The sequence below is a fragment of the Lactobacillus sp. ESL0679 genome (assembly GCF_029433515.1).
Taxonomy (GTDB): Bacteria; Bacillota; Bacilli; order Lactobacillales; family Lactobacillaceae; genus Lactobacillus.
This window is the reverse complement of record NZ_JAQTIG010000001.1, coordinates 403,398-630,400: the sequence shown is the minus strand read 5'-3', so window position 1 is coordinate 630,400 and position 227,003 is coordinate 403,398. Positions and strand designations below refer to the sequence as shown.

Here is a 227,003-nt window from a genome sequence, read left to right as displayed (position 1 = left end):
TTGTCAAGAACTTTTTTCTGCCCCCTGCTGAAGAAGTTTCGCTTTCCTCAGCAGCGTTTATTATCTTACTAAACATAGCTCTTATTGTCAAGACCTATGTTTAATTTCTTTTCGCCGCCTGGTCTTGCAAGCCTTGACTTGTCTTGCCCGACGACAGTTATTAATATTACCAACTTGTTCCTACTTTTGCAAGCTTTTTTGCCTACTTTTTTTAGAAATAATAATAAAGCTTGATATATCAATGCTTTTTAGTGAAAAAACTTTTCATCAAATCAGAATTCCAGCACAATGATCTACCTCATGTTGAATCGTTTCTGCAATAAAACCTGAAAAACTTTGTTTCTGAGTCTGAAAATCTAGATTCTGATATTCAACAGTGATTGTCTGATAGCGGTTAGTTTTTCTTAAACCAAATAAAGAGAGGCATCCCTCTTGGACAGAATATTGCCCACTTTTAGCAATTATCTGCGGATTAATCATTACAATCGGTAAATCTCCCATATAAAAAGCAATAATCTTCTTATTAACACCAATCATATTAGCTGCAAGTCCGGCTGCTGACTCCCGTTTAGCAATTAATGTATCGCGCAGATCAATTGCAACTTGGTAATCTTCTTTTGTCGCTTGTTCCGCTTTTTGCTTTAAAAACATGGTGTCATGAATAATCGTTTTAACTGCCATTCTATTTTTCCCCCCCATATATCTAAAATTAATTTACTTGTTACTTCTATTGGTAATTAATATTGTTAAACAATTTTAATAAATTTGCATACGTTTATTAACATAATCGTCTTATAATACAGCTATATCTTCGAGAGGAGCAAATTTAAATCTTGAAACATAAAATCATTACATTAGCGGCGGCTCTAACCTTAGGCATTACCGCTCCACTAACAGCAAGTGCCAGTCAAACTGAAGCGGCAACTACTACCAGTAATCAAAATGACATGTACACTTTTGTCAGAAACACATTACGCCAGCATCACATGCGCGGTAGCGTTGCTGTGATTAAAAACGGTCAGGTGCAACCAATTAGTTATGGCTATGCCTGGTACGGTAAACGTATTGGCAACGGCGACAATAGTGTTGTTTATCCAACCGCATCATTGCAAAAGGTAATCACCGGCGCAATGATCATTCAATTAATCAACGAGAATTTGCATACCAACAATGCTTTTTCGCAGTACACCAAAATTTCTCGCTGGTACCCTAATCTAAAAAACGCCGACCAAATTTCTATTGGTAACTTGCTGACTCATACTTCCGGAATTACTGCCAGCAGCACCGAGATCGACCGCGGTTATAACTATTCCGAAAATAACGCCGTTAATTGGGTCGTTAACAATATTAATAATTCAACCTCGGCTCCAGTTGGAACTTACAAGTACAACAACAGCAACTATATCCTGCTGGTTGGTATTATCCGCCAGTTAACTGGTCAGTCTTACGAAACAAATTTCAAAAATCGGATTGTTAACAAGCTCGGGCTTAAAAGCACCTACCTGTACCAAGATATTCCAAGTGGCATGACAGACCCAATTTCATATTATTCCAATGGCGGTAAAAACTACCAAAAGTCTACTTATGTTAAGCGGTCGCTAGCTTCCCAGATTCCTGGCGCCGGTAATTTGTTCTCAACACCGGAAGAATATTATAAGATTCAAGTCGGCTTAACTGATGGCTCAATTCTTAATAAAGATGATTTTAACTACCTAACTCACCTAAAGAGTAAATTAGGCACTTATTCTGGCGGCATGTACCTTAAAAATAATGACGCGCTGAAACTAGCTTATGGCAGTCTTAGCGGCAATCATTTTGGCACTTGGGTACAACTAACAACCGATAATCAAAACGGAATTGTCATGTTTCTTAACCAAACCGATAACAGTGAAAACGATGAAAAAGACGTTGGTTACGCCATCTTGCAGCATCTTAAGCCAAATACATTTGTTTCAAGATAGTTAAATAAACTAAAAAAGCTTCCTTTTAATGGAAGCTTTTTTTATTTCGCAAATAATAATTCGTACATTCTGGCTTCCAGTGGATGCTTCAATAGCAAATTCATCCCTACTGCCGCCTTCTTTTTTGGTCCCAATAATTCCTCTTTTACCGTTTCTTTTTGAATCTCAGCCTCACCTAAGTAAAAGAACTGCTTACCAATTGCATCACTTTTCTTAACAAATAGATGCAATTTCATTTGCGGAGAATTAAGCAAGCGCTGCACTTCATCCGAGTCAAGATGCCGCGGCGAGCGCGTATACCAGCGCAAGCTTCGTCCATCTTCTAACGTATTATGATAGACCGCATTGCGTTTTTCAGCCGAATCTTTTTGGTAAGTAATAAAAATTGGCGTTTCTCGCTCATCAACGCGATAGCCATACATCGGCGCTGACACATCTTTGGGCCAGTTAAGTAAGCGGCAGACATCCTTGCGATCATACTGCTGATAAAGCGTGAATTGCGCTTGATTATCATATTTTTGGTTAAGCAATAAGCCTGTCTTAACCACATCCACAAACAATTTTTTGAACGTCATATTCGCCTTTAACGCCTGCTGCAGTTGCGAGGACAAGCAATAATCTAATAAATTTGAGCGCATGATTAACGCTTGGTCGCCATATTGCGCCTTTTTGGTTGTTTTTCCCTGCTTAATATCAAAAAAGGACAGCGACAAAATTGCTTCAACCGAAGTTAGCACTGCTGTATCAACATAAGCATAATCGCGCCGCAATGTCTGCTCGTATTCTTCCTGATTAACCTGCCCTTTTGCGAGCAGTAACTGCAATAAGCGCAGTTCATGTAGCCGCTTGCCGTTTAACAATTCTTTAGTCACAAACGATAATACGGCATTTTCATATTTATCAAGTTCAACTGTCTCACCCATTTTACTTAAAAACTGCCCATAGTGCTGCAGGCTATGATTATTAGCAAAAACCTCGGGCGAGGTCGAGCCATATTGATAAAAGTCAAATAGTAGTGGTGGCCGACCGATTTTTTCTTGTAAATCCTTGTAGGACTGCCGCAATTCCTTTAGACCATCAAGTTTAACCTGATCAAGTGACGCTAAAATCTTTTCCGAAGCAATTCGACTAAAGTTAATCGTCGATACATCAATTAGTCCCGGCAGTGTACTTTCTTCACGCGCCTTATCCTGACTGCGACTGGAATCTTGATTAAGCGCAATCGGAATCAAGTAATTATTTTTATAATTTCCGATAAAATCAATCACTGTTACATAATCTTTCCCCGGATATTTGCGCAGTCCTCGTCCTAGCTGCTGAATAAAGACAATACTCGACTGCGTATTCCGCAACATCACAATCTGATTAAGTGACGGAATATCGATGCCTTCATTAAATAGATCAACAGTTACAATATATTCGATTTGCCCCGTTTCAAGCTGCTTAACTACTTGCGCACGCCTAGCTTCACTATCTTCATTAGTCAAAGCAATCGCTGCATGTCCTTTAGCAGTAAACAGTTGCGCTAATTCTCGCGCCTCTTCCTGCCGGCTGCAAAAGACTAAACCGCGTGCCTGATTGCCGCAATAACCATAATAATTAATCTGCTTTAATACATAATCAACACGTTTAGGTGCTACCAAATAACGCAGATTAGTCGTTTCATCAATGCTTTCACCGTCAACTTCATAATCCTCAACCCCAACGTAATGAAAAGGGGCCAGCATTTTTTCTTCCAATGCATCACGAAGACGAATTTCATAGGCTAAATTATAGTCAAACAGTTGGTAGACATCCTGATCGTCCATTCTTTCCGGTGTTGCCGTCATCCCTAACCAAAATTTCGGCGTAAAGTGGTCAAACACACGCTGATAGCTAGGTGCAGCAGCCCGGTGAGCTTCATCAATTAAAATATAATCAAACTCATCTTGCTCTAAACTCGTCAGCATCTCCGGCTGACTCAGCGTTTGGACAGTCGCAAACAGATATTGGCAATTAAGCTGATGCTTATGCCCGGTCAATAAGCCGTAATTACTACGCTCCCCACCGATTACTTGATAAAAACTCTCTAGGGCTTTTTTAGCAATCTGCTCGCGGTGTACAACGTACAAAAATTTTCGCGGCGCAAAATCCTTCACGGCAAAAGCACCAAGATAAGTCTTCCCGGTTCCCGTTGCCGAAACAACTAAGCCGCGCTTTTGTCCAGCATCAACTAGCGCCTTTAATTCTTTTAACGCTGCCGTTTGCATTTGATTAGGCGTAATTAAAGTCTCCTGCTTTACTCGTGGCAATAACTTGCTTTCCGGTTTAACCCAGTTAGCTTCGTATGCTTGCAGCCATTGCGATGTTAACGGCACACTAGTTTCTTGCAATTGCTGCAGTTGGGATGCTAGCTGTGTCGCCAATGCCGCATTTTCACGTGAGCTAACTTTTAGCGCCCATTCATAATTGCTGAGTAAAGCTGCCCTAGTAAAATTAGCGCTGCCGATTACTATTGTTTGCCAGTTATCGTGCTCAAACAGGTAGCCCTTGGCATGAAAGCCATTATTTGCGGCAATTTTGACTGTTAAATTAGGAATTTTCATTAATTCATGGAACACTTGCGGATTATTAAAAGCTAAATAGTCGCCAGTGATGATTGTCCCTTTAATGCCTTTAGCCGCTAAGTCAGCCAGCACAACCTTAAGAGGCACTAACATGTCCTGCGTAATAAAGGCAACAGCCCAAGTAAAATTACGACACGTCAACAATTCCTGGCGTAATGTCAGCCAGATCTTATCATTTTTGGTATTTTGTAGTAGTTTTGGGCTAAGTAGTTCATGACCCGGATAATTCGCGTCATATAAGCCATTCAAAATTGCATCTTGCAGTGGTTCATTCATTAATATCGCCTCAAGTTAATTTTACACAAAAGAAAAGCCGAAACCTACCTTTTAAATTTGGCGTGATTTGGCGATAAACAAAAAAACATCCAGCCGCTAAAAGCTAGATGTTCTCAGGAACTTAATTAACGGAAAACGTTAAAGAAGTCACTTACATTACCTAAAATACCGGATGCCATACCCAATGCATTTTGTACAATGTTAATCCATGACATGAACAATTCCCCCTTACAATTTTAAATTGACTTTAATAAGTCTACATAAGTATATGCTTTTTGATTTGTATATTCAAAAATTATGCAAAAATTTAATTAGTAAGAAAGATTTATAATTTAATCTCTAACAAAATTGGGCAGTGGTCAGCTCGAGCACCCGTATCGAGCATTTCTGAACGCTCTACCTTGTCAGCGATGCGATTACTTGTAATCCAGTAGTCAATCCGCCAGCCAGAGTTATTCGCCTTAGCTGTTCGAACACGTTGAGCCCACCATGAATAGACGCCTTCGATATTACCGTTAACTTTTCTAAAGGTGTCGGTAAAACCAGCATCAAGTAACTTAGTAAAATCAACTCGTTCTTCATCAGTAAAACCAGCAGAATGATGGTTATTATCGGGATGCTTCAAGTCAATTTCCGTATGGGCAACATTGTAGTCACCACTTGCCAAAACTGGCTTTTCCTGATCCAACTTTTGCAAATAAGCAACGTACTTTTCATCCCAAATTTGTCGCTCATCAAGCCGCTTCAAGCCACTACCGGAATTAGGCGTATAAACTTGCGTCACAAAAAATTCAGGAAACTCCAGCGTAATAATTCGACCTTCCTGATCCATCGGTTCTGGTGCACCAATTTCTGGATAAGTCGCCTTTGGCGCTAAGTCCTTTTTGTATAAATACATTGTGCCGGCATAGCCCTTGCGTGCGGGTTCTTCAGATGACCGCCACACATAATCGTATTCAGGAAACTGCGCTGCCAAAACTTCCTGATGCTTCTTAGTGGGACCAGTTGCACGCAATTTAGTCTCTTGAATTGCAATCACATCCGGATTTTGATCATGGATTTTGGTCAAAACTTTCCGCGTTTCTTCAGCTCGTGCGGAAGTCCCTGTTAAAGCTGCATTCAGTGAGTCAATATTCCACGAAATTAAGATCATTTTATTCTCCTTTTTATCTATCCCCTTCATTATAATATTTTTTAAAAATGACTCAAAACATCATCGACCGCGCTGCCGTAACTTTCACCAAACAAGCAAAGATGCATGCACAAATAATAGAAGCGATACCAATTTAGCCGCTGTGCAAGCTCGGCATCAAACGGATATTCTTCATAATACGCACGATAAAATTGATTGCTAAAGCCACCAAACACAGTCGTCATCGCTAAGTCAAATTCCCGATCGCCGTATATCGCGTCAGGATCAATCAAATACGGCGCACCATGAGAAAACAAAACATTGCCAAACCATAAATCTCCGTGACACAAACTCGGCGTTATTTCATGCTTACTATAATAATCAGAAAATTGCGTCACCATTCGCTGATAATGCTCTTCTCTTGTATCATTCCAATAGCCAAGCTTGCGCGCACTTGCCACTTCCGGTTCCAGCCGTTGCTTAATATAAAAATCCGCCCAACTTTGGTTCCACTGATTATTTTTAATCATTACTCGATTCTGCATTTGATCGCCAAAGCCAAACTTATCATTATGAAGATGATGCAATTTTGCCACCTGCCGACCTAAATCTGCCTGGCTGCCAACATCTGTATCTAGCCAATTCAAAATTAAATACGCAGCATCATTAATTTGCCCATGAAAAAGTGGTACTAGCGTATTAACTCCAGCTTTTGCTATTTCTTTTAGTCCGCGCACTTCATGATCAAAATAAGTCGCAGCACTATTGGGCTGAACCTTCATAAAGTAAGTCTTTTCAGGCGTTTTAATTTGATATGCTTTATTTGTATCCCCTCCGTGAATAGTTTTACATACTTGAATATTTTTGACTGGTAATTGACTACGCCATTGCTTTGTTATGCTCATTTTATTTACTCCATTATGTTGTTATTTCAACGTTTATTAATAAAATTAATTTTTTCACAAGTTTATTATGCCATTGTCAAAATACAAGTGTATAATAGCACAAGAGACAATAATATTAATTTTATGGAGGTTGAAATTTTATGACTAAAATTTTTGCTTATGCTATTCGTAAAGATGAAGAACCATACGTTACTGAGTGGAAAAACGCGCACAAGGACATTGATGTTGATTACACTGATCAATTATTGACTCCCAAAACTGCCAAATTAGCTAAGGGTGCTGATGGGGTTGTTACTTACCAGCAATTAGACTACAAGGCAGATACAATCGAAGCCCTAGATAAATTGGGTATTCACAACTGGTCATTGCGGAACGTCGGAATTGACAACATTGACTTGCCAAAGGCTAAATCATTAGGCTTTAAGTTAACTAATGTTCCTGTATACTCACCAAACGCAATTGCAGAGCACGCTGCTGTTCAAGCTGCACGTCTTTTACGTCAAGACAAGCGCATGGATGAAAAGATTGCTCGTCATGATTTCCGTTGGGCACCAACAATCGGCCGCGAAGTTCGTGATCAAACTGTCGGTGTTATCGGTACTGGCCACATTGGTCAAGTATTTATGAAGCTGATGGAAGCCTTTGGCGCTAAAGTCATTGCATACGACATCTATAGAAATCCTGAACTTGAAAAGCAAGGTTACTACGTTGATACACTTGACGAAATCTATGCTCAATCAGACGTTATTTCATTGCACGTTCCTGACACTCCAGAAAACGTTCACATGATTAATGATGACTCAATCAAAAAGATGAAAGACGGTGTTGTTATCGTTAACGTATCACGTGGTCCGTTAGTCGATACTGATGCAGTTATCCGTGGCTTAGACTCAGGTAAAATCTTTGGCTTCGTAATGGATACTTACGAAAACGAAGTTGGTATTTTCAATAGCGACTTCAGCAACAAGGAATTACCTGACAAGCGCTTGGCTGACTTAATTGCACGGCCAAATGTTTTGGTAACACCACATACTGCTTTCTACACAACGCATGCTGTTCGCAACATGGTCATTAAAGCATTCGATAATAACTTGAAATTGATTAAGGGTGAAACTCCTGATACTCCTGTTGATTTAGACAAAGAGTTCTAATTATTTATTCCTTTCCTTTCTTACATGTAACTAAAAATAGTCATTGAGCGAAGTTTGCCGGTGGCTATTTTACTTATCCTAACAAAAAGGCGAAATGTTCCATATGAAACATTTCGCCTTTTTAATTAATTAGCTGATGCATTAATTGCTTGAATTAATGCATTTCTAAAGCCAGCCTCTTCTAATTTAACAACACCCTTGATAGTAGTACCACCTGGAGTTGTTACCTCATCTTTTAATTCCTCAGGTAATTTCTTAGTAGTTAATGCTAACTTAGCCGTCCCCAAAATCATCTTTTCAATCATTGGGTAGGATTCTGCACGCTTAACACCATTTTGAACAGCGGCATCACTAAATGCCTCAATCATTAAGTCAACGTAGGCAGGCGCACAGCCAGAAACTGTTCCGTAGATTCCTAAAAGACTCTCTGGAACAACATATACGTCACCAAACTTACCTAAAATTTCCTTAACTGTAGCAATCACTGTTTGCTTTTCATTAGGAATAAAGCTTACAGCAGTTATCCCTTCCCCAATTTGCACAGGAGTGTTCGGAACGATTTTAGCAAATGACGTATCGTCAGCTGCTTCCTGATTAACTTTTACTAAGTCGCCACCACCAGTTGATAGCATAATGCCATGATAAATTTGACCTAGCTTTTGTAAAATTGTGTTAATTACTGGTCCACCAACTGCAACAACTACCGCAGTGCAGCCATTAAAATCAGTGTAGTCATCAACTAATTGCAGGCTATTCTCAGCGGCAAGCTTTTGTGCGGATTGGTGGCCACCATCAAAGACATAAAGATCTTTCCCTGAAATACCAGCTTGTAATAAGCCTAAAATCATCGATGAACCAATTTTGCCAGCACCAATAAAGCCAATCTTCATTTATTATTACTCTTTTCTTATATAACTAAAAATCTGTCTTATCTGGATCCTGTGCAACCTTAGCAGCACCATGTAATCCGTCTAGTTTTAACATATCCTGTTCACTAATTGAAAAGTCAAAAATTTCTGTATTAGCTTCAATATACTTAGGGTGAACCGACTTCGGCAACGGCAAAAAGCCGTGCTGAACTGACCAACGCAATAATAATTGAGCCGCACTCTTATTATAGTGACTAGCAATTTCAGAAACTGTTTCGTTTGCGAGCAAGCCGCCTGTCCCCAACGGACTGTAAGCCTCATTTAAGATTCCTAATTCGTCATCATAGTCCGTTACTTCTTTTTGCATATCGCTTGGATTCAAGTAAATCTGGTTAACAGCTGGACGAATGCCTGCAGTCTTAAGCAATTCATCAAGATGGTTTCTTCTGAAATTAGAAACGCCAATTGCTCGTATTTTCCCAGCTTTCAGAGCGTCTTCCATTGCCCGCCAGCTCTCAGCGTTCAACTCAGCCCAATGATCACGGATTGCGACAGGATTAGGCCAGTGAATTAAGTACAAATCAAGGTAATCCAACCCTAATTTTTCCAAGCTAGCATCAATTGCGGCCTCAGTTTGCTGATAACCATGATCGCTATTCCATAATTTAGTTGCAACAAACAAATCATAACGATTGATGCCACTCTTCTTTATACCATTGCCAACACTTCGCTCGTTGCCATAAGCAGCTGCAGTATCAATTAACCGGTAACCAGCATTAATTGCTGCCATAACAGCATTCTGTGCAACTTCGCCATCGGGGGTCTGCCAAGTGCCGAAGCCAACAGCAGGTATTTTCACACCATTATTTAATTCATAAGTATCAGTTAGAGAATTAATATTATTCATAAGTCTGACCTCTCTTTCACCTTTATTATACATAACCCCAAGCTATCAGCTTGTTAAAAATGCATTAAGTTATTTTGCAGCAAAGTATCAAAATCTTGATAAGTATCAACTTCAAAAATTGGGTGTAAATTAAGCGTATTGGCGCGATGTCGATGATTATACCAAATGCTCGCAAAGCCATATTTTTCAGCCCCCAGAATGTCAGATTGCAGTCCATCGCCAAAGAAAATCGTTTTGTTAGGAGCAACCTTAGTCTGCGCAAAAAAGTAATCAAAAATTCGCTTATCTGGTTTAGAAACTTTGGCTTCTTGTGAAGTAACAATCAAGTTAAAATAATCTTTAATCCCAGCAAGTTCTAAACGATGATTTTGCATTAGTCGCTCACCATTACTCAAAACAGTTAACTGATAGCCAAGTTTACGAGCCAGCTTCAATGTGTGCTCAACTCCCGGCAAAAGCTGATGTGCCTCACCAAAATATGAGCGATACTCGTTCATAATTTTTAAGCCGTCAACTTCTAGACCTAAATTAGCTTTTAAAAAATGACTAAACGTGATCTGACTCAATTCTTCGTAGGTAATCTCACCTAATTCAAGTTGGCGCCACAGTCCCTGATTATATTTATGATAAGTCTGCTGCAATTTTGGCGTTAATTGCCAATGATGTGCAGCAAAAAGATGATGTAGTGCAAAATTTTCGGTAGCAGCTGAATCAATCAAAGTATCATCAACGTCAAAAATTATTTGTTGATATTTCAAAAGCTGTCATCCTTTCACATTATTTCCCGGGTAATAATTAATTGCCCACAAAAATGATTGGGATAATATTATAACAATTTTTCACTTAAAAGTAGCTGATTAACTATTTTTAAAGTTATTCTTTTTTCTGCATTCTTTTACTCAAACCAGTTATAATAGTTCTTAATTTAATTGGAGGAATTGATTATGCTGACACTTTTACTGATTTTTTTAATAACTTGGCTGTTACTTAAGCTCGGTGTTGGAGTATTTAAAATTTTCTTTTTCCTGCTAGCTTGTGGAATTATTATCACCTTTTTCATTCACTTGGTATTACCGCTAATTATCTTAGCAGTCATCATTTGCCTTGCCTTTGCAATCATATAAAAATAGCAGCTCAATTGTGAGCTGCTATTTTTATCCTAACTGGTTATCAAGTAGTAATCGCAGGCGCGAAACCACCTCACGTGGTCCTGCCATGATTAAGTGATCGCCAAGTTGCAGACGCAAATCATCTCGTGGATCAACAAACTTGCCATTACGAACAATTTTACTAATTACGACCTCATCATTTTCAGGTAAATCTGATATCAAGCTGCCATCAAAGCGCGCATTAGTCATCGTCACTTCAAACAAGCTTGACGTCGTTGAAGTAATAAAACGTAAAACCTCTGGCGATTCGATTGCTGTTCGAAAAACGCCAACTCCTGTATCAAAAGTATTGAAATACTCAATTTTCAAATTTGTTAACTCTTTTTTCATGACATCAATTTCATTAGGATCAGGGTCATCAAGTCTGACTAAAACCCGTTCAACGCCATACTTTTTAGCAGCTACGGCCAAACTATAATTAATCTTGGAATGCAAGTCCGTAATTACTAAAATATCGGTATCAAAAATGCCTTGTTTAATTAAGGCTACTGGTTCCATTGTATCTAGCAGCGTTACTGGTGCCGAATTTTTATAAGTTTCATAGCTTTCTGAATGTCGCGTATACAAGCGCGTATCATACCAATCGTGTGGTAATTGGTGGCACGTGGCAACAGAAGTCACTGTAGTACCAATAATATGAACAATTGTCTTTGGTAATTGCTCGTCTTTTGGTTGGTATAACTTCTTAAAAAGCATTGGACCAATTAAACAGGTTAACACTGCAGCTAAAGTCAAGGCACCACCCTGCTGATTGTTTAACGCATGAATATTTTGGGCAACTGCCACACCAGAAATAACCAGCGTCATCGTCGTCTCAACTAAAAAGGTCCCGGCTAATGCATTACGCTGAGAAAATAACTGCTTAAAGCTATAATATGCTGGCATTTTGGCCACTAAGAATGCAACTAATAGTAATGGAATTAATGTTAAAGTTGCTTTTGAACCAAGTAACGCAATTAAGTTTAATTTCACACCCGTTAAAATAAAGAAAAACGGGATTAAAAAGCCATAGCCAATCGCATTTAATTTTTCTTCAGTTGCTTCTTCAGGCTCCAGCAGCTTGATTACGATCCCCGCAAGGAACGCTCCTAAAATGTTTTCAGCACCGACGGATGTTGCCAAAACAACCAAGATTACAATTACCAAAAAGGCAAAACGCATATCAAGTTGTGTAGTCGATTTAGTCAATTTGCCAAACACATTAAAGAAATTACGAAACCGTGCTAACAAATATGCCGCAGCTAAAAACACTAGTGAGAGTAGCCATAACGTACCACCATTGCCACTTTTAATTGAAGAATAAATCGTTAATCCAAGTAGTGGAATGATTTCACCTAGCACACCAAATAACAGTAAAGTTTGGCCGTATGATTGTCCAAGTAAGTTATTTTCTTTCAAAATACTAATCATCACGCCAAGCGAAACCGTCGCAAATAGGATTACTGACAAAAATACATCTGAAAATAAGCCGCAGACTTTAAACAAAACTCCCAAAACAACAGATGAAACAATTGTTAACGAATAGGCAATAATTGCGCTTTTTAGAGGTGTCTCTTTTGTCTTATTTTGTGCTTTTTTAGCAGCTAAGACCGTTGTGGGTTTACTCTTTTTAAATAATGAAAAATCAATCTCCATCCCACTTAAAAACAGCAACATGATTGTACCCAATGTACTCAAAGTATTCAAAACCGAATTAATATGAATAACATTAAAACAGCTTTTACCTAAAATTACGCCCACAATAATTTCCGCAACGGTTGTGGGTATCAATGACACCTTAAACCGAGCTAGCAGTGTCGGTGTCAAAAAAGCAGCCACAGATACAATAACAAGCGATAAATCCATTAATTTACTCCCCAATAAAATTTGTTTAACTTATATATTTTACCAAAATAAATACTGAATAACTAAAAAAATAATATCTATTTATGAAAAGATGCATAAAAAAAGAACTCAAATTGAGTTCTTTAGTACATTAATCCAAATCAAGTGGAATTTTATGCGTTGGACGTGGATACTGCTCATCAATTGCTGCAAAGTCAGCAGCCGTCAGTTCCAAATTCCCAGCAGCAATGTTATCTTTCATATGCTCTGCATTAGCTGTTTGCGGAATTGCAATCGTTATCCCATCACGAATCGTCCAGCTAAGTAGCACTTGATAGACTGAAGCATCGTGCTTTTGAGCGATTTGTTTAATTACCGGATTATCTAACATATCGGCATGCAAGTTATTGTGTAATCCACCAACAGGACTATAAGCAAGTAGCGGAATATTGCGTTCTTTTTGCCACGGAACCAAATCAAAGTCCAAACCGCGTGCGTTCAGATTATAGAGATCTTCATTAGCAGCTAAATACTTGCCAGCAGGAAGTGCCTCAACTTCTTCTAAGTCTGCTACGTCAAAGTTGGAAACACCCCATGACTTAATCTTACTCTTTTCACGCATTCGGTCAAGCTCGGCAATAGACTCCTCTAGTGGCACTTGATCACGCCAATGAAGCAGATACATATCTAGGTAATCAGTCTGCAGCCGCTCTAAACTTGCATCTAGGTGTTTTTCCAAGTCTTGCTTAGTCGCATTTTCGGGCCAAACTTTTGAAACAACGAACAATTCTTCACGACTATATGGCTTAATTGCCTTACCTACTAGGGTTTCAGATGCACCCTTGCCATAAATTTCTGCGGTATCAATTAACTTGGCACCTGCTTCGATTCCGGCACGAATTGCAGCAAGCTCTGCAGCTTCCTTAGCTTGATCACTACCCATGTGCCACGTGCCGATTCCAATTGCTGGCACCATTTGGTTATTAATTTCTACTTGTTTCATTCAATTCTCCTAGTCTACTTCCACCACAATTTAATCAAGCCTTGCGTGCCCAAGTCGCCCAAATCTTTTTCATCAACTAAAATCTCATACAGGTCTTTGGCTTTTTGCGTTGCAGGCAATTCAATATCCATTTCCTCAGCGGTTTCAAGAGCAATCCGCAAGTCTTTCAAAAAATGCTTACTGAAAAAGCCAGGCGTATAGTCGCCCTTTAAGACACGTGGACCATAGTTGCTAAGACTCCAATTAGCAGCACTGCCGCCGCCAACCGTCTTGACCACTGCTGGCAAATCTAATCCTGCTTTTTGCGCATAAACTAGCATTTCGGTCATTCCCGTCATCGTACCAGCAATCATAATCTGGTTGGCCATCTTCGTGTTTTGACCGGCACCCGCTGGGCCAAAATATTGTGCCATACTGCTAATTGCCTTAAAGACTGGCTCTAAAGTTGTAAAGGCTGCTTTATCGCCACCAACCATGACGGTCAAAGTACCGTTTTTAGCACCTAAATCACCACCAGATACAGGTGCATCCAACACTTGAGCGCCTGCCTCAGTACCTGCTTGATAAATCCTTTGCGCTAATTTAGGTTTAGATGTTGTCATATCAACTAAAATCTTACCTTTAACGCTTGCAGCCATAATGCCATTTTTATCAAAATAAACTTGCTCAACATCACGCGGGAAACCAACCATCGTGAAAATCACATCGGCTCCCTCTGCAACAGTCTGCGGATTGTCACACCAGGTTGCACCCTTAGCAACCAAATTATCAGTTTTAGATTTAGTGCGATTATAAACTAGCAGCTCATAGCCAGCTTTAAGTAGATTTAGACAAATTGCATTCCCCATAACACCCGTTCCGATAAAACCAATTTTCATGATAATTCCCTCCTTAAAAAAATACAAAGAACAACTAATCGTATCACTTAAATTATAACCCTTTTATAACAGATGAATTTTACAGGATTTTATACTGTAAACAAAAATACTAGGATTTAGCCTAGTACTTTAAAAATTAATTTAACTTATCCTTCTATATTAGTTTCTACTTCTTGCAATGCTTCTAAGCTATCTGCAATTTCACGCCAATTATCTTGATATGGACCATAAGCTGTATGAATCAAAGAGCCAACAGGCAACGAAGGACATTCATTTTCTGCGTTAGTTCCCCAATTTTGCCAACCTGACTGTGGTCGCTGCACAATTTGAAAGGCATTTGAAGCAGCAGATGTTTGCCAGATCATAGCTTGTCCGGTTTCAGTATTTATTTCTGCACTTTTACTTGCAGGACCAGCAAAAACTGTTTGATCCGTTACTTGACTAACATTGACCGGATCCTGACTGAATAACCACGGACGATTATTCAATTCTGCAAGAACAAATGCTTGATCCCGAACATCTTGCAGTTCTACTTGTTCCTCTTCATTTGACAAAGCATTTTCCCAAACTGAAAAAAGTCGCCAATACAAGTCCCAGTGAGCATTTGCCATATTTCCAGTTAGTGCCTTCTTAAAATCAGCAAAGCGGGCATTACGTTCTTTACCATCATGAACTAATTCTTGAACTTTTTCTGCTAACTTACCAGAGTATGGGTCGCCAGCACGATACCAAACCCCATCATATGTAGCAAATCGATCAAACACTAATTGACCAATGCCACTCTCAAATTCATCACCAACAGTAATTTTATCAACGATTGATCGCCTATTAACTGTAGTTTCAAAATGATCAACATTATAAACTCGTGAAAAGAATGGTACATTATAATAAAATGACCAATCTAGATGAAATCTTTTACCGTGAAGTTCCGGTTTGGTACCATCCGGAATCCGACCTGCTAACCGATATTTTTTCATGATCGGACCATCTTCTAGCGGAGTAATATCAACAATCAAATGCTCCGCTGGATTAATTAATCCATTATCTGGCGTAAAAAATGGACCGTAAAAGCCACCAATTGCATTATTGCCTGATGGTACTAAATCACGGTTTTCCTCAACAGACCAAAAATGACGTAACCCCCACTTAGATGAGCCTTCACCCTCAGCCGTACCTCGACACAATTCAAAATCAAATTTACCAGTATTCAAATGAACATAACAGTCTTTTTCTTTAGCTGTTGCTATTTTTTGAATACCAGTGATTTCACTAGCCGATATTTCTTTCTGCAACGTTAAAGTTTCAGTAGCCTTTTTAAACTCAACGATCGTCACAAAATTGGCTGCACGATCATTATGCAATCTTTGACAAACTACTTGCTGACCATCATCAGTCACAGCAGACCATAAATCTCCAATTACATTATTTGATAATGTAAACTTCACTGGCACTGGAATTTTAATTTTATCTTCTGGACTAACTAAAGTAATCTTAACCATACTAACTTCTCCTAAATTTTATAATGCTGTGAAAAATGTAATCAAGCCAAATACAACTCCAGCAGCATTACAAGCTGCTAATGGAATATCACGATCTTTTTTAAACAAAGCATAGATAACCCATAAAAAAGTATTTATTGCCGTTGCTAAAGGTTGAATTGGACTACCCTTTACTCCATGAAGATTATTCATAATCTGTGGTATATATGATACGTACATAATAATTGCAGTAATAGATGCTACCCAGCCTAAAATATTCATTATTTTTTCTAATTTCATATGTTCACCTCGTAGACCATTGTCTCACATATAAAAAGCGCTTTCAAATATAAACTAATATTGTCAGCGTCAAATCATATCATTAATTATTACCATAAATTAAAAGAGCCACCATATTCAAGACAAAATATGATAGCTCAAGTAGCTTGTGTTAATCATTTAGAAGGCAGCATTAAAGTGATTTTTTATTATATTTGTAAATTGCAATTTTAAGTTGAACACCTGATTAATTAATTTGATAGATGCAATCTAATCTGCGTTCAAATAATTCACGTTTCACATGAAACATGATTAAAATTAACCTGTTTTTATTACCACGGCTGTCTTGTTGACCCAATTGTCAACTTGCTAATGTTAGTATCTCTTGGTTGATCATTGCAAAAGCAACAGCGTTAGCAATTCTTTCAGGACTAAGCTGATAATTATTATAAGTTTTATGCAGCGCATTCGCTGCCTGCTTATCAGAAACTGTATTCAATAATTCTGTTTGAATGGCAGTCGGATAAATCGTTGTTGTCCGAATATTATTCCCATCAGTCGCTGATTCCATACGCAGTACTTCCATTAAATTGCGAATTGCATGCTTAGTTGCCACCCCTCTGGGTAATTTCAGTTGTCAGTGCCTGCAATTTGTCTTCACGTCTAGCCGCTAAAACAACCTTAGCTTCCTTTTCCGCTAATAATTTTGCGGTTGCTGCACCAATACCAGATGATGCCCCTGTAATAATAATTACCTTATCTTTAATTGCCATTTGATCTTTTCCTTTCTCGTTTGCTTATGGCAACTGCTCATATTCCGCCGGTTGAACCGGTTCCAGCCACTCTGTCTTGCCCGTCGTAATGGCTAAATGACTAAACCAGCTGTCTTTAGCAGCACCATGCCAATGCTTGACACCATCATGAACTACAATAACTGATCCCGGAGTTAATTCTTGTGGGTTCTTTCCCCATTCTTGGTACCAGCCTCGACCGCCAGTTACCAACAAAATTTGGCTGCCGTCATGATGAATGTGCCAATGGTTATAGCATCCTGGCTCAAAGGTCACGTTATTAACTGGAACCCTGCTACCATTTTTCTCTGGCTTAACCAGTGAATTATTGTAGCTTTGACCGACAAAATATTGATCGTATGCAGTATTTTTAGGTCCGGTAGCAAAAATTCCTGGCTGCTGTGGGATTTCCTCATCACCCTGCCAAATTTCTTTAGCACGGTTAAAGGTTGACCACGCTTTGGGCCAACCAACATAAAAGGCCAAATGAGTAATTTCTGCAACAATTTCTTCTTTGGTAATACCGTTGGTTTTGCCGATATTTAAGTGTGCTTCAATCTGTTCAGTGTTGCCCATTGCCATCAAGGCAGCAATGGTGATCAGCGAGCGATCATGAGCTGACAATTCATTTTCTTTTGCCCAAACTTGGCCAAACAAAACATCATCATTTAAAGCAGCGAATTGTGGCGCGAAATTGCCTAAATTTTTTCTGCCTGCGGTTTGTTTTTTTGCCATTTTAACTTCCTTCTTTCTTGTTTAGTGGTAGTCTATTCCTTAAAGTTAACTTTAAGTCAAGATAAAAGGAAAACAAACAGATGAAAGACAAATATAGTATTCAGCAATTCAGCACTAAGTTTAACTTGGCACCATCAACTTTGCGTTATTATGAAGAGGAAGACCTAATTAAGCCTCATCGTTTGGCCAACAAGCAGCGGTATTATGATGAAGATGATGTCAATTGGATGAGATTTTTAATGCATCTAAAAAATACGGGGATGAGCATTGCTGATTTGAAAAAATATGTAGCTTGGCGCGCTCAAGGCGACGCAACCATTCCCCAGCGCTTGCAGCTACTCAAAAAAACACAGCAAAAATTTTTAAAACTAATTGCTGAGCAGCAATATCATTTACAAATCTTAAACGATAAAATTGATTGGTATGAAGGCAAAGAAAATGGAAAGATTGCCGACTCCGAGAGTTTTAGCTATTATCTAAAACGAATTAACCACAAAAAATAGCGGACATAACGTCCGCTATTTTATTTACCTTTTTAAACTAACAAGTCTATTCTAATGCATCGTCCTGTACAAAAAGGCTGCCAGCCAGTATAAAACTGCAATATGAGCTGGATAGAAAATATAAAAGAAATATTTCATGCCCGGGCCCTTTTGGCCGTTATAAAGCCAAATCGGAATAATTGCAAAAATCATCAGCCATTGAGTTGATCCGCTCAAGCCATAAAGCAAAGCAGTAATTGCAATCAGCAGACATTGAATTTTCTTGTTGTTTCTGAATAAATATAGCAGCGGAATCAGTAACACCATAATATTGTTTTCAGCTAAGAGAATTGCGGGAAAAATGCCAACTGCAATTTGTTTAATTAAGAGTGGTACACTTTGCGCACCAACAATCATTGTTGTAATAACTGAAAAAATAAACGGTATGGCAACCCATAAAATCCCTAAACTAATGTGCCTTGCCTTGTTGCCATTCTTAGCAGCCACAAATTGATCAACACCAGCCATAAACATTGTTCCGATAAACAAATCACGAAAAATATTATTAATTAAAACCACTTGCTCAAAATGAACTGTTTTCTCTAATAGCCAAGTTACAAGCGACATCAGCACCATAGAAATGTACAAGCGTTCCATATATTTCTTTTTATCATGCGTGTGACTAAAGCCAACTACACTGGTAAAAAAGAAAATAGTAGCCACTGGCCGACCAAACCAGTCCAGCCAATTCGGTGCACCTAACGGATAAAACATCTGATGGACATGGTCAACCACCATTAAAATAACACCAATTACTTTTAAATCAAAAGTAGTTAATCCTCGTACTTTTTTAGCAATTTGCATAGCACTCTCCTTTTCCTAACACATAGCCGTTCAAGTGTAGCATAGGAAGATAGGTGAGCCCAAATATTAGGCTTTAGAGTGTGAATTAATTAAAAGCTACCTAGAAGAAATTTAGGGCAAAATAATAACCGCTCTAGTTTGACGACTAACGGTTATTAATTCAAATATCGTTAAGTCACCGCTTAATGCGGAAACTCATGTTGAGAAGTCCTGATACCAACAGGGCTTCTTTTGTTTTGTAAAGTTATTCTAGCACAGAAAGCTTTAAGAGAACAATACTTTTACTGAACTAAAAGTTGACGCTATTGTACTAAAATAAGCAATTTCATTTAATAGGTTATCTGATATAATTAATTAGAACTCTCAACACATAAAGTTTTGAGAGCGGTGGCTGTTATCTTGGAAAGGAGACGGTGCTGATGCACGAAAAGCTTTCAGAAAGGTATAACAGTCATGAGTGTTGCCGATGCGCTAACTATTATGTTCGCTTTTGGTATGTTTATTCTTGCTTTGCTCGATTATATCGACAAACACGAAAAATAATTGCACTTTAAAAGCCGTCCACTTTTAACTTTGGCGAGTTATATGACGGCTTTTAAGCAATAATATAATTCAGCCACCGCCTTTGAAGCGGGTGCTGTCTGTTTAAGAGAAGTCCTATTACAGTAGGGCTTTTTCTTTACCCTTATATTGTAGCACAAAAGAATTAAAAATTCGGAATCTAAACTTAATTAGTAAATTATATTTTTTAACTTTAAAACTTGTCTGGACACATAAAAAAGGCGGGCTTTAAGCCCGCTATATCAACTTTTCTTCTGCTCCCAAAGATTTCTTTGACACATAGTTTTAAATTATGTGCCATTTTTTGTGTTAAAATTGCTTTTACAAACAAAAATAATCTTAACTATTAACTAGTTAAGATTATTTTATTTAAGTCTATTAACCTCTATGCTGACTAGAGGATTCGAACCTCCGACCTCATCATTACTAATGACGTGCTCTGCCAACTGAGCTAAGTCAGCATTGTCTTACTTGACAACAATATTAATTAAACCATATTCGTAACAATTACGCAAGTATTTTTTGACTTTTTCCAAATTTTTGTTATAACTATCCTTTGGTCTTTATTCTCATAACGTAAAGGATAGAGTATAATTATAAAATATAATTTATGAACGGAGTGATATGATGGCTAACTTAACACCGATTAATTCGCAGCTGCCATGGCTAGTGCGGGTCATTGTGGCCTCGCTTTGCGGAGCATTAATCGGTTACGAACGAGCAATTCAAAGAAAGAGCGCTGGGGTCAGAACCCACATTGTCGTTGCTTTTTCGTCAGCATTATTTATGATTATTTCCAAATATGGATTTTACGATTTATTAAGACTTAACGATGTGGCGGTCGACCCGTCAAGAATCGCGGCCCAGATTGTTTCTGGGATTTCCTTTATTGGTGCCGGGACGATTTTAATCAAAAAGCAACAAGTTTCCGGTCTGACAACCGCTGCCGGAATTTGGGCAACTGCTGCAATTGGGATGGCAATTGGCTCTGGTCTGTATTTCTTAGGAATTTCCCTAACCGCTTTTCTCTTTCTCATCCAAATGCTATTCCATGATGATAGTCTAATCGATAAAATCATCATGCACATTCGCTTCAATATTCAGATTGAAGCCGTTAACAAACACCATATTTTGAAGACAATTGAGGATGAGCTAAAAGCCAGCCATGTCCAAAATGTTTCTGTTAAAATTTTATACGTTAATGACGAACGAATTATCTTTTTTGTGGACGGAATTATTAATAATAACATTGATGAAAATGATATTATCATGTCTCTGCGTAAGTATCCTGACATTAAGCGGATTAGTTACACAAGCATGGGTAAATAAAAAAGCAATAGTTTAACTATTGCCTTTTTTATACCATTATTTTGGCATTTACAAATCAAACTAACTACAATAGTAATTATTAACCAATCAGAAAGGAAGAGTTTTATGGCTGGTTCACTCGATTACTTACGTTGGCGCGGTGATCTTTCATTCAAAGAAAAACCTTTTAATAGCATTGATGCGGCGCTGCTTTCATCAATTGTTTACCTCCCCGCTGATGCCTCTGCTGTCGGACACACCTTGGGTGACGTCGCAAAGCAGCTGCGGCTCCTACCATCGTTTCAGCACCAAATGCACTCTGAGACTGGTGCCGAGGTACTATTATTACCGGAAAGTCCACGCATTGGCGACATGAAAATCCTCGATTGGACCGATCGTTTGGAAAAAGAGCCGCATCCGTTACAATTTACCGCTGCCACTTTTGCCATCAATCCGCAAACGATAGTTATTGCTTATCGCGGCACCGATGGCTCAATGATTGGCTGGAATGAGGACATGCGGATGAATTATTTGCCAGAAATTTACGGGCAGAATGTGGCAGCTGAATATCTTGAAGACATTGCCCAGAAGTTTCCCAATCAGCGCATCTATCTTGTCGGGCATTCCAAGGGCGGCAACTTTGCCCAATACGCCTTAAGTGCTGTCAAACCAGATATTCAAGACCGAATCATTAAGGCATTGAGCTTTGATGGTCTCGGCTTCTTTCGTAAAGTCTACACCAGTCCTGGCTTTATTCAGGTAATGTCCAAGATGAAGACTTACATCCCTCAATCCTCAATTTTTGGCGCTATGCTGGATCATCCTGAGCACACATTAGTTGTTAAAAGCAACGCTGCCATGCGCAACCAGCATGACCCACGGCGCTGGTCGGTTGGCCGCGACAGTTTCACACTTGCCGACGGTCTAACAGCTGGCAGTCGCGTCATTCGCCATGCTTTAATTACCTTTAACCGTTCAATTCCAAAATCTGACCGTGGTGAATCATTTTCTGCATTGTTTGAGGCTTTTGAAAATGCCGATATCAATGAGTTGCACCAATTAACTCGCAACAAACTACTGGGAACTTATCGTTTCGGACGAATTTTAATGTCACTTGAGCCCGATGAACGTAAGTTGATTACCCAAATCTTTAGCAACATTTGGGATTCTTACAAAAACAACATGACTTTACCGCTGAAGGTCAACAATTACGAACTTTATCCTAAGAGCAACGACTCAAATAAAGGACCTATTTTTTACGAATTTTATGATTCTAAACATCCTGACTTGAAATTGCCATCAGATGTGGAACAAAAATTACACTAATTTTGCACTGTTTCATGTGTAACAAAAAGAGCTCAGAAATTTAATTATTTCTGAGCTCTTTTACTAGTAATTATTATTTTTTAATCTTGTCCTTGACGTCATCGAACTTATCTTTGGCATCATCTGCAGCCTTAGCTGCCTTATTCTTAACATCACCAGCGGCTTGTTGAGCTTTACCCTCAACTTCTTTTGCTTTGCCAGCAACTTTATCTTTAAAACCTTTTTTAGCCATAACTTCAAGTCCTTTCTAAATTCATCTTACAACTACACTTTTATAGTACAATGATAGCTAAATAATGTCATTTAAAAGATCTTAATTTTTGGTAAAAGTTGATAAATCAATAAAAGTCATGGCATTAATTATCTAAACTCCATGACTTTTATAATTTTTATTCATTTGGTTGATCGTGACTATAGTCGAGATTAGAAAAACGGTTATATGGCTTAGAAAACATGAGCTTAATCGTTCCCCGGCTACCTGACCGGTTCTTTTCAATAATGACCTCAACCTCGCCATTATCATCTTCTGCTTCAACCTCACCCTGATTGTTATCATCGTCTTGTTCATCACGATAATAATCATCTCGATATAAGAATGAAACGATGTCGGCATCCTGCTCAATTGACCCAGATTCACGAATATCGGACAACACCGGCCGTTTATCCTGTCGCTGCTCAACCGACCGTGACAACTGCGACAAGGCAATCACGGGCACATGAAGCTCCTTAGCGAGCTTTTTTAATTGCCGTGAGATTGCAGAGACTTCCTGTTGCCGTGATTCACTGCGCGGCCCTTCAATCAATTGCAGGTAGTCAATTACAATTAAACCTAAATTGCCCTTTTCCTTGGCCAAACGTCGTGCTTGTGCCCGAATTTCACTCATTTTAATCCCGGGCGTATCGTCAATATAGACGTTAGCTGTTGCCAATGAGCCGGAAGCAACAATCAGCTTACGCCACTCTTCTTCATCAAGCTGTCCTGTCCTAAGATGTTGTGAATCAATCAAGCCCTCTGAAGCCAGCATTCTTTGCACCAACTGCTCGCCACTCATTTCCAAAGAAAACATGGCAACCGATTTATCAGTATGCAAACCGACGTGTTGGGCAACATTCAACGCAAAGGACGTTTTTCCGACACCGGGACGTGCCGCAATAATAATCAATTCATCATCGTGAAATCCCGTCGTCATCTTGTCGAGCTCAGCAAAACCTGTTGGCAATCCCGTGACCATGTTGCCATCTTCGGGAATATTGTTAATTTCTTCAATCGTTGAATTAACAATTTCCTTAATTCCGCGAAAGCCACTCGCACTGTTTTCCGAGGAGACATTCATAATCTCGCTCTCGGCATTATCCAAAATATCGGTCACATCATCGGAATCCTGAATGGCGGTTGTAATAATTTTTTGACTAGCAGAAATCAACCGCCGAAGCAGCGCTTTCCGGTGAACAATCTTGGCATAATAAGTAACGTGGGCCGCAGTCGGCGTTGCTAACGCCAATTCTGAAACATACGCAATCCCGCCAATATCTTCCAGCTGCTTCTTTTTAGTTAATTCATCCTGCAGCGTTAATGGATCAATTGCATCCTCACGATCTGACAGATCCAGCATCGCCTGGAAAACCAGCTGGTTTGCTCGTTTATAAAAATCAGCGGGCTGCAATATGGCACTTGCATCTGCAATTGCCTCTGGGTCAATAAAAATTGCCCCTAAAACTGCTTGTTCCGCCTCATCATCATGCGGTATTTGTTGCGAAACAATATTATCCATTAGTTATGACCACTTTTTTATTAAAATCTAGACCGGACACTAATCTTGCTCGGTGATATGAACGCGAATTTTAGCCTCTACGCCCTTAAACAACTTAACAGGTACATTTGTGTAGCCTAAAGACTTAATCGGCTCAGGCAAGTTTAATTTACGCTTGTCGATTTTAATACCAAATTGCTTTTCCAAGCCTTCAACAATTTTTTTGCCTGAAATGGAGCCAAATAACCGAGCATCTGTTCCAGCCTTTGACTTAAAGTTAACAACTGTTTCGTCTTTTTCAAGTTCTGCTTTAATCTTTTCAGCTGCTGCTTTATCGGCTTCATAAGCAGCTTGCTCGTTAGCAGCAACCCGTTCCAGCGTGTGCATATTAGCTTTTGTGGCAGCCTTAGCTAAGCCGCGCTTTATTAAAAAGTTTTGGGCATAACCATCAGGAACATTCTTAACTTCACCGCGTTTACCACGGCCTCTTACGTCTTGAGTAAAAATAACCTTCATTTGAAATCTCCTTTATTCGTTTTCTTTCTCATAAGTATCAACTGCATCCGTCAATTTTGCAAGAGCTTGTTCAATCGTCACGTCCTTAATCTGCGTCGCCGCATTGGACAAATGACCACCGCCGCCAAGCTTTTCCATAATTACTTGAACGTTAATACTGCCCATCGAGCGTGCAGAAATCCCAACCGTATCCTTGTCACGCCGCGTAATCGCAAAACTAGCTTCAACGTTTTCTAAGTCAAGTGCCGTATCGGCTGCCTGCGCCGTTACAATGGGATCGATAATTTTCTTTTCTGGGCCACACATGACGGCCATATTAGAGTTGATAATCTTTAAGCTGGCAACTAAACTTGTGCGCTCCAAGAAGCTATCAATATCTTCCTTAAGCAATTCGCTAACCCCAGTTGAACTTGCACCAATTGAGCGCAAATAACTCGCCGCATCAAAGGTTCTGGTCCCTGTTCTTAGTGAAAATTCTTTGGAGTCAACAGTAATTCCAGCAAGCATTGCCGTTGCCTCTAGGTCGGTTAAGACCCGCTTGCCAGAACTTGGCTGCTGGTACTCAATCATTTCTGTCACCAGCTCACACGCAGATGAAGCGTACGGCTCGACATACGTTAACATCGGATTTTCTGGGAACTCCTCGCCGCGACGGTGGTGGTCAATTACGATGATCCGATTCTTCAACCGGTCATACAATTCCTTAGAATAAGTAATTGAGTACTTAGAGTGATCCACCATAACTAGCATTGATTTATCTGTTACCTTTTCCAGAGCATCTTTAGGCGCAATGAACAGGTCCGCATCTTCTTTTGCCTGCTGCATCTTGACGATTAATCGACCAACATCGTAGTTAGTCTTATTAACATCTAGAACAAAATTAGCCTTAACATCATGCAGCTGGGCAATTTTAACAACGCCGATACCACTGCCAACTGAGTCCATATCCGGATTGGCATGACCAACAACAAATACGCGATCGGCTTCCTTGAACAGCTCACTAATCGCCTGTGAAACCATCCGTGCCCGGACTCGTGTCCGCTTCTCCATTGGGTTCGACTTTCCGCCGTAAAAGCGGGCATCCTTACCCGGTTGACACAGAACAACCTGATCGCCCCCGCGGCCCAAGGCCAAATCAAGATTAGACTGCGCTTGATCAGCCAATTCCGTAATTGAACTGCTGCCAAAGGCAATCCCAATTGATAATGTTAACGGGGTATTATTTCGACTGGTCTCTTGGCGGATTTTATCCAAAACAGAAAACTTATCATCTTCCATTTTAGCCAAATCCTGCATATGCACCAATAATAAAAAGTGATCCTCATCAATTCGTTTAAGATAAGCATTAAAGTTTTTAGCATAATCACTCAAGGTGTTTTGCACATACAAACTCATGCTGGTCAATTCCTGATCATGCATCGCTTCGCTTAGCTCATCATAATTATCAATGAAAATTTGCCCAATCGCCAGTAACTCATCATTGTATTTTTCTTCAATCTGGGCATAACGCGTGATATCAAGCAGATAAATCACACCTAAATTATCTTGAACAACCATCTCAAATTGATGATTATCCCAATTTACCGTTTGATTCTCGGCAGTCTTGGCCGCCAGCGACTCATCAATTAACTTATTTAAATCTGGATCAACTGCCTCAATGGTTCGTCCGATTAAGTCATCGTCTTTCAGGTAAAGCTGCAAGTACGGATTGACCCACTGAATTTGCCTGTCTTCATCATAGAGCAAAATCCCCAGCGGCATCTTAATCATTGCCTCTTGTTCGCTACGCTTAATGCGATACGACAGGCTAACCGCAAAATTATTGGCATTACCTGCCAAAACATACGCTCCATAGACGGTAAAGGCAACTGTAAGAATAAAAATCAGCACCATTGCCAACCCAAACAACGGATTCATAATCATGGCAACAATACTGCCCAGGAGCGACAGCGCCAAAATAATAATTACCGAAGCTGTCAGCCGTGAATCCTTGATAAAAGCAGGAAATCCATTACGCAAAAAATCTTTCATGCAAGATCCTTCCTAAATTAATGTAAAATACATCACTATTATTATACCTTGGATTCAACTGATAAGAAACTCCCTAATATCCAGCTTAAAATAGCGTACAAAAAATGCGGAAAATAATTCCCGCATTTTTGTTTTTATTCAACTGATTAGTCTTCAGTAACGAATGGCAACAAGCCCATAATGCGAGCTCTTTCGATTGCCTTAGCTACCTTACGTTGATTCTTAGCGCTAGTGCCAGTGACACGACGTGGTAAGATTTTACCTCTTTCTGAGATAAAACGTTTCAACAGATCAACGTCCTTGTAGTCAACGTAATCAATATGGTTGGCTGCGATAAAGTCAACCTTACGACGACGATGGCCGCCTCTTCTTTGTTGAGCCATATCCTAGGTCCTTTCTATAAGTTTAGAATGGAAGATCATCATCAGAAATATCAATGGTATCTCCAGATCCAGCAAATGGATCCTTTGGCATACTTGATTGATTATTATTTTGGTTATTCTGATTAGATGGTCCCATATTTTGAGAATTATTGGCATTTGGATTACCAAAGTTACCATTGAAATTCCCATTGTTATTTGGTGTGTAACCACCATTTTGACTACGGGATTCACGGTCTTTGCGTGACTCAAGCAATGCAAAGTTGTCAACGACAACCTCTGTTACATATACTCTTTGCCCGTCTTTATTATCGTAAGTTCTGGTTTGAATCCGGCCGTCAATACCAACCAATGATCCTTTAGACGTAAAATTGCAGAAGTTTTCTGCTGATTTGCGCCAAATGACACAGCTAATAAAATCCGCACCTCTCTCACCTTGAGCGTTAGTATACTGACGGTCAACAGCAAGAGTAAACGTAGCAACCGAGATTCCACTCCCAGTAGTACGTAATTCAGGATCACGTGTTAAACGGCCAACAAGTACAACTCGATTAATCATACTCCAAGGTCCTTCCTTTCCTAAATCACGATCACGATAACGTAATATTATTTGTCTAACTTAACAGTCATTGAACGTAAAATTGCGCTGTCAATTTTTGACAAACGGTCAAATTCGTTAACTGCGTCTGCGTTATCAGCAGTGAAAGTCATGATATGGTAAGTACCTTCACGATACTTTTCGATTTCATATGCAAAATGACGCTTTTCCCAGTCTTTAGATTCAACCATTGTACCACCGTTATCTGCGATAACTTTATCGTAGTTTTCAACAAGTGCCTTCTTTGATTCTTCATCAATATCAGGTTTAATAATGTAAGTTATTTCGTACTTAGTAGTTGTCATTCTAGTGCACCTCCTTTTGGTCTAAATGGTTCTTGCTAAAATCAAGAACAAGGAGTAATCAATTTTATTACTCGCAATCTCTAATTTTAGCACATAAACAAAAAAATTACCAAACTATATTCACGTGATCCTAAGAGAATTTATTTCTCTGACTAATAGATACGCTTAAAAGTCCGATAATTTTTTAATTTAAATTACTTTTATTCTTCTTCGGTCTCAGAATCAGCCGCTACTTCCTGATCTTCCTCAGCAGGAACAACTGTTAAGCTAGCGACCTTACTGTTGTCGTTAACTTTAATCAACCGCACACCCAGCGTGCTACGGCTAGTCTGCGAAACATCCGCAATCTTGAAGCGAATCATGATGCCATCGTTAGTAATCACCATAATATCTTGGGTGCCATCAACAACTGTCACACCAGATAGCGGGCCATTCTTCTCAGTGATATTAGCGGTTTTAATTCCTTTACCACCACGACCCTTAACTGGATATTCAGCAGCAGAAGTCCGCTTACCATAACCTTTTTCAGAAATTACTAGGACTTCATCGCTATCTTCAATGACACCTGAGCCAACAACATAATCGCCATCCCGCAAGTTAATCCCGCGAACACCGGCAGCAGTTCGACCCATTGCCCGGACAGTCTGCTCATTAAAGCGAACAGCATAGCCAAGGTGCGTGCCAATCATAATATCCTTGTTACCATCAGTAGTTAGAACATTCGTCAACTCGTCGCCATCGCGTAAAGTCAGTGCAATCAGGCCGCTGTTTCTAATATTCGCAAATTCACTGACAAGCGTTCGCTTAACCGTCCCCAACTTCGTGATAAAGAATAGGTATTGGTCATCAGCATTTTCAGGAATATTAATAATTGTCTGAATCTTCTCGCCTTTTTCAAGCTGCAACAAGTTAACAATTGGTAGCCCCCGAGCAGTCCGGCTAAATTCCGGAATTTCGTATGCCTTCTTAGAATAGATTTTACCCTTGTTGGTAAAGAACAGCAGCAAGTCGTGGGTACTTGAGTAGATCAGCTTTTCAATGAAATCGCCAGACTTCACTCCCATGCCCTTAATGCCTTTACCACCACGGTTTTGCGTCTTAAATTCATTAATCAACATCCGCTTGATATAGCCACTATGGGTCAGGGTTAGCAAAACATCTTGCTTTTCAATTAAATCTTCGTCTTCAATTGAGACAACTTCACTAGCACCGATTTCAGTACGCCGCTTATCACCAAAGCGCTTTTGAATATCGAGCAATTCATTGTAGATAATCTCGTTGATCCGTTCAGGTTTTGCCAAAATATCCTTGTAATCCGCAATTTTTTCTTGCAAATCCTTGTATTCGGCCTCAACCTTGTCACGTTCCAAGCCTGTTAAGCGAACAAGCCGCATATCCAAAATAGCCTGTGACTGCTTATCATCCAGCCCAAAACGGCTGATTAAGGCAGCTTTAGCAATATCACTGGAATTACTTTGACGAATAATATGAACAATTTCATCAATGTGATCCAAAGCAATCTTCAAACCTTCAAGAATGTGGGCTCTTGCCTCAGCCTTGGCCAGTTCAAATTTTGTTCTACGTGTAACAACGTCCTCTTGGTGCTCCAAGTAATACGACAGCATTTGCTTGATACTCAAGAAATGTGGTGCACCATCAACAATGGCAACCATGTTCATCCCGAAGTTAGCCTGCATTTGCGTTAATTTGAATAAATTATTCAAAACAACGCTGGCACTTGCATCACGACGAATGTCAATTGTCATCCGCATCCCTGTCTGGTCGGATTCATCACGAACACCGGTAATCCCATCAATTGTCTTAGAGCGTGCCAAATCAGCAATTTTCTTAACTAATTCAGCCTTATTAACCAAGTATGGCAGTTCAGTAACAACAATTCGTTCCCGACCACTTTTTTCAGTTTCAATGTTGGTCTTAGCCCGCACAACAATATTGCCGCGACCACTTTCGTATGCCCGATAAATACCGCCACGACCCATAATGATCCCGCCAGTCGGAAAATCAGGACCCGGGATTGCCTTCATTAAGTCCTTAGTAGTGACATTCGGATTGTTCATCAGCATATGCAAGCCGCTGATAACTTCGGATAAATTATGTGGTGGAATATTAGTCGTCATCCCGACAGCAATCCCGCTCGTTCCGTTAACCAGTAAGTTCGGAATCCGTGCTGGTAAAACTACTGGTTCATTTTCAGAATCATCATAGTTACGTTGCCAATCAACCGTATTTTTATTAATGTCGCGCAGCATTTCAACCGCAATTTTGCTCATTCGCGCCTCAGTATAACGCATTGCGGCAGGCTCGTCACCATCAACAGAACCAAAGTTACCATGACCATCAACTAGCATATAGCGATAACTAAAGTCTTGAGCCATGTGCGCCATTGCCAAATAAATCGAAGAGTCACCGTGGGGGTGGAACTTACCCATAACTTCCCCAACGATTCTGGCAGACTTCTTATAAGGCTTATCAGGAGTAACTCCTAACTCACTCATTCCGTAAAGAATTCGCCTTTGGACAGGCTTTAAACCATCACGCACATCAGGCAAAGCCCGGGCAACAATAACTGACATCGCATAATCCAAAAAGGAACTGCTCATTACACTAGTCAGATCAACATTTCTAATTCTGTGATCTTGACCTTGATTGTCGTTATCCATTTAAAACCTCCTAAGCATCCAAGTTTTCAACATATTTTGCGTTAGTTTCAATGAACTTCCGCCGTGGCGCAACTTCATTGCCCATCAATAATTCAAAGACCTCATCAGCATTCTTAGCATATTCTGGACTAACGCGATCAAGGCGGCGGTTTTCAGGATTCATCGTTGTTTCCCACAATTGTTCAGGATCCATTTCACCCAATCCCTTATAGCGTTGAACAAGTGGCTTAGGACTTGGTTGCAATGCACCTAAATAATCATGCAGCTCCTCATCAGTATCAAGGTACTTAACGACTTTACCTTGACGGACTTGATATAGAGGTGGACGTGCAATATAAACATATCCCTTTTCAATCATTGGCCGCATATAGTTATAAAAGAGCGTCAATAACAGGGTCCGAATATGGGCGCCATCGACATCGGCATCCGTCATAATAATTAACTTGTGATAGCGAGCCTTTGAAACATTAAAGTCCGCACCAAATCCGGTTCCTAAGGCAGTAAACAATGACCGAATTTCTTGATTGGCTAAAATTCTGTCCATTGAAGCTTTTTCAACGTTCAAAATTTTCCCACGAATCGGTAAAATCGCCTGGGTTAAACGAGAACGACCTTGCTTAGCAGAACCGCCGGCCGAGTTACCCTCAACAATAAATAATTCTGAAATACTTGGATCGTTACTGGTATTATCAGCCAATTTACCTGGCAAGTTAGCAATCTCAAGTCCTGATTTCTTTCTCGTTACTTCACGAGCACGTTTAGCAGCAGTTCTAGCTCGTTCAGCTAGCTGTGCTTTTTCAACGATTTTGCGACCAACTTGCGGATTCTCCATCAAAAAGTTGGTAAAAGTTTCTGAAAAGGCCTTATCAACTGCGGTTCTGGCATCAGAATTTCCTAATTTAGTCTTCGTCTGCCCTTCAAATTGCGGATTTGGGTGTTTAACAGAAACAACTGCTGTCATTCCTTCACGAATATCCTCACCAGAAAGATTATCATCCTTATCCTTCAGGATTTTGGCTTTGTGGGCATAGTCGTTCACGACCCGCGTTAACGCAGTCTTAAAACCAGCTTCGTGCATTCCACCTTCATAAGTATGAATATTATTGGCGAAGGTCATTAACGTTGTTTTGTAGCCATTTGTATATTGCAAAGATACTTCAACATTAATTTCGTTGTAGTCACCTTCGACATAAATTGGCTCATCAAACAAAACTTCTGTGCCATGATTCAAAAAGGCAACGTATTCCTTGATTCCGCCTTCATAGTGATAGACATCAGTTTCAGCGGTTTCTTTACGCTTATCGGTAAAAGTTAACTTCAGACCTTTATTCAAGAAAGCCAGTTCCCGAATGCGGTTTTTCAAAACCTTGTCATCAAAGTCAGTAGTTTCAGTAAAAATATCTGGATCCGGATAAAAGTGAACGATGGTTCCGTGCTCAGTCAAAGGTACAGTACCAATCAATTTCATTTCTGTCTTAACACGACCACGATTGAAGTCGATATAGTATTTTTTACCATCACGCATCGTCGTAACATCAAGCTCAGTTGACAAGGCGTTAACTACCGAAGCACCAACACCATGAAGTCCACCAGAAACTTTATAGCCGCCACCGCCAAATTTACCACCGGCATGCAAAACAGTAAAAACAGTTTCTAGAGCTGGCCGACCGGTTTTCTTTTGAATATCAACTGGAATTCCCCGACCATCATCTTGAACAGTTACACTGCCATCAGCATTAACCGTTATCTCAATTTTAGTTGCGAATCCAGCTAAGCTTTCATCAATACTATTATCAATTACTTCCCAAACCAAGTGGTGTAAGCCTTGAGAACTAGTTGAGCCAATATACATCCCAGGCCGTTTACGAACAGCTTCAAGTCCACCTAGAACCTGAATTTGACTGGCATTATATTTATCAGCTTCTTTTTCGTATTGCTTGATTTGATCAAGTTTTTCTTCGTTATGATCAGCCATTCAATTCTCCTTTTTCCAAATAAATTTTTCCAGACTTAATTCGGTAAACCTGAGGCTTTTTTATTATTTCCCAGGAAATACCTGTAAGATCTGTTGTTGTAATAAACGTTTGCGTTTTACCATGAATATAATTAAGCAGCGCGCTCTGGCGACTATGGTCAAGCTCACTCATCACGTCATCAAGTAATAACAAAGGATATTCATCAGTCAATTGATGTACCAACTGAATCTCTGCTAGCTTAACACTCAGTGCAATGGTGCGTTGCTGGCCTTGTGAACCATAAAAATGAGCATCTTTGCCATCCAAGACAAATTCAATATCATCACGATGCGGTCCAAACAAAGTTGTCCCTTTTCGCATTTCTGCAGCCTTATTTTTCTTGAAGTTTGCTAATAGCTTTTGATAAATCTCTTCCGTACTATCAGCATCTGTCACTTCAAGAACAGATGGCCGATAAGTTACCGTTAATTCCTCACCACCAGTGCTGATGTGTGCGTAGGCATCACGTGCATATGTACACAAGTATTTAAGGAACTTAAACCGGCGCACAATTACTTCAGCAGCAATTCCGGCTAATTGATCAGCTAAAACATCAAGAAATAATTGATCATGAGCTTGGCCTTTGGCTAATTGCTTCAAGTAATTATTCTTTTGCTGCAAAACCTGCCGGTACTTGCTAGCAAAATATAGGTACTCCGGATTAATTTGCCCAAATTCTTGATCCATAAACCGGCGTCTTAATGCTGGAGCACCCTTGATTAAGTCCAAATCTTCGGGCGAGAACAGAATTGCATTTAATTGCCCAACGTACTTAGATAATTTCGCCTGCTCAACACGATTAACCCAGACCTTTTTGCCTTTTTTAGTGATTAAGACACGTAAAGTTAAGTCAAGCTGACTTTTATAAATATGACCGGTGACGTTGGCATATTCTTGATTAAAAGCAATCAATTCCTTGTCACTACTAGTTCGATGTGAACGTGTCAATGCCAAAAAATAAATTGCCTCTAACAGATTTGTCTTGCCTTGCGCATTTTGCCCAATAAAAATATTGACGTTAGGATCAAACTCAACGTCTAATTGCTGCAAATTACGGTAATTTTGCGCCACAAAATGCTTCAAATACATTGAAGACTACCGAAAAATATATGCTTCGTGGGCAACTTCAACTCGGTCACCTGAACGTAACTTTTTACCACGGCGATTTTCTTTAACACCATTTAGCAAAACCAGATTATCTTGCAAATACCACTTTGCTTGACCACCAGAAGAAATAATACTTTCTTCTTTTAAAAATTGACTCAAGGTAATGTACTCACCTTTTACTGTAAATTCTTTGATAATACTCACCTTCATCGCGCTAGTTTCCTATATTTAAGTATATTCGTTTTAAGGCTAAAAGACAACTTAAAAAGCTAATATAACGCCATATAAACGGTTTTTAGCAGAATAAACATTTTATAGTAAATGGTCATTAAAACAGTACAACGTGCTTATTTTGTCCGTTAACAAAAAAGGTACATAAAAAAGGTCATCGGATGATGACCTTTAGTTCATAATTTTTAGTTAGAAAGTTCTAACTGGGGTGATTAATTGAACAAATTCAATGTCAGCTTGATCTGGATTAACCGTAAATGGTCTTAGTGGCTGCGTAAATTCCATGATAACCGAATCAGTTACCGATGCTTTTAAGGCATCACGTAAATAATCGGGGTTAAATGATATTTTCAAGTTCTTACCAGTTAAGTTTTTGAAACTTACGTCTTCCTCAACGTTACCAATTTCAGCGGACTCACCTGATAATTTTGCCGTTTGCTCTTTAACATCAAGAGTTAAGTCAACGACATTATTGCGACCAGCATGAGTTAAAAGACTTGCACGATCAAGCGCACTTGATAATTCAACTAGGTCAAATTCGACATTGGTTGTGCTTTCAGTTGGAATCAGACGTTCAGTATCTGGATAGCTGCCTTCAAGTAGCCGTGAATAGAAAAGGATATTGCCAATTTCAAATAATACTTGACTGTCTCCAGGACAAACGCGAACTTCTGGGTTAGTTTCACCAATAATTCGAGCCAGTTCCAGTAAACTCTTTCCTGGAATAATCAAATCAGTTTTGGTTTGCGGGCCATTTTCTAAAGTCAATGCTCGACTAGATAAACGGTGTGAATCAGTTGCAACAGCGTGAATTTGGTCGGGACTAAAAGTGAAGTGGACACCTGTTAAAACTAGGCGACTTTCTTGAGTGGCAACAGCAAATTGCGTTTCAGTGATAATTTCACGGAAAGTTTTTCCTGAAATAACAAAAGAGGACTCGTCGGGAATTTCCGGTAATCTTGGGTAGTTATTTGCATCTAACCCGTTAATTGTGAATTCACTATTTTCAGAAATAATTTGTGTCTGAAAACTTTCTTTTACTTCAAGTGAAAATTCTTTTCCGGGTAAACGCCGAATAATTTCGCTAAAGAAGCGAGCAGGTAAAACAATTGCACCAGTTGATTCAACTGTTAGATCTTCGCTAACAGGAATTTTTAATTCAATTGAAATATCAGTATCACTACCGGTTAGAATTAATTCGTCATCTGTTAGATTGAGCTTGATGCCGCTTAGGATTGGAATGGTTGCACGTGAAGAAATTGCGTGCATAACGTTGTTTAGGTTGTCAACGAAAAGATTTCTATTAATTGTAAATTTCATGAAGGCCTCCTGTTTCAGGTATGTTTTATTTAATTATATAATTTATTTAGTAGTATTAGTAGGTCTTGTGATTTCTGTTGAGAAGTTATGCAAGGCCTAAAATAACGTAATTAGGGCGGTTTAAAAAATGTGGATAAAGCTAAAAGTTGTCCACATTTTTTAACTTTTAGCGATCAAGCATTTGCTTAAGATCAAAAACAGCAGTTTTAATGTCTGAATCGGTTTTGATTGCCCGACTAATCTTTTCGTAGGCATGCATGACCGTGGTGTGATCTTTGCCGCCAAACTCCTGGCCAATTTTAGGCAGACTTGAATCCGTTAGTTCACGAGAAAGATACATGGCAATTTGCCGCGGGACCACAATTTGCCGCACCCGCTTTTTGCCCTTTAATTCATAAGTAGAAGTCTGAAAGTAGTTAGCAACAACTTCCTGAATTTTAGATATCTGTAAACCGCGATTTTTTTGGACAAGTTTCAGGTCCGCAAGAGCTTCGCGAGCTAAGCCGACGTTAATATCTTCGCGTTCAATCGTTGCGTGTGCTTGAACTTTAACCAAAGCACCTTCGAGTTCTCTAATATTCGTATCGACTTGTGAAGCAATGTAATCTAAGGTGCTGTCGTCGATTGTTAGATCTTCTGCCTCAGCTTTTTTGCGCAAGATGGCAATCCGCGTTTCAAGATCTGGCGGCGTGATTTCAACTTGCAGACCCCAAGTAAACCGGGAAACTAACCGTTCTGATAAATCTGGAATTTCAGTCGGCAGGCGGTCACTTGTCATTACGATTTGCTTTTGGTCATTATAAAGAGTTTCAAAAGTATGGAAAAATTCTTCCTGAATGCCCTCTTTTTTGGCAAAAAACTGAATATCATCAACTAATAATAAGTCGCAAGTACGATATTTTTCGCGGAATTGATCTTGCGTCTTATTTTTGATTGAATTGATAAAATCGTTAACGAAAGTCTCGCTTTGAATGTAAACGACTTTGGCATTCGGCCGTTCAGCCAGCATTTGGTGCCCGATGGCCTGCATTAGGTGCGTTTTTCCCAGTCCGACACCGCCAAAAATAAACAGCGGATTGTAAAAACTGCCGGGACTGTCGGCAACTGCTAGAGCGGCACCCGCGGCTAGCTTGTTGCCCTCACCTTGAACAAAATTATCGAAAGTATATTTTTCGTTTAATTTCAGGTTGCGCACAAACGCATTATGGGTGCGCTCGCTTTGTCGTTGCTGCGTAATCTGTGTTTGCGGTTTGGGCGTGACAATTCGCTCAGTACTGCGCTCACCTTCAATTTGAAAAACAGGCGTGATTTCGATATTGGCATAGCCGTAAGCTGATTGAATCAATTGTGATGCCAAATTCTTTTCCCAATATCCTTTAGTTACCGGATTTTGCACGGCAATTTTTAATTCATGCGTATCCTTATTGTAGGAAAGTGGTTTAGTATTTTTGAACCAAGCATTGTAGGCAACTTCATTAAAATGCTCACGCATTTCATTATTAAAATGCTGCCAAAATTTATTAATATCAAACAAAGTATCTCCTCCAATAATTTTTAACCCAAGTTATTTTACCATCTAAGCAAAATGTTTTCCACAAGTGAACAAAAGAAATTAAGAATTAACATGCTGTGGATAAAACAATTTAGTTAATTAACAATGTTTCTGATTATCTGGCTGTGGAAAAATGCTTTTTGGATAAAGCTGTTAATAAAATAAGCTGATATAGCAGAAATAAGTTTGAATTTTTAAAATTATATCCACATGATGTGAATATCTTTATCAACATGCTGATGATTGTGGAAAAATGCTGCAATCAGGCTGTGAATTACTAACTTGTGGAAAATTAATCTGCTAAAAATTGCACAGACAGATTCAGGTTAGTTTAAAAATTTATCTAATTGGTGCAAAATTAATTAGCATTTTTACTTGGTTTTTTACTTTAATCATGCTATTCTAAATATTAAATTGTGCAGTTAGCATATAAAAATGGAGGTGTAGTTTAATGACAACTAAGAGAACTTACCAACCTAAAAAGCGTCACCGTTCACGAGTTCATGGCTTTATGAAACGGATGAGTACATCTAATGGCCGCAAGGTTTTAGCTAGACGCCGTGCAAAGGGTAGAAAAGTCTTATCTGCTTAAACCACTGAATCCCAGTGGTTTTTTTAGTGTACAAGAGTGGAATGAAACGTTTTGAGAAAGTCTTATCGAGTTAAAACTGAAAATGATTTTCAGCGAGTTTTTAAATCTGGTAATTCAGTGGCAAACCGTGCTTTTGTCATCTATAAAATAGATAAAACAGAAAATAAACATTTTCGAGTGGGGATTTCTGTTGGCAAAAAGGTGGGTCATACTGCCGTTGTTCGCAACCGGCTCAAACGTTATATTCGTGCGGTTCTTACTGAAAATAAGCCTGCAATTGAAGCGCAAATTGATTTTTTAGTGATTGCTAGACCATATGCGCGTAATTTTAAAATGGCTGAAGTTAGAAAGAACTTGCTGCACGCACTCTTTTTGGCCAATATTATTGAAGAAATACCTGATGAAGTTGAGGAAGATTAGAGTGAAAGACATTTTAACTAAGAGAAATGTCAAACGTCTGCTTACACTGCTAGCAGTTGTTACAATCGCTGTTGTTTTAACGGGTTGTGCAGCGCAAACTAACGCCAAAGTAGCGCCGGTTTCGCATACTAGCGGTAGCTGGTGGAATCGCTGGATCATTTATTATATGTCGGTCTTTATCCTATGGCTGGCTAAAATTATGAGCAATAGTTACGGGTGGGCAATTATTGTCTTTACTGTAATTGTGCGGGTTATTTTGTATCCGCTCAGTGCGATTTCCATTAAGAGCACGACAAAGATGCAAGCAATTCAACCGGAAATTAATGCATTACGCAAAAAATATCCGGGTAATGATACGGAATCTAGGACGTTATTGTCCCAAGAAACTAATAAGCTTTATAAAGAAGCTGGGATTAATCCGTATGCTGGTTGCTTGCCGCTAATTATTCAGTTGCCGGTAATGTATGCCTTGTATGGAGCAATCTGGCAAACACCGCAACTTCAGACAGGTCATTTTTTATGGATGGATTTAGGTAAACCAGATCCTTACTTCATTATGCCGATTTTGTCGATGATTTTGACGTTCCTGTCAACTTACATTAGTCAGTTGTCAACGCCGAAGGAATCACAAACAGCATCAACTAAGATGATGACTTATGGGATGTCAATTATGGTTGGTGTAATGGGAATTTACTTCCAGTCAGCGATTGTTTTGTACTGGGTAGTTTCTAACCTCTTCCAAGTTGGCCAAACCTTTATCTTGCAGAATCCGATTAAATATCGCAAGGCGCAAGAAGCTAAGGCAGAAGCCGAACGTGAGCGTAAACGTAAACTTAGAAGAACTTATAAGCGTTTAAAGCGTAAAAAGTAAATATTTAGTCTAAAGTGATTTTTAGATAAAGTAGTCAAAGTGCTTTATACATCACGAATTTTTCGTGGTGCTATAATGCGCTTTTTTTATTGAAATTTATTTGAAAAGGAGAAATTATGGCACAAACTTTAACCGAATTTGATACAATTGCTGCTATTTCAACGCCAATTGGTGAGGGTGGAATTTCGATTGTCCGCATGTCGGGAGAAGATGCAGTCAAGATTGCTAACCTCGTTTTTAAAGGCGCTAATTTAGCCAAAGTACCTAGTCATACAATTCATTATGGTCACGTAATTGAACTAGAAACTAACCAAGTAATTGACGAGGCAATGGTCTCAGTAATGCTAGCGCCGAAAACATTTACGCGTGAAGATATTGTCGAAATTAATTGCCACGGCGGCATCGTGGTCACTAACCGCATTTTGCAACTATTGCTTAAAGAAGGTGCACGAATGGCGGATGCTGGTGAGTTTACCAAACGGGCATTTGTCAACGGCCGAATTGATTTGACTCAAGCCGAAAGTGTAATGGATATTGTGCGTGCTAAGACTGATAAGGCCCGTCAAGTTGCTGAAAAGCAGCTTGAAGGTGGCTTGCTCGAAAAAATTCGCGCGATGCGGCAGGAAATTTTGGATACCTTGGCAAACGTTGAGGTTAACATTGATTATCCTGAGTACGATGCCGACACTATTACCGCTAAGCAGATGGCGTCGGTTTCACAGTCGGTAAGTGAAAAAATCACGCGCTTACTGGATACGGCAGCTGAAGGGACGGCTTTGCGCAATGGCTTGGCAACGGCAATCATTGGTCAGCCCAATGTTGGTAAGTCATCGCTGCTTAATTATTTGACTAAAAGCGATAAGGCGATTGTTACCGATGTTGCGGGAACGACCCGAGACACGTTAGAGGAATACGTCGCAATTAAAGGAGTGCCGCTGAAGCTGATTGATACAGCTGGGATTCGGCATACTGATAATAAAGTTGAAAAAATTGGTGTCGAACGGTCTAAAAAGGTGTTGGCGCAAGCCGATTTAGTGTTATTACTACTTGATTCTAGTCAGGAGTTGTCGGCAGAAGACAAGGCACTAATTGCTGCAACAGATGCTAAAAAGCGGATTGTAATTTTAAATAAGACGGACTTAGGGCAAAAATTAACGGTTAGTGAAATCAAAAAAATAACGGGTAGTGAGGTAATTGCTACATCGATTTTGCAAGAAAAGAATCTTACTGAACTAGAAGAAGCAATTAGAAAATTATTCTTTAGTGGAATTGAAAATTCTAATGATCAGGTAATGGTCACTAACCAGCGCCAAGTTGGTTTGCTAGAAAAGGCCAAAAAACAGCTGCAAGACGTTATTCAGGCAGTTAAAGATGAAGTGCCGGTAGATATTGCCCAGATTGATTTTAACGGCGCATGGGACACCTTAGGCGAGATTACGGGTGAAAGTAGTCCTGATGAGCTAGTTAATGAATTATTTAGTCAATTTTGTTTAGGAAAATAGGAGTAGAAGTGGAAATGATTAAAAGTTACGACTCAAATGATTATGATGTCATTGTTGTTGGTGCCGGTCATGCCGGCAGCGAGGCAGCTTTGGCTAGTGCCAAGATGGGTCAAAAGACTTTATTACTGACAATTAGTCTTGATATGGTTGCCTTCATGCCGTGTAATCCGTCCGTTGGTGGTCCAGCCAAGGGGACGGTTGTGCGTGAGATTGATGCTTTGGGTGGCCAAATGGGTAAAAATATTGATGCCACCTATATCCAAATGCGGATGCTAAATACGGGTAAGGGCCCAGCAGTACGTGCTTTACGGGCTCAAGCTGACAAGTGGCAATATCATGAGCAAATGAAGGATGTTATTGAGAATACTCCTAATTTGACTTTGCGTCAGGCAACAGTGGACGAATTAATTGTTGAAGAGGGGGTATGTACGGGCCTTATCACTAACACAGGTGCTCGTTACCATGCTAAAAGTGTTGTGCTTACAACAGGGACTTCTGCTCGTGGTCGCATTTTTATTGGGGAATTGAATTATTCTTCAGGTCCTAATAACACAGTACCAGCGATTAAATTATCCGAAAATTTGGAAAAATTGGGCTTTAAACTGCGCCGCTTTAAGACAGGGACCCCGCCGCGCGTTAATGGTAATACGATTGATTATTCCAAAACTGAAGAGGAACCTGGAGATAAAGAGCCGCGTCACTTTTCCTTTACCAGTAGGGATGAAGACTACTTAAAGGACCAAGTTTCTTGCTGGATGACTTATACCAATCAGGAAACACACAAGATTATTAATGAAAATTTGACACGTTCGCCAATGTTTTCGGGTCAGATTAAGGGTGTTGGGCCGCGTTATTGTCCGTCAATCGAAACCAAGGTTGTCCGGTTTGCTGATAAACCGCGCCACCAAATATTCTTAGAGCCGGAAGGAAAGACTACCAAGGAAGTCTATGTTGGTGATTTTTCAACTTCAATGCCAGAAGAAATTCAACTGAAAATGCTGCACTCAGTTGCGGGATTAGAACATGCTGAAATGATGCGGCCGGGTTATGCAATTGAATATGATGTTGTTGATCCGTGGCAGTTAAAGCATACTTTGGAAACTAAAAATATTAAGAACTTGTTTACTGCTGGTCAAATGAACGGTACTTCTGGCTATGAAGAAGCAGCTGGACAAGGACTAATTGCTGGAATTAATGCTGCTTTGCGTGCTGCTGGCAAGCCGGGTTTTACTTTGGGCAGGGATGAAGCCTACATTGGTGTTTTAATTGATGATTTGGTAACTAAGGGCACTGAGGAGCCATATCGCTTGCTTACCTCACGCGCCGAATATAGATTAATTTTACGCCATGATAACGCTGACTTGCGATTAACTGATTATGGCTACAAGTTGGGCTTAATTTCAGATGAACGTTATGCTAAATTTGAAAATAAGAAAAAACAAATTGCAAATGTTAAGGCAAAATTGGCTAGTTTAACCATTCATCCAAACTTTGAAATTCAACAATATTTGAGTGGAATTGGTGAAAATGCAATGGGTGCTGGAGTTAAAGCAGACATCTTTTTAAGACGGCCTAAAGTAACAATTGATGACATTGAACGGCTGACAGGAGAGGAAATTTCATCAGATCGTTACGTCAAAGAACAGGTTGAAATTAATATTAAGTACGCCGGATATATTAAAAAAGAACAGGTTCAGATTGACCGGCTCCACCGTCAAGAAGCTAAAAAAATCCCAGCAGACATTGACTATAATGCAATCGATGGTTTGGCAACCGAAGCAAGACAGAAATTCGCTAAGATTCGGCCTGAGACAATAGCTCAAGCCGAAAGAATATCGGGTGTTAATCCGGCAGATTTGGCTATTTTGAGTGTGTATATTCAAAATGGTCATTATGAAAAGATTAAGAAGTAAAAAAAATTAAAAATTTTTATATTTAAAACTTGGCGATTATATTTGAAGAATGATCAATTGATAACAAGCATAAAGATTGCTGTAAAAGCGTTATCAATGATAACGCTATCCAAATTGTGAAAATATTTCTTTTTAAAAGCCGAAATCCCAGTACTTTATTAACGTTAGTGCATACTTGAAATTGTGAAATTATATGTTTTAATACATTATGTAAGTAAACATGTATTTAAGGAGATGCACTTTAAAATGGCAAAAATTAATGGCGCAAATGCCATGCTTCAAGTTTTATTGGACTGGCATATTGATCATATTTATGGTTTTCCAGGTGGTTCATTCGATTCAACAATGAACGCTATCCACGATTTCAAGGGCAAGATGAACTATATTGAAGTTCGTCACGAAGAAGCTGGTGCTTTGGCAGCAGCTGCTGAATATAAATTCACTGGTCATGCTGGTGTATGTTTTGGTTCAGCCGGCCCTGGTGCTGTTCACTTGATGAACGGTTTGTACGATGCAAAATATGACAAGGTACCAATGGTAGCTATCGTTGCTAACGTACCAACTAGTCGTCAAGATATTGACTTCTTCCAAGCTTTTGATGAAAAGCCTTGGTTTGATGCCGTAGCAGTTTGGAACCACCAAATTAAGACAGCTGACCAAGTTCCTAGTATGATGGACGAGGCTCTTCGTCAAGCATATGCTAAGAAGGGTCCAGCAGTTTTAATCCTTCCTAAGGACTTTGGTTGGGACAAGATTAATGATAACTTCCGTGTAACATACAACTCATTAGAAGCTATTCCTAACTATGCAGCTCCTAAAAAGACTGATGTTGACGCAGCTGTTAAACTTCTTAAAGAAGCAAAGAACCCAGTAGTATACTACGGTATGGGTATGAAGGGTCACGGCGATGTTTTAAAGGCATTTGCTGACAAGTTTAAGACTCCAATTATGTCATCAGTTATTGCTAAGGGTATCGTTGAAGACAAGTTCCCAGCATACATGGGTTCAATTGGTCGTGTTGCACCAAAACCTAGTGATGACATTCAAACTCACGCTGACTTGGTTGTATGGGTTGGTAACAACTCACCATTCTCAGTCTTCTTCTTTGATCCAAAGGCTAAGGTCATCCAAATTGATGTTGACTCAGAAAAATTGGGCAAGCGTCATGCTGTTGATGTTCCAATCTTGGCTGATGGTGCTAAGACTTTGCAAGCAATTATTGATGCTGGTGAAGCTCGTGAAGAATCACCACTTTACAAGGCTGCTATTGCAGACCGTGAAAACTGGGAAGAATGGGAAAATAGTTTTGTTGACTCAGATGAAATGCCAGTTCGTCGTGAACCAATCTTTGACATCATTAACAAATACGCTGCAGACAACGCAATGTTTGCTATTGATGTTGGTAACATCAACATTGACTTCCAACGTTTAGTTAATTTACATGATGAACAAACTTGGGCAACTTCAGGCTTGTACGCAACTATGGGCTTTGGTACTCCAGCATCACTTGCTGCAGCTACTACTCATCCAGAACGTGAAGTTTGGAACCTTGGTGGTGACGGTGGTTTCGCAATGATGAACCAAGAATTATTGACCCAAGCTCGTTACAACATGCACGTTATCAACGTTGTCTTCACTAACGAAACTTTAGGTTACATTCAAGCTGAACAAGAAGATGAATCTAACCAACCATTATCTGGTGTTATCATTCCTAACAACGACTGGGCAAAGGTTGCTGAAGGTATGAACGTTAAGGGTGTAACTGTACGTACTAAGAAGGAATTCGAAGACGCAGTTAAGGAATTCAAGCAAATGGATGGACCAATGTTAATCGACGTTAAGTTCACTCATGAAATGCCTTACTCAACTGAATTGAACACTTTGGACGACCCAGCATTCGTTGAGAAGTACCAAGCACAAGGTTTGAAGCCATTCAGCTACTTCGCTGAAAAATATGGTCTTGTAGAAGACACTGCTTCAGGTGCTTCAGAAGAAGAAGCTGAACCTGAACCAGAGCCAGAAGAAGATGCAACTTCAGGTGCTTCAGCACACTAATAATTAATAAATAATTTTAATTATTTTCAGAGAAACGAAATCAATTTATTTTGGTTTCGTTTTTTTTGCTTGCACTGATATATATTAATAGTAGCGATTTTTATTAAAAAACCAATATCGTCTATAAATTATTGTAAATAAAGCGATTTCTATTTATTAAAGTCAACTTATCGCTAAATTTGCAGTCTGTAAATTTATGATTATGTTACCTTTTATATTTTGCTAGATATCTTCTAAAGACTGAGTCATTTGCAATTCAGTTACTTGTAATTATGAAATTATATGTTTTAATACTGTATGTAAGTGATTTATTTGAAGGAGATACGCTCAAATGACAAAAATTAATGGCTCAGATGCAATGCTTCAAGTATTAGTTGATTGGGATATTGACCACATCTTTGGTTATCCAGGTGGTTCATTCGATTCAACTATGAATGCTATTCTTAATTTCAAAGACAAACTTAAGTTTATCGAAGTTCGTCACGAAGAAGCTGGCGCTTTAGCAGCTTCAGCTGAATACAAGCTCACTGGTAAAGTTGGTGTATGTTTTGGTTCAGCTGGACCTGGTGCTGTTCACTTGATGAACGGTTTATACGACGCCAAGTACGACAAGACCCCAATGGTAGCTATCGTTGCTAACGTACCAACTAGTCGTCAAGATATGAACTTCTTCCAAGCTTTTGATGAAAAGCCTTGGTTTGACAACGTTGCTGTTTGGAACCACCAAATTAAAGCAGCTAACCAAATTCCACGGATGATGGATGAAGCTCTTCGTCAAGCATATGCTAAGAAGGGTCCAGCAGTTTTAATCTTGCCAAAAGACTTCGGTTGGGACAAGATTGACTACAACTTCCAAGTTACTGCTAACTCATTAACTGCTATGCCTAACTACGCTGCACCAATTAAAGAATCAGTTGATGAAGCAGTTAAGTTGATTGCAGAAGCTACAAATCCAGTAGTTTACTTTGGTATGGGACTTAAGGGTCACGGTGACGTATTGAAGGCATTCTCAGACAAGTTCAAGATGCCAATTATGTCATCAGTTATTGCTAAGGGTATCGTTGAAGATGCATTTCCAGCATACTTGGGTTCAATTGGTCGTTGTGCTCCTAAGGCAAGTGACGACATTCAAACTCACGCTGACTTGGTTGTATGGGTTGGTAACGACTCACCATTCTCAAGCTACTTCTTTAACCCTAAGGCTAAGATGATCCAAATTGATGTTGACTCAGAAAAATTGGGTAAGCGTCATACTGTTGATCTTCCAATCTTGGCTGATGGTGCTAAGACTTTACAAGCAATCATTGATGCTGGTGAAGCTCGTGAAGAATCACCACTTTACAAAGCTGGTGTTGAGGACCGTAAGAACTGGGAAGAATGGCAACACAGCTTTGACGATGCAGATGAAATGCCGATTCGTCGTGAACCAATCTTTGACATTATTAACAAGTACGCTGCAGACGATGCAATGTTTGGTATTGATGTTGGTAACATCAACATTGACTTCCAACGTTTGATGAACTTGCACGATAATCAAGTTTGGGCAACTTCAGGCTTGTACGCAACTATGGGCTTTGGTTCACCAGCTGCTGTAGCTGCTGCAACTGCTTGCCCAGACCGTGAAGTTTGGAACCTTGGTGGTGATGGTGGTTTTGCAATGATGAGTCAAGAATTATTGACCCAAGCTCGTTACAACATGCACATTATGAATGTTGTCTTCACTAACGAAACTCTCGGTTTCATCCAAGCTGAACAAGAAGACCAATCACATCAACCATTGTCAGGTGTTATCCTTCCAGATAACGACTGGGCAAAGGTTGCTGAAGGTATGAACGTTAAGGGTGTAACTGTACGTACTAAGAAGGAATTCGAAGATGCAGTTAAGGAATGGAAGAGTTCTGATAAGCCAATGTTAGTAGACGTTAAGCTTACTCACGAAATGCCATACTCAACTGAATTGAACACTTTGGACGACCCAGCATTTGTTGAGAAGTACCAAGCACAAGGTTTGAAGCCATTCAGCTACTTTGCTGAAAAATACGGCGTTAACGATGATGCTTTTGGTCCTGTAGATGAAGACGATGCAACTTCAGGTGCTTCAGAAGCTTAATGTTAATTAATCGTTAATATTAAAAAATAAAAAGCGGAACTAATAAAAAGGTTTCGCTTTTTTGCATACTTATAAGTATAATAATAGGGGATTAAATTTAATAGTGGAGGATAAAATATGCAACAATTTGGAATAATTGGCTTATCTGTAATGGGTAAGAATCTTGCTTTAAATGTCAGAAATAGTGGCTTTTCAGTTTCTGGTTATAGTATCGACAAGCCAGAAGTCGATGCTTTTGCAAAATATGAAGACGATAAATTAAAACCTACTTATTCTTGGGAAGAGCTCGTTAATTCATTAGAGAAACCACGCAAAATTTTAATTCAAATCGCTGCTGGTCGCCCAGTTGATGAAACTTTACATACTTTATTACCTTTATTGGACAAGGGTGATATTTTAATCGATGGTGGTAACTCCAACTTTAATGATACTAACCGGCGGTTTCACGAGATGCAGGAACACGGCATTCACTTTATCGGAATGGGTGTTTCTGGTGGTGAAGAAGGGGCTTTGAATGGCCCAGCTTTGATGCCAGGTGGCGATGAAGAAGCCTACAAGCAAGTTGCCCCTATCTTAGAAGCAATTGCTGCTAAAAACACTGAGGGTCGTCCTTGTGTCAGCTTTATTGGGCCTGAAGGCAGCGGTCACTATGTTAAAATGGTTCATAACGGAATTGAATACGGCATTATGCAAGAATTTTCCGAAGTTTATGATATTTTACGAAAAGTTGCTGGTAAAACTAATGATGAAATGGCCCAAATCTTTACGGATTGGAACCAAGGAATCGTTAAGGCTTATTTAAGTGAAATTACGGCAGAGGTCTTGAAGCAAAAAGATGAATTAACTCCTGATTACGTAATTGACCATATCTTGAATGTAGCATCATACAAGGGTACTGGTAACTGGATGCTTGAGGACGCAATTCGCTTAGGAACACCAATTAGTGTAATTGCTGAAGCTGTTTTAGCACGGTTTATGTCTAAGGCAACAACACGTGCTGGTAAAGAAATCACTTGGAATGGCGATGTACCAGCTGATTTAGTAGCTAATTTGGGTAAAGCATTGCAATTAGGTCAAGCTGTTGCTTATGCTCAAGGCTTCCAACAATTGAAGATGGCCGCAGATGCTTATAAATGGGATTTGCGTTACCCAGCAATTGCCCAAGATTGGGAAGCCGGCTGTATTATTCGCTCATCAATGTTGAAAGATATTGAAAATGCTTATGAAAACGGCAAAAAGCTGAATAATTTATTTGAGGATAGTTACTTCAAGGACTTAATGGCTGAAAACATTGACGCTTTGCGGCAAGTAATTGCATTAGCAACTAAAGCTGGCATTCCAACACCAACCTTGAGTGCAGCTCTTAATTACTTGGAATCAATTTTTAATCCAAGCTTACCTGCTAACCTAATTCAGGGTCAACGTGATTACTTTGGTGCGCATACTTACTACAGAAATGACCGTCCTGGTGTCTTCCATACAGAATGGTATGAAGAAAAATAATCATGTTACACGTGTAACACAAAAACAGCTAAATTAATTTAGCTGTTTTTTGTTGTACAATGGAAAGAGTACTTTAAACAAGGGAGTAAGGATTGTGCGCAATCATTCAGAAATAAAATTGCTGGGGCAGGCTCTGTTAGTGGGACTGCTTACAGGCATAATTGTCGGTATCTTCCGCTTAGGAATTGAAAAGATGACATCCTTTTGGTTGAGATTATTTCATTTAGCACATGGCAATGCTTGGTGGCTCGTCATTATTGCCTGCGGACTGGCATTAGTGGGAATCATAGCTGGTTATTTTGTTAAACAATATCCTCATGTTGGTGGGTCTGGAATTCCTGAGGTTAAATTGCAATTGCAAGGAAATCTGTCGCTCCAGTGGTTACCAATTTTATGGCGCAAACTAATTGGCGGAATTTTAGTAATTAGTACAGGCCTGTTTTTAGGTCCTGAGGGTCCATCTCTTCAATTAGGGGCAGCTATCGGTCAAGGAGTCGGCGAAGGCTGCAGTCAGACTAAAACTAATGCCCGTGTCCTAATTGCAACGGGCGCGGCTAGTGGCTTAGCTGCCGCGTTTGGTGCTCCGCTGAGTGGTGCTTTGTTTGTCCTAGAAGAAGTGTTTCATAATTTTTCGCAACGAGTGTGGCTCAATGCTCTGGCTGGAGCAATGGTTGCCGACTTCGTCGTTTCCAATTTGTTTGGTCAGCATGTGGCGTTGGCTTTGTCCTATAATCACACGTTCCCAATTTTGCTATACTGGCACCTGGTATTTTTGGGAATTATTTTAGGATTGTTAGGTTATTTGTATAAAACAGGCTTATTTAGCTGCAAAAAATTATATGCGAGAATTACGCTGTTACCCAACTGGTTGTATGGTCTAATTCCGCTAGCTTTATTGATTCCAATTGCATATTATTGGCCATTAATTACTGGCCCTGGTAACCGCCTGATTCTTAGTTTGCCTAAGATGATTACCAAAACTGGCTGGTCAATGGTTGGCCTGCTGCTATTTTTTTATTTGGTTAGAATTGTTTTTTCAATTGTTTCGTATGATTCGGGACTACCAAGTGGCATCTTTTTACCAATTTTAACGATGGGAGCGTTAATAGGTGCTATTTATGGCTTAGTAATGGTACAGTTGCATTTATTACCTCAAAAGTTGGTGATTAACCTAATTATCTTTGCAATGGCAGGATATTTTGCAGCGATTATTCGGGCGCCATTTACCGCCGTAATTTTGATTACGGAAATGGTGGGCTCGTTATTGCACTTAATGCCGCTGGCTGTAGTTTCTTTTGTGGCGCTGCTAGTTGATGAATTGCTTGGTGGGATGCCAATTTATGATAGCTTGGCACAAGCAATGCTGGGTAAGAAAAAGTCAGCTCAGGTAACAGGACAGCGTGATCAGCTGACGATTCCGGTTTATGAAAATAGTGACTTGGTTGACCGAAAGATAGTAGACATTAATTGGCCGGAGCACACATTGGTTAAAATTATTCATCGTGGTGGTCGGGATTTAATTCCTAATGGTCAGACTAAAATCAATAATGGTGATAGTTTGATTTTAGAAGTTGATGCTGGTCAGCGTGGTCAAGTTTATGAAAAGATAAAACAGCTGCAGGCTGTTGAATATGACGGTTAAAATTGCCGATACAAAAAAAGCCACCTGAAAAGGTGACTTTTAGTTTACTTAATTACATATTGGTTACTAAAAAGAAAATGATAAAAATTACAAATAGTACGTACATCATTGGTGAGACTTTTTTAGATTGCTTAGAAGCGATCATTGTAATCGGATAAGCAATCATGCCCAGTGCTAACCCGTCAGAAATACTATAAGTTAGCGGCATGCCAACAACTGTCAGGAATGCAGGCAAAGCAATTTCGAATTTTTCCCAATTGATTTTTTTCAAATTTCCAGCCATTAGAACACCAACAATAATTAATGCTGGTGCAGTAACCGTTGTTGGAATAACAGCTAATAGCGGACTAAAAATCATACTAATTAAAAACAAAATACCAACAAAGATTGCAGTTAATCCAGTACGACCACCCATGGCGATACCAGCACTTGATTCAACTGAGGTTCCAAGTGGGGCTGTTCCGAGAATAGCACCTTCAACCATTGCCGCAGAATCTGATAAGAATGCGCGGCCAATCCGTGGAATTTTACCGTTTTTATCAACCATTCCTGCTTGCTCAGTCATTCCAATTAAGGTACCAGCAGTATCAAAAAAGGTAACCAGCAAGAAGGTCAGAACAACCATAAATAGTTGCGGTGTATTAATGTCTTTTAAATGAAAAACTGCTTGGCCAAAGGTCGGAGCAATACTTGGTGCACTGGAAATGATAGCCTTAGGTAAAGCTATTTGACCAATTACAATGCCAAATACAGCGGTAACGACCATCCCAATGAAAATGGAACCAGGAATGTTCATTGCCATTAAGATAACAGTTAGCGTTAACCCAAATAGGGTAATCCAGACAGCAGGTGAATTAAATTTACCTAAAGTTACAAGATTAGAATCACTATTTACAATCAACTTACCATTTTGCAAGCCGATAAAAGCGATGAAGAGGCCAATTCCAGCTGAAATTGCATATTTCATGTCTTGTGGAATTGCATCAACAACTATTTCCCGTAATTTCAGAACAGTTATTAGGATAAACAGTACGGATGCAACTAGAACAGCAGCTAATGCAGTTTGCCAGTTGATATGCATACCAACGCAGACGTTATAAGCGAAAAAGGCTGCACTGCCAAGAGTTGGTGCTAAGGCAATTGGATAATTGGCAACTAAGCCCATGATGAAACAGCCAATAGCTATTGAAATTGCGGTAACGGTAAATGCTGCACCTTTATCGATTCCAGCTGCATGTAAAATGTTAGGGTTAACAAAAAGGATGTAGGAGAGACTGACAAACGTGGTTAATGCGGCGATTAACTCGCGTTTAACAGTGGTATGAGCATCGTTTAAATGAAAGACTTTATCTAGTGTCGTCATTTTTTCCTCCAAAATATTAAATTAAAAAGAACCAATGTAACTAGTATATAACTAAATCATGTTATATTTCCATGATACAGCCAAATTTATTTTATAAGAAGCAAAAAAGTCAAAATCTATTGTTAGATTTTGGCTTTAATAAAATTTTTTCAATTAAATTAGAAGTTAAGTACCCAGAGGAAGAAAATAAAGACGAAGAAGAGAATCCACATCATTGGTGTAACTTCCTTGCCACGTTTAGCAGCAACCATACAGATTGGGTAGGTAATTAATCCTAGGGCTAACCCATCAGAAATCGAGTAGGTTAGTGGCATACCAATCAAGATTAAAAAGGCAGGTACGGCAATTTCCATTTTATCCCAATGAATATGAGCCGTGTTTTGAGCCATTAGAACACCAACAATAATTAAAGCGGGTGCTGTTACATGAGTGGTAAATAATCCAAGCAGTGGACTGAAAATCATTGAAATCAAGAAGAAAATTGCGACAAAGACAGCAGTTAAACCAGTTCTACCACCGACAGCAATTCCGGCACTGGATTCAACAAAGGCACCAATAGGTGAAGTACCTAGGACAGAACCAACCATCATCGCGGTTGAGTCAGAAGCTAAGGCTTTACCAACTCGTGGCATTTTGTTATCTTTCATAAATCCAGCTTGTTGAGCGAGTCCGATTAATGTACCAGCGGTATCAAAGAAGGTAACTAGTAAGAACGTTAAAACAACAACCCACATTTGCAATGAATTGATGTCTTTAACGTGAAAGATTGCTTGACCAAAGGTTGGTGCAATACTTGGCGCCATTGAAATTACTTTAGTTGGTAGCGGGATTTGCCCAGTAGCAACACCAAAGATTGCAGCTAATACCATGCCGATAAAAATAGCACCAGGTACATTTAAAATCATTAAAACAACGGTTATTAACAAGCCAAAGATTGTAATCCAAACTGCTGGATCATGAAGTGATCCTAAACCGACTAAAGTTGACTTGTTACCGATAATTAAACCACCATCTTGCATTCCTAAAAAGGCGATGAACAAGCCAATACCTGAAGAAATGGCAAATTTCAGGTCAGCTGGAATGGCATTGATGATTTTTTCTCGTAATTTAAACAAAGTGATTAAAATAAAGATGATTGAAGCAACAAAAACAGCAGCTAACGCTGTTTCCCATGAAACATGCATGCCAACACAAACTGTGTAGGCAAAGAAGGCGTTAATTCCAAGGGCTGGAGCTTCACCAATTGGGTAATTGGCAACAATTCCCATAATCGCTGTTCCTAATGCACTGGCCAAGGCAGTTGAGGTAAAAACGGCCCCAGAGTTCATGCCACTTGCCCCTAAGACGCTAGGATTGACAAAAAGGATGTATGACATACTAATAAAAGTAGTTAAACCAGCAAGAAATTCCACTTTAATGCTAGTGTTATATTTATCGAGCTGAAAATAACTCTTAATAAAATTCATTATCTCTCTCCCACAAATTAATGTTCGTGTTTAAAATTTAACTTTCGACCATTAAAGTCTATCACTCTGAAAAATAATTGCAAACACGAATTATTAAAACCGGTAATTGACTAAAGAGTAACTATCGTCTATTAACAGTTATTGACCAAGGCTAGTAATAATCGTTAAAATAAGCTTAATTACTACTAAGTTAAAGAAAATAATTGAGGAGAAATTATGGTTAAACTACTTTTTTCAGATATTGACGGTACATTAATCAATTCTGACTTGCAAGTAACACCTAGAACGCGGGATGCAATTCGTAAACAAGTAATTAAAGGCAATATTTTTGTGCCAGTATCAGGTCGGATGCCACAAGGAATTATGACAGCAGCTGGACAAATTATGAAAAGGTGCCCGCTCATTGCTTACAATGGCGCTCTAGTTTTAGATGAAATGGGCAGACCATTAAACTCACAGTTTATGACTGCCGATCAGGCAGAAGAAATATGTCAGTATGTTGAGCGTAAAAATAACGGAACTGTTTGGAACGTTTATAGTGGCTATGACTGGTACTATTTCCCGGGAAATAATTGCGAATTAGTTCAAAAAGAAGAAAAGACCGTCGATGTTAAAGCAACGCTAAGCTCACTAGCTCAGGTTAAAAAGCTTAAGGGTGCTCACAAAGTATTGATTATGGGTGACCCAAAGTTGTTAGATGAGGAACAAGTAGAATTAAAAGTAAAATATCCAAAATTATACATTGTTAAATCTGCACCAAATTTACTTGAAGTAATGATTAACGGTGTTTCTAAGGGTAACGGCATTAAAATTTTGGCAGAAGATTTCAATGTTAAATTAACTGATTGTTGGGCTTTTGGTGATAATTATAATGATGCAGCAATGCTAGAAGCCGTTGCTCATCCAGTATTAATGGCTAATGCGCCAGTTGATTTAAAGGCAAAATTTAAAGTGATTACGCAGGATAATAATCATGACGGGATTGCCGACGTTTTGGAGCAGTTAGATTAATTTTTCTTTAGCAAGGGTGTATCAGCAGCCGAGCCAAACCATTTGTGATTGATTTTGGTTAGTGTGCCATCTTTAGCTAATTTATCCAATCCAGCATTGATTTTTTCACGCAAAGTTATATCGCTTTTTCTCATGCCAACACCAAAGGCATCTTTAGGAAATGGCCCGTGAATTATGGTAAAGTCAGCTGGGTGTTTTTGGCGTGCAATATAGTAATTGGCGTAAGTGCTGTCAATTAGTAGTCCCTGAATGCGACCGGCATTTAAGTCGATAAAAGCATTAGTGAAGGAGTCATACAGGACTGGGTCGTGATTTTTAATGCGATCTTTAAGCAACTTTGGCTGCTTTATAATGTCGTTGTAGCCAGAAGATCCAGTTTGTGCTCCTAATGTTTTCCCAGTCATATCCGCATAGGAATTAATGTGGCTTTTACGCTTAGTTACCAATAATTGTTCGCTATACAGGTAAGTTTTACTAAAGCCGACCTTTGCTTTGCGTTCAGGAGTCTTGCTAAAACCGTTCCAGATTAAGTCGATGGTCCCGTTTTTGAGTTCCGTGGTGTTCATCGACCAGTCAATTGTCTGGAAGCTCACGCGCATGCCGTACTGCTTAAAAACAGCCTTAGCTAGGTCAACATCATAACCAACTAATTGGCCATTTTTTTGGCGGAATCCCATTGGAACAAAGGTGTCATCAACGCCAATAGTGACATAGCCGCGCTTTTCTAGCCGCTGCCAATTGTCGGTTTGACTGGCTCGCTTACCAACCGAAACTCCGCTACAACCAGTTAGAAAAATCCCACAACAGAAAATTATTATGAGGGTAAGAAAATTTTTATGTTTCACAGCTCTACCTCCTTTGGCTGAAATCGGTAACAGTAAAGGTTTTATCAGCAACTTCTTTAGCAAAATCCATGTCATGAGTAACAATGATTTGTGTCATGTTCTCTTCACGCTTTAATTTTAGAATGATTTCAGCAACCGTCCCGCGTAAAGCAGGGTCAAGAGCAGAAGTCGGTTCGTCGTAACAAAGAATTTGCGGTTTCATGGCTAAAGCGCGGGCAATTGCAACTCGTTGTTGCTGTCCACCAGAGAGTTGTGCAGGATAGAGCTGTTCTTTACCAGTTAAATTTAGCCGTTCAAGCAGTTCTTTGGCTTGCTTTTCGGCGGCTGCTTTATCTTTTTTGAGTGCTAAAGTTGGAGCTAACGTGATGTTTTCCAGCACAGTTAAGTTAGGAAATAATTGATAGTCTTGGAAAACAACGCCGATTATTTGGCTGCTATCAGTTGGATTAGCGGGATCAAATTCTTGCCCATCCCATAAAAAGCTGCCCGAGTCGATAGTTTCAAGACCACTTAAGCAGCGCAGCAAAGTTGTTTTACCAGCTCCGGAAGGTCCGACGATTGCTAAAATTTGTCCACTAGGGATAGTTAAATTGACTTTATCTAAGATTGTTCGTTGACCAAATTTCTTGGTAATATTTTTAAGTTCTAACATCTAATCGCCTCCAACTATTTCCATTTAGAATAACTATTTTCAATTTTCTTTAAAAGATAAGATGCAATTCCCGTCATAGCTAGGTAAATAATACCAACTAAAACTAGTGGCACTAAGGTAACATCTCTTGCTGTGGCAACATTGCCGGCTCTCAGGAGGTCACCAAGGCCAATAACATATACTAGAGAAGTATCTTTAACCAGATTGATAACCTCGTTACCAATGGATGGAATAACAATTTTGACAACTTGGGGGATAACGATATGCTTTAATGTTTGCATCTTAGTTAATCGCAGAACTCGTGCACTTTCATATTGTCCTTCGGGAATGGCTTGAAAGCCTCCACGGAAAATTTCAGCAAAATATGCTGCATAGTTGAGGATAAAAGCAAATAATGCTGCATCGTAGCGCTGAAAAATCACGCCAATAATTGGTAAGCCGTAAAAAACAAAAATTAATTGTAATAATAATGGCGTTCCACGCATAATCCAAACATAAAATTTTAAAAAGAGCTGCAAAGGCTTAATATGCGAGATGAGCCCTAAGCTAATAATAATTCCTAAGGGAATAGAAATAATAAGTGTCCAACAAAACAGTGATAAGGTCATTTGTGCTCCCTGGAGTAGGGAAGGCAGGATGGCGTTAATGTAATTCATGGTATTCTCCTTATATAATAAAAACGTCCCCTTAGACGTTGGTCTAAGAGGACGTTTAATCGTGGTTCCACCTCAATTTACTGTTTACTCACGCAAACAGTCTCAATCAGTTAAATACTGCATCTGCAATATAACTGTAGTGATAACGGGACTACCGGAATTTCTTAATTTGTAAGAAAAAAGCCGTCCTTTTGGATAATTTCTATCTAAAAGGACGACTTAACGCGATTCCACCTTAATTTGCTATTTACTCACATAAATAACCTCGGTCAGTTTAACAAGAATGAAAAACTGTAGTGATAACGGCACCGCCGGAATTTCTTACATTATTTAGAAAAACGGTTCGCAGGTGTGATTCATACTAGGCACTTTATGTCTTTACAGCAACTGACACTCTCTGGTAAGCCCTAAATACTACTAGTCTGCTCATAACCTTTTTAATTTTGCTTTAATTATAATCACTTAATTTGATAAGTCAAGTAGTTATGATCAAAGTTATTAAGAAATCTTAATGTCAGTTGGCTTATCCCAGGACTCAGGTAATTTGCCGACTTCTTTTAATTTGGCAACAATCTGATCTAAAACTGTTGCCCGAGCTTGCTCATCGGTCATAAAGTCAAGAGCATCACCATCAATTTCCATCTTAGGTGAGTAATCGTACTTGTCATACCACGGCTTGTAGTAACGCAACAGCCGTTTGTAATAGTCTTCAAGGGTTGCGTCGTAACTAAGTTGCTCGTAGGGACGACCACGCTTTTGAATTCGTTTGATCATTGTGTCATAAGAAACATTGATGTGAACTAACAAGTCAGGATTCTTCTTTGGCATGTGGGTAAGTTCACTCATCATGTTGTTTAGTAATTCATAATAAGTGTCTACTTCTTCCTGAGTTGCCCGACCAATGTCAGCATTCATTTGGAAGAAGAGGGCATCTTCATAAATCGAACGATCTAGAACATTGTTGTCTTCTGTTAAAGCATCTTTGATACTGCGAAAACGTGTATTTAGGAAAAATACTTGTAATAAAAAGGCGTATTTTTTAGGATCAGCGTAAAAAAGCGGCAAAACAGGGTTGTTATCGACGCTTTCATAGAATGGCTTAGTACCTAAATAATCTGCTAAAATACTGGTTAGACTGGATTTACCGGCTCCAATTGGCCCGCTTAAAACAATAACTGTCATCACGTTCCTTCTTTATTTTAAATTACCTAGTTCGCGCAATTTGTCATCAATTTGCCACAAAACTTCTTTTTTAGCATTTTCATCAGTAATGAAATCAAATTTATCGCCGTCAATTGCTATTTTAGGTGATGCATTGTAATTTTCATACCATGGCTCATAGTAGCGAATCAGGCGTGCATAGTAGTCCTTTAAACTAGGATCTGCACTGATTTGTTCATAAGAGCGACCGCGCTTTTTAATGCGTTTAAGCATTGTTTCTAGCGACACATGAATGTAAATGAGTAGATCCGGCTTTTTACTTGGATTACCAGGAGTATCTTCCATCATGTTTTCGAGCAAGCCGTCGTAAATCTTAAATTCTGTTGGATCAGCGACATTACTGTCTGCGTTCATTTTGAAAAAGAGAGCATCTTCATAGATTGAACGGTCTGAAACACTGTTTTTCTCTTTAACTGCTTGATTAATCTGTGCTATCCGATGGTTGAGCAAGTAAATATTGAGCAAAAACGTATATCGCTTCATGTCCTTGTAGTACAGGGGAAGAACAGGATTGCTGTCAACTCCCTCATAGAAGGCTTGAGTACCTAGATGTTCAGCTAAAATACTGGTTAAACTGGATTTACCGGCTCCAATTGGCCCGCTTAAAACAATAACTTGAATCACGTTCTTTCTTAAATACAACATATTGATACTTAATAAGTTTAATACGAGATGTAGGGGTAAAACAAGGAAAAAGTTAATTAAAATGGTTACATGATTGTCAAGTGATTTTGTATATTGAAGAGCAAAAAAATTTAATTTGTTAAAAATGTATTCTTATATAGTATATTGCTTTGCAATAAATGTTACATGTGAAACACAAAAAACGAGTAAGAAAATTTCCTTACTCGTTTTTTTATTAAAAATAATCTTATCTTGGGTTGATGTCTGAATAAGTCATGTCAGCAAACTTAGTTGCAGTATACTTATTAGCTAAATCCTTACTTGTAAAGTATTGGTTGATTACCTTACCATCATCAGGTCTTGCTTCAAAAACAACTTTGATGGTTTCGCCAGTCTTATCGTCAATCTTTTCATCCTTGACAGTATAAGCAAAGCCAGAAGTAACTGACTTTTCGTCGACTGGACTAAGAATCGTCCATTTAGTCTTATCAATGGTCTTATATGAGCCGCGCATTACGTTAGCAAAAGCTTTAGCGTGCTTTAACTTCCAATTACCACTCATTTGCCATGTGTATTTGTTAGTTCCCTTAACCTTGCCGATGACTACGGCTTTAGCCTTTTTACCAGTATATGGAAGAACTAACGTTGATTTGCCAATTTCAAGTGGGTCAGGGGTCAAATTGTTGTTACTGTACCATTTACCTTGTAAGTCTTTTGAGAAGACAAAAGCTTTTTTGAAGCCATATTTCGTACCCTTGGCTTTCTTCTTAGAGGTCTTTTTAACAGCTTTTTTATTAGTAATGAGTGTTTTAGTAGTTTTGGCATTAACTTCGTTTGTGGTAAAAATACCACCTGCAAGGCTTAATGCTGCAACTGATAAGCCTAAAACTTTTGTAATTTTGTTCATAGTATAAGCTCCCTATGTTTGATAATAAAATATTTATTTTTTCAATATAATTATATCGTACTTGTTAGATGCTTGACAATAAAAAAGTGTAAATCTAGTACTAGATGATAGGTAATTTTGTCAATTAGTTAACTGTTGTTTCACATGTAACAAAAATAGCTTAGCAAAATTTGCTAAGCTTTTTATAAATTACCAACAACCATTAGAACAACGGTAATTACTAGAATTTACGCGATGTGCACTACGCTGATTATAGCAGTATGATGAGTCTTTATAATGATTATGATAGTTGCAATAAGCTGTATTGTCATGGTAGTTATTTTCTGTGTCTGCATTGGTGGAATGCAAGGGATTAAGCCTGCCAATGCCAAAACTAGTAACAAGACTAATGCTAGTTGATACTAGCATCGTTTTTTTAGTTAATTTCATAGAGTAACCTCCTAATATTTTTTCTTTTATTATAGCTTGCCATGCATAAAACATCGTGTATTTATTAAAATAAATTTATTCAACGCATTGTTTATAAAGTTCAATAACAAGTACAACAGATAGTAGGCGATGTGTTAAATCGCCAAAGACGTAACCTATGATATAGCCGAAGTTTTCACCTGCTGATTCGGATGTGCCTGATATAGTTGCACTATTAAAATTAATATTTTGAAGTTGGTAAATAATCAAGCTAATCGCTAAAATTAATATAATTGTGAAAACAAGATAATTAATTTTGGGATGTTCATCAAAATATTTTTGCCAATTATATTTTAAGTTTAGAGAATTTGCTTGATCGAGTTCATTTAGTCTTGCTAAAGCTGTGATGACAAAAATCGTGATTACTAATGCTAACAGAATGAAAAGGTTGGAGTAACTGAGGCTGACTAACCAAAAAGCAATTAATATCAGGCCAATTACTGTTAGACACCACTTAATTGGTTTTAATTTTGTAATTACATTCTTTTTTTCTAAATATTCTTTCATACCTGTGTCCTCCTTCAATAGGGTATCAAGTGAGATTTGGTAGAAGTCGCTTAATTTAATTAGTGTAACAATATCTGGATAAGTCTTTTCATTTTCCCAGCTAGAAATTGTCTGTCTGCTTATGAAGAATTTTTCAGCGACTTCTTCTTGAGTTAAATGATGCGTAATTCTTGCCTGCTTCAAGTGCTCACCAAATTTCATATTTTTAATCTCCTAAATGTATAATTTCCTATGTTTTAAGTTGGATATAATTGTATCTTTTCTGGAACCAGAAATTAGGAAATAGGCAAAAATAATGTCAATGACTGCTAGGAAAATTGTTATTTGCCAATCGAAAGTGGAAGGTGAAAACATAATTAGGGAACCTGTTGTGATAGCTGCTGCAGCATCAAATAGTGCATGGTAGCCTATGCTAATTAAGATAGAGTCGGAATATAAATAAATTGCCGCAAAAACAAATCCAGAGCAACAAGCAAAAAGCATTTGCTCCAATGTGGCAGAAGCAGACTGTGCAGCTAAATTTGTTATATGCCATGAGCCAAAAATTAAGCCATCACATAGAACAGACCACAGAATTTGGCTGTGAGAATTTTGGAAGTAACGTAGTAATAAACTTAAAATACAGAAACGCATTAACCATTCTTCAGCAAGTCCAGCTTCAAGAGAATTAAAAAATGGAATAGCTATAGATTTTGCTAAATGAAAATCCCAAGAAGTTAAAATACTTGTCCAAGATTCACTAACATTGAAACCATTAAATAAGCATCTAACAATGATGAACAAAAAGATAATTCCAATAATTGTTTTTGAAGCTCGTTTACTAATTCGCAAGTGTGGCGTTTGGAATCCCCAATCGTGCATGACAATTAACATAATGATTGCAAAAATGATCGCACCACTAAATCCAGACTGATTAAGAGTTAGCAACCAATGTGCAGGCTTTTTAGCATCTATAAATGTATCTGGTGCAGATAGCAAAAGTGAAAACATGATGAAGGCTAAAAATAAAATTCTACCCCAAACATTTTTGACTTTACATAGCGCAAGCTTAGCCATTGGAATGTACATGATAAGTGAATAAAGGGTAAATAATGCAATCCAAAAGGTACTGTTTAGAATGTGATATCTACTTAGTAGTTTGATTAATAAATAGAGTGTAAGTTGTAGGGAAAATGTGATGTTGAGACTTTCCCAATAATTGTTAAATTGCACTAGGTGACTATTAGGATTGAGGTCATTTTTTAATAATGTAAATTGTAAACAGATAAAAATCATCAAAATTAGTAAAAATACACATGATGCCACAGCTTTATGTGACAATAAAAAATGATGCCGAATAAGTCCTAAAATAAGAATTCCTAATAAAATAATTAATTGGAATAACGTTTGGCAAAAATGCCATTTTTTAATAGTTGACTTTGAAAACATGATTGATCTCGATTCTAAATATTAATAATTATGCTTTTTTTCAAGTTTATAAATAAGCCCAAAATATATTAGTATTACTATAAGTTCTCCAATGATGTCTGTAAGATACTCGGATTTTGGATCATGTAATAGGTTGACGCCTAATTGCATCATTGCCAGTATTAAAAAAACAAGATATCCTAGCCAACTATGCTTTTTAAAGAAACTGTGATACTTTGATTCGATCCCTAAATTATTTGACTTGTTAAAATTATTGATATGTCTAATAGCCTTTGTTAAAGGAATTTGAATTAATATAAGCAGTAGGAAAAAGCCATGAAGCTTAATAATATCAAGTATCTCAGCTAAACAAACAACTAATATTATTGATTCTATTAATCTTAAATATTTTTGGATATTCCTTAATTCTTGAGCAACATTCTTTTTCTCTAGATATTCACGCATACCAGAATCCTCCTTTAAGAGGGTATCAAGTGAAATCTGGTAATAGTCACTTAGTTTAATTAAACTAGCCATGTCAGGATAAGTCTTTTCATTTTCCCAGCTAGAAATTGTTTGTCTGCTAATGAAGAACTTTTCGGCGACCTCTTCTTGAGTTAGATGACGCGTAATTCGTGCCTGCTTTAAATGCTCACCAAATTTCATTTTTCTTTCCTCCATATTTATAAATAAATTATGGTGAAACTGTTTTAAAAGAGCAAGCAGAGAATTATTGCACTATTGTAATTAAATAATTATTTCCCGGGAAATAAAAAAAGGACAGTGATATAATCACTGCCCTTCTTAGTTAGAAGTAAATTATTTTACGCGGCCTTCTTTGGCTTCTGTTTGTTTACTATCTTTTTGATCATCAATTTTTTCTTTAGTATCTTTGGTTACACCTGTAATACGATCTTGCAAGCTGACAGAATCTTTTTGATGTTGTTCCTGAGTTTTAATGTCAACAACAGTGACGTTAACTTCAACAGTATCAAGCCCTGTCATTTCTTTGACTTTGTTGTAAATCTTCTCTTTGATTTGATCGTATAATTTTGTGATTTGTACGCCGTATTCTGCAACAATATCAATATCAACGGCAACTTGAGTTTTACCAACTTCTACATTAACGCCAGTCGTAACATCATTATTATTAACAATTTTATCGGTTAAATTAGAGAAAAAGCCGCCGTCAACAGTTAACAGTCCTTTGATGTCTGATAAGGCAATGCCAATAATTTTCTGGATTACTTTAGAATCGTATTTTAGCTCGCCTTTAATTTTTTGATTTGAATTTGTTTGTGCCATGTTAAAATCTCCTTTATAAATTACTTATTCATTAGCTTCTTGAGTATTGGCCAAAAGTGCCCGACTATTAGGCCACAAATTAACATTACGATTACAAAAATTGTCTTAAAAAAGCCTAATCCCAAAAAACAAAAAGCTAAAAGTAGACCAATGATCGCGCCACTTATTTCTGGAAGGTGATTTTGCAAGATGTCTTTCATTTTAACCTCCTTTACTGAACGCGCTTTTCAGGCTTTTCACCATCGTGATAGTTAGTAAACTTAATTCTGATTTTTGGCTTCTGCTCAATTCCTAGTAGTTGCTTAAGATCAACTTTTATTTTTTGAAGATAGTCTTCAAGTAAATTGGCGACATTTTCTCCAGCTCCAAGATCACCGCTCACACTAATTTTAATATGGTGCTTAGTTAATTTAGAATCAACCTTAGCGTTGTTTAGGTAAGGGAGGCTTTTTAGTGAGCTTAAGACAAAGCCATTAACAGCTTTGTTGGTGACTTTCACTTGACCACTTTGTTTTGGAATCAGGTGAAAACTGCTTTGTACTGGCCAAAAAAGCAAAATCAACAAACTAATAATTAAAATAACAATCATAATGATGCTAATGGCAATTAAATACCAAGTAAATATTGGGTTAAGGGTACCAATTGATGGTAATTTCAGCTGTAAATATTTTTTCCACAAGTTACAATTTTGCCATAAAAGATAGACTGGCAAGGGCAATAGGAGTATTGCACATAATATTAATAGCCATTTTTTACTTTGCTTCAATTTATCACGTCCTTTGAGTAGCTAAACTTATCATAGACCTTGAATATTTTATTGGTTAATAATATGCACCAATAAGTATATTTTTTATCCAATTTTGAGCATAAAAAAACACTGTAATTAATACAGTGCTTGTTAAATTTGAATTATTTATTTAGTTCACTTGCAGCAGCTGAGTCAACAATCACTGTTACGTCAGGATGCTTTTGCAAGATAGATGCAGGTACGTCTTCTATTACAGGTCCGGAAATCATTGCTTTAATTGCCTTAGCTTTGTTAGCACCAAAAGCCATAATTACAATTTTCTTGGCTGACATAATGTTGGCAATGCCCATACAAATAGCAGATTTTGGTACATCATCAATATTACTGAAGAAACGAGAATTTGCCTTGATTGTGTTTTCGGTTAATGTTACTTCATGAGTGGTTGAATCAAAAGAGGTTCCAGGCTCGTTAAAGGCAATGTGACCATTTTGACCAATCCCTAAAAGTTGCACATCGATTGGATTTTCAGCAATGATTTTATCGTAATCGACAGCAGCGCCTTCAGGATCGTTAATTGCCTTAATACCATCAGGAATGTAAGTTTTCTTAAATGGCTTCTTAGCAAAGAGGTGCTGTTGCATAAAGTAGTGGTAACTTTGGTCGTTATCAGGAGTTAAACCGACGTATTCGTCCAAGTTAATGCTGATTAAGTTACTGGTATCAAGGCTACTAGCTGCTAATTCTTGGTATAAAGTTACTGGGGTAGAGCCAGTGGCAAGTCCTAGCACCTTAGCGCCATTTTCAATTTCATGCTTAAAAATTTTGAAGGCTTCAACGCCGCCTTGGACATTGTTGGTTGTGGTAATTATTTTCATAGTTGCTCCTCCTAGATTTGATAAATTAATTATAAATTGGTATATGCCAATTTGTCAACCTAAAAAGGAGCTAAAAAAATAATTTTATTTTCTGGATTTAAGCCAATAACTAACGCCGTCATCTGTCCGCTCTAATAAGTGAGCCTCGACCAGATCGCGTCTACGAGTAACGTAATCATCGATATATTTGCGTAAAATCAAATTGACTTCAGGTTCTGAATACTTTTTGTTAGCTTCAAATTTACTGGCTAAATATTGTAAAATCAGCTGACGTTTATGGGCTTTTCCGGGCCAGGCTTTAACAAAGCCATTTTTATCTAAATAACGTTGGAGTTGTGTTTTTTCTTGTTTATTCATTGCTGTATTCTTTATTAAAATTAACTAGCAAAAAAGTTATGACCATTGTTACACATGGAACATAACTTTAAATTACTAAAATTATTCACTTCTTAATGCAATTGCTGCGTCCTTTTTAGCTGCCATTCGTGCTGGAAGATGGCCGCCAAGCAGAGTCAAAATCGTTGAAATGATGATCAAAATTAATGCATGAATTGGATTAAGTTGAGCTACGTTTGTTAAATCGGTGATATTGTACAAGATGCTGTTAATTGGGAAGGTTAATAGGTAGGCGATAATAATTCCTAAGACTCCTGAGAAGACACCCAAAATAAATGTCTCGGCATCGAAAACACGGGTAATATCTTTCTTCCGAGCTCCTAGAGCTTTGAGCACACCGATTTCTTTAGTTCGCTCAAGAACGGAAGTATAAGTTAAAATCCCAATCATAATCATCGATGTAACTAATGAAATTGCGGCAAAGGCTACAAGAACTGTGGTAATTCCGTTGAGCAAACCACCTGTCATTGATGTAACAGCACTCGACATATCAGTATAAATGATTTTGTTTTTCTTATTCTTACCTTTGTTCCATTTATCCAGGTAATCTAAGACTTTATCTTTTGAATTAAAGTCATTTGGATAAATCATAATACCCATTGGCAAAGTTGAACCACCAATAGCTTGCATCATCTGCTTCTTTTCGGCTGTACTCATATTTTGTCCAGTCATAACATTCTGCTTAGATTTCTTTTGTGCTCTCACAATTGCAGAATTTTGATTGGACTTGATGATGTGTTGCGTTAGCTGGTCACTATAGGTAATTCCAGGAGAAAGTAGGGCGAGTGAATCTTTGTTCTTTGGTCGAATAATGCCGACTACTCGTAGCGTAGTTTTACTGTTGTTGTACATTGTTGTGTCAGCTTTTTGTGGAATAAACATTCCTGTTGGCAATTTTTGGTAGTAATCGTCGTTATCAATTATTTTGTATTCTTTGCCAAGCAACTTGTTGAACGGCAACTTTTCACCGTTCTTAATTTTGAAACCTAAGTTCTTAAAGACGTTGATATTAACAGTGTCCTTATTGTTGGTTACCAGGATTAAGTCGGTTGCCTTCTTGGGCCAGGAACCATTAAGTAATTGATAATTATCTTTCAGGAATGAAGTTTTTCCTGATTTAAGAGTGGTTGGGAAAACGGCTGAACCGAAACCGCTGCTTTCTTGAACTTCTGCTAATGCGGATTCCTGTGCACTAGTAGCAATTGTTGAGAATTTAACTCGTTTAATTTTTTGACCATCTTTAGCCAGTAAGTTGAGATTAACGCCGCGTTGGTAAGAAATATTATTAGCGTAGTCAGGATTAATCTTTTTCACGTAGTCAATATATGCAGGCGTAATTTTATTTTGGTGCGTAGATGACTGCAGTTCACTTTCTTTGGCCGTAATATAGCCGCGATTCTTGACATTTTTATCAGAATCATCGTTTTTAGTGCTTGATGCGTTGGTTGCCGTTTGGCTAATTGAAACAGGATACTTAGCTAACGCCTTGCTCATTGTGGTATCAATTTGCTTTTGAAAACCGTTGGATAGCGCTAAAACGATGGCAATTGAAATGATCCCGATACTTGATGCAAAAGCTGTCAGTGTCGTGCGGCCTTTTTTAGTCATAATATTTGTAAAACTCAATTTAATTGCGTTCCAATAAGACATTTTAGTGCGTTTAAGTTTAAACGTATCTTGCTCATTTTTGGGCTCATAAGGGTCAGAATCGTTGAGAATTTTACCATCTTGGAATTTAACAATTCTAGAAGCATATTCCTCAGCTAATTTAGGGTTGTGCGTCACCATAATTACTAAGCGATCTTTGGCAACCCGCTTAATTAGCTGCATGATTTGCTCAGAAGTTTCAGTATCAAGGGCTCCAGTTGGTTCATCACAGAGTAAAATATCAGGATTATTAGCTAGTGCTCGCGCAATTGCCACCCGTTGCATTTGCCCCCCGGATAACTGATTGGGCTTTTTGTTAATATGTTCTTTCAGACCAACTTGTGTTAAGGCCTCAATTGCGCGTTTATGGCGTTCACTAGCGGGGACACCAGATAAATTCATTCCCAATTCGACGTTGGCGATGATTGAGAGGTGCGAGATTAGATTGTAATTTTGGAAGACAAAACCAACAGAGTTGTTACGGTATGCATCCCAATCCGTTTCTTTAAAATTTTTGGTTGATTTACCATTGATAATTAAGTCACCAGAATCATAACGGTCAAGGCCGCCAATAACGTTTAGCATGGTTGTTTTTCCGGAACCACTCGGTCCTAAAATGGCGACAAATTCTTGATTACGAAATGAAATCGAAACATCATTAAGTGCATGTGTGACGGTATCACCTACGTGGTAGGATTTGCGTAAATCTTTTAATTGCAGCATATAAAATTGTCCGTTTCTTTAATAAAGTAATAATAAAAATCAGTTTAACATTGATGAAAAAAAGTAGCTAGCTTGAAAGCCTAAAATTAAGATGATTTTAAGCTTTCAAAATAGCAGTGTGCTTTAGTTTTGAGCCGGACTCAAGCCAGTAAAAAGTGCCAACAGAATAAATGCTACCAATATTAATGTAATAACTATTAAGTGGCGTTTTTTGTTCATTACAAGCACACCGGCAAATTCGCGTACAATGGCGTTGGGTAAGAAGTAAAACCTGGTATATGAGCCGACACCGTTAGCGTTTAGTCCAGCAGCTCGGGCAAAAAGAGAAGCCCGAAAAATATGATAATTATTACTAAAAAATTTAGCCCGATAATTATCACTGCCATAGTCCTTGGCCGCTACTTTTGCTGAAAAAAGCATGTTCTGATACGTATTCTGAGATTTATCTTCGCGCAGAATGTTGTCAGGTGCAATACCACGGGCTAAAGCATATTCTGTCATCGCTTGAGCTTCAGAGATTTTTTCGTCTTTGCCTTGACCACCAGACATAATTAATTTAGGCATTTTTCGTCCCTTGGCAACCTGTTTTTGCGCAAATTGAATTGCTCGGTTAATGCGGCTGGCAAGTAGGGGTGTCACTGTCTCACCGTTATATAGTCCAGCACCCAAAACGATTAGGTAGTCTTGATTATACTGCCGTGGTACAAGTTGGTAGAGTGCTAAGTTCACCAGAAAGTTGTAAGCAACCAGTAATAAATACAAAACGACAGCTGGTGTAGCGTAAAGCAAGGCTTTTAGCCAATTTGGTGCAGCTTTAAATGGGCCAATTAATGCAATCGCCCAAACAATAATTAAAGCTAGACCAATAAAGAGGGTTAACAAATTAGGCAATGTGTGGCTTTCGCGTTGCCAAACAAAATAAGCATTCCATAAAAAGAAGAGCCAGGAAAAAGCAGCCATCAAAACGATAATCGTTACAAAAAGCGCCAGTACAACAATGTAAATATTAATTAGAATCTGCAAATTGGTAGCAATGATTAACACTGTAAACCAAATTCCAAGTATTAAAATGAAGGTTGTAAATAAAATCCCATTAAAAAGTCGTCGTGGCTCTTTTAACCAAGCCGTTAAAAATACGATAAATGTGAGGAATAATAGAATCGTTAGGTAGGTAAATGGCTGATTTGAACTAAAAATTTGAAAAAAGTGCATTCTGTATCTCCATTTTAGGTTTTATGAGTTAAATCTATTATAATGAATACATTTAGAAAAGTCATAGAGAATAAAGGTTGATTATTATGAAAAAACTGTTTAATTGGCTAGGAAATATTGCTGGTATCATTTTAGCATTTGCTAGTTACCAAATTTTGGAGTACTTTTACTTTTTCCCGCACCAATTGGAAAAACTGTTGCATATTAATTATGTAATGCTGATTATTTTGACCGCGATTGCAACGATTTTAGTGTTGGCATTCATTTTATATTTATATCAAAGACAGTTAAAAATAGAGAATAATTGGGGCTTTAACCAATCTCCACATTGGGATGGCCATCGTCTATTAATCATGTTATTTAGCTTAATTTTAATTGTTGTTTGCAGCTATACGTTACAAATTTTGTTGGGCGTAACATCGCAGAATACTTCTGCTAATCAAGCAACGTTAGACAAAATTTCGCTACAAGCAGGGGGCTTATTTATCCCAATGGTTTGCATAATTGCGCCAATCTGTGAAGAAACGATTTTCCGTGGTTTGTTTTTCAACACTTTTTTTATGAAAGAAAGTAAGATAAGCAAATGGCTAGGGATAATTTTCAGTGGGTTCGTATTTGGTTATATGCATGATCCCAGCATTACTAAATTTATCATTATCTATTGGGCTTTGGGATGCATTTTAGCGTGGGTTTATACGAGCACTAAGGACTTGCGCTATTCTATGTTGACACATATGTTTTACAATTCGCTACCTTACTTATTGATTATTTTGGATAAAATGATTCAAAATAAATGGCGATAAGATTGTTGTAATAATAATGATGACAATTAGGCTGGAATATATATCCTGTGATACTAAGTGACTACTCTGACCAAGTTGGGCTACAATTAAAGCTACTTCGCCTCGAGAGATCATACCTGCACCTACAATATTGCCTTCATTTTTGCTAAAGCCGAATAACTCGCCGCTATATTTTCCCGCCCAAAATTTAGAAATAATTGCTAAAATAGTTAGCACGATGATAAAAACTAAATTCTGCTGAAAACTGTTAAAGGTAATTGCTAATCCAATATTAGTGAAAAAGACGGGAATAAAAATGGCATAACCAATGGTATTGATTGATCGCTGAATTTTTTGGTGTTGAGGGGTTTGTCTAAGAGCAAGTCCGCCAAAGAAAGCACCAATTACATCTGATAATCCTACATAATCGGCAGTCCAAGCAAGCATTAGAACAAGACTTAACGCTGCAATATCGCTTGCATGATTCACTGTCATTTTGCTAGTGAGTTGCATTAATTTTGGTGTTAGTCGATAAATTAACCAGATAAAGCCAAAGTATCCAATTTCTAAAGCAAAATTTATAAAAATATTAGTAGTAGGACCATTATTTTCTCCTGAATGGCTGAATGCGGTAAAAAGACTAAGCACAACTACTGCTAAAATGTCGTCAAAAATAGCTGCACCTAAAATAGCTGTCCCAGCACGACTATGCAGCTGACCCTGTTCTTGTAAGACAACTACAGAGATCGAAACGCTAGTAGCAGAAAAAACAATGCCAATAAAAGTCGCTTCTAGTATGGACATTCCGAATAGATAACTAGCAAGTCCAATAAATGTGATTGGCAAAATTACACCAGTCGTAGCGATAGTAAAACTTAATTTGAAATATTTTTTAAGTAGTTCAAGGTTACTTTCTAATCCGGCTAAAAACATTAATAAAATTATCCCGAATTGTGAAAAAAGACTGATTAAATTATCTGGTTTAATCCAATTAAGTAAGGCTGGCCCAAGTAAAATTCCCGAAAGTAGCTGCCCAATCACTGTAGGCATTTTTAATCGTGTAAATATTTGTCCAAAAATAATGGAACTAAATAAGATTAAAATTAATTCTCCTAAAAAAGTCATAATATTCCTTTCTTTGAGTAAACAAAAAACTTCCAAGCAGCTCTTTGACCCAAAAGAGCAAATCTTGAAAGTTTTTATTTTGGTAATAAAACTCCAACCACTAAAAATATTTAATTAAATAAAAGTGTATCTTAAAAATTATTTATCTGCAACTAAACCTGTTTGCTTAGGATTTTTAGGTTTAGTTTTGGCCAATAAAGCTAAACTAATTGAAATCATGTCAACACATTCCTGCAGGATGGCACCCCAGAATGCTGGGATAACACCGGTGAAGGCAATTAGTTCAATAATAATTACAATACTAATAGCTGTTAAAACGTCAACATTCGCTACTTTCATTGTATGTTTGGAAATTGCAACGGCATCGTTAACTTTAGATAAGTCGTTGACCATAATGACGACATCAGCACTTTCACTCGCAGCAGATGCACCCTTGGCACCCATTGCAATACCGACGTCGGCCGCAGTTAAGCTTGGCGCATCATTAACGCCATCGCCAGTCATGACAACTGGCCGATTTGCTTGAGGCACTTCTTTGATTGCCTGGATTTTTTGTGCTGGCAAAAGTTCGGAACGAACATCGTCTACGCCAACTTCTTTACCAATCTTGTCGGCAACATCTTTGTGGTCGCCAGTAAGCATCATAATGTGCTCGCCACCTTGCCGCTTCAGGCGAGCAACTGTTGTCGCACTTTCTGGCCGTAATTGGTCTTTGAAAGTGATATAGCCTGCATATTGATTATCAATTGAAACATAAACAGCGGTAGAATTAACCGCGTTAATTTTTTCATCAGGAGCAACATAACGTAATTTACCAACTTTAACAACGTAATTTTCAACCTTGCCGCTAATTCCCTCACTAGTTGTTTCCTTAATATTAGTTGCAGGTTTAATGAGCTGCTTGTTTGTTACGTTAACTAAAGAATTAGCGATGATATGACCTGATTGTTGTTCGACACTAGCAGCATAACTTTGTAAAGTTTTTTCGTCAAAATCACTGTCAGGAGAAGGAACAATTGCGTCAATAACTAATTGGTTTTCTGTTAAAGTACCGGTTTTATCGAAGGCAAACGTCTTGGCTGTAGCCAATTTTTCTAGAGTTGGGCCTGATTTAACGATGATGTGGTGCTTGGACATTGAACTCATGCCGGAAACTAGGGCAACGGGCGCCGCAATTAATAACGGACATGGGGAAGCCACAACCATAACTTCCGCAAAGTTGACGGGATTTCCTGAATGAATCCAAGCACTGATCCCGATTACTAAGGAAATAATAGTAAATGGAACAGCATAGCGATCGGCCATTTTGACAAATTTTGCAGGTTGCGCTTGCGAAGACTTGACTAAAGATACGATCGTTTGATATTCGGAATCGCTAGCCTTTTTAGTAACGCTCATCTCGACGGCATCACTACCATTAATTGATCCCGACATTAACTCGTCACCGAGTTGTTTAGCAACAGGGACAGATTCACCAGTCAATGAGGATTGGTCAAAGCTAGACGAGCCTTTAACCACCTTACCGTCAACGGGTACTTGCTCACCAGGCTTGATCAAAACGTGATCACCAGGTTTTAATTGTTCAACATCGACAGAAACGAGTTTGTTATTAACAATCTTGTTAGCAATACTTGGCGAGTTGCTTAACAGTGATCGTAGTTCCTTGTCAGCTTGCCCAGTTGCGTAATCTTCTAGTGTTTCGCCACCAGTCATCATGATTAAAATCATCCACTCTGCCCACTGGTCACCAATTAAAATGGTTGAAACAACAGCAATTACAGCGAGAATGTCAACGCCATAGCGACCAGTCTTAAAGTCATTGACAATTTCCATTAATAAGGAAATCGCCATCATAACACCAATAATATCAATTAAAATTGTTTGAATGGGAAATTGCAAACTGCCAATTTGAAATAAACTTTTGGTTTTAAAAACAAATTGACAGATAAGACCAATTACACCAGCAATTAATACAAGGATAAATTTCCATTGACGTCTTAAGCTCATTACTATTATGCCTCCACTACTTAAATTGTGCTTATAAATTTCATTTTAACACTAATTAAATTACTGCTAAGCAAAATTATTTCCCAGGAAATAAAAAGCAAGAGATAATATCTCTTGCTAAAATTAATAATCGCTTAACTTGATAATGTTGTTTATTTTTTTCTTTCCGTTGGTGGACTTTGAACTGCAGTCAACATGCTGATTGCGGTGGTGCTTAAAAATTTGCGGAGCATGATCTAAGTAATCTGACTTCGTACGTTTGATTGCATCGATTACATCGAATGAAGACATCGTTATAAAATCAGTATTGTTACCATAATCATTGGTTTCGATAAAGTAGTGGTTGATTTTCTCAATACCTTTGGTTGAAAAGCCTTCTTGTTCAGCTAAATCTAACAAAAATGCGTGAAGCCTGGTTGCTGAAACCACCTCATGTTGCAGCATTTCAAAAATTAAAGAAGAATTGATATCAATTGATTTTAATTGCCGTGCGATTTTATCCTTATAAAAAGCATTGACGATTTGCAAAACTTCGTTCAAATTACCAGAATTTTTATTCAATTTCTTAAGCTTGATAATTAATGCTTCTTTTTCTTTTTCTGACAATTCATTGTCACAAGGATATGAATTGTCCTTAATGATTGTATTGACTAAACTAGTTAGATCGTCCGTATTTGTTTTATTTGTCATCGTAAACATCATCCTATCTTATTTTGCATAAATGTTATTTAATTATTTAGCTTACTTAGATGATAAATATCAGTTGAATAACTATATCAATAATTCATAATTATATGATGATAATTAATGAATATATAATTAACAAAAGCTGATACAAAAGGAAACAATGCAATTTTATATTACTAAAATTTATTATAATACAATTTAATTAAAAGAAAATATAAAAAGGTGAATAACGTAGGTTATTTAAAAATATTGATTAATTGTAGCAATTTATTTTTTTAGTTACGTTATATTTTTCCTCAAAATTGTGAACGACGTAATTAAATGCCTTAATCCATTCGCGCCTAGTTAGTAACCCTTGAAAAACGTTATGATCGTCAACCACAGGTAAGAATGCATTATCAACTAATAAGTGTAATTGAGCCTCTAGAGTAGTTTGTGCAAAATTTATTTTATCAAAATCAGTTTGCATTACATCACGAACCTTTAATTCGGATAGTGGATCAAGAAAAATTTCGTCAGTCTTCATCATTTTATCGGTAATCATTGCTAAACTGAGAAGGCCAACAACGTGATTTTGACTGTCTAAAACCGGAATTTTCGAATATTTAACGCTTGTTAAAATCAAAAATGCGTGGTAAAGCGGATTATTATCTAAAACAAATGCAATTCTTGTTGCTGGAATAAGGAATGAACCTGATTTTTCTTGAATTAAATGTTTAATTGCGGGTGAGAACATAAATAAACCTTTCATTAAAATATCCCATATAAGGGAAAAGGCTCGCAAAATGCGAGCCTGTTAGTTTTCATCTACTTTGAAGGAGTAAGAATGAATGAAATAAAAAAGTGGGAGTATGTAGCAAGTTTTCTTACCTCCTTGCTACAATCTAAATATTAAACGTAAATTATGAAGTTAGCGTGGTAATTTTCTTATGAAATAGTAAAGAATTTCTTTAGAACTTTTAAAGGTAAAAGAAAAACTCACGCAACACACGTGAGTCGAAAGGGATAGATATGAAATTGACTTATAAGTCATTTCGGTTTGTTCATTATTTATACTTGGAGGAGTATGAATGAAAAACAAAAAAGTTGAGTTGTAATATACGAGGCTTCCATTCCTTGTTTATTACTCTTTTAGTATAACTGTTAAATATGAAAAAAGTGTGACGAATTTGAAAAATAGAATAATTTTTCAATAATTAAAAAATTGTTTGTTAACTTTTTGCTTGTTATAATTAGACTGATTTTTGTGTTAGGTTACTGCCTAAGAGGCAATTAAGGAAAGAAATGAAACAAGAAATTTATCATAAAAAAATTGTTTTTTGGCTGCGATTTGCTGGATGGCTATGTTTATTGCCGGCTTCAGCGTGGCTATATCTGTGGCAATTTACTAGCAGCATGGGTTTAGCGGGTTATTCTTACCTGTTTTTAACGGAATTAACCATCATTATTTTGTTTGCGGTATTTTTATTAACAACGGCAAATAGTACAAAATGGGAAAAGGTGCGTAATGTGTTAGCGTTACTGGTATTTGCCTTGCTATTTATCTCCATAATTATTGTTATTCCGTTGTATTTTGCTTATCACAATTGCCGCAAGTTGAACGACTGATTGGTATACAAACAAAAATATTTAAATTTAGTAAAATCTATTAGGCGAATATCGGGTTGCTTGCTAATTGTAGTAATATAGTCGTTAGTATATTTATTGTTATTGAGGGAGATATATGGATAAAAAAGAGAAAATTGATTCTCGGGGCAAACGAATAGGGAAGTTTGTTCTGACAACAATTATTTATTGTGTCATTTTACTGGCACTAATCTATTTGTATCAATATAGCGGCCTTACTTCGGTTCACTTTATTTACGACGAATTCTAAGGTGGTGTTACTAATATGATTAAAAATATAATTAAGAAAATTGACGAAATTGCTAAAGCTGATCCAGATCGGATTGCTTATGATTATCTTGGTCAAACTAATACCTATGGTGATCTTGAACGGCGCTCGAATGCTTGGGCGCATAAAATTAACAGTTTAAATATTCCGGAGCATAGTCCAATTATGATCTGGGGCGGGCAAACTTTTGAAATGGTTGCTAGTTTTTTAGGCTGTGTCAAGTCCGGCCATGCGTATATTCCAATTGCCAGCTATTCCAATGCAGAACGGCTAGTAATGATTCAGGAAGTTTCACAAGCACAGGTTGTACTGGCAATTGATGATTTACCTGAAATTGATTTGTCTCAATTGCAAATTGTTCATCCAGCTGAGGTTGAAGATAGTGATTTTGCAGTTGATCCTGCTAACTTTGTTGCGGGAGCTGATAATTTCTACATTATCTTTACTTCTGGAACTAGTGGCAAGCCAAAGGGCGTGCAAATTAGTCATGATAACTTGTTAAGCTTTGTTAATTGGGAAATGGCTGACTTTGCTCTACCTGAGCATCCAAGCTTTTTGGTTCAAGCGCCATACTCGTTTGACCTTTCTGTAATGAGTCTTTATCCAGCACTAGTTGGTGCTGGTAAGCTGGTTGTTTTACCACATGATGTTACCCAGAACTTTGCTCAATTATTTATGACAATGCCTAAACTGCAATTTAACGTTTGGGTTTCAACACCGTCATTTGCTCAAATGTGCTTCTTGGATAAGACTTTTGATGGTACACACCATCCAGATTTAACCCACTTCCTATTTTGTGGTGAAGAATTACCGCACACGGAAGTGGCAATGCTGCGTAAGAAGTTTCCAAGCAGTAAAATCTTCAATACTTATGGCCCAACCGAAACAACGGTTGCTGTTACCCAAGTTGAAATTACCGATGATGTCTTGGCTAAATATGATCGTTTGCCAATTGGGAGAGTTAAGGCAGACACGCGCATCACGATTGATAAGTCTAAGGGCGATCAACCGAATGAGGGCGAAATCATTATTGAGGGGCCAAGTGTCTCTAAGGGTTATATGAATAATCCTGAAAAAACAGCGAAGGGCTTCTTTAAAGATCCTGCTGATAAATACATGAGTCACCGCTCAGGGGACGAGGGCTTCTTTGATGGCGACATGCTGTTTTATCGTGGCCGCATTGATTTTCAAATTAAATTTAATGGTTACAGAATTGAGCTTGAAGAAATCAACCATTATCTTGGCAAAAACAAGTTTGTTGATCATGGGGTTGCTGCGCCAAAATATAATAAAGATCACACGGTTAAGCAGATTATTGCTGAAATTGAACTAAAAGATGGTGTTAAAGAGCAGTATTCAGAAGCTGAAATCACTAAGGCGATTAGAGCTGATTTAGCTGATGGCTTAATGCCTTATATGATTCCCCAACGTTTTGTTTACCGTGAAAAATTACCGGTTTCGCAAAATGGTAAGGTAGATATTAAAGCTGTAATTAAGGAGGTTAATGAGTAGTGAACTTCATTAACTTGCAGCCTTATGGGAATCCGCAGTACTTTATTTATCTGATTATTGGTTTATTACCGATGATTGTCAGCTTGTATTATGGTCACCGATTGAAAACTTACGAAGTTATCTTCTCGTTAGTCTTTTTGTTTTTGATCTTTGATGGTACTAAGTGGCAACAGGGTGTTAGTCTGTTAATCTACCTTGCAATTGAGCTACTGCTGACCTACGGTTATTTGCATTATCGCAAGGTTGGTAAAAATAAGACATGGGTCTTTTATCTGGCGGTAATTGTGGCAATTATTCCACTGGCATTGGTAAAAATCCAGACGGCATTTCCTAAGGCTAAAATTCTCGGTGTACTTGCTTTCTTAGGTATTTCCTATATTACCTTTAAGACGGTGCAAGTCATTATGGAAATTCGCGATGGTGCAATTAAAGAAGTCAATCTTGGCACATACCTGCGCTTTCTATTGTTCTTCCCGACAATTTCGTCAGGACCAATTGATCGTTATCGCAGGTTTGCTAAAGAATGCGATAGTGCACCTAAACGCGAGCAATACGTCGATGATTTAGCACATGCCGTGCGCTATTTGTTCCAAGGCTTTCTTTACAAGTTTGTTTTAGGTTGGTTCTTTGGGACTTATTGGCTTCCGATTATTAGCAAGTCAGCATTAATGGCTGGTACTGCTGTTGGTGGGTTAAAACTGTCTTGGTGGGTTGTTGCCTATATGTACTGTTACAGTATGTATTTGTTCTTTGACTTTGCTGGGTATTCATTGTTTGCTGTATCGATTTCCTATTTTATGGGCATTCATACGCCAATGAACTTTAACAAACCGTTTATTTCGCAAAATATTAAAGAATTCTGGAATCGCTGGCACATGACGCTATCATTTTGGTTCCGCGATTATATTTATATGCGGTTTACCTTCTTTGCAATGAAGAAAAAGCTGTTTAAGAACCGCATTAGATTATCACAAGTGTCATATTTCCTTTTGTTCTTAATTATGGGATTTTGGCACGGATTAACGTGGTACTACATCGTTTACGGCGCATTTCATGCAACAGCAATCATTATCAATGATTATTGGCTTAGATTTAAAAAGAAACACAAAGAGCAAATTCCGTCGAATAAGTTTACAAAATGGTTTGCAATTTTTCTAACATTTAACGTTGTTTGTTTTAGTTTCTTAATTTTCTCCGGCTTCCTTAGTCAATTATGGTTTGGCTGGAAGTAACGGAAAATTTATTTAAAGGATTAAGAGGTTTTAAGAATGGATATCAAAAAAGAAGTTTTAGCAATTTTACAAGATTTAACTGGTGAAGATTTGTCAAATAACATGGACGAAAATATTTTTTCTAGCGGCTTGATGGATTCAATGGCAAGTGTGCAGATGCTACTTAGCTTGCAAGAAAAATTTGATATTGATGTTCCTGTTTCAGAATTTGAAAGAACAGAATGGGACACGCCAGCTAAGATTGTGGCAAAGGTGGAAAGCTTAGAAAATGAATAACAAACGCCGACTGTGGCAGATTTTTGGCCCGGTTCTCTGCGCTATAATCCTGCTTTTGGTGATTTTGTTACTGCCATGGGAGCGAACTTTTTCGAAAGGTTCGATTTATCAAGCAGCCAATTCACAGACAACGACCATTTTTAAGGGCTCGCGAATGAAGCAAAATGCCTTTGATGAGGGTTATGTGCCGTTTTACGGTTCAAGTGAACTGTCGCGAATGGATCCGCTACACCCAAGTGTTTTAGCTGAAAAGTATCACCGCAATTATCGGCCATTTTTGCTTGGTGGCCCCGGCAGTCAATCGCTAGCCCAGTTCTTAGGGATGCAGGGCACAGCACAGCAATTGAAGAATAAAAAAGCGGTAGTTATTATTTCACCGCAATGGTTTACGAAAAAGGGCCAAGACCCGAACGCGTTTACCTTATATTATTCACCACTGCAAGCCTGCAATTTCTTATTGGGAATCAAAAAGAGTACTGTAACTAACCGTTATGCAGCTAAGCGCTTTTTGCAGATGCCGGAAGTAAAAGGTGAAATCAAGTTGGGGATGCGTAAAGTTGCTCAAGGTCAGCAATTAAGTTCGACGCAAAGATTTATCTTGGAAAATCAACGCCGCATGTTGAACACTGAAGATAAATTCTTTAGCACGTTCCAACTGCGTGATCGGATTCAGAAAATTCGTGATCGTGCCAAGCTATTGCCTAAGCAATATTCAGTTGCTGGGCTTGAACAAGTTGCTGATGAGCAAGCAGCTAAGCATACTAATTCCAACACGTTTGGAATTAATAATAGCTTTTATAGAACGAGGCTGGATAAAAAGAATTTACGCAAGCTGAAGAATAGTCAACGCAAGTTTGATTATACTAAATCAACTGAATATAGTGATTTTGAATTAATGCTGCAGCAGTTTGCTAAGCAACATACCAATGTGTTGTTTATCATACCGCCGATTAATCATAAGTGGGCAAGCTACACAGGCTTGTCACAAAAGATGTACCAGAAGTCTGTTTCTAAGATTAAATACCAGCTTGCTAGTCAAGGTTTTGCTAACGTTGAAGACTTATCAAAACGTGGCGCACAACAGTACTTTATGGAAGATACGATTCACCTTGGTTGGCGCGGCTGGGTTGCAGTTGATCAAGCGGTTAAGCCGTTCATGGCAAAAGCTAACTTGCCTTATAACTATAATATTCATAATTATTTTTATACTAAAAAATGGCAAAACAAGCCGTATGCGATTAGTGTAACTGATAAAACGCCTGCAGATACAAGTCAGAAGGAAAGTTTAAAAGACAATTAGTGCGCCAGAAAATTGATGCTCTGGGAATAAAAGGTTCTGTTTTAGTAATTAAAAATGGTAAAACTTTGCTGGACTATGCTACAGAAAACACGACTGACACTAGTTATTTAATTAATTCTGTTCAAAAGTCGATGACAGCCGCAATGGTAATGCACGAAGTGCAAAAAGGAAAATTAAGTCTGCATGATCATCTAAGTAAGTTTTATCCGGAAATTCCGGGAGCTAAAAAGATAACGATTAAAAACCTGCTGACAATGACAGCTGGTTTGGATTTAAAGCCTGGAGCAAAGTTGGGCCGGAAGCATTTTGTATCCGATAATGACAATATTAATCGTGATGCTGCCAGAACGATATTTACGTCAAAACTGCTAGGGCAATGGCATTATAGTTCGCTTAACTATATTTATTTATGTGGCATTATGTCGCAAATTACTGGCAAAAGCTATGAACAATTGTTCCGAGAAAGCTACATTAAACCGCTACAATTGAAGCACACCGCATTTTTGTGGTCGAAATCCGAAAAAATCATTGGCAGTGGTTTAGTACCAGGGATGGTTTATCACCGCAATCGCTATGTTGCTGTTAAACACAAGGCGGCTTTGCGCGATGCTCATAATGAACTTGGGGCTGGTTCTGTTGTCATGTCAAATGAAGATATTGCTAAAGTAATGCACTATATTTTAGCCGGCAAGATTTTAACAAACGCGAGTCGCAAGTTGCTGTATGAAGCTGGTCCACCAGTATATTATAATGGTGGTTTGTACAATAACATTAAGCACAATGTTAAGACCGCTAATGGTGCTGGCGAAGGCTACTATACCTTTATGCGCACTACTGATAATGGTAAGACAATGATAATTATCCAGTCTAATCAGACTAAGGCTGGTCAGTTTGCCATTTTGAAAGCAGAGATTAATCAAATTATGGGTCAACTAATTGGTTTAAAGCCTAGTAGTGAAAATATAACAGGTTAAACCTTGTCTTTTGTCAAATTGAATGCTAAAATTTTGTTGTGCCGTTATAGGAAAGTATTCATTTTCTCCGGTAGCGAAAATGCTAACTTCTATATGTGGTCAGTAATAACGGCACAACACTGTGTGAGCTTAGTTCCGATGTTGGTGGAACTAGGCTTTTTTTGATGCCTTAACTTCTGCTATTATTTTTATAAAAATAGTGTATAATATAAATTATATTTACTAATAAAAAGGAGCTTAACTATGACCAGAGCAGAGTTAAAAGCAGAGGCAAAAGAAAAATTACATGGTAATTGGCGGTGGGCTATTGGGGTAGCATTGATTATTTCTGTGATTAATTTAATTGTTTCTAGTCCTAGTTATATGCAGTTTGCTGTGCGCGGTAACATTTTGGGAATGGATTACAAGGTTCAACTGCAATGGTTATTGCAAATGTGCTTATCGATTTTTATTAGTTTTTTTGCATTGAGTTACGCGGTCACCTTTTTAAATTTATGTGATGGTCGTAAGGATAACGTTGTTAAGTCGGCTTTTTCGGCCTTTTATGATAATCTTTTTATTCCAGAACTGCTCAATTATTTGATGCAAAATGTTTTTGAATTTTTATGGTTTTTATTGTTAGTTATCCCCGGGTTAATTAAGTCTTATTCTTACGCGATGACGCCTTATATTGTAAAAGACATGGTAGATAGTGGTCAGCATGTTGAGTTTACCGCTGGGGTGACAGCTAGCAAAGACTTAATGGCTGGACACAAGTGGGAGTTGTTTGTCCTCGACCTGAGTTTTATGGGCTGGTATATTTTGCTGTATGTAGTGGGCGGCTTAATTAGTTTTGGATTAACCGCTTTGATTAGTATTACGAGTCTTTATCAAGTGTTTGCTCACGCGGTAATAATTGGCCTATGTGTTGGTATTGGTTCATTAGTACTGACACCATATATTCAAGCGACTAAGGCAGAATTTTACCGGAATTTGGCGGGTAACCAATTTAGGGAATAAAAAAGCAGGAGTAAGCTCCTGCTTTTTTAGTTAGTAACAGATTTTAGAATCTGTTTAAGTCGTCAATGCTATTTTTAAATAAGTGTTCTGAATATTTAGTGCTTGCCCCGCTGATACCATCTATTTCTTGTAATGCGTCTTTGACTTGGCTAGCACTGAGATGATTAATAAGAAACGACTGCAGCGCCTTATTGGTCAATTCATTAATATCAGATTCATTTACATCAAGATATTTTTCTACCAATTTTTCTGTTTTTTCGTTTAACTCAATTCTCTTCTTACTCATTTTCTCACCTTTCACAAACTACACTCATTATAGCATTTTTTTAAAATTTGCTGTTAAAAAACCACTAATTGTTTAGAGCTGGTAGACTTAAGAGGGTTGAGTATTATTATTTAGGTTAATAAAGTAAAGGCGTAAATTAATGATTGATTTTTTTACAAGGACTGTAGTGTGGTTGCGGCAACGTTCATTTTTTCAAGCAACGCAAAGAACACTAGTAATGTTAATGCCCATCGCTGTTTTGGGTTCATATTTTCAACTTTTATTCGATCTTGTATTTTCGCCTAACGGTTTAATTTACAATATTTTTGGTTTGGATAAAATTTTGTCAGATCATTTATGGTATGCCGGTTCCTTTGTAAGTCGCGGAATGGTGCAGGTGACTTTTGGCGTCTTTGGCGTTTATGCTACCTATTTTATGGCGCGTTATACTGCCCGAATATATCGGCGTGATTCGACAATGGCTGGCATGGCGGCTGTGTTAGTTATTCTTTTTTGCTCGTATGCTTCAAGTAGCGGTCGTGATAGTCGCATGCCGTTTACGGCTAGCTTATTGCAGGTCGATGGTGTGTTTATTGCGTTAATCATTGGTTACTGCGTGGGACAGGTGTTTCATCTTCTAGGTAAACGGTACGTTCTTGTTAAAAGAGAGAACGTTAAATGGATTCGTCATCGGGCGTGGGCAAGTGTGCTGCCAATGGTCGTATCGTTGATTTTAGGTATTATTTTAGGAGTTATTATTTATGAACTCCAACTAAAAATGTTAAATTCTGCGAGTTTTAATGAAATTGTCAGCCGAATGCAAACGACCAATAATTTGGCTGAAGGCATGTTATTATCGGCAGTAATCACGTTGTTAGGGTGGTTAGGTATTGGCTATCCACTACGTTCAATGTCGGGAACGATTAACAATGCTTATACAGCAGAAAATTTGACTTATGCGTTGCATCACGGTAATTCATGGAATGTACCGTACAAATTTTTAGGTAGTTCACTAATTAATAATTATGGGACGATGGGTGGTACAAGTATTGTGCTGGCAATTATTGTGGTGCTTTTGCTTAGACAAAAAAATCATGAGATTGAGGCGTTGGCACTGCTCAGCTTATTACCAGTAGCGTTTAGCTCAACATTGGGCTTTGCTGTGGGGATGCCGCTAATTTTAAATCCGTTGTTTATTTTGCCGATATTAGTATTGCCGCTGATAAATATGCTGCTTGCTGCCTGTGCGATTAGTCTTCATATTTTACCCGTGTCAGTCTATCCGATTTTAAAAGGTACACCGGGAATTTTAATTCCGTTTTTCGGTACTAATGGTGATTGGGTGGCATTAGTTTTCCCGATAATTTTGTTAGTGTTGGATGCTTGTCTATTGTTACCGATTATTAAAATTGGTGAGAAGATTGAGCCTCGGCTTAATCCTGAACAAGAAGGTGCGATTAATGCGCAAAAATAAGAATTTTAAGTGGATTTGTTTGCTGATAATCATATTACTGTTGCTGGCAATTCCAGGATATAATTGGATGAAGAAATCCAACAATGCTCGTGCTGAACGCAGTAAATCATTATTGTCGCCAGTGATTATGGTTCCGGGGTCGAGTGCGACAACTGAGCGGTTTAATCAGTTAATCGACCAGCTGAATAAGACAACACTGCATCATCATAGCGTTTTAAAAATTAATGTTTCACGTGAATCAAAACTTTCTTACACCGGTTCAATTGGTAAAAATGACCTGGAACCGTTCATTATTATTGGCTTTGATAATAATAAGGATGGTTATGCCAATATTAAAAAGCAGGCACATTGGCTGGATATTGCCTTTGACTCGCTAATGAGTAATTATAAATTCAATAATTTTAAGGCGTTTGGTCATTCTAACGGTGGCTTAATTTGGACGTACTGGCTTGAGCATTATTATGCAGACTATTCGAGTGAGACGAAAATGAAGTGCCTGATGACCTTAGGGACGCCGTATAATTTTACGGAAAATAATATGGCTAATCACACGCAAATGCTGGCTGATTTTATTAAAAGTCGCTCCAAATTGCCTAAGAATTTGCGAGTGTATTCATTATCCGGTGGTAAAAATTATGAGTCAGATGGCATCGTTCCTGAATCAAGTGTTGCAGCAGGCAAGTTTATTTTTCAAAATCAGGTTAAATCATATACGGCAATGACAGTTACGGGTAAAGAAGCCGACCATTCCGATTTGCCACAAAATAAGCAGGTTGTTCAATTGATTAGACAATATTTGTTGAGGTCGGAAAGACAACCAAAGCCAAATAAATAAAAGGGACAATGAACATGAAATATCAAGAGCAGCCAACTCAAATTGAAGTACGTGGTGGCCGTGTAAATAATTTGAAAAATATAAATGTCAATATTCCACTGCATAAGTTTGTTGTTATTTCTGGTCTTAGCGGATCGGGAAAATCAAGCTTGGCGATGGGGATTTTATATGCTGAAGGTGCGCGGCGTTACCTTGATTTGCTAGCGACTTATACCAGACGCCGAATTAGCCAAGTTGGTCGAGCCACCGTTGATGAGGTAAAACATATTCCGTCAGCTTTGGCATTACGGCAAAGGCCGACAATCCCTGGTGTGCGGTCGACGGTTGGCACGGTAACCGAAATTTTTAATATTTTACGGCTGATTTTTTCACGGTTGGGCTCACCAGTTTGTCCTAACGGTCATCGGGTGGCGCCAACAATTAAAATTGCTCAAGCAATGGACCTATCGGGGGATGCAATGGGGCAAATAATCTGTCCAACTTGCGGCGCTCAATTTTATGCGTTTAGCGCAGAAGATTTTGCCTTTAATTCTGATGGTGCCTGTACACAATGTCAGGGTCTGGGAACAGTTGAGCAGATTAATGACGACAAGATTATTGCCGATGAAAATCTATCGCTTGAGCAAGGTGCTGTGGCCACATGGCAGATTCCGGGACGTAACTGGATGTGGCGGATTGCACGTGAGCTCGGCGTCCGCACCGATGTTCCGTATAAAGAATTAACAGCTAAGGAAAAGCAGATTGTTTTACATGGTGAAGAACGGAAAATCCCAATTGATCTTCCAACTTCAACTGGACGAGTTTATCATTTAGATGCTTTATATGAAAATGCCTATAATGCTGTTGCTAATTCGCGTAAAACTACCAAGTCAGAACGTGGTTTAGAGCGAATTAATGCTTTTTACCGTTTTAGCACCTGTCCACGTTGTCACGGCTTGCGGATTGATCCTAGTCGCTGGACACAGTTAGTTGCTGGTAAAAATATTGTGGCGGCAGAGCAACTAACTTTGGGTAAGTTAAATGATTATATGCAGGCGATTTTGGCTGAATTACCAGAAGATATGCAGGCGCTAGCCCAAAATTTAACCGGCGAATTGATGCATCAAGTTAAGCCGCTGTTAAAGTTAGGCTTAGATTATTTGAGTTTGGCGCGGCAAGCTAGCACCTTGTCAACAGGAGAGTTGCAACGAATACAGCTAGGCCGGACGCTAAGAACGGAAACGACTGGTGTGTTATACGTTTTAGATGAGCCATCGGTTGGTCTGCACCCAGATAATGTGGCCGGATTAATTGATGTTTTTCATGAATTAGTTAATCAAGGTAATTCCTTGGTCGTGGTTGATCATGAAACATCAATTATTAACGCAGCTGATTGGATTATTGAAATTGGCCCGGGATCTGGCAGTCAAGGTGGCCAGATTATTGCTCAGGGTACGCTTGGTCAGATTAAGCAAAATGAAAGTTCGCACATTGGCCCCTATTTAACAGGTAACGCACCTTTACAAGTTAGGCCGCAGGCTGAGAAAGCCACTTTGTTTGCCAAAGGGAAGATTGCTTTTACGATTACTGATCGCTTTAATCTACACCATGTTCACGCACAAATTCCCGTTGGTCGCTTGACTTCAATTACTGGCTTTTCTGGTGCTGGCAAGACAACGATGATTCTTGATTCGCTTTTACCAGCGCTTAAGGCGCAAAAAAAGCACGAGGCTGGACCAGTTTGGGTTAAGGATTTAGCAGCCAGTGGAATTACGAATGTGATTAGTGTAGATTCTGCGCCAGTTGGTAAAAATCAACGGTCGACGGTTGCGACGTATACTGACATTATGACGAACTTGCGCAAATTATTCGCCAGCCAGCCGCTGGCAAAACAATTAAAATACAAGGCCACGCATTTTTCTTATAATAATAAAGAAGGTGCCTGTCCAGCTTGTGGTGGCACGGGGGTAATTGCACTTGATATTCAATACTTGCCTGATATGGTGGAAACTTGCTCTGTGTGTGGCGGGCGTCGCTACAACTCTCAGGTTTTGCAAGTTAAATGGCATGGGTTGAGTATTGCGGATGTTCTGGCTCTTTCAGTTGATGATGTGCTCAATCAGGGATTGTTTGCGAAAGTGCCGGCAATTCAAAAAACTGTCACCACCTTGCATGATATGGGATTAGGCTACCTGCACTTAGGTGAGTCAACGCCAGCTTTATCAGGTGGTGAAGCCCAGCGGTTGAAACTGACCAGTCACTTGCACCGCAAACAAAAGGGCAGTCTGTTTGTCTTTGATGAGCCGACGGTTGGGTTACATCCGTATGATGTGCGGACATTGCTAGCAGTTTTGCAAAAATTGTTAGCTCAGCAGGCAACAATTATTACAATTACTCATGACCTAGACGTGATAGCCAATAGTGATTATATGATTGATATGGGACCACGTGGTGGCCAGCAGGGAGGTAAGATAGTTGCTAGTGGCAGACCTGTGGATATTTCTAAAAATCCCACAAGTTTGACTGCAAAATATTTGCGTAAACACTATGATTTATATCAAAAAAATAATAAATAGACTATACAAAATGCTGAATTATCGGCATTTTTTGTTTATTCAAGAATAAAGCTATACGTTGTGGAAAAGCAAGACAAATAATTTGCTATTTGTGGATAACCTGTTATAATTTAGGATGTAAACAGATTAGCACTCTAATTGATAGAGTGCTAATTGAAGACGCAAAACTATAATAAGGGGTGTTAATAAATGGCATACTTTGATAACGATTTTGATAATTTATTTAACGAATTAAACAATTCTTTCTTTGGTAATATGAAGGATTCTGACAATGGCTCAATTCCAATCCATTATTCAGGTGATATGCACTTATCGCCGCAAAATTTTAATGGTCAAGGCCCGGTTGCTGGTCAAGACCCTAAGCAGGATAAGCCAATTGGTGTTGATTTAGTAGAGCAGGCTAAAAAGCATAAATATGATCCTGTAATTGGTCGTGATGAGCAAATTCAGGAAGTAATTGAGATTTTAAGTCGACGGAAAAAGAATAATCCTGTTTTGGTTGGCCCTGCTGGTGTTGGTAAGACTGCGATTGTTGAAGGCTTGGCACAAAAGATTGCGAGCGGCGATGTTCCAGACAAGATGAAGGACAAACACATTATCGATGTGAATATTAATGATATGGTTGCGGGGTCTAGCTTGCGGGGCAGCTTTGAAGAACGCTTGAAGAAGGTCATTGACCAAGCTAAAAAAGACCCGAACATTATCTTGTTCATTGATGAATTGCACAATATTGTCGGTGCTGGCTCAACTGATTCTGAAAATAATAGCGGGGATGCTGCTAACATTTTGAAGCCAGCTCTGGCCAGCGGTGATTTGAATTTAATTGGGGCAACGACTACCAGTGAATACCGTAGAATTGAAAACGATGCAGCTTTGGCTCGGCGCTTCCAACCAGTACAAGTACCAGAGCCATCAGCTGATGTGACCGTTAAAATTCTGGAAGGCCTAAAGAAGAAGTATGAAGAATATCACCACGTTAAATACGATGATAGTGCTTTGCGCTTGGCGGTTGAATTATCACAACGCTACATTCAAGGCCGGTATTTACCAGATAAGGCAATCGACTTAATGGATGAGGCTGGTGCCAAAAAAGGCTTGGATACTGTTCCCGAAGATGAAGCTAGTCTGCAAAAGAGAATTGAGCACCTTGAACACGAAAAGAAAGAGGCTGCTGAAAAGGAAGACTACACTAGAGCCAGTGATTTAAAGAAGCAAATCAAGGAATTGACCGATAAAAAGGATCATGTTCATGATGTTGCAACACCGCGGGTTACGGATCAAGATATTTATGCCTTAATTGAGGCAAGAACCAAGATTCCGATGAGTGAATTGCACGCAAGCGAGGGGCAACATAATCTTGACTTAGCTAAACGACTAAAGAAGGCGGTAATTGATCAAGATAGTGCGATTGATATTATTACCGACGCGATTGCGCGTAAGCAAGTCTTCAAAGACAACGATCGTCCAACTGGTTCATTTCTACTAACTGGCCCAACTGGGGTTGGTAAGACAGAACTGGCCAAGCAACTAGCAATTCAGTTGTTCGGTGGTGAAAATCACTTGATTCGCCTCGATATGTCAGAATATCAGGACCAAATGGCAGTTAACAAACTAATCGGTTCTGCTCCGGGCTACGTTGGCTATGGCGAAGGTGGTCAATTAACTGAAAAAGTTCGTCACCAGCCGTACAGTTTGATTTTATTTGATGAAATTGAAAAAGCTAACCCACAAGTCTTCAACGCATTGCTGCAAATTATGGATGATGGTCGCCTAACAGATGCCCAAGGCAGAACGGTTTCCTTCAAGGATACAATCTTAATTATGACTTCTAATGCCGGCTTTTCTGATAATTTACTTAAGGATGGCAAAGTTGACCATGATAAGATGATTCAGGCTCTGGAAGCTTACTTTAGACCAGAGTTCTTGAACCGGCTGGATGCGATTGTGCCGTTTAACTCCCTGAGTGAAGAAGATATGACCAAGATTATCGATATTTACCTCAAGAAGATGGACCAAGTTCTTGCCAAGAGAAAAGTTAAGGTTGATGTTTCACATGAAACTAAAGCCTATATTGCAGAGAAGGGTTATGACAAGAAGTTTGGTGCACGGCCATTGCGTCGGGTGGTTGAGCAAGATCTGGAAACGCCAATTGCCAAACTGCTAATGAAAGAGCCAGATACTAAGGAAGTTAAGTTTACCGCTGATGATAAGCATGTTTACTTGAACGGCGAGGCAATATTGGATATTAATCCCAAGGTAGAAGCCGACGCTGAAAAAGTCGAAAAAGAAGAGAAATAATTTAATTTTAAAAACGTCACTTTTTGAAAGTGACGTTTTTGTTATATATGGGTAGAAAAACTATCAACTGCTATTGACATCTGTATCTTTATGAGTTAAATTAGGTAGCGATTAAATAATTATGAAAATAGCATGATATTAATTTTCATATCTATCCTAAAAATTAATAAGTGGAGGTACTCTGATGAAACAGAAGCTAGAAGATCTTGATTGGAATAATCTAGGCTTTGAATATCGCGATCTACCATATCGTTATGAAGCTAAATATAAAGATGGTGAATGGCAAGAAGGAAAATTAGTCGAAGAGTCGACTGTAACTCTTTCCGAAGGTGCAGAAGTGTTGCACTATGGCCAGGAAATTTTCGAAGGCCTGAAGGCTTATCGTAGAAAAGACGGTAAAATTAATCTTTTCCGACCTGATCAAAATGCCCACCGTTTTACTTTATCAGCTGAACGTTTAGCAATGCCGCCATATCCAGAAGATAAATTTGTTGAAGCAGTTAAGCAAGTTGTGCTGGCCAATAAGGAATATGTTCCACCATATGACAGTGGCGCAACGCTTTATGTTCGACCATTTATGATTGGCACCTCGCAAGCTTTGGGGGTTGCTGCAGCGACAGAATATACTTTGCGGATTTTCGCTACACCAGTTGGTGCATATATTAAGGGCTTGAATCCAGCAGCTTACAAAGTTAGTCCGTATGACCGTGCTGCTTATGCTGGTACGGGTCAAGCTAAGACTTCAGGTAACTATGCCAGCAGCTTGTTGCCATCAGTTGAAGCACATAAAGAAGGCTTTGCCGACTGCTTGTACCTTGATCCACGTGAACACAAGTATGTTGATGAATTTGGTGGTGCTAATTTCTTCGGCATTACTCAAGAGGGACAATTTGTCACACCAAAATCCGAATCAATTTTGGTTTCAATCACTAAGAGATCCTTGCTTGAAGTTGCTAAGCGTCAAGGCTTAAACTCAGTTGAACGTCAAATCACTTTGGAAGAAGCCTTCAAGATGAAGGAAGCCGGCGCGATGGGTACAGCTGCCGTAATTTCGCCAGTTGGTTCAATCACTTACAAGGGACAAAAGCATGTCATTTACAGCGAAGACAAGACTGGTCCTATCACAACCAAGTTGTACAATGAATTGATTGCTATCCAATATGGTGATAAAGAGGGCCCTGAAGGTTGGGTACAAACAATCGATTAAAATTTGATAGTAATGCATAATTAAGTGAAACCCCGAAGTTAGATTTTCCTAATTTCGGGGTTTTATTATGGCCTTGATCTTAAAGGGGGACAGCAATATTTTTAGTTCCTTATTACTGCCTCTTAGGCATGATAACCGACCACTTACTGAATTTTGGTTGTTTTTATTAATAGATAGTCTTTAATGGTGAGTATAAAAGGAGAACAACGATGACTTTTACTAATCAAATGACACACACAATCCCCGCTGCTACTTTTACCAATATCAAAATTAATGTTAAAAATGCGGCCGTTACGATTACCACGGCAGCATCTTACCAGGTTACACTCACAGATACTAAAAGGCAGACTTTACATGCCGAAGTTAGTGGTAATGACTTAGTTGTTACTGAAAGTGATGCCGACATTGTCCGGCTCAATTTACTTCACTTATACTTAGAGCAACCTCGAATTGAGATTACTATTCCTAGTGTGGCAACTCTAGACGTGATTGAGATTAATGATCGCAATGGCAGCGTCAATCTTGCCGCTATTACTTGCAGTAATTTAACGTTAGAGCTTAAAAATGGTGCTAGCAAATTAGATGGAATCAAAGTTACTGGGCAAGTGACACTTAAAACAGCCAATGGCTCCGTAACAATTGCACAATCTAGTTTGCCGCAGACAATCTTGCGAATTGCCAATGGCAGTATCAAAATTAATCACAGTCAGCTGACTCTTGATGCCCGCTTAAAAAATGGTGGTGCCAAGATTGATGCTAGCCAATTATTGGGGCAGAATATCCTGAAACTAACTAACGGCGGTGTGCGCATTACTCAAGCTGATCCAACCAGTGACTATCAATTATCAACAGTAACTGGGCATGTGCGCTGCTTTGCCAATCAGACAGGTAGAAACTTCAGTAGTGATAATCATGTAAAAATCACTACGATTACAGGTGGCATTACGGTTAGCTAAAAATTTGCTAGTAACTATTTTGACCTAAATTCCGTTTTAATGGTTGTGACTTCGGGAATATTCCGATTTTCGTTAAGCAAATTAAGCATGATTTGACCAGCACTTTTACCCATTTGATAAGGATTTTGAATAATCATTTTAGCAGTGGGCCAAATCGTTGAAATTAAATCGGTGTCGGCAAAGCCTGAAATTTGTAGTTTCTTTTCGTTAAGTAGCTTATCGTTGATTAGCCGTGGCAACAGGGCAAGTAGCCACCGTTCTTCGAGGAAAAACAAAACAGTTTTTTGATTATTAGTTAAAGCTTTACCTATTTTTTGATAGACAGTATCTTGATTACTCTCATCGTTAAATTCTAGGATTGTTGCTTGAGGGTAAACTTCTTTGATTCCCGCTAATCGTTCCTGTCTTGTGGAAGCAACAGAAATTGGTGAAGATAAGACAATTGCATCAGTGCAATTGTGCTGAGAAAAGTATTTAGCGGCACGATAGCTAGCACTGTGGTTATCACTTAAAACTTGTGGCCAGGGAGAGTAAGCTAATTTGCGATCAAGGATCACAATAGGAATTTTACGGCGAACCTCATCTCTAATCGTGGCAACGTCGCTACTCAAGGGTTGTAAAATCAGGCCATCATAAGTATTTAAACCAACGGCATTAATTAAATGTTCTTCCTTTTGTTGCTGTGAGTCAGTGTCCAGCATCACTGTTGTGTAACCGACGGGCTCTAAAACTGAACTGGCTCCTTTAAATAATTCGGTTGAAAATGAGTCGGCAATATTGGCTACAATAATCGCAATTGTTTTACTTTTATTGGTAATCAATTGTTGAGCTGCTGCATTAGGCACGTAATTTAGTTGTTCAATTGCACTAGCAACCTTTTGGGCGGTCATTTGTGACATCCGATTATATTTTCCGTGCAAAAATCGTGACACGGTTGCGATTGATACGCCCGCTAGGTTAGCGACGTCTTTAATACTAGCTGTTTTTCTTTTCATAAAAGCCTCAAATTCAATGTTTATATCGTTATTATAGCAAACAACTAATCAGGAGGGATGAATTATCGTTGCTTCCAAGATAATGATTGAAAAAAATAAGGTAAAGGTTTACCATAAAGTTATAATTAGTGATGAAAATTGGAGGAAATATTATGCAAAAGACCGAAACATTGCTTGCTGTGCAGAATGCGGGTGTGGTTGCTGTTGTTCGTGGCAAGTCAAAAGAAGAAGCTTATAAGACAGCAGTTGCTTGTATTAAAGGTGGCGTTAAGGCGATCGAATTAACATTCACCGCGCCGCAAGCAGATGAAATTATTCGCGAGCTTCACGATGAATATAGCGCTGATCCAGCAGTTGTTGTTGGTGCCGGCACTGTATTAGATGCTGTCACTGCAAGAATTGCCATTATGGCTGGTGCTAAATTTATCGTTGCACCATCCTTTGATAAGGAAGTTGCATTATTGTGTAATGAATACCAAATCCCTTACATGCCAGGCTGCATGACGGTTACTGAAATTCAAACGGCAATGCGTTATGGTGCAGAAATTGTCAAAGTATTTCCAGGCAGTGTCTTGGGTCGCGGCTTTATCAAGGCAGTTAAAGCACCATTACCTCAAGTTAACATTATGCCAACTGGTGGCGTTAACCTTGAAAACATGCATGAATGGTTTGAAGCTGGTGTTGTTGTCGTTGGTGCCGGCAGTAATTTAACTGCAGCAGCTGCTAAAGGTGATTACGATGCAGTGACTAAACAAGCAGAAGCCTACCATAAGGAAATTTTACGAATCCAAGGAAAATAGGTGAGACGAATGCAGAAGGTAGTAACTTTTGGCGAAATGATGCTACGGCTTAAGCCAGCAGAGAACCAACGAATTATTCAAACTGATACTTTTTCGGGTCTTTACGGAGGTGCGGAAGCTAATGTAACAACCTCGTTGTCATTACTTGGCGATCATGCGCAGTTTGTTTCTAAAGTACCGCAAAATGCAGTTGGTCAAGCAGCCTTAGGAACTTTGCGTCGTTATGGTGTTGATACAGCTGAAATGCGGATTGGCGGCCCAAGACTAGGTATTTATTTCTTTGAAAAAGGTGCGAGTGTTCGCAACACTAGTGTGGTTTATGATCGTGCTGGTAGTTCCTTTGCAGTTTCAAAAGCTGCCGAATATAATTGGGCTGAAATCTTGCAGGATGCCAGTTATTTCTACTTCTCAGGAATTACGCCTGCTGTTTCTACTGAGATGTTTCAGGCAGTATTAGCAGCTTGTCAATATTGTCTTAAGCATGATATCCAGGTTGTGTGCGATCTGAATTACCGCGGTAAAATGTGGTCGCCAGAAAAAGCGCAACAGTCAATGGCGCAACTAATGCCGTATGTCGATGTATGTTTGGCAAATGATGAAGATTTTGAAGCAACATTGGGTATCAAGGCTTTTGACGGCGATATGAGTCGCGGCATTGAACAAAAAGATGCTTTTATCAAGGGGATGCAAGCCATCACTGCTAAGTACCCTAAGTGTCAAACTGTTGCCAGCGTCTTACGCAACATTCATTCTGTTGAGGATTCGGAATGGATGGCGCTGATGATTGATCACGGGCAAGTTTATAAAACTCCGATTTATAAGATGCACGTGTGGGAAGGTGTTGCCGCCGGCGATGCCTTTGGTGCTGGTCTAGTGCACGGATTGTTGCATGATTTCAGCGCCCAAGATAGACTTGATTACGCGATTGCTGCCAGCGTTTTGAAACTGACCATTAGCGGTGATCTTAATTTGGTTACTGATGCAGAAATTCGTGCGGTAATGGATAAGCAGAGCAATATGCGTGTTTTAAGATAAAAATTTTTATAAAGTAGTAAGAGTCTTACGGTTGTAAGGCTCTTTTTTTGTTTAAAAAATTTTTTAAGAAATAAAAAATAGTTCAACTTGCGAAGTAAAAATTCAAATGGTCAAGAAGTATATCTATTTTCTGAGGAAGCCCTTACAATAAAAATTGTTTTAGAAAGCGAGAGGTGAAGTGATTCATGAAGAAATTGGTAATAACAAATGTTAAAACCATTATCACTGCTCCGGAAGGAATAAATTTATTGGTCGTCAAAGTGTTGACAAATGACCCAAGCATTTATGGTGTTGGGTGCGCAACCTTTACTCAAAGAATCAAGGTGGTTAAGAAGGCAATTGACAGCTATCTTAGGCCGATGTTGATTGGAAAATCGCCAAACAATATTGAAGATATTTGGCAAGCCTGCACAGCTAACTCATACTGGCGCAATGGTCCAGTTCTCAATAATGCAGTAGCAGGAATTGACATGGCCTTGTGGGATATTAAAGGCAAATTAGCTGACATGCCGCTATATGAATTATTTGGCGGCAAATGTCGCGATGCCATTCCTGCATATACCCATGTTGATGCTTCTTCGGTAGATGATGCCGTTAAGCAGGTTCAAGGTAAGGTCGACCAAGGCTGGATTAATATTCGGGTCCAAATTAACGGTTATGGTGGTTCAGATTACGGTCCAGTGACTGGGCCCAATGATGGTGTTTATTATGACCCCTACTTGTATATGGACACAGTTTTACGAGCTTTTACTAAGGTTCATGATGTGTTCGGCGACAAGATAAGACTAATTCATGATGTTCATGAACGATTGACGCCCAATCAGGCAATTACTTTTTTAAGAAAAATGGAGAAGTTCTCGCCGTTGTTCATGGAAGATGTTGTTCCACTAGAACAAATGGACTGGTTAGGCAGAGTTAGGGACCAGACAAGTGTTCCTCTTTCGATGGGTGAATTGTTTAATAATCCACGCGAATGGATGAAGGTGATTCAGGATCGTGATATTGACTTTATCAGATGTCATATTAGTCAGATTGGTGGCATTACTCCAATCAGGAAGTTAATTGCCTTTGCCGATTTGTATGGTATCCAGACTTCATGGCATGGCCCGGGAGACTTGTCAGCTATTGGTCATGCTGTCAATGCTCAATTGAGTTTATCTTCACACAATTGTGGTGTTCAGGAGTGGAGCAATAGCATTAAGGAAAATACTTATCGGGTATTTCCGGGGACACCTACTGTTCGTGATGGTTATATTTATGTTAACGACCATCCTGGTATCGGCGTCGATATTGATGAAGAAGCGGCTAAAGAATATCCGGAAATTTCATTTAAGGATGATTGGACCAGTGATTGGACAATTAGTAGATTGCCAGATGGCACTTGCGTTAGACCATAAATAAGGAGGTAAGAACGTTGAAAACCAATGATCGTAATATTGCTAAAGAAATTTTGGCAAACATAGGCGGAAAAAATAATATTAAGAACGTGTCACATTGTTCAACTAGACTTAGAATTACGCCATTTGATAAAAGTAAGATTAATGAAGACGGCATTAGTTCAATTGCTGGCGTTAAGGGTGAATTTTACTCTGGTGATCAGTTCCAAGTTATCTTGGGTACAGGGCTAGTAGACCGAATTTACAATTTGGTATCTAATAATGACAACCAAGATGGCGGACAAGCTAGTCAATATGAGGGTATGTCCTTACCACAAAAGGTGTCCCGAATTTTGGGAGATATTTTTATCCCCGTAATTCCTGCTTTAGTTGCGACTGGATTATTCAGCGGGATTATTAATTGCTTGACGGCATTTAATGTCCACATGAGTCCAGCTGCATTGACTATTGCCACGGTTTTGATGAAAACAGCATTTACCTTCCTACCAGTTTTAATTGCATGGTCGGGAATGCGCCAGTTTGGTGGGTCACCAGTATTAGGCTTAATCCTTGGTTTAATGTTAGTTAATCCGCTCTTGCCTAACCCTAACGATATTATTAAGGGGACGGCAAAGGCACTGACGATTAATATCTTTGGCATTCAAGACAATGTTGTCAGTTATGCTGGATCAGTGTTACCTGCGTTAGTGGTAGTTATGCTAGCTGCATATATTGAGAAAAAGCTGAAAAAGATAGTTCCAGATAGTTTAGACTTAATAATTACACCGTTTGTTACACTACTGATTTCAGGATTACTTGGTCTGTTAGTTATCGGGCCAGTTTGCCAGGAAATTGAACACGGCATCTTGTTTGTTGCTAAGGCTGTAATCAATTTGCCATTTGGTTTAGGTGGATTAATTATAGGTGGTACACAACAGGCGATTGTGGTTACGGGGATGCACCATATCTTCTTAGCCCTAGAATCTAGTCTGCTTGCCACTACTGGTTTCAACCAATTTAACGCAATGATTACTGGTGGGATTATTGCCCAAGCAACCGCAGCTCTAGTAACTGGATTGAAAGTTAAGGATGCTAGGAAGCGCAGTCTATACACTTCTTCATCATTGCCAGCATTTTTGGGAATTACTGAACCTGCTATCTTTGGTGTTAACTTACAATTTGGGACGCCATTTATCTTTGCCCTATGTGGTGGTGCTGTTTCAGGGATGGTAGCTGGTTTACTGCATGCCGCAAGTTCTGGCATGGGCGTAGCTGCTATCCCAGGTTTAGTTACATATTTATACAGTAAACAGGCATTGATTAACTACTTTATTATTCATATTACGGCAATGTTAGTTTCCGGTTCGCTAGTTTACTTCTTCTTTGATCCTAATAAGAAGATTCAAGAATGGGAACAAGCCAAAGCTGGTAAGGATGTTGCTGATACTGAGCCAGTTGTAGCTGCAAACAGTAATTCTGGTGAAATAGTTGCTCCAGTTGCAGGAGAAATTGTGCCAGCTAAAGATATTAATGATGAAACTTTTGCTCAAGAAATTTTAGGTAAAACAATTGCGATTGAACCGACAACTGGTGAAGTAACTTCACCGGTTACGGGTCAGGTAGTGATGCTAGCAAAGACTAAACATGCAATCGGACTTAAAGATGCCCAGACTGGCTGTGAAATTTTGCTGCATTTAGGAATTGATACAGTTGATCTGCATGGCGAGGGCTTTACTGCTGAAGTTGAGCAGGGCGAAGAGGTCACACAAGGTCAGCAGTTAATTAAAATGGATTTAGCTAACATTAAAAAAGCTGGCTATGATCCGATAGTAGTCATGATTATTACAGATAATAATGGTCATCAAGTTGAAAAGCCGGAAGATAATCTAAAGCAAATAGATGCGAGTGAAAACTTGTTGTACCTCGCATAATCAGGTTCTTTGTTTAATGTACTTGAAATAGATAGAATAATGAAAGACAATGCTAATTAGTCAACGAATTATTTTATTAATGATAGTTCATTTAATGGAGGTAGTGCTGGTGATTGACGATCTGGTAATTAAAAACTTTGAACGGCTTACAGATACAGATAAACATATTTGGCAGGTCATAAAATCTTCAAAAAAATCAGTTTTATCATTAAATTTGACACAGCTAGCATCCAAATGTAATGTATCGCCATCAGCAATTGTTCGTTTTTCTAAAAGAATTTCTTTACAAGGATTTTCAGAAATGCGCTATTTGCTCAAGCAGGAAAGCATTGTTCCTAGAATCGATGAAGATATTTTTCATCAATATCAGGTACAAATTAATGAATTTGTTGAACAAATAATTAACAAGGACTTTACTGATATTTGTCGAGCACTATTAAAGAGCAAAAAAATTTTTGTCTATGGTACAGGAACGCTGCAGCGAAATATTGCTCAAGAAATTAGACGGCTATTCTTAACGATTAATATCACCATTTTCTTCATTGAAGGTGTTGATGAGTTGTCGTCATTACCTAAGTCGCTAACTAAAGATGACATTGTGATTTTAATTACGCTAAAGGGTAATTCTGATAACGCGAGATTGTTTGCTAGACAGTTGCGGACGAGTGGGGTGCCATTTATCTCGGTGGTTGAACGGGTTGATAATGAAATCTCGCGCCTGAGTAATTACAATATTTTTGTTGATCCAGTCGAATTAAAAGTTACAGACGGCCAGTATCTATCTGTCAAAGATCCCTACTTTATTTTTGCGAGTGTTTTATATTTGAAAATGTATCTTTATACTTTTCGTGAAAAATAAGGCATAAAAAATATCCAGCACAATGCTGGATATTTTTTTATTGATTAATTATTTACGATCCTTATCAATAGCTTCCCATAGCCCATTCAAGTAGGTAATACTTAAGGCACGGTCGTAGAGGCCATATCCAGGACGACCATTTTCATTCCAAATATCGCGTCCGTGATCTGGACGAATGTAGCCTTGATAATTATTGTCGTGCAAAGCTTTGATGATTTCATACATATCAAGTGAACCTTCGGATGAAAGTGCAGCTGATTCGTGGAAGTCGCCATCTTTATTTAAGAATTTAATGTTACGGCCGTGAATAAAGAAGACACGGTCCTTAGCTGCAAATTCGCGGATGATTGCTGGAACATCGTTGTCTGGATTTTCACCTAAACTACCACAGCAAATGGTGAAACCATTGTATGGTGATTCGTGCAATTGCTCAATCTTAAGCATATCATCACGGTTCTTGTAAATCCGTGGCAAACCGAATAATTCACGTGGTGGGTCATCTGGGTGCATTGCCATACGGACATCACATTCCTCGCAGACCGGAATAATTGCATCAAGGAAGTATTTCAAGTTAGCAGTTAACTTTTCAGTATCAACATCCTTATATGCTGCCATTAGCCGCTTGATTTCAGCCATTCTTTCTGGTTCCCAACCAGCTTGAACGTAACCGTTAGAGTTCTTTTGCATTGCATCGGCAATGCTTTGGGGGTCATCGGTCAAGTACTTTTGTTCAAAAGCCATTGCAGTTGAGCCATCAGCTAATGGGTAATGCAAGTCGGTTCTAACCCAGTCAAAAACAGGCATGAAATTATAACAAATAACCTTAACACCGTATTCGGCTAAATTGCGAATTGTTTGAATGTAGTTTTCGATATATTTGTCTCTACTTGGCAAGCCGATCTTAATATCATCGTGAACATTAACTGACTCGATAACTTCGAGCTTTAAACCAGCAGCTTCGACTTCATCCTTTAAGTGTTTAATTTGGTCTTTTGGCCAAACTTCTCCAGCTGGAATATCAAACAGGGTACCAACTACTTGTGATACACCCGGAATTTGCCGAATATCTGATAATGTGATGGAGTCGTTGTTATCACCGTACCACCGAAATCCCATGTTTTTCATAAATATAAATCTTCCTTTTTAATTAAAATTGATAGCTCTTTACTTTAATAGTTTCATGTAAAGTAGAGCGAACAGCTCCTTTACCAGCAATCAATTGTTTGAAGTAGTTTTCTACCTTGTCTGCAATTCCTACTTGGTAAAGATCATTACCAAAAATACTATCGTTAGTTAAAATTGGCTTTAATGCCTTGTGAATATCTGTATTGGTATCACCAAGTTTAATGTCAGCAACATAAGGCTTTAAGTCAGCTAGTAATGGATCACGACTTTGCGTAAATTCTTCGTCATTGTCATCGATCCCCATTAAGTAGCGGCACCAACCAGCAAGAACTAACGGGATAAATTCAAGCTTAGTCGGGTCAAGCTTCGGGTCATCGATGTAGTGTTGCAAGGTTACACCGTAACGTACCGGAATCTTTTGTGAAGTATCACTGGCAATTCTTTGCGGCGTGTCAGGAATATTCTTGTTTGGCAAGCGAAGGTTAATTAGTTCATCAATAAATTTCTTCGGGTTGATAATCTTTGGATCTTTAACAACTGGTAAGTCTTCGCCGTAGCCTAGGTTTTTGATTAAACCAAGTAAGTCTTCATCGGCAAGTTCAGCTGCAATTGAAGTGTATCCGAGCAAGTTACCATAGATGGCAAGAGCTGTATGTAAAGGATTCAAACAAGCTGTAACTTTCATTTGGTCGGCATCATTAACAGTGTCGCGACTTGCTAACATAACGCCAGCCTTTTCTAATGCTGGGCGACCGTTAGGAAAGCTGTCTTCAATTACTAGATAATGAATTTTTTCGGTGTTACCAAACGGAGCAATATTGGTGTGCTTAGTTGTATGAACAATCTCAGTATCTGCGAAGCCACTTGCTTTGAGTTCATCAGCCACACTTTGAGCTGGGTTAGGTGTAATCCGGTCAATCATTGTCCATGGGAATGAAACTTGCTTTGGATCCTTCAGATAGTCAATAAAGCCTTTGTCGACAAGACCGTTGTTAGTCCAACCTTCGGCAATTCTAAGAACTTCCGTTTCCAGTTTGAGACCATTTTGTGAAAAGTTATCGGTGCTGACCATTGCGATTGGCAATTTACCAGCCTGGTAACGTGCGTATAACAAATGAGCAATTGCCCCCATATTTGTTTGTGGTTTATCAGGACCATTTTCAATATCAGCTTGTGCTGCATCAATTAGATTGCCGTTGACGTCAGTTAAAGCGTAACCTTTTTCGGTAATTGAAAAAGTAGCAAATTGCAATGATGGCTTAGTGAAGATTTTGGTTAATCTATTCCAACCACTAGGATTTGTATGATTGAAGTAGAGTGACTCACCAACACTAGCTAATAATTCTTTTTCTAATGAACCGTCACTGTTCATGACGACACTTAACATTCTGTTTTGGTAGCCGTGGTAAATCTTGTCAATAACTTCATCATCGTAAGTTTCAGCGACTACTACTCCGCTTGAAAGTTCGTTTTGATTTAATAAGTCTTGAGCGATTTTAGCATGGAAACAACGGAAAAGATTACCGCCTCCGAAATGCACCCAAACAGGATTTTCTTTAGTTTCGGCTGTGATTTTAGCTTGATCATATTGAGGAACAGTAATTCCTTGAGCTGCAAAGTCAGCGCTTTTTTCTAAATAATTGTCACTTAACTTAAGCACTGTAATACCCCCTTAGGTATAAACAAGATAGTATTAATTGCGATTTCAATATACTAATATATTACTAATGTAAACGCATTATTTGGAAATGTCAATATGTATTGAGAGATTTTTATTTATTTAGAATTTTTTGCAAGTAAATAGGAGTATGATGTAGTAAAGAAGATAATAAAATAAGAGAGGTCACTGACAATGGCAATGATTTCAACCATGAAAGAGCAAGTTTACAATACAATTCTAAAGCGGATTATTAGTCTACAATATTTACCCGGTCAAAAAATTTCTGAAAAAGATTTATGTGAAGAACTGCAAATTGGGAGAACGCCAATTAGGGAAGCAATTCTTCAATTGCGTGAAGTGGGGCTGATAGTTGCTGTGCCGCAATCAGGGACATATGTTTCGAAGATTAATTTGCAAAAGGCAAAGGATGCTCGTTTTATGCGTGAAAGTGTTGAAACGAGGGTTATTGAAGAAGCAATTGAAAAGTTATCTGATTATGATTTTATGATTTTGCGCCAGATTATCGAACGTCAGAAGCTTGAAGTTAAGACAACTCATAACGATATGCGCTTTTTTGAGCAGGATGAAAATTTCCACCATTATTTTTACCAAGCATCAGGGCGTGAACAAGTCTGGTTATGGTTGCAGATGGTTAATATGCAGCTAAATCGGTTCCGTGTACTTAGGCTGCGTAGTAAGAGCTTGTCGTGGGACTCATTAGTTAAAGAACATGAGCAAATTTTGGAAGCTGTTAAAGAAAAGCAGCCGGCAGTAGCAGTTAAGTTGCTTTCAGGTCACTTGCACCGGATGCTTGATGAGGAGCCAACCTTACGCCGCGATTATGCTGATTATTTTGAATAATATTTTTAAACTCACTATTATAGTAGTTTTCGATTTCAGATCGAAAACTATTTTTTTATTTTAAATTTTTTGTTGACAAAGATATCTTTTAAGAATATTATGTAATCGATTTCAGATATACTAATATATTAAGAAAATTTATATTTGAAGAAATGGATTTATCGATTTATCGGATTACCGATACAAATTAGTTCAACTAATGCTTGGGTACTAAAATCTCTCAATTACAGATTTCGTTAAGCACTAATCATTAAAAATGAGAGAGATAGTTATCGAAGTTATATTTTTACGGAAAAATGTTAACGTGTGCATTTTTGGCTAAGCAAAATAAATTTATTCAAATATTTTTAATATGGAGGTGTGTAATGGAGAGCATAGATGCGAATATTATTGATAAAAAGGCAAAAGACTGTGATGCTACGCTGGTAAATGATTCATCTAAGCACATACCACTTCACCAAAAAATTGCCTATGGCTTTGGTGATTTTGGTAATGGCTTCATGTTCGACCTAGGTCAATCTTATTTAACTAAGTTCTGGATTGATGGTGTTGGTATTGGTGCAGGAGTTGTCGCTGGAATCTTTGCGTTTACTAAAATTTTTGATGCTTTTATGGATCCGATAGCAGGTTCAGTAGTTGATAATCGAAAAAACATTGGTAAACGCGGTAAATTTCGACCGTTTATGATGGTTTCAGCGATAATTCTAGGAATTTTGACGATTGTTACCTTTACAATGCCGAATGGTTTATCAACAAATCAAAAAATTATTTATGCATATGCTGCTTACATGATCTGGGGTTTAACTTATTCTTTCACTAATGATCCTTATGGTTCACTAGCTTCGGTAATGTCTAGAAATACGCAAGACCGTAGCTTCATGGCAACGACAAGACAAATTGGTTCAGTAGGGGCCCAATTTATTGCTGGTGTAGCATTTATCCCGTTAACTGTAATGCTTGGTGGTAGTAACCAACGTCGAGGCTATTTCTTAGCTGCATCAATTTTTGCTGTACTAGGTGTTGTGATGTTTGCAATTTGTTACTTTGGCACGAAAGAAAATGTTCACGTTAACAGAAACAAATATGCTCAAAAAGAAGGCTTTAAAGATTACTTCAAGGTTATTTTTAAAAATGGCCCACTGGGAGCAATTATTTTAATGACTTTGTTTACCATTTCTGCAATGAATACCAACAACCAAATGATGGTGTTCTATGCGGAATATAATCTAGGCAACATTGGCTTGCAGCCAGTCATTAATGCAATTATGATGGGCTGCTCAATTGTTGGGGTATTTATGATTCCAACTCTTACTAAACACTTTGGCCAAAAGAAAACTGCAATGTGGAGTTTTGTTATTGGTGCAATAGCCAATATTTTAAACTTTGTTTTACCTAACAATGTTGTTACCTTCATTGTTTTAGTAACGATTGGCTATACTGCTTTGGCAATTCCCAACGGGATTACGTGGGCAATGGTTTCCAATGCAATTGATTATGGCGAATGGCGTTCAGGTACTCGTAAAGAAGGTATCACCTATGCCGCATTCAACTTTTCAAGAAAAATCGCGCAGTCTTTAGCAGCGTTAGTTTCTGCAGGTGTATTGGCAATGACTGGTTACGTTGCCAATGCTCATCAGACACCAGGCGCTCTTAGAGGAATTAAAGCGGCAATGACATTGTATCCAGGTGTTTGCTTGATTTTAGCCGCTATCATTATCGGCTTTTTATATAAGTTAGATGATGATCGCTTTGCTAAGATTGTTGACGATTTAGATCACGGCCTCTGGGAAGGTGGCCGGATTGGCGATAACTAAGATTAATTATTTAAAAATGTAATTTTGTAGATAGGAGAAATATTATGGATTTAAATAAATTATTATGTAATGTTAAAGAGATTTTAGCTGCTGATGGCAACTATGATAGTTTGACTAATGAGCACATTTATAAGCCCTCAATTCAAGTAGATCGGCGCAATGTATACTTTATCCTTCACCAAATGGGTACTGATGGCATTATGCAAAAGAAGTTGGTAGTTTATGAAAACCGGTTGACTGCTACAGATTTTGAAGCAGTAGAATCTTTGACAGATGTTGACTCCACTTTGTTAGTTGCTGAATTAAACGAGCATAACAATAATGCTTTAGCTAAGCGCTTCCACTGGATTCGTCCAACCTCACGGCGTAATTACAAGTACTCCTTTGGTTTAGGTGATCGGTTGGGCAATGCCTCAAATGCTCATATTAGATTGTTTAAGGGTCGCGGTGTAATGCCAGTGTTAGCTCAACAATCAATTCGAGAATTGGTTTTGATGAACCGGACCAATACAGATGTATTCCAAGATGCCTCATGGTCAGTCTTTGAAGAAGGCTTTACCTATGGTTGGGGTGCTGACGGTGACCACGTTAAGACACCTTATGAAGTTGATTATGCTGTTAAGATTGGTTGCTCAATCATTACGCTTGATTTAACAGAAGTAGTTAATAATGATGCTGTTAACTTAAGTGATGAAGAATTAGATAAACAATTTAATGCCCTTGATCCAGAACAAATCAAATACTTTAACGATACTTATTTGAACAAAACTTTTGATATTGGCAATGGCTATTCAGTTAAGTTTACTAAGCATGACGTTGAAGAATCTGTATTGACTTACTATGAAGCACTTCTCTTTTCAATTAATGTTTATCAAAAATACATTGTCCCTTATAACTTGGATCTTGAAATTTCAATGGACGAAACACCATATCGGACAACTAATCCTAACCACTACTTCTTTGCTAATGAATTGAAGCGTCGTGGCATTACACCAACTTCAGTAGCGCCAAGATTTGTTGGTGAATTCCAAAAGGCAATTGATTACATTGGTGACCCTAAGGAATTTGAAAAAGACTTCATCGTTCATGAAGCAATCGCTGAACATTTTGGCTATAGATTAAGTATCCACTCAGGTTCTGATAAATTATCAGTTTATGAAATTATTGGCCGGATTTCTAAGAATAATGGTTGGCATGTCAAGACTGCTGGTACTAACTGGCTTGAAGCATTACGAGTAATTGCTCATAAAGATCCAGAATTTATGGTTGAGTTGTACAAGTTTGCTTACGAAAATCTTGATGACGTTAAGGATTACTACGTCTTTGATGCTCAAACTGATGGTAATGCACCTAAGCCTGAAACAATTACACCAGCTAATGTAAATACATTGTTAGATGACAATGATTCACGGCAAATTTTGCATACAATGTTTGGCCCAATTATGAATTTGAAGCACAACTATCACTATGTATACCGTGATAAGTTCTGGAACATTCTGCTTAAGAACCAAGCTTTATACGACAAGTACTTAAATATTCATATTGCTGAACACTTAGACTTGCTTCAAGGTGTTGTTAAGACTAAGCAAGAAGCCTTAGATAAGAATGAACCTAAGACTGATATTTCTAAAGAAATTTAGTTAACGAGATTAACCTAAGGAGGTTTTAATCTAGTATGAGTTTATTAAATCAAGATTTTTTGCTGGAAAATGATACAGCTAAGACGCTCTTTCATGACTATGCAGCTAAGATGCCAATTATCGATTTTCATTGCCACTTGAATCCAGAAGAAATTTACGAAAATAAGAATTACCCGAACATTACTAGAATTTGGCTCAACGAAGGACATTATGGTGACCACTATAAGTGGCGCTTGATGCGGGCAAATGGTGTAGATGAAAAATATATCACTGGTGACGGTGATGAATATAAAAAGTTTGTGGAATGGGCAAAAACCATTGAAAAGTCTTATGGTAATCCGCTTTATGAGTGGACGCACCTAGAATTACGTCGTTTTTTCCATATTGATGAGGAATTTACCCAAGAATCAGCTCCAAGAATTTGGCAAAAAGCTAATGAATTGCTGCAAACTGAAGATTTTAAGCCGCGCAACTTAATTAAGAACTCAAATGTAAAAGTTGTATGTACGACTGATGATCCCGCTTCGGATTTAAAGTATCATAAGCTGCTTAAAAAAGAAGAACAACAAAACGGCTTTAAAACCTTGCCAGCAATGCGTCCAGATAAATTAATTCAAATTGATAGTGATGGTTACGGCGAATATTTGGAAGAATTAGGCAAGATTTCTGGTGTGACGATTAATAGTTTTGATGACATTGTTAAGGCTCTTCATCAAAGATTTGAATTCTTTAGTGAAATGGGCGGTCGTCTATCGGACCATTCTCTATTAACTTATCATTTTAAAGAAGCTACTAAAGATGAACTAGATCAAATTGTCAAAAAGGGGATTGAAAATCAGCTTCTTAGTCAAACAGAAATTGATCAATATCTGACAATGTTGCTAGAAAAATTAATGGCTTTGAATAATGAATTTGATTGGACGATGCAATTCCATATAAATTCTAATCGTGATCTAAATCGGCCAATGTTTGACCAGTTAGGTCCTGATACTGGATATGATGCTGTTGGTACTCAACCAGACATTGTTACCCACATTACTAAACTGTATACGGCAATGCAAAGTAAGAATCAAGTTCCAAGAACAATTTTCTATTCGTTAAACAATAATGATTGGATGGAACTAGCAACTATGATGGGTTGTTTCCAAGGGGGAATGGTTCAAAAACTGCAATTAGGTGCTGGTTGGTGGTTCAATGATACCGCTGAAGGCATCGAAAACCAGTTGCGGATTTTCGCTCAAGAAAGTTTATTACCTAACTTTGTTGGGATGCTGACAGATTCACGTAGTTTTCTTTCTTACCCAAGACACGAATACTTCAGACGAGTATTGTGCAACTTTTACGGTAAGTTAGCAGAACAAGGACGAGTACCAGATGATACTAAGAAATTAGGTAAGATAGTACAAGATATTTCATATAATAATGCTAAAAATTACTTTAATTTCTAAAAAATAAATACATAAATAATCTTTAAAAAACTAATTTCGATTTCGTAAAAAATCAAACGGCAAAAAAAGGCGCTTAGAAATATAAATAATTCTAGGTGCCTTTTCTAGGCTTGACCATTTCTTTTGTTACAGCCATAATAATTTTTACTAAAACTAACACATTATGTAAAGGGAAGTGGCAGTGATGAAAGATATTAATAAAGGTGGCAATGTTGTGACAATCAGAACGATTGCTAAATTGGCCAATGTTTCACACACAACAGTTTCTCGAGCTTTAAATGGCAGTTCATTAGTTAAGCCACAAACACGGGAAAAAATAGTTAAAATTGCTCAAGAAGTGGGTTATGTTCCTAATATTAATGCTAAAAGTTTGGTAACCAATCGCTCATATATGATTGGGATTTTCTTTACAGATTTAAATACGGGAACATCTGCTAGCTTTTTGACAGATGTAATTGAACAAACACAAAAAATATTGCCAACTGGTTATTCGTTGTCAATTAATAGCATTGATAATGCGATGGCAGACCACAGTGTCTCGGTTAGCAACTTTGATGGCATTATCTTACTGAGTCAATCTGCTTCTGACGATAAGTTTATTGAATATTTGCACAAAATTGGTATTCCATTAGTTATTTTGAATAGGGTAATCAATCGCAAGGATATTAATAACTATGCGATTGGTGATGAGCTTGGCGGCAAAATTGCGACTGAATATGCTATTAGGATGGGCCATCGTAAATTTGCATTAATCAAGGGACTCAATACTTTTGAATCAGCAAAACTGAGAACTAAAGGTTTTATGTCCGCAATTCGTGCTAATAATATTAAACTTGATCCTACATTAATCAAACAAGGCGATTATCGGCCAAAGAGTGGCAACGTTTTAATGCGGCAGATTTTATCCAGTAGCAATATTCCAACTTGTGTTATTTGTGAAAATGACGATATGGCAGTTGGCGCGATTAATGCATGCATTGAGTTAGGCTATAAAATTCCGGAAGATATCTCTTTTATCGGCTTTGATGATATGAGCTATTCTAAATATTTGGTTCCAGCATTGACTACTGTTCGCAAACCCACGTCTGTCATTGTTCAACTTGGTATTTCGCAGCTGATGAAAATTATGGCTGGCGATCAGCAAGAAGCAATTGAGCAAAAAATAATTAACCCAGAAATTATTGTTCGTAATTCGGTTTTAAATATCAAGCGAGATAGTTAGTTTTTATAAAGATGGGAGGTAAAAGTGAAGCATAACTTCAAAAGAATTTTTGTTAATGGGCTAATTGCAATGGGCATCATGCTTAGTGGTGCAAGTTTTACTCTGCGTGCAGAAGCTAAAACGGTTAAAGAGACTGTTGTAATTAAACAAAAGCATGTAAGTAAAAAGGATATGACGCAACAAATTCAGTCAACTATTAATCACATTGCCAAAGTTGGTGGCGGGAAAGTAACTATTGCTCCCGGCACATATCGCTTAAAATATTTAAATTTAAAAAGTAATGTCAATTTACACCTAGATCAAGGGGCTAAGCTTGTCTTTTCAGATAAGTTTTCTGCCTTTCCAGCAGTTAATACCAGATATGAGGGTGCAGCTATTAAAATGCGGCATCCAGATATCTACGGCAATAATATTCATAATGCCGCTATTACTGGCAGTGGTACTTTGGATGGTAATGGTCAAGCTTGGTGGAAAATGTACAAAAAGGCTAAGCAGGGACCATTAAAAAATGCGCCAACAACACCTTTTAAATATACCAGACCATTTTTATTAGCTTTTGACCATAGTTCACAAATTAAAATTCAGGGGATTAAACTAGTTAATTCACCCGCGTGGACAATTCACCCATTAGAAAGTGAGAACGTATTAATCCAAGGGATCACGATTAATAATCCTTTAACTTCACCTAATACTGATGGAATTGATCCTGAGTCTTCGAACAATGTCAAAATTTTAAATAATACAATCAGTGATGGGGATGATTGTATTGCAATTAAGTCAGGAATTGAAACGACCAATCCTAAAAATTCCAGTCACAACATTATTATCAGCAATAATCTAATGCAGCATGGGCATGGTGGTGTTGTTTTTGGTAGTGAAATGAGTGGCGGCATTCATAACGTCATTATCAGTAATAACATTTTTGATCATACAGATCGTGGCATCAGAATGAAAACAAGACGCGGTCGCGGCGGTCAAATTAGTAATGTTACTGTTTCTAATATTATTATGCAGAGTGTCATCACGCCGTTAGCAATTAACGAATTTTATGGTAAAAGTGGTGCAACTGCGAACAATTATTTATCTAATACCAAGCAGCCAATTACTTCGGGCACCCCAGCTATTAGTAATATTAGTCTGACTAATATTACTGCAACCGATGTTTCTTCTGTGGCTGGATTTATTTATGGCATACCAGAATCTCCAGTTGATGGGGTAACACTTTCAAACTATTCTGTAACGATGGCTCCCAATGCAGTTGCTCAGGAACCAGAAATGATTGATCATGCACAAAAATATGCAGATTCTGGCTTTTGGTTTGAAAATACGACTAATGTTCATCTGAACAACGTGTCAATTAAGGGGATAACTACTGAAAAGTTTGTTCATAATGTGAATAATACAGATTTGAATTGGAATAATTAATCCGAAAGAAGATGTTTATTAATGCGTAAATATGTAGGTGAACCATTAAATATTCTTCATACTGTTGGCTTAGATACAATGTATCCCATTATTAGATGCGAACTTGATTTTACTTCGCAATTGAATCGCCAGCGATTTACTGCTGCCGTAGCTGCTGCCACTCAGGTAGTTCCTGAATTACTGTGTTGCTATGACCTTGCTACAAATAGTTTTGTTCAAATAGCAGATAGTGCTGAGCAAGTAATTGAGTACAATGTTGCTTATCCTGATGAAGATATCAAAAATTGGAACTTAATGCGTGAACCGCAAATTAAGATTTACTGGTGTGATTATCATAAGCAAACTAAGTTGGTTATTTACTTAAGCCATATTTTGACAGATGGCGCAGGCGGTAAGCAATTACTGTATTTGCTGGCAAAGGCATATTCAGAGGGACCAGAAGCATTAAGCGATGTTCATAATTACCAAAAAGTTGCTTGGCTAGAGAAACTAATAAGCAATTACCAAAAAGTCCCGGCAAAACAAACTGACCATCCTGCTAATCCACTTTTGCTGCCGGCTATTGCTAGCAACGGTCAGAAAGCCCGCTATGTTGGCAGTCTTAGTCTAACTAAAACAGAAACAACTCAGTTAATTGAGGCGACTCATTTAAAAGGAGTAACTGTTAATGATGTTGTAATGACGGCTTTTGGTCGTACTATTCAACGTTTTGCTGGCGTGCCAGATATTTCGCTGGCCTGTCCAACAGATATGCGTAAATTTGGTCCTAAGATTAATGGCGTTCAGGTTGCAAACTTAACTTCAAGATACAATATCACAATTACGACGCCACTAAGTGAGAACTTTAGCGATCTAGTGCTTCGAGTTCATGATGAAATGTTAACATTGAAAAATAATTTTCAATGTTTTGATTCTATTAAAGATTTGCTACTGCAATATCATACAGAACCATTAATCAAGCTTCAGCAAGTTGTGCAAGATAACTATCATGTTCGCGATATTGCGTATACTAATTTTGGCATTGTTGATGAAGAAAAGCTGACTTTTGGTGATGCCAAAATAAAGCGAGTAATATTAACTGGCGGTTTTAGAACTGCACCAATGTATCAAATAGCGGTGGCAACATATGGGGGATGCCTAAATTTGGCATTTAACATGAATGGCACCAGAGCTGAATACGATTGCGGGATGGCGATTGCAGCTAATATGCGCGATATGATAAATGATTTTTCACTTAATGCAATTATTAATCATTAAATGGAAAAATATAAAATTTACTTGATAAAAATTATTCGGTAAAAAATAAAAGAAGAAATAGTCAAAAAACGAATTTTATTATTTTTGAAATAGTATTAATTTGTTGAATTGATAGGCTATTTCTTCTTTTTTGATGTGCCAAAATCTAATTTTTTATTATTGAGTAGAGTATATTAGCATAAAATTTTTGTTGACAAAAATTTATTTTAATAATAATATGTAATCGATTTCATGTATACTAATATATTAGAATTAAAATTAGAAAGGCAGTAAAAATGACATTATTAAACAAAGACTTCTTACTAACTAATGAACCTGCCAAAAGATTGTTCCATGAGCACGCAGCTAAGATGCCAATCATTGATTTTCATTGCCATTTAGATCCTAAAGAGATTTATGAGAATAAAAATTATCCTAATTTAACCCGGATATGGATTAATGATGGGCTCTTTGGTGATCATTATAAATGGCGACTAATGCGAGCTAATGGTGTTCCCGAAGAATTAATCACTGGCGACGGCGACGACTATGAAAAAATGGTTGCTTGGGCTAAGACAATTGAAAAAGCAATTGGTAATCCGCTATTTGAATGGACCCATCTTGAACTAAAAAGATTTTTCAGTATTGATGATACTTTTAACGAAAAGAACGTTAAGAAGATTTGGGATAAAGCAAATAAAATGCTGACCACAGAAGACTTTAAGCCCCGTAATCTGATTAAGAATTCAAATGTCAAAGTTGTTTGTACGACGGATGATCCAGCTTCTGATTTACACTATCACGAATTATTGCAAAAAGAAGAGCAGAAGAACGGGTTTAAAGTTCTACCAGCAATGCGGCCTGATAAAGCTTTTGCTATAACAGCGCCAACGTATGCAGAGTACTTACAAGAATTAGGTAATACGGCTCAAGTTTCGATTACCGACTTTAAGAGTTTGGTTAAAGCCTTGGAAAAGCGTTTTGAATTTTTCCAAGCTCATGGCGGTAAGCTATCTGATCATGGTTTGAATACTTTCCATTTTGTTAAGGTTACACCTGAAGAACTGGATAGGATTGTCACTAAGGCAATTAATAAACAAGAACTGAGAATTTTTGAAGTAGATGCTTACGTAACTGGTTTAGTAGAAGCATTAATGCGTCTGAATAATAAATTTGGCTGGACAATGCAATTTCATATTAATGCATTACGCAATGCCAACAAACCAATGTTTACTAAAATTGGCGCTGATACAGGCTTTGACTCAATGGGAACACAAGCTGATATTGCAGATAATATGATGCGGCTGTTATCTGACATGCAAAATGAGGACAATATTCCGAAGACTATCCTGTATTCCCTTAATCCTAATGATTGGATGCAATTAGCAACTGGTATGGGAGACTTTTATGAAGGTAGTGCCCAAAAATTACAGCTTGGTTGTGCTTGGTGGTTCAACGATACCCGTGAAGGTATGGAAAGACAGCTTAGAACGATGGCGCAACAAAGTTTATTGGCTAATTTTGTTGGGATGCTGACGGACTCACGTAGCTTTTTATCTTACCCAAGACATGAGTACTTTAGACGAGTTTTATGCAATTTAATCGGCGAATGGGTCGAGCGCGGCCAATTGCCTGAAGATTATGATTATTTAGGCCAAATCGTTGAAGATATTTCATATAACAATGCCAAAAATTATTTTGGATTTTGAAATATAGTATTGACTACTAGGAAAAAGCGTTTTAATATGTAAGCGGTTAATTTGATATATTAGTATATGAAGGAGGGAGACTTTTTGATGGATAATTTTTTAATCAATAAAAATACACAAGTTCAGGCTGACTTTACAAGTGATGTCTTGCGGAATGCGACAGAAATTCTCAATAGAGATATTCAGCGCACTACTACTGAACTTGGGCAAGAAAATATTATTGCTTTACTTGTAGATAAGAAGTTGCCAGGAAATGATACTTTTAAGGTTTGTCAAGTCGACAGTAATCGGGTTGAAATTTCTTCTGGAACTGAACTGGGTGTAATGTATGGTGTCTTAAGCGTTTCACGTGAAATACTTGGGATAACTGATTTTTGGTTTTGGCTAGATCAAAGGCCTAAGGTGCATCAATCCATAGAGTGGACTGACTTTAGCTCATTAAAATTACCAGAATACCATGTTAAATATCGTGGTTGGTTTGTAAATGATGAATTGCTAATTAATCATTGGCATTATAGTGAATCCAACAAATATGTTTGGAAAATGATTTTTGAAACTCTATTGCGGTGCGGTGGCAATATAGTGATTCCGGGGACAGATACTAATTCTCATTTGCACCGGGAGTTAGCTTCACAGATGGGATTGATAATAGCCCATCACCATGCAGAACCTTTGGGTGCAGAAATGTTTGCTCGAGTATATCCAGATCTTGAGGCTTCGTATTTAAAGTATCCTGATTTGTTTAAACATATTTGGCAGGAAAGTATTGATAAGCAAAAAGGCAATAAAGTTTTGTGGAATCTTGGCTTTAGAGGACAAGGTGACCGGCCATTTTGGGCTGATGATCCACATGAATATACCTTGGAAAAGAAAGCTGATGTAATTAACTCAGTAATCAAGATCCAGTATGAAATGGTTAAGCATGCTGATCCTGATGCGATTTGCTCGATGAATATTTATGGTGAATTACCTGCTTTATATAATGCTGGGCTATTGAAAATTCCTGATGATGTTGTACAAATTTGGGCTGATAACGGCTATGGTAAGATGCTGTCACGTCGACAAGGAATTGATGACCCACGTTCTGAAGTCTTGAAGAATGGTGATCCTAAGCTTTCGCAAGGAATATATTATCATGTTGCGTTTCACGATTTGCAGGCATCAAACTTTTTAACACTGTTACAAATTGATCCACATGAGGTTGCATTAGAACTAGAAAGAGTTCGCAAAGCAACGTTAGATGACTTGGTAATGGTTAATACAGGTAGTATAAAGCCGCACATCTTTTTCTTATGGTTACTGGCAAAATCATGGCGTAATGACTTTAAGATTAGCTCAAGTAAAGAATATTTAGATGCGTATATTAGCGAATACTATACTAAGCCAAATGATAAAATTACTAGCACCTATGAAAAGTATTTTGCAACGGTGTTTAATTATCGTGATTATGCTGACCAAAAAGCAGGAGATGAATTTTATACATATACATTACGTAAACTGATTAAGACTTGGTTAACTAACTCAAAGAAAATGCCAGAAATGGAATGGATGTTAACAAGCGACAATTTGTCTGATCAGGTAGCAGAAGTAGACAAGTTGATTGTTGATCATGTGCAGCCATTTGCTAAATTGAATCAAGACTGTAAGGCGTTATTACAAACTCTATGTGATGAAGACAAGCAACGCTTATTTAATGACTTATGGTTAAGCATTGCTATTCATAGTTATTCCATTAAAGCTCTTAAATTAACAATCCAAGCATACACAGCTTATCAATCTGAAGATTATTTGAAGGCATTCTTACTGGTAGATAAAGCTCGGATGAATATGAAAGAGATAGTTAGTCAATGGCAGAATAATCCGTCAGATAAGTGGCATTACTTCTATCAAAATGATTGTTATACCAATGTTACGTTAACAGTAGAATTATTAGAAACCTTAGAAAGCTATTTGCGGATTTGTGGTGATGGTCCTGACCAGGATCAATGGGAAAGACAATATCTGATGGCAACAAGTGATGCTAAAGTAATGCTTTTGTCAAATACACACAAAGCATATTCTGATGAAGAGTTGGCAAGTAGGCTTCGCGGGAAAAATATCGATTAATAGGAGGAGAAAATGGACGATAACAAAAATGAGACAGCCATACAGCACGATGGCTGGGATGAATATCAATCGAAGAAAATATATCAAAATCGCGGAAAAATAGGGATTTTTCGTTCACTAGGTTTTGGTGTGTTCTCATTCTTTAGTATTTCAATGCAGGGCCTTGTTGGCGCATGGTTGCTGTTCTTCTACACTACATTTTGTGGCTTGAGTGCTGGACAAGGTGCGACTATCTTCTTAGTCGGAAGAGTTGCTGATGGTTTAGCTTCGTTATTTATGGGTAATATCTCTGATAATATTTATAAATATCGTTTAGGTAGAAAATTCGGTAGACGGCATATCTTTATTTTGGCTGCAGCACCATCGGTTTTGTTTGCCATCACATTGTGGGTCGCAGGGATGAGTTACTGGTATTACATGATCACTTATGTAATTACCACGATTTTAATGTCAGTTTTGCAGATACCTTGGGAAACTTTACCTAATGAAATGACTAAGGACTACAATGAGAGAACTGAACTGTCTACAACTAGAATGGTTATTTCAGGATTAGGCAACATGCTGGCACAATTTATTCCAGCACAATTGTTTAAAGTTTTCCCACAAACTTCGCCACTGCCATACTTAATCATGCAAGTTATGTTCTCAGTTGTAACTTTCTTCTTGATTTTGATTACTTACAATACTACTTGGGAACACTTTGTTACTAAAGCAGAAGCCAAGAAGTTGGATGAAGAAGCTGCTCTTGAAAACAATGGTAAGAAGAGTTCATTTAAGGCAGAATTAAAGAATTACTTCTCAACCTTTAAGATTAAGAGCTTTAGAACTCACATGGGAATTTACCTTAGTTCATACTTTGGTACAATCTTATTTTCAACAGTATTTGTTTACTACATTGTTTTTGCGGTAGGTAAAACTACTAGTACATCAGGATTTTTACAATCTTTAAGTATTGTTTCTGTACCTGTTACGATTTTGGCAGGATATTTGGTAACTAAGATTTCACCTAGATCAATGTATGTCTTTGGTTACTCGTTAATTATTATTAGTTGTCTTGATTGGGCATTTATTGCATTTAATAAACCAGCTAACGTTATGGTATGGTTGGTCATTGGGATGCTGTTTTACGAAGTAGGTCTATATATTCTTTACTTTTTACCATGGAATGTTTTCCCATTTATTCCAGACGTTGATACGCTGGTTACAGGAAAGAACCGTTCAGGTTTATTTGCATCAGTTATGGTCTTTATTAATCAAATTAGTCAAGGTTTGGCATCAGTTGTTGCTGGATATTTGCTTGACTTTGCTCACTTCCGTCAATCTACAAGTGGTGCTGTTACACAGCCTGCAAGTGCCGTTCATATGATTATCTTTATTGTATCTGGCGGTGTTGGCATTATGATGTTAATTGCTATCTACTTTGCACTTCACTTTCACTTAAGTAAGAAGACGTTTGGTATTTTAGCCGATGAATTAACTCGTTTACAACATGGTGGTAAGATGAGCGATGTTAAGCCAGAAACTAAGAAGGTTTGTGAAACCTTAACTGGTGTTAAATATGACTCAATTACATTTTGGAAGAAAAATGGTGAATAATTAAGGATTAAGGTGAGATATATGCAAAGCTTAAAGAGACTTTTATCAATTTTAAGTGTTGGGTTAGTCATATTACTATCACAGTCTGTTGTTTTTGCTTCACAAGATGATTTTGCTGCGATTTCATCACAAATTACAGCATTGAATCAAACTGGAGAGCAGGTTGATTCAGGAATAGTTCCAACAGTTACAGATAAGGATACGCCAACTACAAGTGGAAAAGCATACTATGTTTCTGTTACAGGCAATGATGCTAATTCAGGAACTAGTCCTAATAAGCCGTGGGCTTCGCTGGCAAGAGTTAATCAACAAACCTTCGAGTCAGGAGATAGAATTTTGTTTAAAGCTGGTGATTCATGGCTTGGACAAACAACTTTAATGCCCAAAGGTGATGACTTGACTATAAGTAGTTATGGAACAGGAAACTTACCTAAATTAGCTGGTCAGGGAAAAGTGGCAGACGTTATTAAGCTAGAAAACCAGAAAAATATTACAATTTCTAATTTAAATATTAACAACAATGTTAAAGGCTTTAACTATGTCAACGGTAATAAATTGGCTGATTTAAGAGGTATTCATGTTGTTGGAAAAGATGCAGGAAATTTAAGTGGTTACTTTTTCCATAATTTGTATGTTCATGATGTCACTGGAAATGATGTTTTCATTGGTGGAAATGTTGCTAATAATAAGCCAGGTGTGATTTTTAAAGGTGGTTGGGATCGCTCAAAGGATACAGGAGGAATAGTCTTTGATATTGCGCAACCAGCTACTTCAAAGCCAACTACATTTAGCAATGTGAATATTAACAACAATATTATTAATAATAATTCATATGGTGGAATTATATTCAAGCAATGGCAAGGTAATGAAGGGACAAATGAAAATTGGGCGTCTCGTGATGATGCAAAAGCATCAAATAATTACCAAAGTTTGACTTGGGCACCACATACTAATATAAATGTAACGAATAACTATATTAATCAATCTAAATCTAAATATGCATGCGACGCAATTTATTTGACTAGTGTAAAGGATTCTAAGATAGAAGGTAATATCACTAAGGGTGCAGGAACTAGTGGAATTGAAGTTTATTATGGTGATAATGTTTTAATTCAACATAATGACACTTCAAATAGTGTTCCTAAAGCTGGCGGTGCTGACTCTAATGGAATAGATCCTGATAAAGAAACTACAAGAATGATTATTCAGTATAATTATATTCATGGTAACGGTGACGGTATTCTGCTCTGCGGTATTAAATTTAGTACAACAGTTGTTCGTTATAATGTAATTGCAAATAATGGTAAGGTTAATAGTTCAAAGAATAGTTATATCAATATTCATGGTGATACAGGAAAGCATGATATTTATAATAATGTGTTCTATGCAATGAGTAACCAGCCCACTAACTTTATTTATTCATCAGCTGGTCAAAAAGAAATAGATCGGTCTGTAGACATGCATACCATTTGTAATAATATTTTTTATAATAGTGGTAATGGATTAATTAATGTTGGCGAAGGAAAGGGAACCAGTTATAGTAATAATGATTATTATAATAATGTCAATATACCTTCTCAGGATCAACATTCAATTAAGACTAATCCAAGCTTTATAGGAGTTTTATATCCTAATTCTGAATACAGTGATTTGAATAAATTGAAATTATCAAATAATTCTAATTTAAAAAAGCATGGTATAAGAATTGTGATTGATAATGGTATTACCCCAATAGAAAAAGATTTTCTAGGTAATTTAATTCTTCAAAACAGTCCAACAATTGGAATAATTGAATAATTTAGTTTGAAGCACCTCAAGTTTTAAAGCTTGAGGTGCTTTTTTAGTGAATAAATTTTGGGGCAATTTGCTTATCTAGCAATATACAATATGGAGTTTGGTACGTTTCTTTCATATAATAGTAGAGTTGTTTAATTTTACAAACCACGTATGGAAGATGGGTTAGAAATGAAAAATAAAAAAGCAGGCGATAAGTTAGGCTTTAGCGCCATGGTTTTCCTTGCAATTAATATGATGATTGGTTCCGGCATTTTTTTAACACCAGGAAGTGTGGTTAAGCAGGCCGGAAGCAAAACACTACTGGTCTACTTAGCGGCAGCTGTCGTTGCTACAATTCTAGCGATGTCGTTTGCTGCTGCAGCTAAATATGTTAATAAGGCTGGAGCTTCTTATGCTTATAGCAAAGCCGCGTTTGGTTCCAAGTTTGGCTTTTATATTGGCACGACGTGCTATTTTGCAACTAGCGCTGTGTGGGGCGTTGCCTCTGTTGGAATTACTAAGTCAACGATTTCGATTTGTGGTGGTGATCCGAACAAGGTAAGTAACGTGACAGTTGGCCTACTTGCTTTATTGCTATTAGTTACAATTGTTAACTTATTTGGCCAAAAAATTATCAAGCGAGTGATGAATTTGGCAACAATTGGTAAGCTAATGACGCTTGTCTTAATAATTGCCGCTGGTGTTGCTGTATTGCTGATAACAGGTGTATCGCACCGGTTAAATGAAGTTGATCAAATGACCGTTCATGGCCAAGCTGTTATTCCGACTTTGACAACAAGCGGCATGGTCATGGCGGTTGTTTCCGCGTTTTATGCCTTTACTGGTTTTGAGTCCGTTGCTTCTGGCGCGGAAGATATGGAAAATCCTGAAAAAAATCTCCCGCGGGCAATTCCGCTAGCAATCTTAGCAGTTGCAATTGTGTATATTGGTGTCTTGACGGTTGCTTTGAAGCTAAATCCTACAGCCTTGATTAAGACCAACCAAGTGATTGCTCTAGCCGCAATTTTTAATAATGAAATTTTGCGCGATATAATTTTGGTAGGTGCGTTAGTGTCAATGCTGGGACTTAACTTTGGATACAGCTTCAGCACACCACGGATTTTAGAAGCAATGGCACGAGAGCATCAGTTGTCAGAAAAGTTAACGCAACGGACTAAAAGGAACTTTCCAATCAGAACGTATGCTATTTCTGTTGTTTTGGCAATTTTGATTCCTTTTACTTTTCAGTACAACATGACGAACTTAATCACATTGAGTGCGATTGTCCGGTTTTTGGAATTTACAGTTGTACCGCTATCTGTCATTCGTTTTTATTTTGGTAAAAGCAAGGAGCAGATTTTGATGCCTAATAAAAATGTGTGGACTGACCTAATCATACCGGTGATTGGGGTTCTATTAGTTATCTTTTTGCTAGTTGAATACAACTGGCGGGAGCAATTTGGCATTGTCGTAAATAGCCGTGTCACCGGCATTAATTGGCTGGCAATTATTGCCATGTTTTTTGGCTTTTGCGTCTTACCGCTAATTATGTATTTGATTTCGCGGCCGCGCCAGCAAGACTAAATATCATTGAGGATTGGGGCAATGCCCAGTCCTTTTTTAATAAACAAATAACGTACTCATAGCGAGACTTCCGATTATAATATGACTAAAAACTAGCCATAAGGGAGCGTACTAATGAAGAAAAGCAAGAATGACAAGTTTGGCTTTTGGTCGATTGTCCTTTTGGCGATAAACTCAATTATTGGATCGGGAATTTTTCTAACTCCCGGTAGTGTGGTCAGTCAGGTTGGTAGTAAAGCATTATTAGTGTATTTTATTGCTGCTGTTCTTGCCGCCATTTTGGCTATTTCCTTTGCCGCAGCCGCAAAATATGTTGCTAAATCCGCTGACGTTGGTGACGACCAAGCAGGTTGTTGCAATCAGCATGATGATTCTTGGTTTTATTGTTTTACCGTTAATTATGTTTTGGTTATCAAGAAAAGAGCTAGGGAATAAATAGGCAAAAAATAAACCTAATCGATAGTGACTAGGCTTATTTTTATGCGTAATTGGCCTGCGTTATGTCAGTTTTTATTCTTAGAACAGTATAAACATAGTAGTTATATATTAACTTATATTATTTATACGTTAGCTATTTAGCAGATAATATATGTGCGTTATCAATTTCATAATAACTGTGCTTATTTTTGTTAACTAGCGTTGCTGTCTTAAATGAACCGTGATTTTTGAAAACAACAATCTTTGGTGAATTAGTATCTGCTGGAAGTGCTCCTTGATTAACTGGGTGACCGTTAACTAGCAAGTGACCGCTGCCTGTTGAATGATTACCAAAGTTATTGGCGGCAAGGTAAAGGCCATTAGCAACATCATAAAATTGCCGGTGATTAATTGTCGTTATTTCATAAGTTCCAATTGTTGCACCGCTTGTAAGTTTGATATTAGGAATAGCAGAGCCTGACTTATTGTAAAAATATGCATTATGCTTGAGTTGGCGATCAATTGCTACAGGCGGAAGGCTTGTTAGGTGTGGTCTAGCGCCACGGAACATTAGATAAATTGCAGATTTTTTATTGTTATGACTAGTTAATTTCTTGAATTGCTTCAGAGAGTAAGTTTTTCCCAGAGGATTAAGAATAGTGCCGTGACCAACTGCCATAACTTTAGTCATATTATTACCGATAAATGTATCTTGTTTAAGTTTTTGCCGCCCCAACTTCAAAACAAAACCATCAGGATTGCCACAATTTGCGAGCATGCCGAGGGTTCCGTTTTCGTGCTTGTTTGCACGCTTAGTAGTGAAATTACTTAAATCTAAACTAGCCAAATTAGTGTCATCAAGGAACATGTAACTTAAGTCAGTGGCATTAGCGGTATTAAAATTAGCCAAATTTAATGAAGTTATTTTGGACAAATCACTGAATATGTAATCCATATGATGAACATTAATCGTGTTAAAACTGCGTAAATCAATGTCTTGCAAGTTAGTGTCACGCGCAAACATGCCGCTCATTGAAGTAACCTTGCTTGTATTAAAGTTACTCAAATCTAACTGCTTAATTTGAGGTTCGCCTTCGAATAAGTAATCCATCTTAGTGACATTTTTGGTGTCGAAAGTACTGACATTTAAGGAAGTGAGCTGATCCATAGTAGCAAACATTGCATTCATATTTGTCACTCGAGCAGTGTTGAAATTACTCAGATCAAGCTGAGTCAGTGAACGGTCATATTCAAATAGCCCTTGCATGTTAGTGACGTTACTAGTGTCAACTTTATTTAGTCCCTGAATACTTTGGAGTTTGGTTAAATTTTTAAATTTATTATGTGAATCTGATGCCAAGCTCACTGGTTTAGTGAAAATAATGTGTTCAATATTTTCAAACTGGGGATTGAGCTTAAGAATTTCGGTTGATGACAAAGTTGCGTTAGAAGTTTCGGGAGTATATATCAATGTTTGCGAACTAGAATCATAGTTCCATTTACAGGTTCCATCTGTGCCAACTAAATTATCGTTTACGGTAATATTGTTAACATTAGGTGCAGTGCTAGCTTGCACTGGATAATGCTGCAAGCTAGTTAAGCAAAGTAGTGTGGTAAATGTGGCGATGGCTACTAATGACTTGTTGTGATTGAACTTGATATTCATGATTAGGATTCCCTTCATTTGATTATTGTCATTGTATAACGCTATGAGTATAAAATCATGAATTAGGCTTGAAGAAAGTTACTTGAAAAACGGCCTAACTTATTTAGAATAGTGATAATAATTTATTTAGGTGAATGGAAGTTGTGATTTAAACATGAGCACTAAAAAAGCAGCAGCTAATTTGCTAAATATAGTTAATGCAAGTTTGAATAGTAATTTAAGTAATAATGAATATAATATAATTATACTTGCTAAAAAACGACTAAAAAAGCAAGAATATTTACCAAGTGTTGCTAATAGTGTGAAGAGCAGTTTAACACTGCTTGCTATCAAGCAACAATTATCACCAGCTGGGCGCAAATTGTATCGCAAACTGTTATCACCGGAATTTAGCGATTACCAATTGGGTTATGGCATTACCCAGATTTTTCATTAGAAGTTGGTAAAAACTTATGATTTTAATTTTTGCATGTATCATATTTTTAATCGCAGGTATCATGCTTGTTGGTCCTGGAAAAAATAAATATGGTGCAGTATTTTTGATAGTAGTTGGCATCTTGCTTGTACTGCCATTTGCGATGTTTTGGTTTAGGGGCTGTTAAAATATGGGACATAAAAAAATAGAACTAGTACCGGTAAAATATCGGGAGCTAGTCCTATTTTGAAATTTAATAATTCGCTTTAAGTTTACTATTTAGATTTTGGTGTCTTATTAAAATGATGAAGAATAGTGCATATCTGGGAATTTATGATGAGCGTATTTCTTACTTAATGATTTTGAAGTAAAATCTTGTCTATTAATTTTTCCATAACTGTCAGCTTGGAATAATACAGGCGTTGTATTTCCGTTAATGTTTTCATAATGGACTGTCATTAACATCGTATTTTTCTTTGTAGGTTTGGTACATGCATTACATACTTTAAGCCACTTTAAGCCAAGTTTAGTTATCCATTTTGCTTGATAAATCTGTGTTGCCTCACTGTAATGCATACCTCCAGCTACTAAAGGGTATTTAGAATATATCCATTTTTTAGACATTTGCCAAGGATATTTGTTAGTTCCCTTAACTTTTCCAACTTTATAAAAGAAAAATTCTGAACTAATATCCTGTATGGTTTCTAGATCATTGTACCCGTATCTACCTATAAATATACTTGGCTTTCCTTTAAAAAACCATTTTCTGTTCCATGATACAGGTAAATAAAATTTCTTAATTAGTCCATATTTATTTCCAGTTTTAACATGATTCTTCTTAGTTTTAGCCTTTTTCTTTTTCGGCTTTGAGCTAATTGTGGAGGGCTTAACGAATTCATCACTTAACTTGCTAGTATCAGAGTTGTTTTTTGTCTTTGAAGATACGAGTTCAACATTAGACATTGGAACGTATTCACCATCACCAATATAGATATAATCTGTACTGTTGATGTTACTGATGCTGAATGCTATAACTTTAATGCCTTTATAGAAAGTATTTATTTTGCTGATTGGGTTTCCTGATGCATTACAAATTGGAGTGTCATCATTTTTAACAACATAGGTTCCAATTGAAGTTAACTGCATTAAGTCATCTAAGCGTAAAAAATTATTATCTCCAATTTTTAAATACTTATTACCATTGATGGTAGAAATAGTAAATGCTCCAGAGTTATCATTAGCTACAGGATACTCATTGGTTTTTAAAGCGTGGCCATTCGGGATAGCGTTACCATTAGCATCATATATCTGTCCACTAATTGGAGAATAGTAAGTGTATTCCTTTTTAGCAGCTTGAACATTTTGTGTTGTAATTGCTGACGTAATTCCCACACTACTTGTAGCTAGAGTGATTGCTGTTAGCAATGTTAGTAGTTTTTGTCTTTTCATTTTTATCTCCTTTGCGTGATTTATACAAGGACATTATATTATACTTTTTTGAAAATTCAACAAGGTAGTTACGCATACTATTTGTTGTAATTTTTATCACACTTATTTATCGTATTGGTCGCTGTAAACCAGCAGTATCAATAAATATTAACGTCAAATATAAAAATAAACGACAACACAAAATTGAATATCAATAGTGAACATGCTAAAATATAACTGTAAATGAAAAGAAGTCCTACTGGTAATAGGACTTCTTAAACACAAGCTTCCGCCTTCAAAGAGCGGTGGTTAATTACAGAGTAGCTAAAAGGCTATCCCATAACTGTCCAAAGTTATTAAGTGGGACGGCCTTTTTTGCTGCTCTTATTTGTCGTGGTTGTTGCTGTTGATGTAAGACAACAGTGCCAACAGCACTAAACCAAATTGCAACATTAAAGAAATTGCATCGTAGACGCTCATTAACTGTTATACCTTTCAATAATTTGCTCCATGTTTCCATAGACAATCATCTCCTTGGAATTAAACAGCCACCGCCCTTTAAAACTTTATCTCGTGTTCGTTATTGATTATATCTTGATAATAGAAGTTATTGCAATATTAATTTATAAAATTTGTTAATTTTTTCTATGTTTTATTACACGTAATGATTAATTCTTAGAGCAGCCAACAAATTCTCTTAATTGCTTACGTAGCTTTTAACCAAGAATGAATGACCAGTATGTCGTGCGTCACTATATAATCAATGTAATATAATGCTGCAGATTCCAAAGATTTATCCAAATTTTTTAATAAGCCTTCTAAGTATGGTGGGATACCAGCTTGGTCCCATTTGATTTTATCAGCTAGAAAAAGAACCAAATCCAATTGTGAGTAATTTTGCTTTAAAGTTGTGTGACACTCAATCGCAGAGAAAATTTCAATATTAGAGATGTTGAATTCTGTTTTTGCAAGTTCTTTAGATATTTTTTGATGAAGGATCATTGGTACTCGATATTCTTCTGGCTCAATTGCTATTCCCATTTTCGTTGCTACTTCAATTCGCTCTTCATTTGGATAAATAGCAGAAATATCATGTAAATAACCAGCAATTACAGCTTTTTCCGGGTCATCTTTATATTGTGAGGCTAGTTTAGAAGCGCATTTGGCAACAGAAATGATTAAGTGTAGTAACTCGATGATGCTTATACAAAAAAGCAGTAACTTCTTGCTTTATTCTATTTTTATCATTTTTCGTCAATTATATTCACTACCTTTACAATAGTAATAACTTATTTAAAAAGTATTTGCTCTGGGATTGGTTTCATGATTTATAATACTGATGTCTGGCAGTAATTTGACAAATTTCAGCTGTAACTTTTTCTACAGAGACGTAAGGATGATGATTGATTACCCGCGATACTGTTGAAACAGAACATCCGGATAGTTTAGCTATTTCTTTAATGGTTGTCATTGTTTTGCCTTTTATTTTGTGCTTTTAACCCAATAATACTATATGGAATCGATACCATGTCAAAAATTATTCAATAGAGGGAACTTGATTTAAGAATGAATAAGAAAAAACAGATAGCTGAGCTACTTGCGAGAGCCAAAAACTATTATTTGTACGGCAATTCGACAGAGAAAAATGAGAAAACTTTCTTTAAAGGCGTCAGTATTAATGGCGACCAAGATGCTTTAGAAGCGATTTTTAAAGAATTAATCCAACTTGATCCAACTAATTTTGATTATCAACAAGACCTTGCAGCAACTTTAATTACTGATAATCAAATTGAACAAGCGGTAGAATTATTGCAAAACATCTTGAAGAAGGTACCGAATAATTACGATGCATTAATGTCATACTATGTCTATTCAGGCATAGTTAAAGGCAACTTTTCTGCTAGTCTTCTTAAGCGGTTAACGTCTTTAGATAGCAAGCGTACGACAATGTTTATGCAAGATTTTGCTAATTTAGAAAAAATCCGGCAAACCAAGATAGCTACAGAAATTAATTGCTATGAAGACGGGCATTTGTTTATCTTGCTTGGCTATGATTTACGAAAAGACGTCAGTATTCCCCCAATATTGCACCAACGTTTGAGTTTAGCTTTGCAATTATTACTCAAGAACCCACATTCTTCTGTTATTGTTACAGGTGGTATCCCCGAAAACGGGCATACAGAAGCCTATCTAATGAAAAACTGGTTAATAAATCATGGTGTAGCTCCCGAGCGCATTTTTACAGAAAGTAAATCAATTAATACGATTGAAAATGCTGAATTTTCATTGCGTTGTGCTCATCAGATTGCTTTTAACTAAAAGATAACCTTGATTAGTTCGGTTAGTCATCTTCGCAGAGTCCAAATTTTGTTTATGATTGCTAATAGAAGAATTAATGGGACAGAACAAACGATGGATGTCGTTGGCATTTCAGATGTACCTGAACTTGTAAATCATTCCAGTAAAGAAGAGCAGATAGTGATGTATCGCGATGTGCTGCGGATAGATGGTATATGGTTATACCCGAATTTAGTAAGATAGGTAATGAAAGGAAAGACGAATGCTAAACGTATATCTTGTGCGTCATGGGCAAACAGAAACTAATAAAACGCACTTACTTAATGGGTCGTTAACTAACTTGCCGTTGAATGAAGTGGGAATTAAGCAGGTTGAAGCTTTGCAAGCTAGTTTTGATACTAAGCAAATTGACTGCATTTATACTAGTCCGCTGCTTCGAGCCTATCAGACTGCAGAAATACTTGATCAGGGACAACACGAGATTTTTCGGGATGACCGTTTAAAAGAGATTAATTTTGGTAATTGGGATGGGAAATTAGATAAGGATATTTACGCCAAGTATCCTCAGGCCTTTGACGAACTAGGCCATTTAAAAGAAAATTATAGCAATTACTGCACCGGCGAAAGCTTTCAACATTTAAAAGAGCGTGCGACGAGCTTTTGGCGAGAACTAGTGCAAAATCATGAGGATGAAAATATTTTATTGGTTACGCATGGCTTTGTCATTCGTTCGCTAACCCAAGTTGCATTTTCTTTTCCGGCCGCTTCGCCAATTGGAGAAGTTAAGAATGCAAGTGTTAGCAGTTTTTCTATTGATGATAAAAGTAAAAACATTTTTCTGAATTATTATAATCGCATTACGCCAAGTGAATTTTTAATTACTAGGTAAAATCTGTGTGAATAACAAAAAAGCTAGAAGCTGCAATCTTGTTGCATAACTTCTAGCTTTTATTTATGCGCCCTGAAGGATTTGAACCTTCAACCTTCTGATTCGTAGTCAGACACTCTATCCAGTTGCGCTAAGGGCGCGGTAACTTTTTAAGTATAGCATAGAGTTATCACTATTAGGAAATAAAAAATCTCAGCACTGACTACCTAACAGAGCTGAGACAATTATCATTTTATCGGAAATGGCATTTCATTGCTACTTTAAAATGTTATTTCACTTAGAAAGTTGACTTATTGGCTATTTGTCGCCGTTTAAGATGGTATTTTTAACGATTACGTAATCAACCAGCTTAATGGAGCTGAGATTTTTACCACCGGCATAAGAAATAGCGGATTGTAAGTCTTCCTGCATTTCGGTTAACGTGTTAGCGATTGGACCGCGGAATGGGACCAACATTTGCTTACCCTCAACGTTGCGGTAGGCGCCTTTTTGAACTTCCGAAGCAGAACCCCAATATTGCTTGTAGGTCTTGTCATCAATCTTAATCACATTACCTGGAGATTCTTGATGGCCAGCCAGCATTGAGCCAATCATTACCATGGTTGCACCAAAGCGGACAGACTTGGCAATATCACCATTGTGGCGAATCCCACCGTCAGCGATGATTGGCTTACTTGCAACCTTACTGCACATTCTAAGAGCAGCTAGTTGCCAACCACCGGTACCAAAACCAGTCTTAAGTTTAGTAATGCAGGCACGACCAGGACCGACACCAACTTTTGTCGCATCAGCGCCAGCACCTTCCAATTCACGAACGGCTTCAGGGGTGGCAATGTTACCAGCTGTTAAAAATGTATCCGGCATTTTATCTTTAATGTACTTAATCATCTTAATGACGTACACGGAATGACCGTGAGCGACATCAATTGTAATGTATTCGGGGATGATATTTTCTTTAACGAGTAAATCAATAAAAGCGTACTCACTATCTTTAATACCAACAGAAATTGAGGCAAAAAGTCCTTGTTCATGCATCATTTTGATGAAGTCAAGTCGCTTCTCAGGTTGAAAACGGTGCATGACATAGTAGTAGCCGTTTTTAGCAAGCCAAACGGTTAAATCTTCATTAATTACACTTTCCATATTAGCAGGAACGACTGGTATCTTAAATGTTCGGCTTCCAAACTTAACGCTGGTATCAGCGTCATGGCGGCTTTTAATAATTCCTTTGTTAGGTACAAGCTGAATGTCATCGTAGTCAAAGGCTTCCATACTAAAGTAGTTACTCATAATTCAATCGACTCCTAATTCCTTATCTGTTTGAACGAGAGTAACTATAATCAATTTATTTTAATTTGTCAATATAAAAATCGAACTATTAAAAATTAAATTGCTGAAATAATTCGCATTTTAATTTGACTAACAGCTTATAAATTGTTAGACTAATTTTTGTGATATTTGTATATTTTTTATGAGGTGAACAAAATGACAGCAGTTGCAGTTGTTGGTAGTCAATGGGGCGACGAAGGTAAAGGTAAAATTACTGATTTTTTGAGTAAGGATGCAGCGTATGCAGTTCGCTCAAATGGTGGTAATAATGCCGGTCACACGATTGAAATTGACGGTAAAACATTCAAGATGCGGTTAATTCCTTCCGGTATTTTTGCGGCAGATAAGGCTGCTGTAATCGGCAACGGGGTTGTGATTAATCCCGAAGTTTTACTAGGTGAATTGGAAAATCTGGAAAAGAACGGAATTGATACCAGTAAATTACGAATTTCCAATCGGGCACACATCATTATGCCGTACAACATCAAGCAGGATGAATACCAGGAAGAAGCCAAGGGAGCTAATAAGATTGGTACTACCAAGAATGGTATTGGGCCAACTTACATGGATAAGGCTTCTAGAATTGGCATTCGCGTTTGTGATTTATTAGAAAAAGACACATTTGAAGAAAAACTGCGTGCTAATTTAGCAGAAAAGAATGCTTTGTTCACTAAGGTTTATGGTAAACCAGCACTTAAGTTTGAAGACATTTTTGATAAATATTACGAATATGGCCAAAAGATTAAGAAGTACGTTACGGACACATCAGTCTTGGTTAACGATGCACTTGATAATCAGGAAAAGGTGCTTTTCGAAGGTGCCCAGGGTGTAATGCTCGATATTGATGAAGGAACTTATCCCTTTGTCACATCATCTAATACAATTTCTGGCGGAATTGCCAGTGGTATTGGGATGGGCGCCAACCGTTTACATACGGTTATCGGTGTCTGCAAGGCTTATACTACCCGTGTTGGTGCCGGCCCATTTCCAACAGAATTGCTTGACGCAACTGGTGACCGCATTCGCGATACTGCTCATGAATACGGAACGGTTACCGGTCGTCCGCGTCGTGTTGGCTGGTTTGACTCTGTTGCTTTGCGTCACGCTAAGCGGGTTGCTGGAATTAATGCTTTGAGCTTGAATTTGCTTGATATTTTTAGTGGCTTTGATACAGTTAAAATTGCAACTGCTTATGAGTTAGATGGTAAGAAGATTGATTACTATCCAGCTAGTTTGAAGGAACTTTACCGCTGCAAGCCAGTCTATGAAGAATTACCAGCTTGGCAGGAAGATATTACCAAGGCTAAGACTTGGTCAGATTTGCCAGAAAATGCCCAAAAATTCTTAAAGCGGGTTGAAGAAATTGTCGGTATTCCGTTAGTTACAGTTTCTGTTGGCCCTGATCGTGAGCAAACGATTGTTTTGCAAAATCCATGGGAAATGTAATCGATGCTTGAACGTTACACACGCCCAGAAATGGGTAAAATTTGGACAGATGAAAATAAATATGCGGCGTGGTTAAAGGTTGAGATTGCGGCAACCAATGCTTGGAGTGAACTGGGTGAAGTTCCGGCAGCTGATGCAGCCAAAATTGCCAAAAATGCTAGTTTTACTGCGCAGCGTGTTGCCGAACTTGAGCAGGTAACGCATCATGATGTGGTAGCCTTTACCAGAACTGTTTCAGAAAGCCTTGGCCCAGAAAAAAAGTGGGTTCACTTTGGTTTGACTTCAACCGATGTGGTTGATACCGCTCAAGGCTATATCTTGAAGCAGGCCGATGCAATTATTCGGCAAGATTTGCTAGCACTAAAAGAAACGATTGCAGCTAAAGCTCTTAAATATAAGGACACTGTTGAGATGGGCCGGACACATGGCGTCCAAGCAGAGCCAACTACTTTTGGCTTGAAGCTTGCTCGTTGGTATGCCGAAATTAATCGCGACATTGACCGTTTTGAACATGCGGCTAAAGGTGTTGAATCCGGTAAAATTTCTGGTGCTGTTGGGACTTTTGCTAACGTGCCGCCAGCTGTTGAAGCCAGCGTAATGAAGCAATTAGGCTTAACGCGGCAACCGATTACCAGTCAAATCTTGCCACGCGACTTACATGCCGAATATATTGCCACTTTGGCATTGATTGCAACAAGCATTGAAAACTGGGCAACGGAAATTCGCGGTTTACAACGTTCGGAAATTCATGAAGTTGAAGAACATTTTCGTGCTGGTCAAAAAGGTTCGTCGGCGATGCCGCACAAGCGTAACCCGATTGGCTCAGAGAATTTATGTGGTATGGCACGGGTTTTACGTGGCAATATTGTGACGGCCTACGAAGATGTAACTTTATGGCATGAACGTGACATTTCTCATTCAAGTGCTGAGCGGGTAATTTTACCTGATACCACGATTGGGATTGATTACATGCTTGACCGCTTTAATCGGATTTTGACTAACCTAGATGTTTTCCCAGAAACGATGCTTAAGAACATGGACAAGACCTATGGCCTGATTTATTCACAGCGTCTGTTATTGAAGCTAATTGATGAGGCGGGTTTATCTCGTGAAGCAGCTTATGATATGGTGCAGAAGTTAACGACTAAATCATGGCAGGATGGTATTTCATTTAGAAAGCTGGTTGAAGATAGCCAAATTATGAATTACTTGTCCGAGGATGATGTGGCTGACGCCTTTGATTATCATTACCATTTGCGTCATGTCGATGAAATTTTCCATCAAGTAGGACTTGAATAACAAAAAGCAAAATAAAAGAGTTGCACTTCAATTTGTGTAACTCTTTTATTTTGTCCGTCTTTTCTTTATCCAGTCATGAATGTAAAAGATCCAACAAATAATAAAGTAAATCAGAATAACAACAAAAGTAATACTAATACATTTCATAAATAAGCCAAAATTTGTCATAACTGTCCAGATTAAAAATGCTATATAAATGACTGCTAATGTTGATATTGCTTTAGTAACACGCCTTTCAACATTAATAACGTGAAATACTTTACCTTGATCTAAGTTTCTTAAGCCTTTTCTTTTCATAATGTAACCTTCATCACTATTATTAATAATTGAAAAATAAATTATAATTAAATTTTAGCTATTGCTTTCATTATGTCAAGATATTTGTTAATTTTATTTTAATAAATTAAATATGTATTCAGTTATTTTATTTCTCAAAAATTGTCACTATTATTTGTAAATCAAGTCTGCTTTTTTAATTAGTGTCGTTGCAATTGCAACTTACGCACTTAAAACGACCACTTATGCAAAGAGGGTAGATTTTGGTTTTAAATTAGCGTTTAATAATCATCATGAAAGGCAGGTGAGAATCATGAAAGTAAAAATTGACCTTGACCCTGATATGACCGAACCAGTGGTAACAATTCAAGCAAAAGAGTTGTCGCCAGAAATTGAGCGGATCTATCGGCAACTGCAGGAAGTCAGTCAAAGACCTGATCAGCTTGAATGTTATAAAGATGACGTTTCATATTACTTGGATTTGAATGACATTTTGTTTTTTGAAACAGAAGATCGGCAAGTGGTTGCACATACGGGACGTGATTCGTTTAGTGTTAACTATAAATTATACGAACTAGAGAACTTATTGAGCAGTCAATTTATGCGCGTTTCCAAATCCACGATTTTGAATTTGAAGCAAGTGTACTCATTGACCAGATCAATTACTAACTGTCAGATACACTTTCATGATACTTATAAAACTGTCTATGTTTCACGCCACTATTACCACAGCTTGAGTGATCGATTAAACGAGAGAAGGCCATTATAATGAAAAAGCAAAAGATTAGAGAACTGTTTTGGGGAGTAGCATTACTTGGAGCAGCAATCTTTTTAATCATGAATCAGTTAAATTTGTTTTCGTTTCGGCTAAATTTTTGGACGATTTTTTGGACAATTATTTTTGGTGCGTGCTTGATTGAAGGCCTGAGTAATCGTAGTATTGGCGGCACGATTTTTTCAATTGCCTTTTTATTAATTGTGTATGCCCAGCCACTTAAAATTACTAAGATTGTTCCGTGGACTGTCTTACTGGCGGCATGTTTAATTACTGGCGGTCTACACATGATTTTTCCGCACAAACGGCACCATGCTCATGTGTATATTAACGGGCATAAGGTAAATGGTGATTGGTCAAAATTTGGCACAGAAAAGTCATTTCATACCGACCATGTTTTTGACAGTAGCAGTCAGGATGTGGATGAGCAAGACATTGTGGTTAATCAGAAGTTGTCTGATGTTTCGCGCTATGTTCGTTCGCAGAGTTTGCGCAGTGTTACGATCAATTCGTTAATGGGGGATGCCAAGGTCTATCTTGATGCGGCTAAACCGGCAACTGATACGATAATTGTGGATATTAATTCATCAATGAGTGATGTCTCGCTTTATATTCCATTATCGTGGCAGGTTGATGACCAGATGTCGTCAATTTTCGGCGATGTTGAGATTAATGGCAGCTCTAATGGTGGCGGGCCAACGCTAGTATTAACCGGCAATAGTAAGTTTGGCGATGTCGAAATTAACTATGTGTAAATTAAAATATCTGTTCCTGATTAGGAACAGATATTTTTTATTTATGATTGATTTTTATTACTAAATGTAATAATATGAAGTTAGTTTCATATGAAGTAAGCTTCATATTGAATATTGAATGTAGAGATGAAAATAATGCCGAATTTAGTGAAAAAATTGCGACTAGAGCATAAATTAACTCAGGAAGAACTGGCTGACAAAGTTGGGGTTACACAACGAACAATTATTTCTGTAGAAAAAGGTAAGTACAAGCCATCGTTATTGCTAGCATATAAGTTGGCGTGCTTTTTTGGCATAAGTATTGAAGATTTGTTTTGTTTAAAAGAATATTTGGAGAACCAATAATGAAGAAAAAACTGCTGCGCTCCGCTGTTTATGGATTGTTCTTTTTAGTAATGAGTTTACTTGAAATAGTGATCGTCTTTCATGATAAAGATGTGGCATATAGAATTAAACATATTATTTGGGCAATATTACTGTTAATTTGTGCTTCGGGCTACCTGGTTAATTGGCAAGACATTAAAAAGGGTAAGCGAGACATTTGTGATGATGATGAACGTGACCGCTATATTAACCATGTTGTTGGTGCACGAGTAACTAAATGGCTGAATTGGTTGATGTTTGGTGTTGCCATAATTTTCATGTGCTTATATGGTACCTACAAGCAAGAAATATTAGGAATAATCGCGGTCCTTTCTATATTCTATTGGAATATTAGTTTAATCCTAGAAATTATCTTCACGATTATTGAGGAACGAAAAAGTTAAATATAGGGTCGTTAGTGTAATCATAGCGGCCTTTTTTGCTAGCAAAAAATCACGTCTAATGGCGTGATTTTAAATATATAGACTTTAATTGTGCCACGGGGCATCAAGCATTGCCCGAACAGTTTCTTTAATATCGCCACTTTGGGCAATCATTGAAATTACTGCTGCACCAGCGGCTCCAGTATGAGTAATATCAGGTAAGTCTTTTACCGTGATACCACCGATAGCAACGATGGGATGCTTACTGCTGGTTGCCAATTCGGTAAGACCAGTGAGGCCAATTACAGGGTCAGCGTCAGCCTTGGATTGTGTTGCAAAAATCGGACCGCTGCCATAATAATCAATCCCTGCAATTTGGTTGCCAGCTTCAATTTCAGCTAAAGTTGAGCAGGAGTAGCCTACAATCATTTGGCTGCCAACTTCGTTAATCACTTGCTGGATCGCTTCGTCGCTTTGACCAACGTGAATTCCCTCGGCATTAACTGCTTTGGCTAATGCTACATCGTCATCGATAAAGAAGGGCACTTGATATTGCTGACAAAGCTCATGCAACTGACGAGCCATTGGCAGTCGCTCATTATCACTTAAAGTTGAATTAGGTCCCTTATCACGAAATTGAAAAGCCGTAATTCCAGCTTTTAGCGCTTCCTCGACGATTTCTGGCAGAGTCTTGCCTGCTGGTAAATCCTGAGTACCACAAATAAAGTAAGACTGAAGAATGTTTGCGTTAAACTTTTGCATTAGTTTTTCCTATCTATTTTGCCCAGTGGTTGAGTGGTCCGTGACCATGTCCCACCTGGATTGTTTGTTCAATTGTCTTTGTAACGTATTGTTTAGCGAGTTTAATAGCAGTGGCTAAATTGTGTCCAAGAGCAAGCTGGGCAGTGATTGCGGCAGCTAAGGTATCGCCGGTACCATGCGTCCGTTTAGTATGCGTCCGCGGACTGCTAACCCAGAAGCTAGAACCGTCTTCAAGAAGGGCAAAGTCGCGGACTTCTTCGGTAGTGGAATGTCCGCCCTTGATTAGCACGTTTTTAACACCCATATCTTGCAATGAACGAGCAAGGTCGGGATACTGCTGCTGCGAAGTAACAGTTATGCCCGTTAACACCTGCGCTTCTGGCAAGTTAGGAGTTACTAAGTTGGCTAATGGCAATAACTCTTTCTTTACGGTTGTAATTGCATCTTCACTTAGTAGGTGGGCACCACCTTTAGCTACCATGACAGGGTCAACGGTAACTGGACCGAAGTCATATTTTTGTAAGTTAAGCGCCACTTGGTGGACGTGGGCAGCATTACCAAGCATGCCGGTTTTAGTTGCCCGAATTTTAAAATCAGCAGCTAAAGATGCACACTGCTCATCAATCATCTCAAGTGGGAGTAGGTGTGATGCTTGGACACCCAACGTATTTTGGGCAGTAACGGCGACGACAACGGCGGTGCCAAAGACGCCTTGCATTTGAAAGGTCTTGAGGTCTGCCATGATGCCGGCACCACCACCAGAATCTGTCCCAGCAATTGTCAGAACTTGAGGGAATGAATTAATTTCTTCTGCCATAAAATACTTCCTTAATCATAATCAGCAATCTTTTTAATATCAGCAACTTGCACCTTGGCTAAGTAGTCCATGAGGTACATCCCAAAACTGCCGGGGCCAACATCGGGATGATCTTGAACAACCAATTGTCCGATTGAACCAAACACAAGCGTTGCAGCTTGAGCCGCCTCGAAGCGACTATCGGTTACTGCACAAAAGGCAGCGACAATGCTGGTTAACATGTCGCCGGAGCCCACATGAGCCTGAAACAGTGGGGTACCATTATGAATGTGGACCACATTGTTGCCATCACTAATTGTATCAGTTGCACCACTGGCAATAACGGTACAGTGATACTTTTTAGCTACTTCCTTGGTGATTTCGTCAAGATTGCCCGTGCCAGATCCAGCATCGATGCCCTTAGCATTCCATGCAAAATCGCCTAAAGCGGCGATTTCTCCCGCATTACCACGAATTACACCCACATGGAAGTTCCATAATAAGTCTTGGGCAACATTAAGTCGATATTGGACAGCACCGACAGCAACAGGATCTAGTACGATTGGCTTTTTGTATTCTCGAGCTAAATCGCCCATTGCCTTCATGTGGGCAATCTGTAATTTAGTTAAACTACCCATGTTAATCGCTACGGCCGAGGCCATGTTGACCATTTCGCTGGTTTCATCAATTTCGTTACTCATAATGGGCGAAGCACCAATCGCATTCAATCCATTGGCGACATCTTGAACGGTAACGAAGTTAGCGGCATTAAGAACAACGGGGTTCTGTTTGCGCAATTTATCTAATAATTCTAACTGCATAATTTTTCTCCTAAAAATAATTGAAGAAGTCCTCAGAGCCATAACTTTGAGCTAATAAAAAAGCTTTGGCACGTAGTTGTGTCAAAGCAATAGGTAGTTGACACGTTCCTCGCGCAAGTATTAGCTTACAGGTTCAAAGGGTCTGAAACGTTGTTTCATCTCAGCCTAAAAGGCCCCCCTCGTGTTATCGCTTCCAATTATACCGATTTTTAATGAAGAATACAATGCTAAGTTAGTGGCGGGATTAAAACTAAAAAATAAAGACCAAGCTAATGATGACAGCTTGGTCTTTGTTTTTTTAATTGTTAGATAAATTGTAAAATCGTCATCAAAATTGGTACTACAATAATGAAGAGAATTGTACTTTCAACAACAATGTTGGTTGCGTATTTAACATCGCCGTGTGACTCGTTAGCCAAAATTGGTAAAACAGCTAACATTGGCGTTGCTGATTGCACAACTAGAGTTTGCCGCATCAAGCTTGGCAAGTTGAAGCCAGCATTCATTCCGATTTTAATTAAAATAATTAAAACTACTGGTGAAAGAATGAACCGACCAATCAAGGCCAAGATTGAATCGCGATCGAACTTGATGTTCTTAATCCCGGCGTCATGCAGGACAATCCCGATATAAACAAGTGAAAGTGGTGTTACTAAGTTCCCAACGTAAGTTAATGTAGAGTTTAAGAAGGTAGGTACAGGAATTCCTAATAACATCCAGACTAGAGCAACAATGAAACCAACAAGTGGCATTGGTAAAAGTTTCTTCCAATTAATTTTGTGGCTAGTCTTTTTACCTTTAGCAGTTGGGTCGTCGTTTTGAATTAAGAAGACGCCAAAGGCCCAAGTGGAAACGGTGTTGATAATGTAATATACCAGGAAGTAAGACATGGCTTGATCACCGAAAAGTGCCATGTTTAACGGCATTCCGATAAAGATTGTGTTGGCATTAACCACGGCGTTCATAAAGATACCGCGGCGGCCAGGACGGATTTTAAAGACTTTGACGCAGAGCCAAGCAATAATGTAGCCGATAATTACGCCCAATGCTGGGAACAATAATTCGGTTGATAATTGCAGCAGGCTACCACGGCTAAGGTTTTTCATAACGGCTGTAAAAATCGAAGCTGGCAGGGCGATTTTAGTAATAATACTAGAAATTTCACTACCAAATTTATCGTCAATCCAATTAAATTGTTTTAGTAAAAAGCCGAGAGCCATGATTAAGATAATCACGACAACGCTTGATACAGATGTCAAAAAGACTTGCATAAAAAGTTTCCTCTTTCTGTAGTTAATTAATATTTAGGCATCCATTTTGTTTCTTGAACGGCTTTTTTGGCGTCAGTAATTCCTTCACCTGCTAAACCTTGATCAATTGCAGTTTGAGCTACCTTTTCGGCAATTGTGGCTGAGAAACTGGTTAGTTTCGCAACTGGCGGCAGAACCGCAGCACCGGCAATAGTTGGATCAACAATCCCACCTAAAGCATGGCTGGCGGTTGCGACCATTTTATCGCTCATCAGCTTGGCCTTCACGGATATTGCTCCAAGACCAAGTCCTGGGTATACTAGGGCATTATTGGCTTGGCCAATTTCATAGGTTACACCTTGGTATTCAACTGCATCGGCAGGAATCCCAGTCGCAACAAGAGCCCGACCATCAGTCCACTTAATTAAGTCTTCGGCTTTGGCCTCGGCTAATTTAGTTGGATTAGATAATGGGAAGATAATAGGTCTAGCTGTATGTGCTGCCATTTCTTGGACAATAGCTTTGGTAAAAGCACCAGGTTGTGTCGAGGTCCCAATCATAATTGTGGGGTGGACAGCTTTAACCACGGCTTCAAGGTTAGTCAATTCATCGGCATTAGCAAATTCATTGCGCGTTCTAGTGAAGTCTTTTTGCCCAGCAGTCAGCTCGGGGGTATCATCAAACAATAAGCCTTGCTTATCAACAAGGTAAAAGTGCTTGCGAGCTTCTTCTGGACTCAAACCTGCACGGACTAACTCGTCCCGCATCATATTTGCAATTCCGATACCAGCAGTCCCAGCACCAAAGGTTAAAAAGATTTGGTCTGTTAACTTTTCCTTAGAAATATTTAACGCACCAAGAACTGCGGCTAAAGAAACAATTCCTGTTCCTTGAATATCGTCGTTGAAAGTAAAAATATCGTTTCTGTATTTATTTAAAATGGTTGCGGCATTTTCGCGACCAAAATCTTCAAAGTGTAACAAAACATGCGGGAAGACAGTTTCGATATTTTGGACAACTTCGTCGACAAAAGTCATGTACTGTTCACCTTGAATGCGGTGATGACGGTTACCCAGATACTCTGGATCATCAAGCAAGGTTTGGTTATCAGTACCGACGTCTAATACAACGGGCAAAACTTGGCTGGGGTCAACGCCGGCAGCTGCAGTGTAAACCATCAGCTTACCAATGGCGATGTCAACGCCGTTAACGCCCCAGTCGCCAATACCTAAAATGCCTTGAGCATCAGTTGCAACAATTAAACGAATATCGCGACCTGCTGCAGCGTTGGTTAGGGCTGCTGTGATATTTGCCGCATCGTCAATTGATAAAAAAGCCGCATTTTGCGGGTTAGTAAACAATTGACCATATTGCTCAATTGAGTCGGCAACAGTGGGATCGTAAACGATTGGCATAAATTCAACAATATGTTGTCCCATCAAGTAAAAGAATAACGTCCGGTTCTCGTTGAAGATATTCATTAAGAATAGGCGCTTCTCAAGAGCAGATGTTTTACTTTGAAATTGGTTGTAAGCTTGACTTGCCTGTTCAGCTAATGTTTGCACACGTGCTGGCAGTAGTCCAGTTAAGCCGTATTGTTCACGTTCTTGCTTAGTAAAACCAGTTCCTTTGTTTAAAAAAGGATTGTTTAAAATATTTTGTCCTTGTTCCATAATTGCCCTCCAAATATAATACAATAAGTATTTTTAATAGCAACAATTCTGTACTTTACGCGGGTAATAAATTTATTGTCAAATTTTGCTCAACTTATAATAAAATGTTATATGAGGAAATTGATTAAGGGGTGAGAGTAATTTGGATTCATTAAACGTTAAGGACTTGATGTATTTTTTAACAATTTTAGAAAAGCGCAGCTTCTCGCAAGCAGCTAAGGCATGTGGAGTATCACAGCCAACGTTAACGCTGGCAATTAAGCGACTTGAGAATGACTTTCAGACTAGCTTGCTGGTGCGGGATCATTCACACCAACAGTTGCGGCCAACACCAACAGGTCAGCAATTGGCGCTGCATGCGCGGTCAATTTTAGCAGAATTGGATTTGACTAAACGCGAAATTGCGCAGATTGAGCGTCAGGTGATTAGGTTGGGACTACCGCCGATTATTGGTAACTATTATTTTCCACAGATTTTCCCGGAATTATTTAAGGCTGGCTTAACCAATTCACTAGAAACGATTGAGGCGGGCTCGTCACATTTGCAGGAGCTCTTGGAATCAGGTGACTTGGAAATGGCATTATTAGGTTCAATCGCACCAACATTTAATAACCAGCTGCATGTTGACTTATTTGCTAAAACCCAGTTTAAGGTTGTGGTCGCACCTGAAAATCCGTTAGCCAAACAAGAGTCAGTATCTTTTGCGGACTTAAAAAAGCAACCATTTATCACGTTAAGCAATGTTTTTGTTCACGAGCAGGCATTTAAGCAACTATGCAAGAGAGCACAAGTTAAGCCCCGCATTATTTATAAAGCTAATGATATTCAAATATTAAAAGCAATGGTGCGGCAAAATTTGGGTATCGGTTTTTTAACACAGACCGCGTTAAGTAAGGCGGATCAATTGTGCACTGTTAGCTTAACGGATTCTCAGCAGCCACACTTTTATATGTCAGTGGCTTACCGCAAAACTCACCGATTAACAAGTGCCGAGCAGCAGTTATTGACAGTTTTACGGCAAAGTTTATGTAGTTAAGGAGAAGAATGATATGACAGAATTTACAGACCAGTTGCATCAAGCGGCAAATAGTTTATGGCAAAAGAGTATGATGCATCCATTTGTGCAGGAATTAAAAAGCGGGAAATTGCCAATGAATAAGTTCCGCTTTTATTTATTACAAGACAGGTATTATTTAAATGAATTTAGTAACTTTCATTGCGCAATTGCGGCAAAAACATCTGACCAGCAGACTAAAGAATTTTTGCTTGCTGGGGCCCAAGATTTAAAGGACAGTGAAATGGCAGTCCGTGAGCGCTTTTTTGAACAATTGAAAATTACGCCGGATGAAATTGCACAGACACTGATTGCACCAACAGCGTATGCTTACGTTAATCATTTGGAGATGACTTTGGCCAGGGATGGAATTGGACCAGCAGTTGCCTCCCTTGTGCCATGCTACTGGTTGTATCAAGAAATTGGCCAAAAACTAGCAGATTCGGGGTCACCGGTTTCTTATTATCAAGAATGGATTGATACTTATGATGGTGATTGGTATGCAACTAATGTAAAACGAATTTTGCGCCTGACCAATTCGCTAGCTGATTCCAGCTCTGCAAGTGAACGTGAAAAGATGCAACTGGCATTTGTTCGTAGCAGTTATTATGAATTGCAATTTTGGCAGATGGCGTATAAACAAGAGCGTTGGTCTTAAAGTTGGCGAACAAAAAAGCATGAATGGTCATGCTTTTTTTAGTTGCTAGTTTAGCTTAATCGGGATTTTTGTTATTATAAGTAAGTTAAAATAAAAAAGGAGAGTTAGAAATGGTATCAGCTAAGAAGAGACATTTGTGGGCCTTTCTTGCGGGCTTAGCCTGTGTTATGTGGGGGATTTCGGGGCTATTTGCCAAGTCATTATTTAACATTAGTCCGGAAATTACACCAATTTGGCTTACACAAATGCGCATGGTAGTTTCGGGTGTGGTTTTATTAATAGTTGCTGGAGCTGTTGACCAAAAGCCGATAGCAACAATGAAAAATAAGCATGACGCGTGGGTAATTATCGCGTACGGTATTTTTGGCTTGTTGCCAGTGCAGTTGTTTTATTTTATTACCGTGCAAAAAGCCAATCCGGCGATTGCAACAATCCTGCAATTTATTGGGCCGTTTTTTGTGATGGCTTACTTAATCATTCGCCATCAGCAAACTCTGCGTATGTTAGATATGCTAGCCGCAATCACGGCATTTATTGGTGTTATTTTGCTTGCAACACACGGTGATTTCAGTCATTTGGCGATTACACCCGAAGTACTTATGTGGGGACTGTTAGCCGCAGTTGGCGTGGCAACTAACACTTTAATTCCAATTAATGTATTGCACCGAGTTTCTAGTTTGGTGGTCACAGGATGGGGATTACTCTCTGCTGGAATTTGTTTGACAATTATTCATCCAGTCTGGCCACATACGCATTTAACAGGACAAGTTTGGTTGTCCGTTGCTGTAGTAATTGTGATTGGTACTCTTATTCCGTTTCAATTGATGACTAACTCACTGCGATTCATTAAGGCATCGACGGCTAGTTTGCTTGATGCTTTTGAGCCATTGTCCGCAACGATTGGGTCGGTTTTGTGCTTCGGCTTAATTATGACGCCACTTGATTGGCTTGGCGCCCTTTTGGTAGTTGCTGCAGCGATGGCGCTAAATATTACGCCGAAGAAGAAAAGGAAAAATGTTTAGAATATTGTAGTATTAGATAGGATATTAAAGCTAAGTAATTATAAATTAAAATTTACAAACCAATGAAAAAAGTGTATTCTTCATTTTAAGAATGTTGATATAGCTGGGATCTTTTACTGTATTCCCCACATGCGTGGGGGTGATCCCAACATGCTATGACCAGATTAAGACGCTAGACAGTATTCCCCACATGCGTGGGGGTGATCCTGGTTGTGTGCTGAATGGTATCTGTAACAGTACGTATTCCCCACATGCGTGGGGGTGATCCTAAAAAAGTGGTGTTCAGCCATACGGCAAAACGGTATTCCCCACATGCGTGGGGGTGATCCTACATTATTTATGGCTTCATAACTAATCTCACTAGTATTCCCCACATGCGTGGGGGTGATCCTTAAGGAAGTGGACATTTGTGTTGCTGAAATTGGTATTCCCCACATGCGTGGGGGTGATCCTGAGGTACAAAATTACGCAAGCAAGTTTGAAGTGTATTCCCCACATGCGTGGGGGTGATCCTATTTTGACGTTAGAGAAGCTGGTTTTTAATCAGTATTCCCCACATGCGTGGGGGTGATCCTAACTAACGGACATTTTCGCTAGAAAACAAAGGTATTCCCCACAAACGTGAGGGTGCTCCTAATGTTGTTCCACAGCGCTTGGGTCAAGGTATGTATTCCCCACAGAGGTGGGAGTGATCCATTTTCCGGATTATCAATATGGGCAAAATACTGGTATTCCCCACAATGGTGAGGGTTGAAAATTAATCCTATTTAAATGTTATGATTGATATAGGATAAAAAAACAGTCGATTGCGACCTCTACTGAGTATTGCAGGTGATGCACATCACTTCAGTTTTATGCTACCCTGTCTTATCAACCATTTGTTTAAATAAAGTAATAAAATAGCTCAGGCTTTCCTGAGCTATTTTTGCTATTCAATAATTTATAGAATTTCATTCTAATTCGGGGACATCTTGTTTAAGTCCTTTTTGCGCCTTGTATTGTGATGCTAATTCTGCTTGCGCAAGTCTTTCTTTTTCTAATTTATCCCAGTCTATTCCACTACGATTAAATGATTCTTCTGCTTCTTGAGTATATTTCTCATTTAACTGCAGAGTTTTAATTCTGCAGTCTAATTCTTTTTCAACGTAATCAGTGATTAGTTCTCTAAATGGTTGAGGGTCATTTTCTGGCGCTTCTGCTGTGGCTAATGCCATCATGTATTTATCTCGAGCTTTTTTGGAAGGATTAACGTTAATTACCGGGTACCCATTTTCGGTTAATACTAAGTCCCAGTTACAAACTTGGCGAAATGGTATTAGCAACCTTACTGAAATGATGATCAAGAATAAAGTACCAGGTAATGCCAGATTGTAAAGCAAGTCAGAAATATATGAATCCTGCTTAGAGAGGTTGTCTGGGTCAATTTGGATAAGGAAGCAACATTATTTGAAGATGGTATAATTAAAGATGTATTCCTCATAATAATGAGGGTCATCCGTTAATAATAAATAAAAATATGGTATTCCCCACATTTGTGGGGGCTAATTTCTGGGCTATAGCGTCATACTTAGCCCATTTATTTAAAATTATTTTTAAAGCGCTTGCAACAAGGCGTGTAAGAGTATATATTGAACTTAATAATTAATAAAAAAATAAACTAAGGAGATTTAAAGTGATGACAGCTTTATCAAGTAAAACTTTAGCATTATGGGCAAAGAAAAATACAGAAGATGGGCAACAAAAATGGTTACCATTGATTGCTCACTTAACAGATACTAAAAATGTAATTAATTTTTTATATAATCATTGGTTATCTAATAATCAGCGTCAATTTTTAAAAGGAAATTTGTCTGATGACGAAATTCATAAACTAATTAAGTTCTTGGGCTTTGTCCATGATATTGGTAAGTCTACACCAGCTTTTCAAACTAAAAAGGCATATATTCATGATGATGATTTAGATAATGCTTTGATTGAAAAGCTAATCAGGCAAGGCTTCTCTGATCTTGATAATTTGGAATTGCCATTGCGAAGAGAATCCCCTCATAACCGAGCAGGAGAAGCTTTATTACTAAAATTTGGTGTGCCAGAAAATGTGGCCGCATTGATTGGCGGCCATCATGGTAAGCCTGAGTCAGCCACTCCTTATGATGAAATTAGAAATCATACAGCAAATTATTATCAAAGTGATCAAAATGAAATCCTGAAAACACCTTGGCAGCAAGTCCAAAAAGAATTATTTGAATATGGTTTAGCAATTGCAGGTTATCAAAGTGTTGCAGATATTCCGGACATTACTCAACCGCAAGCTGTGATATTGGAAGGCCTAATAATTATGGCTGATTGGCTAGCTTCAAGTGAGCGTACACATAATGGTGAAGAGCTCTTTCCATTAATTAGACTAGATCAAACTTGGCATGATTTAAATATGGAAAAGCGTTTTGAACAGGCGATGCATAATTGGTACCTTGGCGATGAATGGGAGCCGCAAAAAGTTTCTGAAACAATTGACCCATATGAAAAGAGATGGCAGTTTAAAGCAAGACCGGTTCAAAAGACAATAACTAAAGCAATTGGTGAAACGATTGATCCGGGTATGATTATTGTCGAAGCACCAATGGGCCTAGGTAAAACAGAGATTGCACTAGTTGCTGCTGAACAGTTAGCTTATATTACCGGCGCAGATGGATTATTTATGGGTTTGCCAACTCAGGCAACGAGTAATGCAATGTTTAAAAGAGTTGAGTATTGGCTGCAAAAACTATCTGCTGAGCAACAAGGTGATTTTTCAATTGAGTTAATGCACAGTAAAAAGCAATTCGATAAAGAATATAAAAGGCTACCTGATGCGGAAAATGTGGCAGATGATACAGATACTGGAGCTGTTACAGTTAATAGCTGGTTTTCTGGGAAAAAGACTATCCTGACTAAGTTCACGATTGGTACGATTGATAATCTGCTTTCGATGGGATTAAAGCAAAAGCATTTGTTTTTAAAGCATTTAGGTTTGAGCGGCAAAGTAGTCGTGATTGATGAGGTCCATGCTTATGATGCATACATGAGTCAGTATTTGTATAAAGCAATAACTTGGCTAGGTGCATATCATGTTCCGATTGTAATTCTGTCAGCAACATTGCCAACAGAAAAGAGAAGGTTATTGATTCAATCATATTTAATTGGTAAGTATGGTTGGCAATTTGCTTCAAAATTTAAGGCGCCTGCTGATTGGGAAAACAATCAAGCATATCCATTAGTAAGTATTCTGGATGGCTGTCAGTTAAAGCAAATTTCAGAATTCCCTGGTCAAAGCGACCAGAAAGTACAAAAGTTGCAGGTTGAAAGAATTAATTTACCTGATGATGAATTGGTAGCTGCTATTTTAAATAAGATAAAAGCTGGTGGGATTGCTGGAGTTATTGTAAATACAGTTAAACGCGCACAATCATTGGCTAAATTAGTTGCGCAATCCGATGTAGAATTCATGGTTTTACATTCTGCCTTTTTAGCGCCAGAACGTACAGCACAGGAAACAAAATTGCAAAATGCGATTGGCAAAAAAGGTAAGAGACCAAAAAAATTAGTTGTAATTGGGACACAGGTTTTAGAGCAATCTTTGGATATTGACTTTGATGTTCTTTATACAGATATTGCACCAATTGATTTGATTTTGCAGCGGGCAGGGCGTTTGCATCGCCATGAAATTACTAGACCGAAAAATTTAGAGCAGCCACAACTTTATGTGATGGGAATTAATAACTTTGGCGATTATGGCGCAGCCAATGAGAGCATTTATCATAAATATTTGTTAATGAAGACGGATCATTTTTTGCCAGATACTATTACGTTACCTGATGATATTTCTAATCTTGTCCAGCAAGTTTATAATCCTAAAACTGATTCTAAAGTTGCTGGAATTGAAAAAGCAAAAGAAGAATTTGATCTTTATATTGAAAAAGAGGAACAAAAAGCCGGTAATTTTCAAATTAATGATCCTGACCCTGAAGAATCAATTCATGGCTGGCTGAATTATGATCAATTAGATGTTGATAAGGATGAACAAAAGGCAAGTAGGGCTGTCCGCGATATTCAGGAAACAATTGAAGTTATTTTGCTTAAGCATACAGCTAAGGGCAACTTTTTAATTAATGGTCAAGATTTAGCTCAGGTTTCAGATTATGATATTTCAGAGCAAGTAATCAGACTACCAACTGCAATTACCCAGTATACTAATGAAATTGAAGCGGTAATTAAACGCTTAGAAAAACTTACTAATAAATACTGTGCCGATTGGCAAAATAGTGTTTTGCTCAAAGGTGCCTTAGCCTTGCCATTAGATGAAAATTTAACAACTACTCTTGGTAAGTGGAAATTGCAGTATTCTGAGCAGTTTGGTTTAAGTTATACAAAGGATGATGATGATGATTGAAAAAGACTTTAATCTAATTACAGATTCTTGGCTTAAAGTAATCGATCAACAGACTGGTCGAGAGAAAAAAGTGTCTTTAATTGAATTATTTAAAAATGCTCAAAATTACCGGCAATTAGCTGGTGATATGCGAGTACAAGATTTAGCGATTATACGACTGTTATTAGCAATCTTAACGACGGTATACTCGCGTTTTGATGCAGATGGTAAACCCTATGAATGGCTAGAAAAAGGCACCGAGCAATTTTTATCAGATGCTACGATAATTAAGTTTTATCCTAAGAACCGTATTAAACAGACAGTAGTAAAAACTTGGCAAAGTTTATACCAAAAAGGACATTTTACAGAGATTGTTACTAAATATTTAGAGCATTACGCTGATAAGTTTGCTTTCTTTGGTGAACATCCATTTTATCAGGTAACAAAAGCTGAGTATGATGAGCTAGTTCCAGCTAATAAGGCTGTTGCCAAGGGTACAGGAACAGTATCAGTTAAGCAAATTAATAGACGCATTTCTGAAAGTAACAATACTCCAGCGCTATTCGCACCAAAAGCTGGTGAAGGTAAAAACCAAATTGCAGTCGATGAATTGGCTAGATGGCTAATTACTTACCAAAGTTTTACTGGGGTAACTGATAAAACTAAGATTAAAGCAGATGAGAAATTCTCAGTTTCACCTGGTTGGCTGTATAAATTAAATCCTGTTTTTGCTCAGGGTAAACCTCTTTTTGAAACTTTGATGTTAAACCTAGTTTTATTTAGTCAAGAGCCAGCACGGCAAAGACCAGTCTGGGAATATGCAAGCGCAAAAGAGTACGTGAGTGAACGCCAAAAAAATCTTTTACCGAATAATATTGCAGAGCTGTATACAAGTTGGTCACGGATTTTGCATATTGAATGGGATGATACTGGTGAACCAACTATTTTTAGTGCAGGACTACCCAAAATTGTCAGTGATAACGCAATGATTGAACCGATGACGGTCTGGAAATATGATAAAAAGACGGCGGCTTATAGGCCAGCAGTCAGAGGATTGCAGTCATTAAGCAAAGCGATGTGGCGCAACTTCGGTAATTATGTTAATGCCAATAAGGCTCATGATAACAGGGAGCCGGGAATTGTTGTTTGGCTGCGGTTACTTAAAGAAAAGCGAGCAATTCCGCATGATAAATTATTGACATTGGCGTCAGTGGATTTGATTGACGATGGTAATGCGACATCACAATCTCCGGTTGCTGAAGTTACCGATGATATGAGTATTAATGCCGATGTTCTTTTTGATGAAAATGATGCCGATTATTGGCCAGCGCAAATTGAAGCAGTAATTGAAAAGACGCAGACAGTTGGGTCATACTTTTGGCAATTTGCACGTGATGTTGGTGAAATTCGCGGATTTAAAGATAATTCGCTTAAAGAGTTTGCTAATCGCTTAAGTGCCAAGTTTTATTATGGATTAAATCAACCGTTTAAAGATTGGCTTGCAGGTTTAACTAATCATGATGAACGTGGTGAAAAGGTACTTCTTTGGGAAAAGCAGCTTAAACAGCATGCTTTTGCAGAAGCTAAAAAGGTAATGGATACTAGTTCATCACGTGATGTAAAAGGGATTCTTACCGATAAAGGCCTTAGAAATATTTTTACGATTAATAACTATTTTAAATATCGTGTTAATTCAGAGATGAAGAAGGAGTGATGACTTGATGGAATATGATTATGCAATCAGAAAAATAACGGTCAAAATCATTGACCGACTTTATGATAATGGCAACTTGGATAAAGCTGCTTTAGCAAGCTTAAGAAGTGCTGCAACAATCACAAGTCAGCGAGCACAAGGTGTTTGGCCATTATTAATGAAGTACTTACCAGAACAATTTTTAAGTAAAAATGGTGAGCCAACAATTGGTGAAATTGCTGTGTTTGCGGCAATACGCCTTTATGCAATTCAACAGCAAGGTAAAGATGAATTGGTTTGTGGCGATTCGACAAAGAAAAAAGCTAAAGATAATGCAGAGGCTGACGGCGTAAGCTTGTTTACTGCTCTTGCTAAATTAAGAGCAAATGAAGATGTTAGAGTGGCGTTGGATCGGCGTATTCAACCATTACTAGCGACAAATAATATTGCTAGTGTTATTAATTCGCTAACGCATCTAGTAGAAATTCAAAAAGCTACTAATCAGGCAATGAAAATTGACTATCCACTACTAGCTCAAGATTTATATGATTTTCAAACGAATTATCACCGTGCGGGCAAAGTTCGCTTATCGTGGGGTGAACAATATTTTAAGGTAAATAATTCAAATAGTATTAAAGGAGAAGAAAATGACTAACAAAAATTTATATCTAGATCTTAATGTATTACAAACAGTACCATCGTCAAACATTAACCGTGATGATACTGGTGCACCTAAAACGGCATTGTATGGTGGTGTTAAGCGGGCACGTGTTTCTTCACAAAGTTGGAAAAAAGCGATGCGTGATTATTTTAGAGACGAAAGTGCTTCAATTGGAACAAGGACTAAAGAAGTTGCCGAATTTTTGGCAAAAAAATTGCAAGCTTTGGATAGCTCTTTAGATGAACAAGCTGCTATGGAAAAGGCAACTGCAATTTTGACTGCTGCAGGAATTAAGGTTAAAAAGGATAAGAAGTCAGGTAAGACTTTAACAGGCGCGCTTTTATTAGTTAGTCCTGGACAAGTTGATAAATTAGCTCAGTATGCACTTAACCATGATAAATTTGATGATAAAGATATTAAGAAGGAAATCAAGCAAATCTTGAAGGAGGATAATTCCTTAGATTTAGCCTTGTTTGGCCGGATGGTTGCTGATAATCCAGAATTAAATGTTGATGCGTCAGCTCAAGTTGCCCATGCGATTTCGACACATGAAATTGTTCCAGAATATGACTACTTCACAGCACTCGATGATTTACAGCCAGATGATGCTAATGGTGCTGCAATGCTGGGAACGATTGAATATGATTCTGCAACTTTATATCGCTATGCAAATATTAATGTCAAAGATTTAGCTAAAAATTTAGGTAATCAAGATGCTATTCAAAGTATAATTACTTTTATTAAAGCCTTTACCTTGTCAATGCCAACAGGTAAACAAAATACATTTGCAAATAAGACTTTGCCTAATTATATTATGTTGACTTTACGCTCTGATACACCAGTAAATTTGGTATCAGCTTTTGAAGAACCAGTTATGACTAAAGGTGGATTTGTCGAAAAATCGATTCAAAAGTTAGAAGATGAGTATAACTCTACTAATAAGATGATTGAAAAGCCACTTATGAATGTTGTGCTTTCGCGAGAAAACGTTGGACAATTAACGCAAGTTGCTAATCTGCCGGAATTACTAGATCAGGTATCTGCAGCTTTGACAAAGGTTATGCAAGATGAAGACGCTAACGATTAGGTTGACTGCGCCTTTGCAGTCTTATGGCAATGAAGCATCGTTTGAAAGGCGGACAACAGGTGATTATCCAGCAAAAAGTGCAATAATAGGGATGATTGCTGCAGCGTTAGGATACAGTCGTGGTGATCAACGGATTAAGCAGCTAAATGAGTTACAATTTGCTGTTCGGATTGATCAGCACGGGATAACTTTAACCGATTTTCAGACAGTTGAATGGAAAAAAGATACACGAAAAATCACCTATCGTGACTACTTGCAGGATGCCGTTTTTGTTGTAGCTATTGGTGGTGAGGAAGCTACTATTGAAAAAATCCATTTTGCATTAAAGCACCCGCATTATGCCTTATTTTTGGGTAGACGTGCAAATGTTCCTGCTGGTGTTTTACAAATGAATATTAAAGATGGCGATCCAGTTTCTGTGTTAAAGCAATTGCCGTGGGGAGCTTCTAATTGGTATCAAAAACAGCAAAAGCGCAGCGCTACATTTAGAGCGGAAATCATTGCAGATGCGGATTTATTGCCGGATGCTAATGAATCAAGCATGGAAATAAAAGATGAAGCTATATCATTTGATTCAAAAGCACGTCAGTATGGCTTTCGCAAGGTTAAAACTACAGCAGTTGAACTGTCTAATCCTGCTTTTAAACCAGATACTGAGCATGATGCTTTGTCAGCTTTATAAAAAGGAGCGCAAATGTATTTATCAAGAGTTGAAATCGATGTAAATAATCGACAAAAAATTAAAGATTTGACGCAACTTTCGGCTTTTCATAATTGGGTAGAGCAAAGCTTCCCAGATGAAATTAGAGCTGGTAAAAGATTGCGTCACTTATGGCGGCTTGATCGTTTATCAGGGAAGTTATACTTGCTGATTCTGAGTGAGGCCAAGCCCAATCCAGAAAGGCTGTCGCGATATGGTGTTGCTATAACAGTTATCACCAAAAATTATGATAATTTTTTAAATCAAATCAAACAAGGCGAAATTATGCAGTTTAGACTGACAGCCAATCCATCTTACAGGCCAAAAGATCAAAATAAGGTATACCCTCATGTTACTGTGGCGCAACAAATGCAGTGGCTGGCTGATCGAGCAGAAAAATCTGGCTTTCAGGTAAAATATTCTGAAAATGAACAGTCATTTAATATTGTTAGTCGTGATTGGCCACTGTTATCATATCGCGGTAATCGTAGAGTGCGTCTTAGTCGGGTTACATTTGAGGGTATTTTGCAAGTTATCGATGCCGATCTGTTTAAAAAGACGTTAGTTAATGGATTAGGCCGCGAAAAAGCCTTTGGCATGGGATTGATGACGGTCATTCCGAGGTCAAAATAATGGTTAAAAACTTTGGCGCTAAAAAGCCAGAACTATCAGAACTGGCTAGAATTAGTGATCGTGTAACATTTCTTTATTTTGAACATGCTAAGTTGAACAGGCAAGATAGTGCCCTAATGGTTTCTGATAGTCGTGGTACTGTTTTTGTTCCAGCAGCAATTGTAAGTGTACTGATGTTAGGCCCAGGTGTTGATGTTACTCATCGAGCGATGGAATTAATTGGTGAAGCTGGTATGAGTTTAGTTTGGGTTGGCGAGTACGGCGTGCGGCAATATGCTCATGGCCGCTCTCTCAATCATTCTTCACGTTTACTTGAGGCTCAGGCAAAATTGGTGTCTAATAGACGTTCTCGAATTGCAGTTGCTAGAAAAATGTACCAAATGCGTTTCCCTGATGAAGACGTTTCGCAACTCTCAATGCAGGAATTGCGTGGCAAGGAAGGTAGTCGTGTTAGGCGAATATATCGTGAGCAATCTAAAAGAACCGGCGTCTTGTGGACACGACGCGAATATAATCCTGATGACTTTGAAGCACAGACGCCAATTAATAAGGCATTGACTGAAGCTCATCAAGCTTTATATGGCTTGAGCTATAGTGTTATTGTTGCGATGGGCGCTTCTGCGGGGTTAGGCTTTGTCCATACAGGACATGATTTGGCATTTGTTTATGACTTTGCAGATTTATATAAAGCAGAGATTTCAATACCTGTTGCTTTTGAGATTACGGCTAAGTACGGTAATGATAGGGATATTGCTACTAAAACAAGATTAGCCATGCGGGATATATTTGCTAGCGGTAAATTATTAACGCGAATGGTAACTGATTTACAAAATTTACTTGGTGTGACAGAGGCAAAAGAAGCTAATGTGATTAACTTGTGGGATGACAAATTAGGTTTGCAAAAATTTGGAGTGCAATATCACGAAATTGAAGAGGGTAATGACTGATGATTGTAGTTACTTTAACTAAAGTACCACAATCATTGCGAGGCGACCTTACTAAGTGGTATCAAGAAGTACAAACAGGTGTCTATGTAGGCAATGTTAGTGCAAGGATACGCGATTTATTGTGGCAGCGAGTAGAGAAAAATATTGGTAGTGGTGAAGCAACCATGGTTTATAGCACCAATACCGAGTTGGGTTACGAAATTAAAACTACACGACGAAACTATGATGTTGTTGACTACGATGGTATCCCGCTGGTAATGCGGCTAAATGTTGATAATATGCCGCAAGCTACAAAGTATGGCTTCAGTAATGCAGCTAAATTTCATCGTGCAAAAGTAATGGCACATAACCAGAAAAAAGTACATACAGTAATTTCACAGCCAGAAATTACTGTGTTGGATCTTGAAACAACAGGATTAAAAGCTGATCGTGATCAAATTATTTCAATAGGTGCTGTTAAAAAGCTAAAAGATGGTAGTTATCAAAAATTTGATCAATTAATTAAAATCGATCAAAAAATACCCAAACCAATAACTGAGCTTACGGGTATAACTGAAAAGATGTTGGCAGATAAAGGAATACCACTTAGTTCAGCTCTTGTTCAGTTAAAAGATTTTATCAAGTCTTCTGTTTTAATGGGGTATAATTTTCATTTTGATGAAACGTTTCTGTCTTGTGGCCTAATTGCTTGTAATTTAGCAGAATTAGATAATAAAACAATTGATTTAATGACGATAGTTAAGAAAACTGAAAAGTTTCTTGATAACTATCAGCTGGCGACAGTATTAAAGTTTTACAATATTGAAAATTTACAGCCACACAATGCATTATCTGATGCTCAGGCTACAATGGAATTAGCGAACAAACTAATGAAAAACGGTAGGATCAAATTTTAGGAATGTTGGTATCATAGGGATCTTTTACTGTATTCCCCACATGCGTGGGGGTGATCCTGCAGGGTGGACAAGATGATGAAACTGACGAAGAGTATTCCCCACATGCGTGGGGGTGATCCTACCTATGTGCAGGTTACCTACAAGGGTGTAACGTATTCCCCACATGCGTGGGGGTGATCCTTATAGTTAAAGATTTAAAGAAACAAGGAGATTGTATTCCCCACATGCGTGGGGGTGATCCTAAGCCTGAAATGATAATCCCGCTTGACCCACTGTATTCCCCACATGCGTGGGGGTGATCCTTTTCTTAGACGTAAGCCCTACAATGAGCTTGCGTATTCCCCACATGCGTGGGGGTGATCCTTTGCTGTCATAATTTATCTCCTCTTAAAATTTGTATTCCCCACATGCGTGGGGGTGATCCTGGTGGTCTCGGTATCTGGGTCAAGTCAGACAAGTATTCCCCACATGCGTGGGGGTGATCCTTTCATGTGCGAGCATGAACGGCTTTTCAGAAAGTATTCCCCACATGCGTGGGGGTGATCCTCGTCTGCATACCATGAGGTGTGTAATCCGTACCGTATTCCCCACATGCGTGGGGGTGATCCTTGACTGCTGCTAAAAACTTTAATATTAAACTCAGTATTCCCCACATGCGTGGGGGTGATCCTACCGACTAGCTCTATTGCTTGTCTCGCTGAGCGTATTCCCCACATGCGTGGGGGTGATCCTGAATGGTAATACGTGGTTTAACGGCAGATTTGAGTATTCCCCACATGCGTGGGGGTGATCCCTACTTGGAAGACCACGACGACAACACCAAGTAGTATTCCCCACATGCGTGGGGGTGATCCTGAACATATCACTAGCTGGGCCAGCAGGAATATGTATTCCCCACATGCGTGGGGGTGATCCTATTACAAGATAGATTGGAATGTAATCGGGAAGGGTATTCCCCACATGCGTGGGGGTGATCCTGACCGTCTTTTTTATGTAAAGAAATACCCCTCGTATTCCCCACATGCGTGGGGGTGATCCTTAGAGTGCTTAGATATTTAACACGCTCATTGTGTATTCCCCACATGCGTGGGGGTGATCCCAAACCAAAACAAGTCGGACTCAGTTTCAAAAAGTATTCCCCACATGCGTGGGGGTGATCCTGCTTTAATTCTGTTTATTCTATCTTCTTCTGTGTATTCCCCACATGCGTGGGGGTGATCCTAATCTTAATGACAGAATGAAAGGGGATAGTTTGTATTCCCCACATGCGTGGGGGTAATCCTTAGATTGTTAAAACAGTACTGCAATGTTCACTTTGACAGCATTTATCAATTTGCAGAGTTCTTCGGCATTCCTAACCGTTACTTTTATTTAGTAGAACCAGTAATAAAAATGGATAGCATTATGGTTACTAATCTTCAGAAAACCGTTAAAATTGGCAATGTGGTTGCAAGAGATGATAGTGTAAATATCTTTTTAAGCTTTACCAACAAGTCAAAGTCAGACATCAATCTTTCAGAACTATTCGAAAAGTACTTAATGGTTACGACGGATACGGGTCAAGCTGGTAGCGTCCGGCTTGCGACTGATGACATCCTTATCGACAAACAGGTCACGGTTGCTGAAGCCTCAACTGCTGGCGTTCACATTGACGGTAAATCTTTAGAAATAACGCTAAAATAAAAATAACCCCTCAATTTGCTTCTGAGAGGTATTTTTTGCATAAAAAAGACGGTCAACAATGACCGTCCCAGGCGCCTTGCAAGTGACCAAACTTGCGGCGCGTAATGTGAACGTGCGAAGCACATCACCCTAATTTTGCTTTACCTTGTCTTGACCAAGACAGAACAAATTTTCGAGAAACTCATTGAGCTTTTAGATAATTTGTTCAAGTAAAGCAGCAAGATAGCTCAGGTTTTCCTGGGCTATTTTTGTAATTGCTGGTTTTGCTCTAGTGTAAAGCTAGCATTGTATAGATAAATTACTATACTTTATTTCTTAAAAATCTTAAACAAATCTGTAGCTAGAATTTTCTTCCGAAAAAATTTTGAATAGTCATCTTGACAAAATAATCATTTGGTATTTTGTTGTTAATGCTAATTATACTCTTTTGCCTTACCTGTGCTTTAAAATTCTATAATTGTTTAAACAAAAAAGCCATAAAGTTATCTTTTCAGGAAGACTAAAGCATAAGTGAAAATTTTTATATCTTCAACTATTCTGATATATGATTTACTGTATATTATAAATAGTCTACTTGTGAGTAAGAAAATCCTGCTTTTCGGCTATATCCAGCTTGCTATTACATAGTATACCCCAAAAGTGTGGGAGCTAGTTCCAAATCAGAGGTTAATGACAATGAAAAAATTTTTCTCGGGAATTTTAACATTTAGCGGTCTACTGTCCCTATTTATTTTTTACATAATTTTATCAATCAACTGGGTTCACGTGATTGAGTTTGTAATTGCTGTGTTTATCATAATTTGCATAATAGACCATTATCGAGATAAGAAAATACGTGAAAAATATTAAGACTTGGTCTGATAATTATTTTTTTCGACGACATTAGTTTTACTTGGTGTTATTAAAAGTTAGAAGAGTAGCTATTGATAAAAATTATTTTTAAAATTTAACAATCGCTGAATAATTAGTACTAATATAGTATTAAACAATTTACTTATATAATTTTATAAATTAATAGTGGATAGTGAAATTAATTTATGCATGATTATACCTAAAATAATTGAAGAATAGATAAGAGGAAACTAAAAAATATAATATCATGTAAATAGTTATGAATTGTGAATAATCTGTAAAGCTTCCTAATAATAGCTTATTTTTGGCTAACTTGTTAAATACAAAATTGCTTTTATACTATACTTAAATTTTGTAAAATAGCTTGCAAAAAAATCAATTTTATCACATAATTTATTTTTATAAAGACTGTATTAACGAATAAATTAAGATATATATTAAATTTTTTAATTATTTAAAAATCGCCTTTAACCTATACAAAAATTTTTACTAAAGTGTTAGGAGATGCTTAGATGTATTGAAAGCTAGCATATCAGTAAATTAGGTAAATCTTAGCAGTTTGCAAGTGTCCAGCATGCAATTATATGAAGGCTGGATAATGTTTAAAATACATGGTCAACAATACTGAAAAGGAGTAATTGGAATGAGTAATACGAATTTATATCTTGATCTGAATATATTACAGAAAGTACCTTCTTCTAATATTAATCAAGATTCTACGGGTGCAGCAAAGACAGCATTTTATGGTGGAGTAACACGTGCACGAGTTTCTGCACAAAATTGGCAAAAGGCTGTATATGATTTCTTTAAAGCTGAAAATGCTGCAGTTGCAATAAAGACTAAAGAAGTTGCCGAGTTATTGGCTTACAAACTAACTGCCTTAGATGGATCTTTAGACGCTAATTCAGCAATTGACAAGTCAATTGCTACTTTAGGTGCAGCTGGACTTAAATTTAAGCGGGACCAAAGTACTGGTAGAGTTTTGACAGATACTTATTTGATAATTAGTCCTGATCAAATTGAAAAATTGGCACAGTATGCCCTAACTCATGATAATTTTACTGATCGAAATGCTAAAAATGATGTTACACGGATTTTGCAAACTAATAATTCTTTAGACTTGGCTTTATTTGGTCGCATTGTTGCAGATAATCCAAGATTAAATGTTAGTGCGGCAGCTCAAGTAGCGCATGCAATTTCAACGCATGAGATTAAGTCAGAGTACGATTACTTTACAGCATTTGATGATTCACACCCAGATAAGGCAACTGATGTTGACATGCTTGGTGCAGTTGAGTATGATTCAGCAATTTTGTATCGTTATGCTAATGTAAGTGTTAATACTTTGGCTAACAACCTTAATGGTGGAGATATTGTTAAGAGTGTTGCAGAATTTGTTAAGGCCTTTATTCTTTCGATGCCTACAAGTACACACATGACGTTTGCTAATAAGACTTTGCCAAATTACATCATGATTACTTTAAGAGAGGACACACCAATTAATTTAGCTTCTGCTTTTGAAGAACCAATTATCTCCAAAAAAGAATGCATTTCTAAGTCAATTACAAGACTAGAAGACGAATACATGGCAACTAAGAGATTTGTAGAAGAACCGTTGATGAACGTAATACTCACAAACCATCCTTCAAGAATTAACAATCAAGCTAGTAACTTATCAGATTTACTGAAGCAAGTTACTGATGCATTGACTAAAGCAATGCAAAGCGAAGATGTTAATGACTAAATTGGCTGCTTTTTAAGCAGACATTAAAGTTATTGAAGGGAGCGAAAATGTATCTATCAAGAGTTGAAATTGATGTTAATAATTGGCGCAATGCTAAAAAATTAACTCAACTTTCTGCGTTTCACAATTGGGTAGAGCGAAGCTTTCCTGATGAGATTGATTCAAAAGAGCAAATGCTCCACCTATGGCGGCTTGACCGTTTGGTGAACAAAAATTATTTGTTAATCGTTAGTCAAAATAAGCCAGATAGTATCCTGCTTTCACGTTTTGGTGTTGATGGGACGGTGGTTACTAAAAACTATGACAAGTTTTTAGATAATATTGAGCCTAATCAACTGATGAACTTTCAGCTAACTGCTAATCCGTCATTTGAGTCGGCTGAAGGGAAGGTAACACCATCGATTACTGTGAAGGATCAGGCACAATGGCTTATTGAGCAAGCAGAAAAAGCTGGCTTCCAGTTAAAACGTTCTGAATTTAAAATTACTAGTCGTGAGTGGCCAGTTGTACTGCATCGAGATGGCCGGAGAGTGCGTCTCAGCAGAGTCACATTTATGGGTAAGCTGCGAGTTAAGGATGTTAACTTGTTTAAGCAGGCTTTAACTAGTGGCATAGGTCTAGAGAAGACTTTTGGCATGGGCCTCATGACAGCTATTCCTTTAGCTGAATAATATTTGAAATGAAAAAAGCGATCCTCTTTGAGGGGCGCTTTTTTAGTGTGCTTTAAAAACTTTGACAAAGATTATCATTTTTATTGACTTACAAAAAGTAAGTGATATTATGTGATATGTGCTTGCAAAAAGTAAGTAAAATTATAACTTTGAAGAATGGAGTTTTTATAATGACGAAGATGATGGCAGGTCAAGCACTTGCAAAAGTACTAGAGAAATGGGATATCGAACATGTTTATGGCATTACTGCCGATTCAATTAATAATATGGTTGATGGGTTGTATCAAGAGCGTAATCAGATAAGATATATTCAGGTAAGACATGAGGAAGTTGGAGCCTTAGCAGCAGCAGCTGACGCTAAGTTAACTGGTAAAATTGGTGTTGCTTTTGGTTCTGCAGGTCCAGGATCAGTACATATGTTAAATGGACTTTATGATGCCAAAATGGACCACGTACCGGTTTTAGCCTTAGTTGGGCAGACTTCAACAGCATTTATGAATACTAATTTTTTCCAAGAAATGAATCAAGATCCAATTTATGCTGATGTAGCACAATTTCATAAATTGGCAGCTAATGCGGAGCAGATACCTAACTTGATTGATGAAGCAATTAGGTCTGCATATGCAACTAAGTCAGTTTCGGTTGTTGTGTTGCCAGACGACCTTTCTGGACAAGAAATTGAGTATGTGGCAACTAAAACAGCTGCTTTGAGTGCTCCCGATAATGAAATTGCTGCTAAAGAAAGCGATGTTGCTACCGTTTTTGCTGCGATTAAGAATGCGAATAAGCCAATTATGTGGTTGGGACAAGGTGCACGTGGCAATCGCGTTGCTGCAGTAGCAGTTGCTGATAAGTTTGGCTTACCAGTTTTGACTACTGCACCAGCTGTCGATGTTTTTCCTACCGATCATCCCAACTACATGGGTGCACGTGGACGTTTAGGAACTAAGCCTGCTTTTGATGTCTCTTAAGACAGTGACTTAATTTTATATATTGGTACTAATTATCCATTTGCTCGCTTTTTGCCAAATGACAAGACAATTATTCAGGTTAACAACAATTTAGCTGATTTGGGTAAGCAACATGATGCTGATATTACTGTTTTGGCTGATGCCAAAGACTTTTTAGAAAAGTTAGCTGCTGTTGATTATCAAGCAGAGCCAACTGCATTCTTAAAAGCAGCCCAACAAGACCGCATTTTATGGGTAAAGTGGCTGGAGAAGCTAGCTGCTGACGATCATGCTGGTTTGCGTGCCGAAAGTGTGATTCAAGCAATTAAGGATAATTCAACAAAGGATGCAATTTTCGGCCTTGATGTCGGTAACAATACTGAATGGGCTTTAAGGCAATTACCATTTGATCAGGACCAGAAATATACAATGTCAGCTTGGTATGGCACAATGGGCTTTGGCTTGCCAGCTGGTCTTGCAGCCAAATTATCGTTTGCTAAGCGACAAGTTTGGACAATTTCTGGGGATGGTGGCTATGCAATGGTAATGCCAGATTTATTAACAGAAGTTAAGTATCACTTACCTATAGTGAATGTGGTTTTAGAGAATAAGTCCTTCGGCTTTATTGGACATGAAAAGTTGCAAGCTAATCAGGCACCGTATGGTATTGATCTAGTTGGTGCAGATTGGGCTAAGGCAGCTGAGAGTATGGGTGCAATTGGCTTAACTGCAACTAATCTAGCAGAATTAAAGGCAGCAATGACCAAGATTGAGCAGTTGCAGACTAATGGTAATAATTTACCAATTGTCTTGGATGCTAAAATTTTAGATATTGATCCAATTGATACTAATGTTGTTATGACTGACGAAAATGTTTTTGGTATAGAAGCAGTAGCCGATTACCGTAAGACCTACGAGTTATCAGCAACAGAACAACCTGCATTTAGTCAACTATTAGCTGATGCAGCAGATAATCAATAAAAATAGCAGGTGAACATAAAAACCTCTTCAGATTTAACTGAGGAGGTTTTTGATTGTAATAATTTAATCAGCTACACGTTCTTGATGCCAATCAAGAACCATCTTAACAATCGCGTTAGCAACATTTAAGTTACGTAAAATTGGGCCATGAGAGTATGTTCCAATGAAGTTGTGATAATGTAAGCCCTCAAGTCCGTCTTGGGGATTATTACCATAACCAGTAATCATTTTACCTAGTGGTTGCAGCTTTTGACTGTCAAAATAGGTTTGGCCTGAATGATTTTCGAATGCCTTAACATCGCCCCATTGAGTAGTGTAGTGGGTGTCGCCAATCATGCGCTTATCAGCTTTAAAAACGGTATGGAAAGGTAAAATATCAAGCCCTTTAATTGTGGTGCCGCCAATTGTTTTGTAGTATGTGCCAACAAGTTGGTAACCACCACAAACGCCAAGCATTGGATGGCCGGCATTAATATAATCAGTTAAAGTTTCTTTGTGTCGCGGTAAGTCTTTAGCAACAACGGTTTGCTCAAAGTCTTGGCCACCACCGAAGAAGACAAAATCATAGTCAAAGGCATTAAACGGGTCGCCTAAAGAAACATTATCAATCTGAGTGGTGTAATTCTGCTTTTTTAATAGGTAACGAATAATTTTAACATCGCCCGAATCACCATAGGTGTTCATTAAGTCTTCATATAAGTATGCAATTTTAATTGTCTTGTCAGCCATCACGTCTCAACCTTTCATCTTGCTCCTAGTATAGCTTAAATAGCTTGTGTCCGGCAAAGGAAGATAGTAATTATTATTCGAATTAACTATTTTTTAAGATGTTGCAACTCGCGCTTATAACTTCTGAGTTTTGATAGATTATAATATATTAAAAATTATTGCCAACTTAATTCATCGCAAAATTGCACACCAATTTTAATCATGTTACAATGTCGGTATAAATAAAAAGAAGTCCTACTACCAATAGGACCTCTCGACGTAGAGCCGTCTTCAAAGGACGGTGGCTACTGAACAGTGTTTTTAACAACACGCCCTGTAACTGCTAAGTTATAAGTCAGGGCGTTTTTGTTTGCAGTTATTTCTTTTAATAAATAATTACTTCGTATCTTGCTGTGCCGCAAAATGATTGATTGGTCCATATTTGGAACCAACAGCGATTGGATGAGCAATCGCTTCATAAGTAAAGTCTTTAGCAATTTTAACACTATCGATGACAGACTTACCTTTGGCTAGCTCTGCTGCAATGACAGCAGATAAAGTATCACCAGTACCGTTGATTCGGTTAGTATCAATAAAAGGCTTGGTGAACTCATAAAATTTGCCATCAGCAGTTAATAGAATATCAGTAACTGCTTTTTGAGTATTATTGTCATGGCGACCCTTCATTAGGACATTTTTAGCGCCCATTTGTTGTAATTTGCGTGCACCTTGCTTAATTTCATCTATATTATTAAGGTCAAGGCCGGTTAACTTTTGTTGCTCATAGAAATTGGGTGTAATGATGTCGGCCATTGGTAATAATTCATCTAAAAAAGCTTGGTATGCATCATCATCAAGTAGAGTATTGCCATGCTTAGTCATGATAACGGGATCAAGGACAATCTTCCCCATGTCGTATTTGCGCAAATTAGCGGCAACGCAGCTGATGACTTCCTTATTAGCCAGCATCCCAGTCTTTAATGCATCAATCTTAAAATCTTCATTCAAAACCGTGAACTGCTTTTGAATGAATGTAAGTGGCATAACTTCCTGTGCGTAAATACCGGTAGTATTGCCAGCAACTGCGGCAGTTAATAGTCCCATGCCATACACACCGCGGGCATAAAATGAGTGCAAGTCAGCTGTCATCCCAGCGCTACCATCACTGTCGTTGCCTGCGATTGTTAACGCAATAATTTCTTTCTTCAATATACTACCTTCTTTTAGTTAAAGCTTTACTTCATAGTATAACTTAAAACGGTACCAATGATATAATTATTTCTTGTAAAACCGCAGCTAGATAAGTAAAATTATATTAAAACCGCTTTCTTGAGAAAGGAATTGATTATGTCAAAAAAGTACGTTATGGCAATTGATGAGGGGACGACTTCAACCAGAGCGATGATTATTGATCATCAAGGTAAGAAAATTGCGTCTTCACAAAAGGAATTTCCGCAGTATTTCCCTCAACCAGGTTGGGTTGAGCACAAGGCCGAAGAAATTTGGCATGCTGTGCAAACAACGATTGCCAATGCAATTATTAATTCGGGATTACGACCAGAACAAATTGCTGGTATCGGAATTACTAATCAAAGAGAAACAACTGTTATTTGGGATAAAAAGACGGGGAAACCGATTTATAATGCGATTGTGTGGCAATCACGTCAGACGACGGATTTAGCTGAAAAGCTAAAAAAAGATGGTTACAGTGAGATGATCCATAAAAAAACGGGGCTGATTATTGACCCGTACTTTAGTGCAACCAAAATTCGCTGGATTTTGGATCATGTTGAGGGTGCTCAGGAAAAAGCCGAAAATGGCGACTTGTTGTTTGGCACGATTGACACATGGTTATTATGGAAGCTAACTGATGGCGAAGTGCACGTAACGGATTACACCAACGCTTCGAGAACTATGCTCTTTAACATCCATGACTTGAAGTGGGATGACGACATTCTTAAGCTGCTAAATATTCCTAAAAAGATGCTGCCAGAAGTTAAGTCAAATTCAGAAATTTATGGTTACACCAAGTCTTACACCTTCTTTGGTGGTAAAGTGCCAATTTGTGGGATGGTTGGTGACCAACAAGCAGCACTTGTAGGCCAACTTGCTCTGAAAAAGGGAATGGTTAAGAACACCTATGGTACAGGTTCATTTATTGTGATGAATACTGGTGAGGAGCCCACAGAGTCTGATAACAACTTACTGACCACGATCGCTTATGGCATTAATGGCAAGATTTCTTATGCACTTGAAGGCTCAGTCTTTGTTTCCGGGAGTGCTGTGCAGTGGTTGCGCGATTCGATGAAGATGATTAAGACGGCGGAAGAATCGGAGAAAGCAGCACAAGCATCTAAGTCTGAAAATGAAGTCTATGTTGTACCGGCATTTACCGGTTTGGGTGCACCATATTGGGATTCTGAAGCACGGGGTTCAGTCTTTGGTATTACACGTGGAACAAGTAAGAATGACTTTATTAAGGCAACGCTGCAGTCGCTTGCTTACCAAACACGGGATGTTGTGGATACAATGCAGCTTGATTCCGGCATTAAGATTCCGACTTTGCGTGTCGATGGTGGCGCCTCAAATAATGATTATCTTTTGCAATTCCAAGCTGATATTTTAGGAACTAAAATTGACCGCTCTAAGACATTGGAGACAACGTCAATGGGAGCCGCATTTTTAGCAGGATTAGCGGTTGGCTACTGGAAAGACGTCGATGAACTGAAGAATATTTTTGTAGTTGGTAAGACTTTCGACGCTCAAATGTCTGAAGAAGAACGTGACCGTTTGTACGCTGGTTGGAAGCGCGCAGTTAAGGCAACCCAAGTTTATGCCCATGGCGAATAACAAGTTGGCCTAAGTGAAAAGAAGTGAAAATTAATGGCACACGAACGAATTGTAGCTCTTGATGGCCCACTTAATTTTAGGGATGTTGGCGGTTATCAAACTGAAAATGGTCAAACAGTTAAATGGAATAAAATTTATCGCTCGGATTCACTGAGTTCACTTACGCCGCACGACCAGCAAAAACTAGCTGCGATGCACGTGACCGTTGATTGTGATTTGCGTTCGGCCTATGAAAAAGAGTCTTCCCCTGATAAGTCATGGCCTAAACGAGAATTTATTGATGTTCCCGTTTATTCTGAAGATATTGCGGATCAGCAAAATGACCATAAGGTATACCGCTTTTTGCATCATATTCCAGATATGAAGGATAATTTTATCGGACGAATATACCAGCAGACCCTTCTTAGCCCGCATAGTCAGGATATTTTTGCCCGCATCTTTGCGCAATTACTGGAATTGCCACAGGATGAAGCACTTGTCTATCATTGCAGTGCAGGTAAAGACAGGACCGGCATAGTGTCCGCCTTGATTTTAATGGCTTTAGGCGTCGATGATGATACAATTGCTCGCGATTATTTATTAACCAATGAACTATATGACTTTGCCATCTCTAAGCAATTGCCAAGTAATGATGATATTTCGCAAATGGTTGCGAAGATGAACGTTACTAAGGGTGAGGGCATTGCAATTCGCGGCATTACAGAAACCATCCGCGGCGGCTGGGGCGACTTTGCTAGCTTCTTCAAAAAACAGTTGGGCTTTACTGCAGATGACCTACCTCAATTAAGGCAGATGTATTTAGAATAGAGGCAGATAATGGTAACTTTACTTGATGTCGCTAAAAAAGCTAATGTATCAAAAATGACAGTTTCGCGGGTGATTAACCATCCCGAGCAAGTAACAGCAGAATTGCGTAAGTTGGTGGATGATGCAATGGCAGAACTAGACTATCATCCGAATTACGTTGCCCAGGCGTTAGTTAATAATCGAACAAATGTGGTCAAATTTGTTACGTTAGAAGATATTGATACAACTGAGCCATATTATATGAATTTATTATTTGGCATTGCTCGCGGTCTGTCTAAGAAGCAGTATGCAATTCAGCTGGTAACTGATCGTAAGCAAATTAAGGATGGTAATTTTGATGGCTACTTGATTACAGGTGCTCGTTCGCATGATTATGCCTTGTTTGACAGCTTGCAAAAGCCGTTTATTCTCTTTGGTGAGAATCATCGCGGCTATGATTTTGTTGACAATAATAATCAACTTGGCGGCAAAATTGCGACCGAATATGCATTATCGCGCTTATATAGTCATATCGTGTTTATTGGTATCGACGTACAGGAGCCTTTTGAATATTCACGAGAAACTGGTTATATCAATACATTACAAAGAAACAAGCTAATCCCACAAATCTTTCGGATTGCTAACCATAGTCACGCGGCCCAAAAAGTTATTCAGGATAATTTTCAGCAGTTCAAAAAGGATACTTGCTTTATTTGTGCTAGTGACCGGATTGCAACAGGAGTTGTCCGGCAATTGTTGAACGAAAAGGCACGTGTACCTGATGATTTTGGTGTAATCGGCTATGATGGTGTCTTTTTGGATCAAGTTTCTAACTTGAAGCTGACAACAATTAAACAACCGATTTTTGAAATGGGCGAGTTGCTTGCCAAGATGCTGCTGCAAAAGATTATGCAGCAGGGCTCACCACAAGGTGAGGCAATGCTTGAGCCAACTTTAGTAAGGCGAGAATCAACGAGATAATAATACTGGTGTAAACAGCACCAGTATTTTTTTGAGCAAAATTTTGGTAACGGTAACAATAATTATTTTATTGAAACCGATTTCTATTATTCGTTAAACTAGAGCTTGGAGGAGATTACTATGAAGCATTGGTATGAACATGCAATAATTTATCAAATATACCCCAAGTCTTTTCAGGATAGTAATGGTGATGGTATTGGCGACTTGAATGGGATTAAAAAGCGCATTCCTTATTTGCAAAAGTTGGGAATTAATGCGGTTTGGCTTAATCCGGTTTTTGTTTCGCCACAAGTTGATAATGGCTATGATGTTACTGATTATTTGGCAATTGACCCGCAAATGGGAACAATGGCCGAAATGACGGACTTAATAGCGGCCTTTCATCAGGCTGGAATCCATGTAATTATGGATTTTGTCCTAAATCATACATCTGACCAAAATTACTGGTTCCAACAAGCAATTAAGCATCCTGATAGTTCATATCGTGATTATTATATTTTTGCTGGAAAAAACAATGAGCGACCGAATAATTGGGGGAGCTTTTTTGGCGGCAGTGTGTGGGAACCAGACCCAGCGCAAACCGGTGAGTCATACTTTCATTTGTTTGATAAGCACATGCCAGACCTTAATTGGCGGAATCCGCAAGTTCGCAAGGAAATGCTTAAGATTGCGGAGTATTGGCTTGATAAGGGGATAGATGGGCTGCGATTAGACGCGTTTATCCATATTGCCAAGGCTGATTTGAACCAGGATTTTCCGTTAGACAGCTCTGAGGACGACACAGTAGTAGCAGAACCGTTTTTTGCCAATTTACCACAAGTCCAAGAATGGCTGCACCCATTTTGCCAGCAAATCAAGCATGACTATCCAGAAACCTTGCTCTTGGGTGAGGCAGCCAGTGCTAATGTCAATTTGGCGGTTGATTATACGGCTAAAAATCGGCAACTGATGGATAACGTAATTACTTTTCGCTACTTTACAGATGATGAAAGTCAGCTTGATCCGAATTTGCCAGCGCAATATCAGCCTAAACCGCTTGATTGGCTGAATTTTAAACAGACGCAGGCAGTGTGGCAGCAGACTCTAGTGGATATTGCCCAGCCAATTCTTTATTGGAATAATCATGATATGCCGCGTGTCGCTACGCGAATTGCTAAAACACCAACTCAAGTTTGCAGCCTGGCAATGCTGATGTACTTAGAGCGCGGTATTCCAATAATTTATTATGGTGAAGAATTAGGCCTTAAGAATTACGAATTTACTACTTCTTCGGCGTTTGCCGATGATTCGGTTAATGAATTTATCAAGCAAGCTGAACAAGCGGGTAAAAGTGAAGAAGAGGCCTTAGCGTTAGTCAGTCAAACGCATAAGATGCCGGCACGCTGTCCAATGCCGTGGACTGACGAAAAGTTCGGTGGCTTTTCAACAGTTAAGCCGTGGCTCACGGGCAAAAAGTTGGATCATGCTAGTGTCAGTGGAGAAATTACTGATCCCAATAGTACGTTTAACTTTTATCGCTGGCTGATTGCGTTGAAAAAGACGCCACTATTCCAAGATGGAAACTTTAATCTTTATTCCACTGGTCAAGATAGTTATGTATACCAACGCAAATTGAAGAATGAACAGGCGATTGTGGCCGTTTCATTGAGTAGTGAAAAAATCAAAATTACTTTGCCAGAGGGTAATTACGAGGAAAAATTAGTCGCTGGACAATACCACCTGACAGGTAGCGAGCTTTTATTAATGCCATATTCAGGTGTTGTCTTAAGTAATAATGGAGGAAAAAATGCAATTAGCAGCTTTAAAGCATAGAACAGAAAGTGAAGATTGTTTTGTAATTAGTCCACACCATGTACGTGTGAGATTTCATAGTGCTAAGGATGATGTTAAACAAGTCATTGTGCACTACACAGATAATTATTTAGATACGAAGACCGATCAGACAATCGCAATGACTAAGATAGGTCAAGGGCAAGTTAGCGATCACTGGGGTGCAACTTTGACAGCACCATATCGCCGTTTGAAATATACGTTTGAAGTAATTGGTCAAGACGGTGAACACAAGATTGTTGGTGATCGGGGAATTAGCACTTATAATGAGCAAAATTTGCTTGCAGATAGCAGCTACTTCAAGTTGCCTTATTTGCATAAAATTGACATGGATGTAACACCTGATTGGGTTAAAGATACAGTTTGGTATCAGATTTTTCCGGAACGATTTGCTAATGGCGATAAGAGTAACGATCCGCAGGGGACTAAACCGTGGAATCCTAGTGATCATCCTGATCGTGATGATTATTACGGCGGCGACCTGCAAGGAATTTTAGATAAGTTAGATTATTTACAAAAATTGGGTATAAATGGTCTTTACTTGTGCCCCGTATTTAAGGCAAGTTCGAATCATAAGTATGACACGATTGACTACTTGCAGATTGACCCTGACTTTGGCGATAAGGATTTGTTTGCCAAAGTAGTTAATGAAGCTCATCGCCGGGGAATAAGGGTGATGCTTGATGCAGTCTTTAATCACTTGGGAAGTCGATCAATGCAGTGGCAGGATGTTGTTGAAAAGGGCACTAAGTCACGATATGCAGATTGGTTTCATATTAATCATTTTCCGGTTAGTCCTTATCAAAATCCGGCTAAGGGTGAGGGTGAGCCAAATTATGATACCTTTGCCTTTGAGGAACATATGCCAAAACTCAACACGGCCAATCCGGAAGTTCAGGATTTCTTGTTAGAGATTGCAACTTACTGGGTTAAGTACTTTGATATTGATGCTTGGCGGCTAGATGTTGCTAATGAGGTCGACCACCATTTTTGGCGAAGATTCCATGATGCAGTAACAGCGATTAAACCCGATTTTTATATTGTTGGTGAAATTTGGCATAATGCGCGGCCGTGGCTGAATGGGGATGAATTTTCCGGTGTGATGAATTATCCATATACACTGCAAATAGAGGATCACTTCTTTAAGCATAATAAGTCCGCCATTGAATTAACGCAGGCATTAACAGACCAATTGATGATGTATCGCGACAATAATAATCGAGCAATGCTTAATATGCTTGATTCTCATGATACGGCGCGGTTATTTACAGTTGCAGAAGATGATCAACAGTTGGGGATGCAGGCATTGACATTTATGTTTATGCAGCCTGGCAGTCCATGTATCTATTATGGTACTGAAATGGGAATGACTGGCGGTGAGGATCCTGATTGTCGTAAGCCAATGGATTGGCAACAAGCTGATTCGCCGATTTGGCAACAGGTTCATGCGTTAATTAAGTTCCGGTTGCAGCACAAACTTGTCTTAAGTAGCGGCCAGACTTCCTTGACAGTAACAAAGGACGGCTTAATCAAGGTAACACGGACTGGTAATGAGCAACTCACAGCCTATTTCAATACAACGGATCGGGCGGTAGCACTCACAGCTTCAGCAGCTTTAAGTCAAAATTATGTTAACGGCACACTTGCACCAAAGGGCTTTATTATTACAGTTAAATAGTTAATAAAAGAGATGATCAAAATAGAAGGTCATCTTTTTTTAGTAGTTATTTTGATACCGGTAACAGCATTTTTTGCATTGTCAATACTAATTATTTCAGTAATAATGAAAGCGTAAACAAAAAATACCTCACAAAAGAGGGAGCGAATTTAATGAAACGAATTTTTGAGGTTAATCCATGGCAAGTTGCTACGACAGACTTTTCTCTGGCCGATAAACGACTACAGGAAAGCATCACAGCAATTGGCAATGATTATATGGGGGTACGTGGCAACTTTGAGGAAGGATACTCTGGCGATAGTCTGCAGGGCAGTTACTTAGCTGGGGTATGGTTCCCTGATAAAACGCGAGTTGGCTGGTGGAAGAACGGCTACCCAAAGTATTTTGGTAAAAGTATCAATGCTCCGAGCTTTCTGGGGATTGGCATTACGATTAACGGCGAGCAGCTGGACTTAGCTAAGAATAAGTTTAGTGATTTTCACTTAGCACTTGATATGCATCAGGGATTGCTATCACGTAGTTTTATCTATGAAGGACAAAACGTTAAAGTAAAATTTGAGTTTGAACGTTTTTTACATATTAGTTTAAAAGAGGCGGCTTTGATTAGAGTTAAGGCGACGGTTTTAGAAGGCACAGCACAAATTGCGTTTAATTCGACCTTAGATGGAACCGTTGTTAATGAAGATAGTAATTATGATGAGCAGTTTTGGCTTGCGATTAGCGAGAGTCAGGCTGATCGCACAATCCAAGTTAAGACCAAGCCGAATCCTTATCAAGTTCCTCAATTTACGGTTCTATTGAAGGCAAGTTTAAGACACGCTGATCAACTAGTAACAGGGGAAGTGACAACCTCTACTGCACAATTAAGCGAATGTGTAACCGTCAATTTGCAGGCAGGTGAAAGTTACGACTTAGAAAAGGACGTTATCGTTGTTACTAGTCGTGATGTTGAACCTGAAATGCAGGCTCAGCGAGCTGACGAGTTAATGAAGCAGCTGCAATCTAAAACATTTACGCAAAATCTGGCAGAGCATACAGCTGTCTGGCAAAAACGCTGGGCTAAAAGTGATGTAGTTATTGCTGGTGACGACGCTGCCCAACAGGGAATTAGATTTAATATTTTACAGCTCTTCATGACTTACTATGGTGAGGATAAGAGATTAAATGTCGGACCTAAGGGTTTCACTGGTGAAAAATACGGCGGTGCAACTTATTGGGACACAGAAGCCTTTATCTTCCCAATGTATCTCTGCGTGGCGCAACCCAACGTGACGCGGGCATTGTTACAGTATCGGCATGACCAGTTGCCAGGTGCATATCATAATGCTCAAGAGCAGGGCCTAAATGGCGCACTCTTTCCAATGGTTACTTTTAACGGAATTGAATGCCACAATGAGTGGGAAATTACGTTTGAGGAAATCCACCGCAACAGTGATATTCCGTTTGCGATTTATCAGTACACCAAGTATACCGGCGATGAGGCTTACGTTAAGAACGCGGGCATGGATGTCTTAGTTGGGACAGCTCGCTTTTGGGCTGATCGAGTTCACTATTCTAAGTGGCGCAAGAAGTATGTCATGCATGGTGTTACTGGTCCTAATGAATATGAAAACAATGTTAACAATAATTGGTTTACCAGCACAATGGCACGGTGGTTGTTGCAATACACACTTGAGCGCTTACCGTTAGCTGATTCAGAAGCTCAAGAAAGGCTCAATGTAACCGAAAAAGAAAAGCACAAGTGGCAGGACATAGTTGATAATATCTATTTACCTGAAGATAAGGAACGCGGCATTTTCTTGCAGCAGGATGACTTCTTAGACAAAGACATCAGGCCAGCTACGGAAATTCCAACTACGCAGCGACCAATTAATCAACATTGGTCTTGGGATAAGATTTTGCGCTCGCCATTTATCAAGCAAGCTGACGTTCTGCAAGGAATTTACTTTTTAAATGACCGCTATACTAAAGAACAAAAAGAACGGAACTTTGACTTCTATGAGCCATTAACAGTTCATGAAAGTTCACTTTCAGCTTGTGTGCATTCGATTTTGGCAGCTGAATTAGGTAAAAAACAGCAGTCAGTTGAGTTTTACGAGCGTACGGCGCGACTGGACCTTGATAATTACAATAATGATACAGATGATGGGCTGCACATTACGTCAATGAGTGGCTCATGGCTAGCAATTGTTCAGGGGTTTGCCGGGATGCGCTACGATCATGACCAATTAAAATTTAATCCTTTTGTACCTAACAATTGGAATGGTTATAGTTTTATAATTAATTATCGAAACTGCTTAATAAAAGTTCAGGTTAATCATGATGAAACCAAACTGACTTTGCTTCAGGGTGAAGACTTAACAGTTTTAGTTAGTGGACATAAAGTTGAATTAAAAGAGGGTGAAGCTAAGTGCTTAAAGGACTAATTTTTGATTTAGATGGTGTGTTAACAGATTCTGCCAAGTTTCACTTAGCAGCTTGGAATAATTTAGCGCAAGAATTGGGGATTAATCTTACTTCAGCACAGCTGGATTCGCTGCGGGGAATTTCGCGAATGGATTCACTTAATTTGATTTTGCATTACGGTAATCAAGAAGATAAGTACACTTCTGAGCAAAAAGACAAGTTCGCTGAACAAAAGAACGAAAAGTTTTTACAGCAAGTGCAAACAATGACGCCGCAAGATATTTTGCCAGGAATTTCCGATTTATTAAGGGATGCCCAGGATGCAGGATTAAAAATGTGTATTGCCTCGGCTTCTAAGAATGCCCCTAAAATTCTGAATAAGTTAGGGATTGCGGACCAGTTCGATGACATTGTTGATCCGGCAACGTTACATCGCGGTAAGCCTGATCCTGAAATTTACGTCAAGGCACAAGAACTTTTGGGACTTGCAACAGATGAAGTAATCAGTTTTGAGGATGCTGCAGCGGGTGTAGAAGCGATTAAGGCAGCAGGTCAATTTGCTGTTGGCATTGGTAATCGGCAGCTACTGAAGCAAGCTGATTATATCGTGACAACCACAAAAGAATTGAAGTTGGATGAAATAATGGCCGTTTTTGCTAAAGGGCCAGAAGAAAGTAGGTAAAAGAATGGTTGAAGTTGATTTAAACCATATGTACAAAAAATATGAGGGTAATGATCAATATTCTGTTAATGATTTTGATTTACACATTAAAGATAAAGAATTTATCGTTTTTGTTGGCCCATCAGGGTGTGGTAAATCGACTACTTTGAGAATGATTGCTGGGCTAGAAGACATTAGCAAGGGAACGATGGAAGTTGATCATCAGGTAATGAATGATGTTGCTCCCAAAGACCGGCATATTGCGATGGTTTTCCAAAACTACGCGTTGTATCCCCACATGTCAATCTATGACAACATGGCCTTTGGCCTTAAATTACGTCATTATAAAAAATCCGAGATTGATCAACGAGTTCACCATGCTTCAGAAATCTTGAACTTGCAGGAATACTTGGATAAGAAGCCTGCAGAACTATCTGGTGGTCAACGACAAAGAGTGGCATTAGGAAGAGCGATTGTGCGTGATGCACCGATTTTCTTAATGGATGAGCCTTTATCTAACTTGGATGCTAAATTGCGGGTGTCGATGCGGGCAGAAATTGCTAAACTGCACCAAGATTTAGGTACAACAACAATCTATGTTACTCACGATCAAACAGAAGCCATGACATTGGCAGATCGCGTAGTTGTAATGTCGGTTGGTAAAATCGAACAAATTGGGACGCCGCAGGAAGTTTATAATCACCCAATTAACCAGTTTGTTGCCGGCTTTATCGGCTCCCCACAAATGAACTTCTTTAATGTTCATTATCATGATGGCTGGATTTCGGATGGCAAGGGCTTAAAGATTGCCGTTCCGGAAGGTAAGGCAAAATTGCTTGAAGAAAATGGCTATAACGACCGTGATGTTGTTTTCGGTATTCGGCCAGAAGATATTCATGCGGAACAGGCATTCTTGGAAACATGGCCAGATTCAGCAGTTGATTCAACAGTAGTTGTTTCAGAATTGCTCGGGGCCACAATTCAGTTATACCAAAAGGTAGATGAAACTGAATTTGTAGCTAACATTAATGCTCGTGACCTTTACCAACCAGGTGAAAAAGTCAGAATGGGCTTTGATGTTAATAAGGCGCACTTCTTTGATAAGAATACGACCTTGGCAATTGTTAATTAAGTTAATCAATCAATGATTTGGTAATCATTGGCTTTAAAAAACATGTTATTTTTATTTAGGAGGTAACTAACATGAAAATTTGGAAGAAAGTTGCTTTAAGTAGTACAGCTATTTTGGCTGCAATGACACTAGCTGCATGTTCTAATGGCGGCTCAAGTTCATCAAGTAGTAAGGGAAGCGACAGCGGTAATTTAACCTTGTGGGTTGACACTAACCAGGTGCCATATTATAAGCAAATCGTTAAAGACTTTACCAAAGAACATAAGGATATTAAGGTTCGTGTAACCCAAAGTCCAACAGGTTCAGCTAATGCGAAAACTGACGTTGGTAAGGACCCATCAAAAGCTGCTGATGTTTTTGAAGCACCAAACGATCACTTAGGCCAAATGGCTGATTCAGGTTACATTAACCCACTATCACCAACTGACACTAAGAATATTAAGGCTAATTATGTAGCTTCTGCTGTTAAGGGTGTAACTTGGAAGGGCAAGGTTTATGCATATCCATACGCTCAACAGGCACAAACGATTTACTATAATAAATCTAAGTTCTCACCTAGTGATGTTAAGAACTGGAAGACATTGACTTCTAAAGGTGTAGTTGCAACCGACTTTACAAATGCTTATGTTATGTGGCCAGTATTCTTCTCAGCAGGAACTAAGTTGTATGGTGACAATGGTGAAGATGTAAAGGGCTCAACTTATAATTCACAAAATGGTGTTAATGCTTTGAAATGGTTTGCTGAGCAAAGAAACAACAAGGGTGTAATGCAAACTTCAAATGCGTTAAACCAATTGAAGAAGGGTAATGCTCAAGCAATTCTTGATGGACCATGGAACGCAGCTAACATTAAGAAGATTTTAGGTAAGAACTTTGGCGTTGCTAAATATCCAATGATTAATGTTGGTGGCAAAGATGTTCAAATGGAAGCATTCTTAGGTATTGAAGGCTTCGCTGTTAATGCACATACTAAGTATCCAAAGGCAGCTGCTGAACTTGCAGCATTCATTACTAATAAGAAGGCCCAGTTAATTACACATAAGGCAGCTGGTCAAATCCCAGTTCTCAAGAGTGCAATTACAGCTCCAGAAGTTAAGAGCGACCCTGTAGCTACAGCTGTTATTGAAATGTCACAACCAAATAATTCAGTCTTAATGCCAAAATTACCACAAATGGCAGAATTCTGGAATGGTGTTCCACCACTAATCAATGGTGCATACGACGGTAAAGTTAAGCCTGCACAATACAAGACACAACTTGCTAAATTGGAAAAGACTTCAGAAAAGAAATAGTTAATCTTGTAAGTGAAAAGGTTGGGATTGATGTCCAACCTTTTCTTACTTAAAAAGAGGGGAAATTATGTTTAGAAAGAAAAAGCATGCAGCTCCTGCAGCAACTTTTCATGAAGTTTGGTCTAAAGGCAGTGTTGCCACAAAATTATCGTTCTTTATTATGGGTAGTAATGCCTTAGAAAATAAGCAATGGATTAAAGGTCTTTCAATGCTAATTGCCGAAGTTGCCTTTATTGTCTGGCTGGTTTTCGGTGGTATTTCAGCAATGGCAATGATGACGAACTTGGGCCCTAATAAGACTAAAAAAGTTGTCTTTGATAAAGCCCAGGGAGTCTATATTACTAAGCAACCATCAAATTCTGTTTTGATTTTGTTGTTTGGCCTGCTAGCCTTGATTGTCTGTATGGGGATGATTTACCTATATATTGTTAATCTAAGGTCAACGAGAAAAAATTACGCCCTTAAGCGTGATGGTCAACATATTATGACCAACAAAGAAGAATTAGCTAACCTGTTTGATGCTCGTCTGCATGATACTTTGATGGCTTTTCCAATTGTGGGAATTTTAAGCTTTACAATTTTGCCAACAATTTTCATGATTTCAATGGCTTTCACGAATTATGATCGTCAACATCCGATTGCTTTTTCTTGGACTGGTTTCCAAGCATTCGGCAATGTTATCAGCGGTGACTTGTCTGGAACATTTTTTCCAGTATTAGGTTGGACATTAGTTTGGGCAGTAGCAGCTACTGTAACTACCTTTTTCTTTGGTGTTTTATTAGCTTTGTTAATTGAATCTAAAGGGATTAAATTTAAAGGAGTTTGGCGAACAATTTTTGTAATTGTTTGGGCTGTACCATCATTTGTTTCATTATTAATGGTTGCGCAATTTTTAGATTACCAGGGTGCATTTAACAGTATTTTGATGAATATTGGGTTGATTGCGCATCCGATTCACTTTATTGATAATCAGGCAACGCCATTAGTAGCTAGAATAACAGTTATTGTGGTTAACATGTGGATTGGTATTCCCGTATCAATGCTCATTTCAACTGCAATTATTCAGAACCTGCCAACTGATCAAATTGAAGCTGCCAAGATTGACGGTGCGAATGCAATTCAGGTCTTCAAGTCAATTACATTTCCACAAATTTTGTTTGTGATGGCACCATCATTAATCCAACAGTTCATTGGTAACATCAACAACTTTAACGTTATTTTCTTGTTAACTGGTGGTGCGCCAATGAATAATAGTTACAATGGTGCTGGATCAACTGACTTGCTGGTTACTTGGCTTTACAATTTGACCTTTGGTCAAGAGCAAAAGTACAACGCATCTGCAGTCTTAGGTATCTTAATCTTTATTATTAGTGCAGTCTTCTCATTGATTGCGTATCGTCATACTAATGCTTACAAGGAGGGCTAATGATGAAATCTTATCAAAATCAAAGACGCCTTTCGCTAATTTTCCGTTATTTACTATTAACAATTTTAGCTGTTGTGTGGATTTTGCCGATTGTTTGGATTATTTTGGCCAGCTTTTCATACAATAATACCGGATTTGTTTCAACTTTTTGGCCAGAGCAATTTACATTACAGAATTATATTGGCATTTTTAATAATCCTCAATATCCGCTGGTTAATTGGATTATTAATACGTTAATTATTTCCATTTTTTCAATGATTATTTCCACGTTTTTAACAATTTCTGTAGCTTTCGTTTTGTCACGTCTACGCTTTTCATTTAGAAAGCCATTCATGCAGATTGCTTTGGTATTAGGGATGTTCCCAGGCTTCATGTCAATGATTGCTCTCTACTATATTTTGAAGGGCTTGAACATGTTAAACTTGGGCGGCTTGCTGCTAGTTTATGTCGGTGGTGCCGGCTTGGGCTTCTATGTTGCTAAAGGCTTCTTTGATACCGTACCGTTTTCGATTGATGAGGCTGCGGAAATTGATGGTGCAACCAAATTGCAAATTTTTACGCATATTGATTTGCCATTGGCTAAACCGATGATTGTTTATACAGCACTGACCGCTTTTATCGGTCCGTGGACTGACTTCATTTTCTCAGGTATTATCTTATCAACCTCAGGTAATGCGAAGAATTACACTATTGCTTATGGTTTGTACAATATGGTACATAATTCTAAGGGTAATGCCACAGCATACTTTGCGGAATTTGTGGCAGGATGTGTAATTATTGCAATTCCGATTACAATTTTATTTATCTTCATGCAAAAGTTCTACGTCAACGGGATTACCGCTGGTGCAGAAAAAGGATAAATATCTATTTATTAAAAGTGCAGCTAATATGGCTGCACTTTTTTGCATGGCTAGAGTTTAAGTTGGGGTAAAATATAGAGAAAGTGGAGGTAAATAATGGCAACAATTAAAATTATTCAAGCTGACATTACAACGTTAAAAGTTGATGCAATTGTTAATGCAGCCAACAAGACTTTGCTAGGTGGGTTAGGCGTTGATGGTGCAATTCACAAGGCCGCTGGACCGGAATTACTTGAGGAATGTCGCACTTTGCATGGCTGTGAAACGGGTCAGGCAAAAATAACTAAGGGTTATCATTTACCAGCTAAATTTGTGATTCATACAGTTGGACCGATTTACTCGGGGCGGGCAAGTGATGATTCGTTTTTGCGCGCCTGCTACATTAACTGTCTAGATCTAGCTGAAGAATATCACCTGCATAGTATTGCTTTCCCAGCAATTTCGACGGGTGCTTACAGCTTTCCAGAACGGCGAGCAGCGATGATTGCTTTTAGAGCGGTTAATAGCTGGCTGCAAAAGAACGCATCATATAATATTGAAATAATAATGTGCGCATTTGATGAAAAAACGGCTGCACTGTATCAAACACAAATATAAAAAATAAGCCATGAAATCTCATGGCTTATTTTTATTACTTAACACTAACGGCAAAGGCCTCATAGGGCTGCAGCGTAATATTTTGAAGAGTTTGACGCTCAGGATAATTAGAAATTAATACTTCTTGAATTGAGTCGGCAGATGAAAACGCGATTTCTTGATCACTAAAATTGGCAACTATCAGCCAGCGCTTTTTATTTAGTTGGCGGTAGTAAGCCAAGACGTTGTCATTAGTAGTGATAGGCTCAAAGCTGCCGTTAATGACAATCTCATGTTCATGTCGCAGTTTAATTAACTTCTGATAAGTATAAAAGATTGAATTAGGGTCAGCCAAAGCCTGCTTGACGTTAATCTCGCAGTAATTAGGGTTAGTCGCAAGCCACGGTTTAGCACTAGAAAAGCCGGCATTCTCCTCATTTGACCACTGCATTGGTCTACGGGCATTGTCGCGCCCCTTGACATTAATTGCGTGAATTAATTCTTCTTTAGTGTAACCTGCCTTAAGCCGTTCATGATACATATTGACGCTCTCAAGGTCTTCGACTTCACTAATGTCTTGGATAGGACAATTAGTCATGCCGATTTCTTCGCCATTAAAAATATATGGTGTGCCATGCATCAGGTGCAGGGCGATCGCAAACATTTTAGCTGATTGCACGCGGTACTTGTTGTCATTGCCCCAGCGAGAAATAACTCGGGGAATATCGTGATTTTCCCAAAAAAGACTGTTCCAAGCATGATTATAATCAAGTTCAGTTTGCCATTTAATGAGAATTTTCTTGAGTTCACTGATGTTAAAAGGACGCAAGTCCCACTTGGACTTGCCGGCTTGCTGGTCAATCCCCTGATCTTCAAATTGAAAGACCATCGATAATTCATGTCTGTCAGGATCGGAATATTGTGTAGCGCCTTTGATGTCAGCACTCCAGGTTTCGCCGACAGTCATGACGTCGCGATGAACCAACGTGTGCTCGTGCATTTCTTGAATGTAAGTGTGTAACTTGGGGCCATTTTCACGGATTTTCTTATCTGGTTCTTTCCCAATTAGCTCAATAACATCCATGCGGAAACCGCCGATGCCCTTGTCTAACCAAAAATTCATCATGTCGTAGATTTTTTGGCGCAACTTAGGATTTTGCCAATTTAAATCGGGTTGTTGGGCCGCAAAAAAGTGAAGATAATATTGCTTAGTCTGCTGGTCATATTGCCAAGCTGATCCCGAAAAGTCCGACTTCAAATTATTAGGTTCATGATTGTCGACTGGATCACGCCAGATATAAAAATCGCGGTAAGGATTAGTCTTGTTTTTTCGTGCTTCAATGAACCACGGGTGCTTATCTGAAGTATGGTTAACAACAAGATCCATAATGATTCGAATGTTCCGCTTTTTGGCCTCCGCAATTAATTGCTCCATCTCGGCCATTGTGCCGTATTGTGGGTCGATCTTTTCGTAGTCCGCAATATCATAACCGTTGTCAACTCCCGGTGATAGGTAAATAGGAGATAGCCAGATGGCATCAATCCCTAACTTTTGTAAATAATCAAGGCGCGAGATGATTCCGCGCAGATCACCAATTCCGTCGCCATTGCTGTCTTGGAAAGATTTGGGATAAATTTGATAGATAACTGCTTTTTTCCACCACGGTGTCATAATATTTTCTCCTATAAAATGTAATCGCTATTATTGGTAACCATTATAGCATTTAACTAGAAGGTAAAATTGTCGTTACCGGTAACAGGAACGCCGCTGAGAAAAAATAAGTCATGAAGCAGTTAAGCTTCATGACTTATTGTGTTAGGCGAGATTAATTAAAGTCCTAATTGCTCCTTTAACTTGATTGCATCTGGGTCATTGTCTAACTCGTTTAGTGCATCTGGTAAGCCGTAAACAGGTTTACCATCGCAATTGATGAAAGTTTTGCCGTGAGCTAATGAACTTAGAATGGCTTCATTAACAATATCAACGGTAATTCGGAAGTAGCGGTCAATCTTATCATCAGTAATTGCTTGAATTGAACTTAACTCTGTTTCTGGGAAGTGACTCACACGATTGGCTGTTGAAAAGGCAAGGGTGATTTCGCCACTGCCGTTACCAGTGAAGGAGCCACTGCGGGTAATACCAACGCTTGAGCGGCGTGCAATTCGCTTTAATTGTCGAGAATTAAACGGAATATCGGTAGCAATAATTGTGATAATGCTGCCTTTTTCCTTATCCTTTCTCATTTGCGTGATTTTTTGACCAATATGTTCGCCATAAATGTTTAAGTCTTCGCCAAAACCAAAGTTGGACATCACAAGTGCCCCCATAGTAAAGGTTTTACCATCAATTTCAACTTGCCGTGAAGCAGAACCGATACCACCTTTTAGGTCGTAACAGCACATACCAGTGCCGCCACCGACGGGTCCTTCTTCAAAACTTGTGTCAGCCGCCATAAAGGCATCGTTAACGTCATCTTCTGTTACACCTAAATCACGAATATGGTTGATAGTACTATCATTGCATTCCATAATAATTGGGTTAACACTACCAGTAGTGGTCCCAATTTCTGGATTTTCGGCAAGCATGCGCTTAACTAAAGCAGTGTAAGCAGTCCCGACACTTAGAGTATTGGTTAAGACCAGTGGCGTTTCAATCGTTCCAAGTTCTTCGACTTGCACTAGTCCGGTACTCTTGCCAAAACCATTGATTACTTGAACAGCGGCTGGCATTTTTTCCCTGAAAATATTATCTTGGCAAGGTTTAATTACTGTTACACCCGTGTTCAACCGGTCAGTTTTTAATGTTTTGTGACCTACAGTAATACCAGCAACATCAGTAATTAAATTTTGCGGACCTTGTTTGGCGTCGCTAAGTGCATTTAAAAGTGGTTTATTAAGTCCCATAATTTTTCTTCTTTCTTAAAAAACATTGTTCTACATAATTTCGATGGCCCATGTTCTAACCTTGTATGCTTGCATAAAAGCTGCCTTAGTCAGCCAGTAATGACCATCAATTGGGTCGGAAACATGAAACAAATCTTCGCTAAAGCCGTCTAATAAAACGGCGTGGTTATTTTTGTATGTTTTGCCCCACGGATAAGTGTCTGGATCTGGTTGAGTGAAATTAGTAGTGACATAGGTTAGGACAGGGTTGCCGCGTTTAATAGCGGCAATGAGGTCTGACTCGTGTGCGCCAGTTAAGTCACGCAAGTCTGTAAATTTACGTCCCCAATTTAATAAGGCAGATGGAAAGATTGCTTCAAAACGTCCCGTGACATTTTCGTAAGGTGAACCGCCAAAACCATGATACGGATTATAATCTGGAGCCAGCGGCATTTCATCGATAAAAGTTTGATAATCCGTTGTTTCCAACTTGTGCTGGTAATGAAGTCCCATTAATAAGGCGGCAGCTTCACAACCGTTTTGAACGCCCCAAAACATCTGGTTAATATTTTCGGTAATAAGTAGGTGTGGTTGCTGGGGGGTTAAGTGGCTGGGATAGTTGTGCAAGATGCAATCAGTTGTCGGAATAAAAGTATCGGGAGCAATTTGAAGATATTCATTGCCAAATATATCCTCTTTGATTGCTTTAATCTGTAGCGATGTTGCTTGGCTAATTTTCTGCAAGTTTTGCCCTAAGTGATTGCACGCAATTGTGCCGCAAGGATTAACAATCAGCGTTTTTTCTTGGCATAAATTATGAGTACGGGTAATTAACGGCTCGCCGTCAAGCCAGATATCACATTTATTAACCCAAGTACCAGCTGAAGTTATAAGCCAAGTTTGCTGAAATATATCTTCTCCCTGACCGATAAATTGCAAATTACTGGTTAATGGTAACTTTTTAAGTAGTTGATGCTGCTGGGAATAAAAACTAGTTCCGTGGCAGTTTTTGACTTTTCCCCATTTAACTTGAGTAAAAAGTACAAGTTTATTAAAATAATTTAATCCTTTAAAATATGCATCGCTAAATAAAAGCAATCCTTGTGAAGTATCGAAGTAAATATTTTGACTATCATCTTTAACTAAATTATCGGTTAATAATTCTTGATTTAATTTACAAGGCACTGCAACTTGAAAATTAACATTAGTTAGAACAGCTGCTTGGTTACTAACAACAATAGGTTGTGCGTTGTGAAAGTGATGAATGATTTCCATGCAGGACTCCTTTCAAGTGATTAAATCTATCATAGCATATTATTTCTAATAAAATTGGAATAAGTTAAATAATTATTAAAGCAATGTATTGACAAATAATGCTTTTTGTCCTAATCTTTTTTTAAGTTAAGGAGCCAACATATTAGAGGTTGCGATAATTACTAACTTAGCAGGAGTACACAAAAGCAAAGATTGTTAATCGAAGAATTATCGCCGAAATCAAGAATTTGTTTGTGCAAGTTTTTGGTTGGGTTGCAGGACAATATCTTGCAAACTGTCTTGGATTATTGCCCAAGGAGCGCTATTTGATTTGTCTAAAATGATTAATTATAGCCTTGTTGTTTTTAGGACAATGAGGTTTTTGTTTGTGCAACTTTTTAAGTTGGCCTGATTTTTAAGAGGTGTTATTTTGAAGGAAAAGAGTGAAGAGAACGCGCCGCAGCTGAAGAAGACAATTGGTGTGTTTGGTGGAAGTAATATTTTAATTGGGATTATGATTGGCTCAGGTATTTTTTACATTGGGTCGTATGTCTTGCAACGGTCACAAATGTCGATGGGCTATGCACTTTTGGCATGGCTAGTTGGTGGTCTAGTTACATTAATGGGAAGTCTGTGCTTTGCGGAATTAGGAGCAATGAATCCCGAAACTGGTGGTATTTACGTTTATCTGTCAGATGCATATTCACCAGTAATTGGTTATATGTTTACCTTTCAAAGTATGGTGATTGGTGGCCCTGGGTCAATAGCGGCGATTGCGATTGCATTGCCGATGGCTTTGACGACCTTTTTCCACTTTGATGATTTAACTGTAAAAACAGTTGCAATTTTATTAATTGTTATTTTCACAGTTATTAATTATTTTGGTGTTAATGTTGGTGAATGGGTGCAAAATTTCTTCACGGTGCTAAAGATTTTGCCATTAGTTTTAATTATTGGTCTGGGTGTCTTTTTTGGTCACTATATGCCTAATTTGTCACTGTCATTACCTGCTGGTCATGGTAATGTGATTGATATTATTCAAATGGTGGCCTTTGCGGTAATCGCATCTCTTTGGGCATTTGAGGGTTGGACTAACTTGAACACAGTTGCCGGTGAAATGAAAAACCCGCAAAAGAACCTGCCGCGAGCATTGATTTTATCGGTTGGTTTTACAACAGTTGTTTATGTGCTGTTCAACTTTGCGATTTATCGTTCATTACCTGCTAAAGCAATTGCTAAGTCAATTAGGGCTGGTCAATTGTACTTAGGGACTAATGTGGCCCAGACATTTATGGGCTATGCAGGTACGATTTTGGTTGCTGTAACAATGGTTTTGGCAATGATTAGTTCATTAAACGGAATGATTTTAGCCTTTTCACGTTATTACTATGCCGTTTCTAAAGATGGCTTATTATGGAAGACATTTGAGCATATTCATCCAAAATATCGGACACCTGATCACGGCTTAATTATGCAAATGATTATTTCAATTGCGCTCGTTTTAACACGAGACTTAAATGAATTGACTTCCTTAGTTGTCTTCAGTGGAGCAATTTTTAATCTGTTGTCAATTTTAGCCGTTCCGGTTCTACGTCACCGCAAACCAAATGTCGCAAGACCATACAAAGTTTGGGCTTATCCGTGGACAGTTATCATTGCTGTTATTGCCTTCTTAATTATTTTGATTAACAATTTCTTTGATGATCCAGTGACTTCATTGTTAGGTTTACTAATTCCAGCAATTTCTGTTGGTGTTTATTACTACTTTAGACATAAGTACCCGGTTAATGAGTAGAACTAGAAGTAAATAATGACTAAAGAAAAAATTATTGCAGAAGCCAAGGCGATCAAGTCTGACCCAAGTTTTTTGAATATAACTGAAACTTGAAAGCAGTAAAACTAGCCAAATCCCCTGTGAGATTTGGCTTTTTTTGTCCTAAATTATGTTTTATTTGCGTCCATCCAGCTGATTTTGGATAAATCTTGGTAGTAGCTTAATAAAGTTATCTATTACTTGCCCAATCTTTTTTGTAATTTCTTCTTTGACTGTTTTGAAGAAAGTCTCTATTTGCCATCTGCTGCCATAAAGCTGAATAATTTTTTTGACCGCAATTGATGTTTGGTAGTAGCCAGGCTTAAAGATTATTACCCACAAAAAGTTGACACTAACACGCTATTCTAGGTAACTGCTAGCTTTCAAGTTTCAGATTTATAATAAAATTGAACTAAATTAATTATTAAAGTAATATACTGAAAAATAATATTTTTCAAATTAAGAAGTCAACATAGTGGGGCTTCTGATAATTTTTAACTTAGCAGGAGCGCTATTTTATTAGCTTAACTTACTTTTGATACTGCGAAATAGTTTTACAAGTGGGCCAACACAAAGAGCGGATATAATTGTTCCTTCACGAATACCAACTAAAGAATGAAAGTAGATTAGTGCAATTGCTAATGCAATAACGACCATACTAAAGTCAACAATTACTTTAGTAACTGCAAATTTTTTCTTTAATGACCAAGCCATTGCTCTGGCCAAACCTTCTCCGGGTAAAATAATTGAACTTGAAGATATCTCTAAGAATACACCAATTGCTAATATGACAATACTTAAGATTGTTAAACTAATTTGTTCTAAGTAATTATGTGGTTTAACAAAACTGAAAACTTTCATGAAAAAATCAATTAAAAAGCCAAAGCAACTTCCCGGAATAATCTGAAGTAAATTGAGAGTACTAAAATCTCTTCTTAAAAACAGGGCCTCTAATAAAACTAAGATTATCATGAAAATAATGGTTAAATTGCCGATCGATACTGGTAAAAGATAACTGACAACATTAGGGATACTGGCAATTGGCGATGTTCCTAAAGCAGCCAGCTTTGACAAGGATACACCAATTGCCATGATACTTAGACCACAAAATAAAGTTAATAGATTACGAGTGTGAAAAGCTTTGATTAAACTGTTTTCCAAATTAGCAACTTCCTTTATAATATAAATGATTAATTTATATTATAGTTTATCATCAATTTAGTGGACAAGTCCATTAATTGACTAGAGGTATGTATGAAATATTATTATTTAAGTAAATTTATTGCTGGTATTTATCGGCAATCCAAAAATGAATTTAACCAGCAGCTTGCAAATTTGAACTTACGAGCAACCCAAAGTGATTTGCTATTATTTATTGTTGAGCATCCTAATTTGATGCAGCGTGAGATAGCTCAACAAATGGTGATTGATCCTAGTTTGTTAGCTAAAGATTTGCAAGTATTATTGCACCAGAAATTGATTACACGTAATAAAGATAGTGCTGATGGACGTGTTAAGCGGATTACAGCTACAACTAACGGTAAAAGTGAAGCACTTAAATTAAAACAGGTGATGGAAACATGGTGGCAGAATTTATTTGCACAACATCAAGAATTAAATACTACTGAATTTTTTAAACAACTAGAAATGGGGTATCAAGCTATTTGCTTTCGTGATACTAATGTATCATCAGTTGTTAATAAGCATAATTAATTTTACTAGAATAATTAATAAAGAATAACGCTGATAAAAAATATGTAAATAACTATTGAAATCGCTTTAATACTGATTTATAATTTTAAGAGTAAATAAGCGTGTTACTGATTCGATCAGGCATAAACCTATAAATAAACAATAACTCATAATCTGCTATTGGTTATTTATAGGTTTTTTTATTAAAAAGAGGTTAGCAAAGTGAAATTTGTCAAGAATTTTAATAACAATGCTGCTTTAGTGTCTGATGAGTCGGGCGTTGATTGGGTGGTTATTGGTAACGGGATTGGCTTTGGTAAAAAAGCTGGTGATGAGATTGACGAGAGCAAGATTAGTCGCCGGTTTGTCGCAGTTGAGAAGAATATTGAGTTGGCCAATAGTATTAGTGATATTGATACGCGTACATTAGCACTGACAACTGAGGTCATTCAGATTGCTTCCGAAAAGTTGCAAACCAAGTTTTCTGATTATCAATATTTTGCGCTGGCTGATCATATTGATTTTTTGCTTAAAAGAGCTGACGAAGGCATTGACTTAGGACAAGAAACGGTCCGGTGGGAGATTCGTAAATTATTTCCTAAAGAGTATGATGTTGCCCTAACGGCGATTAAGGTGATTGAAAAAAAGACAAGCATGACTTTACCACGCAGTGAAGCTGTTTATCTGACATATCACTTTATTAATGCTGGCTCTGATCAAACTAAGCTGCAGGATACGATTAAGATTACTAAATTAATCCGTGGTGTGATTGCTATTATTGAATATCAATATGGGATGCAGCTTGACACGGAATCATTTAATTTTAACCGCTTCATGACCCACTTGAGGGCCTTTATGGTTCGCCATATTTGTGGTATTAATGATGAAAGTGGAAGTGAGCTTGATCGGTCGCTGCTGGAATTAATGAAGGCAAAGTATCAGACGGCTTATGAAACGGTCTTAAAGATTGGTACTTATTTACAAAAGCAAGCTGGTTGGCAATTGCAGCCTGATGATCAAGTTTATCTGACTTTGCATGTCTGGCGGGTAACGCATAGACAGAATAGTTCAAATACTGATGACGAGACTAAGCAACTGACAACTGACAAATAACATAGTTTATCTGGTGTGTTACTGGTAAGGCAGGCATTAACCCGAGAACAATAAAAGAGCATACTTGTTAATAAGCAGGGGCAGACTCTTTATGTTCACGGGTTTTTATTTTGTCTAGTTTAGGAGGAAAAAATGGCTTACGAAGATTTAAGTCAAAAAATTATTGCCAATGTCGGCGGTAAAGACAATGTTGCTAGCGTTGTTCACTGTACGACACGGCTGCGTTTTAAATTGAAGGACGAAAAGAAGGCTAATGATGCCGCAATGAAAGCTACTGATGGGGTGCTTTCGTTAGTTAAAGCCGGTGGTCAATATCAAGTAGTCATTGGTAATAATGTTGCAGATGTGTACGATACTTTAATTAAAGTCGGCGGGTTTTCAGATGGCGGAACAGTTGCTGATGACTATGTTGATACCAGCAATATGAGTTTAATGGATCGTTTCATTGATTTGATTTCTGGGATTTTCAATCCAATATTAGGTCCCTTATGTGCAACTGGGATGATTAAGGGCTTCAATGCCATGTTTTTGTCTTTGGGTTGGTTAACAAAAACTTCTGGTACCTATATTATCCTAAATGCAATTGGTGATAGCTTATTTTACTTTCTACCAGTTATTTTAGGTATTTCGGCTGCTAAAAAGTTTGGCATCAGTAGCTACCTAGGAGCAACAATTGGTGCAGCCCTATGTTATCCTACAATTGTAGCTATGACTACTAGTAAGACTACTTTGTATACTTTGTTTAAGGGAACAATCTTTCAAGCACCAATCCATATAACCTTTTTAGGACTTCCAGTAATTTCGATGAACTATACTTCATCAGTTATCCCAATTATTTTAGCTATTTGGTTTGCATCTAAGGTACAGAGATTTGCTAAGAAGATTATTCCTGATGTTGTTAAAACTTTCCTTGTACCCTTTATGGTATTGCTGATTACTTTACCAGTAACTTTTATAATTATTGGACCTGTTGCAACTTGGTTAAGTAATATTATTTCTTCAATTTGTGTGGGTGTTTATAATATTAGTCCAATTTTAGCCGGTATCTTAATGGGTGCGTTTTGGCAAGTATTTGTTATGTTTGGTGTTCATTGGGGCTTTGTTGCGGTTGCCATGGCTAATTTGGCCTCACAAGGATTTGACCCAATTATTATTTTGAGTCAAGCAGCTTCTTTTGCACAAACTGGTGTTGTTTTGGCAATGTTTTTTCAGACTAAAAATGAAAAAACCAAGAGTTTAGCATTTCCAGCTTTTATCTCTGGGATCTTCGGTGTTACTGAACCAGCTATTTATGGTTTGACACTGCCAAGAAAGCGACCATTTATTTTAAGTTGTATTGCGTCAGCCATCGGTGGTGGATTAATTGGACTGTTTGGAACTAAGAATTGGATGATGGGTGGTTTAGGTATATTTACTATCCCAGCTACTATTGGTAAAAATGGTGTAGATTCAACAGTTTATGGCTATATTTTGGCAATAATTGCTGCTACAGTTTTAGGCTTTGTTTTCCAAATGCTATTTGGCAAAAAGAGCGTTGACGCTCCTCTTGATGGCGAAGCTGCGCCAGCTGTTGCTACTGCTGAAAGCAACGCTAATGCAGAAGTGAAAGAAATCGACAAGGATGTGGCTACCTGTGATGCGCCTAAAGCTTCTGTAACTCCGGAAGATGTTATTGCACCATTAGCTGGAAAAGTTGTTGATTTAAAAGATGTTAAGGATCAAGTGTTTTCAAGTGGTGCGATGGGTCAAGGCGTTGCGATTGAGCCAAGCGAAGGCAAAGTTTGTTCACCAGTTGATGGGACAGTTGCAATGGTTTTCCCAACAGGGCACGCGATTGGGCTTAAATCTGTTAATGGTGCTGAAATAATGATCCATATTGGGATGGACACAGTTGAACTTGATGGCAAGGGTTTTAAGACCTTAGTTGAGAAGGGGCAAGCTGTGAAAGCAGGCGAGCCATTAATTGAATTTGATATTGATGCAATTAAGAAGGCTGGTTATGTTGTGACTACACCAGTAATCGTAACGAACTCAAAGGACTATAATGAAGTTAAGGCAGTTGCAGACGGTCAAGTTAAGATTGCCGATAAACTGTTATCTTTAAAATAATATAAAGGAAAGGTTGCTAAGAGAATGACTACAAATAATTTTCCTAAAGGCTTTTTATGGGGTGGTGCTACTGCTGCCAACCAATTAGAAGGTGCATATCAAGAAGGCGGTAAGGGTTTGTCACTACCTGATGTTTTACCGGGTGGTAAAAAACGGATGTGGGTTGCTAATGATCCCGATTTTGACTTTACGATTGATCCTAATAAGTTTTATCCGAACCATATTGGGATTGACCACTACCACCACTTCAAAGAAGATATTGCACTGTTTGCAGAAATGGGTTTCAAATGTTACCGTTTTTCAATTGCGTGGTCACGGATTTTTCCTAATGGGGATGAAACTGAGCCAAATGAAGAAGGACTGAAGTTTTACGATGCTTTAATTGATGAATGTTTGAAGTACAATATTGAACCCGTAATTACAATTTCACACTATGAACTGCCATTGAATTTAATTACGAAATACGGTGCTTGGAAGAACAAGCAATTAATTGACTTTTATGAGCGGTTTGCTAAGACTGTCTTGACTCGTTACCATGACAAAGTTAAGTACTGGATGACTTTTAACGAAATTAACAGTGCTGCTCACTTCCCAATAATGGGTCAAGGATTAGTAGCTTCTAATGGTGCTAACGACAAGAAGAACGTTTACCAAGCATGGCATAACCAATTTGTTGCAAGTAGTAAAGCTGTTAAGATTGGTCATGAATTAGACCCTGATTTAAAAATTGGGTGCATGATTTTGTATGCAACTACTTACAGTTATGACTGTGATCCAAAGAACCAATTGGCAGCTTTGCAAGAAAACCAAGCCAACAACTTCTTCTGTGCTGATGTGCAAGTACGCGGTCATTACCCAGCTTACACTAAGAGTTTATTAGCTCGCAATGGCGTTAAGCTGAGCGATCTTGATTATACGCAAGAGGAATTGGACTTACTGGCCAAATATCCTGTTGATTACATTGGCTTTAGTTACTACATGTCATCTGTAATTGATGTTACTCATGATAATCAGGAATCAGCTAATGGTAATATGATGGGCGGAGTTAAGAATCCGTTCTTAAAGAGTAGTGACTGGGGTTGGCAAATTGACCCAATGGGCTTAAGAATTGCCTTGAATCAGTTGGCTGATCGTTATCAAAAGCCATTATTCATTGTTGAAAATGGCCTTGGTGCAATTGATAAGCCAGATGAAAATCACTACGTTGCTGATGATTACCGCATTGATTACTTGCGCGAACATATCGAAGCAATTTCTGGTGCAATTGATGATGGTGTTGATGTGATGGGCTATACACCATGGGGTTGTATTGACTTAGTCAGTGCTTCAACTGGTGAAATGTCGAAGCGCTATGGCTTCATCTATGTTGATGAAGATGACCATTGTGAAGGTACTCTTAAGCGTTACAAGAAGAAGTCATTTGACTGGTATAAGCAAGTAATTGCAACTAACGGTCAAGATTTGGGATAAATGGTAATAATTATGAAAAAATGGCTCAAGACACTTATTTCATTTGTTAGCGTAATTACTTTGTTTTTAGTTGGTGCAAATGTTACCGAAGCTAAAAGTAGTAAAGCAACTAATAAGCCAGTAATAATTTATTTGGCACGGCATGGAGAGACCACGGCTAATGTAATGCACCTTGCTCAAGGTTGGAGTGATTTCACTTTGACCGATAATGGTGTTAAAGGTGCACAATACCTTGGCTTAGGCTTAAAAGGAGTTAAATTTAGAGCAGTATATTCTGGTGATTTAACTCGTCAAGAAAAGACGGCACAAGGTGCTTTGGATTATTCTGGCAATAAGAAGATTAAATTACAGATTGATCCGCGTTTGCGCGAATGTAACTATGGCAGTTATGAGGGTAGACAAGATATTGGCAAAAATGTCCCAGAAATCGCAGAATACTATGGTTATAAAGATGTAGCTGACTTCCAAGCTAAAACAGGTAAATTATTCCAAAACAAGATGCAAGACGGTTATTATGCTTTGGATAAGGCTAATAAATTAAACACAACCTTGCCTGAACAATATCGCGCTGAGCAATCAACAACTGTTCAGAAGCGAATGACTGCCGCATTGACTGCGATTGCTAAGAAGCAACAAAAGAAGGGTGGCAATGTCCTTGTAGTTAGTTCAGGGATGTCGATTAATATGTTCTTGTCAGCTCAAGACTACCCAGAATACCAAGGCATTGGTATAGCTAATGATGCTGTTACTAAATTGGTTTATAAAAATGGTAAATTTAAATTGGCAGGACCTATTGGCGATTTGAAGTATTTCAACGCTGGTAAAAAAGCAGCAGATAAGTAATCAACTTATTAACTACCCTTTCAGAAATCAAAAAAGTCTGATCACAAATATTGTGACCAGACTTTTTGAATGCTATTAAATGTTATTTACTTTGCTTTTTCAAACTGAAGAAAATAATCAGAATGAAATTGATTAATAGGGTAAATCCTGTTGTCCAAAAGACAGTCGCGTAATTGAAAACACCGGAAATAATTGATCCCATCATGGAACCAAAGACGGAACCAACGGCTTGGAATGACTGATTGTAACTAAAGATTCGGCCAAAGCTTTCCATTGGTGTATTAAGAGTTAAGACTGTTTGGGCTGCTGGCAACATTGCGGCGCTAGCGATGCCTAATAGAAATCTTAATCCAGCTAATACCCACGGTGAATGGGTTAAGGCCATAGGAACAAAGAGAATGGCACCAACAATTAATCCTAAACGTAAAATTTTTAGAGGACCAATTTCGTCCATTTTGTGGCCAACACGTGAAGCGGCAAGTAGCGTTCCAAGACCAGGAGTTGCGGCAACAATTCCAGCTACAAAGGCAATATTTTTACTATTGGGCATCATTGATTTGACATAAAGCGAAACAATCGGGTCAATTGACATGTTGGCTGCCTGAACGAGTAAAGTAGTAATAAACATTACTACAATTAATTTAACGTTAGGTAATTCATGCATAATTTCGCCCATTGGTTTCATTTCTTCACGAGAAATTGGTGTAAATTCTTCGCTAACAAGAAAGGTGGAACCAATGAATACCAATAACATTAAGAATCCCGTAATAAAGAAGGGAATTCGATAGCCCCAAACGCCACCAAGCCAATTACCGAAGAAACTGGACAAAATGCCGCCGAGCAGAGGGCCAACCAAGTTACCGGCAGTTCCAGCGGTCATCATTTGACTCATGACCCACCCACTGCGTTGGTGTGGGGTTTCACCGGCAATTAGTGCCGTAGCATTATTGATATATCCAGAAAAAGCACCTTGGATAAATCGCATTACGATAATGTAAATAGCATTAGGTGCAAAGCCAGTAGCAGTAATAGTTAACGCCATCACACCGGAAGCACGCATACACATTAATTTGCGTCCCTTACGGTCAGCGAGGTTGCCCCAATAAGGAGAAACAATTGCTTGGGCAATGAAGGTCATGGCAAAGGCAAGTCCAGAATAGAGGTTGATTTGCAACTTACTGTAGTGACCAAGATCCGCAATAAATAATGATATAAAGGGCATTGTCATTGAATAGCCCATACCTGTAATAAAGCAGCCAAGCCAAAGGGTATAAAAGGATTTATGCCAGCCAGCCGGTAACTTGTAAGATTTTGTCAAAATGATCATCCTTCTATGTAAAAAATATTAATCTTTTCTATTTTAGCACATAAAAATTGCTAAGAATTTCCTAAAAACAAGAAATTTGGTTAGCAAACATGTTAGGATAGTGTTTCTGAAAGGATGAGGACATTATGGGGAAAGATCCGCGCATAACAAGGCGTGAATATCGTAAACAATATGTAGAAAGTAAGGCAGAGAAAAACAGGGATGTGAAAAAAACTAACGCAGCAAAATCGCGCCAGTTGCGTGTGCTAACGCGAACAAATTATCGCCATTTAAAATTGAATTTCTGGGAGATTTTCTCTGATCGTCCGTATCTTGCTGTCGCAATTATTGTTCTAGCAATTTTCTTCATTATGGCAAAATTGTGGTGGCTGTTGCTTCTATTAATGGTGTTGGTGGTGATTGGCATTTACTTTATTGGGCGCAGTCACCATCCCGATCGCGTTTTAAGTCTGGAATTCAAATTGAAGGCATCGCGCAAATTAAGTATGTTGCGGGCTCTGCAGTTTGGTGGGGCAATCATTATCTTTTTGGCGACTTATATGAAAAAAGTGGTCAACGTTGATTTTTCATCTGCTGGATCAACCGATGGTTTTCAAATTGTGCAGGGATTGTTGTCTGATCGCGGCGGTGTCTATGGTCAACAGGGGTCATATTTTTTGAACTTGCTTAATACATTAACTGGTGGACAACTATGGGGAACATATCGATACGCGACTAATAGTGCACAGATGATGAATAGCAGTGCTGGACGCTGGATTGTGATTTGGGTATTGCTGCTGATGATTGCACCAGCATTTTGCGTATTAGCACAATTTTTTAGAGAGCCATATTCTCGAAATACGATGCTGATTGCATCGGCCGTGACTACGATTAGCTTTGTCTTAACGCCAACTTTAATGCGCAAGTGGATTGTGGCTTACGCAGTGGAAAACCAAATGTCAAACGCACAGGCACAAGCGGCGGTGAGCGTGGGACCAATGGCTTATGTGGCAATGGGATGCGCGTTGCTGGTTTTAGTAATTTCAATTTATCGCGTGATTAAAAAGGATCAATTTGAATAAAATTGTTTGATATTAAAGAATAGGAGGTTAGTAAATGAACTTTGATGAAATGGTAGAGATGGCAACTTAAAATTAATTCTTAAAGGTAATGTGGAACAAAAGGAAAATAAGCCAATTGGTGTTGTTAGCGTAGTTTATGTGACAAGTGACATTCAATTAGCTAAGCAAAAGTTTACGCAATTAAATAAGCATCAAAGTGCTGACGAATTTTACATGATTTATAGTTGTCCAGTAGATACCTATTTGCCAGATATGGGTCATTATCCATCAATTGAAATTTCTCAAGAAGATTTACAAATCTAAAAAGACGAGGCTTGATGAAGTCTCGTCTTTTTTAGGTTAATGAGTTATTCTGCTGGTTGCATGTTTGCCTGTGCCTTTTTTGTCTTGTTCATTACGTAAAGAATAATGGCGAAGACAGTTACGCTAACGATGATTAAAGCAAATAGTGCGTAATTGATACCAATTGCACTGGCAATACTAGTGAAAATAGCAGTCATTAATGGGCCAGCAATTTGTAAAATTGTATTTAAAGCGCCAACTGATGAAGATAAAATCGTGCGGTCAACTGATGAAACAAGCCACTGCATCATCTTAGGACTGGCAACACCGGCAAAGAAACTAAGCAAGGTAATAAAAATTAAAGTAGCAATGATGTTTTTGTTGATAATGGCCAATGTGGTCCCTGCACTAATTATCGTATCAATTAATGAAATAACGAATAATGATGCTTTCTTAAAAATAATGGTGCCAATGGCGCTGCCAAGAGCAAAGCCGATTGAATCTACAGCTCCAATCAGGGCGATAGTAAAGGTATAAGTACCAATTAACATGCTCTTATTCCCAGCAACAACAATTGAAATCAGTGGCTCAAGAGTCATCAGGATACCGTTCAGTAAAGCAATAACTGAGATGACAGTTAGCAGACCGTTGGCCTTTTTAATTTGACTAAATGATGACTTAAGGGTGGTAAAAAAGCCTTGTTGATTAACCGCAACGTCTTCTTGGGGATGAGTTTTAAGGTAATTATGACCTACACTGGCATAGAGCAGACCAGCAAACAGGAAGGTTAGTGCGTTGACGATTGCTAAGTTGGAATATGACAAGTACAGCAGTAAGACAGAGCCAACGAATTGGGCAACTGTTGAAATAATTTGTGAAATACCGTTGGTAAACCCCGTGGCTTCAGCTACCTCATTTTGCCCAACAAGATTGACGATTAGCGGGGTTGTTAATCCACCAGAGTACATTCCGGAAATATCAGAGATGAAGTTGATGCCAATGACAATCAGAATGAGATTCCAGCCAGCAATGTTAGTGACAAATAACAAGCCAACAATTAGATAAAGAATGAAGCGAATGATGGCTAGCCAAACAATCATTTTGAACTTGTTCTTAGTTCTGTCAGCGTAATAACCACTTAAACTTTCAATCAATCGCGGAATAGCTTCGGTAATTGAGATTAATGAGATGGCCAACGTATAATTATGCAATTTACTAGCATAGGTCATTAGTGCTAAGTAGAAGAGAATGTCGCCAGCACTTGATAGCCAGCTAGCAAATGATAATTTACGGTAATTTTTGTTTTTTAAGAAAATGCCCATGATTGATAACTCCTTTTTTCATTTAACATATATTTAGTATATTTGAGTTAAAATAGGAGAAAGCAAAAGTGTCGTATTTGATACAAAATGTCGTATTCGCAAGTTGATCAATTCAGGGAGTATCTGCCAGTGACTATTGGAGAGCTATTAAAAAAGTACCGCTTAAAGAGCTTAAAAACGCAAAAGGAGTGGGTTGGCGATATTGTCAGTCCATCTTATTATTCTAAAGTTGAGAAAAATGTTCATCGGATTACGGCGGAAGATTTGTTGTTGCTATTGAACCGCAATAATATTTCACCGGATAAATTTTTTAAGCAACTTAATCAGGATCAAGAAACAGATAAAGCACAGGAAAACCAACTGTTTAATTTAGCAGCGGAAGCAAATTATAAAAATTCAGTTGAAGACCTGCGTAAAATCAGACGAATGTTTAAAGAAAGCAATTTTGCAGATAAGGAAGATGATGTGGTCTACATTGATGCAGAAATTGCGGAATTAACGGATGAAAAGTTGCCGGCAGAAGAACAACAAGCCTTGAAACAATTGATTTTTAAGGTTGCAGATTTTGATGAAACAAGTCTGACCTTGTACTGCAATTACATGGGGCTGTTTGATATTGATAGTAATTTGATTATTTCTAAGAGAGTAGTTAAGCAGTTTATTCATTTTCCAAAGGTGAAGTTGCAGGCAATTACTCTGGGACTGATCACTAATTTAGTCATCCAGTGCATTGAGGAGCAACGTGAGGATGAGGCAGACTTCTTTATTGAGAATGCAGGCCAAGTTACAGTACTGCCGGAGACATTTTTTTCTAAAAATATCTTGCAATTCATGGTAAATATAATTATGTATCACCGAACTGGTGATGAAAAGTTGCTGGAGCAGTGTAAGGCCGTTATTGCCAATTTGGCATTTACGGGGATGACAGAATATAGTGAGGAACTGCAGAAATTTTATGTAAAGTATAAATAAGCATTCTGTTAGTTAAAGTCCGCCTTAAATCCTACGAACTGGTGGCCGTGGTAGGTTTGCTTAGCTAACTTACCAGTGATTGTCCGCTTATTTAAGACGAATGTAATTGACTTGCCGGCAAAAAGTTGCCGAAGTTCGCGCTCGTTAAAAGTATGTTTGCCCCAGGTTTGATTGATTGCGACATCTTTGCCACGCCAAGTTCCTGTAACTTTAGTCTTAGGCGTAAACGCATGCTTGTTAGCTGGTTGCAGTTTAGCTAGCTGAGGATTTTTTCTTAAATTGCCTGCATTCTTTTGCTCGATTAATAAGTCATGCTTAACAATTTGGTTAATCAAAAACGGCACGTTGCGATAATCAAATTTGCCCAATTTGACCATCTTCATCGTGTTTTGTAATTGCTCGGTAACTTGGGGAGAGGCAATGAAAGTTTGGTCGCACAAGATTGATTGGATTAAGCCGGGAAAGGTAAGCGAATATTTTTCCTTAGTATTTTTAATTAGCGCACCTTTGCCAGTTGAGATGTTGGCTAAAGTTTGCTCTTGAGTTGCCCCAGTACCAATTTTATCTTTTTTAAGAAAATCAATAATAAACCGGTGTGTTGGTGCCTTGGGCTTGGGATTATGGCCTTCGTAGACAAAGGGTTGAGCAGCTGGACCAAATGGTAAAACTTGCTTATCCTGTGTATCATTGAGGTCGTTTTCGTCAAAAATTAGTTTGTAATTCAACTCACGGGGTAAATTAATTGTGCAGGTGAATTTGGGATAGTCGGCAAGGTGAGCTCGTTCTTGGTCGTAAAGATAATCTTCGGCTAAAATCGCCAAAAAACTTTTGGCAACTGCTTTATAAATTGCCTGACCACATTTACCGAATTTTTGCGCGATTTCTGTTAGACTTCGCGGCACATTTAGACCGGGACGATTAGCGCCGTGGGTGGCATTTTTAGCTAAAAATTTCCGCCGAATTGTTGTGTGCGTTAGTAGCTTAGTGTCAATGTGAGTAACTTGAGCGATTTGCTTAACCAATGGCAGTAATTCTGCGAACTGCTCCTGCGTGATTTTGGTATCTTCTGTTCGAGGATAGGATAAAATTCCGGCTTCGTACATTTTTTGGTAAGTTGCAAGCACTTCTTTGGAAGCATAACCTTTTTTGCCGACTAAAATTGCAAGGTGACTTAGGTCAAGTAGGTCTGGTGGCGCTTGGTGTTTGGCAATTTTGTCGTCAACAACAATTGCGGAATCGTGGAAATTTAATAATTCTAGTTTAGCTTGCTCTGGTGTCATGAATTTGGCATTTTTAACTTGGGTAAAAGTATTCTGGTTGGCATCATGAAAGCGTACTTCGTAATAGGACTTTTTTACGTAATTTTGCCGAGCTGTCTCTTGCTGGTAAACCTGATTAACAATTGTTGACTTGAGGCGTCCTAAACGCAAAGTCTTGGGTTGAAACCCAGCTTGTCTGGCAATAATTAAGGCAATGCGCGACAGCTGCATTGAGGCAAAGTCGAAACGTTCGCGCCCAGTTGCTTCTAAGAACTCGCCCTGCTGGTATTGATTAGTGACGTCGATTTTTTGTAGCAAGGCCTTTTTGATGTTAGCTCTTGTTTCATCAGCAAAACGAATACGAAAAACTTGCTTGTGCCAGTTAATAGCGTTAACAATTTCCCAGCCTAGCAAGTCACCTTCGCCCGACGGATCATCATCAGTTGCAATTACAATCGCATCACACTTTTGGGCGGCATGTTTAATATTAGTCAAGGTCTTTTGCATACCAGGGATGACCTCTTTTTCCCAAGTGAAGTCGAGCAAGTTCCACGGATAATTGCTCAAGTCGTGCCAGTCACTGTATTTGGCGGCTTTATCCTGAGCGACCATTTCATGTGGCTCCTTGAATTGTAAAAGATGGCCGTGAGCGTGGACAATTTGGTAGCTGTCATGATTGAAGCTGCCACTCAGACCGCCTAATGCCTTGGCAAAATTCTTCGCCGCACTAGTTTTTTCTGTTAAAAGTAAAAGTTTCAAAGTAATCAGTTCCTTGCTAAAGATAAAATTGTGGGCAAACTCTTGTTTGGCCTAATTAGTATATCTTGTATTTAGCAAATGAACAAATTTATTTTAGGATAAGAAAATTGCAAAAAGCACGGTTAACTAATAGTGAGAATAAATTATTAAAGCTATATTTTCATATAAGGAAAGACGACCAACTGTGTCCATCAATGCCTCTTGACTAAGACAGAGCACATTCTCGAAAAACTCATTGAATTTTTCGAGAATTTACTCAAGTAGAACATCAAAGCAACTCAGGGAAACCTGGGCTGTTTTTGTATAAAATTAAAAATAAAAAAGCGATCCGTTGGGATCGCTCAGCCGGCTTGCGATTGATTAGGTCGCATGCACGCTTACATGGATGATTAGCCATGCACTACTATTCTTAATTTCATTATATCATATACTGCTTGATTTTGATAAAATTAATTTGTACGCTTTTGGCGCACCTTCTTGAAGGACTGATTATCTTTCAAGTTAAGGAGGTGAAGAAGATGATTAGTCAGATCGTACTACTATTCTTACTATACGCTGTGCTTTCAAAAGCTGAGCAGATGTTGAATGACATTCTTGCCATACTCGACAAACTACTCAAGTAGTATAGGAAAAGGCGCAAGATTTCTTGCGCTTTTTTTAATTGGTTTAATTATATTGTAGTAGTCATATTAATATTGGAAGTCATATAATTTTTAGAAAACTAGGTAATTAATAATAATTTAGCAGATAAAAAAAAGCGATCCGTTGGGATCGCTCAGCCGGCTTGCAAGCAATTAACTTGCAGAGCACGTTTTTGTACATGATAAATATGTACTTCTATAATTCTTAAATTAAGTATAACACTAATTGAGATATGTTAAAATTAATTTGTACGTTTTTGATCCTCCTTGAAAGGAGGTGAAAACATGATAAAAAACGTGCTTTCTATAATTCTTATTTGTTTACTACTAACGGAGCTAACGCCTGCTTTGCGGGCTTTAGGTGCGGATTTGGATAAATTAGCGAATTTGCTCGACAAAATAGCTGATTTACTCAAAGAAATTCTACGGATTTTCAAGTAAAACAAACAAAATAGCTCAGGTTTTCCTGGGCTATTTTTGTTTTTAATTTTGGTCTGCTTTTTTCGATTGATTAAGCTGAAACCAATCCATTTGCATACCGATTTAATGTTACTAATGTTGGTACAGAATCTAACATTTCCAATTTAGCTAATTGTGGCTGCTTCATGCCAATTCTTTCCGCAAATACTGTTTGTGGAATATTACGCTTAATCCTTTCAGCACAAAGTTTAGCTAACGTGTCAATAATTACCTTTTCATCTTCTGAAATAGACGAAAAACTACTCTCAATATCATTAAGTTTCATCTAATCACTGCCTTTCTAGCCAATTTTCTAAAAGACTAATTGCTCGTTCAACTTGCTTCTTATCAGCTTTATTCTGCTTTTTTGTATAGTGGGTTAACAAGATAAATTTATTTACATCGTAACTCGCATAAAAAATTCTATCCGGCAAAAGACGCAACTCCATAATGGGATATTTATAGCCCTTAAGAACCTTAGATTGTGGTGGTCTAATACCAGGTCCTAAAGCTTGCAGTAATTTTAACTAGCTAATTGAAAAATGCTCCGTAACTAGTTTATATCTAACTATTATGAGACACTTCAAAGTATAAATTGTTTTTATTTTATAAAAAGCCAATTTATAAGATAAAAAGCTAATGCTATTAATACTGCTAATTTAAGCTCAATAACAAATGCATAAAAATTAAAAACTAGTGAAAACCACATTACTATTGTGTATATAGCACATATGACTAAAAAGATTTTTTCACCAGTTATTTTTTTGTATAATTTCATTGGCTTCCTTATTGGTTTTTTCATTTTATTAATAGAATGTCTCTGGAAGATGCCATTTGTTAGGCACTTCTTCAGTACATTAGGTACTACTTTCTTTTATGTATAAATATATTATTATTTGCTATATTAAAATCAAGTATATTTATAATTATTTTTTGATGAACACTATTTATGGACAATTTATTTAATTTACTCTGCCGTTACCTCAACTTGTTTGTTATTTCTAGTTTTAAGCATAACAACTAATGTAATTAAAAATGTTACAGCACTGAGTGCTATTAAACCTATTAAGGCATAATTAAGACCGGCTGTACCAGCAATACTTGAAAAAATTGCATTTGTTAAAGGACCGGCGATGACAAGAATAGTACTAAGTGCTCCCATAGTAGATGCTAAAATTTTTCGATCAACTGACTGTACTAACCATTGATACAATTTTGGACTAGCAGTCCCGGCAAAAAAGCCAAGAATAGCACCGAAGATGAAGCAGGCAATTGAATTTTGCATAAGCATTGATCCGAGCATAAGGATACCTGAAATCGTATCAAGTAAGATGATAATAAATAATGATGTGTCCTTTAGTAGCTTAGTACCGATTGCACTCCCCAGTGCTGTACCAATAGAAACGACAGCTCCAAAAATTGCAATGGTAAAACTGAAGGTACCAATTAACATATTTTTATTAGCTGCAAAAGAAATTGAAATTAATGGTTCTAGTGCAGACAAAACGCCATTTAGCAATGCAACTACTATAACGATTGTTAGCAAGCCATGAGCTTGTTTAGCCTGATTAAATGAAGATTTAAAAGTTGCCAAGAAATTTTGATCGTTAACGGTTTGTAGTTCATCTTTAGCAGGTGTCTTTTCAATGTTTTTAGCAATATTAGCGTAGATTAAACCAGCTACTAAGAAGGTTAAGGCGTTAACAATTGCTAGAGAAGAATATGACATGAATAGCAGTAAAGCTGAGCCGACGAATTGTGCACCCATTGAAATTAATTGGGAGACGCCACCTGTGAATCCTTCTGCTACGGATACTTCATTTCCCCCAACTAAACCAACAATTAATGGTGTTTGCAAGCCACTGGAATACATGCCAGAAACATCAGAAAAGAAGTTAATAGCGATCACCAGTAATATTAAATTCCAGCCAGCAATGTTAGTGACGAATAATGCACCCACAATCATATATAGAATAAAGCGGATAATTGCCAAGCGAATAATAACTTGAAATTTATTTTTAGTGCGGTCAGCGAAGTAGCCGCCGATACTTTGAAGTAAATCAGGAACGGCTTCCATAATTGAAATTAATGACAAAGCTAAGGCGTAATTTTTAAGTTTACTAGCATAGGTCATTAATGCTAAGTAGAAAAGAATGTTACCAGCACTAGATAGCCAACTTGCAATTGTGAATTTACGATAATTTTTGTTCTTTAAAAAAATGTCCATAATTTTTCTCCTTTATTTAATCTTGTATTCATTATATTTTGGCTATAATAAAAGTAGAGAAAAGTGTCATATTTGACAATAAGTAATCATATCTGACAATTTGAGGGAGAAGTAATAATGACAATTGGTGAATTGCTTAAGGATTATCGTATTCAGCAAAAGAAAACGCAAAAGGAATGGGCTGGAGATGTAATAAGTTCATCATTTTGTGCTAAAGTGGAAAAAAATTTAAGTAGAATTTCAGCAGAAGACTTGGTGGATTTGCTGCATGCTAATAAAGTTCCATTAATTAATTTTTTTAGCAAATTAAATCAGGGAGATCAATCATTACATCAACAGGAAGAAGAAATAGATCAATTTATTACAGAAGCATATTATCAAAATTCGAAGGAAGAATTACAGCAAATTCGAAAAATTGTTTCGGAAAGTGATTTACCCGATAAAGAAGATAAAATACTTGCAATTGATGTATATATCGCAATAGGCAGTAAAAGTATTGATAGTCTAGATAAAAAAACAATAAAAAAGATAAAGGAAAAAGTATTTAATATTTCAAACTTTAATGAAGAAAACTTAATTGTGTATTGCAATTTTATGAGCTTTTATGATTTGGATAGTAATTTGTTTATATCAAAGAAGATAATAAAGCAATTTCGAAGTACCAATGAAGAAAAAATACAAAAAGTAATCTTAGGTATAATTGTGAATATGCTTGTTTTTTGTATTAGAAATGGGCAATTTGAAAAAACTGAATTTTATATTAATAGTGCAAATTTGATCACTATAAAGCCAGAAATATTTTTTTACAAGATGGTAATATCAGCCTTGAAAGACATCGTTAAGTATCATTTCGATCAAAATGAACAACATCTTGATGAGGTAAAAGAAATAGCAAAGACTATAAAAATTGTTGGAATGGAAAGTTATGGTAAGGAGCTTGAAGAGTTTACAAATAACTAAAGAGAGTATTACGCGTTCATTCTCAGGTTATGCAAAAAGTGAAAAGTGATTGGAACTTAAATTGAATTTGTATAGATAATAAAATTTAGAAGTGTCATATTTGACAAAATTAAAAATGGAGGAGTAACAGTGACAATTGGCGAATTACTTAAGGATTACCGTATTCAACAAAAGAAAACGCAAAAAGAATGGGCTAGAAATATAATAAGTCCATCATTTTATGCTAAAGTCGAAAAAAAATAAGCAGAATCTCGGCGGAAGATTTGGTTGATTTATTGCATGCTAATAAAGTTCCATTAATTGATTTTTTTGGTAAATTAAATTATCAGGATCAATCTGTCCACGATGAAAATCAAGAAATTGATAAAATGATTGACGAAGCCTATTTTCAAGATTCTGTCCATGATTTACAACAAGTACGGAATTTTGTTGCTGAAAGCAAATTTCCAAATAAAGAAGATAAGTTAAATACAATCGATATTTTAATTGCAATGCTTAATAAAGATCTTTCTAGTATAGATAAAAACATTATAGATAAAATGAAAGAAAAAACTTTTAATATTTCGCATTTTAGTTCTGACAATTTAAATATGTATTGCAATCTTATGAGTTTTTATGATTTAGATAGTAACTTGGTAATTTCAAAAAGACTAGTAAAGCAATTTATTGGATCAAGTAGTATAAGAGTTCAAAAATTGGTCTTAGCTGTAATTATTAATATGATGATTTTATGTATTCGTAACAAAAGATTTGATGAAACAGAATTTTTTATTAATAGTGAGCAGCAAATAAAAACTAAACCAGATATATTCTTTTATAAGGCTATTGCTCCAGCCTTTGAAGACATCATCAAGTATCATTTCGATCAGAATGAGCAGTATCTTGATGAAGTAAAAGTAATCGCTGAAACTATTAAGATCGCTGGCATGCCAGAGTATGGTAAGGAGCTTGAAGAGTTTGCAAATAACTAAAGAAAGCATTACGCACTTATTTTCAGGTCATGATAGATAGTTTCTTTTTAGAATGCAAGAATATTTTGTTGAAGAATATAAATAAATGGCGAATATGACTAAAATTGTCAAATTTGCCATTTTTTTATTTAAATTGATTTTCTTTAATATACTAAGAATGTAAGTGATAAAGGATTATGGAAACAGTAAGAATGATTGAGAAGGGGAAAAGATTGAGTATATTTTTAATTATCATTCTGGCTTTAGAAGTATTACCGATTGAAAATTGGTTAGCAAAATGTAATTTGGAAATTATAATTCCGATATTTTTTAGTATTAGTTTAGCTCTAGTTTTTATTCTACCTGTACTAGGGTTTACTAAGATTCTTCATCTTTATGACTACATAATTGCATTTTGCGCATTTGTGTATGCTTGGCATCACTTCTTGAAGCGAATATAAAATAGCTAAACTTTTATGTATTGTGTAAAAATAGGGGAGAGATATTTATGAAAGATAAAAATAATTCTAAGAAAATGAAACGAATTATATTTTTTATATATCTTGTTTGCTTTGTACTAATTATGTCATTGTCAAATGTGTTTGATACTCAAATACTGAAATTAATTCGCAGTATAACTATCTTTAGCAAGCTTTCAGATCGCGCAATAAGATCTGTTTATCTTTTGGTTCCCATTACTGTTCTTGAGATGATTTACCAAAAAAGCATTAAATATTTTTCTGTAAAATAATTTGTACATAAAAATGCACCTCCAATTTAGCAGGTGCATTTTTTAGTTGAGATGTAATTTATTTAAGTATTATTTACTTCTTCGCTCTAAAAAAGATTACTTCACGAGAGGCAACTAGTGGTCCTGAAGCTTGATAAATTATTAGTCGAATTGCCTTTGCACGGACATCACGTAAGCCGATGACCTTATTTTTGCTATCAGCTTTCCACTTGAGGTGGTCGGCATAAGTAACATAATTAAAGCCGTCAGTTGATACGGCGACACTAATGTCAATCGGATCACAACAATGGTCAATATTATGAGGTACGAATGCCATTCGGCTTAGTTTTTCAATCTGATTAAAGGTAAAGGTCAATTCCAATGGCTTTTCTGGAGTTAGTGCCTGCGCTATTTGCCATTCACTTGCCAGCTTTAAGTCAGTTAGGTAGCTGAGTGGTTGTGCAGGATTACTAGGATAGTTGCTGATAACGTGAATGTCGCTAACGGCGTAATCAATTGCCGCATGCTTAGTGATCACGCCAAACGGGTCTGACCATTCGGAAACCTTATTACCTGCCGCATAACGCATGCGGATAATATAGCGTGTATTAGGCAATAACTCGTGGAAAGTAAAGCAGTTGCCAGTAATCCCTTCATACAAAAGACCATTGATTTCAATTTGAACAGCACCTTGTTTGGACCAAGCAAGTTCAAACGAATGCGCCGAGATTTTACTTGGATCAACAGCCGGTAATTTAGGTGAGGGCAGTAATCCATCGGTAATGGCATGAACTAAAACATTTTCACCATAAGTATAATTGTGAATTGTAATTTTAATCTTGCTGTTAGTGACATCGCGATTCGCCAACTTAATTTGCAATGTTGTTTGCTTAGCATCGTGGTACTGATTGAATTCGGGTACAGGATTGTAATTCGTATTGAAGAAAATACCTTCGCGAGCGTGGTTGAAGGCATCAATGGTGCCGTACTCCTGCAGCTTAATTATTTGATCATTGATTTTGACTTCAATTTGGTCAGGATAGGCATCACACATAATAGCTAAGTTAGTTGACTGCTCAACGTCAAATCCAGGATAGTTGCCCTTGACCGGATTAATAGTAATTGCTAAATTCCCGGCATTTTGATTGGTATCAATGCTAGTTTCACAATAATTATGATTAAAATCTGTCAAATCATCGTCATCGTAAACAATTGTTCTGCTTTGCCCTTGTGGATACAGAACGTAGTCACGTTTGCCCAAGTCAAATACACTGCCACCACGAACAAAGACGGGCAAGTGCCAAACTGGATAAGATAGATTATTGTAGACACGACCGCCAGCATACTTTTTGCCAGTAAACAGGTCAAGCCACATGGTTCGACTATCAGGTAGGTAAAGATTGTCCTTGCGTGAGTCGCCGTTTTCATCCTCACGACCGTTAGTAATTGGAGCAATTAATAGATTGCTGCCCAGCATAAATTCGCTGCTAAATTGTTCAGTATAATTACTGCGCTCATCAGGGAAGGCGATAAATAGTGGCTGCACAATCGGATTACCAGCCTGAGCTTGATGATTAAGGGTATAGAGGTAGCTTTGCAATTGTGCTCGCAGAATTGAATAGGAACGATTGATTTCCGTTACTCTTTTATTATAAGCAAACGGTGTTTTACTAAAATTGCCTTGATCATCAAGACTAAATAGCAGCGGCGTAAAACTCTTCCACTCAAAATCGCGGACGCTGATCTGAGCATTACCACCGCCAGTAGTACCATCAACGGCAGCACCAACAAGCGGTTGTCCAGAAAGGTTACTACCGATAAAGCCGGCAACTTGCGTAGCGATGTTTTCCCAATTGCCACCAATTGCACCAAAGGCTAGGGCTGCTGTCTTTTGCATCCCTTGGCAACCAGTATTTTGCAAAACAAGCGGCTTTTTGCGTTGTAAAGCATTACTTAAGAGAGTACGGTCGTTAGTTGCGTGATTGGCAGTTAGAGTAAAGGCAGCCTGCTCTGGTAATTCTGACAAGCTGTCATCATGCCAGAATCCGGGCGTAACATCTTGGTTTTGCGCATACTCGTTAAAGTAGTTAAGAGCATCAACTGGTGGGTTGGTCACGCCATAATTCGGTACAAACCAACTGAGTGGAAAGTGTAATGTTTTGTACCGGTCAAGCATGGCCCGCGCTGAAAAGTGGTAGTCTTCTTCACCATTAAGTGAAGCTCTGCCGGCCGCCTTGTCCGTGTCGCTTGTTCGGGTGTAATAGTTGTTGCCGAACTTGCTGGCATTACGTTCTTTGGTTTCACTAGGCTGCCATAAGGTTGTACAGAAGTTGCCAACGTGCCCTAAGCCCAACGTATATTTTGGTAACATCATTGGCTTACCAGTTAGCGCATAATATTTGGCTAAAATAGCTTGCGGCGTGTCGCCAATAATATAAAAATTATCAAAAATACGATCTTGGTGACTGATTGTGGTTAAGCCGCTGTTATTCACGCCAAAGTCATAGCTGCCGCTTGAATAAGTGTTGCGCAATTCCCCGTAACCAGCATTGGACCAGAAAAACGGCACTTGAGTAATAACGCCGCCCTTGCCGGTAATGTGATCACTCTTGATGGCGATTTTACGTCCCTTGTGACTAAAGTAACCATTTTGCAGACCGCCGCCAAAGTAAAATTCGTTTTTGTTTTGCTTTAAAAATTCACGGGTTTGGTTAGCTGCTAATTCAAGCGGTTGTGCCTGCTTCATCCGGGTGCGGTGCAGTGTTTCATCAAAGATACTCATCACAGCTGGTTTTTGCGCAAAAATAACTTGGTAATTGCCCGCTTGGATAATTAGTGAGTCGCTGGTTGCGCGTACTTGTGAATGCTCAAAAGATTCATTACTAAAATTAAGCTGAAGCGCTGACGTTTGCTCTGCTGCGGAATCGGTATTTGGATTAAGCACAAAGCGAAAAATACCGTCAGCTAAAACATAAAATTGCGCAACTTCGCCGGTTGCGTAATGCAATTCATAATAATTTTCACATCTATTGGCGCCAGTTAATGCACCTAGTTGGTGTTTGCCTGTTTGCATATCATCTGTCATAATTTTTGCTTCCTATTTAATTTGCTTAATACCTATTATAACTAAAAAAACAAGTTTTTCTGTAGTATTTGTGATTAAACTGGTTAATACCAATTTAATGGTTTAAAATAAACTTATTATGACGAAGTGAATTTTGGTAAAAAAGGAGGAAATAATGTCTTATTATATTCACGCTGATAAATTTTTTATGGAAAATATAACTACCCAAGGAGGCTATCTTGAAATCCAAGATAACGGGCAGTTTGGCTTTTATTATTCAGAACAAGAAAAACCAGAGGGTAAGATTGTTGATTATTCTGGCAAGTTGATTGCTCCGGGATTAGTTGATACTCACGTTCACGGCTCACTTAAAGAAGACGTGATGAAGAGTGACTGGGCAGGAATTAATCGCTTGTCTGAAGGCTTTTTGCAATCTGGCGTTACCAGTTGGCTGCCAACAACTTATACTGCTGGTGCTGATACGCTAATGCGCATTTGTCGGATGTTTGGCGACCATCAGGGTGAAGAAACAGGTGCTAAAATCCAAGGTTTACACTTTGAAGGACCTTACTTTACTGCTGAACATGCTGGTGCTGAAAATCCAAAATATTTGCTTGATCCAGATATTAATCAGTTTAATAAGTGGCGGGATGAGTCACATGGCATGCTTAACAAAATTTCTCTTGCTCCTGAACGTAAGGGCACTAGAGAATTTATTCGCAGTGCGGTCAAAGAGGGCGTTGTCGTTTCTTTAGGACACTCAAGTGCTAACTTTGAGCAAGCTGCGGCTGGAATTGAAGACGGCGCAACCATGTTTACTCATACATTTAACGGGATGCCAGATCCGTCGCATCATGCGCCATCAATTTCTAATGCGGCAATGGCAATGCACAATGTGACCGATGAGCTAATTTGTGATGGTCACCATGTTAAAAAAGAAATGGTGCGCGCTTTAGTTCAATTAAAGGGCGCTGAACATATTGCCCTGGTTACTGACTGTATGGAAGCTGGAATGATGCCTGATGGTGACTACATGCTAGGTGAATTACCGGTTTATGTTCAAGATGGAATGGCTCGGTTAAAGAGCAACGATAATTTAGCCGGCAGTATTTTGCAATTAAAGACAGCCGTTAAAAACGTTGTTGACTGGAACGTGGCAACTCCTGAAGAGGCAATTATGATGGCCTCTTATGTTCCAGCTAAGAGTGCTCATATTTTGGATAAGTGTGGTTCAATTGCACCAGATAAGGATGCAGACTTTATCGTGCTTAATCCAGACATGACTTTGAGCGAAACTTACTTAAGTGGTAAGTCACGCTACAAGGCATAATTTAAATAACAAGATAAAAAGGATTCTCAGTCGAGAATCCTTTGTTAGTAATATGCGTTTTAGTAAACAGCACCGTCATAAAAGTTGAAGCGTGGTTTATTAAAGTCGTAATCTTCTAGTTCGCTGAGCTTAATGGCGTTGTCGCAAACACCCCAGCTCATTAAGTTGATTGGCTTACCATAATCTTCATCAGGAATAACCAATAAAATATATTTGCCTTGACTCAAAGCGTAGCCCAGTTCCATTCCCAAGCCAACGTCTTCTTCTTCTGGCAAGTAAACACCTATCATGACGTCACTGGCTTTAATACCAATTAAGTCACCATGATAAGTTGCAGTTGCCCATTCGCGATCATGCAGATATTCTGGATGTTCTTCAACATTGATGCCTTTGTATTGGTGGTCCAATGGAACATAACTGTTTTCAAGGTCAATGGTTGGGTTGGCAGCTAAGGCTTTCATTGCTGCCTGATAAGCGTTGTTTTGCTTTTCGTTAAACCAGCCTGCACCAAAGTAAACGGTCTTTGTTTTAGTCATAAAAGGTCTCCTTTAACTATTATTTTAAGTAAATTTTACGTAACTTACTGATTTCCGCATCAGTTAATTTCATAATATCACGTAAGTAGTTATTCACGCTACCGTATTTTTCATTAATAGTTGTCAAGACATGTTCAATGTACTCTACGTGAACGGTTTGGAAGTCTTTTAAAATATTTAATGTTGCATCGTCGGCGCCATCTTCCTTAGCTTTTTCTAAAAAGCCTTTAACGAAGTCGGCAGTTGCAATATTAGTTAATAAATAATCCTTTTTGATAGTGTCAAGCGGAACACCAAGAACAGTTAAGATAAGCAGTGCACCAACCCCAGTTCTGTCTTTACCGGCAGTACAGTGGAAGATCAAGCTCTTGCCGTCTTCATCGTTTGCTAATAATAAGTCAAAGAAGTGGCGGTAAGCTTTTTGAGCAGCTTTACTGGTAATCATGTCGTCATAAGCAAACAACATGTGTTCAAAGCCTGCATGAGGATTCTTTTGCCCCTGCTTCATGACGTCTTCAATACTTCTAGAAGCATTGGTTAAGTCCTCGCTGAAGACAGGATCATAATCGTATTCTGCACCTTCAGGGATGCGGTCAGGTTCATGGTCAACTTCGGCTTGACTTCTGAAATCAACGATGTATTTAACGCCGTAGTCGTGTAAGAACTTAAGGTCAGTTGCATCTAAAGTACCCAAGTTAGCAGTTCTTAATAACTTGTGCATTTTAACGGTTTTACCATCAGTAGTTTTGTAGCCACCAAGTTCACGGAAGTTGCGGCCGCTTTTAACGCCGATTAATTGATTAGTTAAATTTTCTGTCATAAATTCCACCCTTTATCTTTTGACATTTACGTTCTATTTTAGCAATAAACTAAGGCGTAAACAATTATAAAAAAAGTAATTACTATCGAAAATATGTTAAAATTAGTGTTAAATAAAATAATATATTTCTAGAAGGTGAGTACATGAGTACGAAAAAAGACAGTATTTTAGTTCCAGTTGATGGTTCAGAATCAGCTGAAAGATCTTTTGATAAAGCAGTTAAGATTGCAATGACGGAAAATGCTCATATTGATGTTTTGAACGTGATTGACACTAGGCAGTTTTTGGGTGAGATGCAGGATACGCTAATTTCAGGCGATACTGTTTACCAGATGACGCAAGACACTGGTAAATATTTAAAGAGTTTGAAGCAATGGGCACATGATAACTTTGACTTTGATGATATTGATTATCATATTCGTTATGGTAGTCCGAAGGCAGTTATTTCCTATGACTTTATCAAGGATCACCACGATAATTTAATCATTATGGGTGCAACTGGCTTGAATGCAGTTGAGAGAATGTTGATGGGGTCAGTTACCGAATATGTTAACCAGCATGCGCTGGCTGATGTGTTAATTGTTCGCACTGATATTGACAACAACCCAATTAGGCAAAAATAACGGGTTGTTAGATAATCTTTTAATGGTTACGCTTTTATTTTGCTTAAATTTCTGCTATTATTTTTATGAATTAATTTTAGGTGAAAGAGGGCGACACATGATGCAAGGTAATTCTATGACAAGACGGATTAGTTTAGCGTTATTTGTGTTTACGGGAGCTCTTTTACAGGGAAAATTCATTCATTTACATAGTATGCTTATGAGGCTTAGCGTTAGTTACGTTTGTAATTAACGTTAAGTCTTTTTTATTCATGACACTTATAGGAGGTAATCATGAAGAAATTTAAAAAAGTATTAGTTGGTGCAGTGGCCGTGATGGGAATGTTTGCATTGACTGCTTGTTCAAATAAAAAAGAAACTAAGAGCAGCAATAATATGCCGAAATCACTGAATGTGCAGTTTGTTCCTAGTGATGCCTCTGGCCGAATGGGCGGTGAAGGTAAGCCACTTGAAAAGATGCTTTCTAAGAGACTGGGAATTCCTGTCCACGTAACAACTTCAACTGACAATAACGCTGAAATTGAGGCAATGAAGTCTAAAAAAGTTGATGTTGGCTTCTTAGCAGCTGGTGCTTATGTTCAAGCTCACCAACAAAAAGCCGCCGACGTTATTTTGCAATCAGAACGTTATGGGATTAAAGAGCCAGGTGGTACTTGGACTAAGAAGCTGGTTCACACTTTGCGTGCTGAAATTGTTGTCCGTAAAAAGTCAAACATCAAATCATGGAAAGATTTAAAGGGTAAGTCAATTTCGATTCAAAGTCCAACTTCGACATTAGGCTACATTACCCCAGTTGCAGAATTAAAGCAAAAGGGCTTAGACGTTACTAAAGACTGTAAGTTGGTAACGGTTAACGGTCATGATGCCGCCGTGCTAAATGTTTTAAGTGGTGATACTGATGCTGCCTTTGTGTTTGAAGATGCAAGAAACAAGGTTCTGCATGATGTACCAAATATCAAGGAAAAGGTAGTGCCAATTTACTTTACAACACCAATTCCTAACGATACGATTTCAGTTCGTCCAGGTATTCCACAAGCATTCCGGAAGAAGTTGGCCAAGGCCTTTATGGACATTAGTAAGACTAAAGATGGTCAAAAGTTAATTCAAAAGATGTATGACCAATATGGCTATCACTCTGCTAAAGATAGTGACTACAATATTGTTCGTAAATACAATAAAATTGCACAATCACTGAAGAAGTAGTGATTTACTATTGAGGCACCCGAAGCTCTAGGTGCTTTTTTATTCAATATAATCAGCCGTTAATTTTATGATATTCTCATAAAAGTATTATCAAATTTTTTTGGCGGAACTCGTTTTTTGTGTTATGCTTTCATATAACGAGCACAGTATATGATGGCTGTTCGCTTTTATTCAGGAATATTAACAAGGGCATGATGTGGTGTGGACGCATTATGCCCTTTTATATTCAGTTAGTTTTAGCCGTGGAGGGCAAGATGAAAAAATTAAAACAGGTGTTGTTGGGTATAGCCGTAATGCTAGTTGCAGTAGTAGCAACGGCTTGTTCGAATAAAAGTACAGGTGCTAATAGCAAAGACTATACGCCCAAATCATTAACGGTTGAATTTGTTCCAAGTATTGCAGCCAACAAGCTGGAAGGTCGAGCTAAACCTTTGGAAAAACTGTTGTCAGCCAAACTTGGCATTCCAGTTCACGTGTTAGTGTCAACCAGTGACAATGCCTTAATGGAGGCAATGAAGTCTAAGAAGGTCGATGTTGGCTTTTTACCACCAGATGGTTATGTTGTTGCTCATAAGCAAGGAGCAGCTGATGTTTTACTACAATCTGAACGTTTTGATATTAAGCAACCCGGTGGTCGTTGGGCCAAAACTCTGACCAAGTCATTTAGAGCGGAAATTGTTGCTAAGAAGGATTCAAAGATTAAAAGTTGGAAAGATTTGAAAGGTAAGTCAATTTCAATTCAGTCACCGACTTCAACTTCGGGTTACATTTATCCAATTGCCGAATTAAAGGAAAAAGGCTTGGACGTTCCTAAGAGTTGTAAGTTAGTCACTGTTACCGGTCATGACCAAGCTGTTTTGAATGTGTTAAATGGTGACACAGATGCGGCTTTTGTCTTTGAAGATGCGCGTAACAAGGTCTTAAAGGACTATCCTAAAATCATGAGCCAAGTTGTACCGATTTACTTTACTAAGGCCAGAATTCCGAACGATACTGTGTCAGTAGTTCCAAACATGTCAAAGAAGTTTAGAAAGAAACTTGCTAATGCCTTTATTGATATTAGTAAGACAAAAAAGGGGCACGCTTTGATTGAGAAAGTTTATGCTCATGAAGGCTATGTTCCCGCTAAAGATAGCGACTTTGATACGGTCCGTAAGTACGAAAAGATCGTTAAAGATATGCAAAAATAGTTATTAATTAAAGTTAAGTTGGATTAATTCCACTTGACTTTTTTGTTAATAAAAAGTTACCTAATCTCTTGCAATAATCCGAATATTTGTGTTACTATTCTTACATAACGATCATGATTTTATTTAGGCGCCGTGATCGCTGCGTTTTATTAACAATATTCAAGGGCATAGTATGAATGAGTCATACTATGCCCTTTTGTATTTTTGGGAGGTACTGATGAAGAAACTGAAGCAAGTGTTGATGGGTTTAGTATTAATGGTCTTGGCAGTTGGGCTAACAGCCTGCTCAAATAAGAGTACGAGTAAAAGCGAGGAACCTAAATCAATTAACGTGCAATTTGTTCCAAGTGTGGCTGCTAATAAACTGGAAGCGCGCGCAAAACCGATGGAAAAGCTGTTATCTAAGCAATTAGGTATTCCCGTTCATGTTTCAATGTCAACTGACTACAATGGTTTAGTTGAAGCCATGAAGTCTAAAAAAGTTCAAGTTGGTTTTTTACCATCTGATGCTTATATCATGGCGCATAAACAAAAGGCCGCTAACTTGTTACTTCAGGCAGAACGTTACGGTATTAAGCAGCCGAATGGTAAGCAGACTAAGCAGCTAGTTAAGTCTTATCGCGGTGAGATTGTCGTTAAAAAGAATTCTACAATTAAGAATTGGAAAGATTTAAAAGAAAAATCAATTTCAGTTCAAAATCCTACTTCTGACTCTGGCTATGTCTTTCCTGTAGCTGAATTAAAGCAAAAAGGACTAGATGTTACTAAGAAATGTAAATTAGTTACTGTTACTGGGTCTGATCAAGCTGTTCTTGATGTCTTAAACGGCGATACTGATGCTGCCTTTGTTTTTGAAGATGCACGTAATGATGTGCTAAAAGACGAACCGCAGATTATGAGTAAGGTAGTGCCAATTTACTTTACTAAGCGGATTCCTAACGACACAATTTCGGTTATTCCAAGTTTGCCTAAGTCTTTCCAAGAGAAGTTATCCAAGGCATTTATTGCAATTAGCAAGTCTAAGGAAGGCAAAAAGATTATCGAAAGTGTCTACAATCATGAGGGGTATGCCCCAGCTAAAGATAGTGATTACGACATTATCCGGCAATATAATAAGATTGTAGCGTCAACTAAGCAGTAAAAATAATCCATTCACTGAGGAAATAGCTAGTAATTTTTAGGTTGAAAATAGTTTTTTTAAAATAATTTTCTTTTCTAAACAACTAATTTCTGCTATTATTTAATAGAATGAATGCAATACGGTTGAAAGGGGAGTGAAGGTCATGCAAAAAGATGAACGACGCGTAGCGTTCATTGGTGTTTTTGCAGTTAAGACTTTTTGCTTTCTCGTAAATAGTTGTATTGTTCGTTTTTTAACCAAAAAAGTTATTGAAAGACTTAATATAATTCCCGTTTGTGCTGTTACATTAAGTCTTTTTTGATGTCTAGGAGGACATAATGAAGAAATTTAAGAAAGTGCTAGCTGGTGCTGCCGTTTTTTTAGTAGCGTTGATGGCAACTGCTTGCTCAGGTAAGAGTAAGAGTCAAGAAAGTTCCACCCCAAAATCTTTGAACGTTCAATTTGTCCCCAGTCAAGCTGCAACTAAGCTGCAAGCGCGGGCTAAGCCGTTAGAAAAGATGCTTTCTGATCGTTTAGGCATTCCGGTTCATGTTTCAATGTCAACAGACTACAACACTGTTGTTGAAGCCATGAAGTCTAAGAAGGTTGATGTTGGCTTTTTGCCACCAAACGGTTATATTTTGGCACACAAGCAAGGTGCTGCTGATGTTTTATTGCAAGCCCAAAGATATGGTGTTAAGCAACCGGGCGGGAAACCAACTAAAAACCTCGTTAACTTTTACCGGGCAGAAATTTTAGTTAGAAAAGACTCAAAGATTAAGAGTTGGAAAGATTTAAAGGGTAAGTCAATTTCAATTCAAAGTCCAACTTCTTCAGCAGGATATGTTTTCCCAATTGCTGAATTAAAGGAAAAGGGCTTAGATGTACCTAAGAGTTGTAAGTTAGTTACTGTTACTGGTCAAGACCAAGCAGTCCTAAACGTTTTAAACGATGATACTGATGCTGCTTTTGTCTTTGAAGATGCGCGGACAATCGTTCAAAAAGACAACCCCAAGATTATGAGCCAAGTTGTGCCAATTTACTTTACTAAAAATATTCCTAATGACACGATTTCTGTAGTTCCAAGCATGCCAAAGGCATTCCGTAAAAAGTTAGCTAATGCCTTTATTGATATTGGTAAATCTAAGAAGGGTAAGAAGATTATCGAAAGTATTTACACTCATGAAGGTTACGTTCCTGCCAAAGATAGTGACTTTGCCGTCGTTCGTAAATATGAAAAGATTATTGAGTCAACTAAAAAGTAAGATATATAAAGGAAGTATATAATGGCAGATTCTTCAGTTAAGCCAGTTATTGAATTAAAAAACGTTAAAAAAATTTATGGCAAAGACGTTGTTGGTTTAAAGGATGTCAATTTAACTATCAATAAGGGCGAATTTGTCGTTATTGTTGGTCTCTCTGGTGCTGGGAAGTCGACACTTTTGCGCTCCGTTAACCGCCTGATTGACATTACTGATGGTGATATTTTAATCAATGGTGAGTCAATTACCAAGGCTAGAGGCAAAGAGCTGCGGACTCTGCGGCGCAATATTGGGATGATTTTCCAGAGCTTTAATTTGGTTAAGCGTTCTAGCGTTTTGCGCAATGTTTTAACAGGGCGCGTGGGCTATTATTCTACTTGGAAGAGCACACTTAATCTATTTACTAAGGAAGATAAGCAACGCGCTTACGAGGCTTTGCAACAAGTTGACCTAGCTGATAAGGTTTATTCACGTGCTGATGAGTTATCAGGTGGACAGCAGCAGCGGGTAGCGATTGCGCGAGTTTTGACTCAAAATCCAGACATTATTTTGGCTGATGAGCCAACTGCCTCACTTGACCCCCAGACTTCACGTCGGGTAATGCAAGACCTTAAGATGTTAAACGAAAAGCATGGTATGACAGTTGTAATTAACCTGCACAGTGTGGAATTAGCCAAAGAATTTGGCAAGCGAGTTATTGGCGTTCGTGCTGGTGAAATTATCTATGATGGTAAGATGAGCGAAACGCCAGAGTCAACCTTTACCAAGATCTACAACGGTGGTGAGCAAGATGAGTAACACTGATAAGGAAGCACTCATGACTTTACCTAAGAAAAAGTTTAAGTTTTGGAACTTGATTTGGGTAATTGTCTTTATTGCTGGATTATTTATTTCAACAGATGTTACTCATACCGATCTTGGCGCTTTATTTGCTAACTTTAGTCAATTTACTGACATCTTTTTGCAAATGTTGCATCCAGATTGGGCATACCTTGGACCGATTATGCCATTATTGCTTGAAACAATTAAGATGGCAATCTTGGGAACGGTAATTGGTTCTATCTTGGCCTTCATCTATTCGCTGTTAATTGCGCGTAATATTGTTAAGAACAAGGCAGTTACCGGTATTTTGCGGGTAATTATGAATGTTGTCAGAACAGTGCCAGACCTATTATTAGGGGCAATCTTTGTTGCAATTGTCGGAATTGGTCCTGTTGCTGGTATCTTGGCCTTAGCTATTTGTACTTTTGGGATTGTTGTTAAGCTCTTTTATGAAGCAATCGAAACAATTGATCCGGGTCCAATCGAGGCTCTGACTGCTGTTGGTGCCAATAAATTGCAAATCATTGTTTTTGCTGTTTTACCGCAAGTCATTACTTACTTTATTTCTTATTGCTTGTATGCATTTGAAATTAACGTTCGGGCTTCAACTGTTTTGGGGTATATCGGTGCTGGTGGTATCGGCCTTTACCTGCAACAGACTTTGCAAGTCTTTGACTACGCTAAGACGGGGACGATTATCTTAGTTATCATTGTGGTCGTAGTTTTAATCGACTATGTTTCGTCTAAATCACGGGAGGCGTTGATGAAATAATGGATACTAATATGAAAAAATTACCTCCTCGCCCAGTTGATATGCAAAAGCGAATTTTGCATTGGGGCTTAGCCATCATTACTATTGCTCTTATTGCTTGGTCATGCACGGGAATGGATTTTGGCGGTATTAAAGCAACCGCTGGTCAGATTGCCGGTGCGATTTTTAACGGGATTTTTCACCCAGATTGGTCGTATATCTATAACGGCAGTGGTGAAGACCTAGTATCGCAGTTATGGCAAACTGTATGTATTGCCTTCTTAGGTACGTTTATTTCTGCAATTATTTCATTGCCATTTGCCTTTTGGGCAGCTCACACCAAACATAAAAAGTGGTATGTTTCACGGACTGGAAAGATTGTCTTGGCAATCATTCGGTCATTCCCTGAAATTGTCTTGGCTTTGATGTTTATTAAGGCAGTTGGCCCAGGCTCTGCCGCCGGTGTTTTGGCGTTAGGATTTCACTCAGTTGGGATGCTTGCTAAACTGTTCTCAGAAGCAATTGAGAACTTGGATGATGGTCCTAACGAAGCTGTAACGGCTGTAGGTGGTTCAAAAACTAACATTACAATGTTTTCAACTTTGCCTAACTTAATGCCAGCTTTGATTTCTAATACTTTGTATCGGTTTGATGTTTCAATTCGGTCGGCTTCAATCCTTGGTTTGGTTGGTGCCGGTGGTATCGGTTATCCGCTAATTATTGCATTGCAATATCGGCAATGGAACCGTGTCGGCATTATCTTGCTCGGAATTATTATCATGGTAATTGTGATTGATTGGATTTCCGGGATGATTCGCAAGAAGCTAGTTTAATAAAAAGATACTAAAAGAGTAGTGAAAAAATATTTATTCACTGCTTTTTTGTTATTTTGAATGAATGATAACTCTTTGAAAATAGTATCTTTGGTAGGATCTTTTTTGTATAATATTCAAGGCGTAGAAAAGTTAAAAGACGGTTTACTATCTGTGAGTGAAGAGATTGATGCCGATGTGCGTTAGTGGGTTCATACTCCAATTGATTACAGGCAACGCCGGTTGAAGCTAGCAACCATGCTAAAGTGCACACTAAAAAAGATGTTGTTAACCAATTTAATCAGGTTAATGCCAAGCTAAAAGCAGCTAGTTTGCATATCCAAACAGGAGAAAAGTTTCAGGCTAAGATTAAATACACGAAAAAGAACCCAATTTCTGTTCAAAACAACAAGGACAATCTGCTAATTACCGAAAAGAAGGTTAAAACAAAGAAGATTTACTACTCTCCTCAAATTTACCTTACTGTTCCAGATAAGTCTGACATAACCAAACTTGTCGTTACTGGACAAGCAGGTACGATTGACATTAATAACGTAATAATTCCAAATGCTGCTGTGACCTTAACAGCAGGTACAGTTAGAGCAAATAATGCTATGCTTGCAAACTTTAATGTTAATTTGCGGTCTGGTAATTTAGCTATTAAAAATTGTCGCCAAACTTTGACAGCCCAGCTGACAGCAGGTAGTGCCGAAATTACAGATAGCACGTTAACTGGTGATAGTTCACTTAACGTGATGACTGGTGGTATTTTTATCAATAATGTCACTAACGCCAGTTATAATGTGGCCGTTACTATTGGCCTGTTCAAATATCAAGGGCAGAAACTAAACAACAGCCTTGTACAAAGTCTTCCTGGTGTCCCAATCTGGACTTTAAATGTGATTACAGGAAAAATTGTTATTGCCTAATAAGATTACTTTTTTTAAAAATATTAAAAATAAGTAAAAGCGTATCTGTAACTTGAATGTCAATTGGTAGTTAAAAATTTTACCCGTGATACTTAAACGGACAGGTTTCTAAATGGTCATTAATCAGACCAATGCCTTGTAAGTAAGAATAAATTACAACAGGACCAACAAAGGAAAAGCCGTTCTTTTTTAATTGTTTGGCAAGTTGCTTAGCAACGTCATTAGTTGTTGGTATATCGGTCATTGCTTGAGGGTGGTGGATTAGTGGCGTCTTGATAAACTCCTGTAAATAGCGGCCAAAGCTGCCATATTTTGCTTCGACAATTAGAATTGCCTTTGCATTTTTAATGGCAGCAGTGATTTTCTGGCGGTTACGAATAATGGACTTATCTTGCATTAGAGTTGCGACGTCTTCGTCGGTCATTTGGGCAACTTCTTCAGGAACAAAGTTTTTAAAGGCACGTCGAAAATTTTCCCGTTTGTGCAAGACAACAGACCAGTTAAGTCCAGATTGAAATAGTTCCAAAATCAACATCTCGTAGAGATATTGCTCGTCTAAATTAAGTTTACCCCACTCATGGTCGTGATATTGCTGCATTAAATTGTCTTGGCTGTCGCCCCATGGACAGCGTAAATGTTCTTCCATATTAATAGCTCCTTTAAATTTTATTTTACTTGCTTAATATTAAGTACGCAAAAAATAGTGGAAATAATAACGCGGATTTTATGGTACTAACAATTAATTTGCCATTGGGTAGTAAAAGTAATATATTAATGTAAGCGAATACAGTGAGTAAACTTTGGGAGGACAAAAATGAAAAACGTACATGGAACAATTAGCGAATTTGACGAATATCAGGGTCACAAAATTCAAGAGTTGAGTTTGACAAATGCTAACGGGGTGACATTATCACTGTTAACTTTAGGCTCAACAATTTATGAAATCAGGGTACCAGGTAAGAACGGCGCACACAATATAGTTTTAAATTATTATCGCAGTCAAGACTATCTTGCCAATCCATTTTATGTTTGCATGGCGATTGGTCGGACAGCTGGGCGAATTATGAATGGGCAAATTATCCTTGATGGTCAGACGACACAATTACCGCAAAATGAGGGGACAACAACCTTGCATGGTGGGCCAACAGGCTTTAATAGTCAGATTTGGCAGGGTAAAATTATTTCAACTGCCGAAGGTGATGCAATTGAAATGAGTCATTTGCAAAAAGATGATGGTTACCCAGGTGAGTTGCAGGTTAAGATTGTTTACACTCTATCATCTGATGATGTTGTTGGCATCAATTATACTGCCACGAGCACGGCCGACACTGTCTTTAACCCAACACAGCATGTTTACTTCAATTTAGGTACTGATGATACAATTGCCAAGCAAGTGCTGAAGGTAAATGCGGCGCAAATTCAGGAGTTAGACAAGGACAAGATTCCAACTGGTAAGCAAATTCTAGTTCAACATACACCGTTTGATTTTCAACAACCAACAAGTCTAGGTAAAGCAATTGCAGGGATGAGTGATACTGCTGAAAAGGGTTTTGATGATATTTTTGCAGTTAAGCCTGACGATGACAATTTGATTGCCAAGCTAGTAGACCCAGAAACTAACACTAGCGTGGGTATTGAATCCGATAGAAACGGCTTGGTAATGTTCACGGCTAATTCATTTACTAAAGATGAGATGAATTTAATTAGAACTAATGGTGTGGGCCGACCATATGAAGGGATTGCTCTTGAGCCGCAAACCTTGTCTAAAGCTGGCAGTGCGCAAGACTTTTCTGCAATCGAATTGAAAAAGGGCGAAGAAAAGTCATATACAATAAAGTATAATTTAAGCTATGAAAAATAACGCTATTTATGCACAATACGTAGGCTGTTAATAAGAGCAATGCAAGCTGCCAGCTGAAGCCAAAGTATTGAAATTTTAAGGCTGTTTTTGGCCAAGTCAAAATAAGTTAAGAATACTACCGAAAAATTATTGCAATGTGATAAACTGATGATTGCTAAAATTAGAATTTATATTTGTCAAAACGAGCAAAAGCAGGCTTCTTACGATGATAAATTTTTTAATAAAAATTGGTTCTTGATAGATATTTACCAATTTGAAATAAAATTAAAGAATTTATCGTTGAGAAGTGATAAAGGGGCTAGTTTAATAACTATTTTTGGTATAATATAAGTTGAACTTTAGGAGGATACCATGGATAAGTTAGAGACAATGACTTTGGCCGATGACTTGGCCGCGAACCAAGAAAAGATTTTGAATAAGGAAATAGCGTTTGATGCAGATGCTGTTTATCGTGCAGTTGATAGCTTGCATATTTTAAACAAGCCGCTTAAAGACTACTTTGATATGACGCAAGAGCAATATTACGAGACTGAAAGTGATCATAAGCTGACCTTGATTAAATTGTCAGAGAAGCTAACAGACTTGCACGATCGGATTTTAACTAATCATGTGGATGGTTTTGTGGATAAGGATGAAATTAATCTGACTTATAATCATGAAGATCCTTATGAGGATAATTTTTATAACAGTACAGTTGATTATCATGTTGTCGCATATAGTCTTAAGGTAATTAGTGCGGTTCAAGCAATCGCCTTTAAGGACTTACAAGGGGTATTGTCAAAGGATGCGGTTTTGTCAATTGGCTTGGCAGCACATGCTTTAGCAGAAAATGCATAATTTTTAAGCTGGACTATTATTGGTTCAGCTTTTTTTGTTAGGGGCCAAAATCATGAATGTGTTTAGGCATGCAGAAGGATTATTTGATCGTTTAATTGGTGTTAAAAAGCGGGCGGCTTTTAAGAATAAAAGTACAGAACTTGATCCAATGCAGGAGTATATGACGGTTGGCGAGTATCTCGTTGATGGCGAGCAGGGGACGCCGGGAGGTCAGCCGTATAACTTGACTGTTTATAAGGATGAGAACGGCGTTTTACATCAGGCACTCAGCTTAGAGAGTACGGAAAAATTGGCGCCGGAATACGTGCGGGAGTTTAATCAAGAGTTGGGTCGCTATCGCGCGTTTGCTAATCGTAAGACTGGGCGGCGCTATGTGACGGAACAGTACCTTGACGAATTTATTACTCGAGTTCACGATCACGTGCGTCAGGGTAAGAATTCCGTTAATGTTAGTGTGATTTCTGATACCCACTATAAGGATCGCAATAGCAGTGATTTTTATGGTTGGAACGGATTAACCCATGTTAATGAATTTTCTTATCTGGATGATTCTGGCATGCTTGACCTCAAAGTTCATCTGGGTGATTGGATTGATGGCTCAGACACAGGTTTTTTAAGTGAGAGTGAGCTGATTAGGCTGCGTGATTCCTTTATATCTAACAAAGTTCCATCAATCATGATTAAGGGCAATCATGACGAAAACGATAAGTATGATGAACATCATGATTTAAAGGCATCTTTTCCCGAAAATGAATTTGAAAGTATTATGTGGCCCAAAATGTATGCCCAACAGGACATTCATTTTATTTCGCACCAGCATGGCGTCTGCTACTACGATGTTGATGATTTGCGCTTTATTTCCGTTAATACTTCGGATGTTCCTTATGAGCTCGATGCCCAGGGGCAAAAGAAGTATGATACTAAAATAACGCTAGCAGTTAGAGAAGACCAGATTGAAGAAATTATTGAAATTTTAGAGCAATCATCAAATAAAAAAATAATTTTGATGAGCCATGCTAATCCGATTAACCGTAAGGGGACTAATGCTTTAAAGTACAATGGTCGCTCGCTGCATGAGCTTCTTGTTGCGTTTAATCAATGTGAAAAAGGACAGATGCATTCTAGTCGCGGAATACCACCAGAATTTCGCTTGGCAAATGATTTTGACTTTACCAATATTAAGAATGCGCGAATTATTGCCTACTTCTGTGGTCACCGCCACCGTGAAGACCAATATCGCATCAACGGCATTCAGTATATTTTGTTTAACTGCTCGGCTTTAATGGGGCCGAACCACGTGCTGACGACCAAGTACAACAAGAATTGGAATCGCCAGATTGACCACCATACTGAATTTGCTGGTTATATTGTAAATATTGACTTGCACCGCCATGCTATCCAAGTATTTGGTTATGGTGCTGCATCTAAACGCAGAATCTTTTATATTTAGTAAAATTGAGCCGGACATCTTGGTAATCGTCCGGCTTTTAGCATATAATAAAACAGTTAAAATAAAGAATTTAATAGATTAAGAAAACTAATTAAGGGAAGATAAACTATGTGCGGAATTGTCGCATTTTATGATCCAGAAATAAATGACAAACAAAAAGCCATTGGTAAAATGATGGCAACGATTAAACACAGAGGTCCGGATTCTGACGGAATGTATACTAATGACAAGGTTGCACTGGGCTTTAGAAGATTATCAATTATTGATTTACGCTGTGGTAGTCAGCCAATTTTTAATGAAGATAATACACGAGCAATTATTTTTAACGGGGAAATTTACAATTTCCAACCATTAAGAAAAGAACTGATTGATGCTGGACACACCTTCACCACTGAAACTGATACAGAAGTATTACTGCATGGTTTTGAAGAATGGGGAATGGATGGTTTGCTCAAGCGTGTGCGCGGAATGTTCGCCTTCATTATCTGGGATGATAATACTCAAACAATGTATGGTGCGCGGGACTTTTTCGGAATTAAGCCACTCTATTACAGTGACGAAAACGGACATTTGCTCATGGGTTCAGAACTGAAGAGCTTCTTTGCTTTCCCGGGTTTTAAACGGCGGTTAAATACAGAAGCAGTTAAACCATATTTAATGAACCAATATAATGACCTCGAGGAAACCTTCTTTAAGGGAGTTCACCGCTTCCCAGCAGGTCACTGGTTTGAATACAAGGACGGCAAGATGACGACCCATCAATATTGGGATGCCGAATACAAGGCTAACAATTTGAGCTTTGAAGAAACTGTTAAAAAGATTGATGACGATCTTAAAGAAACGGTTGACTTGTACAGAATTGCTGATGTGCCAGTTGGTGCCTTTTTATCAGAAGGTGTAGATTCCAGTTATATTACCAGTATTTTGGATCCCGACGATGTTTTTTCAATTTCATTTGATGATGCAACTTATGATGAGGCATCGAAGGCAAAGGCCTTGGCTGACATTAAGGGATGGAAGTTCTTCTCCGATAAAGTAAAGTCGGATGAAGCAATGCATGACTTCCCCGAAATGCAGTATCACATGGATGAGCCGGATGCGAACCCATCAATTATTCCGCTTTGGTACTTGTGTAAAATGGCGCGTAAGCACGTGACAGTTGCTCTATCAGGTGAAGGTGCCGATGAGTTATTTGCTGGTTATGTCAATTACGGGATGCACACGCATAACAACATTATTAAGGTCTTTACATCACAATTAACCAAATTGCCGAAGAAGACCAAGGTTAAGTTGGCACACACAATTAAGAAGATGCCAAACTTCCCAGGGAAAGTGCATCTGTACACTAATTTAGCCGAGCCAAGTGAGTTTTACGTTGGTCAATCCGTTATTTATGATATGGATTACCCGACAATCTTTACTTCCGAAGATGCCAACAGCATTTTGAAGCCGTCATACCGCAATAAGTTGACGGTTAACAGTATTTACCAGTCTGACTTTAAGAAGGTCAAGGACCTCGATAATGTTCGCCAAATGCAATACATTGACTTGCACCACTTTATGCTGAATGATATTGAGCAAAAGGCGGATAAGATTTCAATGGCACACTCATTGGAATTACGGGTGCCATATCTTGACCGCAAGATTGCTGAGCGCGCAAACGCGATTCCAACTGAATATTTAGTTAATAAGCATGACACCAAGTATGCTCTGCGTAAGGCTTCTGAAAGAGTTTTGCCGGATGAATGGGCTAAAAGGCCAAAATTAGGCTTCCCAACGCCAATTAAAGAATGGCTGCAAGAGCCACGCTTTGATAAGCAAGTACGAGAAATGTTTAGCGAAGACTTTGTCAGCGATATTTTTGAGCAAGACAAAATTTTGCAATTACTTGATGAAAACTTCAATGGCGATGGTTCTCATCGACGTCAAATTTGGACAATCTATACCTTCCTTGTTTGGTACAAATTATTCTTTGTTGATTATGAGGGCACCGTTGCCAAGTACCAACACGTGCAGCCGGAAGTAGCTAGCTTGATTGAACAAGGCAAGCTAGTTTAATAGGAGCAAGATAATGAATCAAGATTTTACGCCAATTTTATTGGGTAGCGATATTAATGTCTATGGTATGGCACGCTCGTTTAATCAAACTTATGGTATTAAGGTGAAGGCGCTGGCTGACAGTCAGCTTGCAGCAACGCGTTATTCAAAAATAATCGAAGTTGAGTTGCATCAGGGCTTTAGCGAAGATCCAACTTTTATGACGGTGATGCGTGAGCAGATGAAAATCTATCAAGACCATCAAGAACCAGTGATTCTGATTGCTTGTGGCGATGGCTATGCAGAGCTGCTTGCTAAACACAAGGACGAACTACAAGACGTATTTGTTGTTCCGTATATTGATTATGACTTGCTTGAAAAATTGATTTCTAAGGAAGGCTTCTATCAAATTGCTGAAGAATATGGCTTGCCATATCCTAAGACCAAGATTATTACTAAGGCTGACTTTCAGGCTGAAAATTATTTGCAGCTGCCGTTCGATTATCCAGTTGAATTAAAGCCGGAAGATCCTGTTTCTTGGCTTGATGTTCACTTTGAGGGGCGCAAAAAAGCTTTCACGATTCATGATGAAGCTGAATTAACAGATATTGTTGGTAAAATCTACGGTAATGGCTACGAAGCCGACCTGATTTTGCAGGACTTTATTCCCGGGGATGACTCTAACATGCGAGTGTTAAATGCCTATGTTGATAAGGATCACCACGTTAAGATGATGTGTATGGGTCATCCTTTACTAGAAGACCCGACGCCGCAATCGATTGGTAATTACATGGCGATTTTGCCGGAATATAACGAAAAATTATACGAGCAAGTTGAAGCCTTTTTGGAAAAACTCAATTATACTGGGATGGCTAACTTTGACATTAAGTACGATGAACGTGATGGCCAATACAAGTTTTTTGAAATTAACTTGCGTCAGGGCCGGTCGAGTTTTTATGTAACTTTGAATGGCTATAATTTGGCTAAGTGGTATGTTGACGATTATGTTAATGATGATTTGAAGGAAAAGCCGACGGTTTACGGTAATAAATTAAAGTCCAAGCATGTTCTATGGCTGGGCGTTCCGGTTAAGATTTTTAAAGAATATGCTTATGACAATGAAGCTAAAGAGGCTGCCGAAGAATTAATTCATGAGGGTCGCTATGGTACCACTGTCTTTTATGATAAGGATCGCAATTTTAAGCGCTGGCTGTTAATGAAGTATATGTTCCATAATTATTATGACCGTTATAAGAAGTTTTATCAGGTGAACAAGGGTCAATTCTTTGAGAAGAAACCACAAAAATAAAGTTATTTGTGTTGTAAAAATATTTTGAAGAATAATAGGATAATTTTGATTTTTTTGATAAAATTACTTTAGAAAAGGGTGATTAACATGCAAAACATTGAAAAATATGCTGAAAGAATTAATAAAATAGTTTTTGGTGATTCAATAAATTATGAAGACTTAGAATTTTATTTAGAGCAACAGGGTATAGATGTTAGGTATGTAAGTAATCCTGCTTTAGATGGCTATTTAAGATGGGATCAAAATGAAGGATGCCCTGTTATTACAGTAAGTATTTCTAATAATGCTTTAGTACGTCAAAGATTTACTATGGCGCATGAATTAGGACATTTGATTTTAGAACATGATTGGATACCAGGAGCAAATAATGATGCTGCTGAGTTAAAATTACAAAATAAGAATGTATTGAATACATTAGCTTATCGTGGAAAAGCTAAATATACGAAAGAAGAGTATGCTAAAGAAAGAGAAGCGAATAAATTTGCTGCTTCGTTTTTGATCCCTATTTCAGGGCTTAAGATTATGGTTCAAGAGGCAATAGATAATAAGCAAAGTGGAGATCAATTAATTAATGATGTTGCGAGAAAATATAAAGTATCTACTCCTACTGCTAGATTTAGAGTAAAACATTATTTGGAGAATTTTGTTGGATGACGGTAGATGATAAATCTAAAGAAGAAGCTAAAAAGATATTACAAGAAATATCTGAAAGCATAAAAAGTGATGGGCGGAGTACGTTAGGTTTTGACGAGGCTTATAGGAATTATCAACAAAATATTCGAAAAACTACAGCACCTTCAACAGAACAATTAAATAGTGTTAGTGAAGAAACTTCATATAGTGAACGTGATACTTTTGAAGAAGCTTTAGAAGCCGAGAAAATAAAAACTAGTCATTTAATAACCCACATAGATGATTTTGTTGAGAAAGAATATAGAGAAAAAGAAATTGCTAAAAAATGGTTCACTATAGGACTTACAATATATTTTTTGCTTGTTACAGGTTTTACAGCTTACGTACTATTGAATAATTTTTCTGATAGTGTTAAAAGTACTTTAATTGGTGGATTTTTTGTAAATTTAATAGGTTTGTTTGCTATTGTATTTAAATATATTTTTTCATCTAGTAAAGAATTGTATGATTTGTTAATAAAATTGATCGAAAAAAATCATCATAAAAATAATGAAAAATAACTTTTTGGAACACCACTTTGCTAAGGGGTGTTCTTTTTTGATACTTCTTGCTACACTGGTAATTGGAACTTAAATGGGAAGGACTGAATAAATGAAACTTACACATGGATCTAATAATGAAACAGAAGTTAAATTACGTTGGTTGCTGCTAGGTGAATTAGCCACGTGGATTGGGTCAAGCTTTGTTTGGCCATTGACGTCTGTCTATTTAAACAAGCAATTGCACATCAGCCTTTCAATGATTGGGGTTGTCTTATTTTGCAATTGTGCAAGCAACGTTTTGGGATCGCTTGTGGCTGGTCGCTTTTATGACCGCTATAATCCGTATCCCTTAATTGTGATAGGACTAGCTCTTGATGCAATTATCTTATTCTTGATGGCCTTTTTCCATGGCTGGCCAGCCTACTGGATCTGGCTAACGTTAACCGGATTGATTAGCGGCTGGAATGGTACGATGATTAATTCGATTGCGACTAGTCTGCGTAAATATCCGGGACGCTACGTTTTTAATTTGATTTATTTTGCTCAAAATGTGGGGACAGTTACAGGTACATTATTAGTTGGTTATCTATATGACTTCTCAATTGAATTCCTGTTTATTTTGGCTGCTAGCTTGTTTGCGATTGCTGCAATCAATGCCGCAATTAATTACCGGCCAATTATTAACTTTCATAAAAAACGCCAAGCTAAAACGGTAGCAGCTGGTGAGCAGCCAAAGGCACAACCGATGCCGAAATATAATATGATGCTCACTGTTGGCTTTTTAACATCCCTAGCTGTAACTTGGTTAATGTATATGAACTGGGAGTCCAACCTATCCGTTTATATGGTTTCATTGGGGATTCCATTCCATATGTACAGTTTGCTCTGGACACTAAACGGCGCGGTAATCGTGATTATCCAAGTGATCTTGGCGCGTTATCCGCACTTGTTTAAGAACCTGTTTCATCAGATTATCTTTGGAACATTGATGTTTGCTATTTCCTTTGTGACACTAATTTTTGCTCGCGATTTTGCTCACTTTGCCGTGTCAATGTTAATTCTGACTTTTGGCGAAGCTACAGCTTTTCCAGCCGTACCAGCTTACATTAATGACTTGTCGCCGTTATCGAGTAAGGGAAAGTATCAGGGGTTAATCAATATGGCTCGCGGGATTGGGCAGGCATTTGGCCCATTGTTTGGTGGCTTAGTTATTGATCGTTCTGGTTATATTCCGTTTTTTATCGTTGCGGCTATCGGAATTTTCTTAATGGTAGTTTTGCTAATCCCATTGCATGCAAAAATGCGCAAGCATCTGACACTGTACAAGTGATTTTGTAAATATTTTTTAATAATAGTTATTTAATTAAAATGATATGATTAATTTAACTTATTTTAATCTAATATTAGAGGAGGATTTTAATGAAAAAATTTATTGCGGTTCGAGGCGGCAGCGGTAATATAATTGAGCCTAAGGTGGGCACTAGACCACAGGACAACATGTATTTAGCTGTTAACTCTGAATGGTTAGAAAAAACTGAAATTCCATCCGATCGTTCGCGGATGGCATCGTTTGATGGCATTGATGTTAACGTTGAGAAGCACTTAATGGCTGACTTTGCGGACTTTGCGGCGGGTAAAAAGGATATTCCTGATGTACCAAACATGGCTAAGGCTGTCGAATTATATAAATTGGCTAAGGACTTTGCTAAGCGTAACGAGGATGGTGCTGCACCAATTAAGCCAGACTTAGAGCTGTTAACTGGCATCAGAGACTTTTCTGATTATAATTTAAACGCACCAGACCTAGCTACTTTTGCTTCAATTCCATTCGGCTTGAGTGTTGAACCAGATATGAAAAATACCAAGGTTAATGTGTTGAACTTTGCTGGGCCAGGAACTTTCTTACCAGATACAACAACCTATGAGACGCCGGATGCTGCCAAGTTATTGGCAATTTTGCAAAAACAGTCAGTTAAGTTACTGGAAATGGCAGGAATTGAAACTGCTGAAGCTGAAAAGTATGCTGCAGATGCAATTAAGTTTGATGCCAAGCTTGCTAAAGTAGTTAAGTCAGCTGAAGAATGGGCTGATTATCCAGCTTGTTACAACCCAATGAAGATTGCAGACTTTGAAGCAAAATTCAAAGACTTTAAGATTGCATACTACTTAAAGGAAGTCATCGGCGAGGAACCCGATCGAATTATTGTTGAGGAGCCACGTTACCTTGACCACGTTAACGAAATTATCAATGAAGATAACTTTGATGAGATCAAGGGCTGGATGATTGTTAACTTTATCAATGATGCTGCTTCGGACTTATCACAAGAATTTCGGGAAGCTGCCTTTCCGTTTAGTCAGGCTTTGTCAGGTCAACCAAAACTGCAATCTGGTGAAAAGCAAGCATACCATATTGCTAATGGTGCTTTTAGTGAAGTTGTTGGCGTTTATTATGGTCAAACTTACTTTGGCGTTGATGCCAAAAAAGACGTTGAAGACATGATTCACCGGATGCTGGCTGTTTATGAGGAACGCTTGCACAACAATACTTGGTTGTCAGAAGCAACTAAGAAGAAGGCAATCGTTAAGCTGGAAGCTTTGGAATTAAAGATTGGCTATCCAGATAAGATTGAAGAAATTTACAATCGTTTACAAGTTACCCCAGCTAGCCAGGGT

197 protein-coding genes, 2 tRNA genes, 5 pseudogenes, 2 CRISPR repeat arrays, 2 riboswitches and 2 other annotated features (1 of these 210 only partly in view) are annotated in these 227,003 nt (G+C 38.1%); of the genes and pseudogenes, 120 read left to right on the top strand and 84 right to left on the bottom strand.

The window, feature by feature from the left end:
* Positions 1-267: 267 nt before the first annotated feature.
* Positions 268-681, bottom strand: coding sequence for a peptide deformylase (locus PT287_RS03055; RefSeq protein WP_277132440.1), 414 nt, complete (start codon positions 679-681; stop codon positions 268-270).
* A 266-nt stretch (positions 682-947) separates the two neighbouring features.
* On the opposite strand from PT287_RS03055, the gene PT287_RS03050 reads away from it, so the two are divergent.
* Complete coding sequence (locus PT287_RS03050) at positions 948-1,961, top strand: serine hydrolase domain-containing protein (RefSeq protein ID WP_348635267.1); 1,014 nt, start codon at positions 948-950, stop codon at positions 1,959-1,961.
* A 41-nt stretch (positions 1,962-2,002) separates the two neighbouring features.
* Here the strand turns inward: PT287_RS03050 and PT287_RS03045 are convergent, their stop codons facing one another.
* The 3 genes from PT287_RS03045 to PT287_RS03035 all read right to left on the bottom strand — a co-directional run bounded on the left by PT287_RS03045 (position 2,003) and on the right by PT287_RS03035 (position 6,880).
* Positions 2,003-4,843 carry a DEAD/DEAH box helicase gene (locus tag PT287_RS03045; protein ID WP_277132436.1) on the bottom strand — a complete coding sequence of 947 codons (2,841 nt, stop codon included), beginning with the start codon at positions 4,841-4,843 and terminating at the stop codon, positions 2,003-2,005.
* Between the two features lie 325 nt (positions 4,844-5,168).
* Positions 5,169-5,996 carry an exodeoxyribonuclease III gene (locus tag PT287_RS03040; protein WP_277132434.1) on the bottom strand — a complete coding sequence of 276 codons (828 nt, stop codon included), beginning with the start codon at positions 5,994-5,996 and terminating at the stop codon, positions 5,169-5,171.
* A gap of 41 nt (positions 5,997-6,037) precedes the next feature.
* Positions 6,038-6,880 (bottom strand): fructosamine kinase family protein, encoded by an 843-nt coding sequence (locus PT287_RS03035; protein ID WP_277132432.1) that lies wholly within the window; start codon positions 6,878-6,880, stop codon positions 6,038-6,040.
* A gap of 140 nt (positions 6,881-7,020) precedes the next feature.
* Here PT287_RS03035 and PT287_RS03030 point away from each other — a divergent pair, with 140 nt between their 5' ends.
* Positions 7,021-8,031, top strand: a complete 1,011-nt coding sequence (locus tag PT287_RS03030) for a D-2-hydroxyacid dehydrogenase (protein WP_277132430.1) — start codon at positions 7,021-7,023, stop codon at positions 8,029-8,031.
* A 125-nt stretch (positions 8,032-8,156) separates the two neighbouring features.
* Here the strand turns inward: PT287_RS03030 and PT287_RS03025 are convergent, their stop codons facing one another.
* From PT287_RS03025 to PT287_RS02980, 10 genes and pseudogenes are all read right to left on the bottom strand, one after another.
* The gene (locus tag PT287_RS03025) at positions 8,157-8,921 is read right to left on the bottom strand and encodes a pyrroline-5-carboxylate reductase dimerization domain-containing protein (protein ID WP_277132428.1); all 765 of its coding nucleotides are present in this window, start codon (positions 8,919-8,921) and stop codon (positions 8,157-8,159) included.
* Positions 8,922-8,946: 25 nt separating this feature from the next.
* Positions 8,947-9,807, bottom strand: coding sequence for an aldo/keto reductase (locus PT287_RS03020; protein WP_277132426.1), 861 nt, complete (start codon positions 9,805-9,807; stop codon positions 8,947-8,949).
* A 53-nt stretch (positions 9,808-9,860) separates the two neighbouring features.
* On the bottom strand, positions 9,861-10,565 hold the full coding sequence (locus tag PT287_RS03015; protein WP_277132424.1) for a YjjG family noncanonical pyrimidine nucleotidase: 705 nt from the start codon (positions 10,563-10,565) through the stop codon (positions 9,861-9,863).
* 396 nt (positions 10,566-10,961) lie between these two features.
* Positions 10,962-12,821: a cation:proton antiporter family protein gene (locus tag PT287_RS03010; protein WP_277132423.1), complete on the bottom strand. Its 1,860-nt coding sequence runs from the start codon at positions 12,819-12,821 to the stop codon at positions 10,962-10,964.
* A gap of 130 nt (positions 12,822-12,951) precedes the next feature.
* The gene (locus tag PT287_RS03005) at positions 12,952-13,803 is read right to left on the bottom strand and encodes an aldo/keto reductase (RefSeq protein ID WP_277132422.1); all 852 of its coding nucleotides are present in this window, start codon (positions 13,801-13,803) and stop codon (positions 12,952-12,954) included.
* A gap of 14 nt (positions 13,804-13,817) precedes the next feature.
* A complete protein-coding gene (locus tag PT287_RS03000; protein WP_277132421.1) occupies positions 13,818-14,681 on the bottom strand; it encodes an NAD(P)-dependent oxidoreductase in 864 nt (287 codons plus the stop codon).
* A gap of 146 nt (positions 14,682-14,827) precedes the next feature.
* The gene (locus PT287_RS02995) at positions 14,828-16,180 is read right to left on the bottom strand and encodes a hypothetical protein (RefSeq protein WP_277132420.1); all 1,353 of its coding nucleotides are present in this window, start codon (positions 16,178-16,180) and stop codon (positions 14,828-14,830) included.
* A gap of 18 nt (positions 16,181-16,198) precedes the next feature.
* Complete coding sequence (locus PT287_RS02990) at positions 16,199-16,459, bottom strand: SemiSWEET family transporter (protein ID WP_277132419.1); 261 nt, start codon at positions 16,457-16,459, stop codon at positions 16,199-16,201.
* Positions 16,460-16,770: 311 nt separating this feature from the next.
* Positions 16,771-17,211, bottom strand: a pseudogene (locus PT287_RS02985) (SDR family NAD(P)-dependent oxidoreductase).
* 24 nt (positions 17,212-17,235) lie between these two features.
* Positions 17,236-17,964, bottom strand: coding sequence for a carboxymuconolactone decarboxylase family protein (locus tag PT287_RS02980; RefSeq protein ID WP_277132418.1), 729 nt, complete (start codon positions 17,962-17,964; stop codon positions 17,236-17,238).
* Between the two features lie 80 nt (positions 17,965-18,044).
* On the opposite strand from PT287_RS02980, the gene PT287_RS02975 reads away from it, so the two are divergent.
* A complete protein-coding gene (locus PT287_RS02975) occupies positions 18,045-18,467 on the top strand; it encodes a MerR family transcriptional regulator (RefSeq protein ID WP_277132417.1) in 423 nt (140 codons plus the stop codon).
* 51 nt (positions 18,468-18,518) lie between these two features.
* On the opposite strand, the gene PT287_RS02970 is transcribed toward PT287_RS02975, so the two are convergent.
* Positions 18,519-19,310 carry a TraX family protein gene (locus tag PT287_RS02970; RefSeq protein WP_277132416.1) on the bottom strand — a complete coding sequence of 264 codons (792 nt, stop codon included), beginning with the start codon at positions 19,308-19,310 and terminating at the stop codon, positions 18,519-18,521.
* Positions 19,311-20,259: 949 nt separating this feature from the next.
* Positions 20,260-20,332 (bottom strand) — tRNA-Thr (locus PT287_RS02965).
* A 166-nt stretch (positions 20,333-20,498) separates the two neighbouring features.
* Here PT287_RS02965 and PT287_RS02960 point away from each other — a divergent pair.
* Both PT287_RS02960 and PT287_RS02955 read left to right on the top strand, forming a co-directional pair.
* Positions 20,499-21,200 carry an MgtC/SapB family protein gene (locus PT287_RS02960; protein ID WP_277132415.1) on the top strand — a complete coding sequence of 234 codons (702 nt, stop codon included), beginning with the start codon at positions 20,499-20,501 and terminating at the stop codon, positions 21,198-21,200.
* Between the two features lie 105 nt (positions 21,201-21,305).
* A complete protein-coding gene (locus PT287_RS02955) occupies positions 21,306-22,505 on the top strand; it encodes a DUF2974 domain-containing protein (protein WP_277132414.1) in 1,200 nt (399 codons plus the stop codon).
* 73 nt (positions 22,506-22,578) lie between these two features.
* Here the strand turns inward: PT287_RS02955 and PT287_RS02950 are convergent, their stop codons facing one another.
* The 13 genes from PT287_RS02950 to dnaA all read right to left on the bottom strand — a co-directional run bounded on the left by PT287_RS02950 (position 22,579) and on the right by dnaA (position 36,974).
* Positions 22,579-22,737 (bottom strand): CsbD family protein, encoded by a 159-nt coding sequence (locus tag PT287_RS02950; protein WP_277132413.1) that lies wholly within the window; start codon positions 22,735-22,737, stop codon positions 22,579-22,581.
* Between the two features lie 157 nt (positions 22,738-22,894).
* On the bottom strand, positions 22,895-24,277 hold the full coding sequence (dnaB, locus tag PT287_RS02945; protein ID WP_277132412.1) for a replicative DNA helicase: 1,383 nt from the start codon (positions 24,275-24,277) through the stop codon (positions 22,895-22,897).
* 39 nt (positions 24,278-24,316) lie between these two features.
* The gene (gene rplI, locus PT287_RS02940) at positions 24,317-24,772 is read right to left on the bottom strand and encodes a 50S ribosomal protein L9 (protein ID WP_277132410.1); all 456 of its coding nucleotides are present in this window, start codon (positions 24,770-24,772) and stop codon (positions 24,317-24,319) included.
* Positions 24,773-24,784: 12 nt separating this feature from the next.
* Positions 24,785-26,803, bottom strand: coding sequence for a DHH family phosphoesterase (locus tag PT287_RS02935; RefSeq protein WP_277132408.1), 2,019 nt, complete (start codon positions 26,801-26,803; stop codon positions 24,785-24,787).
* 146 nt (positions 26,804-26,949) lie between these two features.
* The gene (gene rpsR, locus PT287_RS02930; RefSeq protein ID WP_090093298.1) at positions 26,950-27,186 is read right to left on the bottom strand and encodes a 30S ribosomal protein S18; all 237 of its coding nucleotides are present in this window, start codon (positions 27,184-27,186) and stop codon (positions 26,950-26,952) included.
* 22 nt (positions 27,187-27,208) lie between these two features.
* Positions 27,209-27,742 carry a single-stranded DNA-binding protein gene (ssb, locus tag PT287_RS02925; RefSeq protein ID WP_277132406.1) on the bottom strand — a complete coding sequence of 178 codons (534 nt, stop codon included), beginning with the start codon at positions 27,740-27,742 and terminating at the stop codon, positions 27,209-27,211.
* A gap of 47 nt (positions 27,743-27,789) precedes the next feature.
* Positions 27,790-28,086 carry a 30S ribosomal protein S6 gene (gene rpsF, locus PT287_RS02920; RefSeq protein ID WP_277132404.1) on the bottom strand — a complete coding sequence of 99 codons (297 nt, stop codon included), beginning with the start codon at positions 28,084-28,086 and terminating at the stop codon, positions 27,790-27,792.
* A gap of 200 nt (positions 28,087-28,286) precedes the next feature.
* The gene (gene gyrA, locus PT287_RS02915) at positions 28,287-30,767 is read right to left on the bottom strand and encodes a DNA gyrase subunit A (RefSeq protein WP_277132402.1); all 2,481 of its coding nucleotides are present in this window, start codon (positions 30,765-30,767) and stop codon (positions 28,287-28,289) included.
* A gap of 10 nt (positions 30,768-30,777) precedes the next feature.
* Complete coding sequence (gene gyrB, locus PT287_RS02910; protein ID WP_277132400.1) at positions 30,778-32,742, bottom strand: DNA topoisomerase (ATP-hydrolyzing) subunit B; 1,965 nt, start codon at positions 32,740-32,742, stop codon at positions 30,778-30,780.
* The gene (gene recF / locus PT287_RS02905; protein WP_277132398.1) at positions 32,735-33,871 is read right to left on the bottom strand and encodes a DNA replication/repair protein RecF; all 1,137 of its coding nucleotides are present in this window, start codon (positions 33,869-33,871) and stop codon (positions 32,735-32,737) included. The genes gyrB and recF overlap by 8 nt, the downstream gene beginning before the upstream one ends.
* A 6-nt stretch (positions 33,872-33,877) precedes the next feature.
* Complete coding sequence (gene yaaA, locus PT287_RS02900) at positions 33,878-34,099, bottom strand: S4 domain-containing protein YaaA (protein ID WP_277132396.1); 222 nt, start codon at positions 34,097-34,099, stop codon at positions 33,878-33,880.
* 210 nt (positions 34,100-34,309) lie between these two features.
* Complete coding sequence (gene dnaN, locus PT287_RS02895) at positions 34,310-35,440, bottom strand: DNA polymerase III subunit beta (protein WP_277132395.1); 1,131 nt, start codon at positions 35,438-35,440, stop codon at positions 34,310-34,312.
* Positions 35,441-35,606: 166 nt separating this feature from the next.
* Positions 35,607-36,974, bottom strand: coding sequence for a chromosomal replication initiator protein DnaA (gene dnaA, locus PT287_RS02890; protein ID WP_277132393.1), 1,368 nt, complete (start codon positions 36,972-36,974; stop codon positions 35,607-35,609).
* 469 nt (positions 36,975-37,443) lie between these two features.
* Here dnaA and rpmH point away from each other — a divergent pair, with 469 nt between their 5' ends.
* From rpmH to PT287_RS02845, 9 genes are all read left to right on the top strand, one after another.
* The gene (rpmH, locus tag PT287_RS02885; protein ID WP_003549412.1) at positions 37,444-37,584 is read left to right on the top strand and encodes a 50S ribosomal protein L34; all 141 of its coding nucleotides are present in this window, start codon (positions 37,444-37,446) and stop codon (positions 37,582-37,584) included.
* A 51-nt stretch (positions 37,585-37,635) separates the two neighbouring features.
* Positions 37,636-38,004, top strand: coding sequence for a ribonuclease P protein component (gene rnpA, locus PT287_RS02880; RefSeq protein ID WP_277132391.1), 369 nt, complete (start codon positions 37,636-37,638; stop codon positions 38,002-38,004).
* Between the two features lies 1 nt (position 38,005).
* Positions 38,006-38,875, top strand: a complete 870-nt coding sequence (locus PT287_RS02875; RefSeq protein ID WP_277132390.1) for a membrane protein insertase YidC — start codon at positions 38,006-38,008, stop codon at positions 38,873-38,875.
* Positions 38,876-38,991: 116 nt separating this feature from the next.
* Positions 38,992-40,377 (top strand): tRNA uridine-5-carboxymethylaminomethyl(34) synthesis GTPase MnmE, encoded by a 1,386-nt coding sequence (gene mnmE, locus PT287_RS02870; RefSeq protein ID WP_277132389.1) that lies wholly within the window; start codon positions 38,992-38,994, stop codon positions 40,375-40,377.
* Positions 40,378-40,391: 14 nt separating this feature from the next.
* Positions 40,392-42,290 carry a tRNA uridine-5-carboxymethylaminomethyl(34) synthesis enzyme MnmG gene (mnmG, locus tag PT287_RS02865; RefSeq protein ID WP_277132472.1) on the top strand — a complete coding sequence of 633 codons (1,899 nt, stop codon included), beginning with the start codon at positions 40,392-40,394 and terminating at the stop codon, positions 42,288-42,290.
* Positions 42,291-42,536: 246 nt separating this feature from the next.
* Positions 42,537-44,345: a pyruvate oxidase gene (gene spxB / locus PT287_RS02860; RefSeq protein ID WP_277132388.1), complete on the top strand. Its 1,809-nt coding sequence runs from the start codon at positions 42,537-42,539 to the stop codon at positions 44,343-44,345.
* A 331-nt stretch (positions 44,346-44,676) separates the two neighbouring features.
* Positions 44,677-46,455 (top strand): pyruvate oxidase, encoded by a 1,779-nt coding sequence (gene spxB / locus PT287_RS02855; RefSeq protein ID WP_277132387.1) that lies wholly within the window; start codon positions 44,677-44,679, stop codon positions 46,453-46,455.
* Positions 46,456-46,572: 117 nt separating this feature from the next.
* Complete coding sequence (gene gndA / locus PT287_RS02850; protein WP_277132386.1) at positions 46,573-47,958, top strand: NADP-dependent phosphogluconate dehydrogenase; 1,386 nt, start codon at positions 46,573-46,575, stop codon at positions 47,956-47,958.
* A 94-nt stretch (positions 47,959-48,052) separates the two neighbouring features.
* Positions 48,053-49,600 carry a ClC family H(+)/Cl(-) exchange transporter gene (locus PT287_RS02845; RefSeq protein ID WP_277132385.1) on the top strand — a complete coding sequence of 516 codons (1,548 nt, stop codon included), beginning with the start codon at positions 48,053-48,055 and terminating at the stop codon, positions 49,598-49,600.
* Positions 49,601-49,652: 52 nt separating this feature from the next.
* Here PT287_RS02845 and PT287_RS02840 read toward each other — a convergent pair whose 3' ends face one another.
* Together PT287_RS02840 and PT287_RS02835 are read right to left on the bottom strand one after the other, a co-directional pair.
* Positions 49,653-50,963, bottom strand: coding sequence for an NCS2 family permease (locus PT287_RS02840; RefSeq protein WP_277132384.1), 1,311 nt, complete (start codon positions 50,961-50,963; stop codon positions 49,653-49,655).
* 158 nt (positions 50,964-51,121) lie between these two features.
* Positions 51,122-52,429 carry an NCS2 family permease gene (locus PT287_RS02835; RefSeq protein ID WP_277132383.1) on the bottom strand — a complete coding sequence of 436 codons (1,308 nt, stop codon included), beginning with the start codon at positions 52,427-52,429 and terminating at the stop codon, positions 51,122-51,124.
* A 213-nt stretch (positions 52,430-52,642) separates the two neighbouring features.
* Here PT287_RS02835 and PT287_RS02830 point away from each other — a divergent pair, with 213 nt between their 5' ends.
* Positions 52,643-53,440: a Cof-type HAD-IIB family hydrolase gene (locus PT287_RS02830; protein WP_277132470.1), complete on the top strand. Its 798-nt coding sequence runs from the start codon at positions 52,643-52,645 to the stop codon at positions 53,438-53,440.
* Here the strand turns inward: PT287_RS02830 and PT287_RS02825 are convergent.
* From PT287_RS02825 to PT287_RS02800, 6 genes are all read right to left on the bottom strand, one after another.
* Positions 53,437-54,285, bottom strand: coding sequence for an amino acid ABC transporter substrate-binding protein (locus PT287_RS02825; protein ID WP_277132382.1), 849 nt, complete (start codon positions 54,283-54,285; stop codon positions 53,437-53,439). The genes PT287_RS02830 and PT287_RS02825 overlap by 4 nt on opposite strands.
* Positions 54,286-54,289: 4 nt before the next feature.
* Positions 54,290-54,937, bottom strand: a complete 648-nt coding sequence (locus PT287_RS02820) for an amino acid ABC transporter ATP-binding protein (protein WP_277132381.1) — start codon at positions 54,935-54,937, stop codon at positions 54,290-54,292.
* 14 nt (positions 54,938-54,951) lie between these two features.
* Positions 54,952-55,593 carry an amino acid ABC transporter permease gene (locus PT287_RS02815; protein WP_277132380.1) on the bottom strand — a complete coding sequence of 214 codons (642 nt, stop codon included), beginning with the start codon at positions 55,591-55,593 and terminating at the stop codon, positions 54,952-54,954.
* Positions 55,594-55,800: 207 nt separating this feature from the next.
* Positions 55,801-56,032 (bottom strand) — a binding site (T-box leader).
* 59 nt (positions 56,033-56,091) lie between these two features.
* Positions 56,092-56,775, bottom strand: coding sequence for a deoxynucleoside kinase (locus PT287_RS02810; protein WP_277132379.1), 684 nt, complete (start codon positions 56,773-56,775; stop codon positions 56,092-56,094).
* A 12-nt stretch (positions 56,776-56,787) separates the two neighbouring features.
* Complete coding sequence (locus tag PT287_RS02805) at positions 56,788-57,438, bottom strand: deoxynucleoside kinase (RefSeq protein WP_277132378.1); 651 nt, start codon at positions 57,436-57,438, stop codon at positions 56,788-56,790.
* Positions 57,439-57,685: 247 nt separating this feature from the next.
* Positions 57,686-58,345: a hypothetical protein gene (locus PT287_RS02800; protein ID WP_277132377.1), complete on the bottom strand. Its 660-nt coding sequence runs from the start codon at positions 58,343-58,345 to the stop codon at positions 57,686-57,688.
* Positions 58,346-58,621: 276 nt separating this feature from the next.
* Between PT287_RS02800 and PT287_RS02795 the strand changes: the two genes are divergently transcribed.
* Positions 58,622-58,744: a hypothetical protein gene (locus tag PT287_RS02795; RefSeq protein WP_277132376.1), complete on the top strand. Its 123-nt coding sequence runs from the start codon at positions 58,622-58,624 to the stop codon at positions 58,742-58,744.
* 105 nt (positions 58,745-58,849) lie between these two features.
* Here the strand turns inward: PT287_RS02795 and PT287_RS02790 are convergent, their stop codons facing one another.
* From PT287_RS02790 to PT287_RS02745, 10 genes and pseudogenes are all read right to left on the bottom strand, one after another.
* Entirely contained in the window at positions 58,850-59,521 is a 672-nt protein-coding gene (locus tag PT287_RS02790; protein ID WP_277132375.1) for a helix-turn-helix domain-containing protein, read from the bottom strand.
* A gap of 12 nt (positions 59,522-59,533) precedes the next feature.
* Complete coding sequence (locus PT287_RS02785; protein WP_277132374.1) at positions 59,534-60,748, bottom strand: CPBP family intramembrane glutamic endopeptidase; 1,215 nt, start codon at positions 60,746-60,748, stop codon at positions 59,534-59,536.
* Between the two features lie 423 nt (positions 60,749-61,171).
* Positions 61,172-61,393 (bottom strand): annotated as a pseudogene (locus PT287_RS02780) (helix-turn-helix transcriptional regulator); the annotation flags it as partial.
* A gap of 153 nt (positions 61,394-61,546) precedes the next feature.
* On the bottom strand, positions 61,547-62,032 hold the full coding sequence (locus PT287_RS02775) for an Asp23/Gls24 family envelope stress response protein (protein ID WP_277132373.1): 486 nt from the start codon (positions 62,030-62,032) through the stop codon (positions 61,547-61,549).
* A 20-nt stretch (positions 62,033-62,052) separates the two neighbouring features.
* Positions 62,053-62,232 (bottom strand): DUF2273 domain-containing protein, encoded by a 180-nt coding sequence (locus PT287_RS02770; protein WP_277132372.1) that lies wholly within the window; start codon positions 62,230-62,232, stop codon positions 62,053-62,055.
* A gap of 11 nt (positions 62,233-62,243) precedes the next feature.
* Positions 62,244-62,798, bottom strand: a complete 555-nt coding sequence (gene amaP / locus PT287_RS02765; protein WP_277132371.1) for an alkaline shock response membrane anchor protein AmaP — start codon at positions 62,796-62,798, stop codon at positions 62,244-62,246.
* Positions 62,799-62,941: 143 nt separating this feature from the next.
* On the bottom strand, positions 62,942-63,655 hold the full coding sequence (locus PT287_RS02760) for a glucosamine-6-phosphate deaminase (protein ID WP_277132369.1): 714 nt from the start codon (positions 63,653-63,655) through the stop codon (positions 62,942-62,944).
* A gap of 84 nt (positions 63,656-63,739) precedes the next feature.
* Positions 63,740-64,012: a DUF2087 domain-containing protein gene (locus PT287_RS02755; protein ID WP_277132368.1), complete on the bottom strand. Its 273-nt coding sequence runs from the start codon at positions 64,010-64,012 to the stop codon at positions 63,740-63,742.
* Between the two features lie 81 nt (positions 64,013-64,093).
* A complete protein-coding gene (locus PT287_RS02750; RefSeq protein ID WP_277132366.1) occupies positions 64,094-66,421 on the bottom strand; it encodes an ABC transporter ATP-binding protein/permease in 2,328 nt (775 codons plus the stop codon).
* A gap of 123 nt (positions 66,422-66,544) precedes the next feature.
* The gene (locus PT287_RS02745; RefSeq protein ID WP_277132364.1) at positions 66,545-67,633 is read right to left on the bottom strand and encodes an ElyC/SanA/YdcF family protein; all 1,089 of its coding nucleotides are present in this window, start codon (positions 67,631-67,633) and stop codon (positions 66,545-66,547) included.
* Between the two features lie 86 nt (positions 67,634-67,719).
* On the opposite strand from PT287_RS02745, the gene PT287_RS02740 reads away from it, so the two are divergent.
* Entirely contained in the window at positions 67,720-68,436 is a 717-nt protein-coding gene (locus tag PT287_RS02740; protein ID WP_277132362.1) for a type II CAAX endopeptidase family protein, read from the top strand.
* Here PT287_RS02740 and PT287_RS02735 read toward each other — a convergent pair.
* From PT287_RS02735 to cbpB, 4 genes are all read right to left on the bottom strand, one after another.
* The gene (locus tag PT287_RS02735) at positions 68,392-69,540 is read right to left on the bottom strand and encodes a cation:proton antiporter (RefSeq protein WP_277132360.1); all 1,149 of its coding nucleotides are present in this window, start codon (positions 69,538-69,540) and stop codon (positions 68,392-68,394) included. The two genes, PT287_RS02740 and PT287_RS02735, sit on opposite strands and share 45 nt — an antisense overlap.
* Before the next feature lie 39 nt (positions 69,541-69,579).
* Positions 69,580-69,639, bottom strand: a sequence feature (sodium ion sensor (DUF1646 type); this cis-regulatory element may regulate processes involved in with the transportation of sodium ions).
* 39 nt (positions 69,640-69,678) lie between these two features.
* Complete coding sequence (locus PT287_RS02730; protein WP_277132359.1) at positions 69,679-71,547, bottom strand: heavy metal translocating P-type ATPase; 1,869 nt, start codon at positions 71,545-71,547, stop codon at positions 69,679-69,681.
* Between the two features lie 123 nt (positions 71,548-71,670).
* On the bottom strand, positions 71,671-72,237 hold the full coding sequence (locus PT287_RS02725) for a hypothetical protein (protein WP_277132358.1): 567 nt from the start codon (positions 72,235-72,237) through the stop codon (positions 71,671-71,673).
* Between the two features lie 250 nt (positions 72,238-72,487).
* Positions 72,488-72,970 carry a cyclic-di-AMP-binding protein CbpB gene (cbpB, locus tag PT287_RS02720; protein WP_277132469.1) on the bottom strand — a complete coding sequence of 161 codons (483 nt, stop codon included), beginning with the start codon at positions 72,968-72,970 and terminating at the stop codon, positions 72,488-72,490.
* 548 nt (positions 72,971-73,518) lie between these two features.
* On the opposite strand from cbpB, the gene PT287_RS02715 reads away from it, so the two are divergent.
* The 8 genes from PT287_RS02715 (at position 73,519) to PT287_RS02680 (ending at position 80,421) form a co-directional block, all read left to right on the top strand.
* Positions 73,519-73,842, top strand: coding sequence for a hypothetical protein (locus PT287_RS02715; protein ID WP_277132356.1), 324 nt, complete (start codon positions 73,519-73,521; stop codon positions 73,840-73,842).
* A 115-nt stretch (positions 73,843-73,957) separates the two neighbouring features.
* Entirely contained in the window at positions 73,958-74,110 is a 153-nt protein-coding gene (locus PT287_RS02710) for a teichoic acid D-Ala incorporation-associated protein DltX (protein ID WP_277132355.1), read from the top strand.
* A gap of 15 nt (positions 74,111-74,125) precedes the next feature.
* Positions 74,126-75,640, top strand: coding sequence for a D-alanine--poly(phosphoribitol) ligase subunit DltA (gene dltA / locus PT287_RS02705; RefSeq protein WP_277132354.1), 1,515 nt, complete (start codon positions 74,126-74,128; stop codon positions 75,638-75,640).
* Positions 75,640-76,872 (top strand): D-alanyl-lipoteichoic acid biosynthesis protein DltB, encoded by a 1,233-nt coding sequence (dltB, locus tag PT287_RS02700; RefSeq protein ID WP_277132352.1) that lies wholly within the window; start codon positions 75,640-75,642, stop codon positions 76,870-76,872. Before dltA ends, dltB begins: the two co-directional genes overlap by 1 nt.
* A gap of 36 nt (positions 76,873-76,908) precedes the next feature.
* Entirely contained in the window at positions 76,909-77,148 is a 240-nt protein-coding gene (gene dltC / locus PT287_RS02695) for a D-alanine--poly(phosphoribitol) ligase subunit DltC (protein ID WP_277132350.1), read from the top strand.
* The gene (gene dltD / locus PT287_RS02690) at positions 77,141-78,448 is read left to right on the top strand and encodes a D-alanyl-lipoteichoic acid biosynthesis protein DltD (protein ID WP_277132349.1); all 1,308 of its coding nucleotides are present in this window, start codon (positions 77,141-77,143) and stop codon (positions 78,446-78,448) included. The genes dltC and dltD overlap by 8 nt, the downstream gene beginning before the upstream one ends.
* Positions 78,448-79,422, top strand: a complete 975-nt coding sequence (locus PT287_RS02685) for a serine hydrolase domain-containing protein (RefSeq protein WP_277132347.1) — start codon at positions 78,448-78,450, stop codon at positions 79,420-79,422. The genes dltD and PT287_RS02685 overlap by 1 nt, the downstream gene beginning before the upstream one ends.
* 243 nt (positions 79,423-79,665) lie before the next feature.
* Positions 79,666-80,421 (top strand): DUF975 family protein, encoded by a 756-nt coding sequence (locus PT287_RS02680; protein ID WP_277132345.1) that lies wholly within the window; start codon positions 79,666-79,668, stop codon positions 80,419-80,421.
* Between the two features lie 43 nt (positions 80,422-80,464).
* On the opposite strand, the gene PT287_RS02675 is transcribed toward PT287_RS02680, so the two are convergent.
* Positions 80,465-80,707 (bottom strand): hypothetical protein, encoded by a 243-nt coding sequence (locus PT287_RS02675; RefSeq protein ID WP_277132343.1) that lies wholly within the window; start codon positions 80,705-80,707, stop codon positions 80,465-80,467.
* Between the two features lie 139 nt (positions 80,708-80,846).
* Here PT287_RS02675 and PT287_RS02670 point away from each other — a divergent pair, with 139 nt between their 5' ends.
* From PT287_RS02670 to PT287_RS02645, 6 genes are all read left to right on the top strand, one after another.
* Entirely contained in the window at positions 80,847-82,160 is a 1,314-nt protein-coding gene (locus PT287_RS02670; RefSeq protein WP_277132341.1) for a PTS sugar transporter subunit IIC, read from the top strand.
* On the top strand, positions 82,126-82,995 hold the full coding sequence (locus tag PT287_RS02665) for an alpha/beta hydrolase (protein ID WP_277132467.1): 870 nt from the start codon (positions 82,126-82,128) through the stop codon (positions 82,993-82,995). The genes PT287_RS02670 and PT287_RS02665 overlap by 35 nt, the downstream gene beginning before the upstream one ends.
* A 14-nt stretch (positions 82,996-83,009) precedes the next feature.
* Positions 83,010-85,550 (top strand): ATP-binding cassette domain-containing protein, encoded by a 2,541-nt coding sequence (locus tag PT287_RS02660; protein WP_277132339.1) that lies wholly within the window; start codon positions 83,010-83,012, stop codon positions 85,548-85,550.
* A 189-nt stretch (positions 85,551-85,739) separates the two neighbouring features.
* Positions 85,740-87,848, top strand: a complete 2,109-nt coding sequence (locus PT287_RS02655; protein ID WP_277132337.1) for an ATP-dependent Clp protease ATP-binding subunit — start codon at positions 85,740-85,742, stop codon at positions 87,846-87,848.
* Between the two features lie 181 nt (positions 87,849-88,029).
* Positions 88,030-89,055: a branched-chain amino acid aminotransferase gene (locus PT287_RS02650; protein WP_277132466.1), complete on the top strand. Its 1,026-nt coding sequence runs from the start codon at positions 88,030-88,032 to the stop codon at positions 89,053-89,055.
* A gap of 209 nt (positions 89,056-89,264) precedes the next feature.
* A complete protein-coding gene (locus tag PT287_RS02645) occupies positions 89,265-90,011 on the top strand; it encodes a DUF4097 family beta strand repeat-containing protein (protein ID WP_277132335.1) in 747 nt (248 codons plus the stop codon).
* Between the two features lie 14 nt (positions 90,012-90,025).
* On the opposite strand, the gene PT287_RS02640 is transcribed toward PT287_RS02645, so the two are convergent.
* Positions 90,026-91,006 carry a LacI family DNA-binding transcriptional regulator gene (locus PT287_RS02640; protein ID WP_277132334.1) on the bottom strand — a complete coding sequence of 327 codons (981 nt, stop codon included), beginning with the start codon at positions 91,004-91,006 and terminating at the stop codon, positions 90,026-90,028.
* A 152-nt stretch (positions 91,007-91,158) separates the two neighbouring features.
* Between PT287_RS02640 and PT287_RS02635 the strand changes: the two genes are divergently transcribed.
* The 5 genes from PT287_RS02635 to PT287_RS02615 all read left to right on the top strand — a co-directional run bounded on the left by PT287_RS02635 (position 91,159) and on the right by PT287_RS02615 (position 97,007).
* Positions 91,159-91,806, top strand: a complete 648-nt coding sequence (locus PT287_RS02635) for a bifunctional 4-hydroxy-2-oxoglutarate aldolase/2-dehydro-3-deoxy-phosphogluconate aldolase (protein WP_277132332.1) — start codon at positions 91,159-91,161, stop codon at positions 91,804-91,806.
* Positions 91,807-91,815: 9 nt separating this feature from the next.
* Complete coding sequence (locus tag PT287_RS02630; protein WP_277132330.1) at positions 91,816-92,841, top strand: sugar kinase; 1,026 nt, start codon at positions 91,816-91,818, stop codon at positions 92,839-92,841.
* 185 nt (positions 92,842-93,026) lie between these two features.
* Positions 93,027-94,238 (top strand): enolase C-terminal domain-like protein, encoded by a 1,212-nt coding sequence (locus PT287_RS02625; protein WP_277132329.1) that lies wholly within the window; start codon positions 93,027-93,029, stop codon positions 94,236-94,238.
* Positions 94,239-94,255: 17 nt separating this feature from the next.
* Entirely contained in the window at positions 94,256-96,148 is a 1,893-nt protein-coding gene (locus PT287_RS02620; RefSeq protein ID WP_277132327.1) for a PTS transporter subunit IIBCA, read from the top strand.
* Positions 96,149-96,257: 109 nt separating this feature from the next.
* Positions 96,258-97,007, top strand: a complete 750-nt coding sequence (locus PT287_RS02615) for a MurR/RpiR family transcriptional regulator (protein ID WP_277132326.1) — start codon at positions 96,258-96,260, stop codon at positions 97,005-97,007.
* A gap of 48 nt (positions 97,008-97,055) precedes the next feature.
* On the opposite strand, the gene uxuA is transcribed toward PT287_RS02615, so the two are convergent.
* Both uxuA and PT287_RS02605 read right to left on the bottom strand, forming a co-directional pair.
* A complete protein-coding gene (gene uxuA, locus PT287_RS02610) occupies positions 97,056-98,132 on the bottom strand; it encodes a mannonate dehydratase (RefSeq protein ID WP_277132325.1) in 1,077 nt (358 codons plus the stop codon).
* Positions 98,133-98,154: 22 nt separating this feature from the next.
* Positions 98,155-99,792, bottom strand: a complete 1,638-nt coding sequence (locus PT287_RS02605) for a mannitol dehydrogenase family protein (protein ID WP_277132324.1) — start codon at positions 99,790-99,792, stop codon at positions 98,155-98,157.
* Positions 99,793-99,984: 192 nt separating this feature from the next.
* On the opposite strand from PT287_RS02605, the gene PT287_RS02600 reads away from it, so the two are divergent.
* The 13 genes and pseudogenes from PT287_RS02600 to PT287_RS02540 form a co-directional block, all read left to right on the top strand.
* The gene (locus PT287_RS02600) at positions 99,985-100,653 is read left to right on the top strand and encodes a GntR family transcriptional regulator (protein ID WP_277132323.1); all 669 of its coding nucleotides are present in this window, start codon (positions 99,985-99,987) and stop codon (positions 100,651-100,653) included.
* A gap of 365 nt (positions 100,654-101,018) precedes the next feature.
* Positions 101,019-102,467 carry a glycoside-pentoside-hexuronide (GPH):cation symporter gene (locus PT287_RS02595; RefSeq protein ID WP_277132322.1) on the top strand — a complete coding sequence of 483 codons (1,449 nt, stop codon included), beginning with the start codon at positions 101,019-101,021 and terminating at the stop codon, positions 102,465-102,467.
* Between the two features lie 44 nt (positions 102,468-102,511).
* Positions 102,512-104,107: a tagaturonate epimerase family protein gene (locus PT287_RS02590; RefSeq protein ID WP_277132321.1), complete on the top strand. Its 1,596-nt coding sequence runs from the start codon at positions 102,512-102,514 to the stop codon at positions 104,105-104,107.
* A gap of 35 nt (positions 104,108-104,142) precedes the next feature.
* Positions 104,143-105,555: a glucuronate isomerase gene (uxaC, locus tag PT287_RS02585; RefSeq protein WP_277132320.1), complete on the top strand. Its 1,413-nt coding sequence runs from the start codon at positions 104,143-104,145 to the stop codon at positions 105,553-105,555.
* A 184-nt stretch (positions 105,556-105,739) separates the two neighbouring features.
* Positions 105,740-106,777: a LacI family DNA-binding transcriptional regulator gene (locus PT287_RS02580; protein WP_277132319.1), complete on the top strand. Its 1,038-nt coding sequence runs from the start codon at positions 105,740-105,742 to the stop codon at positions 106,775-106,777.
* Positions 106,778-106,801: 24 nt separating this feature from the next.
* The gene (locus PT287_RS02575; RefSeq protein WP_277132318.1) at positions 106,802-108,202 is read left to right on the top strand and encodes a glycoside hydrolase family 28 protein; all 1,401 of its coding nucleotides are present in this window, start codon (positions 106,802-106,804) and stop codon (positions 108,200-108,202) included.
* A 21-nt stretch (positions 108,203-108,223) separates the two neighbouring features.
* Entirely contained in the window at positions 108,224-109,459 is a 1,236-nt protein-coding gene (locus PT287_RS02570) for a condensation domain-containing protein (RefSeq protein WP_277132317.1), read from the top strand.
* A gap of 275 nt (positions 109,460-109,734) precedes the next feature.
* Positions 109,735-111,147, top strand: coding sequence for a glucuronate isomerase (gene uxaC / locus PT287_RS02565; RefSeq protein ID WP_277132316.1), 1,413 nt, complete (start codon positions 109,735-109,737; stop codon positions 111,145-111,147).
* A gap of 87 nt (positions 111,148-111,234) precedes the next feature.
* A complete protein-coding gene (locus PT287_RS02560; protein WP_277132315.1) occupies positions 111,235-113,253 on the top strand; it encodes a glycosyl hydrolase 115 family protein in 2,019 nt (672 codons plus the stop codon).
* 12 nt (positions 113,254-113,265) lie between these two features.
* Complete coding sequence (locus PT287_RS02555) at positions 113,266-114,849, top strand: MFS transporter (RefSeq protein ID WP_277132314.1); 1,584 nt, start codon at positions 113,266-113,268, stop codon at positions 114,847-114,849.
* A 21-nt stretch (positions 114,850-114,870) separates the two neighbouring features.
* Positions 114,871-116,646: a right-handed parallel beta-helix repeat-containing protein gene (locus tag PT287_RS02550; protein WP_277132313.1), complete on the top strand. Its 1,776-nt coding sequence runs from the start codon at positions 114,871-114,873 to the stop codon at positions 116,644-116,646.
* Positions 116,647-116,814: 168 nt separating this feature from the next.
* Positions 116,815-118,209 (top strand): APC family permease, encoded by a 1,395-nt coding sequence (locus PT287_RS02545; protein WP_277132312.1) that lies wholly within the window; start codon positions 116,815-116,817, stop codon positions 118,207-118,209.
* 114 nt (positions 118,210-118,323) lie between these two features.
* Positions 118,324-118,533, top strand: a pseudogene (locus PT287_RS02540) (APC family permease); the annotation flags it as partial.
* 247 nt (positions 118,534-118,780) lie between these two features.
* Here the strand turns inward: PT287_RS02540 and PT287_RS02535 are convergent.
* The gene (locus PT287_RS02535) at positions 118,781-120,292 is read right to left on the bottom strand and encodes a BspA family leucine-rich repeat surface protein (RefSeq protein WP_277132311.1); all 1,512 of its coding nucleotides are present in this window, start codon (positions 120,290-120,292) and stop codon (positions 118,781-118,783) included.
* Positions 120,293-120,446: 154 nt separating this feature from the next.
* Here PT287_RS02535 and PT287_RS02530 point away from each other — a divergent pair, with 154 nt between their 5' ends.
* Entirely contained in the window at positions 120,447-120,728 is a 282-nt protein-coding gene (locus PT287_RS02530; protein ID WP_277132310.1) for a bacteriocin immunity protein, read from the top strand.
* A 276-nt stretch (positions 120,729-121,004) separates the two neighbouring features.
* Here PT287_RS02530 and PT287_RS02525 read toward each other — a convergent pair whose 3' ends face one another.
* The 4 genes and pseudogenes from PT287_RS02525 to PT287_RS02510 all read right to left on the bottom strand — a co-directional run bounded on the left by PT287_RS02525 (position 121,005) and on the right by PT287_RS02510 (position 123,606).
* Entirely contained in the window at positions 121,005-122,156 is a 1,152-nt protein-coding gene (locus PT287_RS02525) for an SLAP domain-containing protein (RefSeq protein WP_277132309.1), read from the bottom strand.
* A 363-nt stretch (positions 122,157-122,519) separates the two neighbouring features.
* Positions 122,520-122,588, bottom strand: coding sequence for a putative holin-like toxin (locus tag PT287_RS02520; RefSeq protein ID WP_277132464.1), 69 nt, complete (start codon positions 122,586-122,588; stop codon positions 122,520-122,522).
* 252 nt (positions 122,589-122,840) lie between these two features.
* Positions 122,841-123,260: pseudogene (locus PT287_RS02515) on the bottom strand (HD domain-containing protein); the annotation flags it as partial.
* 196 nt (positions 123,261-123,456) lie between these two features.
* The gene (locus tag PT287_RS02510) at positions 123,457-123,606 is read right to left on the bottom strand and encodes a LacI family DNA-binding transcriptional regulator (protein ID WP_277132308.1); all 150 of its coding nucleotides are present in this window, start codon (positions 123,604-123,606) and stop codon (positions 123,457-123,459) included.
* A gap of 95 nt (positions 123,607-123,701) precedes the next feature.
* On the opposite strand from PT287_RS02510, the gene PT287_RS02505 reads away from it, so the two are divergent.
* From PT287_RS02505 to PT287_RS02495, 3 genes are read left to right on the top strand one after another with little or no spacing between them, the layout of a single operon-like run.
* Entirely contained in the window at positions 123,702-124,454 is a 753-nt protein-coding gene (locus tag PT287_RS02505; RefSeq protein WP_277132307.1) for an ElyC/SanA/YdcF family protein, read from the top strand.
* A gap of 9 nt (positions 124,455-124,463) precedes the next feature.
* Positions 124,464-124,676 carry a hypothetical protein gene (locus PT287_RS02500; protein WP_277132306.1) on the top strand — a complete coding sequence of 71 codons (213 nt, stop codon included), beginning with the start codon at positions 124,464-124,466 and terminating at the stop codon, positions 124,674-124,676.
* Positions 124,677-124,695: 19 nt separating this feature from the next.
* Complete coding sequence (locus PT287_RS02495) at positions 124,696-125,322, top strand: histidine phosphatase family protein (RefSeq protein ID WP_277132305.1); 627 nt, start codon at positions 124,696-124,698, stop codon at positions 125,320-125,322.
* A gap of 66 nt (positions 125,323-125,388) precedes the next feature.
* On the opposite strand, the gene PT287_RS02490 is transcribed toward PT287_RS02495, so the two are convergent.
* Positions 125,389-125,462 (bottom strand) — tRNA-Arg (locus tag PT287_RS02490).
* Between the two features lie 157 nt (positions 125,463-125,619).
* Complete coding sequence (locus tag PT287_RS02485) at positions 125,620-126,612, bottom strand: GMP reductase (protein WP_277132304.1); 993 nt, start codon at positions 126,610-126,612, stop codon at positions 125,620-125,622.
* A 195-nt stretch (positions 126,613-126,807) separates the two neighbouring features.
* Here PT287_RS02485 and PT287_RS02480 point away from each other — a divergent pair, with 195 nt between their 5' ends.
* The 6 genes from PT287_RS02480 (at position 126,808) to PT287_RS02455 (ending at position 131,969) form a co-directional block, all read left to right on the top strand.
* A complete protein-coding gene (locus PT287_RS02480; protein WP_277132303.1) occupies positions 126,808-128,097 on the top strand; it encodes an adenylosuccinate synthase in 1,290 nt (429 codons plus the stop codon).
* A 3-nt stretch (positions 128,098-128,100) separates the two neighbouring features.
* Positions 128,101-129,396 (top strand): adenylosuccinate lyase, encoded by a 1,296-nt coding sequence (gene purB / locus PT287_RS02475; protein ID WP_277132302.1) that lies wholly within the window; start codon positions 128,101-128,103, stop codon positions 129,394-129,396.
* 589 nt (positions 129,397-129,985) lie between these two features.
* Positions 129,986-130,441, top strand: coding sequence for a LytTR family DNA-binding domain-containing protein (locus PT287_RS02470; RefSeq protein WP_277132301.1), 456 nt, complete (start codon positions 129,986-129,988; stop codon positions 130,439-130,441).
* Positions 130,441-131,202 (top strand): LiaF domain-containing protein, encoded by a 762-nt coding sequence (locus PT287_RS02465; RefSeq protein ID WP_277132300.1) that lies wholly within the window; start codon positions 130,441-130,443, stop codon positions 131,200-131,202. Before PT287_RS02470 ends, PT287_RS02465 begins: the two co-directional genes overlap by 1 nt.
* 135 nt (positions 131,203-131,337) lie before the next feature.
* Positions 131,338-131,547: a helix-turn-helix transcriptional regulator gene (locus tag PT287_RS02460; RefSeq protein ID WP_277132299.1), complete on the top strand. Its 210-nt coding sequence runs from the start codon at positions 131,338-131,340 to the stop codon at positions 131,545-131,547.
* Entirely contained in the window at positions 131,547-131,969 is a 423-nt protein-coding gene (locus PT287_RS02455; RefSeq protein WP_277132298.1) for a hypothetical protein, read from the top strand. Before PT287_RS02460 ends, PT287_RS02455 begins: the two co-directional genes overlap by 1 nt.
* Before the next feature lie 84 nt (positions 131,970-132,053).
* Here PT287_RS02455 and thiE read toward each other — a convergent pair whose 3' ends face one another.
* The 5 genes from thiE to PT287_RS02430 form a co-directional block, all read right to left on the bottom strand.
* Entirely contained in the window at positions 132,054-132,710 is a 657-nt protein-coding gene (gene thiE / locus PT287_RS02450) for a thiamine phosphate synthase (protein ID WP_277132297.1), read from the bottom strand.
* A gap of 13 nt (positions 132,711-132,723) precedes the next feature.
* Positions 132,724-133,527 carry a bifunctional hydroxymethylpyrimidine kinase/phosphomethylpyrimidine kinase gene (gene thiD / locus PT287_RS02445; protein ID WP_277132296.1) on the bottom strand — a complete coding sequence of 268 codons (804 nt, stop codon included), beginning with the start codon at positions 133,525-133,527 and terminating at the stop codon, positions 132,724-132,726.
* An 11-nt stretch (positions 133,528-133,538) separates the two neighbouring features.
* Complete coding sequence (thiM, locus tag PT287_RS02440) at positions 133,539-134,327, bottom strand: hydroxyethylthiazole kinase (RefSeq protein WP_277132295.1); 789 nt, start codon at positions 134,325-134,327, stop codon at positions 133,539-133,541.
* Between the two features lie 88 nt (positions 134,328-134,415).
* A riboswitch (TPP riboswitch) is annotated at positions 134,416-134,517 on the bottom strand.
* 115 nt (positions 134,518-134,632) lie between these two features.
* A complete protein-coding gene (locus PT287_RS02435; protein ID WP_277132294.1) occupies positions 134,633-135,598 on the bottom strand; it encodes an AEC family transporter in 966 nt (321 codons plus the stop codon).
* Positions 135,599-135,624: 26 nt separating this feature from the next.
* Positions 135,625-137,250, bottom strand: coding sequence for a malolactic enzyme (locus tag PT287_RS02430; RefSeq protein ID WP_277132293.1), 1,626 nt, complete (start codon positions 137,248-137,250; stop codon positions 135,625-135,627).
* A 142-nt stretch (positions 137,251-137,392) separates the two neighbouring features.
* On the opposite strand from PT287_RS02430, the gene PT287_RS02425 reads away from it, so the two are divergent.
* From PT287_RS02425 to PT287_RS02415, 3 genes are all read left to right on the top strand, one after another.
* On the top strand, positions 137,393-138,286 hold the full coding sequence (locus PT287_RS02425) for a LysR family transcriptional regulator (RefSeq protein ID WP_277132292.1): 894 nt from the start codon (positions 137,393-137,395) through the stop codon (positions 138,284-138,286).
* A 13-nt stretch (positions 138,287-138,299) separates the two neighbouring features.
* On the top strand, positions 138,300-138,962 hold the full coding sequence (gene tenA, locus PT287_RS02420; RefSeq protein WP_277132291.1) for a thiaminase II: 663 nt from the start codon (positions 138,300-138,302) through the stop codon (positions 138,960-138,962).
* A 110-nt stretch (positions 138,963-139,072) separates the two neighbouring features.
* Positions 139,073-139,984 (top strand): EamA family transporter, encoded by a 912-nt coding sequence (locus tag PT287_RS02415; protein ID WP_277132290.1) that lies wholly within the window; start codon positions 139,073-139,075, stop codon positions 139,982-139,984.
* Positions 139,985-140,102: 118 nt separating this feature from the next.
* Positions 140,103-140,740: direct repeats of the CRISPR family, unit length 28 nt; unit sequence GTATTCCCCACATGCGTGGGGGTGATCC.
* 194 nt (positions 140,741-140,934) lie between these two features.
* Here PT287_RS02415 and PT287_RS02410 read toward each other — a convergent pair.
* Positions 140,935-141,327: a hypothetical protein gene (locus PT287_RS02410; protein WP_277132289.1), complete on the bottom strand. Its 393-nt coding sequence runs from the start codon at positions 141,325-141,327 to the stop codon at positions 140,935-140,937.
* Positions 141,328-141,659: 332 nt separating this feature from the next.
* On the opposite strand from PT287_RS02410, the gene cas3 reads away from it, so the two are divergent.
* The 12 genes and pseudogenes from cas3 to PT287_RS02350 all read left to right on the top strand — a co-directional run bounded on the left by cas3 (position 141,660) and on the right by PT287_RS02350 (position 157,887).
* Complete coding sequence (cas3, locus tag PT287_RS02405) at positions 141,660-144,410, top strand: CRISPR-associated helicase Cas3' (protein WP_277132288.1); 2,751 nt, start codon at positions 141,660-141,662, stop codon at positions 144,408-144,410.
* Positions 144,403-146,103, top strand: coding sequence for a type I-E CRISPR-associated protein Cse1/CasA (locus tag PT287_RS02400; RefSeq protein WP_277132287.1), 1,701 nt, complete (start codon positions 144,403-144,405; stop codon positions 146,101-146,103). The genes cas3 and PT287_RS02400 overlap by 8 nt, the downstream gene beginning before the upstream one ends.
* Positions 146,104-146,110: 7 nt before the next feature.
* Complete coding sequence (gene casB, locus PT287_RS02395) at positions 146,111-146,737, top strand: type I-E CRISPR-associated protein Cse2/CasB (RefSeq protein ID WP_277132285.1); 627 nt, start codon at positions 146,111-146,113, stop codon at positions 146,735-146,737.
* The gene (gene cas7e / locus PT287_RS02390; RefSeq protein ID WP_277132283.1) at positions 146,730-147,830 is read left to right on the top strand and encodes a type I-E CRISPR-associated protein Cas7/Cse4/CasC; all 1,101 of its coding nucleotides are present in this window, start codon (positions 146,730-146,732) and stop codon (positions 147,828-147,830) included. The genes casB and cas7e (PT287_RS02390) overlap by 8 nt, the downstream gene beginning before the upstream one ends.
* The gene (gene cas5e / locus PT287_RS02385; protein WP_277132281.1) at positions 147,811-148,512 is read left to right on the top strand and encodes a type I-E CRISPR-associated protein Cas5/CasD; all 702 of its coding nucleotides are present in this window, start codon (positions 147,811-147,813) and stop codon (positions 148,510-148,512) included. Before cas7e (PT287_RS02390) ends, cas5e begins: the two co-directional genes overlap by 20 nt.
* Positions 148,513-148,524: 12 nt before the next feature.
* Positions 148,525-149,163, top strand: coding sequence for a type I-E CRISPR-associated protein Cas6/Cse3/CasE (gene cas6e / locus PT287_RS02380; RefSeq protein ID WP_277132279.1), 639 nt, complete (start codon positions 148,525-148,527; stop codon positions 149,161-149,163).
* Positions 149,163-150,110: a type I-E CRISPR-associated endonuclease Cas1e gene (gene cas1e / locus PT287_RS02375; protein WP_277132278.1), complete on the top strand. Its 948-nt coding sequence runs from the start codon at positions 149,163-149,165 to the stop codon at positions 150,108-150,110. The genes cas6e (PT287_RS02380) and cas1e overlap by 1 nt, the downstream gene beginning before the upstream one ends.
* The gene (gene cas2e, locus PT287_RS02370) at positions 150,110-151,006 is read left to right on the top strand and encodes a type I-E CRISPR-associated endoribonuclease Cas2e (RefSeq protein ID WP_277132276.1); all 897 of its coding nucleotides are present in this window, start codon (positions 150,110-150,112) and stop codon (positions 151,004-151,006) included. The genes cas1e and cas2e overlap by 1 nt, the downstream gene beginning before the upstream one ends.
* Positions 151,007-151,035: 29 nt before the next feature.
* Positions 151,036-152,289: a CRISPR direct-repeat array (repeat unit 29 nt; unit sequence GTATTCCCCACATGCGTGGGGGTGATCCT).
* A gap of 4 nt (positions 152,290-152,293) precedes the next feature.
* Positions 152,294-152,689, top strand: a complete 396-nt coding sequence (locus PT287_RS02365; RefSeq protein ID WP_277132275.1) for a hypothetical protein — start codon at positions 152,294-152,296, stop codon at positions 152,687-152,689.
* 1,495 nt (positions 152,690-154,184) lie between these two features.
* Positions 154,185-155,285 (top strand): type I-E CRISPR-associated protein Cas7/Cse4/CasC, encoded by a 1,101-nt coding sequence (gene cas7e, locus PT287_RS02360; protein WP_277132273.1) that lies wholly within the window; start codon positions 154,185-154,187, stop codon positions 155,283-155,285.
* A gap of 47 nt (positions 155,286-155,332) precedes the next feature.
* Positions 155,333-155,956, top strand: a complete 624-nt coding sequence (gene cas6e, locus PT287_RS02355; RefSeq protein ID WP_277132271.1) for a type I-E CRISPR-associated protein Cas6/Cse3/CasE — start codon at positions 155,333-155,335, stop codon at positions 155,954-155,956.
* Between the two features lie 170 nt (positions 155,957-156,126).
* Positions 156,127-157,887: pseudogene (locus PT287_RS02350) on the top strand (thiamine pyrophosphate-binding protein).
* Positions 157,888-157,950: 63 nt separating this feature from the next.
* On the opposite strand, the gene PT287_RS02345 reads toward PT287_RS02350, so the two are convergent.
* Positions 157,951-158,616, bottom strand: a complete 666-nt coding sequence (locus tag PT287_RS02345; RefSeq protein WP_277132269.1) for a cobalamin biosynthesis protein CobQ — start codon at positions 158,614-158,616, stop codon at positions 157,951-157,953.
* Positions 158,617-158,991: 375 nt separating this feature from the next.
* Positions 158,992-159,807, bottom strand: a complete 816-nt coding sequence (gene thiD, locus PT287_RS02340) for a bifunctional hydroxymethylpyrimidine kinase/phosphomethylpyrimidine kinase (RefSeq protein WP_277132463.1) — start codon at positions 159,805-159,807, stop codon at positions 158,992-158,994.
* 135 nt (positions 159,808-159,942) lie between these two features.
* Here thiD (PT287_RS02340) and glpK point away from each other — a divergent pair, with 135 nt between their 5' ends.
* The 12 genes from glpK (at position 159,943) to PT287_RS02280 (ending at position 175,094) form a co-directional block, all read left to right on the top strand.
* Positions 159,943-161,445: a glycerol kinase GlpK gene (glpK, locus tag PT287_RS02335; RefSeq protein WP_277132267.1), complete on the top strand. Its 1,503-nt coding sequence runs from the start codon at positions 159,943-159,945 to the stop codon at positions 161,443-161,445.
* Positions 161,446-161,478: 33 nt separating this feature from the next.
* Positions 161,479-162,252, top strand: a complete 774-nt coding sequence (locus PT287_RS02330) for a tyrosine-protein phosphatase (protein WP_277132265.1) — start codon at positions 161,479-161,481, stop codon at positions 162,250-162,252.
* A 9-nt stretch (positions 162,253-162,261) separates the two neighbouring features.
* Positions 162,262-163,212 carry a LacI family DNA-binding transcriptional regulator gene (locus PT287_RS02325; RefSeq protein ID WP_277132263.1) on the top strand — a complete coding sequence of 317 codons (951 nt, stop codon included), beginning with the start codon at positions 162,262-162,264 and terminating at the stop codon, positions 163,210-163,212.
* 120 nt (positions 163,213-163,332) lie between these two features.
* Entirely contained in the window at positions 163,333-165,024 is a 1,692-nt protein-coding gene (locus PT287_RS02320) for an alpha-glucosidase (RefSeq protein WP_277132261.1), read from the top strand.
* Positions 164,999-166,720 carry a glycoside hydrolase family 13 protein gene (locus PT287_RS02315; RefSeq protein ID WP_277132260.1) on the top strand — a complete coding sequence of 574 codons (1,722 nt, stop codon included), beginning with the start codon at positions 164,999-165,001 and terminating at the stop codon, positions 166,718-166,720. The genes PT287_RS02320 and PT287_RS02315 overlap by 26 nt, the downstream gene beginning before the upstream one ends.
* A gap of 152 nt (positions 166,721-166,872) precedes the next feature.
* The gene (locus PT287_RS02310; protein ID WP_277132258.1) at positions 166,873-169,146 is read left to right on the top strand and encodes a glycoside hydrolase family 65 protein; all 2,274 of its coding nucleotides are present in this window, start codon (positions 166,873-166,875) and stop codon (positions 169,144-169,146) included.
* A complete protein-coding gene (gene pgmB, locus PT287_RS02305) occupies positions 169,131-169,808 on the top strand; it encodes a beta-phosphoglucomutase (RefSeq protein WP_277132256.1) in 678 nt (225 codons plus the stop codon). The genes PT287_RS02310 and pgmB overlap by 16 nt, the downstream gene beginning before the upstream one ends.
* A gap of 4 nt (positions 169,809-169,812) precedes the next feature.
* Positions 169,813-170,919, top strand: a complete 1,107-nt coding sequence (gene ugpC / locus PT287_RS02300; RefSeq protein WP_277132254.1) for a sn-glycerol-3-phosphate ABC transporter ATP-binding protein UgpC — start codon at positions 169,813-169,815, stop codon at positions 170,917-170,919.
* Between the two features lie 71 nt (positions 170,920-170,990).
* Positions 170,991-172,211 carry an extracellular solute-binding protein gene (locus PT287_RS02295; RefSeq protein WP_277132252.1) on the top strand — a complete coding sequence of 407 codons (1,221 nt, stop codon included), beginning with the start codon at positions 170,991-170,993 and terminating at the stop codon, positions 172,209-172,211.
* A 67-nt stretch (positions 172,212-172,278) separates the two neighbouring features.
* A complete protein-coding gene (locus PT287_RS02290; RefSeq protein ID WP_277132250.1) occupies positions 172,279-173,637 on the top strand; it encodes a sugar ABC transporter permease in 1,359 nt (452 codons plus the stop codon).
* Between the two features lie 2 nt (positions 173,638-173,639).
* Positions 173,640-174,497, top strand: a complete 858-nt coding sequence (locus tag PT287_RS02285; RefSeq protein WP_277132462.1) for a sugar ABC transporter permease — start codon at positions 173,640-173,642, stop codon at positions 174,495-174,497.
* A gap of 96 nt (positions 174,498-174,593) precedes the next feature.
* Entirely contained in the window at positions 174,594-175,094 is a 501-nt protein-coding gene (locus PT287_RS02280) for an O-acetyl-ADP-ribose deacetylase (RefSeq protein WP_277132249.1), read from the top strand.
* A 34-nt stretch (positions 175,095-175,128) separates the two neighbouring features.
* Here the strand turns inward: PT287_RS02280 and PT287_RS02275 are convergent, their stop codons facing one another.
* The 3 genes from PT287_RS02275 to PT287_RS02265 form a co-directional block, all read right to left on the bottom strand.
* Positions 175,129-176,745 carry an alpha-glucosidase gene (locus PT287_RS02275; protein ID WP_277132248.1) on the bottom strand — a complete coding sequence of 539 codons (1,617 nt, stop codon included), beginning with the start codon at positions 176,743-176,745 and terminating at the stop codon, positions 175,129-175,131.
* 158 nt (positions 176,746-176,903) lie between these two features.
* Complete coding sequence (locus PT287_RS02270) at positions 176,904-177,977, bottom strand: P1 family peptidase (protein ID WP_277132247.1); 1,074 nt, start codon at positions 177,975-177,977, stop codon at positions 176,904-176,906.
* 30 nt (positions 177,978-178,007) lie between these two features.
* Positions 178,008-179,231: a C39 family peptidase gene (locus PT287_RS02265; RefSeq protein WP_277132246.1), complete on the bottom strand. Its 1,224-nt coding sequence runs from the start codon at positions 179,229-179,231 to the stop codon at positions 178,008-178,010.
* Between the two features lie 135 nt (positions 179,232-179,366).
* A riboswitch (Lysine riboswitch) is annotated at positions 179,367-179,543 on the top strand.
* A 97-nt stretch (positions 179,544-179,640) separates the two neighbouring features.
* On the opposite strand from PT287_RS02265, the gene PT287_RS02260 reads away from it, so the two are divergent.
* Positions 179,641-181,005: an amino acid permease gene (locus PT287_RS02260; protein WP_277132245.1), complete on the top strand. Its 1,365-nt coding sequence runs from the start codon at positions 179,641-179,643 to the stop codon at positions 181,003-181,005.
* A 537-nt stretch (positions 181,006-181,542) separates the two neighbouring features.
* On the opposite strand, the gene PT287_RS02255 is transcribed toward PT287_RS02260, so the two are convergent.
* Positions 181,543-182,184 carry a DUF6198 family protein gene (locus tag PT287_RS02255; protein WP_277132244.1) on the bottom strand — a complete coding sequence of 214 codons (642 nt, stop codon included), beginning with the start codon at positions 182,182-182,184 and terminating at the stop codon, positions 181,543-181,545.
* 93 nt (positions 182,185-182,277) lie between these two features.
* Between PT287_RS02255 and PT287_RS02250 the strand changes: the two genes are divergently transcribed.
* The 5 genes from PT287_RS02250 to PT287_RS02230 all read left to right on the top strand — a co-directional run bounded on the left by PT287_RS02250 (position 182,278) and on the right by PT287_RS02230 (position 188,250).
* Positions 182,278-182,736: a MarR family winged helix-turn-helix transcriptional regulator gene (locus tag PT287_RS02250; RefSeq protein ID WP_277132243.1), complete on the top strand. Its 459-nt coding sequence runs from the start codon at positions 182,278-182,280 to the stop codon at positions 182,734-182,736.
* 201 nt (positions 182,737-182,937) lie between these two features.
* Positions 182,938-183,828: a PRD domain-containing protein gene (locus tag PT287_RS02245; RefSeq protein ID WP_277132242.1), complete on the top strand. Its 891-nt coding sequence runs from the start codon at positions 182,938-182,940 to the stop codon at positions 183,826-183,828.
* A 132-nt stretch (positions 183,829-183,960) separates the two neighbouring features.
* Positions 183,961-185,937 (top strand): beta-glucoside-specific PTS transporter subunit IIABC, encoded by a 1,977-nt coding sequence (locus PT287_RS02240; protein WP_277132241.1) that lies wholly within the window; start codon positions 183,961-183,963, stop codon positions 185,935-185,937.
* A 24-nt stretch (positions 185,938-185,961) separates the two neighbouring features.
* Positions 185,962-187,407, top strand: coding sequence for a 6-phospho-beta-glucosidase (locus PT287_RS02235; protein ID WP_277132240.1), 1,446 nt, complete (start codon positions 185,962-185,964; stop codon positions 187,405-187,407).
* Positions 187,408-187,419: 12 nt separating this feature from the next.
* A complete protein-coding gene (locus PT287_RS02230) occupies positions 187,420-188,250 on the top strand; it encodes a histidine phosphatase family protein (protein WP_277132239.1) in 831 nt (276 codons plus the stop codon).
* Positions 188,251-188,332: 82 nt separating this feature from the next.
* Here PT287_RS02230 and PT287_RS02225 read toward each other — a convergent pair whose 3' ends face one another.
* Positions 188,333-189,577, bottom strand: coding sequence for an MFS transporter (locus tag PT287_RS02225; protein ID WP_277132238.1), 1,245 nt, complete (start codon positions 189,575-189,577; stop codon positions 188,333-188,335).
* A gap of 125 nt (positions 189,578-189,702) precedes the next feature.
* Between PT287_RS02225 and PT287_RS02220 the strand changes: the two genes are divergently transcribed.
* Both PT287_RS02220 and PT287_RS02215 read left to right on the top strand, forming a co-directional pair.
* Entirely contained in the window at positions 189,703-190,638 is a 936-nt protein-coding gene (locus PT287_RS02220; RefSeq protein WP_277132237.1) for a cytochrome C5, read from the top strand.
* Between the two features lie 90 nt (positions 190,639-190,728).
* Positions 190,729-190,941, top strand: coding sequence for a hypothetical protein (locus PT287_RS02215; protein WP_277132236.1), 213 nt, complete (start codon positions 190,729-190,731; stop codon positions 190,939-190,941).
* Positions 190,942-190,985: 44 nt separating this feature from the next.
* On the opposite strand, the gene PT287_RS02210 is transcribed toward PT287_RS02215, so the two are convergent.
* Positions 190,986-192,242, bottom strand: coding sequence for an MFS transporter (locus PT287_RS02210; protein WP_277132235.1), 1,257 nt, complete (start codon positions 192,240-192,242; stop codon positions 190,986-190,988).
* Between the two features lie 129 nt (positions 192,243-192,371).
* Here PT287_RS02210 and PT287_RS02205 point away from each other — a divergent pair, with 129 nt between their 5' ends.
* Positions 192,372-193,214: an Rgg/GadR/MutR family transcriptional regulator gene (locus tag PT287_RS02205; protein ID WP_277132234.1), complete on the top strand. Its 843-nt coding sequence runs from the start codon at positions 192,372-192,374 to the stop codon at positions 193,212-193,214.
* Between the two features lie 8 nt (positions 193,215-193,222).
* On the opposite strand, the gene PT287_RS02200 is transcribed toward PT287_RS02205, so the two are convergent.
* Entirely contained in the window at positions 193,223-195,232 is a 2,010-nt protein-coding gene (locus tag PT287_RS02200; protein WP_277132233.1) for a DNA topoisomerase, read from the bottom strand.
* 926 nt (positions 195,233-196,158) lie between these two features.
* On the opposite strand from PT287_RS02200, the gene PT287_RS02195 reads away from it, so the two are divergent.
* On the top strand, positions 196,159-196,314 hold the full coding sequence (locus PT287_RS02195) for a hypothetical protein (protein WP_277132232.1): 156 nt from the start codon (positions 196,159-196,161) through the stop codon (positions 196,312-196,314).
* A 70-nt stretch (positions 196,315-196,384) separates the two neighbouring features.
* On the opposite strand, the gene PT287_RS02190 is transcribed toward PT287_RS02195, so the two are convergent.
* The 3 genes from PT287_RS02190 to PT287_RS02180 form a co-directional block, all read right to left on the bottom strand.
* Positions 196,385-196,618 carry a helix-turn-helix transcriptional regulator gene (locus PT287_RS02190; protein ID WP_277132231.1) on the bottom strand — a complete coding sequence of 78 codons (234 nt, stop codon included), beginning with the start codon at positions 196,616-196,618 and terminating at the stop codon, positions 196,385-196,387.
* 4 nt (positions 196,619-196,622) lie between these two features.
* The gene (locus PT287_RS02185; RefSeq protein WP_277132460.1) at positions 196,623-196,850 is read right to left on the bottom strand and encodes a type II toxin-antitoxin system RelE/ParE family toxin; all 228 of its coding nucleotides are present in this window, start codon (positions 196,848-196,850) and stop codon (positions 196,623-196,625) included.
* 449 nt (positions 196,851-197,299) lie between these two features.
* The gene (locus tag PT287_RS02180) at positions 197,300-198,559 is read right to left on the bottom strand and encodes an MFS transporter (RefSeq protein WP_277132229.1); all 1,260 of its coding nucleotides are present in this window, start codon (positions 198,557-198,559) and stop codon (positions 197,300-197,302) included.
* A gap of 117 nt (positions 198,560-198,676) precedes the next feature.
* On the opposite strand from PT287_RS02180, the gene PT287_RS02175 reads away from it, so the two are divergent.
* The 4 genes from PT287_RS02175 to PT287_RS02160 all read left to right on the top strand — a co-directional run bounded on the left by PT287_RS02175 (position 198,677) and on the right by PT287_RS02160 (position 201,220).
* Positions 198,677-199,519 carry an Rgg/GadR/MutR family transcriptional regulator gene (locus tag PT287_RS02175; protein ID WP_277132227.1) on the top strand — a complete coding sequence of 281 codons (843 nt, stop codon included), beginning with the start codon at positions 198,677-198,679 and terminating at the stop codon, positions 199,517-199,519.
* 129 nt (positions 199,520-199,648) lie between these two features.
* Positions 199,649-199,762, top strand: coding sequence for an XRE family transcriptional regulator (locus tag PT287_RS02170; protein WP_277132225.1), 114 nt, complete (start codon positions 199,649-199,651; stop codon positions 199,760-199,762).
* Between the two features lie 20 nt (positions 199,763-199,782).
* A complete protein-coding gene (locus tag PT287_RS02165; RefSeq protein WP_277132224.1) occupies positions 199,783-200,490 on the top strand; it encodes a hypothetical protein in 708 nt (235 codons plus the stop codon).
* Between the two features lie 487 nt (positions 200,491-200,977).
* On the top strand, positions 200,978-201,220 hold the full coding sequence (locus PT287_RS02160) for a hypothetical protein (RefSeq protein WP_277132222.1): 243 nt from the start codon (positions 200,978-200,980) through the stop codon (positions 201,218-201,220).
* A 73-nt stretch (positions 201,221-201,293) separates the two neighbouring features.
* Here PT287_RS02160 and PT287_RS02155 read toward each other — a convergent pair whose 3' ends face one another.
* A complete protein-coding gene (locus PT287_RS02155; protein WP_277132220.1) occupies positions 201,294-204,284 on the bottom strand; it encodes a TIM-barrel domain-containing protein in 2,991 nt (996 codons plus the stop codon).
* Positions 204,285-204,438: 154 nt separating this feature from the next.
* Between PT287_RS02155 and nagA the strand changes: the two genes are divergently transcribed.
* On the top strand, positions 204,439-205,593 hold the full coding sequence (gene nagA, locus PT287_RS02150; RefSeq protein ID WP_277132218.1) for an N-acetylglucosamine-6-phosphate deacetylase: 1,155 nt from the start codon (positions 204,439-204,441) through the stop codon (positions 205,591-205,593).
* A 59-nt stretch (positions 205,594-205,652) separates the two neighbouring features.
* On the opposite strand, the gene PT287_RS02145 is transcribed toward nagA, so the two are convergent.
* Both PT287_RS02145 and PT287_RS02140 read right to left on the bottom strand, forming a co-directional pair.
* Complete coding sequence (locus PT287_RS02145; RefSeq protein WP_277132217.1) at positions 205,653-206,129, bottom strand: nucleoside 2-deoxyribosyltransferase; 477 nt, start codon at positions 206,127-206,129, stop codon at positions 205,653-205,655.
* A gap of 19 nt (positions 206,130-206,148) precedes the next feature.
* Entirely contained in the window at positions 206,149-206,949 is an 801-nt protein-coding gene (locus tag PT287_RS02140; protein ID WP_277132216.1) for a tyrosine-protein phosphatase, read from the bottom strand.
* A gap of 143 nt (positions 206,950-207,092) precedes the next feature.
* Between PT287_RS02140 and PT287_RS02135 the strand changes: the two genes are divergently transcribed.
* The 9 genes from PT287_RS02135 (at position 207,093) to PT287_RS02095 (ending at position 215,661) form a co-directional block, all read left to right on the top strand.
* Positions 207,093-207,572 (top strand): universal stress protein, encoded by a 480-nt coding sequence (locus PT287_RS02135; protein ID WP_277132214.1) that lies wholly within the window; start codon positions 207,093-207,095, stop codon positions 207,570-207,572.
* Positions 207,573-207,845: 273 nt separating this feature from the next.
* Positions 207,846-208,775: a phosphate/phosphite/phosphonate ABC transporter substrate-binding protein gene (locus PT287_RS02130; RefSeq protein WP_277132212.1), complete on the top strand. Its 930-nt coding sequence runs from the start codon at positions 207,846-207,848 to the stop codon at positions 208,773-208,775.
* A 254-nt stretch (positions 208,776-209,029) separates the two neighbouring features.
* A complete protein-coding gene (locus PT287_RS02125) occupies positions 209,030-209,965 on the top strand; it encodes a phosphate/phosphite/phosphonate ABC transporter substrate-binding protein (RefSeq protein WP_277132210.1) in 936 nt (311 codons plus the stop codon).
* Between the two features lie 217 nt (positions 209,966-210,182).
* A complete protein-coding gene (locus PT287_RS02120; RefSeq protein ID WP_277132208.1) occupies positions 210,183-211,106 on the top strand; it encodes a phosphate/phosphite/phosphonate ABC transporter substrate-binding protein in 924 nt (307 codons plus the stop codon).
* A gap of 317 nt (positions 211,107-211,423) precedes the next feature.
* Positions 211,424-212,350 carry a phosphate/phosphite/phosphonate ABC transporter substrate-binding protein gene (locus PT287_RS02115; RefSeq protein WP_277132207.1) on the top strand — a complete coding sequence of 309 codons (927 nt, stop codon included), beginning with the start codon at positions 211,424-211,426 and terminating at the stop codon, positions 212,348-212,350.
* A 21-nt stretch (positions 212,351-212,371) separates the two neighbouring features.
* The gene (gene phnC, locus PT287_RS02110) at positions 212,372-213,145 is read left to right on the top strand and encodes a phosphonate ABC transporter ATP-binding protein (RefSeq protein WP_277132206.1); all 774 of its coding nucleotides are present in this window, start codon (positions 212,372-212,374) and stop codon (positions 213,143-213,145) included.
* Entirely contained in the window at positions 213,138-213,941 is an 804-nt protein-coding gene (phnE, locus tag PT287_RS02105; protein ID WP_277132205.1) for a phosphonate ABC transporter, permease protein PhnE, read from the top strand. Before phnC ends, phnE (PT287_RS02105) begins: the two co-directional genes overlap by 8 nt.
* Positions 213,941-214,753 carry a phosphonate ABC transporter, permease protein PhnE gene (gene phnE, locus PT287_RS02100; protein ID WP_277132203.1) on the top strand — a complete coding sequence of 271 codons (813 nt, stop codon included), beginning with the start codon at positions 213,941-213,943 and terminating at the stop codon, positions 214,751-214,753. The genes phnE (PT287_RS02105) and phnE (PT287_RS02100) overlap by 1 nt, the downstream gene beginning before the upstream one ends.
* 245 nt (positions 214,754-214,998) lie before the next feature.
* Positions 214,999-215,661 carry a DUF4097 family beta strand repeat-containing protein gene (locus tag PT287_RS02095; RefSeq protein WP_277132202.1) on the top strand — a complete coding sequence of 221 codons (663 nt, stop codon included), beginning with the start codon at positions 214,999-215,001 and terminating at the stop codon, positions 215,659-215,661.
* A 79-nt stretch (positions 215,662-215,740) separates the two neighbouring features.
* Here PT287_RS02095 and PT287_RS02090 read toward each other — a convergent pair whose 3' ends face one another.
* Complete coding sequence (locus PT287_RS02090; RefSeq protein WP_277132200.1) at positions 215,741-216,307, bottom strand: DNA-3-methyladenine glycosylase I; 567 nt, start codon at positions 216,305-216,307, stop codon at positions 215,741-215,743.
* Positions 216,308-216,475: 168 nt separating this feature from the next.
* Between PT287_RS02090 and PT287_RS02085 the strand changes: the two genes are divergently transcribed.
* From PT287_RS02085 to PT287_RS02040, 10 genes are all read left to right on the top strand, one after another.
* Positions 216,476-217,522, top strand: a complete 1,047-nt coding sequence (locus PT287_RS02085) for an aldose epimerase family protein (RefSeq protein ID WP_277132198.1) — start codon at positions 216,476-216,478, stop codon at positions 217,520-217,522.
* A gap of 147 nt (positions 217,523-217,669) precedes the next feature.
* The gene (locus PT287_RS02080; protein WP_277132196.1) at positions 217,670-217,852 is read left to right on the top strand and encodes a hypothetical protein; all 183 of its coding nucleotides are present in this window, start codon (positions 217,670-217,672) and stop codon (positions 217,850-217,852) included.
* A 21-nt stretch (positions 217,853-217,873) separates the two neighbouring features.
* Positions 217,874-218,359 carry a hypothetical protein gene (locus PT287_RS02075; protein ID WP_277132194.1) on the top strand — a complete coding sequence of 162 codons (486 nt, stop codon included), beginning with the start codon at positions 217,874-217,876 and terminating at the stop codon, positions 218,357-218,359.
* Positions 218,360-218,411: 52 nt separating this feature from the next.
* Positions 218,412-219,809 (top strand): metallophosphoesterase, encoded by a 1,398-nt coding sequence (locus tag PT287_RS02070; RefSeq protein WP_277132192.1) that lies wholly within the window; start codon positions 218,412-218,414, stop codon positions 219,807-219,809.
* Between the two features lie 108 nt (positions 219,810-219,917).
* Positions 219,918-221,867, top strand: coding sequence for an asparagine synthase (glutamine-hydrolyzing) (gene asnB, locus PT287_RS02065; RefSeq protein WP_277132190.1), 1,950 nt, complete (start codon positions 219,918-219,920; stop codon positions 221,865-221,867).
* A 13-nt stretch (positions 221,868-221,880) separates the two neighbouring features.
* Positions 221,881-223,155 carry a carboxylate--amine ligase gene (locus PT287_RS02060; protein WP_277132188.1) on the top strand — a complete coding sequence of 425 codons (1,275 nt, stop codon included), beginning with the start codon at positions 221,881-221,883 and terminating at the stop codon, positions 223,153-223,155.
* Between the two features lie 87 nt (positions 223,156-223,242).
* Positions 223,243-223,809, top strand: a complete 567-nt coding sequence (locus PT287_RS02055) for an ImmA/IrrE family metallo-endopeptidase (RefSeq protein ID WP_277132186.1) — start codon at positions 223,243-223,245, stop codon at positions 223,807-223,809.
* Positions 223,806-224,348, top strand: coding sequence for a hypothetical protein (locus PT287_RS02050; protein ID WP_277132185.1), 543 nt, complete (start codon positions 223,806-223,808; stop codon positions 224,346-224,348). Before PT287_RS02055 ends, PT287_RS02050 begins: the two co-directional genes overlap by 4 nt.
* 91 nt (positions 224,349-224,439) lie before the next feature.
* A complete protein-coding gene (locus tag PT287_RS02045; protein ID WP_277132183.1) occupies positions 224,440-225,660 on the top strand; it encodes an MFS transporter in 1,221 nt (406 codons plus the stop codon).
* Between the two features lie 89 nt (positions 225,661-225,749).
* Positions 225,750-227,003 carry the 5' portion of a M13 family metallopeptidase gene (locus tag PT287_RS02040; protein ID WP_277132181.1) on the top strand. 696 nt of this gene lie beyond the right edge of the window, so only the first 1,254 of its 1,950 coding nucleotides appear in the window; its start codon is at positions 225,750-225,752; its stop codon lies beyond the right edge, outside the window.

Bases quoted from the DNA above. Each gene is read 5' to 3' on its own strand.
- PT287_RS02145 (WP_277132217.1), bottom strand. From the start codon at position 206,129: ATGACTAAAACAAAGACCGTTTACTTTGGTGCAGGCTGGTTTAACGAA.
- tenA (WP_277132291.1), top strand. From the start codon at position 138,300: ATGACAGAATTTACAGACCAGTTGCATCAAGCGGCAAATAGTTTATGG.
- PT287_RS02310 (WP_277132258.1), top strand. From the start codon at position 166,873: ATGAAACGAATTTTTGAGGTTAATCCATGGCAAGTTGCTACGACAGAC.
- PT287_RS02625 (WP_277132329.1), top strand. From the start codon at position 93,027: ATGAAGAAATTGGTAATAACAAATGTTAAAACCATTATCACTGCTCCG.
- PT287_RS02045 (WP_277132183.1), top strand. From the start codon at position 224,440: ATGAAACTTACACATGGATCTAATAATGAAACAGAAGTTAAATTACGT.
- uxaC (WP_277132320.1), top strand. From the start codon at position 104,143: ATGAGTTTATTAAATCAAGATTTTTTGCTGGAAAATGATACAGCTAAG.
- rpsF (WP_277132404.1), bottom strand. From the start codon at position 28,086: ATGACAACTACTAAGTACGAAATAACTTACATTATTAAACCTGATATT.
- PT287_RS02275 (WP_277132248.1), bottom strand. From the start codon at position 176,745: ATGACACCGTGGTGGAAAAAAGCAGTTATCTATCAAATTTATCCCAAA.
- PT287_RS02220 (WP_277132237.1), top strand. From the start codon at position 189,703: ATGGGGAAAGATCCGCGCATAACAAGGCGTGAATATCGTAAACAATAT.
- PT287_RS02570 (WP_277132317.1), top strand. From the start codon at position 108,224: ATGCGTAAATATGTAGGTGAACCATTAAATATTCTTCATACTGTTGGC.
- PT287_RS02820 (WP_277132381.1), bottom strand. From the start codon at position 54,937: ATGTTAGAACTTAAAAATATTACCAAGAAATTTGGTCAACGAACAATC.
- dltC (WP_277132350.1), top strand. From the start codon at position 76,909: ATGGATATCAAAAAAGAAGTTTTAGCAATTTTACAAGATTTAACTGGT.
- PT287_RS02815 (WP_277132380.1), bottom strand. From the start codon at position 55,593: ATGAATTACATTAACGCCATCCTGCCTTCCCTACTCCAGGGAGCACAA.
- phnE (WP_277132205.1), top strand. From the start codon at position 213,138: ATGAGTAACACTGATAAGGAAGCACTCATGACTTTACCTAAGAAAAAG.
- gndA (WP_277132386.1), top strand. From the start codon at position 46,573: ATGCAACAATTTGGAATAATTGGCTTATCTGTAATGGGTAAGAATCTT.
- PT287_RS02230 (WP_277132239.1), top strand. From the start codon at position 187,420: ATGAAAAAATGGCTCAAGACACTTATTTCATTTGTTAGCGTAATTACT.
- PT287_RS02075 (WP_277132194.1), top strand. From the start codon at position 217,874: ATGGATAAGTTAGAGACAATGACTTTGGCCGATGACTTGGCCGCGAAC.
- PT287_RS02715 (WP_277132356.1), top strand. From the start codon at position 73,519: ATGAAACAAGAAATTTATCATAAAAAAATTGTTTTTTGGCTGCGATTT.
- PT287_RS02635 (WP_277132332.1), top strand. From the start codon at position 91,159: ATGCAAAAGACCGAAACATTGCTTGCTGTGCAGAATGCGGGTGTGGTT.
- PT287_RS02485 (WP_277132304.1), bottom strand. From the start codon at position 126,612: ATGAGTAACTACTTTAGTATGGAAGCCTTTGACTACGATGACATTCAG.
- PT287_RS02345 (WP_277132269.1), bottom strand. From the start codon at position 158,616: ATGGCTGACAAGACAATTAAAATTGCATACTTATATGAAGACTTAATG.
- PT287_RS02770 (WP_277132372.1), bottom strand. From the start codon at position 62,232: ATGAAAGACATCTTGCAAAATCACCTTCCAGAAATAAGTGGCGCGATC.
- PT287_RS02055 (WP_277132186.1), top strand. From the start codon at position 223,243: ATGCAAAACATTGAAAAATATGCTGAAAGAATTAATAAAATAGTTTTT.
- ugpC (WP_277132254.1), top strand. From the start codon at position 169,813: ATGGTTGAAGTTGATTTAAACCATATGTACAAAAAATATGAGGGTAAT.
- PT287_RS02740 (WP_277132362.1), top strand. From the start codon at position 67,720: ATGAAAAAACTGTTTAATTGGCTAGGAAATATTGCTGGTATCATTTTA.
- cas6e (WP_277132279.1), top strand. From the start codon at position 148,525: ATGTATTTATCAAGAGTTGAAATCGATGTAAATAATCGACAAAAAATT.
- PT287_RS02190 (WP_277132231.1), bottom strand. From the start codon at position 196,618: ATGAAACTTAATGATATTGAGAGTAGTTTTTCGTCTATTTCAGAAGAT.
- PT287_RS02680 (WP_277132345.1), top strand. From the start codon at position 79,666: ATGACCAGAGCAGAGTTAAAAGCAGAGGCAAAAGAAAAATTACATGGT.
- PT287_RS02315 (WP_277132260.1), top strand. From the start codon at position 164,999: ATGCAATTAGCAGCTTTAAAGCATAGAACAGAAAGTGAAGATTGTTTT.
- PT287_RS02505 (WP_277132307.1), top strand. From the start codon at position 123,702: ATGAATAAGAAAAAACAGATAGCTGAGCTACTTGCGAGAGCCAAAAAC.
- PT287_RS02210 (WP_277132235.1), bottom strand. From the start codon at position 192,242: ATGGGCATTTTCTTAAAAAACAAAAATTACCGTAAATTATCATTTGCT.
- PT287_RS02290 (WP_277132250.1), top strand. From the start codon at position 172,279: ATGTTTAGAAAGAAAAAGCATGCAGCTCCTGCAGCAACTTTTCATGAA.
- PT287_RS02080 (WP_277132196.1), top strand. From the start codon at position 217,670: ATGATTGCTAAAATTAGAATTTATATTTGTCAAAACGAGCAAAAGCAG.
- PT287_RS02795 (WP_277132376.1), top strand. From the start codon at position 58,622: ATGATTATGATAGTTGCAATAAGCTGTATTGTCATGGTAGTTATTTTC.
- PT287_RS02630 (WP_277132330.1), top strand. From the start codon at position 91,816: ATGCAGAAGGTAGTAACTTTTGGCGAAATGATGCTACGGCTTAAGCCA.
- PT287_RS02195 (WP_277132232.1), top strand. From the start codon at position 196,159: ATGATAAAAAACGTGCTTTCTATAATTCTTATTTGTTTACTACTAACG.
- yaaA (WP_277132396.1), bottom strand. From the start codon at position 34,099: ATGAAGGTGAGTATTATCAAAGAATTTACAGTAAAAGGTGAGTACATT.
- PT287_RS02325 (WP_277132263.1), top strand. From the start codon at position 162,262: ATGGTAACTTTACTTGATGTCGCTAAAAAAGCTAATGTATCAAAAATG.
- phnC (WP_277132206.1), top strand. From the start codon at position 212,372: ATGGCAGATTCTTCAGTTAAGCCAGTTATTGAATTAAAAAACGTTAAA.
- PT287_RS02430 (WP_277132293.1), bottom strand. From the start codon at position 137,250: ATGGAACAAGGACAAAATATTTTAAACAATCCTTTTTTAAACAAAGGA.
- PT287_RS02790 (WP_277132375.1), bottom strand. From the start codon at position 59,521: ATGAAATTTGGTGAGCACTTGAAGCAGGCAAGAATTACGCATCATTTA.
- PT287_RS02140 (WP_277132216.1), bottom strand. From the start codon at position 206,949: ATGACAGAAAATTTAACTAATCAATTAATCGGCGTTAAAAGCGGCCGC.
- PT287_RS02510 (WP_277132308.1), bottom strand. From the start codon at position 123,606: ATGACAACCATTAAAGAAATAGCTAAACTATCCGGATGTTCTGTTTCA.
- PT287_RS02970 (WP_277132416.1), bottom strand. From the start codon at position 19,310: ATGCAAATTGCTAAAAAAGTACGAGGATTAACTACTTTTGATTTAAAA.
- PT287_RS02975 (WP_277132417.1), top strand. From the start codon at position 18,045: ATGAAAGACAAATATAGTATTCAGCAATTCAGCACTAAGTTTAACTTG.
- PT287_RS02050 (WP_277132185.1), top strand. From the start codon at position 223,806: ATGACGGTAGATGATAAATCTAAAGAAGAAGCTAAAAAGATATTACAA.
- cas7e (WP_277132283.1), top strand. From the start codon at position 146,730: ATGACTAACAAAAATTTATATCTAGATCTTAATGTATTACAAACAGTA.
- recF (WP_277132398.1), bottom strand. From the start codon at position 33,871: ATGTATTTGAAGCATTTTGTGGCGCAAAATTACCGTAATTTGCAGCAA.
- PT287_RS02530 (WP_277132310.1), top strand. From the start codon at position 120,447: ATGAGCACTAAAAAAGCAGCAGCTAATTTGCTAAATATAGTTAATGCA.
- dltA (WP_277132354.1), top strand. From the start codon at position 74,126: ATGATTAAAAATATAATTAAGAAAATTGACGAAATTGCTAAAGCTGAT.
- PT287_RS02835 (WP_277132383.1), bottom strand. From the start codon at position 52,429: ATGAATTTTATTAAGAGTTATTTTCAGCTCGATAAATATAACACTAGC.
- PT287_RS02465 (WP_277132300.1), top strand. From the start codon at position 130,441: ATGAAAAAGCAAAAGATTAGAGAACTGTTTTGGGGAGTAGCATTACTT.
- rpmH (WP_003549412.1), top strand. From the start codon at position 37,444: ATGACAACTAAGAGAACTTACCAACCTAAAAAGCGTCACCGTTCACGA.
- PT287_RS02280 (WP_277132249.1), top strand. From the start codon at position 174,594: ATGGCAACAATTAAAATTATTCAAGCTGACATTACAACGTTAAAAGTT.
- rplI (WP_277132410.1), bottom strand. From the start codon at position 24,772: ATGAAGGTTATTTTTACTCAAGACGTAAGAGGCCGTGGTAAACGCGGT.
- PT287_RS02060 (WP_277132188.1), top strand. From the start codon at position 221,881: ATGAATCAAGATTTTACGCCAATTTTATTGGGTAGCGATATTAATGTC.
- PT287_RS02550 (WP_277132313.1), top strand. From the start codon at position 114,871: ATGCAAAGCTTAAAGAGACTTTTATCAATTTTAAGTGTTGGGTTAGTC.
- PT287_RS02225 (WP_277132238.1), bottom strand. From the start codon at position 189,577: ATGATCATTTTGACAAAATCTTACAAGTTACCGGCTGGCTGGCATAAA.
- PT287_RS02755 (WP_277132368.1), bottom strand. From the start codon at position 64,012: ATGAATAAACAAGAAAAAACACAACTCCAACGTTATTTAGATAAAAAT.
- PT287_RS02745 (WP_277132364.1), bottom strand. From the start codon at position 67,633: ATGCACTTTTTTCAAATTTTTAGTTCAAATCAGCCATTTACCTACCTA.
- PT287_RS02655 (WP_277132337.1), top strand. From the start codon at position 85,740: ATGGCATACTTTGATAACGATTTTGATAATTTATTTAACGAATTAAAC.
- PT287_RS03040 (WP_277132434.1), bottom strand. From the start codon at position 5,996: ATGATCTTAATTTCGTGGAATATTGACTCACTGAATGCAGCTTTAACA.
- ssb (WP_277132406.1), bottom strand. From the start codon at position 27,742: ATGATTAATCGAGTTGTACTTGTTGGCCGTTTAACACGTGATCCTGAA.
- PT287_RS02990 (WP_277132419.1), bottom strand. From the start codon at position 16,459: ATGAAATTAGAAAAAATAATGAATATTTTAGGCTGGGTAGCATCTATT.
- PT287_RS02295 (WP_277132252.1), top strand. From the start codon at position 170,991: ATGAAAATTTGGAAGAAAGTTGCTTTAAGTAGTACAGCTATTTTGGCT.
- PT287_RS02085 (WP_277132198.1), top strand. From the start codon at position 216,476: ATGAAAAACGTACATGGAACAATTAGCGAATTTGACGAATATCAGGGT.
- PT287_RS02480 (WP_277132303.1), top strand. From the start codon at position 126,808: ATGACAGCAGTTGCAGTTGTTGGTAGTCAATGGGGCGACGAAGGTAAA.
- PT287_RS02125 (WP_277132210.1), top strand. From the start codon at position 209,030: ATGAAAAAATTAAAACAGGTGTTGTTGGGTATAGCCGTAATGCTAGTT.
- PT287_RS02775 (WP_277132373.1), bottom strand. From the start codon at position 62,032: ATGGCACAAACAAATTCAAATCAAAAAATTAAAGGCGAGCTAAAATAC.
- mnmE (WP_277132389.1), top strand. From the start codon at position 38,992: ATGGCACAAACTTTAACCGAATTTGATACAATTGCTGCTATTTCAACG.
- PT287_RS02285 (WP_277132462.1), top strand. From the start codon at position 173,640: ATGAAATCTTATCAAAATCAAAGACGCCTTTCGCTAATTTTCCGTTAT.
- cas2e (WP_277132276.1), top strand. From the start codon at position 150,110: ATGATTGTAGTTACTTTAACTAAAGTACCACAATCATTGCGAGGCGAC.
- PT287_RS02120 (WP_277132208.1), top strand. From the start codon at position 210,183: ATGAAGAAACTGAAGCAAGTGTTGATGGGTTTAGTATTAATGGTCTTG.
- PT287_RS02645 (WP_277132335.1), top strand. From the start codon at position 89,265: ATGACTTTTACTAATCAAATGACACACACAATCCCCGCTGCTACTTTT.
- PT287_RS02155 (WP_277132220.1), bottom strand. From the start codon at position 204,284: ATGACAGATGATATGCAAACAGGCAAACACCAACTAGGTGCATTAACT.
- PT287_RS02560 (WP_277132315.1), top strand. From the start codon at position 111,235: ATGGATAATTTTTTAATCAATAAAAATACACAAGTTCAGGCTGACTTT.
- PT287_RS02495 (WP_277132305.1), top strand. From the start codon at position 124,696: ATGCTAAACGTATATCTTGTGCGTCATGGGCAAACAGAAACTAATAAA.
- PT287_RS02175 (WP_277132227.1), top strand. From the start codon at position 198,677: ATGACAATTGGTGAATTGCTTAAGGATTATCGTATTCAGCAAAAGAAA.
- PT287_RS02955 (WP_277132414.1), top strand. From the start codon at position 21,306: ATGGCTGGTTCACTCGATTACTTACGTTGGCGCGGTGATCTTTCATTC.
- PT287_RS03030 (WP_277132430.1), top strand. From the start codon at position 7,021: ATGACTAAAATTTTTGCTTATGCTATTCGTAAAGATGAAGAACCATAC.
- PT287_RS02235 (WP_277132240.1), top strand. From the start codon at position 185,962: ATGACTACAAATAATTTTCCTAAAGGCTTTTTATGGGGTGGTGCTACT.
- cas1e (WP_277132278.1), top strand. From the start codon at position 149,163: ATGGTTAAAAACTTTGGCGCTAAAAAGCCAGAACTATCAGAACTGGCT.
- PT287_RS02600 (WP_277132323.1), top strand. From the start codon at position 99,985: ATGGCAATGATTTCAACCATGAAAGAGCAAGTTTACAATACAATTCTA.
- PT287_RS03045 (WP_277132436.1), bottom strand. From the start codon at position 4,843: ATGAATGAACCACTGCAAGATGCAATTTTGAATGGCTTATATGACGCG.
- PT287_RS02840 (WP_277132384.1), bottom strand. From the start codon at position 50,963: ATGACGACACTAGATAAAGTCTTTCATTTAAACGATGCTCATACCACT.
- rpsR (WP_090093298.1), bottom strand. From the start codon at position 27,186: ATGGCTCAACAAAGAAGAGGCGGCCATCGTCGTCGTAAGGTTGACTTT.
- gyrB (WP_277132400.1), bottom strand. From the start codon at position 32,742: ATGGCTGATCATAACGAAGAAAAACTTGATCAAATCAAGCAATACGAA.
- dnaN (WP_277132395.1), bottom strand. From the start codon at position 35,440: ATGAAATTTACAATTAATAGAAATCTTTTCGTTGACAACCTAAACAAC.
- PT287_RS02980 (WP_277132418.1), bottom strand. From the start codon at position 17,964: ATGGCAAAAAAACAAACCGCAGGCAGAAAAAATTTAGGCAATTTCGCG.
- cas3 (WP_277132288.1), top strand. From the start codon at position 141,660: ATGACAGCTTTATCAAGTAAAACTTTAGCATTATGGGCAAAGAAAAAT.
- PT287_RS02180 (WP_277132229.1), bottom strand. From the start codon at position 198,559: ATGGACATTTTTTTAAAGAACAAAAATTATCGTAAATTCACAATTGCA.
- dnaB (WP_277132412.1), bottom strand. From the start codon at position 24,277: ATGGATAATATTGTTTCGCAACAAATACCGCATGATGATGAGGCGGAA.
- cas6e (WP_277132271.1), top strand. From the start codon at position 155,333: ATGTATCTATCAAGAGTTGAAATTGATGTTAATAATTGGCGCAATGCT.
- spxB (WP_277132387.1), top strand. From the start codon at position 44,677: ATGACAAAAATTAATGGCTCAGATGCAATGCTTCAAGTATTAGTTGAT.
- PT287_RS03010 (WP_277132423.1), bottom strand. From the start codon at position 12,821: ATGGATTTATCGCTTGTTATTGTATCTGTGGCTGCTTTTTTGACACCG.
- PT287_RS02810 (WP_277132379.1), bottom strand. From the start codon at position 56,775: ATGACAGTTATTGTTTTAAGCGGGCCAATTGGAGCCGGTAAATCCAGT.
- PT287_RS02660 (WP_277132339.1), top strand. From the start codon at position 83,010: ATGAAATATCAAGAGCAGCCAACTCAAATTGAAGTACGTGGTGGCCGT.
- asnB (WP_277132190.1), top strand. From the start codon at position 219,918: ATGTGCGGAATTGTCGCATTTTATGATCCAGAAATAAATGACAAACAA.
- cbpB (WP_277132469.1), bottom strand. From the start codon at position 72,970: ATGTTCTCACCCGCAATTAAACATTTAATTCAAGAAAAATCAGGTTCA.
- PT287_RS02675 (WP_277132343.1), bottom strand. From the start codon at position 80,707: ATGAGTAAGAAGAGAATTGAGTTAAACGAAAAAACAGAAAAATTGGTA.
- PT287_RS02115 (WP_277132207.1), top strand. From the start codon at position 211,424: ATGAAGAAATTTAAGAAAGTGCTAGCTGGTGCTGCCGTTTTTTTAGTA.
- PT287_RS02265 (WP_277132246.1), bottom strand. From the start codon at position 179,231: ATGGAAATCATTCATCACTTTCACAACGCACAACCTATTGTTGTTAGT.
- PT287_RS02240 (WP_277132241.1), top strand. From the start codon at position 183,961: ATGGCTTACGAAGATTTAAGTCAAAAAATTATTGCCAATGTCGGCGGT.
- nagA (WP_277132218.1), top strand. From the start codon at position 204,439: ATGTCTTATTATATTCACGCTGATAAATTTTTTATGGAAAATATAACT.
- PT287_RS02960 (WP_277132415.1), top strand. From the start codon at position 20,499: ATGGCTAACTTAACACCGATTAATTCGCAGCTGCCATGGCTAGTGCGG.
- thiE (WP_277132297.1), bottom strand. From the start codon at position 132,710: ATGCAAAAGTTTAACGCAAACATTCTTCAGTCTTACTTTATTTGTGGT.
- PT287_RS02415 (WP_277132290.1), top strand. From the start codon at position 139,073: ATGGTATCAGCTAAGAAGAGACATTTGTGGGCCTTTCTTGCGGGCTTA.
- dltD (WP_277132349.1), top strand. From the start codon at position 77,141: ATGAATAACAAACGCCGACTGTGGCAGATTTTTGGCCCGGTTCTCTGC.
- phnE (WP_277132203.1), top strand. From the start codon at position 213,941: ATGGATACTAATATGAAAAAATTACCTCCTCGCCCAGTTGATATGCAA.
- PT287_RS02320 (WP_277132261.1), top strand. From the start codon at position 163,333: ATGAAGCATTGGTATGAACATGCAATAATTTATCAAATATACCCCAAG.
- PT287_RS03035 (WP_277132432.1), bottom strand. From the start codon at position 6,880: ATGAGCATAACAAAGCAATGGCGTAGTCAATTACCAGTCAAAAATATT.
- PT287_RS02460 (WP_277132299.1), top strand. From the start codon at position 131,338: ATGCCGAATTTAGTGAAAAAATTGCGACTAGAGCATAAATTAACTCAG.
- PT287_RS02070 (WP_277132192.1), top strand. From the start codon at position 218,412: ATGAATGTGTTTAGGCATGCAGAAGGATTATTTGATCGTTTAATTGGT.
- PT287_RS02135 (WP_277132214.1), top strand. From the start codon at position 207,093: ATGAGTACGAAAAAAGACAGTATTTTAGTTCCAGTTGATGGTTCAGAA.
- PT287_RS02760 (WP_277132369.1), bottom strand. From the start codon at position 63,655: ATGAAAATAATTACCACAACCAACAATGTCCAAGGCGGCGTTGAAGCC.
- PT287_RS02545 (WP_277132312.1), top strand. From the start codon at position 116,815: ATGAAAAATAAAAAAGCAGGCGATAAGTTAGGCTTTAGCGCCATGGTT.
- cas7e (WP_277132273.1), top strand. From the start codon at position 154,185: ATGAGTAATACGAATTTATATCTTGATCTGAATATATTACAGAAAGTA.
- uxuA (WP_277132325.1), bottom strand. From the start codon at position 98,132: ATGAAAAACATGGGATTTCGGTGGTACGGTGATAACAACGACTCCATC.
- PT287_RS03055 (WP_277132440.1), bottom strand. From the start codon at position 681: ATGGCAGTTAAAACGATTATTCATGACACCATGTTTTTAAAGCAAAAA.
- PT287_RS02730 (WP_277132359.1), bottom strand. From the start codon at position 71,547: ATGAGCTTAAGACGTCAATGGAAATTTATCCTTGTATTAATTGCTGGT.
- PT287_RS02250 (WP_277132243.1), top strand. From the start codon at position 182,278: ATGAAATATTATTATTTAAGTAAATTTATTGCTGGTATTTATCGGCAA.
- PT287_RS02090 (WP_277132200.1), bottom strand. From the start codon at position 216,307: ATGGAAGAACATTTACGCTGTCCATGGGGCGACAGCCAAGACAATTTA.
- spxB (WP_277132388.1), top strand. From the start codon at position 42,537: ATGGCAAAAATTAATGGCGCAAATGCCATGCTTCAAGTTTTATTGGAC.
- PT287_RS02785 (WP_277132374.1), bottom strand. From the start codon at position 60,748: ATGTTTTCAAAGTCAACTATTAAAAAATGGCATTTTTGCCAAACGTTA.
- mnmG (WP_277132472.1), top strand. From the start codon at position 40,392: ATGATTAAAAGTTACGACTCAAATGATTATGATGTCATTGTTGTTGGT.
- casB (WP_277132285.1), top strand. From the start codon at position 146,111: ATGGAATATGATTATGCAATCAGAAAAATAACGGTCAAAATCATTGAC.
- PT287_RS02400 (WP_277132287.1), top strand. From the start codon at position 144,403: ATGATTGAAAAAGACTTTAATCTAATTACAGATTCTTGGCTTAAAGTA.
- PT287_RS03020 (WP_277132426.1), bottom strand. From the start codon at position 9,807: ATGAATAATATTAATTCTCTAACTGATACTTATGAATTAAATAATGGT.
- gyrA (WP_277132402.1), bottom strand. From the start codon at position 30,767: ATGGATAACGACAATCAAGGTCAAGATCACAGAATTAGAAATGTTGAT.
- PT287_RS02130 (WP_277132212.1), top strand. From the start codon at position 207,846: ATGAAGAAATTTAAAAAAGTATTAGTTGGTGCAGTGGCCGTGATGGGA.
- PT287_RS02750 (WP_277132366.1), bottom strand. From the start codon at position 66,421: ATGCTGCAATTAAAAGATTTACGCAAATCCTACCACGTAGGTGATACC.
- PT287_RS02590 (WP_277132321.1), top strand. From the start codon at position 102,512: ATGGATTTAAATAAATTATTATGTAATGTTAAAGAGATTTTAGCTGCT.
- cas5e (WP_277132281.1), top strand. From the start codon at position 147,811: ATGAAGACGCTAACGATTAGGTTGACTGCGCCTTTGCAGTCTTATGGC.
- PT287_RS02470 (WP_277132301.1), top strand. From the start codon at position 129,986: ATGAAAGTAAAAATTGACCTTGACCCTGATATGACCGAACCAGTGGTA.
- PT287_RS02455 (WP_277132298.1), top strand. From the start codon at position 131,547: ATGAAGAAAAAACTGCTGCGCTCCGCTGTTTATGGATTGTTCTTTTTA.
- PT287_RS02555 (WP_277132314.1), top strand. From the start codon at position 113,266: ATGGACGATAACAAAAATGAGACAGCCATACAGCACGATGGCTGGGAT.
- PT287_RS02525 (WP_277132309.1), bottom strand. From the start codon at position 122,156: ATGAAAAGACAAAAACTACTAACATTGCTAACAGCAATCACTCTAGCT.
- PT287_RS03050 (WP_348635267.1), top strand. From the start codon at position 948: ATGTACACTTTTGTCAGAAACACATTACGCCAGCATCACATGCGCGGT.
- thiM (WP_277132295.1), bottom strand. From the start codon at position 134,327: ATGCAGTTAGAATTATTAGATAAATTGCGCAAACAGAACCCCGTTGTT.
- PT287_RS02950 (WP_277132413.1), bottom strand. From the start codon at position 22,737: ATGGCTAAAAAAGGTTTTAAAGATAAAGTTGCTGGCAAAGCAAAAGAA.
- PT287_RS02270 (WP_277132247.1), bottom strand. From the start codon at position 177,977: ATGGGACTTAATAAACCACTTTTAAATGCACTTAGCGACGCCAAACAA.
- PT287_RS02640 (WP_277132334.1), bottom strand. From the start codon at position 91,006: ATGAAAAGAAAAACAGCTAGTATTAAAGACGTCGCTAACCTAGCGGGC.
- PT287_RS02710 (WP_277132355.1), top strand. From the start codon at position 73,958: ATGGATAAAAAAGAGAAAATTGATTCTCGGGGCAAACGAATAGGGAAG.
- PT287_RS02160 (WP_277132222.1), top strand. From the start codon at position 200,978: ATGAAAGATAAAAATAATTCTAAGAAAATGAAACGAATTATATTTTTT.
- PT287_RS02935 (WP_277132408.1), bottom strand. From the start codon at position 26,803: ATGAAAGATTTTTTGCGTAATGGATTTCCTGCTTTTATCAAGGATTCA.
- PT287_RS02725 (WP_277132358.1), bottom strand. From the start codon at position 72,237: ATGACAAATAAAACAAATACGGACGATCTAACTAGTTTAGTCAATACA.
- PT287_RS02670 (WP_277132341.1), top strand. From the start codon at position 80,847: ATGATTGATTTTTTTACAAGGACTGTAGTGTGGTTGCGGCAACGTTCA.
- PT287_RS02995 (WP_277132420.1), bottom strand. From the start codon at position 16,180: ATGGTTAAGATTACTTTAGTTAGTCCAGAAGATAAAATTAAAATTCCA.
- PT287_RS02580 (WP_277132319.1), top strand. From the start codon at position 105,740: ATGAAAGATATTAATAAAGGTGGCAATGTTGTGACAATCAGAACGATT.
- PT287_RS03005 (WP_277132422.1), bottom strand. From the start codon at position 13,803: ATGAAACAAGTAGAAATTAATAACCAAATGGTGCCAGCAATTGGAATC.
- purB (WP_277132302.1), top strand. From the start codon at position 128,101: ATGCTTGAACGTTACACACGCCCAGAAATGGGTAAAATTTGGACAGAT.
- PT287_RS03025 (WP_277132428.1), bottom strand. From the start codon at position 8,921: ATGAAGATTGGCTTTATTGGTGCTGGCAAAATTGGTTCATCGATGATT.
- PT287_RS02330 (WP_277132265.1), top strand. From the start codon at position 161,479: ATGGCACACGAACGAATTGTAGCTCTTGATGGCCCACTTAATTTTAGG.
- PT287_RS02735 (WP_277132360.1), bottom strand. From the start codon at position 69,540: ATGACTTTTTTAGGAGAATTAATTTTAATCTTATTTAGTTCCATTATT.
- PT287_RS02800 (WP_277132377.1), bottom strand. From the start codon at position 58,345: ATGAACAAAATTACAAAAGTTTTAGGCTTATCAGTTGCAGCATTAAGC.
- PT287_RS02535 (WP_277132311.1), bottom strand. From the start codon at position 120,292: ATGAATATCAAGTTCAATCACAACAAGTCATTAGTAGCCATCGCCACA.
- uxaC (WP_277132316.1), top strand. From the start codon at position 109,735: ATGACATTATTAAACAAAGACTTCTTACTAACTAATGAACCTGCCAAA.
- PT287_RS02435 (WP_277132294.1), bottom strand. From the start codon at position 135,598: ATGCAAGTCTTTTTGACATCTGTATCAAGCGTTGTCGTGATTATCTTA.
- PT287_RS02595 (WP_277132322.1), top strand. From the start codon at position 101,019: ATGGAGAGCATAGATGCGAATATTATTGATAAAAAGGCAAAAGACTGT.
- PT287_RS03000 (WP_277132421.1), bottom strand. From the start codon at position 14,681: ATGAAAATTGGTTTTATCGGAACGGGTGTTATGGGGAATGCAATTTGT.
- thiD (WP_277132296.1), bottom strand. From the start codon at position 133,527: ATGGCAGAAGAAATTAATTCATTCCCTCAAGTTCTGACAATTGCTGGG.
- glpK (WP_277132267.1), top strand. From the start codon at position 159,943: ATGTCAAAAAAGTACGTTATGGCAATTGATGAGGGGACGACTTCAACC.